Source organism: Mesorhizobium sp. M1004 (assembly GCF_040318795.1).
Classification (GTDB): Bacteria; Pseudomonadota; Alphaproteobacteria; order Rhizobiales; family Rhizobiaceae; genus Mesorhizobium.
Genome location: NZ_JAMYNB010000009.1, coordinates 1 through 230,686 on the forward strand (window position 1 = coordinate 1; position 230,686 = coordinate 230,686).

The window sequence follows — 230,686 nt, forward strand, 5'->3', positions numbered from 1 at the left end:
GGGGGTGTGTTCTGGGGGGCCGGGTGGGGGGGCGGCTATTGGGGGGGGGGCCCCCCCACCCCCCCATTCTCAAAACTCCTTGTTTTCCTATGTTTCAAAACCCCCGGGGGGGGGCCGGCGCCCCCCCCCCTTCGTTTGGGAGGTTGTATCAGGCAGCGATGTCGAAACGGTCGGCGTTCATCACCTTGGTCCACGCCTTGACGAAATCGCCAACGAATTTCTGCCCGGCATCCGCCGACCCGTAGACCTCGGCCAGCGCGCGCAGCTGCGCATGCGAGCCGAAGATCAGGTCGGCGCGTGTGGCGGTCCACTTGACCGCCCTGGTCTTGCGGTCGCGTGCTTCGTAGACCTCATGCGAGCCCGGCTCGGAGGCCGGATCCCAGATGGTGCTCATCGAGAGCAGGTTGACGAAGAAGTCGTTCGTCAGCGTGCCCGGCCTGTCGGTCAACACACCGTGCTTCGAGCCGCCGCTGTTGGCGCCGAGCACGCGCAGGCCACCAACCAGCACCGTCATCTCCGGCGCCGTCAGGCTGAGCAGTTGCGCCCGGTCGACCAGCATGGCTTCAACCGTCATCGGCGGTTTGCCCCTGACATAGTTGCGGAAGCCGTCAATTTTGGGCTCGAGCGCCGCAAAGGAATGGAAGTCGGTCTGCGCCTGCGAGGCGTCGGTGCGGCCGGGCGTGAAGGGAACCTTCACCGCATTGCCGCCATCCGTTGCGGCTTTCTCGACCGCGGCGACGCCGCCGAGCACGATGAGGTCGGCCACCGAGACCTTCTTGCCGCCTGCGTTGAACTCGTTCTGGATGGCTTCGAGCTTCGCCAGCACGGTGGCCAGTTCGACAGGCTGGTTGACCTCCCAGTCCTTCTGCGGCGCCAGGCGAATGCGCGCGCCATTGGCGCCGCCGCGCTTGTCGGAGTTGCGGAAGGTCGAGGCCGAGGCCCAGGCGGTCGAGACCAATTGCGAAACGCTGAGGCCCGAAGCCAGGATCTTGGCCTTCAGCAATGCGATATCCTGGTCGCTGACCAGCTCATGGTCGACGGCCGGAACCGGATCCTGCCAGATCAGCTCTTCCTTCGGCACCAGCGGGCCGAGATACCGCACGACCGGCCCCATGTCGCGATGGGTGAGCTTGTACCAGGCACGGGCGAAGGCATCGGCGAACTGCTCCGGATGCTCATGGAAGCGGCGCGAGATCTTCTCATAGGCCGGGTCGGCCCGCAGCGCGAGGTCGGTGGTCAGCATTGCCGGCGCATGACGCTTCGAGGGATTGTGCGCGTCCGGCACCGTAACCGCGCCAGAGCCGCCCTTCGGCGTCCACTGATGAGCCCCGGCCGGGCTCTTGGTCAGCTCCCATTCGAAGTTGAAGAGATTGTCGAAGAAGTTGTTGCTCCACTTGGTCGGCGTCGTCGTCCAGGTAACTTCGAGGCCGGACGTGATCGCATCGCCGGCAATGCCGGTGGCATGCTTGCTCGACCAGCCGAGGCCCTGCGCCTCGATGCCCGCGCCTTCCGGCTCGGCGCCGACCAGTGTTGCATCACCGGCGCCATGGGTCTTGCCGAATGTGTGGCCGCCGGCGATCAGCGCCACGGTTTCCTCATCGTTCATTGCCATGCGCGCGAAGGTCTCGCGGATGTCGCGGGCCGAGGCCAGCGGATCCGGCTTGCCGTTCGGCCCTTCCGGGTTGACGTAGATCAGGCCCATCTGCACCGCGCCGAGATGGCCGTGCAACTCACGGTCGCCGGAATAGCGCTTGTCGTCGAGCCACTTGGTTTCCGAACCCCAGTCGACATCCTGCTCGGGCTCCCAGACATCGGCGCGGCCACCGGCGAAGCCAAAGGTCTTGAAGCCCATCGATTCCAGCGCGACGTTGCCGGTGAGAATCAACAGGTCGGCCCAGGAGATCTTGCGGCCGTATTTCTGCTTGACCGGCCACAAAAGCCGGCGCGCCTTGTCGAGATTGGCGTTGTCCGGCCAGCTGTTCAGCGGCGCGAAACGCTGCTGGCCCGCACCGGCGCCACCCCGGCCGTCGCCGATGCGATAGGTGCCGGCGCTGTGCCAGGCCATGCGGATGAACAGCGGCCCGTAATGGCCGAAATCGGCCGGCCACCAATCCTGCGAATCCGTCATCACCTTGTGCAAATCCTCGATCACCGCGTCGAGGTCGAGCGTCTTGAACTCCGCGGCGTAGTCGAAAGCTTCGCCCATCGGGTCCGAAAGGCTCGACTGCTGGTGGAGAACGCCGATGTCGAGCTGGTTCGGCCACCAGTCGCGGTTGGTCCTGGCGGAGGTTCCATGCGCGACCGGGCATTTGCCGGCGCTGTTGTCGTCGGTCATCGCGTCCATCTTGGCCTCCGAATTGCTGATTTATGTGTTGGTTTTTCCGGGCCGGCCGGGAGCCGCGCCACTCTGGAATAGTTCCAGACTAAGCCGTCTCTTCGATAAAAACAAATTGCCTTTCCTGTTTGTTGCGATAGGTTTTCCTTATGGTTGGCCTGACGGTGCGGCAGATGCAGTATTTCGAGGCTTTGGCGCAAACGCTGCATTTCGGCCGCGCCGCAAAACTCGCCGGCGTCAGCCAGCCGGCGCTGTCCGCGCAGATCGCCGAGATGGAGCAAAGGCTGAACTGCCGGCTGTTCGAGCGCGGCGGCAAGACGGTGCGGCTGACCGAGGAGGCGCTGGCGATTTTGCCGCGCATCGAGCGCATTCTGCGCGATATCAGCGAGGTCGAAACGACGGCCAGGCGCGGCCGCCCGGCGATGGAAGGCCGCTTCCGGCTGGGCATCATTCCGACGGTGGCGCCGTATCTTTTGCCGCACGTGCTGCCGGAGCTGAAACGGCATTTTCCTTCGCTGCAACTCGAACTGCGCGAAGCGGTGACCGCGTCGCTGGTCGAGGACACGGCGACGGGGCGGCTCGACGCCTTCATCGCAGCGCTGCCGCTCGACCAGCCCGGCCTGGTCACCGAAGAGCTGTTCGCCGACCGCTTCTTCCTCGCCGTGCCGTCGGGCGACCCGGCCTTCGCCTCGCCGCCAGTGCCGCCGGAAAGCCCGGCGCTGGAGCGGCTGATGCTGCTGGAGGAAGGCCACTGCCTGCGCGAACAGGCGCTGGCGCTATGCGGCAGCGTGCGCCCGGTGGCAATGGCAAGCTATGGCGCCACCAGCCTGACGACACTGCTGCAGATGGTGGCGCATGGGCTGGGCGTCACGCTCATCCCCGAAATGGCGGCGAAGCCGGCCAGCGCCATGCCGGACCTCAAGATCGTGCCGTTCCAGGAGCCGATGCCGCAACGCACGATCTGCCTCGCCTGGCGCCGCAACAAGGTGCGCCATGATGAGTGCGTGGAACTGGCGAAGATCATTCGCGGGCTGGATGGGGCGGTGCTGGGGTGTGAGGGGCTTGCACACTAGGTCGATGGATGAAGCGATGAGCTATGCTCTAAACGCGGTCACGCCATTTGGTCGAGAAATTGAGCTCTCGAACTAGCAAGAAACTATCACCCCATACCACATGCATTTGGTTGCAGACATCAGGAATTCTGCGATTTGCACGTTGTGCTGCCGGTTTTGAAACTTCGGTCGTGATAACCGTCCGGACATCCGGAGCAAACATGGCATACGATATCAGAAAAGGATCACGTCCGATCTTGATGATTTCGGCGTCGGTAAGGTCATGGGCATAGCCGTTCGCCAAGACATCTTGAACCCGCCCGACATCGGCTTCTTCCTCGAGGCAAAGCGCATTCTTATTGTCTTTGTCACCAAGCCATTGAGCCAGGTCGTCTGTACCCCCTACGATTTCCTCGAGGATTTCGACGGGAATCTTGATTGCACCTTGTTCACCCCAATGCAGCAACCAGTCCCAGAACTCGGGCACGCGATCAAATGCGTAATACGAGTTCTTGGCGGTGATTAGGACGTTGGCATCGAGGAGATAAATCGTTACCCCCTCAAGCTGCGCGGCCAGAGGTGCCAGCAGTCGACAACCCCGTCAGAGCGTAAACGTTGGTCGGCTTAACGCCCAAGATTCGACTCGCCATAGATGGCGAGAGAACGCCCTCGGCAAGCATCCGCCCAGAAAGGGCCACTAGTCGGTTACCCAGCCTATGCCGTCGGACTACATAATAATCGGGTCCGTTCTCGTTCTCCTTATTTCGCTCTCGCGCGGTCGCCCGGTTCTGAAGCCACAAGCGGCGAAAGATGCCACTAATCTCGGCCCACACTTCGCGCGAAATAATGCCCTCGCGAAACAGCTTATAGTTGACTGCAGAATGGCTCACGCGCCAAGCCTCAGCGAGCTGCCTTATTCTAGCGATGACTTGTTCGGTTGGCGCGCCGCGCAAAGCGTCCTCACGACCAGCTTCACCTTCGGGCATGAGGATTTGGCCAGCAACGTCGTTGCAGAATACCTCGACTGCAGTGGAAGGATTTGCGCCGCTGATTCCCGTGCGGCCGATCCAGATATGCGCCAATTCATGCAGCAGTGAAAAAGACCACGCTGCTTCACTATCCTGATCGTTTATGACGACGAAAGGCGCGATAGGATCCGCCAAGGCAACCCCACGAAAAAGCTCAACGTCAAGAGCACTGTGGTGACTTCCAAGATTCCCAATCAACAGCACGAAGACACCGATTTGTTCGGTGAGGTTCCTCAAATAAGCGAAGGCGTCATTTCGGCCACCCCGCCTGAATTGAGTAAGATTGAAACTAAGAGCGTCCTTAATTTCCTTTGCTAGTGCCTTGGTACTGCCATTAGCGTCGAAGCTTCCGACGAAAGACAGCTTTTTTGCCTCGTCTTCAACTTCGAGCAGGGAGCGAACCATCTCTTGTCTTGCCCTAACTTCGCGCAGCAAAGCATCAACTAATGCCTCGTCTCGCCGAGCATAATCCACCGGCAAGGTGCGGAAATCCTCACCACGCTCCGCCCGCTTAGGGGGTGCGGGCAGATAGAACGCAAGCAACGGGCGCCGGTAGTGTTTTGCCATCTTTAGGAGCAAGGGCCGGGAAGGTTCGCCATCGCCATTTTCCAACGCCGCAAGACGATCTGGACCTGCGACAGAACGCGTGTCCTTGAGGCCCAGCCTTTTTGCTGCACCTTCGAGATCGAACCCGGCCGTTTCGCGGGCCCACTTTAGCACGTCAGGATTGACGCTTGGCATTCCTCACCTTTGTTGAGCCGGTCATGTTTCCCGGCACCATGGTACAACCTGCAAGCAAACGCTTCGTTACGAGGTGGTCATATATTTAGGAAGTGGTCAACGGTTTCGCCCTGAGGGGAAATCGCCAATACGCTACCGATAACGACCATTGTCAGCGGCAATCCAGTCTCGTAACGCAGGCAATTAGATCACCCTACGCCGTCTTCTGCACCACCAGCCCCAGTTCCTCCACCATCGCTTCCCGCATCAGAAACTTCTGCGGCTTGCCCGTCACCGTCATCGGCAGTTCGGTGCGGAAGCGGATGTAGCGGGGGATTTTGTAGTGGGCGATCTGGCCGGCGCAGAAATTCTTGATCTCCTGCTTGGTGGCGATCTGGTTGGGCTTCAGCACGATCCAGGCGCACAGCTCCTCGCCATATTTGGCGTCGGGAATGCCGAACACCTGCACCTCCTTGACCTTGGGATGGCGGTAGAGGAATTCCTCGACCTCTCTGGGATAGACGTTTTCGCCGCCGCGGATGACCATGTCCTTGACCCGGCCGACAATGTTGCAATAGCCCTCGGCGTCGATGGTGGCGAGATCACCGGTGTGCATCCAGCCATCGCTGTCGATCGCCTCGCGGGTTTTTTCCGCGTCGTCCCAATAACCCTTCATCACGGAATAGCCGCGTGTGCAAAGCTCGCCCGGCGCGCCGACCGCGACGGTGGCGCCGTCGGCGTCGATGGCCTTGACCTCGACATGCGGATGGATGCGGCCGACAGTGGAGACGCGTTTTTCCAGCGGATCGTCGACGCTGCTCTGGAACGAGACCGGGCTGGTCTCGGTCATGCCGTAGGCGATGGTCACCTCTTCCATATGCATCAGCGTCACCACCTTCTTCATCACCTCGATCGGGCATGGTGAGCCCGCCATGATGCCGGTGCGCAGGCTGGAGAGATCGAAGCTGGCGAAATCCGCATGGTCGAGCATGGCGACGAACATGGTCGGTACGCCGTAGAGGCCGGTGCAGCGTTCCTGCGCCACCGCCTTCAGCGTGGCGCCGGCGTCAAAACCCTCGCCCGGGAAAACCATGGTCGCGCCCTTGGTGACGCAGCCCATCGTGCCCATCGACATGCCGAAGCAGTGATAGAGCGGCACCGGGATGCAGAGCCGGTCGTCGACGGTGAGCCTGATTGCCGCGGTGACGAAATTGCCGTTGTTGACGATGTTGGTGTGGGTCAGCGTCGCGCCCTTGGGCGCGCCCGTCGTGCCTGATGTGAACTGGATGTTGATGGCTTCGCCCGGCTTCAGCCCTTCGGAGATGCGGTCGAGGCTGTCATGCTCGTCACGGCCGGCCATCGACAGCACGTCGGCGAAATTGAACATGCCGGGCGAGTTGTCATCGCCCATGCGGATGACGATCTTCAGCGCCGGCAATTTCTGCGCCTTGAGCTTGCCGGGGGTGGCCTTGGCGAGCTCCGGCGCCAGCGTCTCGATCATGCCGAGATAGTCGGAGGTCTTGAAACTGGCGGCGGTGACCAGCGCCTTGCAGCCGACCTTGTTGAGGGCATATTCGAGCTCGGTCAGCCGGTAGGCCGGGTTGATGTTGACCAGGATCAGGCCGATGCGAGCGGTGGCGAATTGGGTGACCAGCCATTCCCAGCGGTTGGGCGACCAGATGCCGACACGGTCGCCTTTTTCGAGGCCGAGCGCCAGGAAGCCGGCGGCGAGCGTATCGACCGTGTCCGACAATTCGCTCCAGGTGAAGCGCTTGTCCTGGCCGACGAAGACGGCAGCATCCTGCGTGGCGTATCTGCCGACCGTGTCGGAGAAAAGCTGGGGGATCGTCTTGTCGAGCAGCGGCGGGGTGCGCTCGCCGGAGACATGCGCGCGGCCGTCGAGCGGGGCGATGAACGCCCTGCCGCGCCCGCGCAGATTGGTGGCGTTCTTGAGCTCGTCGAGATTGATCGCCATCGCCGTCTCCTCCCGATGAGTGAGCCTAGCAGCCTGATGGGATGGTGGAAAGTAGAGGCGGTTCCCCTCCCCCTCGCGGGGAGGGTGCCTCGCGAAGCGAGGCGGTGGGGTCCTCGGCGAAGTGCTCGACTTCCTTGCTCACGGTCGACCCGGCTTGGGTCGTCTCGCGTCGAGCACTGCCGGAGCGACCCCACCCGTCCATCCGCCTTTGGCGGCTGTCCACCCTCCCCTCAAGGGGGAGGGAGCGCGCTCATCTTCGCGGCTATTTCCCGCACTAGCGCCTCATCCGCAGCAGCACGATCTTTCCTGGCAGCCACGAGGCAGGCCTGCGACTTCAGCACAACCCCATCGGCCAGCACCTTGAGATGGTTGGCGCGTAGGGTCGAGCCGGTGGTGGTGATGTCGACGATGACATCGGCAAGGCCTGCCGCCGGCGCGCCTTCGGTAGCGCCGAGGCTTTCGACGATGCGGTAAACCTGGATGCCGTGCTTTTGCGAGAAGAATTGTTGCGTCAGCCGCCAGTATTTGGTTGCGATCCTCAGCCGCCTGCCGTGGCGCTGGCGGAAATCGGCGGCGACATCGTCGAGATCGGCCATGGTATCGACGTCGAGCCAGATGCCGGGCACCGCGACCACGACATCGGCATGGCCGAAGCCGAGGCGAGCGACGATTTCGGCGCGCGCTTCCCAGTCGGCGAGGTTTTCGCGCAGCAGATCCTCGCCGGTAATGCCGAGGTCGACCGAACCTTGCCCAATCTCGCCGGCGATTTCGGACGCCGACAGGAACGCCACCTCGATGCCCTCAGTGCCGTCGATGCGGGCGCGGTACTGGCGCTCATCGCCGGGCAGGCTGACGGCAAGCCCGGCCCTGGCCAGTACCTCCAAGGCCTGCTCCTTGAGCCGGCCTTTCGATGGGATCGCCAGCGTGATCATTGCGGCTCTCCCCGCAGCGCTTCGATGCGGTCGAGCCAGACGGAGAAGCCGACGCCGGGGATCGGCGTCTTGGCGCCGAGCAGGGTCAGCAGCCGGTCGTAGCGACCGCCGCCGGCCAGCGGCCGCTCGCCACCAAGTGCTGCGATCTCGAAGACGATGCCGGTGTAGTAATCCAGCGGACGGCCGAAGGCAGCGTCGTAGCGGATCGTCTTTGCAGGCAGGCCATGTGCCTCGATGGCTTTGGCGCGGGCGGCGAATTTTTCCAGCGCCGCGCCCAGCGAAAGCCCGGCAGAGGCCGCAAAACTTTCGAGCGCAGCACTCGCGCCGTCGAGCGGCACGTCGATGGCGAGAAAATCCCTGAGCGCCGCAAACGCTTCGTTCGACAACCGCACGCTGCGCAGTTCGGCCTTTTCGATCAGCCGCCGGGCAATGTCCGCCGGCGCGCGCCCGCCGGAGCCCGACAGGCCGGCCCCTTCCATGCCGCCGGCGATGTGGGCGGAAAGCGCTTCGAGATCGCCATCGAGCACAAGGGCCGCGACATCGCCGTCAAGCTGACCGTTGCGCGGCGGGTTGGCGAGATCGGCGAGTGCTGCCTGCAGCATCGGCGCCGAGCCGAAGGCGCGCGCAAGCCGCATGCGCCAGCCGCGCGGCAAGCCGAGTGCTGCCAGCACCGCCTCGAAGATGGTCTGGTCGCCGAGCGTGATCGCAAGAGGTTGCGCCGGCAGCACCAGCTGCAGCAGCGCGTGCGCATCGGCCAGCGAACGCGCATCGGCCTCGGCTGTATCGCGGTCGCCGAGATCCTCGATGCCGGCCTGAAAGAACTCGTTGCCGCCCTCGCGGCGCTGGCGGAACACTTCGCCGAGATAGGAATAGCGGCGCGGCGTGCCGGCCTGCGAGGCGATGTGGTCGAGGCAGACGGGGATGGTGAATTCGGGCCGCAGACACAGCGTCTTGCCGGTCTCGCTTTCGGTGAGAAAGATGCGGCGGCGCAGATCCTCGCCGGCCATATCGAGGAATGGGTCGGCCGGCTGCAGCACCGCGACCTCAACCGCATGGGTGTTGCGGGTGGCGAAGAGCTTGGTGATTTCGGATGCGATGGCGGGATAGCGGGAGGTCATGCGTGGCGCGAGGCACCCCCCTCTGGCCTGCCGGCCATCTCCCCCTCAAGGGGGGAGATTGGCAGCTCGGAGCGCAGCGCCTCTTCTTCAACGCCGGAGATTGGCGAAACCATGCGCGACATCCAATCTCCCCCCTTGAGGGGGAGATGGCCGGCAGGCCAGAGGGGGGCGTTCAAGCGCCACCCTTCGCACGGTCAGCGGCCTGCACCGCCAAAATCTTCCTCACCTCGGCGACCAGCTCTCCCTCCGCCACCGTCACCTGCGCCGGGCGGGCAGCCCGCCATTCAGCGTTGTCGGCGATTTCAGCGGACATGCGCGCGCCTTCGATCAGATCCTTGATCTGCAACTCGCCCTTGGCGCGCTCATCGCCGCCCTGGATGATCGCGACCGGGCTACCGCGGCGGTCGGCGTATTTCAGCTGCGCCTTCATGCCGGCGCCGCCGAGATACATTTCGGAGCGGATGCCGGCCGCGCGCAGATCGGCCACCATCTTCTGGTAGCGACCGAGGCTTTCCGTATCCTTGTCCATCACCAGCACGACGACCGGCGCGATGACATCGGTGGTGTCCAGCTTGCCGAGGTTCTTCAGCGCCGTCATCAGGCGGGAGACGCCGATCGAAAAGCCGGTCGCCGGCACCGGCTCGCCACGGAAGCGCGAGACCAGCCCGTCATAGCGGCCGCCACCACCGACCGAACCGAAGCGCACGATCTGGCCGTCTTCGTTGGGGATTTCGGCCAGAAGCTCGGCCTCGAAAACCGGGCCGGTGTAGTATTCGAGGCCACGCACGACGGAGCGGTCCATGGCGATGCGATCTTCGCCATATCCGGCCGCCCTGACCAGGGCTTCAATCGTCGCGAGCTCGCCGACGCCTTCTTGGTAAGTCGAGTTCGAGCTCACTATGGAAACCTGGTCGACCTGTGCGTTCCTTGCCGTGGCGAGAAGAACTGCTTCAGCTTGCCCGTCGTCCAAACCAGCGCCCTTGGCGAAGTCGCCCTCGCCTTCCTTGCCGCCATCCCATCGGCCCGGCCCAAGCAGAAGCTTCACGCCTTCCGGCCCGAGCTTGTCCAGCTTGTCGATGGCGCGCAGCACGGTCAGCCGGCGGCCGGCATTGTTGTCACCGCCAAGGCCGATCGCCTCCAGCACGCCGTCAAGCACCTTGCGGTTGTTGACGCGAATGACGTAGTCGCCGCGCTTGATGCCAAGCGCTTCCATCACGTCGGCCATCATCATGGCCATCTCGGCGTCGGCTGCGACGCCCGGCGTACCGATCGTGTCGGCGTCGAATTGCATGAACTGGCGGAAGCGGCCCGGGCCGGGCTTTTCGTTGCGGAACACCCAGCCGGAGCGGTAGCTGCGATAGGGTTTCGGCAGCTTCTCAAAATTCTCGGCGACGTAGCGCGCCGTCGGCGCGGTCAGGTCGTAGCGCAGCGACAGCCACTGCTCATCATCGTCCTGGAAAGAAAATACGCCCTCATTAGGCCGGTCCTGGTCGGGCAGGAACTTGCCGAGCGCATCGGTGTATTCGATCAGCGGCTGGTCGGCCGGCTCGAAACCGTAGAGCTCATAGACCGAACGGATCGTCGCCATCATCTTCTCGACGGCGCGGATATCGTCGGCGCTGCGGTCGGCAAAGCCGCGCGGCAGCCGCGCTTTCGTCTTTTCCGATTTGTCGGCCATGGGATGGGTCTTTTCGCTAAGTAATCGATGACTTATTTGGAGTCGGCGTGTCCTAACCGAAGCGGCTTGGTGCGGCAAGGGTTTGCGCTCTTTCCTTCTCCTTCGAAACAAAACGCACCAAAAGGAAACAATTCCGCCATCGGCGCGGCATCGTGCCGACACAATCAGAGCCGATAAGCGCGCCGAAACAAAGGGTTGGGGCCATGACTGCGGCACGCAAATTCGATATCAGAGACGACGGCTTGCATGAAGTCCGGCTGCGGCCGGCCGAGAGCCGTGCGCAGGTGACGGCGAGCCCCGGTCCGTTTGAGGTCACTGCCGACGAGCGCAAGGGTTCGACCATGCGCGAGGCGCTGATGACTGGATTGCTGGTGATTTATCCGGCCTTTGCGGCACTGGCGGCGATTGTCGCCGGGTTTTTTCTGACGGGCGCCAGCGGGACGTGAGTTCCTTACCCTCCCCCTTGTGGGGAGGGTCGACGCGTAGCGTCGGGGTGGGGGTGCGGCGCCAAGATACCCCCACCCGCGCCTTCGGCGCGACCACCCCACAAGGGGGAGGTAGGGGGACAGCGCCCTACTTCGGCCTCTTAAAGGCCTTGCGTTCCTTCTCCACCTGCTCCCGGCAAACACACCCCTCGAGATGGTCGTTGACCAGACCCATCGCTTGCATGAAGGCATAGACCGTCGTCGGTCCGACAAAGCTCCAGCCGCGCTTTTTCAACTCCTTCGAAATCCTGATCGAGACCGCTGTCGTCGGGTTGGCCCGCAGGTGGGCGAGGTCGACGATCTCCGGCCGCTCCTCCGGCCCCGGCTCGAACTTCCAGAACCAGGCGGCCAGCGAGCCGAATTCATCCACCATTTCGCGCGCGCGTTTGGCGTTGTTGATGGTCGAGACGATCTTGCCGCGGTGGCGGATGATGCCGACATTGGCGACCAGGCGCTCGACATCCTCGTCGGTGAAGGCAGCGACCTTGTCGAAGTCGAAACCGGCGAAGGCCTCGCGGAAATTCTCGCGCTTGCGCAGAATGGTCAGCCAGGACAGGCCGGACTGAAAGCCTTCCAGGCAGATTTTTTCGAACAGCCTGCGGTCGTCGGCGACCGGCCGGCCCCATTCATGGTCGTGGTAGTGCAGATAGTCCGGCAGATTGCCGTGCCAGAAGCAGCGCGTGATCCCGTCGGAGCCGGTAAGCAGTCCGGTGTTGTCTTGCGCCATGGCCAATCCATCCGTTAACGCGCTTTCGCGCTGCATTTACCGCGGCTTTACCAGATTCCTGAACCCGACGGTAACCACACCAAAAGGTTTACTGACAAAGCGGCATTTTACGCATTCCGATTCATGTTTCGGTTGCCGCTTCGCGCCAAGGATCGCGCAACCGGGGGCAAGTTCCGCCTCCGTCCGTTCGACGATCAAGGTGCGTTCCGATGAAGATCTTTTTGCGTTCCGTGCTCGGCGCCGTGGCCATTCTGGCCGCCGGCGTCACCTCTTCTGCCGCCAACGACCGCTATGCCGACAGGCCGCCGGTGATGGTGAGCCCCGACCTTTCCGCACCCTGGGTGCTGCAGCTTGGCCGGGCGCCCGGCATCGTGCGGCAGAGCCGACAGGTGGTCCAGCAGCCGCGACTTCGCTATGCGCAGCCGGCGCGACCCGATCGGGTGCGCACTGCTTCCGTGCAGGCGCCGGCCAAGCGCGTGGTGATGCGGCCGCAGATCAATCCGCTCTACCTGCCGCAGGAAGTCGCCTATGACGGCCCGCAGAAGCCGGGCACGATCGTCATCGATACGACGCAGAACTTCCTGTTCCTGGTCGAGAAGAACGGCAAGGCGCGGCGCTATGGCGTCGGCACAGGCAAGCCTGGCTTCGAATGGTCTGGCACGCACAAGATCACCAACAAGCGCGTCTGGCCGGACTGGCGCCCGCCAGCGGAGATGATCAAGCGCGAGGCCGCCAAGGGCCGCTACCTCCCGACCTATCTGGCCGGCGGCGAGGAAAACCCGCTTGGCGCCCGCGCGCTCTATCTCGGCACGACGGAATACCGCATCCACGGCACCAACCAGCCATGGACCATCGGCGGCTCGGTGTCTTCCGGCTGCATCCGCATGCGCAACGAGGACGTGGTTGACCTTTACGAGAGGGTCAATGTTGGAACGACCGTGGTCGTGATATAATCGGCTACCGAATCATCTGGTCCAGAAGGTTAGACCTTCAGGGTCGGGAAGAGTTTACGGGGGACGGGCCGTGTGGGGATGCGGCCAGTCAGGAAAGGGCAGCCTGGGAAACCGCGCTGCCCTTTCTCTTTGCGGCGGTAGCTGAGCCAGGCTGCGCCAGAACGTCGCGCCAGGGGGACGACGGTTCGCTTTCACGCTGCCTTGCCGCATTTCCCCTGCTATAGGGACGGCCAAACTCCCCTGCGCCAAACTCGCTGCAAAGGTTCAGCCATGTCTCCGCCAGACGATAGCCGCTATCTCCGGGGCGGCCCGGTCGCCCAGCGCATCATGGCATCCGTGCGCGAGGATGCCGCCATCGCCACCGCCGAAGGTTTTCCGCCCAAGCTGGTGTCGATCACCGTCGGCGATACCGCTGCCGTCGATGTCTATGTGCGCAACCAGCGCGCCAAGGCCGCGCTTGCCGGCATCGGTTTCGAGGAGCGGCGGTTCCCCGCCGACATCAGCGCCGGCGAACTCGAGGCGGCGATCCACGGCCTGAACGCCGACCCGCGCGTCACCGGCATCATCATCCAGCGGCCGGTGCCGGCGCATATCCCGATCAAGACGCTGCAAGCGGCGGTGCATCCACTGAAGGACGTCGAGGGCATGCATCCGGCGTCGATCGGCAATATCGTCTACAATCAGCTCGACCTCGCGCCTTGCACGGCTGCGGCCTCGGTCGAGCTGCTCAAGGAAACCGGCCTCGACCTCAAGGGGCTCGAAGTCGTCGTCGTCGGCCATTCCGAGATCGTCGGCAAGCCGATTGCCTTCCTGCTGATGAGCGAAGGAGCAACGGTGACGGTGTGCCATCACATGACGCGCTCGGTGGCGGCACATGCGCGCCGCGCCGATGCGCTGTTCGTCGCCGTCGGCAAGCCGCGGCTGATCAAGGCCGACATGGTGAAGCCCGGTGCGGCCGTCATCGACATCGGCATCAATTCCGAGATCGGCCCGGACGGCACGAGCCGCATCGTCGGCGACGTCGACACCGAGAGCGTGAAGGAAGTCGCGTCCTGGATCACGCCGGTGCCGGGCGGCGTCGGCCCGATCACTGTGGCGATCCTCTTGCGCAACACAATGGTCGCGCTCAGCCGCCAGCGCGCGCGCTACCAGGCGACGTATGGCGTGGTGGACCGGCTGGCAGCGGAATAGCTGCTTACTCGGCGGCGACCAGGTTTCCTTCGGAGACGCCCTCCGGCTTCGGACCACCATAGGCCCAGTCGAGCAGCTTGATCGTGTGCACCACCGGCAGCTTCGCGGCGGAAGCGATCTGGGTGATGCAGCCGATGTTGCCGGTGGCGACGATTTCGGCGTCGGTCGCCTCGATGTTCTTCACCTTGCGGTCACGCAACCTTGCGGAAATCTCCGGCTGCAGGATGTTGTAGGTGCCGGCGGAGCCGCAGCACAGATGCCCCTCGCGCGGTTCGCGCACGACGAAGCCCGCCTTGGACAGCAATTCCTTCGGCTGGCGGGTGATCTTCTGGCCGTGCTGCATCGAGCAGGCGGAGTGATAGGCGACGACGGTGCCGGGTTTGCGCACCGGCTCGGGCAGGTCGAGGCTTGCGAGATATTCGGTAATGTCCCTGGCCAGCGCCGAGACCCGCGCGGCCTTGTCGGCATAGGCCGGATCGAGGCGCAGCATGAAGCCGTAGTCCTTGATCGTTGTGCCGCAGCCGGACGCGGTGATGACGATGGCATCGAGCCCGCCCTGGTCGATGGCACGCGTCCACGCATCGACATTCTGCCGGGCCGAGGCAAGGGCTGCTGCCTCGCGGCCCATATGATGGACCAGCGCGCCACAGCAGGCTTCGCCCTGCGGCACCACGACCTCGACGCCAAGCCTGGTCAGCAATGCAATCGTCGTCTCGTTGATGGCGGGGTCGAGTACCGATTGGGCGCAGCCGGTGAGGATGGCGACGCGGCCTCTCTTCGTCCCCTGCCCGGCATGAATGCCGGAAGAGGCCATTGGCGAGACCGTCGGGATCGAGGCCGGTGCCAGCTTCAGCATCGCGCTGAGCGGCTTCAGGGCCGACACCTTTTCGAACAGACGAATGAATGGCTTGCCGAGTCTCGCCAATTTCAGCGCGGCGCGAAAGCGCGCGGGATAGGGCAGCACGAAGGCCAGCATGGCGCGGGTGAGCCGGTCGAGCAGCGGCCGCTTGTAAGTTTCCTCGATATGGGCGCGGGCATGGTCGACCAAGTGCATGTAATTGACGCCCGACGGGCAGGTCGTCATGCAGGCGAGGCAGGACAGGCAGCGGTCGATATGGGTGACGATCTCCTTGTCGGCCGGGCGGCCATTCTCCAGCATGTCCTTGATGAGATAGATGCGGCCGCGCGGCGAATCCAGTTCGTTGCCAAGCGTCACATAGGTCGGGCAGGTGGCGGTGCAGAAGCCGCAATGCACGCATTTGCGCAGGATCTTCTCCGATTCCGCGACATGCGGATCGGCGAGCTGGGCAAGGGAGAAGTTAGTTTGCATTATCTTAGCCTTGGGCCATGCGGCCTGGGTTCAGGATGGTCTTAGGATCGAACTCGGCCTTCATGCGCGCCGACAGTGCGGCCAGATGCGGCGCCTGCGGCTCGAACACCGGAACGGCGGCGCGATACGAAGGGGTGGCGCGCACCAGCGTCGCGTGGCCGCCGCGATGCTTTCTGATCAGCCCGCGCAGCAGGGCGGCCTCGGGATCGCCCTGCTCCATGCGCAGCCAGACCAGCCCGCCCTGCCAGTCGTAGAAGGCGCTGACACCGATCTGCATGCGCAGCGTCAGCACCATCTGATGGGCCTGAGACGGCGCCATGGAGACGCGCCAGACCGGCTTTTCGCTACGGTCGGCGAATGGCGTGCAGTCCCTTATGTCACGCCAGAGGGTATGCGATGTCTCGCCTGCGATCTCCTGCAGCGGGCCGGCATTTTTCAGCAGGGTCTTCAGTGCCTCGATGCGATAGGCGACCGATGGGCCAAACCCTTCGACGCGCAGCAGCGTTGCAGCGTCAGTGCCTAGACTGCCCCCGGCAACGCGCGCGGCGATGCGTTCGGGCAGATGGGCCGCGCTCGACACTTCGGCGCTGGAGCCGAGCGCCAGCGCCATGGCGGCAGAGGCGGCATCGTCGAGTAGGCCGCGCATGGCAAGCGTCACCTCGGTCTCGGCCGCCGGCAGCACCTTGAAGGTGACATCGGTGAACACGGCCAGCGTGCCCCAGCTGTTGGCCATCAGCTTCGACAGATCGTAGCCGGTGACATTCTTGACGACGCGGCCGCCGGACTTGAAGGCCTCGCCGCGTCCGGCAACCGCATTGATTCCCAGAATATGGTCTCGTGCACCCCCCGCCTTCAGCCGGCGCGGGCCGGACAGGTTCGCGGCGAGCACGCTGCCGATCGTGCCCTTGCCGGGCTCGCCGCCGAGTAAAGGACCGTAATCCATCGGTTCGAAGGCGAGTTGCTGGCCGCTTTCGGCGAGCAGGTTTTCGATCTCGGAAAGCGGCGTGCCGGCCTTGGCCGACAGTACCAACTCGGCCGGCTCGTAGAGCGTGACGCCGGTGAGCTTCGAAAGATCGAGCGTGTGTTCGCTCTGCTGTGGCCGGCCGATGCCGCGCTTGGAGCCGTGGCCGATGATTTCCAAAGGTGACTCTTCCGCCGCCGCCCATTGGACGGTGGAGAGGATCTCGGCCGATGTGGTGGGGGTGAAGGTCGTCATGGCGAAGATGGGTCGAGTTCCTTCGCGCCCCCCTCTGTCCTGCCGGACATCTCCCCCACTTGGGGGGAGATTAGCAGCTTTGGCGACCGCGCTTCTCTAGCAACGTCGAAGATTGGCGAAGGCAGAGATGACTGGTGATCTCCCCCCTTGTGGGGGAGATGTCCGGCAGGACAGAGGGGGGCGCGAAGGATCGCCGACGTGAGACATTCCGCCCCCATCAAAACCTCGGAATGTCCGGAAACGCCACCTGGCCGCGATGCACGTGCATGCGCCCAAGCTCCGCGCAGCGGCGCAGTTGTGGAAACACCTTGCCGGGGTTGAGCAAATGATTGGGGTCGAAGGCGCATTTGACGCGCATTTGCTGATCGAGGTCGATCTGGTCGAACATTTCAGGCATCAAGTCGCGCTTCTCGACGCCGACGCCGTGCTCGCCGGTCAAGACGCCGCCGACCTTGACGCAGAGCCGCAAGATGTCGGCGCCAAAACTTTCCGCCTTGTCGAGTTCGCCCGGCACGTTGGCGTCGTAGAGGATCAGCGGATGCAGATTGCCGTCGCCGGCGTGGAAGACATTGGCGACGCCAAGGCCGTATTTCTCCGACAGTTCGCGCATGCCGGCGAGCACACGCGGCAATTCCTTGCGCGGGATGGTGCCATCCATGCAGTAATAGTCGGGCGAGATGCGGCCGACCGCCGGGAAGGCCGCCTTGCGGCCGGCCCAGAAACTCAGCCGCTCCTGTTCGGATTGCGAGATGCGACAGGTGGTGGAGCCGTTCCTATAGGCGATCGCTTCGACGAGACCGATCAGGTGATCGACCTCGACGCCCGGCCCGTCGAGTTCGACGATCAGCAGCGCCTCGACATCAAGGGGGTAGCCGGCATGGACGAAATCTTCCGCGGCATGGATCGCCGGCCGGTCCATCATCTCCATGCCGCCAGGGATAATGCCGGCGCCGATGATGTCGGCGACGCATTGGCCGCCCTGCTCGCTGGTCGGAAAGCCGATCAGCAGAGCGCGGGCCGTCTCCGGCTTTTTCAGGATGCGCACGGTGACCTCGGTGACGACGCCGAGCAGGCCTTCGGACCCCGTCATGACGCCGAGGAGATCATAGCCTTCCGAGTCCAGATGATTGCCGCCCAGGCGCACCACCTCGCCGTTCATCAGCACCATCTCGATGCCGAGCACATTGTTGGCGGTCAGGCCGTATTTCAGGCAGTGCACGCCGCCGGAATTTTCCGCGACATTGCCGCCAATCGAGCACGCGATCTGGGAGGATGGGTCAGGGGCGTAGTAAAAGCCCTCCTGCTCGACGGCAATGGTGATGCCAAGATTGGTAACGCCTGGCTGAGCGACGACGATGCGGTCGGGATAGTCGATGGCAAGGATGCGGTTGAAGCGGCTCATGACCAGCAGCACGGCATCCTCGAGCGGCAGCGCGCCGCCCGACAACGAGGTTCCGGAGCCGCGCGGCACGACACGGATGTTGCGGTCGTTGCAGTATTTCAAGATGCGCGACACCTGCGCCACCGTTTCCGGCAGCACCACGACCAGCGGCAATTGCCGGTAGGCGGTGAGGCCGTCGCTTTCGAAGGCGCGCATCTCATTGGTGGCGTCGACGACGCCCTCGCCCGGCACGATGATGCGCATGTCGGCGACGATCTCCGCCCGCCTTCGCATAGTGGCGTCGTCTGGCTTGGGCATGACAAGGCCGGACATCGGCGGCGTTCTCCGCTTGGCTGGTAAAAATCTTTTACCAATTTCATTCGGATGTTGCAAACACCGCGTCGGGCAAAGAGCGTACTGCCCGCCTTCCGCAGCGGCAATCTGCCGCTATTCACCCTCCCCCTTGTGGGGAGGGTCGCGAACGCAGTGAGCGGGGTGGGGGTCCGCGCGACGAAAGCTCTTTACGAGCACCCCCACCCCGATCCGCTATGCGGATCGACCCTCCCCACAAGGGGGAGGGTAAAGTGCGCTCCTACTCCCCCGGATGTTTCGCCGGCTCGGAGTGCATCCGCCTCACTCGCCGCACCCCCCACCAGACCAGCACGATGGCGACCGGCACCGCCGCGGCAGTGACGATTTCGGGTGCAAAGGCATGGCGGAAGATCGATGCGCCCTTGGCGAGATAGGAGATCAGGCCGACGACATAGTAGGACACTGCTGCCACCGACAGGCCCTCGACCGTCTGCTGCAACCGCAGTTGCAGCCGGGCGCGGTTGTTCATCGACGCCAGCAGATCGCGGTTCTGCTTCTCGACCTCGACATCGACCCACGTGCGCAGCAGCGTCGTGGCGCGGGTCAGTTTTCGCGACAGGTTGGCCTGGCGCTCCTCGACCGACCGGCAGGTGCGCATGGCGGGTGCCACCCGCCGCTGCAGGAAGCCGCCCCAGGTGTCGTAGCCGGGCACGGCTTCTTCCTCCAGCGCTTCCAGCCGCTCGACAACGATGCCGTCATAGGCGCGGCTGGCGCCGAAGCGATAGAGGCTGGAGGCGGCATCAGCCTCGAGTTCAGCGGCAAGCTCGGTCAGGTCGGCGAGCAGCGTCTGGCTGTCGCGGGTTTCAGCGACCTTCATTTCCAGCGTGGTCTGCGCCAGCCGGTCCTCAATGCGGCGGGCGCGGCCCGACAGCGTCAGCGCCAGCGGCAGGCCGAGCATGGCAAGCGTGCGATACGTCTCGACGTCGATCAGCCGCTGCGACAGCGCGCCGGTCCGCGCCGGCGTCAGGCCGCGATCAAGCACCAGGATGCGGGTCAGGCCGTCGCCGTCCTGGCGGAAATCGGTGACTATGGCCGCATTGCCGCGCTCGACCAGCGAATAGCAGAGGCTCGTCGGGTCGAAGGCCGCAATCAGCTTCTCGCTTGCCGGCGTCCATTTGCGGATCTCCAGCCTTATACCTGAGATCACCGTTCCCGGCGGCGAGAAGCCGTTGCCGAAAGGAGAATCCTCCTGCGCCCTGCTGCTTTCGGCCAGCGGCCCTTCCCACAGATAGGTCGAAAATTCCGTATGCCGCTCCCAGCGCAGCGTGCCCTTGCCCCACTTCATGGCGTGGTGGCGGGCATGACGGTCGGGCGCCGCGATGCCGAGGCGCCGCGAAAGTTCGGAGAGCACGGCCATGTCGACGCCGGAGCCGCCCTCGGTCATAAAGGCGAGTTGCACAAGCACGCGCGGCTTCTCGATCAGCGGATGCGGCCGGGCATGGACCTCGCCGATCGCGCCGGGCCGTCCCTCATGCGCGGGAAAGCCCATCACGCTGCCCTGGGCGCGCGGCTGGAATTCGAGGTTGGACGTCTCGTCCGACACGGTGGTCCCCCTGTTCTCGACCCTTCGTGTGATGGCGTCCTCTAAAGGCAATCCATGAGGCGCGTAAACACCAAAGTCTAGCATCGTAGGTCCTGCCGGCGCGACGCGCAGACCGACCCGATTGGGCAAATTGGATAAATAATTTGACCACTTGGCGACGCTGGCTTTATCTTGCGCGACACCGGTTCAATTTCCCAGGCCCCCGTTGAGCGATATTTTCTCCAGGATCGAGCATTCGCGCACCGCCGACGAGGTGGTGCAGCAGATCGAAAGCCTGATCCTTGAAGGCGTGCTGCGCACCGGCGACCGGCTGCCGGGCGAGCGCGAGCTGGCGCGCCAGTTCGACGTGTCGCGGCCGATCCTGCGCGATGCGCTGAAGGCGCTGGAAGGGCGCGGGCTGCTGATCACCAAGGCCGGCGGCGGCACCCATGTCGCCGACGTCATCGGCCAGTTGTTCACCAAGCCGGTGACCGACCTCATCTCGATGCACCGCAAGGCGGTGACCGACTATCTGGAATACCGCCGCGAGATCGAAGGCGTGGCGGCCGAATATGCGGCGCGGCGCGCGACAGCGGACGACATTGCGCTGCTCGACCGCATCATGGCGCGCATGGACGAGGCGCACCGCACCGGCGATTTCGACGACGAGGCGGAAATCGACGTCGAGTTCCACCATGCTGTGTGCGAATGCGCGCACAACATCATCCTCTTGCACACGCTGCGCTCCTGCTACCGGCTGCTGTCTGAAGGCGTGTTCCAGAACCGGCTTCTGGTGTTCAGCGTGCCCGGAGCGCGCGAGGCGCTGCTGGCCCAGCACGCCGCGATCTACAAAGCCGTGAAGGCCGGCGATCCCTCAGCTGCCCGCCAAGCGGCGATGGACCATATCTCCTATGTCGAGCGCTCGATGCTCGAGGCCGAACGCAGCGGCGACTGGCAGCGCGTGTCGCGGCTCAGGCTTAAGCAGCGCTCCGACGCCGACGACGGCTTCAAGACGACTGGCTAACGAGGAACCACCATGAGCGACATCCTCACCATTGCCGATCTCAAGGACCTGGCGCGCCGGCGGGTGCCGAAGATGTTCTTCGACTATGCCGATTCCGGCGCCTGGACCGAAAGCACCTACCGCGCCAACGAAGAGGACTTCCAGAAGATAAAATTCCGTCAGCGCGTACTGGTCGACATGAGCAACCGCTCGCTGGAATCGACCATGATCGGCGAGAAAGTGGCGATGCCGGTGGCGCTTGCCCCAACTGGAATGACCGGCATGCAGCATGCCGATGGCGAGATGCTGGCCGCGCAGGCGGCAGAGGAATTCGGCGTGCCGTTCACGCTGTCGACGATGAGCATCTGCTCGATCGAGGATGTCGCGTCGGTGACCAAGAAGCCGTTCTGGTTCCAGCTCTACGTGCTTCGCGACAAGGATTTCGTGCTCGACCTGATCGACAGGGCGAAGGCTGCAAAATGCTCGGCGCTGGTGTTGACGCTCGACCTGCAGATCCTGGGGCAGCGCCACAAGGATGTCCGCAACGGGCTGTCGGCGCCGCCCAAGATGACGCTGGCCAACATTGCCAACATCGCCACGCGGCCGCGCTGGCTGATGGGCATTGCCGGCACCAAGCGCCGCACCTTCCGCAACATTGTCGGCCATGCCAAGGGCGTCGGCGACGTCGCTTCGCTGGCATCGTGGACTACGCAGCAGTTCGACCCGCATCTGTCGTGGAAGGATGTCGCCTGGATCAAGGAACATTGGGGCGGCAAGCTGATCCTGAAAGGCATTCTCGACAAGGAGGACGCGCTGATGGCGGTCGAGACCGGCGCCGACGCCATCATCGTTTCCAACCATGGCGGGCGCCAGCTCGACGGCGCATCGTCGTCAATCATGGCGCTGGAAGAGATCGCCGATGCCGTCGGCGACAGGATCGAGGTGCATATGGACGGCGGCATCCGCTCGGGCCAGGACGTGCTGAAGGCGCTTTGCCTCGGCGCCAAGGGCACCTATATCGGCCGCCCGTTCCTGTACGGGTTGGGCGCCATGGGCAAGCAAGGCGTGACCCTGGCGCTGGACATCATCCGCAAGGAGATGGACATCACGCTGGCACTGTGCGGCAAACGGCTGGTGACCGAGATGGGCAAGGACCAGTTGCGGCGATAGGGTCTTGTTCACCGATTAGACCCTAGCCTCGCTGGATCACGGAGACGAAGCCGCCTTGACCGAGACCGGCATCCACTACCTCGACGCGCGCGCGCCCGATGGCATGCGCCTCTATGCGATCGGCGACGTGCATGGCCGGCTCGATCTGCTCGCCGCCATGCATCGCCGCATCGAGAGCGAACTCGAATACAAGCCGACCAGCGATTGGCGCGTCATCCACCTCGGCGACTATGTCGACCGCGGACCAGAGTCCAAGGGCGTCATAGACTTCCTGATCGAGGCACAGAAACGCGATCCGCGGCATGTGATGCTCGCCGGCAACCACGATATCGGCTTCCTCGACTTTCTCGACGAGCCTGACCCGGAAGGGCTGTTCATCCGTTATGGCGGCGTGCAGACGGCACAATCCTATGGCGTCGACCTAGCGGGACACGCAAGCTGGTTCGGCAAGGCCGAGGCGTTACGGCGGGGACACCAGGCACTGGTCAATGCTGTACCGCAAGCCCATGTCGACTTCCTACGGTCGCTGCAATTGTCACTGATATCAGGTGATTTCTTCTTATGCCATGCCGGCGTCAGGCCTGACGTGCCGCTGGCGAGCCAGAGCCCGCAGGATCTGGTCTGGATCCGCGACGTCTTCCACAACCATCCAGGGCTTTACCCGAAGGTGATCGTGCACGGCCACACACCGGTGCCGCAGGCGGAGGTGATGCCGAACCGCGTCAATGTCGACACGCTCGCCTGGCAGTCAGGCATGCTCAGCGCGCTCGCCGTGGACGGCGCGGACAAGCGTATCCTGACTGTGCAGGGAAAAGCGTTTTAGCGAAGCGCGGCGGTGACGCCGTAGCCGTCGACGGCCTGATGGTTGTTGGCCGCATCGGCGGAATAAATGCCGAGACCGCACAAAACGATGGCAGACAGCATGACAAAGGACAGAAGCGCTGCTTTCACGGACGTCATCTCTAGTTGAGCTTCCTGCATCTGGGCACGAGGCGGTTACCAATGGGTTGAAACCGAGAATTCGTCTCAAAGTTTCGACGATTTCGCGCTTGTAGGTCGATTCTGTATCGGCGGTGTGTCGCGCGGACCACACAGAAGGTTCATCGCGGTTGCATTGCCGATGCATAGCGCGCGCCTTGTAGGATAGCGTTCGGCCACAAACTAAGGACGAAAGAAGTTGTCCCCGGCAGATTCCCCGCCGCGTGCCAATTATGCAACGGCCGCGCGTTGGCTGGGTTCAGATCGTCGCCACCCAGGCGCGGGCAATGGCCAAGCCCGCGGCATCAGCCTCGGGGCCGTTGAGAGCCATTTCGCTGTCGAGGCGGTCGTGCCAGTCGGGATGGCGATCGGCAATCAGCGGCGCGAAGGACGTGCTCCAGTCCCTCACCATCGGCCGGTCGGCCTCGAAATGGAACTGGAAGCCGTAGACGGCGCGGCCGATACGGAACGCCTGGTTCTCGGCAATTTCGCTGCCGGCAAGCCGCACCGCATTTGACGGCAGCGCGAAAGTGTCGTCGTGCCATTCGAAGATGGGGAAATCCTGGGGAAGTGCGCCAAGCACCGGATCGGTTCTGGCATCCGGCGTCAGCGATACCTTGTGCCAGCCGAATTCCGAGGCGCCGCCGATCTGGTTCTCACCGCCGAAAGTGCGGGCAACCAACTGGCTGCCCAGGCAGATACCGAGAACCGAGCGATCCTTGGCGGCGAAATCGCGGGTCAGTTCGAGCAGCGCCGGGAAATACGGGTAGTCATCGTCGGCCAGCGCATTCTGACCGCCGCCAAGCATCACCATGGCATCGTGTCCGGTCGCGTCGTCCGGCAGCGCATCGCCCTTGTAGGGCCGGCGCAGGTCGAGATCGGCGCCGGCTTCGGCGAGCGCGGCACCAACCTGGCCAAGGCCGGTGTTGTCGTAGTTCTGGACCACCAGCACCCGCATCGCAAAACCCTGCTGACATGAAATGACGCGACGAGCGATATCATGTCGCCCGTATTGCAGCCAAGATGCGTATTCGGGAGAGAGCTATGCCACTGCAGAACCGGGTCGATCCGTTCGGCGCCATCCATGCCATATCCGAGCGCGGCCTGTTCACCGGCAATCGCGGCATCATCCACGATCCTGAGACCAAGACGCTGCTGAAAAAGCGTTGGGCCTTGCCGGCCTGGATCATCTGCGTCTGCCAATTCCGCAATGCGCGGCGCGAGCCGATGGGCAGGAACAGGCCGGGCGGCAGGGCCGGCTGGACCGAGTTGTTCTTCCTCGACGAGGTGACGGCGCTGGCCGCCGGGCACCGTCCCTGTTTCTATTGCCGGCGTGAGCGAGCCACGGATTTTGTCGGGCGTTTCGGCAAAGTCTTCGGTGTAAACGAACCGCGCGCGCCAATGGTGGACAAGCGGCTGCACAAGGAGCGGCTGGCTTCCGGCGGCAAGCCACCTGATGTCACCATGGGAGAGCTTGCCGAATTGCCGGACGGAGCGATGATCGCGGATGGCGGCTCGGCCTATGCGCTGCGCGGCGGCAACGCGCTGACCTGGTCGTTCGCAGGCTATGGCGATGCGGCGGCCTTCGACAGCCTTGCCGGCCGGTCGCTGCGCCTGCTCACACCGGCCACGACCGTTTCGGTGCTGCGGCACGGTTTTGAACCGGTGTGGCATCGTTCCGCCGAGACTTGACGCCAGGCACCGCCTCGCCCATTCCTCGGCGATGCGCGCCAATTACAAGATGCAGCGGCTGTTCGTGCCGGACGACCTCGCGGCAGGCATCGAATTCGATGCCGGCCAGCAGCAGAGCCATTATCTCACGCATGTGCTGCGGCTCGGCGAAGGCGCCGAGATCCTGGTCTTCAACGGCCGCGACGGCGAGTGGTCGGCGGCGATTGCCACCAGGTCGAAAAGGGCGGTGCGGCTGAAGGTGCTGGCCTCGCAGAGACCTCAACCGCCCCTGCCTGACCTGATCTATTGCTTCGCGCCGCTGAAACAGGGCCGGCTAGACTATCTCGTGCAGAAGGCGGTCGAGATGGGCGCCGGCATCCTGCAGCCGGTGATCACCCAGCACACGCAAGTGGCAAAACCCTCCATCGACCGGCTGCGCGCCAATGTCGTCGAGGCGGCCGAGCAATGCGGCATACTGGCGGTGCCGGAAGTGCGCGAGGCCGAGAAATTCGAGCGCCTGCTCTCCGGCTGGGACAAGGAACGCCGGCTTATCTTCTGCGACGAGGATGCCTCGACCAACAACCCGCTGCCGGCATTGCAGGCGGTGCCGGAGAGGAAGCTGGCGCTGCTGGTCGGGCCGGAAGGCGGCTTTTCCGACGACGAACGCAAGATGCTGCGGGCGCTCCCCTTCGTCACTGCCATCCCGCTCGGACCGCGCATCCTGCGCGCTGACACAGCAGCTGTAGCGGCGCTTGCGGTGATGCAGGCGACGGTCGGAGACTGGTAAGAGGCGTAAAGATCAATTCCTGTTGACCTGTGGCTCAGGATTTTTCGCTTGATCGGCTGCTGACATTTCGTCCATTTAGCGCCGGCGGGCTCCGAGAGCCGCAGAGGGGGCCCCATGGCGCGCGACACAACCGATTTCCGGCCAATCGAAGGCATCGACGAACTGGTCGAGCATCTGGCCGAAGGCAACAAGCCGCGCGACAAGTGGCGCATCGGGACCGAGCACGAGAAGTTCCCCTTCTATGTCGACGGCAACGCGCCGGTGCCTTATGGCGGCGAGCGCGGCATCCGCGCCATCCTCGAAGGCATGCAGCAAAAGCTCGGCTGGGACCCGATCATCGATGACGGCCGCATCATCGGCCTGGTCGAGCCGACCGGACAGGGCGCGATCTCGCTGGAGCCTGGCGGCCAGTTCGAGCTGTCGGGCGCGCCGCTGGAAACGATCCACCAGACCTGCCGGGAGGGCAATGCGCATCTGGCGCAGGTACGCGAGATCGCCGAGCCGATGGGCATCCGCTTTCTCGGCCTCGGCGGCAGCCCGAAATGGTCGCTGGCCGAGACGCCGAAAATGCCGAAATCGCGCTACGAAATCATGACCCGCTACATGCCCAAGGTCGGCACCAAGGGTCTCGACATGATGTATCGCACCTGCACCATCCAGGTGAACCTCGACTTCGAAAGCGAAGCCGACATGCGCCGCAAGATGCAGGTGTCGCTGAAGCTGCAGCCACTGTCGACGGCGCTGTTTGCCAACTCGCCCTTCACCGACAGCCGGCCGAACGGGCTGCAGAGCTGGCGCGGCGACATCTGGCGCGACACCGACAACCAACGCTCGGGCCTGCTCGAATTCTGCTTCTCGCCCGAGTTCGGCTTTGCCGACTATGTCGAATGGGCGCTCGACGTGCCGATGTATTTCGTCATCCGCGACGGCCACTATCACGACATGACGCACATCACCTTCCGCCAGTTCATGGCCGGCGTTGCCCGCAATGAAGTACCGGACGGACTGCCCACCATGGGCGACTGGGCGAACCATCTGTCGACCCTGTTCCCTGACGTCAGGCTGAAGCGCTTCCTCGAAATGCGCGGCGCCGATGGCGGGCCGTGGCGCCGCATCTGCGCGCTGCCGGCCTTCTGGGTCGGGCTGCTCTATGACGAGGCCGCGCTCGACGCCGCCGAGGCGCTGACTTCGAGCTGGACCTATGAAGAAACGCTGGCGATGCGCAATGCGGTGCCGGAACAAGGCATTTCCGCGCCGTTCCGCAACACGACGCTGCGTGAGATCGGCCGCGATGTAATGACCATTTCGCGCCTTGGGCTGAAAAATCGCGGCAGGAAGAACCGCGACGGCTATGACGAGACCTCGTTCCTCAACACGCTGGACGAAGTCGTGGCGCGCGGTACCACCAGTGCCGAGGAAATGCTGTCGGCCTACCACACGCGCTGGGGCGGCTCGATCGAGCCGGTGTTCATGGAATATGCGTATTAGCGTCGCGCCTTGAGCAGCGGCAAAAGCCGCTTCAATCGAACATCGAAACGAACTAGGTTCTCCCTCGAGGATTTCCGGGAGGAGAAACCGATGCGTACCTTGTTCGACATATTGGCGCAGGCGCAGAACGGCAACGGCATGCAGGCGCTTGCCCAGCAGTACGGGCTTTCCATGCAGCAGACGCAGGCGGCTGTCGCCGCCCTGCTGCCGGCCTTCTCGCAAGGGCTGCAACGCAACACCGCCGATCCCTATGGGCTCGGCGCCTTCATGACGGCGATGGCGAGCGGCCAGCACGCCAAATATTTCGAGGACGCGACCAGGGCTTTCTCACCGCAAGGCGTCAATGAGGGCAATGGCATTCTGGGTCATCTGTTCGGCTCGAAGGAGCTGTCGCGCGCGGTGGCCAGCCAGGCCGCGCAGGCGACCGGCGTCAGCCAGCAGATCCTGCAGCAGATGCTGCCGGCCATCGCTTCGATGGTGATGGGCGGATTGTTCAAGCAGACGACAAACCAGTTGACCGGGGGTCAGATGCAGGCCGCCGGTGGCTTCGGCGGCGGCAGCAATCCGCTCGGCGAGATCATCGAACAGATGATGCGGCAGGCGGGCGGCGGGGCACAGCCTGCGCCGCAGCCAGCACCCAATCCTTACGGTGAGAACCCGCTGGGCAAAGTGCTGCAGGACATGTTCGGCGGCGGCGCCCAACAGCCGCAAAGCCAGCCGCAACAGGCGCCCAACCCCTATGGCGACAATCCGCTGGGCAAGGTGCTGCAGGATATGTTCGGCGGTGGCGCGGCACAGCAACCGCAGGGCCGGCCGCAGCAGCCAACACAGCCGCAACAGACGCAGAGCCCTTACGGCGATAACCCGCTGGGCAAGATTTTTGAAGAGATGATGCGGCAAGGCGGTGGTGGCGGCTTCGGCCTGCCCGGTGGGCAGCCGGCGCCGCAAGCACCCCAGCCGCGACAGGCACCGCAGGAGCGCCAGGCGCCGCAACCGCAGGCCAATCCGAGCGGCAGGCCACGCAATCCGTTCGACGATATTTTCGGCAAGATGTTCGAGACCGGCGCCCAGCAGCGCGACGACTATCAGAAGGGCGTGGAAACGATCTTCGACCAGTTCAAGCGGGACATGGACCGGCGGTAGTTGGCGGTAGTTGGGCGCTGACCTTCGCGGCTTCGGAGCAAGGAACGAAGCGACGCGGCGCAGACCGCACGATGACGACGGATCTTTAAAAGAAAAGCCCGGTCCTGGAGGAGGACCGGGCCAGTGTGCAGGCTGGCCGGCGGGGAACCGGCAGGGAGTGGGGAGCCTGCTATACTCGTTGGTCGCAGCGAGCCTGAGAAAGGTTCACGGCAACCGAAACAATGCGCCCGATATCACGCTATCTGGCGGGCGAGATCTTCGATCGTATCGGCACGATCGCTCGCAATCGCACGCAGCTTCACGGTCGGATCGGCGCCGAACGGCACATCGATGGCGACATGGAGATCCGCGCGCATCAGGCCGATATCGGCGAGTTCCGCGTCCGACATCTCGCCGAGGCGATAGAAGGCCCGGCGATTTTTCCAGGCCTGGTAGGCATTGAGAAGAGTGTTGGCCACGCGCGTCGCAACGGCCGGACGCGAGGTGATGCGCGAGGTCTCTGTGGCGAAATCAAACGTGGTCATGTCGGTCTCCTTCAGACTCGAACTGGACAAGACCAGGCGATCGGCGCTGGGGACAGCGGCCGTTCCGGTCTCGATTCACATGCCTTCATGTGGACAATGTGAATTTGCCACGCACCGATTGATTAATCCAACGAATGTTTCTAATCTTTAGCATCAACGCTAGTGATGGATTGGACCGATGAAAGCGCCACTCGATCTCGACCAGTTGCAGACCTTCATCTCGATTGCCGATACCGGCAGCTTCACCCGTGCGGCCGAGGAAGTGCTGCGCACGCAATCGGCGGTGTCGATGCAGATGCGCCGGCTGGAAGAGCGGATCGGCAAGCCGCTGTTCGAAAAGGACGGCCGCACCAACAGGCTGACCGAGGAAGGCGACAAGCTGCTCTCCTACGCGCGCCGCCTGCTCTATCTCAACCGCGAAACGCTGGCCGCCTTCGATGATCAGCGGCTCGAAGGCACCATCCGTATCGGCACCCCCGACGACTATGCCGACCGGTTCCTGCCCGAAATCATGGCACGCTTCACACGGTCAAATCCGCGCGTCGAACTGACTGTCATCTGCGAGCCGACACCAGGCTTGGTCGAGCATATCAAGCGCGGCAATCTCGATCTTGCGCTGGTGACGCACAATGATACGCGCGGCCAGTCGGAAGTGGTGCGGCGCGAGCCGCTGCTATGGGTGACCTCGGCCAACCATGCCACGCACGAACAGGAAGTGCTGCCGATGGCCTTCGGCCGGCCGAACTGCATCTGGCGGCGCGCCGCCGTCGATGTGCTCGACCGGCAAAGCCGCGACTATCGCATCCTCTTCACCAGCTTCTCGGCGACCGTCATCACCGCCGCGGTGCTGTCGGGGCTGGCGATCTCGGTGCTGCCGGAATGCGCGCTGCGGCCCGGCATGCGAGTGCTGGGCGAAGCCGACGGTTTTGGCGCGCTGCCCGACTGCCGCATCGGCATCATGCGCGGCCAGACCTCGCGGCCCGAAATCGTCGACGCGCTGGCCCGGCACATCTCGGAAAGCCTCGACAATATTTCCGTGCCGCTCGGCGAAGAAACGGGAAGCTTCGATTTCGCCTCGCTCGCCTTCGCCAAGATGAAGCGGAGCAAGCCGAACCAGATCCTGCCTGGCTGGTAGGAACGATCAGGCCGACGCTGCCGCCTCCGTCGTTGCGTTGGCCGACGACAGGCCGGGCAGCGCCACCAATTGCGCCGGCTCCAGCGGCGGCGACAAGAGGTAGCCCTGCAGCTGCTGGCAGCCCATGGCGACCAGCAGCGCCTTTTGCACCTCGGTCTCTACGCCCTCGGCGGTGACCTCGACCTTGAGCGCGCCGGCGAGATCGATCAGCGCCTTGACGATGGCGCCCGAATTGCCGTCGCCGTCGAGAAGCCGCACGAAGGAGCGGTCGATCTTGAGCTTGTCGATGGCATGGCGGCGCAGATAGCTCAGCGACGAATAGCCGGTGCCGAAATCGTCGAGCACAATGCCGACGCCCGACTGGCGCAAGGCTGCCAGAGCCGCTCTGGTGGTGTCGTTGTTTTCCAGGAGAACGTTTTCGGTGATCTCGAGCTGCAGGCGCTTCGGCGCCAGTCCCGTTTCGGCGAGGATCGAGGCAACCTCTTCGGCAAAGCCGGCGTCGCGCAATTGCAGCGGCGAGACATTGACGGCGAGCCACGGCAGTTTGGTCTTCACGGCGAAGCGGCAGGCTTCCAGCAGGGCCCATGCGCCGAGCTGCCCGATCATGCCGCGTTCCTCGGCGATGGCGATGAACTGCGCCGCCGGCAGTGCGCCATGGACCTCATGCGCCCAGCGGATCAGCGCCTCGGCGCCGACAATGGTCTTGCCATCGCTGGCAAAGACCGGCTGGTAGGCGAGCTTGATACCGGTGCCGCCATTTAGCGCGCTGCGCAGCTCGCTCTCGACCTTGCGCTTGCGCAGCAAAAGGTCGTCCATGTCGCCGGCGAAGACCTGGTAGCGGCCACGGCCGTTCTTCTTGGCTTCGTAGAGCGCGATGTCGGCCTTGCGCAGCAGATCGTCTGCATCGGCATCAGGGCCTGTCGACAAGGCTATGCCGATGCTGGCGCTGATAAAGACCTGATCGTCCATCAGTTTGAACGGCTCCTGCAGTTTCTGCAGCACCCTCTCGGAAATATCCTCTGCGTTCCTTACGTCGCGGACATCGATCAGGATCACCGCGAATTCGTCGCCACCCAGTCTTGCCACCGTGTCGACGTCGCGAACCGTATGCTGAAGCCTGGCCGCCGTCTGGCGCACGAGTTCGTCGCCTGCCGGGTGACCAAGCGTGTCGTTGACATGCTTGAAGCGATCTAGATCGAGATAAAGCAGCGCGACCTTGCTTTCATTGCCGGAGGTAAGCAAGGCACGCCGCAGCCTGTCCTCGAACAGTGCCCGGTTGGGCAGGCCGGTGAGCGTGTCGTGAAAGGCGAGATATTGCGCCTGGGCCTGGCTGGTCTGCAGCGCCGATGACGCACGGCGCAGACGCCGGAGCAGAAAGGCGAGCACGCTCGCCGCAACCAGCGCGGCCAGAGCCAGGGCCGGGCTGGCCTTGCCCACCAGCGTCAGGCCGGGCCGTTCCTGGTCCCAGGCAATATAGCCGAGGATGACACCCTGTTTGTCGATAAGCGGAATGGCAGCCGAGCCAAGCGGCTGAGCCATCGGCAGGAGATGCGCCCCCGCCAGCAGATATTTCTGCGCGATCTTGCCGATCACCGCGTCGTTGATGAACTCTATGGAGACATGCAGATATTCGCTGCCGGATGCCTGGGTGACGCGATCCGAACTCGGCACCAGAGGCATGACGCTGAGTATGGCAGGCTGACCGTCAAGCGAGACCAGATCGTCGGCAACGAATTTTGCGCCGGCCTGGCTTGCGTCCTTGCTCATCATCTGGCGCAACCTGGCGATGGTCGGCCGCAAAGCGGGTTCGTCCTCGCCAAAGACGGCAGGCGACACGACCTTCCCTTCGCGCATGGCGTGGACCGGCCGGTTGGCGTCGTCCAGCACATAGACCCGGTTGTGGCCGTAATACGAGGACATCCAGACGCTGAGATTCTCTGCCATCCAGGTCTGGTTGCCGGCCTTGGCGTTGATAACGGAATCATCCCAGACGGCGACGCTTTCCTGCTCGCGCTTTACCGCGGCGACCTGGTCCTGCAGGCCGTTGGCCAGGAAAACCTTCTGCCGCTCGAGCGAGACCCGGTCGGCCTGCATGGTGGCGTAAAGGCCGAAGCCGACAACGATGGCCAGTGCAAAAACGGCAAGCGTCAGCACCGTCAGGGTGACCTGGAACGTCAACGGGCTGCGTTGTTTGCGGGCGCTCATGCGTCCTCCTTGGCCCAGAGTCAATCAGGCCAGGCTTAAGATCAAGTTATGGAATCTTGACGCGGAGCGACAACAGCCGCTCAATCGGCCGATGAGCGACGCAGAATCCGAATCACGAACCAATGCCACCGAATACACGGTGAGCGAGATTTCCGGCGCGCTGAAGCGCACGGTCGAGGATGTCTTCGGCCATGTGCGGGTGCGCGGCGAAATTTCCGGCTATCGCGGGCCGCACTCTTCCGGCCATGCCTATTTCACCCTGAAGGACGACCGCGCGCGGCTCGATGCCGTGGTCTGGAAAGGCACGATGAGCCGGCTGAAATTCCGTCCCGAAGAGGGGATGGAGGTGATCGCCACCGGCAAACTCACCACCTATCCCGGCAAATCCAACTACCAGATCGTCATCGACAATCTAGAACCCGCCGGCGCCGGGGCGCTGATGGCGCTTTTGGAAGAGCGCAAGCGGCGACTGCAGGCCGAAGGACTTTTCGATGCCGGCCGCAAGCGGCGGCTGCCGTTCATGCCGCGCACCATCGGCGTCGTCACCTCGCCGACCGGATCGGTGATCCGTGACATCATCCATCGCATCAAGGACCGCTTTCCGCTGCATGTGCTGGTCTGGCCGGTAAGAGTCCAGGGCGAGACGGCGGGGGCGGAAGTGACGGCCGCCGTCAACGGCTTCAACGCGCTGGCCTGGGATGGCGCGATTGCCCAGCCCGACCTTCTGATCGTGGCGCGCGGCGGCGGCAGCCTCGAGGACCTCTGGGGGTTCAACGATGAAGGGCTGGCGCGCGCCGTCGCCGCCTCGCGCATTCCGGTGATTTCGGCCGTCGGGCACGAGACCGACTGGACCTTGATCGACCTCGTCGCCGACATGCGCGCACCGACGCCGACAGGTGCGGCGGAGATCGCGGTGCCGGTGAAAGCGGATCTCGAAGCGACACTAGCCAGTCTTGGCGCACGGCTCAAAGCAGCCACCTTGCGCAATTTCGAACGCAAGCGGCAGGCCTCGCGTGCGGCCGCCCGCGCGCTGCCCTCGCCCGACCAGTTGCTGGCGCTGCCGCGACGGCGGCTGGACGAGGCGGCCAGCCGGCTTAGCCGGGGGCTGATGGTCTCCACCGAAAGAAAGCAAGCTCGGTTCTTCGCCGTGAAGCTCACTCCGGCAACGCTGTCGCGGCGGATTGCCGAGGCGCGACGCACCAACGACCGCAACCTTTTGCGCGCCCAGGGGGCGCTGCGCGCATTGGCGAGAGCCCGGCGCGCGGAGTTGAATCGTGCGGCGGATCAGTTGCCAAAATGTGCGAAAGCATCCCTGCAACGGCACAGGCAGCAACTGGCTTTGCTGCAAGGCCGCATTACGATCGAGCCAACGGCACGGCGGCAAACCGTGCAGAGGGATCTTCTGACAGCTTTGACGAGACGAGGCACGCAAGCGGTACTGCTCAGGCTGGAGCGACTGCGCGGCCGCATCGTCCAATCCGAGAGGCTGATGGCAACGCTGTCGCACAAGGCTGTGCTGGCCCGCGGCTTCGCGCTGGTCAAGGATGCCGGCGGCGCGGTGATCAAACTGGCAGTTGATGTGGCGCCGGGCGCTGGCCTGCAGCTGGAGTTCGCCGACGGCATCGTAAATGCAGTCGCGACCGGCGACGCCGAGCGGGTGCAGGCCGTTGCCAAACCAGCGGCCACGCCGCCCGCCAGCAAACCCGCCGCAAAGCCGACGGCCAGCAAACCGAAAGAGCCGGGCAATCAGGGCTCGCTTTTTTAGAGGACCGCATGACCGGACATGACCCGCATCTTCAAACGCCGGCGGGCAAGCCGCGCGCGCGTGCTTTCGGCATTACCTTCGAGGGCACGCCGGGCGGCTTCAACGCCATCACCGATGTGCCCGGCGTATCGGTCGGCTATGCGACGCTGATTTCCGGCGAGGGTCTGCTCGAGGTTGGCACGGGGCCGGTGCGCACCGGCGTCACCGCCATCCTGCCGCGGCCGTTGGCTGAGCTCGCCACGCCGGTGCTTGCCGGTGTCTTCAGCCAGAACGGCAATGGCGAGTTGACGGGGTCGCACATTATCGAGGAAGTCGGCGCCTTCAACCTGCCCGTCACGATCACCAACACGCATTCCTGCGGCGTTACCCGCGACGGCACGCTGCGCTGGATGCAACGCGTGCTGCCGGCGGCGCTCGACAGCGGCTGGGGCCTGCCGGTTGCGGCGGAGACCTATGATGGTTTCCTCAACGACATCAACGGTCATCACGTCGGCTTCGAAGATGTCGAAGCCGCGCTCGACGGTGCCGCCGGTGGAGCGATCGAGGAAGGCAGTGTCGGCGGCGGCACCGGCATGATTGCCTTTGGCTTCAAGGCCGGCTCGGGCACGGCATCGCGCATCATCGAGTGGCAGGGCATCAGGCATACGGTCGGCGTATTCGTGCAGGCGAATTTCGGCAAGCGGCGCAATTTCACACTGCGCGGCGCCCGCGTCGGGCCTGATCTGGTAGAGCCGGCGATGCGCGAAGGCACGCCGCGTGCCGAAAAGGGCTCGATCATCGCCATCGTCGCCACCGATGCGCCATTTCTGCCGCACCAGATGAAGCGGCTGGCAAAGCGCGTGCCGCTCGGCATCGCCATGACAGGCGGCTTCGGCTACCACAGTTCGGGCGACATTTTTCTGGCCTTCACCACCGCCAATCCGCAAGCAGCACTTGCACCATCGGGACGAACCGCAAACGTCGCTTACATCCCGGACGTCGATATCGATCCGTTCTTCGATGCGGTGGCGCAAGGCGTAGAGGAGGCGATCCTCAATGCAATGGTCGCCAATGAGGATATGAGCGGACGCGACGGCAATTTCGTGCCGGCGCTGCCGAAGGCTTGGCTGAAAGATCGATTTGGATAGAGGACAAGGCCTGGCGGCGCCAGGCCTGTTGCGTCACGGCTTGGCCGCGTTGCTCTGGTCGGCCTCGGCCGCCTCTTCGAGCCGCGATGCGATCAGTTCCTGGATGTCGCCGACTTCTTCCTGGATATCTTCCAGCGGAATGCCGACCTCAGCGGCCTTGGCCGCGCACTCCTTGGCGAGGGTCTCGGCCTGCTTCTCGATCTTTACCGGCGAGTGCTGGCAGTGGACCTTTTCACCGATCCATCCGCGCAAGAACTCGATCGCATGTTCACTCATACTGCTTTTCCCTGGCGGCTATGCCGGTTGGTAACCGTAAACGTCCGCACCCGGTAAAGGATGCATGCTGCCATTCGAACCGAGTCGGCTTCGCCCGGCAAGTTGATCTTGTCGGAGGTCCGAAGAGCCGAATGAAGGGAAGGGTTCAATGAGCACGTTCTGATTGTTTGATAGAGTGGTACGTTGGCCGGGATCGGCTTCGGCTCTATGCTGTTGTTCTTACGATCTTTTCCTGCTGTCGACGGCCGATTTGTATCACAATAGGGATCACAACGCGTAACACATTTTCTGCTGCTTCGTGGTACACCGCCACAGCTACGGGGTCGAAGCCGCCGCTATATAGTGACATCATTATGCGATGTCGACTCTATCAGCTATCCTGCTTCTTTCCGCCGCGCTGTGTCAAACGTCATCCCCGTCCAGTATGGAGATTGGATGGCCCCGGAGGGCGTATGAAAATGTTGATTTTATTGCGTTTCGTGGCCAAAATCAGAAACCTCTCGTCAGCGTCACCCCGCTCGACTGCCTCCGCCACACTCAGCGCCTCCGACGTCGATTCCTTGCACGTAAGGCGCGGGCCGGATGAACGACAACATTGGCGCTTTGGCAGCGCGCTGCTGCTAAGGACGATGTCTCGATGCGACAAGCTCTGCCTTGCGCTGCGCCGTCTCCAACCCGATTGCGATGAAGGCGCGCGCATGCCGGGCCAGTTCAATATTGTCGGCCCACAGATTGCGCCAGATCGCGGTCTTCCGTGACAGGTTCTCGTCGACGATCTTCGACGAGAAGGATTCAAAGCTGAGGTCGTCCCTATAGCCGATTGCGGTCAGCGCATCGAAGATGGCGGCAAAGTCGATATTGCCGGTGCCGAGGAAACCGCGATGGCTCTCGCCGATATGGACATAACCGATCTTGTCAGCAGCATGGCGGATAGCCAGTCCGACATCGGCCTCCTCGATGTTCATGTGGAAGGTATCGAGATGCAGGAAGATGTTGTCGGAGCCGGTGTCCGCGATGAAGGCCAGGCCTTGTGAAGCGGTGTTGAGCAGATTGCTTTCGAAGCGATTGACGATCTCCAGATTGAGCGTGACGCCGGCGGACTTGGCCGTCTCCGCAACCTTCGCAAGTGTCCCCGCGCTGCGGTTCCACTGATCGCGCGTCGGCGCCTGCGTCTGCAAGCCGTGGCTGGTACTGAGGATGCCGCCAATTTTCTGGCCGCCGAGATCGCGGGTGAGCGCGATCGTCTCGTTGAGGATCTCGACGCCGCGCGCGGCAACCGCCTTGTCGGCACTCGAAATGTCGCCGTCGGCCGGCAGGCCGATGCTGATCGCGACGCCGAGCTTGAGGTCGGCGATGCGCCTGGCCAACCCGCCAACGTCGACATTGGCGGGGTCAAGATAGGAGAACTCGATCAGGTCGAAACCGGCCTCCTTGGTGTTGGCCAGCGTCCGTTCGAGGTCGCCTTGCGCCGAACTCGCCGACCAGACGAAGGAATGAATACCGATGCGCGACATGATCGTCTCCCGTTTCTGAATTGAGATGCGGCCGGGTTGCCCCGGCCGCATCGGCCTTGGGAGGCTTAGCGGGCTGCGGTCCAGCCCTTGTAGTCTCTCAGGTTCTCGGCCGTGATCAGCTTCGGGTCGAGCAGCACGGTCGGCTCCGCCGGCTTCTTGCCGGCAAGCAGCTCAGCCGCCATCGTCAGCGACTGGCCAGCCATCACGTAGGGATCCTGCGAAGCCGAGGCCTTGATCATCGAGGTGCCGGAAGCGAGTTCCTTCTCGATATCGGGAGCGCCATCCACTGCGGTGAAGATGAACTCCGAGCGATTGAGCTGCTTGGCCGCAAGCTGGGCGCCGATCGCCGTCGGATCGTTGATGGCAAACACCGCATCGATCTTGTCGAAGCGGGTCAGCAGCGACTGAAAGACCTTCAGGCCGCCGTCGCGCGAGCCTTCGGCATTCTGGTCGTCGGAGAGGATCTTGATGTCGGGGTGTTTTGCAAGGACGTCCTTGCAGCCCTTGACCCGCTCCAGGATCGACGACGACGCCGGGCCGTTGAGGATGACGTAGTCGCCCTTGCCGCCGGTGTGGTCGACCAGATACTGGCAGGCCTCTTCGCCGGCCTTGACGTTGTTGGTCATGACGGTGACGTCGGCGCCTGGCGCCGAAACGTCGAAGGCGGCAACGACGATGCCCGCTGCTTGCGCCTTCTTCACCGCCGGGCCGATCGCCTTGGCATCGACCGCATTGAGCATGATGACGTCGACGCCGGCGGCGATGAAGGAATCGACCTGAGAGACCTGCTTATTGAGGTCGTAGTCGGCCGACACTGACGTCACCTCGACCTTCGGGTTGATCTTCTTGGCCGCGTCCTCGATGCCCTTGATGGTGGCGACGAAGAAGGGGTTGCCGAGCAGGCCGACCGAGATGCCGACCTTGTTGAGGTCCTTGGCCGATGCGGGCGCGATGGCGGCAGCCGCGAGTGCGACGCCGCAGAGCAGTTTAGCGATGGTCTTCATTGCTTTCCTCCAATTGCCCCGCGCCTCTCACGGTGCGTTACACAAACCGGTCGTTTACGCCGGCGACCAAGGTCAATCACGTTCTCGCTCCTGCCTGGAGCCTGTAGCGGTCGAGGGCGACTGCCACGATGATGACCAATCCCTTGATGATGTACTGCCAGATGTCCGAGACACCGGCCAAGATAAGCCCATTGGAGAGCACCGCTATGATCAGGCCGCCGATCAGCGTGCCCCAGATCGAGCCGACGCCGCCGACGAAGCTGGTGCCGCCGAGAATGACCGCGGCGATGGCATCCAACTCATAGGACTGGCCGAGTTGCAGCCCGTTGGCCGCATAAAGCCGGGCCGCTGACATGGCGCCGCCAAGGCCGGCCAGCAGGCCGGAAACGCCATAGACAAAGAGCAGCACCAGCGGCACCTTGATGCCGGTCAGCCGCGCCGCTTCGGCATTGCCGCCGACGGCATAGATCCAGGTGCCGAGCACGGTGCGCTTGAGCACCAGCCAGGACAGCACCACGACCGACAAGGCGATGATGACCAGCCAGGGAATGCCGAACAGCGTACCGTTGCCGATGAAGTCGAACGGCAGGTCCGAGTTGAACACCGTGGTGTCCTGGCCGAGCAGGCGGGCGACGCCGCGCACAGCGGTCAGCGACCCCAGCGTGACGATGAAGGGCGGCAGTCTGATGTAGGCGATCAGCAGCCCGTTGATGACGCCGAAGCCGAGGCCGACGAGAATGGCCGCCGGCACGCCCAGCAGTCCCCAATCAGGCACCAGCGACACCATCACCGCCACCATCGCCGAGGCGGCAAGTATCGAGCCAACGGACAGGTCGATCCCGCCGGTCAGGATGACGAAGGTCATGCCCGCTGCCAGCACAATGTTGATCGACGATTGCTGCATGACGATCAGCAAATTGGTCTGGGTGAAGAAGCGCGCGTTCATCAACTGAAAGCCGACCGCCAGCAGGATCAGGATCGGCAGCATGCCAAGGGCGGCGAAGGCGGTGCGCAACCGCCGGCTCCTGCCGACAGCTTGGCCACTGATCTCGGTCGCCTTGTCGGTCATCCCTTGGCCGCTCCCGTTGCAAGTTCCATGATTGCTTCCTGGCGCAGCGGCTGGTCTTTGGACGCCGTCACCTCGCCGGCGATCGTGCCGTCGCGCATTACCAGCACGCGGTCGGCGACGCCGATCACCTCCGGCAGTTCGCTGGAGATCATCAGGATGGCGATGCCCTTTTTGGCGAGATTGTCGATCAGCCGGTAGATTTCCGACTTCGCTCCGACATCGACGCCGCGCGTCGGTTCATCCAGGATGACCACTTGCGGCTCGGTCTCGAGCAGGCGGGCAAGCAACACTTTCTGCTGGTTGCCGCCCGACAGCGAACCGGCATTGGCCTGTACCGACCTGGTGCGGATGGAGAGATCCGAAACGGCCGTGGCAGCACGTCTCTCGGCGGCTTTGAAATCCCGCAAGCCGCCGGGCCGCGCATCCCTGGCCAGCACGCCCATGCTGATGTTGTCGGATATCGACATGTCGAGGAACAGGCCGAGCTCCTTGCGGTCCTCGGTGAGATAGGCGATGCCGGCATTCAGTGCCTCGCTTGGCGAGCCGATGGTTACGGGCTTGCCGTCGAGTTCCAGCGTGCCGGCGATGCGTCTGTCGGCACCGAAGATCAGTCGCGCGAGTTCGGTGCGGCCCGAGCCGACAAGGCCAGCCAAAGCCAGCACCTCGCCCTTATACAGTTCGAAGGAGCAGTTCTTCAGGAGATTGCCGTCCGCCATGCCGCGCACCGACAAGGCGACCGCGCGCTTGTTGTCCGGCGGGCGATGATCCTTCCTGTAAAAAGCGGACAGGTCGCGGCCAACCATCATCGAGACGAGGCGCGAGGCGTTCAGCTCGGCGCGCTCGAGTGTGCCGACATAGCCGCTGTCGCGCAGCACGCTGACACGGTCGGCCAACTGGTAGACCTCTTCCATGCGGTGGCTGATGTAGATGATGGCGATGCCTTGCGACTTCAGCGTCGCGATGACCTCGAAGAGACGGTCGGTCTCGCGCGAGGTCAGCGAGGTGGTTGGCTCGTCCATGACGATGATGCGCGCGCTGGTCGAAAGCGCGCGGGCGATTTCGACCAGCTGACGCTCGCCGAGCGATAGGCTGGAAACCTGGGCCCGTGCGGAGAAGGACACGCCGAGACGCTTGATGATCTCATTGCTGCGCCGGTAGCATTGGTCGCGGTCGACGATGCCGAAACGCCTCGGCTCATTGCCGAGGAAGATGTTCTGCGCGACCGTCAGGTTGGGCGCCAGCGACAGTTCCTGATAGATAACCGCAATGCCGTGAGCCCGCGCCTTGATCGGGTCGCCGGTGGCGACCGGCACGCCGTCAATCAGTATCTCGCCGCCGGCATCAGGCCGATAGGCGCCGGACAGCACCTTCATCAAAGTCGACTTGCCGGCACCGTTTTCACCCATCAGCGCATGGACTTCGCCGGCATGGACGGTCAGCGACACGTCCTGCAAGGCGCGGACTGGCCCGAACGTCTTCGAGATGTGCCGCATTTCCAGCACTGGCTGGCGCGTGACTTCGGCCTGAGCAGCGACGATCACCGTGCGCCTCCCGCTGCCGCGCGGGGGATGCCCTGCTCGCCGATGAGGCCACGCCATGTGTCGCGATATCGGGCAAGTCCGGTGAAGCTTGCGGCACGCACGGGCTCCGGCACTTCCGCGGCAAATTCGCGGCCGACGGTCTCGAAGGCCAGCGCCGCCGCCCCGGTGGCGCTGCCCTCCAGTGTGGCCCCTTGCAGGAAGGCCTGGCTGGGACGCAGTTGCGCCACTAGCCCGGCGAGCAGGCCGCCAGCGTTCAGTCCGCCATCGACGATCACGGTGTTGTCCGAATGGATCTGGTCGAGGCAGAGGTCGACCATCAGCGCGACGTAGAGCAGCGCCACGGCTGCGCGTTCCTCGGCGCTTGGCATGCGGACGACCAATTTGCCGGCGCGGCCGGGCATTGGGCCGCCCGGCGCGAAGCTCGGCAGCGCCATGCTGCCGGCGTTGATCACCCGCTGCACTGTCGCCGGCGCGATCGGGCCTTGCCAGCCGTCGCTGATCGTGGCGAATTCGCGCCCGCCCATAAAGCGGATGGTCGGCACAGGGCCGCCGTCGACATCGACATTGACCAGCATGTCGCGCTGGCCATCGAGCGCGTCGAGCAGGCAATCCGGATTAAGCACGACGACCCAGGTGCCGGTCGAGACGACGGTGACCGGGCCAAGCTCCTGCCGGCGATAGGCATGGAGCGCGGCATTGCTGTCATGGACACCATTGTGGATGGCGATCCGCCGCTTCGTATCGCCGAGGCGTTGCTCGCCGACAACCGAGCCCGCCCGCTCGAAACCGGGCATCCGGTCGCGCCAGCCCTCAATGTCGACCAGCGAACTGAAGTCGCGCTTGCGCGGCGCCCATAAATGCGAGTGGCAGCCGAGATAGGACACTTCCGAGACCGCCCGGCCGCCAAACCGCCAGCTCCAGTATTGTGGATAGCCGAGGATCGATTTCGCGGCCGTGAATGCACCGGGTTGCACCGCCTGTAGCCACAGCATGTGGCGACCGTAGTTGAAGCCGAGCGGCAATCGCGGCGAGAAGGTCTCGGTGAAATCCGGAACGAGGCGATCAATTTGCGCGGCAATATCAGCCGGCGGCTCTTGCTCGTAATCGAGTATCGGATGCGTCAGCGCCGCCTCGTCGACCAGGGCAAAGGTGCAGCCATGGCCCGACACCATCACGCCCTCTACGCCATGGATGTCGGCGGCCTCGCCAACGGCGCGAACCGCCCAATCGTGAAGTGCTGCCTCATCAAGCACGCTGAAGCCATCTTTGCGCATCCAGTTCGGCCAGGTCCGGCGCTCGTCGACGATGCGCCCGTCCTGAGCGAAGACGAACAGCTTCGAATTGGTCTTGCCGAAATCGAGGACGGCCATCTTCACTGGATGGCTCCCGAAGCCGAAGCGATGCGCACCGTGACGCCCGCGTCTTCCAGCATGCGCGCGTCGACGTCGGACAGGCCGTCATCGGTCACCAGCGTGCCGATGCGCGACAAGGGCAGCGCGATGTTACGGGCGTGGATCGACAGTTTGCGGCTGTCGGCCAGCACCACGATCTGGTCGGCACACAGGCTGAGATCGGCGATGGAGCGGACCAGCAGCGGGTGCGATTCCAGCACGCCCTCCTGGCCAAGGCCTTGGGCGCCGAGAAAGAACTTCGATGCGTAGAACGGCTCCGCCTGGGTCGGTGAATGGATGATCCCCGGCTCACGATGCAGATCGCCGCCGGCAACGGTCAGGCTGCAATGGCCGTGGTCGCTCAGATAGGCCGCGAGCGGCATCGAATTGGTATAGAGACGGATGCTGCGCTCGGCGAGCTTGACCCCGAGGTGGAAGCAGGTCGAACCGCCATGCACGATGACCGCATCGCCGTCGCGCACCATCGTGGCCGCGAGAGCGGCGATCTGCCGCTTGGCCTCGACCGCGAGGTCGCGGTTCTCGTCATAGGGCCTGGCATAGGCAACACCCGCCTGTGAAGCACCGTCGAGCGCCGAGATGCCGCCATAGACCTTCCGTGCTTCACCGGCCTCGTCGATCTTGTCGATGTCGCGCCGCACCGTCGCCGCCGACACGCCGAGCTGCTCCTGCAGTTCGCGCACCGACGCGAAGGGGCGATCCCGTAGCAACTCGACGATCTGACGCTGGCGGCCGGAGTCGCTCAATCGTTTTTCCTCCCAGGAGCCGTTTTTGCCACGGCATTTGACGTAACTTACTCAGCATCTTTCCGATTGCAAGAACCTTTGATGAAATTAGATCACTATTGACGTAAGTCGCTCGCATCTGCGATACACATCAGCATCCCACGATGGGTATCCGAAGCTGCGAAGCTGACTGAGCTGACAGAGGAATTGCGCGATGGCGACCTATGCGGATGCGCAGGAAATGGCTGCCTTGCGGGCGCTTTCGGCCAGCATCGGGCGCAGCCCAAACCTGACCCAGGCCGCCGGCGGCAACACCTCGCTGAAAGCCGGCGACACGCTGTGGATCAAGGCTTCCGGCACATGGCTGAAGGATGCGCTCTCCGAAGACATCATGGTGCCGGTGGCGATGGCGCCGCTGCTCAGGGCTGTCGAACAGCGCGACAGCGCCGCCGACCAGCCGCAAATCTTCGCCATCGAGACGCTCAACGCCCGGCGCCTGCGCCCTTCGATTGAAACCACCGTTCACGCGCTGATGCCGCAGCGCGTCGTCCTGCATGTCCATTGCGTCGAAACCATTTCGCTGGCGGTACAGGCCAATTGCGAGGTGGAAGCCGCCAGACGCCTTGATGGTCTCAAATGGGCGTATGTTCCTTATTTCCGGCCAGGCCTGCCGCTTGCCCAGGGTATTGCCGAGCGGCTTCAGGCTGGGGTCGACGTGCTGATCCTTGCCAATCACGGGCTGGTCGTCGCGGCCGATACCGTCGCCGAGGCCGAAGTGCTGCTGCGCCGCGTCACGCTGCTTCTGGCGCGGCCGGCGCGCCAAGTGGCGGAACCGGATGTTGCGGGATTGGCGGCGCTGGCCAGGAAAACCGGTTACAGGCTGCCGGCGGAAATCGAGGCGCACGCGGTCGCCATCGATCCCGAAAGCCGCCGCATGGCGTCGGGGGGCAGCCTCTACCCCGATCACGTCATCTTTCTGGGTCGGGGGTCGGTGGTGGCAAAGCCCGGTGAGGATGTGCCGCGCGTCATCGAGCGGTGCGGTGCAAAGCCCGTGGCGATCCTGTTTCCCGGGCTGGGCGTGCTGATGCGCGGCGACGCCAGTGCCGGCGCCGACGCCATGCAACGCTGCCTTGCCGACGTGACGGCACGCATCGACATTGCAGCGCGGCTGAACTACCTCACCGCCGCCGAGAACGATGAACTGGTCAACTGGGACGCCGAGAAGTATCGCCAGAAACTCAATGCCGCCAGCCGCTGACACGCCGCTTGCCATAGGCATCGACATCGGCACGTCCGGCGCGCGCGCGGTCGCCATGCGTCCAGATTTTTCCATTGCCGCGCGTTCCGCCGTTTCGCTCGAGTTGTTTGGCCGGAATGCCCGCGACCCTGCAGTGTGGTGGTCAGCGGTCGGCGCAGCGCTGGCGGAACTGCTTTCGGGCATCGACCGAACAGCGGTCCGGTCGATCGCTGTTGACGGCACTTCAGGTACGTTGCTGCCGGTCGACGGCGCCGGGCGGCCGCTGGCCGAGCCGCTGATGTACAACGATACGGTCGCCGACAACGCCATTCTGGTCGCGATCGCTCGCGAAGCCCCAGCGACCAGTGCCGCACTTGGGGCGACGTCCGGTCTCGCCAAGGCGCTCTGGTTCCAGCGCACGCCCGGTGTTGCCGCGGTGCTGCATCAGGCGGACTGGATCGCGGGACAATTCTCCGGTCGCTTCGATGTCAGCGACGAGAACAATGCCTTGAAAACCGGTTACGACGCCACGGCCCGCTGCTGGCCGGACTGGATTGCGGCGACCGAAATGCGCATGGAATTGCTGCCCGGTGTCGTCAGGCCGGGCGATGTCGTCGGCAAGCTCACCGCAGATGCCGCGGATATGTTCCGCTTACCGCGCGAAATCGCCGTCGTCGGCGGAACGACCGATGGCTGCGCCTCGTTCCTGGCGACAGGTGCCGCGGCAATGGGCGACGGCGTCACCGCGCTGGGGTCGTCGTTGACCGTCAAGATCCTGTCCGACCGGCCTATCTCGGCGCCACGCTTCGGCATCTACAGCCACCGGCTGGGCGATGCCTGGCTGGCCGGCGGCGCGTCGAACTCCGGCGGCAAGGTGCTGGCGCAGCATTTTTCGCTGGCGCGCATCATCGAGCTCAGCGCCGCGATCGACCCGGCGACCGCGACCGGCCTCGACTATTATCCGCTTCCCGCGACAGGCGAGCGATTTCCAGTCGCCGATCCCGCCCTGCCGCCGCGCCTTGCGCCGCGGCCGGCGAACGACGCCGACTATTTGAAAGCAATGTTCGAGGGCATCGCCGCGATCGAGGCGCTCGGCTATGACAGGCTTGCCGAACTCGGAGCGCCTGCGCTGACATCGGTCAGAAGCGTCGGCGGCGGTGCGGCAAATCCTGCCTGGACGGCGATTCGGCAGCGCCGGCTGGGCGTTGAATTCCTGCCGGCGCTTTCGGACGAGGCGGCTGCCGGCACGGCGCGGCTGGCGCTGATGGGCGCAAGCACGGCGGGACTTCTATGAGCGCGAAACCAGTCGAACACCTCAACGGCATCAGGCAGTTGGCCGAGCGCTATGATGTTTTCCTGCTCGATCAGTTCGGCGTGCTGCATGATGGCACCAGCCCCTATCCAGGCGCGGTGGAAGCGCTGTCGGCCCTGAAGCGCGCCGGCAAGACCATTGTGCTGATCTCGAACTCCGGCAAGCGGGCAGGCCCCAACGAGAGCCGGCTGCTAAAGCTCGGCTTCGAACCGGGAAGCTGGGACCATTTTGTCTCTTCCGGCGAGATAGCGTGGGAGTTCTTCCACGACATGGCGGCATCCGGAAGGCTGCTGCGAAACACGAAATGCCTGCTTGTAAGCCGCGACGATGACCGCTCGGCGATCGAAGGTCTGCCCTTCGCATTGACCAAGGACAGTGACGATGCCGGGCTGGTGCTGATTTCGGGCAGCGAGGGCGACCGCTACGATCTTGAACACTATCGCAGGCTTCTTGCACCGGCTGCAGCGCGGCAGGTGGCATGCTTCTGCACCAACCCGGACAAGATCATGCTGACGGAGGTGGGGCCGCGCTTCGGCGCCGGCCAGCTGGCGGATCTCTACGAGAGCCTCGGTGGCAGCGTCACGCGTATCGGCAAGCCTTACCCCACTATATTTGGCGCTGCGCTAGCGCTGGCAGGCAATCCAGACCGCAGCACTGTGGTCTGCATCGGCGACAGCGTCGAACACGACATCGCCGGCGGACTTGCTGCCGGCGTGGCCACGGTGCTGGTTCTGTCAGGAATATTGGCGGACACACCTGACCTGTTCGACCTGTTCGACACGATGGACGCATACCCGGATTACACCATGGATGGCTTCAGGTTTCGCTGATTTGATTCACCTGAAAGCGCTCGCGCCCGAATCCGTCCTAAACGCATTGTGGCCGACGAGCATTGGCCCGCTGGCTCAAGACCGCCGAACAGCGCCGATCCAGTCGAGCCGCGCGGCTGGAATGAGGCCGTAATTGTAGAAATTGACGCCGTCGACACCGGGCGCCAGCGCCGGCTTCACCTTGGCCGCAAGGATGTCGGGGCGGGCCATTTCCGGATAGAACAGCCGGTAGCCGGCGCCGAGGAATTTGTCCGCGCCCAGTGCCGCACGGCCGGCCGCCATCAGGCTGGCGACATCGCCGGCCTGCATGTCGTAGGCGCACAGGATCGCCCCGTCGCAGACCTTGCCCAGCGCTGCCAGATCGCAACCGCCAAGCCAGCCGTCTTTCAGATCGATAATGACGACCCGCGTCGTGGGATCGGCTACCTCGCGCAGTTCGGCGACCAGGCTGGTCACTGGCTCGAATCGCCACAAGAGATAGGCATGGAGCTCCGGCCACGGCGCAAAGGCGTCGAGGCCGCAGGCGGGGAAATCGGGAAAGCGCCGCTCAGGCACCGCGCGCTCGCAGGTCTCGACGATCCATTGCCTGGTGAGCTTGCGCGCCGCCTCGGCATCGATGCCGGCTTTTGCCGCACGGGCGACGCAGGACGGACAGAAGCACAGAGACAAAAGAAAATCGTCTTCCGGCGTCAGCCCGACACCGTCCTTCTCGTGATGGTATTCATGGGCAAAGCCCATGAAGGACGGGCTTTCAAGTTCTATCCGGTCCGGCCGGTAGCTGTGCGAGATGTCGGCGATCAGCGTGCGGACATAGGCGCGCGCATCGGGATGGGAGGGGCAGAGATTGTAGTAGTTGGCATCGCCGAAGGCGTTGCGGGTGACGGCCTGCGGATGCAGCATGCCCAGGCGGGTGTTGTGCAGGCAGACCGTCCAGCACGAAACGCCTAGCCCGCCCGCATCGCGATGGCGGATGAGCTGACCGAGCACGTCGCCGCCCTCGGTGATCACGTCAGCCACCTTGGGCTGGATGGCTAGACTTCCCCAGCGCGCAGCGGTCGGCTTGAAATAGATGGTGCCGTCCTCAGGGAAATAGGCCTTGCGGCGCGGACTGCGCGGCTGCAGGAAGCGCCCGGCATGATAGGATGTTGCCAGGCTGATCATGTTGAGCCCGGCGCGCTCGACAAGATCACGTTCGACCGTCTCCAGGCCGAGATCCTGGATGTCCCAGGGATAGGTCCACATGGACAGTTGCTGCATGGAATATCCTCTGCCTGATCCGGGTTTGGCTCAGCCGTCGACCGGCTCTGCGACCTGCATGAGGCAGTCGCCCGCCTCGCACATCGTGTGCAGCCGGCGCGACAGCACCAAGCCGCTTTCGGCGAAATGCAGGGCCTCCTCGGCAACATCGAGCCGTTCGAGATCGTGGTACCAGCCGGCCAATTGTCCTGAAGTGACACTGTCGCCGAGCCTGGCGGCGGGCTCGAACCAGCCGCGGCGGGTGGCATAGAGGCCCTGGCTGTGCCTGGACAGGGACAGCAGCCTTGTCGGCGCCGAAGGCTTTTCGCCCGCGCCAAGAACCGGCGCGTCGACCACACCCATTGCTATCATCAGACGGTCGAGCGTGCGGGCCGTGATCGCCATCGAATCGACCGTTGCGGTGCCACCGCCGCCGAACTCACCGCTGACGCCGACGGCGCCGGCGCGGCGCGCTGCGCCCATCGAGGTTGGCGAGGCCTGGCCGTTGTCAGCGATAAAGCCGTAGGGCATGCCGAGCGTGCGCATCAGCTCGACGCCACGCCGGTGGCGCTCGGGATCGGCGTTGCGTTCGACCAGCGCGGTCGGCAGATGCTCCATCGACGTGCCGCCCGAATGGATATCGAAGACGACGTCGTGACGGGGAAACAGCTCCGTCTCGAGGAAATTGGCGAGCCGGCTTGTCGGCGTTCCCGAGGGGTCGCCGGGAAAGGCCCGGTTGAGATTGCCGCCGTCGAGCGGCGAGCAGCGCTTGGCGGCCATCACCGCAGGGGCGTTGGCCATCGGCATGATGGTGATGCGGCCCTTGATCCGCCTCGGATCGAGCCGGCGCGCCAGTTTTGCCAGCGACAGCTCGCCCTCATATTCGTCGCCGTGATTGCCGGCCATCAAAAGCAGTGACGGGCCGTCGCCATTGCGGATGAGGCAGATCGGCACCTTGACCTGAAAGTAGGGCGAGCGATCGATCGAGAACGGAATGCTTAGATGGCTGAGCGTCTTGCCGTCGCGGTCGAAATCGAGCGTGTGGGCGAGGCCGGTGTGCATGGTCAGACCGCCGCGACCGCGGTGATTTCGATGCGCAGATCAGGGTCGGCAAGCCGCGCCTCGACGCAGGCCCGCGCCGGCAGGCGGGCAGGATCGATCCAGGCATCGTAGATGCTGTTCATGGCCTCGAAATCACCGATCTGCGGCAGGAAGATGTTGACCGCCACCAGCTTCGACTTGCTGCTGCCGGCCTCGACCAGCAGCGCCTCGACTTTGGCCAGCACGTCGCTGGTCTGGCCTTCGATGCCGGCCTTGCGATCGTTGGCCACCTGGCCGGCTATGTGAACGAGGCCGCCATAGACGACTGCCTGCGACATGCGCGAGCCGGACTGAAAATACTTGATCATATCGGATCCTTTCGAGGTTCTCTTTTTGGGGGATCTGGTCAGCCGAACCAGGTGGGGAAAGCGTGGCGGACGTGGCCGGTCGCGTCGACGCCGAAGATCACGCGATAACGGTCGAGGCAGGTGCAGGGATGCGAGATGCCGAATTCGACGACGTCGCCGACGGCCACGTCGTCGCTCGGTGCAATCGACAGGAAGGAATGCTGGTCGTTGAGCTTGACCACCTCGGCGCGCGCCGCCGGCATCGGCAGCGGCTTGCAGGCACGAAAGACGGTGAGCGGCGTTGGAAAGCCCTGGTCGAACGACACGTCGCGCACGCCCATGCCGCAGATGACAAGGCCCGGCTCCGGACGCGACAGCACTTCGGCCCAAAGGCGTAGCGCAGGGCGAAAGGAATGCCGCGCCGAAGCGCTGATGCCGCCTATGGCAAAACCCTTGCGGGCATCGAGGGCGCCGAGCGAACGGTCATAGGTGCCGTGGTCGTGGAAGAAGATGGCGCCGCTGCGCAGCACCAGCGTTGCGTTGCCGTCGCTGGAAACGAGGGGTGCAAGCGCCGCGACCACCTGGTCGAAGAAGGCGGAGCCACCGGCTGTGACGATCAGCGGTGCGTCGCCGCCGACGCGGGCACGCAGCCGCAGGAACATGTCGGCGGTCATTGCCAGCAGGCCGGATATCACCTCATCGGTGCGACCGGGCTCGGGTTGCGCCGCCGCCCCTTCATAGGTCGCAACGCCGGCGATCAGCAGCCGCCCGCCGGCAGCCGTGATCGCATCGGCGATGGCCTCGGCTTGCGGGGTGGTGCGGGCGCCCGCCCTGCCCGCACCAAGTTCGACCAGCACATGCAAAGGCGGCAGTGCCGCATTGGCGCGCCAAGCCTCGGAAAGCGCGTTCACGGCGTCGACCGAGTCGGCAAAGACATAGAGCTCGGCATCCGGCCAGGCACCAGCAAGCACGGCCAGCCGGTTGGCGCCGCCGGCTCCGCCAACCTCATTGGCGATGATCAGCCGTGTCAAGCCGGCCTTCAGCATCACTGTCGCTTGCCTGATGTCGGCGACCGTCGTGCCCCATGCGCCGGCCTCGACCAGCGACCGGGCAAGGTCGGGCGCCATCGGCGTCTTGGCATGCGGAGCGATCTCAACATTGTGTTCGCGCGCATAGCGCAGGAACAGGTCGCGATTGGCGGAGAAGGCCGCCTCGTCGAGGGTCAGAACCGGAAGCGCCATGCGTCCATCCGCGGGATGCCAGTGCTCGGCCGCGACAAGGCTGCTGTCAAGCCCGGTTGTGCCGGGAGGCACGCCGCGGATGCGGTCGTCGAGCCGAAAATTTTCGTGCACCGAAAGGGCGGAACCGGTGAGTTTTCAGTCATCCGATGCTAACCCTTTCACCGTCGCAGAACGAAGCCAGAATCGATCGCCGGTCACAGCCTGAGAGAGATACGTGCCAGAACCTTACGCCGGACCGATCATCGACGCCCATCATCATCTTTGGGATCTCAGCCTGGGACGGCATCCCTGGCTCGGCGCCACGGCCGGCGAGCGCGGCGGCCTGGGCGAGCTTGGCCCCTTGCGGCGGAACTATCTGCCCGGGGATTATGCGCGCGATGCCATAGGGCATAATGTCGTCGCCACCCTCCATGTCGAAGCCGGCTGGGCGAGTGGCGACTGCATCGGAGAAACGCGCTGGCTTGAAGCACTCGACAAATCGCGCGGCGTCGCCGCCCGCTATGTCGTTCACGTGCCGCTCGCCGATCGCCAGGCGCCTGCGCTGATCGAAGCGCAAGCCGCGTTCGAGCGCGTCGCCGGCGTGCGCGACATATTGAGCTGGGATCCCGACCCTGCCCGCCGTTTTGCGGCCCGTGACGGCATCATGGACGATCCGGCCTGGCGCGCCGGGCTTGCCTTGCTTGGCCAGCATCGGCTGGCCTTCGACCTGATGGTGTTTCCGCGCCAGCTCGCCGGCGCGGCTCGCCTTGCGGCTGCCTTCCCCGATCAGCAATTCGTGCTCAACCATTGCGGCAGTCCGATCGACCGCGACGCCGACGGCATGCAGAGATGGCGCGACGGGCTGCGGCTTCTGTCGCAATGCGACAACGTCGCCATCAAAATATCGGATCTGGTCGCCTACGATCATGACTGGACGCTCGACAGCCTGAAGCCCGTCGTCCTGCATTGCATCGATTGTTTCGGCACCGGTCGCGCCATGTTCGGCAGCGACTTTCCGGTCGCCGGCCTGCATGCCTCGTTCGATGACATATATGACGGCTTCAAAACCATCACAGCGGACTTTTCCGCCGACGAGCAGACGGCGCTGTTCTTCGGCAACGCAAGGCGCATCTATCGGCTCGACGATGTGTCATCGGCGCGCCTGCTCCCGGCCTGAGAGCAGCAGCAGGCCGAGGATCAGCGAGCCGAACAGGATGCTGCGCCAGCCGGGCGATGCGTTGACGACGGTGATCAGCGCGGTGATGGTGACCAGCAGGATGGCGCCGGGGATGGTGCCGGCATAGGTGCCCAGCCCGCCGAGGATCGAGGTGCCTCCGAGGACCACAGCGGCAATCGAGGCGAGCAGATAGGGATCGCCGATGCCGACATAGCCCTGTCCGTTCATGCCCAACACGAGCACGCCGGCAAGTCCCGAGCAGAAGCCGCTGATGCCGTAGACCGCAAGCGTCGTGGACGTGACCGGAACACCGGACAATGCCGCGGCAAGTGGGTTGGCGCCCATGGCGAAAATCCGGGCGCCGAGCGATGTCGCATGCATCGTGGTCAGCACGATCACCGAGACGACCACCCACAACAATACGCCAGCGGGAATGCCGGCCGGCCGGCCATTGCCGAGCCAGTGGACCAGCGGGTTCTCGGCGGTCACGGCGCTGCCGCCGGCGATGATGATCAACAGACCCTGCAAGAATGTCGCCATGGCCAATGTCATGATCATCGGGTGGACGCGCAGCAAAGCGACGCCGAGCCCGTTGACCAGGCCGATTGCCGTGGTCAGCACCAGAACGGCAAGAATGGCGGTGATGCCGGTCGGATCCACCTGCCACGACAGCAGCGGCAGGCTGACGGCGCTGACCGTGACGATGGCCGCGACGGAAAGGTCGATGCCGCCGGCGATCACCACAAAAGTCTGGCCCGCGGCAACCAGGCCGATGACGGCGCCGAGCTCCACCAGATAGCGCAGATGGCCATAAGCGCCGAAGCCGCGCGAAACGAAGCTCGCCACGATCCAGACCGCGGCAACGATGGCAACGGTGAGAAACGGCCGGCTGCGCAGGACCGTCAGGGCGCGTTTGCCGCCCGCGCTGTCATTCCATGCTGTCATTGCTGTGCCTTGCGGAATTGCGGGATGGCGACCGCGCCGATGATGATCAGGCCCTGGGCCACATATTGTGCGACCGGCGTGAAGCCGAGGAAGAACATGACGCTGATCATCAGGCTGAGCAGCAGGCTGCCGGCAAGCGCGCCGCGCATCGTGCCCTGGCCGCCGAGGAAGCCGATGCCGCCGAGCACCGCAGCGGCAATCGAGTTCAGGGTAAAGGCGGCGCCGATGACCGGGTCGCCCGAACCGGTCTGTGCGGCGACGAACAAGCCGGCGCCAGTGGAGAGCAGACCGCTGATCGCATAGGCCGCAATGCGCGCGCCGTCGACCGGCACGCCGGAGCGATAGGCGCCGACCGGATTCTCGCCGGCGGCATAGAGGCTCAAGCCAAGCGGCGTGGCGAGATAGAGCTTCCACAGGAGAATGATGACCACCATCAGCACGAATGCCGCCGGTGTGTTGCCGGCAAGCAGGTCGGACAGCCACGCCGGGATTGCGCCGCCGGGCCGCGGCAGGATCAGCAGTGCGGCGCCGCCGATGATGAACGACCCGGCAAGCGTCACCACGATCGCCGGCAGGCGAAGCCGTACCACGATGAAGCCGGTCGCCGCCCCGATGCCGAGGCCCGTCAGCGCCACTGCGGCAGTGCCCCCGGCGACGCCCAGCGGCCCGGCCATCGTCGTCGCGGCGATGACCGCGCCCAAGCTGACCGTCGCGCCGATGGCTAGGCTGATGCCGCCGGTGAGCATCAGGATCGCCTGCGCCATCGCGACCAGAGCCAATGGAAACCAGCTCTGCGTGAATTTGGCGAAGCCGGACGCCGTGAACAGACCCGGAAAGAGGACGCCATAGGCGATGAGAAACACCAGGACGACGGCAAACAGGCTGCGCACGCCGACATTGCGACGCATCTGCACCGGCCAGTAGAGCGCATCGGTCTGCCGGGCGGAGGAAGATGTGTTCATGCCGCAACCTTCCGCTGTTCGGCGCCCATCGCCGCGGAGACGATGGCTTCCTCGCTCAGCGCTCCACGCGCCAGCATGGCGACGATGCGGCCTTCGCGGACGATGGCTACACGGTCGCAAAGGTGCACGAGTTCGGGCGTGTCGGAACTGAGCAGCACGACCGCCTTGCCGGCGGCGGCGAAATTGCGAAGCATCATGTAGATCTCACGTTTTGTTTCGACGTCGACGCCGCGCGTCGGATCGTTGAGCAGAAGCACCAGCGGGTCGTGCGGCATCCATTTCGCCAGCGCCACCTTCTGCTGGTTGCCGCCCGATAGAGCCTGCGCCGCCCGGCCGAGGTGACCCTTGATGCCGAGTTGGGCGGCAAGGCTTTTGGCCGTCTCGCCCTCTGCGCGGCGGCTGCGCAGCTTCAGCGCCGGCAGCCTGGCAAAGGCGGGCAGCATCATGTTGGTGATGATGGGATGGATCAGGTGCAGGCCCTCGCGCTTGCGATCCGCGGGCACATAGGCCAGCCCCAGCGCGTTGGCTTTCGGCACGCCGCCGGGCAGGCCGGAGGCGCCGTTGACGGTCGCCGACGCCGTCCGTGCCGGAATGGCGCCGTAGAGACCGAGCAGCAGATCTTCCTGCCCTTGCCCGACCAGGCCGCCAATGCCAAGCACTTCGCCCGTTTTGATATCAAGATCGACGTCGCGCATCAGGCCGGCCGAAAGATTTCGGACAGAGATAGCGTCGGCAGGCAAACTGGAAGGCTGCCATTGCGGAAAAAGATCACCGGGATCGCGGCCGACCATCAGCCGAACCAACCCGGCGGCGTCGGTGCCTTCCAGGGTGCGGTCGGCCGTGCAGGTGCCGTCCTTCAGAACGGTGACGTGCTGGCACAGCGCCATGACTTCGTTCAGTCGGTGCGAGATGTAGAGAATGGCGATGCCTTCGCCGCGCAACCGCTGCAGCAGATCGGTGAGAATTTTGGTTTCGGTTGCCGATAGCGACGATGTCGGTTCGTCGAGAATGAGCACGCGCGGCCGGCGGTAGAGCGCCTTGGCGATCTCCACCATTTGGCGGCGGCCGAGCGACAGATGCCCGACCGGCGTCGACAGCGGCTCGTGCAGCCCGACAAGTTCGCATGCGGTCCTCGCCCGCGCAGCGAGTTCGCGGTAGTCGATCAGGCCGAACCGTTTGGGATAGGCGCCGAGACCAATATTTTCGGCGATGGAAAGACTGGCCGTCAGGCTGAGTTCCTGCTGGACGACGGCGATGCCGGCCTGCCGCGCAACAGCCGGCGTCATGCGTGAGACCGCGCGTCCATCGACCTCGATCGTCCCGCCATCCGGTCTCAAGGCGCCGGACAAAAGGTTGATCAAGGTCGACTTCCCGGCGCCGTTCTCGCCGAGCAGCGCATGCACGCGGCCCGGCTGGAGAGCGATTGAAACGTCGCGCAGGACGGGGTTGCCGAAGAAAGACTTCGACACACCCCGCGCCGCGAGCAGCGGAGCCATGGTTGTCAACGCTACAACCCTTCAGGCTTATTTCTGAGCCAGCAGCTTCTTGAACAGCTCCTCATCGTAAGGAGAAAAGATGTAGCCGTCAGCCGGGAAGTCCTTGGCCCGGGCGAGGTATTCGTCGATGTTGGAATTGTCGATTACCGGCAGCGGAATCTTGACGAAAGCCGGCACATCCTTGCCTTCCAGCGCCTGGACGGCAGTGTAGGTGGCGAAGGCGCCGAGCCAGTTCGGCTGCATCGTCGCCCAGCTCTTCAAGCCCTTTTCTTTCCAGAGTTCCAAAAACTGCCGGGCGTTCTCACCGGTGATCGGCACCTGTTCACGGCCCTGCTTGTCGAGGGCCAGCACGGCGCCTGCCGACAGAGCGCCGCCGAGCGACAGGATGCCGTCGATCTCGGGGTTGGCGAAGAGCAGGCTGGTGACGGCTTCCTGTGCCGGCGCGACGTTGTAGGGCGTGTTGGTCTCGGCAAGCACCGTCACGTCGGGATGGGCCTTGAGCTCAGCGTCGGCGCCTTTGCGCCTGTCATCGCTGACCGAAACCCCGGCGGGGCCATTGAGGATCAGGATCTTGCCCTTGCCGCCGATGGCGTCGATCAGGAACTTGGCGGCCTGGTCGCCCCATTGCGAAGAATCGGTGTTGACCTTGGCGGTGACCTTGTCGGTGTCGACGAGGCTGTCGAAGTTGATGATGGCGATGCCCTTGGCGCAGGCGTCGGCCAGAACGCGTGCCGGTGCGGTCGACGAACCGGCGATCAGTATGATGGCGTCGACATCGGAATCGATCATCGACTGAATCTGCTGGATCTGGACGTTGGCATCGCCCTGAGCGTCGGTGACGACGAGCTTGTCGACCAGTCCCTGCTTCTTCAGGGTCTCGACTTCGGCTTCGATCGTGCCTTGGGTCTGCTTCATCCAGGTCGGCACGGAATAGATGTTGGCCCAGCCGATCGTGTACGGCGCCTTGCGGTCGCCCTTGATGCAGTTGGCGGCAGCATTGGCCTGCGAGGCGACGCCAAAGCTCAGCACGAGACCGAGGCAAAGCGCGCTGGCGGATGCGAAAAACGGTGATTTCATCATGACTGTTCCCTTCAGAGGTTGTGGCCTCGACGTGCAGAACAAGGGCGAGGAAACCCGTCGGTCGCCGGGTCTTGGAAACCGTGTGTCCTCTCGGGATTTGTCTGCGTCCGGCTCGTTAGTTTGTCTGGTATTTCAGACAATGTGTCTGTATATCGGACAAATTGGATGCTAGACCGAGCCTTGACATCTTTCAAGCGCCTTGAGACGAGAACCGAAATGATTTTGGCGGATGGTCATGAGCGACGGCACTAACGATGCGATCGGGAAGGAAGCCGGCGCGGAGCCGCGCAACGGCGAACGACGACGCGGCATTGACCGCGTCATCATGCTGCTCGAGGCGTTGCTGCGGCACCGCGCGCCAATGCGCGTCGGCGACATCGCCAAGATGATCGGCGCGCCGCGTTCGACCACCTACGAGATCGTCAACAGCCTGCTCGACGCCGAAATGCTCGAAAACGTCGGCGGTGAAGGTTACGTCTATTTCGGACGCGCCATGCATCTGTTCGGCTGGGCCTACTCACATCACAACGCCCATTACCGTCGCATCATCGAGACCTTGGATAAGTTGGCCGCCGAGACAGGCGAGACGGTCCAGCTATGCGGCCTGCGTGGCAACAAATACGTCGTTCTGGACTGCCGAGATTCGCCGGGCCCGTTCCGGATCTCAAGCGATGTCGGGGTCGAGGTGCCGATCCCATGGACGGCATCCGGACGGCTGCTCCTCGGCCATATGAACGAGCAAGAGTTGAGGGACTTCATCCCATCTGGCGACTACAGGCTTCCCGACGGCCGCATCATTGCACCAGCCGAATTCTTTGCCGATGTTGCCCTGGCCCACCGGCAGGGTTTCAGCGAGACCGCCGCTCTGGCGGACCGCTTCACCTGGTGCATGGCAGCGCCCATCCACGACGGCCACGGCGCCATCAAAAGGACCTTGTGTCTGGTGTTACCCGTCGACACGCCGGAGCCACGGCGCGACGAACTGCTTGCCTTGCTGCGCGAGCGCGCCCGTGGACTGTCTCTGGCGGGAGGCTGACGATCAGCCGTCGTGCCCTCTGGTTGAAGCCTCTTAAAGGCACATGGATTCCGCTCTTCCCCATCGGTTCCATTTAGGTTCGGGACCTTAGTCCCATAGTCGGTGGATAAGGTCCGAACCAGGGAACACGCAACCGGAAGCCACATTAGGAGAAGACCGTCGATCAAAGTCCCTTCATCGCCGGTTGAGGATCCCGCCGCTCTTACTGTCGAGAGCGCGGCGGGATCCTTACGCGCGGAGCGAGCACATGAGATTTGTCGAAATTTTCACAGATGTGCTTACGGCCCTGCTTCTCGCTTTATTCGTGTGCGGGATATTCGCTGTTTTCGGAGGCCATCTGGTTCCTCCACGCTACGCAAAGATGGTGTTGCTGCCGGACCTCGATAAGATGACGACTGCATCATCTACACCCAGCTTGCCCGATTCCATCGACTTGCAAGTTCAAAAGCGCCCAGAGGTGCAAAGGTCTGCCGGCGTGACACAGCGCGCAGTCGGTCTGGAGCCGCCAGTGCCATCCAGCAAGCGGTAAGAATCAGCGGAGGTTTCCCCAGCTATCAGAGAGCGCCGGCGATTATTGACAGACCCGGCTCTTGAAATTGGCTGAAATCGCCGCTCCACATTTCCGCATCTGTTTGAATTGTGTTTATCAACTAGTGCGAACGCTATGGCGAAGCAGGTTGAGTTGGCGGCGTTCCTGGCTGATCCCCGCCAGTGCTTGATCGCGGCGTGGGATCCTTGTCGAGCTTGGGATTTCGGTCCACCGGTTCGCCATTCACATCATCGGCCTTGGAGTTTGCGGGGTCCGTTTGGCCAGGATTTGGGCTGTAAGTATCTGGCGATGGAACCCGGCTGTTTTGTTGTGTCGCCGGTGTCTTAGCCTGCTCGCCATAGATTTCAGCGATCCCCCAGGCAACGAGCGCCAAGACAAGGCCTGCCAAGAGCACGCCAAGGACCGGTCGCCCCAAGCCACCCTGCCTGGCCCGCTTTTCCGGAATGTTTCTGCTCATGATCGCAACCTTGGGCTAAGAGGAGTGGCCCGCGCTCCAGGAGCGAAGACGCGGGCAGTCAAGAGCTCCGGCAGTCGGCCATGCGGCGAACAGGGAACTCGCTGCACATACCGAACTCGCTGGCGCTGTTGATGTTCCCACGGAATCCAAACAGCGCGCCGCCGGGAGCCGGACTGGCAATTTGGGTTGGAGTGGCTGGAACGAGCCAGCTCAAGGTCAACGAGCGGCGGTGTGCGTAAGCGGGCATTGCGAGCCAGACTGGAACTTTGCCGAATCTGCCGCGTTGCCGACCATGGCCGACTACAACGAGACCACCAATCCGGTGCTGACCGGTTGCAAGGCCCGCGTTGCCACCAGGGACATCTGTTTGAAGGCTATCTGAATTTGCTCCTCGTTGTTGGCGATTCCGCCCGATGGAACATCCTGATCCGCTCGCGGTTGGGGAAGCCCGGGCCAGCGGCAGGAGCATCATCATGAACGTCGAACGTAACCCGGCCGAAGACAGAGGCGATATTCAGTCTGGGGTGACAGAGGACAAGACGCCGGGATTCGACCCGGCGGCGGCGCCTATGGAAACCGATGCCGAAGCAGCAGACACCTGCGCCGTGCCGGTTCCCGCAGCGACGGGCACGCCGGCTTTCGCTAATCAAGCAAGCTTCGCCAATGCGATGCGGCGGCCGGACGACGAGCGCGCCCCGGCCCCGAGTAAAAACGGCCCGGTGCTGGCCATTGTCGCGCTTGTCGTCGTTGCCGCCGTCGTGTTCGTTGTCGCCGCGATTCTGGCGCGATAGCAGATCCTGCGCTTGCGCCAAACCTCTGCCCTGCGAAGCGATCAGGGATGCGGTCGTGACAGCAGGCGATCAGCGGCTGGAAAAACAAGCTGCAGGTTGCAGCGGCGCATGGCACGCCGGCCGGCACCCTGACCGAGCAGCATTGCGGCATGGCCGAACCCGGCTCGGCCGCCAAGGGTTGAGGCCGGATGCTCGTTCGAAGCGGGAACATTTCACATCAAGCCAAGTTCGGGCTCGCAGAGCTTGTCGTCAAGGAACAGCACATGAAGGAACAGCACATGAAGGCCCTGACATGGCACGGCAAAGGCGACATACGTTGCGAACAGGTGGCCGATCCGACGATCCAGGATGAACGCGACATCGCTGCAGAAAGTTCGGAACGGCGATATCGACCCGTCATTCGTGATCACCCATCGGGCTGGCCTCAAGGCCGGGCCCGCACTTTACAAAACCGACAAGGAGGACGGCTGCATCAAAGTCGTGATGCGCCCGCACGGCTGACCGTTCTGTCCAATGGCCCGACTTTGTTGTCCGGCCGTCTGCGTGCTGAAAAGGCGAGAGTTGAAAATGGCCAAGGACAAACCCGCATCGACAAACCCGGCCGCCACACCTTCGGTCAGATCGCCTGAGGCCACCGGCCTGCCACATCCCCGTCGCGACGCTGAAAACAGCGATTCCGGCGCCAAGCCGACGGCGCCCAAGACCGCTGGCGCCCAGCAAGCGTCCAGATCGCCGCTCGACAGCCGTATTGCAAATCGCAATGCCGGCCGTCCTCATCAGGCAGGCACGACGCCTCGGCCGACCGACGAACCGCTGGAGTAAAATGAAACCTTAGATGCGGCGCGGGTATCTGCACCGCGGTGTGTGTGCAGTCAGGGTCTTCCTGCCCTGCCGACAGCGCCATACAGGTCTTGATCTCCCGTGGATCGCCGGGATCGGCTTACTTTAGCGGAAAATTCGATGGTACCGTTGGCTGGGATCGAACCAGCGACCTCCGGATCCACAATCCGGCGCTCTAACCATCTGAGCTACAACGGCACGTTCGCCTGAGCCAGATCGTGGTGAAAATTCATTCTCCGAGATCCGCTCTGTCGTTCGGCGATGCGTCCAATACGGTCTATCAGAGACTAATTCAAGGCCTTTGATAAGGCAAAGCCGGTCTCCCAACAGACGCCCGTTTCTTCGGCAAAAGAAAAAGGCCGGCGGGAGGAGGTGCCGGCCTTTTCCTGTTACGAGCCAGCGGGAGGAGGTGCTGGCTGGTCACCCCGGAGAGCAGAGGGAGGAGGTTCCACTCGCCGGGTATTCATTTGGACAACTCTATCGCACACCCATTTGTCTGACGAAATGCGACGTTTTGATGCATCGCAGAGTTGTGCGCAATTATTAGGCGGCCTTGATGTCCTTCAGGGCCTTCTCGAAAGCGGTCTTGACCGGCTTGGAGACGTCTTCGGCAGCCTTCGAAGCAACAGCCTGGAAGTCCTTGGCCTGCTCGACGGTGGTCTCGACGCGCTTGCGCAGGAAGGCGGTCTGCAGTTCGACCACTTCCGACAGCGACTTGGCGCCGATGAGGGCCTCGAGATGCGAGAAGCCGGCTTCGGCATTGGCGCGCAGAGCGGCGATGGTCTTGAGCGACAGGTCGCTGGAAACGGTCTTGGCAGTCTCGAAGGTCGATTCCAGGACTTTCTGGGTCTCTTCGGCGCCGGTCTTCAGCTTGGAGTAGGCTTCCTTCGACTGCTCGACGCCCTTTTCGGCGAAAGCGCGGATCTGGTCGGTTGCCTTGGAAGCGTCGAAGCTCGGGAATTCGACGTTTTCGATGGTCTCAGCGGTCTTGGCCTTGGTCATTTTCCATCCTTTCGGGGTAGCGGCTTTGACAAAAAGCCGTCTCGTTCATGTATGATGGCAATATAGCGGTTTTTTTGTGCGATGCAATATCTTTGTTGCAGTGCACCATAATTTCTTCCCATGCGTTACCCCAAGAGGTTACCCAAGGGCATTCCGAGGGGCTGTTAACCAAGTGGCCAGAGATTCCACCTGCTTCCCGCCATGGCTTGTGGACCTTCGCCGCGCGGGCTTTTATTAACAAAGCGTTAACTGCAAATTGCCCGCCTTGTAGGTTCGCCAAGAGGTTTCACCGAAAGGGTCCGCCAAGCGCATGCCTTCCGAGAACTACTCTTTCCTCGATGTCGCCGTGCTCGATGCGGTCCGCCAGCGCTTCGCCGCCGGCGACGCGATCGCGATTCTGTCGGCCGACCTCGAACGGGTGATCTGGGCGAACGGCCCGGGCGCTGCGGTGTTCGGCTATCCCGATATCGAGGCCATCATCGGCGCCTCGGCACAGCTGCCGCTGATCGCCAGGCGTCAGATCATGGCGACCGCGGGCTTCCCGCAGATCGGCAGCGACCGCGCCATTACGGTACGGCTGGCGACCGGCATCACCAGCCGCGCCGTCGGCTTCCTGGCCAGTGCGGTGACGATGCCGGACGGCGAAAGCGCCATCATGCTGGTGGTGCCGGCAGCGCAGGCCGGCTCGCGCAGTGCTGCCGAGATTGCGGCCCGCGCGATCAGCGGCTTTACCGAAGACGGCCATTTCATCGCCTTTGTCGACGCCGCCGGCACTGTCGAGGCGGCTTCGGATGGCTTTGGCGCGCTCGCCATCCGACCTGAGACGCTGGCCGCGCTTGTCGCCGACGTGGCGAGCCAGGACGACCGCATCGTCAAGCGGCTGGTCCCCGGCGGCGCCACGTCCTATCCGGCCGGCTTCGCGCGCCTGACCGAGTCCAGGCATCTGCTGGTGGTCATCGACGAGGATCAGCTCGGTGAGGAAAATCCTGTCGGCGAGCTGGATGCCGAACCTGCTGCAGCGCAGGTCGACGATGGCCCGGCGCAAGCCGCCGCGGAGAACGCGGTAACGGTGGATGCGGTGGCTGACCACCCCACCGCAAGCGGGAATCAGGGCGCCCCACTCGCGGCCGCACCTGATGTCGGGGAGACAGGTCCGGCTGCCACCGAGCATGATGCTTCGGCGTCCACCGATACAAAGGCGGACCATCGCGAGCAGACGACCGGCCGCGAGCAGGCGGCGAATGACAGCGCGCCGGCGCAACACGATCATTGGTACTTCCATGCCGGCGAAGAGCCGCAGGCGGGCGAGCCGGACAGCCCGGCGCAGGCCGAGCCGGACTCTGTTTCCCCGGCCGAGAGTGCGCAGTTGGACAGCAGTGCCGCTGCGCCCGCCCTGCCCTCTGACGCAGCCCCACCGGCTGCGCCTCCCGCCAAACGTGAGATCGACCGCTCGGCGCCGCCGCTGCGCTTCGTCTGGCGCACCGACGCCGAGGGCAAGTTCAGCGCGCTGTCGCCGGAATTCGGCGACATTGTCGGCAAAGCCGCCGCCGACGTGATCGGCCGCCGCTTCAAGGACGTCGCGACAATTTTCGGCCTCGACGCCTCGGGCGAGATCGCGGGCCTGCTTGAACGGCGCGACACCTGGTCGGGCCGCTCGGCACTGTGGCCGGTTGCCGGCTCCGACCTGAAGATACCGGTCGATCTGGCAGCACTGCCTGTCTATGGCCGCAGCCGCGCCTTCGAAGGTTTTCGTGGTTTCGGCGTCGCCCGCGCCGGCGATGCGGTGGTCGATCCGGAAGCAATCGGCATGGCGCTGGTCCCCAATGGCGCGCCAGCGGCAGCAGCTGAGCCGGCCCCGGAACAGCCCGTGGCGGAAGCTCCCAGGGCGGCCGATCCGTTCGAGGGCGAAGTGCCGGCACTGACCATCGTGCCGAAGCAGGAACGTCGTTTTGCCGACAAGGTCATCCGGCTGGCCGAGCATCGGCAGCCCGCCAACGACAAGCAGCCGACAAGCGAGAGGGGCCTGTCGACGCTGGAGCGCAGCGCTTTCCGCGAAATCGGCGAGCGGCTGAAGAAGGACAATCCCCCGCCGGAGCAGCCGGAGACTGCCAAGCAGGCCGAACCGGCCAATCCGGATCAGGTAACGCCAGACCAGGCCAAGGCAGATGAGCTCAAGCCGGATCATGTCGAGGCGAACCAGGCTGAAACAGCCGCGCCAGCCCGGCGGCCCGCCGAGGTCTCGAGTCCGGGCGAAGCCGGCCCGGCTGCCGTGGCTGAACCATCGGCAACCGCACCCGAAAATGAAACGGCTGAGGCCGAACCGCCGGAAAGCGATGCCGAGGACGAAAAGGATCTCGCGCGGCTTGACGGCGAGCAGCCGGACGACGGCCTTGCGGACGGCGAAGCAGGCGAGGCGAAGGCGCCGACAGTGTCGCGCTCCCTGCTCGACTATGCCGATCCCGAACCAGGCTCCGTCACCGAAAACAGTACGGAAGCAACGTCGTCCAACGACGAACCTGCGCCGGCTTCCGAACCGGATGATACGCAAGCCCAAGAGATCGTCGAGGCCGCAGAGCCACAGCCGGTTGTTGCCGAGACGCCGGCCAATGCCGGTGAAGACGACAGCATGACGTCGGCCGATTTCCGCGATGCCGAGGACAATGAGGATTGGGCGCCGTCCGACGAGGCGACTGACTCGGCCGTGGAAGACGGGGACAAGGCCGGCGATGCGGACACAGTGCCGGCAGAACCACAGCGCTTGAAAGTGCCGCCGCTCAAGCTTGAGGGGTTCATGCCTTCGGCATTCTCGGCCGGAGATGAACACAAGGCCCCTGACACGTCGATCCTCGGCAAGCTGCCGGTGCCGCTGCTCATCCATTCGGGCGACGAGCTTCATTACGCCAATGAGGAATTCCTCGGCCTGACCGGCTATGACACGCTTGAGGACCTGAGCGACGCCGGCGGGCTCGACGCGCTGTTTGCCGATCCCTATTCAGAAACGGCCGGCGAAAGCGACCACACACTCAAACTGAAGACGCGCGAGGGCCAGGAATTTCCGATCGAAGCCATTTTGCGTTCGGTGCCGTGGCGCGCCGGCAAGGCGCTGATGCTGGTGGTGCGACGTACCGGCGATAACGAGCCGCCGATGGTTGCGCATCTCGCAGCCGAGGAGCAGACGCAGCCCGATGTCTCCGAACTCAAAGCGCGCATTGCCGAGATGCGCACCATCATCGACACCGCGACCGATGGTGTGGTGTTGATCGGCCGCGACGGCGACATCCGCTCGATCAGCCGGCCGGCCGAGGCGCTGTTCGGCTTCGACAGCGACGACGTCACCGGTAAACCGTTCGCCTCGCTGTTTGCCATCGAAAGCCAGCGCGCGGCGCGCGACTATCTGAACGGCCTGTCCGAGCCCGGCGTGGCGAGTGTGATGAACGATGGCCGCGAGGTGATCGGGCGCGAGGCGCAAGGGCGCTTCATCCCGCTGTTCATGACCATCGGCAGGCTGCCCAATGACAGCGGCTTCTGCGCCGTGGTGCGCGACATCACGCAGTGGAAGCGGGCCGAAGAGGATCTGACCCAGGCGCGCGCGGTGGCCGAGCGCGCCTCCTCGCAGAAGACCGATTTCCTCGCCCGCATCAGCCACGAGATCCGCACGCCGCTCAACGCCATTATCGGCTTTTCCGAGCTGATGGTGGACGAGAAGTTCGGCCCGGTAGCCAATGACCGCTACCGCGACTATCTCAGAGACATCAACCGCTCGGGCAACCATGTGCTCGATCTCGTCAATGACCTCCTCGACATTTCGAAGATCGAGGCCGGCCAGCAGGAAATGGACTACGAGGCGGTGTCGCTCAACGATACGCTGGCCGAGACGGTGGCGATGATGCAGCCGCAGGCCAACCGCGAGCGTGTCATCATTCGCTCCAGCTTCGCCTCGCGACTGCCGGAAGTCGTCGCCGACCTCAGAAGCGTGCGCCAGATCGCGCTCAACATCCTGTCCAACGCCATTCGCTATACGCAAGCCGGCGGACAGGTGATCGTGTCGACCGCCTATGAAACCTCCGGCGACGTTGTCATGCGGGTGCGCGATACCGGCATTGGCATGAGCCATGCCGAGATCGAGCAGGCGCTGAAGCCATTCAAGCAGATCAATGCGCTGAAGCGCGGGCGTGGCGACGGCACCGGTCTCGGCCTGCCGCTGACCAAGGCGATGGTGGAAGCCAACCGCGCCCGCTTCACCATCACCTCGACGCCGGGCGAAGGGACGCTGGTCGAGGTCGCCTTCCCGTCGACGCGGGTGCTGGCCGAATAGGGCCGGCCATTCCCGGGCGAGAATCCCGGACAAAGAAAAGGCGTCCAACAGGACGCCTTAAATGGGATTTGCTGTTACAACGGGGGCTTGAGCGAATCTGATCCTCAGGGGACGAGGAACGGGATTTCTCCCTCAAGTTACGTGCGACTATCGACGCCGGGCCTTAACAACTCCTTACCGGCCGTCCAAAAAATTTACGAATGTGTACCACTCATGAAATCTAGGTAAATTCGACCGACATATCTGGTTAACCATCCCGGCCGCGTCACTCAGCCAGCTGCGGCAGGTTCCTGAACAGCTCCAGCGCCTCTGGATTGGCCAACGCTTCCTTGTTCTTGATGGCGCGGCCATGCACCACGTCGCGCACTGCAAGCTCGGTGATCTTGCCCGATTTGGTGCGCGGAATGTCGCTGACGGCGACGATCCTTGCCGGCACGTGGCGCGGGCTGGCGCCGCTGCGGATCTTGGAACGAATGCGCTTTTCCAGATCCTCGTCCAGCGTCACGCCGGCGGCCAGGCGCACGAACAGCACGACGCGGACGTCATTGTCGAAATCCTGACCGATGCACAGCGCCTCAAGGATCTCCGGCATCTGTTCGACCTGATTGTAGATCTCCGCCGTGCCGATGCGCACACCCCCCGGATTGAGCGTCGCGTCGGAACGGCCGTGGATGATCATGCCGCCATGCGCGGTCCATTCGGCGAAGTCGCCGTGGCACCAAACATTGTCGAAGCGCTCGAAATAGGCGGCCTGGTATTTCTTGCCCTCAGGATCGTTCCAGAAGCCGATCGGCATCGACGGGAACGCTTTTGTGCAGACCAGCTCACCCTTTTGCTCGCGGATCGGCTTGCCGTCATCGTCCCATACATCGACGGCAAGGCCGAGGCCGGGACCCTGGATCTCGCCGGTCCAGACCGGTTGCGTCGGTACGCCGAGCACGAAACAGGAGACGATGTCGGTGCCGCCGGAAACCGAGGCGAGATGTACGTCCTTCTTGATGCCGTCATAGACGAAGCGGAAATCCTCCGGCGACAACGGTGAGCCGGTCGAGGAAATAGCCCGCACACTCGACAGATCATGGCTGCGGATCGGCTTGAGCCCGGCCTTGCGTACGGAATCGATGAATTTGGCCGAGGTGCCGAAAAAGGTCATCTTCTCGGCATCTGCGAAGCTGAACAGCACATTGCCGTCGGGGTGGAAGGGCGAGCCGTCATAGAGCAGCAGCGTGGCGCCCGAGGCCAGGCCCGACACCAGCCAGTTCCACATCATCCAGCCGCAGGTGGTGAAGTAGAAGAAGCGGTCGCCTTCGACGAGCCCGGCATGCAGCCGGTGTTCCTTGACGTGCTGGACCAGCGTGCCGCCGGCCGAATGGACGATGCATTTGGGAATGCCGGTGGTACCTGACGAAAACAGGATGTAGAGCGGATGCGCAAACGGCAGCCGCTCGAACGTGACCGCTTTGGCGGCAAAGGGTGACAGCGCCTCTTCGAGCGCCACGGCCTTATCGATGACCGCGGCGATGTCACGCGACGTACCGAGATAGTCGACGATCAGGACCTTGGCTACTGTTTCGAGCTTCGCTGCAACGGCAGCGATCTTGTCGGCGACCTCGATTGCCTTGCCATTGTACCAATAGCCATCCGGCGCAATGAATATGACCGGCTCGATCTGGCCGAAACGGTCGAGCACGCCCTGCTCGCCGAAATCGGGGGAACAGGACGACCAGACCGCGCCGATGGAGGCGGCCGCCAGCATGGCGGCGACGGTTTCCGGCATGTTGGGCATCATCGCCGCGATGCGGTCGCCCTTTTTCACCTTGAGCGACAGGAAAAGCTGCTGAAAGCGCGAGGTCAGCTGGTGCAGTTCGCTCCACGACAGCCGCCGCTCGATCTTGTCCTCGCCGCGAAAGACAATCGCGTCGCCGGAACCGATCTTCTTCAGCAGGTTCTCGGCGAAGTTCAGCGTCGCATCGGGAAAGAACGATGCGCCGGGCATCTTGTCGCCATCGACGAGCACGGTCTCGCCCGCATCGGTCCCTTTGTCGCCGACAATGCCGCAAAAGTCCCACAGCAGGCTCCAGAAGCCTTCGCGATCCTCGACCGACCAGCGGTGCAGGTCGGCGTAGGAGGCGAAGGATGTGCCGCTTTTGGCCGCTGCTGCCTTCATGAACGCGGTCAGTGGTGCTGCGTCGATCTGGTCTTGCGTCGGGGTCCAGAGCGGTGCTTCGGCAGCCATGATCGATCCTCCTTGAAGCCCGTCGCGTCGCAAGATAGATATGCTTTTGTTTTGATGCACGTCGTTGTCCCGGAACCGCTGCACTCTTCCGGGCGACATGCACTAGCCTCAGCTTTACAGGCGCCGCTGTCCCAAAAACGCCGCGCCTCGTAGCAGGCTGAAGCTGCATCGCTTATGCCTACCACCGTGCGGCAGAGCAAGATTTTGTTCCGCTAAAACTCGGCCATATGTTCGCAATTGCCATCGCCGGGCCATAAAGACTTGAAATGCCTCAGCCCTAAGTCGTAGTGACGACTGGAAGGCGTGGTGACAACTGCGGTTACACCCGTCAGGCGATTTTTATCGGAATGAAAGCAACCGGGGCAATATGCCATCACCTTTGATCCGGCGCGGAATATGGGCGATCGGCGTTGCCGTGCTCGTCATCGCGCTGGTCGTCGCCGCTCTGCCGCTGTTTGCCTCGACCCGGATCGTGCGCGATCGCATCGCCTGGGAAATGAGCGCGTGGAGCGGTTTCAGGGTCACCATCGCCGGTTCGCCGCGCATCGAGGTGTGGCCGAAGTTCCGCGCCATATTGAGCGACGTCACGCTGTCGCAGTGGACCGAGACCGACGCGCCGCCGGTGATCGAGGCCGAACGCGTCGAGGTCGACCTTTCGGCCATGGCGGCGCTGCAGGGCGATGTGGTGTTTTCGACGGCGCGGCTGGTGCGGCCGACGATCCGGGTCCAGCGCGCCGCAAACGGCATATTCCTGCCCGCCATACCAACGGGCGGACGCATCACCCGCTCCATCGACACGGCGCGCGGCCTGGTCAACGCCGATCCGACGAAGCCGGATCTGAGCAAGCTGCCCGCCGATCCGTTCGGCACCGTGGAATTCAGGGACGGCCGCATGGTCGCCTCCGTCGGCGGCAAGGACGTCGAATTGCTGACCAGCCTGTCCGGCCAGGCGAGCTGGGCAGCGATGAACAGCAACGCGACCTTGTCGGCGACCGGAATCTGGCGCGGCGAGAGCGTCACCGTCAATGCCGCCTCGCCCAAGCCGCTGGTGCTGTTTGCCGGCGGCGCCGCACCGGTCACGTTTTCGTTCAAGGCAGCGCCGGCCAGCTTCTCGTTCGACGGCACGGCCAGCATGTCGCAAAACGCCTATTTCGATGGCCAGGCGAAATTCGCCGCGCCCTCGCTGCGGCGCGTGCTGGAATGGTCGCAGGCCGGCATTGCTCCTGGTACGGCGATCGGTTCGGTCTCGATTTCGAGCAAGATCACGGCGACCGCCGGCCGCGTCAAATTCGAAAACACCGCGGTGACGCTCGACAACAACCCGGGAATGGGGGCGCTGGATTTTTCGTTCGGCGACGCCTTGCCGGTGATATCAGGCACACTCGCCTTCGATACGCTCGACCTCAGGTCGCTGTTTTCGGCCTTCACGCCGCTGGCGCCGACCGGCGAGACCGGTCCCGGCGAAATCGACACCAGCTTCGCCGACCGGATCAATCTCGATCTGAGGCTGTCAGCGGCGCATGCCTCGGCCGGCGCAATCCAGCTTGCCGACGTCGCCGCCACGGCGCAGGTGAAGAACGGGCTTGCCGTCTTCGATATCTCCGATGCGTCGGCCTTTGGCGGCAACGTGCAAAGTAGCCTGCGTTTCGACCGCAAACCGGAGGGCTCGCAGGTCGAGATCCGGCTGCTCGCCTCCGACATTGACGGCGCCGCTTTCGGCACCGCGGCCGGAATGACGCGGCTGGTGCCGGCCAGCACCGGCACTGTCTCGGTCATTCTCAAAGGGCCGGGCAAATCCTGGGACTCGATCTTCGAGAACGCGGACGGCTCGGTCTCTGCGACGTTCGGGCCTGGCGCGCTGAGCGGGCTCAATTTGCCGGCATTTCTGAAGCACACGGAACAGGGCGGCTTCTTCGCGCTCGACGACGTCTCGGACGGGACACTGCCGATGGACGGCGCCGAGCTCAAGGCCACCATCTCGAAGGGTGTGGCAAGGCTGGACAAGGCCGAGGCCAATTCGGCGAAATACAAGGTCTGGCTGTCCGGCATCGCCTCTTACGGCGGACGCGGGCTGGCGCTTTCGGGGGGTGTCACCCAGGCCGACCCGGCAGCGGCACCGGTCGATGGCCAGCAGGGATCCAACCAGTCGTCATTCTTCGTCGGCGGCACCTGGAGCACGCCGTTCATCTCGCCGATCAGCCGCGGCGTCTCAGGCGAATAGGCGGACCCTTACCGGGATCGCCCTATCCCTCGTTTGACGCAATCAACCGCGCTGCGCGGCCTGTTCGTCGAGCTGGCGTTGCACCTCACGCCGCTTGTTGGCGACCGAAGCGATGATGACGCCTACCGCCACGACGGCGATCAGGATGGTGCAGGCGGCGTTGATTTCCGGCGTCACGCCGAGACGCACCTGGCTGTAGATCTTCATCGGCAGCGTGGTGGCGCCAGGCCCGGAGGTGAAGGAGGCGATGACCAGGTCGTCAAGCGACAGGGTGAAGGCCAGCATCCAGCCGGAGACGATGGCCGGCATGATGACCGGCAGCGTGATCTGAAAGAAGGTCTTTACCGGCGTTGCGCCGAGGTCCAAGGCAGCTTCTTCCAGCGAACGATCGAACGACACCAGGCGCGACTGCACGACGACAGCCACGAAGCACATGGTCAAGGTGATGTGAGCAAGCGTCACGGTCAGGAAGCCACGGTCGAGACCGACGGCAACGAACAGCAGCAACAGCGACAGGCCGGTGATGACTTCCGGCATGACCAGCGGCGCAAACACCATGCCGGAAAACAGGATGCGGCCGCGGAAGCGGGTGTAGCGGGTCAAGGTCAGTGCTGCCAGCGTGCCGAGCACGGTTGCCACAGTGGCGGAGATGACACCCACACGCGCGGTCACCCAGGTGGCGTCCATCAGCCCCTGATTGTGGAACAGCGAGGCATACCATTTGGTCGAGAAGCCGCCCCAGACGGTGACCAGCTTCGACTCGTTGAAGGAGAAGACGATGAGCAGCACGATCGGCAGATAGAGAAAGGCAAAGCCCAGCACGACCGAGGTGACGTTGAAGCGGCTCCAGGTGGCGTTCATTTGTCCTGCTCCTGGGCGCGTGCCTGGGCCTGCTGGAAGAGCATGATCGGCACGATCAGGAGCAGCAGCAGGATGACGGCGACGGCCGACGACACCGGCCAGTCACGGTTGGCGAAGAATTCATTCCACAAGGTCTTGCCGATCATCAGCGTCTGCGAGCCGCCGAGCAGATCGGGAATGACGAACTCGCCAACCGCTGGAATGAACACCAGCAGGCAGCCGGCGATGACCCCGGGCAGCGACAGCGGGAACGTGATCTTCCAGAAGGCTGATGTCGGCGGGCAGCCGAGATCCTTTGCCGCCTCGATCAGCGAGTAATCCATCTTTTCCAGCGACGAATAGAGCGGCAGCACCATGAATGGCAGGTAGGAATAGACGATGCCGATGAAGATCGCCGTGTAAGTGTTGAGGATGATCAGTGGCTGATTGATGATGTGCAGCGACAACAGCAGCTGATTGAGCAGACCCTCGGGCTTGAGGATGCCGATCCAGGCATAGACGCGGATCAGGAACGACGTCCAGAACGGCAGGATAACCAGCATCAGCAAGGTCGGACGGATCGTCGCCGGCGCGCGGGCCATGCCGTAGGCGATCGGGAAGCCGACGAGCAAGGTCAGGATCGTCGAGACAGCAGCGATGATAACACTGGTCACGTAGGCTTTGAAGTAAAGCGCGTCCTGCGTTAGCCAGACATAATTGTCGACGCTGAGTTCGCGGAAGCGGACAAAGAACCCGCACATGCCGTCCCTGAAATCGAGCGCCGGCGTGTAGGGCGGCATGGCGATCGCCGACTGCGACAGCGAAATCTTGAAGACGATGATGAACGGGATGAAGAAGAAGAACAGCAGCCAGAGATAAGGCACGATGATGACGAGCCGGCTGACAAAGCCGGCACCGAGCCGCATCAGGAACGGTTTGGCCGCGGCCGATGGACCGGCGTCGGTGAGTGCAATGTTGGACATGGCCGCCCCCTACCGTGTCAGCACGACGCCGGCATCCGGCCGGAAGGAGACCCAGGCGCGGTCGTTCCAGGTCAGCGGGTCCTCGGTGACTCGCGCCGCGTTGAGCGCGCTTGCCCTGATGATCTGCCCGTCATCCAGCCGGATGTGGTAAACGGTCATGTCGCCGAGATAGGCAACGTCGTAGACCTCGCCCTCAAGCGCATTGACGGCGTCGGCCGGTTTCGTCGACGACACCTTGATCTTCTCCGGCCTGATGGCGAAGACGATGTCGGAACCGGCCTTTGTATCGGTGCTGTTTTCGACGACGATCTGGGCCCCTGTCGCGCCGGTGATGCGCGTGGTGTTTGCCGCACGCTCGGCGACCTTGCCCTCGAACATGTTCACATTGCCGACGAAGTGGGCAACGAAGCGCGAACTGGGGGCTTCATAGACTTCCGCCGGCGTCGCCACCTGCATCACCTCGCCCTTGTCGATGATGGCGATGCGGTCGGCCATGGTCATCGCCTCTTCCTGGTCGTGGGTGACGACGACGAAAGTGAGCCCGAGATTTTGCTGCAGGTCCATCAGCTCGAACTGCGTTTCCTCGCGCAGCTTCTTGTCGAGCGCGCCGAGCGGTTCGTCGAGCAGCAGCACTTTCGGCCGCTTGGCGACCGAGCGGGCGAGTGCGACGCGCTGGCGCTGCCCGCCGGAGAGCTGGTGCGGCTTGCGCTTGGCGAACTGCTCGAGCTTGACCAGCTTCAGCATCTCGGCGACGCGCTTTTCGATATCCGGCGCCGGCATGCCTTCCTGCTTGAGGCCGAAGGCAATGTTCTTTTCCACCGTCATATGCGGGAACAGCGCATAGGACTGGAACATCATGTTGACCGGGCGTCGATAGGGCGGGATGCCGCGCAAATCCTGGCCGTCGAGAAGGATACGGCCGGCGGTGGGCTCCTCGAAGCCGGCAAGCATCCGCAGCAACGTCGACTTTCCGCAGCCCGACGCGCCGAGCAGGGCGAAGAACTCGCGCTCGAAAATGGTCAGCGACAGATTGTTGACGGCGGTGAAGTCACCGAACTTCTTGCTGACATTCTCGAATTGAATATATGGCTTGGCGTTCGGGTCGTTCCATGGCGCGAAATCCCTGCGGATGCTGCCAAGCGATTTCATGTCCCACTCCGTCCTGTTTTTTTTGCTTCTTGCCCCAGAGAAGAATGGTCCCGGCAGATGACTGCCGGGACCATGTCGCATTGCTTACTGGCCGGTGACGATCTTGGTCCAGCTGCGCGTGATCAGGCGCTGGGTCTTGGGATCGTAGGGCTGGACCGTATAGAGCTTTTTCAAGGTCTCGGCGTCCGGATAGACCGCCGGATCATCCAGCAGCGCCTTGTCGACGAACTGCTGCGAAGCCTTGTTGCCGTTGGCGTACAGCACATAGTTGGACGACTTGGCGATCACTTCCGGCTTCATCATGTAGTTGAGAAATTCGAGTGCCTCGGCGGCATGCGGCGCATCGGCGGGAATCGCCATCTGGTCGAACCACATCTGGGCGCCTTCCTTGGGCACGGAATAGCCGATCTCGACGCCTTGCTTGGCCTCGACCGCGCGGTTGCGCGCCTGGAAGACGTCACCCGACCAGCCGACCGCCAGGCAAATATCCCCGTTGGCGAGCGCGTTGATGTATTCGGACGAATGGAATTTGCGGATATACGGCCGCACCTTCAGCAACGTCTCCTCGGCCTTTGCGATGTCGTCAGGTGAGGTGCTGTTCGGATCGAGGCCGAGATATTTGAGCGCCGCTGGGATGATGTCGGCCGGCGAGTCCAGCACATAGACGCCGCAATCCTTCAGCTTGGCCAGGCTGTCGGGATTGAAGAACACATCCCAGCTGTCGATCTTGTCGGTGCCGAGTGCAGCCTGCACCTTCTTGATGTTGTAGCCGATGCCGACGGTGCCCCACATGTAATTGATCGAGTATTCATTGCCGGGATCGTATTTGGCGGTCCGCTCCGAAACCGTGTCCCACATGTTGGAAATGTTGGGCAGCTTCGACTTGTCGAGCTTCTGGAACACGCCGGCCTGGATCTGGCGCGCCAGGAAGTTGCCGCTGGGCACGACGACGTCATAGCCGCTGCCGCCGGCAAGCAGCTTGGTCTCGAGGATTTCATTGGAATCGAAGGTGTCGTAGACGACCTTGATGCCGGTCTCCTTGGTGAAGTCGTCAATGATGGAACTGTCGATGTAATCCGACCAGTTGAAGACGTTGACGACGCGATCCTCGGCATGGCCGCCAACGGCGAAAAGCGTCAGAAATGCCGAGGTTGCCGAAAGCCAGAGCGCTTTGCGGATCATGCTGTTCTCCTTTGATGAGTGTTCCTTCGCCAAGTCGTCGCTGATCCAGCGCGATTGGGCATTTGCTTCAGAGTATTGAGCTTTCCGGGCAGCCACAAGCGTGAACTGCCGGCGCCATCCGGGCGGTCCGACGAGCGGCAGATGATGGCTCTGTGTGCCCGCATGGCGGGCGCGCTGACGCCGTCAGAGGCTTTCGCCGTGGCGCGGGCAGGGATACGACGCTGTGGTCCGGTCTTGGTCCGACCGGCGGGGACACTTGGCAAGGTAAGCCTGTCTTGTTGTTGCCGTGCCCCAGCCTGCCCGTGCCGCAGCAAGGTTGTCAATGGCCCGCGCGGGGCAAGCCCGGTCAATATGGCGTGCGGCTTCGCTAATTGGGGAAAGACGGGCGTAATTAGGGAAGACGGGCTCAACCAAGGGAAAGGCGGGTCAATTAGGGGATGGCAGGCCGGTGGTCCCCGGCCGTGCAGGCCTCGCCTGGCGCTTGAATTCAAGCGCGATATGGACGAGCAGCGCGGCGACCACCACCGCGCCGCCGATGATGGTGCGCACCGAGGGCACCTCGCCATGAACGAGCCAGACCCAGATCGGTCCGAGGATCGGCTCGAACGTGCCGAGGAGTGCTGCGATCGCCGCCGGAACCAGCCTCGCGCCGGTGGCGAAGAAGGCAAGGCCCAGGCCGAGATTGATGACGCCGAAGGCAAACAGGAAAGCCATGTCGTGGGCCGACGTGGCAAACTGCGTGGCTTGCGATGCGGCGAAAGCCGCTGCCAGCATCGTGCCGAGGCATGTCGCCGGCGTCATGCGCACATGGGCGAAGCGCCGGGTGATGACGGTGGCAATCGAGAACATGACGGCGATCAGCAGCGACAGCCCGTCGCCGATGGGCGATACGGCGCCGTCGAGCGATTCCGACACCATGATGGCGACGCCGGCGATGACGGCGGCGATCGCCACCCAGGTCGCGACGGCGACGCGTTCGCGAAACAGCACCCAGGCAAGCAATGCCGCCAGCAGCGGCACACCGGCCTGCATCAACAGGATATTGGCAACGGTGGTGTAGGCGAGCGCGACAACGAAGCACGTCGACGCCGTGGCGAAACAGACGGCCACGGCAAGGCCGGGCAGGCCCATGTCGCGAAACAGCCGCAACATGCCGCGCCAGCCGTCGCGCCAGGCCATGAAGCAAATCAGGAACACAGCCGCCCACAGCGAGCGCCAGAACACCACCGTCCAACTGTCAGCGGTGTCGATGAAGCGGGCGATGGTGCCGCCAAAGCTCCACATCAGCGCCGACAGGAACACCAGCAGCAAGCCGACCCGCTCTTCGCGCGGCGAGACGATCGGCGGTGCGGCGATTGGAGAAGATGCGGTATCGGTCATGGGGTGCGACTGTCGGCTATCTCGGGGTGGCATAATGCACAATGGACGACAGAAACGTGCCGTATTCGCCTAGCGCATAGGCTACCGCCGGACGTGATCCAGCCCGGCATTCCCTTTGGCGCACCGCCAACCGGCAGCCATACGGGCAAACACCGCCGTTTCTAGGACGTGCCCTTGTTGCCGCGGATAAAGCGCCAAAGACCGGCCAACGGTACCAGCAGCAGAATGCCGAACTTTTTCAGGGCGATGAGCGCGACCGCAATCAGGCCGGCCTTTGCCGCGAGTTTTCCGGCGATGAGGCCGCCAATGCCAACCGCGGCGACCGTGTCGGTGCCTGGCAGAAAATCGGTGTATTTCTTGCCGGTGTTGAAGTCCGCCACGCCCAGCACTTCGTCCAGGCTCTGCTTGATCTCCGGCAATTGTTCGACCGTAGCGATGTAGCTCATCACGAAGACGCCTTCCCGGCCGAGGAAACGGACGTCGTAATTGAGCGTGTGGACGGTATCGTCTCCGAACTGCAGTTCCTTGGCCCAGTGCAGCCGCTTGTGGACGAAATCATAGACCGGCGGCGAGGCCCAGCCGATTAGCTTGATCGGGGGAAAGCCGTCCTTTACCCGCTGATCGTTGGCCGACAATGTGTCCGCCTGCATGCTGCTCAGCAGTTCGGTGTAGTCGATGGATGCGGCGTCGGCGTCATCGACATGGCCGATCTTTTCATAGCGCAATTCGATGCCCCAACCGTTGCCGGCGATGGGCTCGTACTTGGCCGGGAAGATCATGCCGATTGCTTCGGACGCGGTATCAGGCGGATTGCCCCAGGCCTAGGTCAGGACGGACGTCGCGTCCTTCTTACCCAGAAAATAGAACTTGTCCTTGAGATCGAGATGGATGCCTTCGGGAAGGTCGACCGCGCCGGTCTTTGGATCGATTTTGTCCAGGAATGCCTTGCCGTCGTCACTATACTGTTGATAGTCCTTGAAGAATTCCGAGGATTTTTCTGCCAGAACAGGCCCCGCCAAAAGGGCAAGCGCCACGCCAAGCCACAAAGCTTTCCTGTTCATAAGCCGTCCCCCCTTGGCTGCCCTGCAGCTCACTTTCGATAGCGCAGCGCCGATGCTTAATCAATATTTGGTTCGGCGATGGTTCGGGCAGCGCTGTATTGCTTAGCGCAAACAGCTGCAGTCTTCCGCGACCTCCAGCCCGAGAAGCATCACTGGAAATCGAAGGCGCTCAGGCCCGTCACCATCTCGTCGAGACCCAGCGGACGGGTCACCGGCGGCTCGGCGCGGGCGAGGCAGCCGATGCGTTCGCACAGCCGGCAAGCGGGACCGACCGGCGTGGCGGCGCCCTGTCCGGCCTTTGCCGGCAGCCCGGCGCCATAGACGATCTCGTCGCGAAAGCCGATATCGCAGCCCAACAGCAGCGCGGTGCGGCGCGGACGCTCGGAGAACGAACCCTGCGGCCCCTCGAGCGTGCGTGCGATGCAGAGGAACTCGGCGCCGTCGGGCATTTCAACCGCCTCGACCAGGATTTGGCCAGGCGAAGCGAAAGCGGCATGGACCGGCAGTTTCGGGCAGCCGCCGCCAAAGCGGCTTTGCGGAAAGCCCTGGCCGCCGGCCTTGCGGAAGCGGTTGCCGGCATTGTCGACCTCGAGCATGAAGAACGGGACCCCGGACAAGCCAGGACGCTGCAGCATGGTCAGGCGGTTCGCCGCCTGTTCGAAGGAGACGCCGAAACGCGAGCGCAGCACATCGATGTCGTAACGAGCCCGCACGGCGGCGGCATGAAAGGCCTGATAGGGCATCATCAAGGCATGGGCGGCGTAGCGGCCGAACTCGAAGCGGGCGAGCCGGCGGGCTTCGTCCGTACCGAGCTTCAGCGCCTGAATTTCGCTGGCGATCGCGACCGTCATGCGGATCAGGCAGGCCTCCATGGCGACTTCGCGCAACTGGTCGAACGGCGACAGCCGCTCCGATAGAAAAAGACGCTGCGAATGACGGTCATAACGGCGGCGCCAGTTCGGCATGGTGGCGACCGGCAGAACCTTGACGACGATGCCATACTCGCGCTTCAGCCACGCCTTCAGCGCGCCGAACAGATCGTCGCCGGGGTCGAGCATCGAGGTGAAGGCCTCGGCCTCTTCCTCCAGTGCTGCAAAATGGTTCGGCCGGCGCTCGAAAATCTCGTGCACTTCGTCGATCGGCAGCCGCGCACCGGACAGCGCCGTGGCGCGGCCCTCGCGCGCCAGAAGCTCGTTGAGATCGGACAGCCGCTCGGCCTGCTCGCGGTAAGCGCGAAAGAGTTTTATCATCGCAGCCGATGCGTTGGGGGCTGCCTCGGCCAGTTCGATCAGTTCCTGGTCGCCCGGCAGCTCACCGGCAAGCAGCGGGTCGCCGAACACTTCCTTCAAGGCCGAGATCGACCCTCTCGCCTCACCCTGCAATTCATGCGGGTCGACCTTGTAGACAGAGGCCAGCTTCAGGATCAGTTGCACCGTCAGCGGCCGCTGGTTGCGCTCGATCAGGTTGAGATAGGACGGCGAGATGCCGAGCCCCTCTGCCATCGCTGTCTGGGTCAGGCCTTTGGCGATGCGGATGCGGCGGATGCGCGGCCCGGCAAAGATCTTCTGGTCGGCCATCGGCTTTCCTTGACAGGAAATTTACACGACTTGCGAGCGATGAACGGCGCACCATCCTTTTACAATCATGACAGATTTACAGCGATAAGCAGTCAAACACAACACAGGTTTTCTCTTATTTTCTACCAGAAATAGCGGTTTTCCTCGCTCTCGTCGCGGCGCAATGTAAATGATGTCACACACAGACGACGCACACCATCCCAGGGCGCGGCGTTTCAAGACACTGGCATCGATTGATCTGGAGTGACCAATGACTGATTTTTACAATCTTGTCCCATCCGCGCCCGAAGGCCGCTTCGACGGCATCGAACGACCCTATTCGCCGGACGATGTGAAGCGGCTGCGCGGGTCGGTCCAGATACGCCAGAGTCTTGCCGAAATGGGCGCCAACCGGCTGTGGAAGCTCATCCACGAGGAAGACTTCGTCAATGCACTCGGCGCCATGTCGGGCAACCAGGCGATGCAGCAGGTGCGTGCCGGGCTGAAGGCAATCTATCTCTCGGGCTGGCAGGTAGCCGCCGACGCCAACACCGCGTCGGCCATGTATCCGGACCAGTCGCTCTATCCCGCCAATGCGGCGCCCGAACTGGTCAAGCGCATCAACCGCACGCTGCAGCGCGCCGATCAGATCGAGACCTCGGAAGGCAACGGCCTGTCGGTCGACACCTGGTTCGCGCCGATCGTCGCCGATGCCGAGGCCGGCTTCGGCGGACCGCTCAACGCCTTCGAGATCATGAAGGCGTTCATCGAGGCCGGCGCTGCCGGCGTCCACTATGAGGACCAGCTGGCCTCTGAGAAGAAGTGCGGCCATCTCGGCGGCAAAGTGCTGATCCCGACCGCCGCGCATATCCGCAACCTCAACGCGGCGCGTCTGGCGGCCGACGTGATGGGCACGCCGACGCTAGTCGTGGCACGCACCGATGCGGAAGCGGCAAAGCTTCTGACCTCCGACATTGACGAGCGCGACCAGCCTTTCGTCGACTACGATGCCGGCCGCACGGTTGAAGGCTTCTACCAGGTCAGGAACGGCATCGAACCGTGCATAGCGCGCGCCATTGCCTATGCGCCGCATGCCGACCTGGTCTGGTGCGAGACCTCCAAGCCCGATCTGGCGCAGGCCAAGAAGTTCGCCGAGGGCGTGCGCAGGCATCATCCGGGCAAGCTGCTCGCCTATAATTGCTCGCCGTCGTTCAACTGGAAGAAGAACCTCGACGACCCGACGATCGCCAAGTTCCAGCGCGAGCTCGGTGCCATGGGCTACAAGTTCCAGTTCATCACATTGGCCGGGTTCCACCAGCTCAACTTCGGCATGTTCGAACTGGCCCGCGGCTACAAGGCGCGGCAAATGGCGGCTTACTCCGAACTGCAGGAAGCCGAGTTCGCGGCGGAAGTCCACGGCTACACCGCGACCAAGCACCAGCGCGAGGTCGGCACCGGCTATTTCGACGCCGTGTCGATGGCGATCAGCGGCGGCCAGTCCTCGACCACCGCCATGCATGAATCCACCGAGCACGCCCAGTTCAAGCCGGCAGCGGAATGAACCGATCGACATAACCAACAGAGGAAACCCCCGAAGGGCAAGGGAGAAGAAAATGGCATCGATAAGCCGCGTCAAGGAACGTGCAGACGAGCAGTCCACCACGATGAGTGTCGACCAACAGGCGACCATCCGCATGCTGGCCAACGACCTGCACAGGCTCAATCAATCGGTGATGAAGGCAGTCGAGGCCGGCGTCTCGGTGGAACTGGTGCGCTCGGCCCGGCATCATGGCGGCGACGGCAATTGGGGCGACCTGCTGATCCCGGTGATCGTCACGCAGAAGAGTCACGGCTGATCTTTCCCTTACGGAAGCTTTGTGCTTGTGGAACTTATGGGCCCCGCCGCTCACTGGCCGATTTCAACGTCACCCGCGGGTTTTCAGCGCGGGTGACTTTCGCTTTTGAGCGTAATCTTAACTACAGTTCGAAAACAGACCTTTTCTCCGGGGTTTAATATTTCCGGCTATATTTCGCAGGTCCGTCATTTCAGCTTGACATGGCGGGCGATCTCACGCCAATTGGCCCTCGGATTTCTACCCTGCATTGAAGCAGCGCCGAGTGCCCGCCCCGCCCATGTGCCCTGTGAACCGCGAGACCGACACCGCCAAACATCTGAATTCGTCAAGCAGGGACGCGAACTCCGAGATATCAACGGATTTCTCCCACGTGCTGGTCGTTGGAAAATCGCCGATCAACCGGGTGGTGGTGTCGAAGATCGTCGAGAAGTCCGGACTGAAGCCGATCTCCGAGTCGCCCGAAATGGCGGCCAAGACATTGCGAACCCTCATTCCGGGCGCCGTCGTTCTCGATGGCGGCCCCGACAACGAGGACTGCCGCGCGCTGATGGCGGCCATCGACGCCTTGCGGCGGACATATGGGCGGTCGCTCCCCAAGGTGATCCTGCTTTCAACCAAGACCGGCACGCCCGACAGCCTGGGTCTGTCGAGCGTGGTCGATGTGGTGGTAACCAAGCCGATCACCACCGAAAGGCTGCAGCCGGTGGTCGACCGGCTGATCAGTCTCGGGCGCGGCTGATCGCAATCCGCCCGAACGCGTGCGGGGCGGTCAGCCTTCCTTGCCGATGCTCTCGATCAAAGCCGGCAGTTCGCCAAGATCGACAAGCTGACGAAATCGCGGTGCCTCGACCGGCGGCTCGACGTGTTCGAGCACCCAGGTCAGCTCGTGCGGCACATACACACCCCAACTCCCGGCCTCGATGGCCGGCACCACGTCCGACTTGAGCGAATTGCCGACCATCATGCTGTCCTGCGGGCTGCCGTGGCGGCCAAAGATCCTGGCATAGGTGGCGGCGCTCTTGTCGCTGACGATCTCGACGGCATCGAACAGGTCGCCAAGGCCGGACGCCGCCAGCTTGCGCTCCTGGTCGAACAGATCGCCCTTGGTGATCAGCACCAGATGGTAGGCGCCGGCGAGCCTTTCCACGGTCTCACGCGCATGCGGCAAAGCCTCGACCGGATGTCCCAGCATGTCGCGGCCGGCGGCAAGGATTTCGGCAATGGTCGACCCCGGCACACGGCCCTCGGTCACTTCTATTGCCGTCTCGATCATCGACAAGGTAAAGCCCTTGATGCCGAAGCCGTAGACGGCAAGGTTGCGCTTCTCGGCCTCCAGCAGCCGTGCCGAAATGTGCTCGGCATCGCCATGGTCGGCGAGCAGGGTTGCAAAATGCTTCTCGGTCAGGCGGAAGAACTGTTCGTTCTGCCATAGGGTATCGTCGGCGTCGAAGCCGATCGTGGTCAATTTGCCTGGCATACGGTGTCTTCTGCTGCTCGATCTGCGGGAGGTTGACCCTAATCTGCGTGGCGCGATTTTCAACCAGGAAGGCGAAGACAGGCAGCTCCCCTTCCCTTCCATCACCGGCAACAGCTATACTGTGATAATTGCAACCCAAACTGGTGAATGATGCCGCCTGCGAAAAAGGAAGTCCGTCCGTCGACCCGCGGAGGACGCGTCCGAACGCCTGCCTTCGTGAAAAATCAACGCGGCGTGAAGAACTGGAAGGAAGTCAGCGCCTGGCTGGAATGGCGCGGCATCGAAGACATAGAATGCATCACGCCTGATCAGGCTGGCGTCGCGCGCGGCAAGATGATGCCGTCAAAGAAATTCACTTCCAACACCTCGCTGGCGCTGCCATCGGCAGTGTTCATGACGACGATTTCGGGCGGCTATCCCGAGGACGGCAACGGTTTCCACTATCCGGAGGATGATGGCGACCTGAAGCTGATGCCGGATCTGTCGACGTTGACCGTGGTGCCGTGGGAAGAAGACCCGACGGCCGCCGTCATCTGCGACCTCGTCCATCAGGATGGCCGTTCGGTCGAGTTCACGCCGCGCAACGTCCTGAAGCGCGTGGTAGCAGCCTATGACAAGCTCGGGCTGAAGCCGGTGGTGGCGCCCGAGATCGAATTCTACCTGGTGCGCAAGAACCCCGACCCGGATTACCCATTGACGCCACCAGTCGGGCGTTCCGGGCGGCCAATCGGCGGCGGAGCCGGCTATTCGATCGCCGGCGTCAACGAGTTCGACGAACTGATCGACGACATCTACCATTTCTCCGAAAGCCAGGGCCTGGAGATCGACACGCTGATCCACGAGGAAGGCGCCGGCCAGCTCGAGATCAATCTGCGTCACGGCGATCCGGTCGAGCTCGCCGATCAGGTGTTCATGTTCAAACGCACCATTCGCGAGGCAGCGCTGAAGCATGAGATCTATGCCACCTTCATGGCCAAGCCGATCCAGGGCCAGCCAGGTTCTGCCATGCACATCCACCAGTCGATCATCGACAAGAAGACCGGGCTGAATATCTTTTCGGCGAAGGACGGCTCGGAAACCGACGACTTCTTCCATTTCATCGGCGGCATGCAGAAGCATGTGCCGAACGCACTGGTGATGTTTGCTCCCTACGTCAATTCCTACCGCCGGCTGACGCAGTCGGCCTCGGCGCCGGTCAACAACAAATGGGGCTATGACAACCGCACCACGGCGTTCCGCGTGCCGCGCTCGGATCCGGCGGCGCGGCGTGTCGAAAACCGCATCCCGTCTTCCGACGCCAACCCCTATCTGGCGCTGGCGGCCTCACTTGCCTGCGGGCTGATCGGCATCACCAACAAGATCAAGGCCGAGCCTCCGGTGCTGACCACCGCAAACGCCGATGAGATCGACCTGCCGCGCGGCCTGCTCGAAGCCGTCGACCTGTTCGAGGGCGACGAGGAGCTGTGCGCCCTTTTGGGCAAGTCCTTTGCCGCAACCTATGCAGCGATCAAGCGGGCGGAGTTCGAGACCTTCATGGAAGTGATCAGCCCGTGGGAGCGGGAGTATCTGTTGCTCAACGTGTGAGCGGCGACTTCGTCGTGTGAATGGTGAATAGTGAATGGTGAGTAGTTTCATATTGGATGGATGAGCGCAGACGTCGTGCGTCTCGCAGCCATTCACCATTCACCATTGGCTGGTGTCCCCATGCCTTACCAATCACCTATCTCCCCCGGTCGCTCCTGGTACGAAGACACAGCCGGACCACGCCCTGAGTACCCTGCCCTGGACGGCGACCGCAGCTGCGACGTCGTCGTCGTCGGCGGTGGCTTCACCGGGCTGTCGGCGGCCGCTCATTTGGCGAAGGCGGGAGCCGACGTCGTTCTGATCGAGGCGCATCGCTTCGGCGACGGCGCTTCAGGGCGCAATGGCGGCCAGCTCGGCACGGGCCAGCGCGCCTGGGCCGAAGAGATGGAGGCCGAATACGGCTTCTCCCGCGCCAAGGCGCTGTTCGACCTTGCCGAGGAGGCGAAAGCGCACCTGCTCGAATTCGCCGCCGTTAACCAGATCGACATCGACTATATGCCCGGCCAGTTGTCCGTGGCGCACAAGCCGCGTTATCTCGACGACTACAAGGCGCATGCCGAGATCATGGCCGGCCGCTTCAATTATCCGCACATCGCCTTCATGGATGCCAGGGAAACGGCCGAACGGCTGGGCTCCACACGCTACTTCGGCGGCACCCGCGACACCGGCACCGGACACATCCACCCGATGAAGCTGGTGATCGGCACGGCAAAGGTCGCGGCAGCGGCCGGCGCGCACCTGTTCGAGCAGACACTATCGACCGGTGTTACCTCCAGCGGCGGCAAGGTCAGGGTGACGACTTCGAGAGGAACCATCACCGCCCAGAAATGCCTGATCGGTGTAAATGCCTATGGCGGCACGCTCGAGCCGGTGAGTGCCGCGCACATCATGCCCATCGGTTCCTTCATCGGCGCGACGGTGCCGCTGGGCGTTCATTCGAAAGTGCTGCCGGGCGGCGAGGCGGTCGACGATTCGCGTTTCGTCGTGCGTTATTTCCGCAAATCCAGGGATGGAAGGCTGCTGTTCGGCGGGCGCGAGGTCTATGGCGTCAACGATCCGAAGGACATCCATGTCCATATCCGCCGGCAGATAGCCGAGCTTTATCCGGAACTGAGCGATGTCGAGATCACCCATGGCTGGGGCGGCTATGTCGGCATCACCATGCCCAGGAAACCGTTCGTGCGCGAGGTGATGCCCAATGTGATCTCGGCCGGAGGCTATTCCGGCCACGGCGTGATGCTGTCGAACTTCTTCGGCAAGCTCTATGCCCAGACCGTCGCCGGCAACCGCGACAGACTGAAGCTGATCGAGGACCTGAACATCCCGGCTTTCCCCGGCGGCCGGCGATTTAGAACGCCATTATTGTTCTTGGCACTGAACTGGTTTGCCCTGAGGGACCGAATATAGGGAAAGTATCTCATATCAGCCGTGGCTGGTACTGAGCTGATTCTATTGAGCTGTTGGTTGCCGCAGCGAGACGTTGCAGAATCCTTAACAAGAGCGCACAATTCCCCTGAGGGCGCACTGATGCCACAATCAAGGGCAAAGGATGCCGGTTCTGGGCGATTGAACGGGGATTTCTGCGGGCCTGCCCGCTTTGTTGTTGGGACCGATGCCGATCGAATGCCGGGCTGCCGGCGCCGATCGAAAGAACACCGGCTCATCTTTTGGAGGTGGCAAGAGTGAACGAGCCCTTCAGTTTCGGCGCGCCGGAACGTCGGCGCTTCGCCATGCAATTCGGTTATGACATGCGGCCCTCCTTCTGGCAGGGGGTGCGCACGAATTCGCATCTGGTGATCGCCGCGGTCGGCACCGCAGCGCTGCTTGGTGTGGCGGGCATAGCGCTTTGGCTGGCATTGCCGGCCAACGACCGGCAAGCGATCGCCAGCACACAGCAGAACGTTCCGACTTTTCCGGTCAAGACGACCAAGATTGCCCCGGTCGCGGCGACGGCTACCGCGGTAGCGGCGCCACAAGCCGCGCGCAAGGGCGACGCGGTTTCATCGACGGTCGCTGTGGGTGGGGCTGCGATGCCGCCGCTGTCGGCCAACGATCCGCGCTGGACTGCGGCGCAATCCAACAGCGACCCTGCCGCGACGCCATCCGATCAGGTGCCTACCGAGCAGGCTGCCGCCAAACCGTCCGATGCCGCGGCATTCGAAGAACCGGCGGCCCAGGGCGACGCCACGACGCAGTTGTCAAAGGTCGCTGCTCCCGCCAATGACGACGACGCGGAAACCGCCGCCATACCGACGCCAAAACCGCAACTTCCAGACGAGCAATCTTCCGCCGCAACGAACGATACCCAGGCCAAGGCCAAGCCACAGAAGGTGGCTGCTGCCGCCGGCACCGGACGCATCCTCAGGACGGTGACAATGCGCAGCGGTCCGCAGAAAAACGCCGCCGCCATGGGGACCGTGCCCGCCAAGTCGTCGGTGCAGGTGGTAAGTTGCAAGAAATGGTGCCAGATCGTCTACAACGGCAAGCGCGGCTGGATCTACAAGAGCTACATCAAGACCGGGGCTTGAGACGCAAGCCGCCAGATCTGGTCAGCCGCCGAGCAACCACCTGAAACGGTGTCTCCTGCGAGCAAGTTTGCGCTTCGCCAGGAAATCCCGGTGTTCCTCGAACGGCACCTCATAGAGGCCGCACATTTGGCAGCTTTCCGACTTGCGGCATATCGGGACCCAGCATTTGACGTCGTGTGTCCAGGCGAGCGCGATCCTTTCCAGATGAAGGTTGGACGAACTTTTCAGCAGAATCAGTTCTCCTGGGACTGCCGTCCGTTTGATATGATCCGAAACTTCCTTGGCAGTGCGAAGCTCAATGAAATGGCCGCTGTCGCGGTCGGCCTGGCTGGCGCGCGAGCGATGCGCATTGTCGCCGGTATAAATGACCTCATCGGCGATTTCGCGCGCGATATTGTAGGCGGTGCCGTATTTCCTCGACGAGCCGGCGTAGTCGGATATCTGCCCCAGCACAATGCGCTTACGGGCGGCCTTGGCCTTTGCAATCATCTCCAGGGCAATGTTGAGCGAATGCCATGGCGCTTTGGCCGTATCGACTAGGAATTTCGGACCTGCTGGTACCTCTTGCACCGTAGAGCGGTTGGGGAGCGGTTCAAACGATGCCGTTCTCGCTATGACTTTCTCTGGCGGGACGCCAAGTTCCAAGGCGGTGGCCACAGCCGCTGCAGTCGGCAGCCAGAATTGCTCGCCGGGAAAAGGCGCTTGAATATTCAGGCTGCCACCGCGCGAATGAAGGGTGAACCGCAGCAATTCCGGATACGCGGCATACACATCACTCACGCGGTAGTCTGCCTTTTCGGATTGGCCAAAGGTCGCAACCCGGCACTTCGCGCCAGATGCCATACCGAGCACCAATGGGTCATCGCAATTGAGAACCGCAAGTCCATCGGATTGGACTGCCTGGACCAGCGCGCGCTTCTCTCCCGCCACAGCTTCCAGAGTCCTGAACTTGCCGACATGCTCCAGCCGGACCATCGTAACCACCGCCACGCTCGGCTTCAGCATCTGCGCCATGGCGCTGATCGTGCCGAAGTCGGAAGCGCCGGCTTCGAAAACGACGTAGTTGACTTTGCCAGCCCTTCTCAGCCGCTTGTAGAGCGTTCGAACGAGCGCGGGCATTGTGTTGGCCTGGGCCTGCAGATGCACCTTGCCTTGGGCGCCCAGTATGTGTGCAACCAGGCTTGTGGATGTGGATTTGCCGGAGCTGCCGGTAATGCCGATGAACGTCGCGTCGTTACGCGCTCGAACCCAGCGCGCCTGCAGCCGTCGCAGCGCCCACCCCAAATCCTTGCGATTTTTCGGGAATTCCAGTTTCACAACCCCGCCGATTCTTAGCCAGCCTATATGCGTCGTGCCAAGTTCCGGAGTCAAACAGGCGCTGGTGTGCTCGGGCCAAAACCTTTAGCGACCGAGAAGCCGCAGCAGTCTGTGCTTGCGGCGCTTCAATTTTCTCTGCGCCACAAACTCGCGGTGCTGCTCAAACGGCACTTCATAGAGGCCGCACTGCTCGCATCCCTCGGTTTTGCCGCATACCGAAACCCAGCACTTGACGTCGTGGGTCCAGGCAAGTGCGACACGCTCAAGGTGCAGATTGGACGAGCTCTTGAGCAGGATCAACTCGTCCGGCTGCGCGGTTTGGGCGATGTAGTCCGACACTTCCTTTGCCGTGCGCAGTTCGATGAAACGGCCGCTATCGCGATCGGCCTGGTTCGCTTTGGAGCGATGAGCGTGATCGCCGGCATAAATCACCTGATCTGCAATCTCGCGCGCGCTGCGGTAAGCTTGGGCATATCTGATATTCGAGCCGGAAAAATCCGATAGCTGGCCAAGAACGATGCGTTTTCGCCCGAACGTCGATCCGGCTACCATGTCGAAGGCAAGGCTCAGCGAATGCCAGGGCGCCTTTGCAGCATCAACGATGAAGTGGGGGCCGCGTGCGGGGACGAGCACCTGACCGCGATTTTCCACCGGCTGGAACGTCGCGATCCTGTCCTTTACCATCTGCGCAGGCACGCCCAGCTCAAGAGCGGTTGCCACCGCCGCTGAAGTCGGCAGCCAGAAATGCTCGCCGGGGAACGGCGTCTCGATGTCAAGCACACCGCCGCGCCAGTGGAGCGAAAATCGCAATGGCCTGGGATAGGCGGCCTCGATATCGCTGACGCGATAATCCGCCCGTTCCGATGTACCGAATGTGACGGAACGGCATTCGCTCGCCGAGGCCATGCCCATCACATGCGGGTCATCGGCATTGAGCATCGCGAAGCCGCCCGGCTCCAGCGCCGCGACCAGTGCACTCTTTTCACGCGCCACGTTTTCCAGGGTCTTGAAATTGGCGCGATGCTCCAGCCGGACCATTGTGACAACAGCCACATTAGGGCGAAGCAATTCGGCCATGGGCTTCATTGTGTCCGGGCCGAATGCAGCAGCCTCGAAGACGACGTAGTCGGTTTTGCCGCCCTTTCCCATTCGCCTGGATAGCGTCGAGACCAACAGTTTCATCGTGTTGGCTAGAACCTGTGTATGGACCGAACCATGACCGGCCAGGATGTGTCCAAGCAGGCTTCCCGCCGTGGTCTTGCCGGAGCTTCCGGTAATGCCGATGAAAATTGCCTTGCTTCGCGCCCGCGCACGCGTGGCCAGGTAAAGCCGCAGCCGCCATCCCAGATCATAGCGACTTTTCTGCTGCCTGATCTTCATCACCCGCCAACACTATCCACGATCCCGTTATGCCTTTCGGGTGATCGAGAAGTCAAACTGGGGTCCGGCGTGACGACGTCAATGTTCGTTCCTCGGCCGGCCGGCGCACCGATGCGAACTTTTGCCGACGTTGCTCTGTCTGCCATGCATTGCGAACAGCGAGGTACTTCCCGAATTGCTCAAATGCAGCGGCCGCCGTCGACCTCCAGCGCCACACCGGTGATGAAGGCGGCTTCGTCCGACGCAAGCCAAAGCGCAGCGTTGGCGATATCGAGCGGCGTCGACAGACGGCCGAGCGGTATCGAGGCACGGAATTTCTCGCGGATCTCCGGCGTGTCGGTGCCCATGAATTTCTCCAGCATGCCGGTCTCGCCGGCGACCGGGCAAAGGCAGTTCACGCGGATGTTCTTGGGCGCGAGTTCGACCGCCATCGACTTGGTCGCGGTGATCGCCCAGCCCTTCGAGGCATTGTACCAGGTGAGCCCCGGACGCGGCCGCAGACCGGCGGTCGAAGCCGTGGTCAGGATGACGCCGCCGCCCTGCCGCTCCATGATCGGCACCACGGCAAGTGCGGCGTGGTAGATCGCCTTCATGTTGACTGAAGTGATCAGGTCGAAGGTCGCCTCGTCGACGTCGAGCATGTCGCCATTGCGATGGGTGTAGCCGGCATTGTTGACCATGATATCGATGCGGCCGAAGGCGCTTTTTGCGGCATAGACCATCTCGTCGAATTCGGAACGCTGCGAAACGTCGGTCTGGGTCCAGATCGCGGCCTGGCCGATCTCTGCTGCAACGCGCTCCGCGCCCTTGGCGTTGAGGTCGGCGACGACGACCTTGGCGCCCTCTTCGGCAAAGCGCCTGGCCATGCCTTCGCCGAAACCTGACGCAGCACCCGTGATGACGGCAACCTTGTTTTCCAGACGCATGCTTTTTCCGCTCATTGAAGACCACCTCGCAAGCGCATTTTTCCTTTTTGTTTGATGCGTGCCTGTCTCCCAGAACCGCTTCGCACTTCTGGATGACACGCATTAGCTTTCGTCACATTCCCGCTTTATGTTGCAGGCGCGAAAGCCCCGGGACCATCGCTTGACGAAAAGCCTCCGGGTGGCAGCCAGTGTCAAGGCACATTTGGAGCGAATCAATATGCAGTGATTTGGCCTCGATGTGACACCATGGCACTGGATAATCTAAATCGATTAGATTATATCCAGCCGCGTCACAGCGAGCGGCGTCAAAGCGGACACACCATGACCAGCCAGATCATTCCCGTCGATCCTTTCGACTTCATCATTTTCGGCGGCACCGGCGACCTGTCGGAACGCAAGCTGCTCCCCTCGCTCTACCACCGCCAGCGCGACCATCAGTTTTCCGAGCCGACCCGCATCATCGGCACCTCGCGCTCCAAGATGAGCGACGAGGAATTCCAGGCTTTCGCCAAGCAGGCGATTTCCCAGCATGTGAAGCCGGCCGACATCGACGCCGAGGAACTCAAGACATTTCTTGCCCGGCTGTCCTACGTATCGGCCGACGCGACGACCGGTGCCGGCTTCGACAAGCTGAAAAAGGCGATCGGCGAAAGCGACCGCATCCGCGCTTTCTATCTGGCGGTGGCGCCGGCGCTGTTCGGCGACATCTCGCACCAGCTGAAAGCCCACAATCTCATCACGCCGAATTCACGCATCGTGCTGGAGAAGCCGATCGGCCGCGACCTCGATTCGGCGCGCAAGCTCAACGACGTGGTTGGAGACGACTTCCACGAAAGCCAGATCTTCCGCATCGACCACTATCTCGGAAAGGAGACGGTGCAGAACCTGATGGCGTTGCGCTTTGCCAACGCGCTCTATGAGCCGCTTTGGAATTCTGCCCATATCGACCATGTGCAGATCACGGTGGCCGAGACCGTCGGTCTTGAAGACCGCGTCACCTACTACGACAAGGCCGGCGCGCTGCGCGACATGGTGCAGAACCACATGCTGCAGCTGCTCTGCCTGGTTGCCATGGAGGCGCCATCGTCGATGGATGCCGATGCCGTGCGCGACGAGAAGCTGAAGGTGCTGCGGGCGCTGAAGCGCATCAACGGCAATGAGGCACCCAAGCACACCGTGCGCGGGCAGTACCGCGCCGGCGCCTCTGCAGGCGGCGCGGTGAAAGGCTATGTCGAGGAACTCGGCAAAGACAGCTCCACCGAGACTTTCGTCGCCATCAAGGCCGAGATCGGCAATTGGCGCTGGGCCGGCGTGCCGTTCTATCTCCGGACCGGCAAAAGGCTGGCGACCCGCGTTTCGGAAATCGTCATCGAGTTCAAGCCGATCCCGCATTCGATCTTCGGCGACAGCGCCGGGCCGATCTCAGCCAACCAACTGGTGATCCGGCTGCAGCCCGACGAAGGCGTCAAGCAGTTCATCATGATCAAGGATCCAGGCCCGGGCGGCATGCGGCTGCGCCAGATCCCGCTCGACATGAGCTTTGCAACATCTTTCGACGGTCGCGCGCCGGACGCCTATGAACGGCTGATCATGGATGTTATCCGCGGCAACCAGACGCTGTTCATGCGCCGCGACGAAGTCGAGGCGGCATGGAAGTGGATCGACCCGATCCAGAACGCCTGGGAAAGCGCCAGGCAGGAGGCGCAAGGCTATACGGCCGGCACATGGGGTCCCTCGGCCTCGATTGCGCTGATCGAACGCGACGGGCGGACATGGCACGAAAGCAATTGAGCGAGCCCGTCTATAACTGGAACGGCTTTGCCGGGCGCCAGGATCTGGCGGCAGCCCTTGCCGGCAATGTCGCGGCGCGCCTGACCAAGGCCATCGACGAGCGCGGCACGGCCCTGCTTGCCGTTTCCGGCGGCACCACGCCGGCAAAGTTCTTTGCAGCACTTTCGGCCATTCCGATCGCCTGGAACAAGGTGACGGTGACGCTGGTCGACGAACGGTTCGTGCCGGCCTCCTCGCCGCGCTCGAATGCGGGGCTGGTCGCGGCCAACCTGCTGCAGAACAAGGCGGCTGCCGCGCACTTCGTGCCGCTCTACCATGAGGCGGCAAGCATCGAGACCGCCGCGGCGGCCGACGATGCGGCGCTGAAGGCTCTGCCCTGGCCCCTCGATGTCGTCGTGCTCGGCATGGGCGGCGACGGCCACACCGCCTCGTTCTTTCCCGACGCCGAGAATCTCGGCGATTTGCTCGACCCGGCCTCATCAAGGATCGTGCTGCCGGTTCACGCGGCAAGCGCCGGCGAACCCCGGTTGACGCTGCCGCTGGCGCGGATCGTCGACGCCGGCTTCATCGCGCTGCATATAGAAGGCGAGGACAAGCGCACCGCCTTCGACGGTGCGATGGGACCGGGTGCGAAAAAGCCCATCCGCAAAGTGCTCGAAGCGGCACCCATCCCGGTAGAGGTGTTCTGGGCACCCTGATTTCACGCAAAGCAGTCTCGGCAGACGGTGGAGGACGTTCTTCCGGGGCTCGAAAGGACCGACCATGACAGCCAGACGCGACATCGAAGCCATCACGGAACGCATCCGCCAACGCTCGAAAGCCGGCCGCGAGCGCTATCTCGGCCGCATCGCCGAGGCCTCCAGCCGCGCCGCCAACCGGGGGGTTCTGTCTTGCGGCAACCTCGCGCATGGCTTTGCCGTCTGCAGCCCGTCTGAAAAGCTGGCGCTCGGCGCCGACAAGGTGCCGAACCTCGGCATCATTACCTCCTACAATGACATGCTGTCGGCGCATCAGCCCTTCGAAACCTTCCCGGCGCTGATCAAGGAAGCCGCGAAGGAAGTTGGCGGCATCGCGCAAGTGGCCGGCGGCGTGCCCGCCATGTGCGACGGCGTGACCCAGGGACAGCCCGGCATGGAGCTGTCGCTGTTTTCGCGCGACGTGATCGCCATGTCGGCGGCGATCGGCCTGTCGCACAACATGTTCGACGCCGCCGTCTATCTCGGCGTCTGCGACAAGATCGTGCCGGGGCTGGTGATTGCAGCCCTCACCTTTGGCCATCTGCCGGCGGTGTTCGTGCCGGCAGGGCCGATGACGACGGGCCTCCCCAATGACGAGAAGGCCAAGGTCCGCCAGCTCTATGCCGAGGGCAAGGCCGGACGCGCAGAACTGCTCGAAGCGGAGTCCAAATCCTATCACGGGCCGGGCACCTGCACGTTCTATGGCACCGCCAATTCCAACCAGATGCTGATGGAGATCATGGGCCTGCATACGCCCGGCGCGTCCTTCGTCAATCCAGGCACGCCGCTGCGCGACGCGCTGACGCGCGAGGCGACCAGGCGAGCCCTGGCGATCACCGCGCTCGGCAACGCCTACACGCCGGTCGGCCGCATGATCGACGAGCGCTCTTTCGTCAATGGCGTCGTCGGCCTGCACGCCACCGGCGGCTCTACCAACCACACCATCCATCTCATCGCCATGGCCGCGGCGGCCGGCATCACGCTTACCTGGCAGGACATTTCCGACCTGTCGGAAGCGGTGCCGCTTCTCGCGCGCGTCTATCCGAACGGGCTTGCCGACGTGAACCATTTCCATGCCGCCGGCGGGCTCGGCTTCCTGATCCGCGAATTGCTCGACGAAGGCATCCTGCATGAGGATGTGCAGACGGTATGGGGCGAAGGCCTGAGGCCCTATGCGGTCGAGGCCCGGCTCGGCGAAGATGGCGGCGTCGTGCGTGAAGCCTCGCCGCTGCAGAGCGGCGACGAGAAGGTGCTGGCGCCGTTCAAGAAAGCCTTCCAGCCGACCGGCGGCCTGAAGGTGCTCGCCGGCAATCTCGGCCACGCCGTCATCAAGACGTCCGCCGTGAAGCCGGAACGCCGCGTCATCGAGGCGCCGGCCAAGGTGTTCGACAGCCAGCAGGGACTGAACGAAGCCTTCAAGGCCGGCACGCTGACCGGCGACTTCATCGCCGTCATCCGCTTCCAGGGCCCGAAGGCAAACGGCATGCCGGAACTGCACAAGCTGACCACCGTGCTCGGCATCCTGCAGGATCGTGGCCAGCGCGTCGCGCTGGTCACGGACGGGCGCATGTCTGGCGCTTCCGGCAAGGTGCCGGCGGCGATCCATGTAACTCCGGAAGCGGTCGAGGAAGGGCCGATCGCCAGGATCCATGACGGCGACATCATCCGGCTCGACGCCGATGCCGGCACGCTGGAAGTGCTGGTGCCGGGGCCCGAGCTCGCGCTGCGCCGCACGGCCGACATCGATCTCATCGGCAACGAGTTCGGTTTCGGCCGCGAGCTGTTCGCTGGTTTCCGCCAGTTGGTCGGCCGCGCCGACCACGGCGCCAGTGCTTTCGGCACGGCCTGAGGCATCATTGCCTATTTTGTAAAAAAGGCGGCTCGAGCTCGGTTTGAGGCCGCCCTTTGGTGAGGGATGGATGGCGATTACGGCTGAACCGTAATCTCGCTCCGTTCGCCGGCCTTGACCGTCACCGGCATTTCCTTGTCATGGCCTTGATCGGACATGTGGCGGAGGACGACATAGTCGCCGGCCGGGATAGTCTGCTGCCAGGTGTCGCCATAGTTCAGGCCGAGCGCCTTGCGGTTGCCCTGGATATCCTTCTTCGACGACAGCACCTCGATCGAATAGGCGCCCGGCGCCGACATCACCAGCACGCCGGCATCGAGCGTCACCTTGACGTCCTTGACGTCGCCAACCTTGACGCTGAAAGGCTGCTCGACGGTTGCGAGCTCAAGCGAGGTGACCGCGACATAGTCGTCCGGCGGCAGCCAGAATTTGCTGTCGGGCCCATAGGAGTGGGCGACATCGTCACGCGAGCCGTCGATCTTTTTCTTGGCCTTGACGATCTGGACGCTGATGTCCGAGGAGTCGGCCTTGTCGCCACCTGCAGTGTAGTAGGCGTTGACGGCGGCATGGCCGACGCCGACGACTATGTCTTTTTCCACAGTCTGCCCGGCGGCGAGCTGGATGTTCTCGGTCACCGAGCCGCTGCCGATCGCAACCGTCACCTTCTGCTCACCAGCCGGCACGATGATCCTGGTGTCGCCATAGTGGGTGGTGCTGCCGCCCGGGAAGGCGAAGTCGACATGGGCTTCGTCACTGATCTCGGCGCCCTGGCTTGGCTTCGGATGGATGAGCATGGTGCCGGCGTTCAAGGTGAAGAGCGGCTTGTAGACCTGGCCCGCCTCGATCTTGACCTTCTGTTCCGCCCGAGCTTCGTCGGCGCGCGCGACGACGACATAGTCGCCCGGCTCGAGATTGGCCTCGTAGTTGTTGTACTGGGTGGTGACGGCCTCGCCGTGCGTGCCATCGGCCTTGGCCTTGTAGACCTCCCAGGCATTGCCGTCGGTGATCGGATCGCCGCCTTCGGCCATGACCATGCTCGGGATGAAATTGAATTCGGGCTTTGCCGGTTCAGGGGCTGGAGCTGGAGCTGGGGCTGGCGCCGGTGCGGGTTCAGGTGCCGGAGCCGGCGCGGCGACGGTTTCGACCAGTGCTTCCTGCAGCGCCTTCTCGTCCGAGGCCTGGATATATTTGCCGCCGGTGTTGTCGGCAAGGCAGGCGATCTGCTTGCCCTCGTCAGCGGTCAGGCCGAAGCCGACGACGTCGACGGTGAAATCGACGCCTGAGGCCTCCAGTTCCTTGCCCAGCGCGCACGGGTCACCTTCGCAGGTTTCAAGCCCATCGGTGATGAGGACCACGGTCGCCTTGTCCTCGGTGTATTTCAGGGCTTCGGCCGCCTGCTTGACGGCTGCGGTCAGCGGCGTCTTGCCGAGGAATTTCAGGCTGTCGGCAGCGGCCGAAATGGCGCTAGCCGAGCCGGCTTGCGGCGGCACGATCAGTTCGATGTCGTCGCAGCTGCCCTTTTCGCGGTGGCCATAGGCCATGAAGCCTATCTCGTCGTCGCCCGGGACCGACTGCAGCACGGTCCTCAGCGATTCGCGCGCGATCTCAAGCTTCGGCTTGCCGTCGATCTGGGCCCACATCGAGCCCGAAGCGTCAAGAATGATGATGACCTTGTTGGCGGCAAAGCCGAGCGAAGTCATCGACAAAAGGAGCAGCGCCGCAGCGACGCTCCGCAAAAGTCCCGCCATGGAAATCTCCTTGAGACCGCCCTCTGATCCGCGCCGGAAGCTATTTGACGGCGCGTCCGGGCACAAGCCCCGGAGCGGGTCACGAACGGTTGCCGTGTAACAGGATCCGCGCCGGCCGAGGCCTGTTCCGAGGCCGGCTCAGCACCGCGTCAGTACGTGGTGCGCCGCTCTTCGGAAGGCGGACGGCCGAACTGCAGCCGATAGCTCTGCGCGAAATAGGAGTGCGAGGTAAAGCCGGTGGCAATGGCCACGTCGAGGATCGGCATGTTGGTCTGGCGCAGCAGTTCGCGCGCCCGCTCAAGCCTGAGCCGCATGTAGTAACGACCGGGCGTGACGCTCAAATGGCGCAGGAACAAGCGCTCGACCTGGCGCACCGACAGGCCCGCCGATTTAGCAAGCTGCACGGCTGATAGCGGCTCGTCGAGATGGTCGGCCATCAGTTCGACGATGCGCCTTAGCTTCTCCGACTTGCCGGTCAGGTCGCGCTCCGGCCCGACGCGCTGGCGGTCGCCGGCGGAGCGGATGCGCTCATGCTGGAACTGGTTGGCAACGCCGTTGGCGAGGTTCGAGCCGAAGTCGCCACGCACGATCTCCAGCATCAGGTCGATCGAGGTGGTGCCGCCGGCGCAGGTGTAGCGCTTGCGGTCGATCTCGAAGACGTTGCCGGTGCAATTGATGTCGGGAAAACGCTCGACGAAGCCGGCGCGGTTTTCCCAATGGATGGTGCAGCGATAACCTTCGAGCTGACCGGCTTCGGCCAGGAGGTAAGAGCCCACCGACAGCGCGCCGAGCGCATTGCCGCGCCGGCCCCAGCTGCGCAGCGCCGCCAGCACCTTGCTCTTGCCGGGGAACTCGACCGACAGGCCCACCGACACGAACAGGATATCGACCGGCGGCAAATCGGCGACGGCATAGTCGATCTTGAGCGGCAGGCCATTGGAGGCCATGACGGGATCGCCGTCGGCCGAGACCGTGGTCCAACCATAGAAATCGCGGCCGAGCAGGCGGTTGGCCGAGCGGAAGGTATCGATCGCCGCTGCCAACGAAAACATCGAAAACTTGTCGACCAGCAGGAACGCGAATTGCCGGCCCCCTTGAACGGGATCATCCACGACCGGCCGTTCAGAGGGTATAGTAAGGTTCGGCAAAGAAGCTGCTTTCTGGGTCAGAAGGAAGGCCGCTTCAAGCCGGCCGCAAGGTAGGCTGAGGCTAACGTATTGGCCATCAGCATGGCAATGGTCATCGGTCCGACACCGCCGGGCACGGGGGTGATGGCGCCGGCGGCCTTGGCCGCTTCGGCATAGGCTACATCGCCCACGAGGCGGGTTTTGCCTTCGCCCTTCTCGGGTGCGGCAATGCGGTTGATCCCGACATCGATCACGGTGGCGCCCGGCTTGACCCAGTCGCCCTTGATCATTTCGGGCCGGCCGACGGCGGCAATCAGAATGTCGGCTGTGCGGGCCAGCGCCGGCAGATCCTTGGTGCGGCTGTGGGCGATGGTGACGGTGCAGTTGGCGGCAAGCAACAGATTTGCCATCGGCTTGCCGACGATGTTGGAGCGGCCGACGACGACCGCGTTGAGGCCGGAAAGATCCTTGCCGCGCACGCGTTCGATCAAAAGCATGGAGCCGGCCGGCGTGCAGGGCACGAAGGCTGTTTCGAGTTCGCCGGTGCCGAGCTTGCCGACATTGATGAAATGAAAGCCGTCTACATCCTTTTGCGGTGCGATGGCCTGGATGATCTTGCCGGCATCGATATGGGCGGGAAGCGGCAGCTGCACCAGAATGCCGTTGATGGCCGGATCGGCGTTGAGTTCGCCGATGATCTTCAGCAGTGCCGCTTCGGACGTGTCGGCCGGCAGCGTGTGCTGCAGCGAATGAAAGCCGCATTCCTTGGCGGTGCGCGACTTCGACGCGACATAGACCTGGCTTGCCGGATCCTCGCCGACGATGACCACCGCTAAGCCGGGCTGGGCCTTTCCCTTGGCGACCAGGTCCTCGGTCAAGGCCTTGACCTTCTGAACCACGTCTGCGGCGACGATCTTTCCGTCAATCACTTCGGCCATGAACCATCCTCGACATCATTCCAGCCAAGGCGCGGCGCGCGCCTTGAACGTTGCTTCGTGCATGTCGTTGTTCCAAACGTTCCGCCCATTCGGGTAAAGCCCGACGGCAGCGCTTTTTGGGCGCCATGCTGCGCGGCATTGTCACGAAATTTGGCCTAAGCAATCCCGTCAAAGCGCCGTCACATGCCGTAAACTCGAAACCGGCAGCTTTTATTCTGTGCTGACGGGCTCAGAGCGACTCATCCTTTCACGGAAAGGCTGAACCGCTCTATTTCTTGTTTTGACGCAATTCCCAAGGGAAAGCGCGCTACGCGCTTTTCCCGGGAAAACCGTTTCACACTTTTCCTGGAATTGCTCAGAAATAGCGGCGGTGCGAACGGCTTTCGGTGAGTTCGCGCACCGCTTCGCGAAATTCGCGCAGGCTGGCGCGGATATCGTCGATTTGCGCCTGCTGGTCTTCCGGCGCCGCCCCAGCGGGCTGCGGAGAAGACCACGGCCCGGACGCCGCGGGCATCGGCTGAGCCTGCGAATAGGCATAGTCAGCCGGCTGACGAGGCTGCGCGTAGCCAGGCTGCTGCGCAGGGGGATTGGCGTGCGGAACCTCGTTCCGGAAGTCCGGCTGGCGATAGCCCACAGGCTCCTGCACCGGCCTTATATATTCGGCGGCTGGTTGGGCGCGGTAGGTCTCGACGGGCCGATCGCCTGACGTCCCGCTACCCGGCGTGGCTTTGCGCATCGCCGAGAACAGTCCGTCGAACAGACCTGGGCTCCGGGCGGGAGCGGCCGCGGTCGGCAACACCGGAGGTGCTGCCGGTGGCGGCGCCACAGGCAGCGGCGCGCGATAGACCTTGTCCTCGACCGGAGGGCGGCGCTCGTCCATTGTGCCGCGCGAACGCGAATTGGCACCGCCGTGCAGGCTGGCAAAGGCGCCGCGCATGGCGCCGACACCGATGCCCGAAGCAAGCCCGAGCAGCAGGCCGGCCATCGCTATTACAGCCCGCGACGGTCCGTTGGGTTCGAGCGGCGGTTGCGCGGGGGTCATCAGATTGATGTTGGTGGTGTTGATGTTTTGCTGTTCGCCGGTCTCCTTGGCGCGCAGAAGGTACTGTTCGTAGACGGAGCGTTTGGCCGTGGCATCACGCTCCAGTTCGCGCAGGCTGACCAGATCGCTGTTGACGTCGCCGCTCTGGACCTTTGCCTGAGCCAGGCGGGAAGCGAGATCCTGCTCAAGCTGGACCGAGCGCTTCAAGTCGACCTGCAGCGACGAGGCGATGCGGCGCAGTTCGCCTGCGATGCGCTCGCGCGAGCCGCCGAGCTGGGCGTTGAGCGCCTGGTATTCGGGATGACGCGGTCCCAGACGCACGGCGGCGCGGTCGGCCTCCTGCTTCAAAGCTGCATATTGCGCGCGCAGTTCGCTCATCGTGTTGGAATTGATTTCTTCCGGCAAGGTGCCGTTGATGACCGAATTGACGTCCAGCGAACGCGCCGACGCGGCCCGGGCATTGAGTTCCAGCGTACGGGCCCGGGTGACTGAGAGCTGCTCGTTGAGCTTCAGCATCTGGTCGTCGCTGATCAGATGGCCCTGCGCGTCGACGAGATCATGCGTGGCCCTGAAATCCTCGACCTTGCGCTCCGCTGTCTCGACATTCTTGCGCAGGTCATCGAGCTTGGCCGTCAGCTGGTCCGTCGCGCGCCCGGCCATCCCGAACTGGTATTGGGCCGCCTCCTGCTGGAAAACGTCCCTGGTCCTATTGGCTATCTCCGCCGATTTGTCGGCGCTTTGAGTCGTGGCGCTGATGGAAACGACAAAGCTCTTGCCGCTGCGCTCAACCGACAGGCTCTTGGCCAGATTGCCGACCGCCAGCGCCTGGCGGCGCACTTCACCGCCGCCGCCAGGGCCATCCTGGCGCGACAGTATCGAGCGAATGAGCGACAGGACGCCAAGGCCGCCAGAGCCCTGTCCGTTGAATTCCGGATCGTCGACGAGATTGAGATCGGCCACGACCTTGTCGAGGACCTTGCCGGATGTCACCATCTTGATGCGGGTTTCGACAACAGCCAGCGCCGCATCGGGCTGCCCGACCGGTTGGGTGAGATCGTTGTCGGAAAGCTTCAGGTCGCCTGGCTCGATGACCATCTGTGTGGTCGCTTCGTATTTCTTCGGTGTCGAAACGGCGACGGCGACGCCGAGCACCGTCCCCAATATCGTCGTCGAGACGATCAGCAACTTGGAACGACTAATGCCGCGGACGACCTGGAGCGGATCGATCAGCGGTTTCCATTCCTGCCCGTCATCGTCGTCGCGGTCCGGTTGCTGCTCGTGGAAAGAGCGGGGCTCATAGGCCGCGCGGGAGCGAGGCTCCTGAGGCCGGCCGGAAACAGGCTCCTCACGCGCGCTGGCGGCCGAAACGGGTTCGCCGTCGGCCTGGAACTGCGGCGGCTCGGGCGGTGACGTTGGCGCCGGATTCGACCGCGCCTCGCGTTGCGATCGGGCTATGCGGTGACGCGTGGCGGCATCCTCGCGCCATGACGGATCCACCCGGTCACCGATCGAGACCGCCGACGCATCCGCCGCCTCATCGCCGCGCACAGCTTTGCCGAGCGCCAGGAGGGAGCGCTCGCGCCTCCAGTCTTCACGGTTTTCCCTGTCGACCATTGTCTCGAAACTTTACCTTCGACGGCGCGGGAGCGGCGGTCGGCCAATCGTTAAGTCACGCTAAACACGCATGGGAAACAAAAGGTTAATTTCCGAAGTCTGCAAGTGAAAGTTTCTCGCTTCGCCACGCATTGCCGGGATCTGTAAAATGGCGTCAGAACCGCACGTTAAGCTTTCCGGCTTACGGCTTTCCTCGATATGACGCAGGCCAGCGACATACCGCAAAGGCGGACACTCGCCCGCATCGGCACCTTCCTTGCCGAAAGACGGGGGCTGGTTCGCGACTATCTTTCAGCCATCAGCGGCGCCGGCGGGCGGCTGGTGTTCTCGCTTGCCTATTTCATCGCACTTGCCAACACGCTGTCGATTGCCGAGTTCGGCATGTTCGCCACCGCCTCGGCGGCCGGCGTCATGCTGTCGCGCATCCTCGCTTTCGGCTTCATCTCGGCGCTTTACCGCACAGCCACCATCCGCCCCAATCTGATCGGCACCTTCACCGCCGGCTTCCTTTTGCTTGGCGCCGTGTCCTTACCACTGCTGGCGGCGGCCTCCTGGGGCGTCTACCTGATCTTCTTCGCCAGCACCGTGCCGCTGGCCGTCTTTGCCGCAATCGTCTTTGCCGAAGCGCTTTTGTGGCGGCCGGTCGAGGTGGTGCTGATCGTCAACAACGGGCTCGGCAAATTCGGCCGCGCCGCGGTGCTGTCGATCGTGACCACGGCGTTCCGTGCGCTGGGCGCCGTGCTGTTCATGCTGTCGGGGCAGCACAGCGTCTGGATCTGGTCATTGTTCTACATCGGCGCCAACGCCGCCTCGCTGCTGCTGGCCTTCGGCTTCTATTATCCACGCCAGCGGCTGAGGCTGCGCACCGAGCTCTATCTCAGGCGGCTTGCCGATTCGATCTATGTTGCCGGCGCCGAAGTGCTGTTCTACCTGCAGTCGGAATTCGACAAGCTGCTCGTCCTGGCGATCGGCGGGCCGCATCTGGCCGGCATCTATGCCATCATCATGCGGCTGGTCGACCTGACGGCAATACCGATCCGCACCTTCTCGATGATGCTGGTGCAGAAGATGATGCGGTCGCCGGAGCTGTTGTCGCGACTGCGGGTCAAGAGCGGTATCGAAGCCGGCGTGTTCCTGGTATCGACATTGGCGCTGGCCGCACTCGGCATCGTGCTGCATTTCTTCCCCAATGCACTTGGCCGGAATGTCGCCGAGGCGGCGCCCTTGGTGGCATTGGCAATCGGCGTGCCGGGACTGCGCAACCTGGTCGAATACCAGGCCGAGCTGCTGTTCGCGCGCGGCCAGACCGCGCTCAGGGCGCTCAACCTCGGCCTGCTGGCGGGGCTGAAGGCGGTGCTGTTGACCTATGTGCTGACCACGATTGCCGACACGCCCAGGCTTGTCGTATCGCTCAATGTCGTCTTCCTGCTGCTCTATCTCGCCTCGGCGCTGCTGACCTATTCGGCGCTGCGCAAGCCCGCCAAGGCAATCTAAGCCAATCCGATCAGGCGGCGGATGCGGCCGATATCGGTGCCGATGAAGGATTGCATGCCGATCGCCACCTGCCCCGGTGCCATGGCGGCGACGAAGCTGCGGAATTCGTCATCCGACAGCGCCTCGCCGGTCCAGTGCACGCGGCAGAATTCCTCCGAGCCGTGGAAATGGCCAGCGCGCTTCAGCACATCGTCGACATAGCGGCCATAGATCATGCATTCGGAGAACCGGCGCACTGAAGCGATGACCTCGACCCAGCCGCGCGCGTGCACCTTCTCGATCTTGGCGCACATCGCCGTCACGGTCTGACGGCGCCAGGCGATCAGCGTCGAAATATAGTCGTGGTTCGAAACCTCGGATGCATCGATACCAATCGCCGAGGCCGCATTGCGCGACCAGATGCGATGCTCGTCGTGACCGTCGCTCGACAGCACGCCGTCGCGCCGGAACAGCCGCACCTTGCCGTCGCGCCAGAAGGCGCTCAGATCGAATGGCTTGAGGAAGGCGACGTCGGAATCACAGAAGACCAGCACGTCTTCTCCAGCATGCGCAGCGATGGCGATGCGGCGCAGCTGCTGCACATGCCAGCCGCGCAGCGGCTGGGCCTTGAAACTGAGCCAGATGCGACGGCGAAAGAGGCTCATCGGATCGTCGAACACACGCAGCCAGCGCGGCAGCAGGTCGCGCTCGTCGACAACGCTGCGGCGGTCGTTTTCCAACTGGCGAAACAGCGCCACGTCGCGGTGCTCGACCAGAATGTAATGATGCGCCACGCCGGAGACATGGCGGTCGAGGGTCTCGCACAACAGGCGGCAGCGTTCGAAATCCGGCGCATAGCTGGCGGTCACCACCGCTGCCGTCGGCGTTTGCGGCAGGGCACCGGTCTCGGCTGCAGGGCTCGGCACGACGCGGCTGTTCACCGCAACTCTCCGGCGGGCTCGGGCCGATGTGAGAATTTCTGCCTGACGACACGCAGCAGGAACACCGGATTGCCGACGACGTAGCGGCGCCACAGCCGGCCGGGCTCGATGCACAGACGGAACAACCATTCGAGCCTCAGCTGGCGCATCCACAGAGGCGCCCGCGGCACCGTGCCGGAGAGAAAATCGAGCAGCGCGCCGACGGCGATCGGCAGCGTGCAGTGGCGGGCATCGATATGACGGGCGATCCACAATTCCTGGCGCGGCACGCCCATGGCCACAAGCAGCACGTCGGGCCGCAATGCCTCGATGCGATCGACGATCGCCTGCTCTTCGGCGGGGGAGAAATAGCCGTCATGGATGACGACGAATTCGTGCTGCACCGCCAGAGCGGCTAGCCTGACCGACGCCGCCTCGGCGTTGGCGCGGGTGGCGCCAAGCAACCCGACGGTCAGCGGCCTCGCCGATGCCTGCAGAAAGGCCGGAATGAGATCAGTGCCGTTGAGATTGTCCGGGAACGGCGCGCCGTAGAGCAGCTTTGCCGCCAGATCGACGCCAACGCCGTCAGGCAGGATGAGGAAATCGTCGAGCGCCTCGGCAAAGACCGGATCGGTAGAGGCGATGTTGGCGTTGTGAGCGTTGAGAAAACTGACCTTGGTGAAGCGCCGCTCGGCAATCAGACGAGCGAGCAGCGCGATCGCGTCATCCCAGCCGATGGCAAGGACCGAAATGCCGAGGATCGTCTTCAGCGTATCGAGCCCGAAGGCGGCGCGGGCGGTGTGCATGTTCATGCAGACACCTCCTCCCCCACCGACCCGAGCTTTTCCAGGCCGAGCCTGATGGCGGCATCCAGTGCCTTGATCTGCCGGCGGTGAAAGGCGCTGCCATCGACATCCTTGACATCGGCCGCCGCTGCCTCCAGCGCGCCGGCGAAGGCGGCCGGATCGTCGGTGACGAAGCAATTTGCCGGGCGATGATCGATGCCGCGCAGCGAACGGCTGGTGGCGACCGACGGCAGGCCGAGCTCGAAGGTCTCGATGGTCTTGAGCTGAACGCCGCTGCCCGCGGTGCTGATCAGTGGAATGACGGCGGCTCCGCGCACGAAATTCTGGGCGTCGGACACGCGGCCGACAAATTCGACACCGGGATGGGCAGAGGTGATATCCGACGGCATGTTGCCGGCGACCCTGATGCGAAAGCTCCGGCGAAGATGCGGCACGACTTTTTCCAGGAACCAGTCGAGGCCGATGCGGTTCGGCTGCCAGGTCCAAGTGCCGATCAGCGCCGCGTCGCAATCGATGCGGCGCGGCTTGACCGGCTTTGGCGCCGTGGCAGTGGTCACCAGCGGCAGCACCGCCGAGCGGTCGTCGCTGGCAACGCCGAGTGCGGCGCGGTCTTCCTCGGCCAGCGTGAAGACGAAGCGAGCCCGGCGGCAGAGCCGCTCCTCCATGGTCTTGAGCAGCCTGGCCTCGCGGGCAAACAGCAGGCGCTGGAAGCGACTGTTTGCTGCTGCCGCATTCTCTTTGGCCGAACCATGTTCGACATTGTGGGCGACGAAAATCGAGGGACGGTCGGCGAACAGTTTGTCAAAGGCGCCGGCGAACTGCACCGAATTCAGGACATAGCCGTCGAAGGGACCGGCGCGCTCGATCGCGGCACGGACTTCGCTGTCGGAAACCGCGCGCAGCTTCACGGAAGCGAAGGTGAGCCCTGACAGCACCGCCTTGCCAAGCCAGGCGAGCTTCTGCCGCGCCGAGGCGCTTTCCGTGCGCACGTCGACGGCGCCGAGCACGATGGTGTTTTCGGGGTCGCTGGGCGCCTTGCCCGGCCAGATGAAGCCGATGACGGTGACGCGCACGCCGGCGCGCCGCAAGGCGGCGATGATCGCAGCATTGGCGATCTCATAGCCCGAAGCGAGAGCGCCGTCGGGCACGATCGATGTGGCGAACAGCAGATGCATCTCACCTATCCAGGCGTCAGCGACTAGCAAAGCTGGGTGAACCCTTGATTAAATCACGCAACGCAACGGCTGAAAGGCGCGGACCGGCAGGCGCCGCTGCGAAAGGTGATTAACGAAACGTTATCGTCGCGGTGTTATCGAAAGCCAGATTCAAAACATGCGGCTGGAGCGGATGATCCCTTTGCCATCGGACGGTTCGGTATCGATTGCGGGACGCTCTCCGGGGCTCGCCGCAGAGACGATCGAAGCCGTCGTCACGCTGCCGACCTTCAAGCGGCCGCAACTGCTGCTCGAAACGCTGGCGTCGCTCAAAGCACAGCAAACCAGCCGGCGCTTCGCCGTCATCGTCATCGAAAACGAGGCCGAGGCGCGTGAGGGCGCCCAGGCGGCCGTGCCGCTGTTCGAACGCGACGATATGAAGGGCATGGTCATCATCGCGCATGAGCGGGGCAATTGCAGTGCCTACAATGCTGGCTGGCAGACGGCGATCCTGCATTTTCCGGATTTCCGCCACCTGCTGGTCATCGACGATGACGAGATCGCCGACGCGGACTGGCTGGAGCGCATGTGCAGGACGGCGGAGACGCTTGGCGCCGACATTGTCGGTGGCCCGCAAGTGCCGGTGTTTACCGATCCTGCTCACGCCAAATGGGCCGAGCACCCGGTGTTTGCGCCGCCCTATCGCCAGACCGGGCGCGTGGCCGCACTCTATTCCTCGGGCAACCTTCTGGTCGGGCGCAATGTGCTCACCATCATGGGGCCACCCTTCCTCGACCTGCGGTTCAACTTCATGGGCGGCGGCGATTCCGACTTCCTCAGCCGCTCGGCGCAGAAAGGTTTCGTGCTTGGCTGGTGCGCCGAGGCAAAGGTGCGCGAAGGCGTTCCGGCCCGGCGCGTCGAGGCTGACTGGATCCGCGCCCGATCCTTACGCAACGGTGTAATCTCGACGCTGGTCGAAAAGAAGAAGCGCGCCGGCACGCCATTCGCCGGCGCCAAGGTGTTTGCAAAAAGCCTGGCGCTGCTGATAGCCTCGCCCGTGCGCGGCGCAATCAAATTGGCGCGGACAGGATCGCTGTCGACGGCGCTTTACCCCGTCTATGTCTCGCTCGGCCGCGTGCTTGCCGAATTCGGATACGCCAATGAGCAATACAGGCAGCCTGAGAAGAACTGACGAGCTGCTGCTGGGCGGCATCGTCACCCGCGACGGCGTGGCGACGGCGATTGCCGCGCTGTTGTTTGCCGTCGTCATCGTGTCGTTCCGGCCGTTTCAGCCGGCAGGCGCGGAACTGACCGGCGACGGCGGCGACATCGTCAACCAGCTCGGCTTCAGTTCGCTCGGCGCCATTTCGATCTTCTCACTGCTGACGTTCGCCGACCCCAAGGTGGTGCGCTCGCTGCTCAGCCCGTCCTGGATTCTGATGCTCGGCTTTTTCATGCTTTCGGTCATCGACGCGACCGACCCGTCCTCGGCCATGCGCGCGGCCTTCTTCACGCTGCTTGGCGTTCTGACGATAGCGACGGTCCTGGTGCTGCCGCGCGATGCCGACAGTTTTTCGAAAGTCATCATATTCTGCGCGATCGTCGTTATCGGCCTGTCCTATGTCGGCCTCATCGTCTTTCCGCATGAGGCCCTGCATACGGCCGATTCGCAGGAGCCCGAACATGCCGGCCTGTGGCGTGGTGTGTTCGCCCACAAGAACATTGCCGGACCAATCATGGCCTGCTTCAGCTTCGCCGGCCTCTATCTCTTCCGGCGCGGCCAGAAATTCTGGGGCGTGGCGATCTTCGGCGCGGCGATGATCTTCATGCTGCACACCGGATCCAAGACGACGGCCGGCCTGGTGCCGTTCTCGATCCTGATCGTCGTGCTGCCGGGCCTGATCGGCATGCGGTTCGGCACGCCGATCCTGTTTGCACTGGCGATCATTGCGACGGCCATCGGTACCTTAGGCATCGTCTTCATCCCGCCGGTGAAAGAGCTGGCGGCCACCTATTTCCCCGACCTCACCTATACCGGGCGCACGACGCTGTGGGAGTTCTCCGGCGAGATGCTGGCGAAGAAGCCTTGGACCGGCTACGGCTATGAAAGCTTCTGGGGCACGCCGCTGCTGCTGAGCCAGGACCAGCCTTTCGACCGGGCCTGGGACATCCGGACCATCGTGCATGGCCATGACGGCTATCTCGACATTGCGGTGCTGATGGGCATCCCGGCGCTGTGCGTTGCCGTCTACACTTTCGTGATCGCGCCGCTGCGCGACTACATGCGCATCCCGCCGCGCAAGGAGAACATCTATCTCGGTGACTTCTTCATGATGGTGGTGCTGTTCACGGCGCTGAACGCGTTCCTGGAAAGCTTCTTCTTCCATCGCGGCGACCCGGTGTGGCTGCTCTTCGTGCTCGGCGTGCTTGGCTTGCGGCAAGTGTCGCTGCGGCCGATCGCGGTGCGCCGGCGACCTTGACCGGCTGGCCTGATCCAGCACCCCTTGAGGGGCTTTCCCGTCTGCCCGCTAGCGTCTAAGGAGAACCCTTGTCTCGGAGGGCTCTCAATGACGATCAGGCTTGTTCTCGCCGGTTGCGGCAATATGGGTTACGCCATGCTTGCGGGCTGGCTGAAATCCGGCAAGCTTGCCCCGCAAGCCGTGTTCGTGGTCGAGCCCAATGCCGAATTGCGCAAGCGCGCCGAGCACCTCGGTTGCAGTGTCGCCGCGGACGCGAACGGGATCCCCGCCGACGCAGAGCCCGACCTCGTCGTCATCGCCGTCAAGCCGCAGGTGATCCGCGACGTCACCGCCGCCTACAAGCGCTTCGGCGACGGCAGGACCACCTTCGTCAGCATCGCCGCGGGCACGCCGGTCGCCACCTTCGAGCACATCCTCGGCCATCTCGCGCCTGTTATCCGCTGCATGCCCAACACGCCGGCCGCGATCGGCAAGGGCATGATGGTGGTCTATTCCAACCCGCTGGTGACCGACGACATCAGGCGTTTCGTTGCCGAGCTGCTGTCGGCGAGCGGTGTGGTGACGACGATCGACGACGAAGGCCTGATGGACGCGGTGACGGCGGTTTCGGGGTCCGGTCCGGCCTACATCTTCCATTTCATCGAGGCGCTGACGGTTGCAGCCGAGAAGGCGGGGCTGCCGACCGAGACCGCCAGGCTGCTTGCCATGCAGACCGTCTATGGCGCTGCTGCACTCGCTGCCGAAAGCGGCGAGGAGCCCGGCGTCCTGCGCCAGCAGGTGACCAGCCCCAACGGAACCACGGCAGCCGCCCTTGCCGTGCTGATGGGCGAAGACCGGCTGACGAAGCTGCTGACCGAGGCGGTGGAAGCCGCGCGGCTGCGGTCGGTGGAATTGGGGAAGTAGCCGAGACGCTCGCGGGGCCGTATCAGCCCCACTTCATCTCACCCTTGGCGACCTTTGCGCCCAGTTCCAGGGACGAGACGTCAAGAAGATCGGGATAGCGCCGCTTCATCGCTGCAATCAGCTCGACGCTGGATTTCGCTTTTTCGGCTTCCTTATTGAAAGCTTCGAGGTAGGCGCGGGTGAATTCCACGGCCGCCAGACCGTCCGGTGCACCGGCTACCTGATGGGACGGCACCACGATGTTGGGTTTGCGGGACGCGATTTCGTTGAGCGCGGCAATCCATTTCTTGCGGTCGTCTACGGTTGGCTCGTCGGCAACCCAGACATGTACGCCGGACGAGATCAGCACGCCGCCGAACACCGCTTCAAGGCTGGGCACCCAGAGATACCGCCGGTCTTTCAGATCGGCGACGGTGACGATCTCGATCTTGTTTCCTTCGATTTCAAGTGAGGTGATATCGGATGCCTCGGGAATGACGACATCCGCCAGGACCTTCGGTCCATTGTCCTTGAGCTGCGGGCCCCAGACATCCAGCTTGGCTTGCACATTGGCTTTGATGGCAGCCACCGTCGCAGCGGCTGCGATGATCTTGGCGCCGGGGAATTCATCCGCGACGGGACACAGGCCGAAATAATAGTCAGGGTCGCTGCAGCTGACGTAGATCGTGGTCAGAGTCTTGCCCGTCGCCTTGATCGCATCCGCGACCGCACGGCCATCCGACAGCGTAAATCCGCCATCGAGGAGGATGGCTTCCTTCTCACCGGTCAGCAGCACCGGCGTGCGGCGGAAACCCTTCTCGTCAGCCTGAAAATAGGTCCATTCCAGCTTGGCGGCGGCCTTAGCTGCAAAAGCCAGAGGCTGAAGCATGGCAACCATGCCCGTTGCCAGAAGGGTTTTCATTGTTTCGCGTCTTGTCCAAATGGTTTGCAAGATTTCAACCTCAATGGGGTTCAACTGATCGTTCGGAGATTGGCATCTCGGCATCGTTTGAAAAACCCGGATCAAAAAGACAGACTATATGAATGGATCATACAATGGCAGCCGATGGTCTGCGTCGTCAGCACGAGCGCAATGATCAGGCGTGTTGCGCGAGCAGGTCAACAGCCCCATGGCGCGACCGCGGCAGCATTTGGCCTGCTGGGCGGGAGCGGCTGACGAAGCTGCTGACCGAATCGTGGAACTGGGGGAGTAGGATCAGGCCAGATCGGTGTGGGAAAAGCCTTTCCCTTTGTAGAGCGAGGGCATCCCACGGCTTTTTGCCGAGGCATATGACAGGCAGTCAGCGAGGTTGAGCTGAGCCGGGTGGCCGCGACCTTTGCCATAGTTCGAAAAAGCCTGGATCGCGAGCTTGGCATCACCTCTTTCGATCGGAACCACCTCGATCGCGGCTTCGCGCAGGAAGTCTCCTATTGCCCTTTCGGCGAGAGCGGCTCCACCACCAACTTCGACGAAAGCCGCATCGCCGCTTCGAGCACGACCAGCGGAGATGTTATCCGTATCGAGGCCTGCCCGATCCGGCGGCTCCAATTGGCGGCGTCTTCCTCTGCGGCGAGGACAGCGATCACCACCGAGGTGTCGATGAACATCAGGAATGTCCCCACATCTCGTCGATCTCATCCTTAGTCAAATCCCTGCCGCCGCTTCCCGCCTTGGCCTTCAGATCGTTCGATATGGCGGCCAGCCGCTCAGCCAGCGGAACTCGTTCACGTTCGCGCTGAAGCTCGGATTCGAGCGCCTCGATCACCGCCTCGGTCATTGGAATCTTTCGCTTTCGGCAAGCTGCCGGGCGAGGTCACGGGCGCGCGGGTCTCTGATCTGGAGATTCATCCTAGAAGCCTCCGTTCGGTGCCACTACAACATAGGGAGTTGTCATGACAAGGCCAGCCCGACTGGCCTGTCGTCCAATCTCAGCTCCCGTACAGCATCTCATCCTGCAGCTTGCGCAAAGCGAACAGCCTGGTCGTGCGGTCGGGTGTGGCGTTGTCGGTGGTGATGAGCTCGCCCTTCCTGACCGGCTTCAGCACCTTGCCGCCTTCGAGCAGGCCGACCGCGACGGCGCTGACGGCGCGGGCCTCTTCGACGGTCATTGTCCAGGAGCGGTAGCAGGTCTCACCGATGGCATCGAAGGTCTCGCCCATGGCGAGATCGCGCTTGGCGACCGCGCAGACCTCGGCCACCGGCTTCGGCAGCGGCACCATGTCGGGGCGGCCGTAGAGCATGATACGCGCTGCCGTCAGCGGCACTTCCAGCGAGGTCAGATGGTAGGGCCGGAAGAAGCTGTAATAGGGGCCGTGGCCGATATGCAGATCGTCCATGCGCTCGACGATGCGCGGATGCGTCGCCTCGACGATGACGAACACGCCCGGCGCCACACCCTTGCCGATCGTGTAGTCGACAACACCCTTCTTCGACAGGATGCCGCCATCGGCGCGCGGTATCAGCACCTTGGCCAGCTGGTCGCGGTCGGCCTTGGGCCCGTGCATGCCCGGCACATCGGGCACCAGCCCGGTGGCGTTGGCGATGGCGCACATCTCGACCATGGTTTTCGAGCCGTCTACGAACTCGACCAGCATGCGCGGGTTCATGTTGCGGCGAAGGGCTTCCTCGCGATAGTCATCCGGAACGGCATCGTGGTTGAGCGGGTTGTTCTTGCCCTTGCCAGCCGAGACGATGGTGTAGCCGAGCGCGGAGGCAAACTCGATCAGCTCCATGCAGCTCGACGGCTCGTCGCCGGCGCCGACCGAATAGACGACGCCGAGCCGGTCTGCCTGCTGCTTGAGGTAGCAGCCGATGGTGACGTCGGCCTCGACATTCATCATCACCAGGTGCTTGCCGTGCTCCATCGCCTTCAAGTCGAAATCGGCGGCGACACCAGGCTTGCCGGTGGCGTCGATCACGACGTCGATCAGCGGATTGGTGACCAGCATCTCGTTCGAGGTGATGGCGATTTTCCCGGCCTCGATCGCCGCGGTGACTTTCGAACCCATGTCGGCCTCGACCGCCATCGCCTCGTCGCCATAGGCGATGCGGATGGCGTCACGCGCCGTGTGCGGACGCCGCGTCGAGATGGCCGCGACCGAGATGCCGGGCATCAGCATGCCTTGCGTGACCAGGTCGGTGCCCATTTCGCCGGAGCCGATGACGCCGATGCGCACCGGGCGTCCCTCGGCGGCGCGCCTGGCGAGATCGCGGGCCAGTCCGGTCAGGGCGACATTGGTCATGCAAGCGTGTCCACGGCTTCTTGATTGCAGGCGGGAATAGCAGGGAACGGCCCCGCTTTGCCAACGAAACCAGCGGACGGCGGCAATTTCTCCGGCAACAGGCCCGGCAGGTGAGGCCAACCCCAGTAGAGGCTGATTGACCCGCCTCGACGTCAAACCACCCTGATATAGCTCGTCATGCCGGTTTTCTGATGTTCGATGATGTGGCAGTGCAGCAGCCAATCGCCGGGATTGTCGGCGACGAAACCGAGCTGAACCTTCTCGTTGGGCTGCATGAGATAGGTGTCGGAGATGACCGGCTGAACCTGGCGCGTCGAAGACGACAGCACCTTGAAGCTCATGCCGTGCAGATGCATGGGATGCGATTGCGGCGTCAAGTTTTCCAGGTCGATGACATAGCTTTTGCCGAGCTTCAGCTCGGCCAAAGGCGCGGTCGGGTCCGGCGTGTCGCCGGGCCACGGCACCTTGTTGATGGCCCAGAAGGAGTAGCCGAGCGTGCCACATATGCTGTCGCTCGGCACGTTTTCCGCGGTGGCGCTGAGCGAGAGCGCGATGTGTTTCGCGCTGGCGAGATCCACCTCCGGCACCGGGTTGGCTTCCAGCGGTGCGAGGTCGCGCAAATCGCGCTTGAGCGAGCTGCCGGTGGCGCGCAAGGTGGCGAGGACCTTGGGTTTGGTGCCTCTGATGTCGCCCAGGCTGACGATCGCGCCCTCCTGGTCAGGCATGCGGATGGCGAGCTCCATGCGCTGCCCCGGTCCGAGCAGCAAAGCATCGGGCGCAAAACGCTGCGGCACCGGATTGCCGTCCAGCGCGATGACCGCGGCCTTCCCACCCTCGACGCGAAAGGCGTAGATGCGGGTGACATCGGTGATGGCGACCCGCAGCCGCACCAACCCGCCGGCCGGCGCGTCGAATTGCGGCTGGTCGAGCCAGTTGGCGGTGCGCACCGTGCCATAGGTTCCGGTTTTTGCGGCATCGCGCGGCCGGAATTGCTGGATGAACTGCGCGTCGTCGCCGAGGCGCCAGTCGCGCAGGTTGACGACGGCTTCGGCGTCGAATTTTGGATCGTTGGGGTTCTCGACCACGATCACGCCGGTGAGGCCATGGCCCATCTGCTCCAGCGTGTTGCAATGCGGGTGATACCAGAAGGTGCCGGCGTCGGGCGGGGTGAAGGCGTAGTCGAAATGATCGCCGGTATAGACGTAGGGCTGAACCAGGAAGGGGACGCCGTCCATCTTGTTTGGAACGCGAATGCCGTGCCAGTGGACCGTCGTCGGATCGTCGATGCCATTGACGAGGCGGGCGGCGAAAGGCTCGCCTTTTTTCATCCGCAGTACAGGCGGCATGCCTGATTCACCATACGTCAGGACATCCCGGGTCTCGCTCGCATCCATGAACCTGGCCTGGATCTTTGCCGTCTTGAGCACCACCGGCTCAGGTGTGACAGCTGCCCAACCGCTGAGCCTGGTCATTGCTGCCAGCCCGACGCCGCCACCGCCGGCAACCGCAGCCGTTTTCAGAAGCCCGCGGCGGGTGAATAGGGTCATCTGGCGCTCCAACGGAATATGATTACCTGTCGTCCTGAATGACGGGTGGCGACCGGCGCACAAGCCGATACCGCCACATCGCATCTCTGTCATGCCATGGCGAGCCGGTGACATCTGCTTGCGCAACAGCGTGAACGCTGAAGTGCCCACCATTCGCCCGCATCCGGGAGCGCGGGCTCGGATTAATGCAACTCGGCCAGCAACGCCTGTGCCTCGGCGAGGTTCTTTTCGGAACCGGCGGCGAGATCGTCCATCTTACGCTCGCGGAAGACAACGAGCGCGTCCTGGCATGCGGCGATCGCTTCCTGTGCCATCGCCTTGTCCTTGTGGGCGGCGCCCAGATCGACCAGCACGTCGCACAGGCTGTCCTGCGTGAAGGCGACGGCCGGCACCGAATTGATCTTCTTTTGCACGACGATCGCCTCGCGCAGGACCAGCACCGCCTCCTCGAAATGCCCGACATTGTTTTCGGCGCGGCCGGCCATGGTCAAGGCATAGCCCATCTCGTTGCGCGCATTGGCCCAACGTTCGGGATCGCGCTCGCGGCCGATCTGCTCGGCAAGCGCCCGGTTGACGACAATCGCCTCCTCGTACAGCTCGGCCGAAGGCTCGCGGGCCGCGATCATGCTCAGCGTCTGCGCGAGACTGGTCTGGGTGGTGATCCAAAGATCGGAACCGCGGGCGATCGTGCGCACCGTGGCGAGGTCGCGGTAGATCTGAGCGGCTCGTTTCAACGTTGCAACATCATTCGTCCAGTAACCGAGGCTCGACAGACCGCTGGCCAGATTGTTCTGGTTGTTCTCCCAGACCGACAACGCATTCTCGCGCGTTACCACGCTGAGCGCTGCGTCATAGGCGGCAATCGCGCGGGTGAGCAACTCGACGTCCTTGCCGTCCGCGGCCATCAGCAAGGCATTGCCGATATCGCCCTTGGTGCGCGCCCATTGCAGGCGGTTGGGAAAACCGTCGTAGATCCGCGCTGCCGTCTCGAAGCTCTGCACGGCCTTGGCGTAGAACGTGGCGTCGCCACCAATCCGGCCCTGGCTGTAGAGGGCAAAGCCGAGGTCGTAATTGATATTGGCCCACTCCTCCGGGTCGGCGTCCTTGGAGTAGGCGGGGAGCGCGGCTTCCAGCATGTCGGCTGCTTGCGCCAGCAAGTCCAGGTTGGATGTATTGTCGCCCAGGATCGACAGGGTCTGGCCGAGCACGCGCCGCGTCTGGCCGATCTCCGTGACATCACCGCCTTTCGTCTGCCCGTCGAGCGCCGCCCGCAGCGCGTCGACCGATTGCTGCAGCAGTTGATCGTCAGAGGCCAGCTTGCCTGACATCATCAACGCGCAGCCGAGGCGGAATTCCGTCTTGGCCCAATTGGCTGGGTCCTTGTCGCGGGTGCGAACCCTGAGCACCTGACCGTAGACATCGATCGCCTGCCGCAGGGTCGAGATGTCCCCCGCGCGTTCGCCCCAGTTCGACAGCGTGCCTGCAAGGCTGTAACCAATCGAAGCGAACTCGCCCGGCGCGGCGGTTGCGGTATAGACCTCCCATGCCTGACGATACGCGGTCACCGCCTGAATGTAGTAATCGGTTCCCGTATCGAGATCGCCGAGCGTGTCGTTGACCGATCCCAGATTCTGCTGCAGCGAAGCCCAGTCAAGCGGCAGTTTCTCACGCGGATATTCGGACAGAGCGGCCTGGTACGCGGTGGCTGCCTGCAGCAGCAGTTCCTTGTTCTTCTGCTTGGCGCCGAGGCGCTGCAAGGCGTTGCCGAGCGTCAGCTGGCCGTTGGCCCAGCTCGCCGCGGCGTGCTCGCGCGTCCAAACCGTAAGCGATGCCAGGGCGGCGTCGCGCGCCTGCTCAAGCGTGGCGACATCGCCGTTAATGGTTCCGATCGATTCCAGCGCCGTGCTCAGATTATTCTGGATTGTCGCCCATTGCGCCGGCGCGCGTTCCCTGGTCATCTCCTCAGCCGCCGCCTGGAAGGCCGCGACCGATTGCTCAAGCGTCGGTACATCCTTTTCGCGCGCGCCGAGGCTCGCCAGAACGACACCCAGATTGATCTGGCTCAATGCCCAGTCGAGCGGTACGCGATCCCGGCGATATTCTGTCAGCGCGGCGCGATGCGCCGATATCGCTGCGCGAAAGCTGTCGCTCGTCGGCTCGCGCTCGCCCAGTTCGGACAGCACAACGCCCAGATTGTTCTCGGTCGCCGCCCATTCGAGTGGTAGTTTTTTCGACCCCTGAACCTCAAGCACCGAGCGGAAGGCGGCGACCGCCTTTTCGAGCAGCGCGGTGCCGTTCTCGCGCCGGCCGAGCTGCCAGTAGACCGCGCCTAGATTGCCGAAAGTCCTGGCCCAGTCGTCCGGATAGGCGTCGCGCGTGTAGACGCTCAGCGCTTGCTCAAAGGCGGCTGCCGACTTGTCGAGATTGTCGCGGCCGGCCTCGCGCTCGCCCAGTGTCGACAGAGTGATTGCGATATTGTTTTCGGTGGCCGACCAGCGGATCGGCGCGTTTTCGCGCGTCACATAAGTCAGGCTCTTTTCATAGGCCGCGACGGCCTGGAGCAGAAAGGCGTTGTCGCCCGAAAAAGAGCCGTGCGCGGAGAGCGCCTCGGCTTCCGCTGACTTGTAGGTCCAGGCGTCCTCGTCGCTCCATTTTTCTACCTCGTCATAGGCCTTGGCGTAATCTTGAGCCGCCTTCAGATAGTCAAAGGACAGTTCATAGGTTTGCGCACTGCTGGCGAAAACCTCCGCAAACTCCTGCCGCCGTGCCTTGATGTCGGCCTCCGCCTGATCGACAGTCGTTGACAGTTCGCCGACGCGCGCCTTGGCCTGCTCGTGGAATTTTTTGGCGGCCTCGAGCGCGCCCTCCCGTACCGCCTGTTCGGCGAGCCTGGTCAGCCTGACGATCTCCGGGTCCTGGCTCTTCAGCGCGGCCTGCTCGGCCAGCACCTGTTTCAGCCGCTCGGTCTGGCCGCGCAGCAATTTGTCGAGTTCGGCCGGATCCTTGGGTATGTCGACCCCTAGCGCCTTCAGCATGGCGTAGAGCCCATCCATCGGCACCTTGCCGTCACGCGCTATGGTTTCGATCTGGCGGCGCTCCGGATCGGGTAGCGTCGAGATGGTCAGCAGGAGCTGGCGCCGCTCCCTGAGGATTTCGCCCTCATCACCTTTCGGCGCCTCGGCGGGGATACCGAAATAGAGCAGCCGGCGCAGGCTCTCATTGACCCAGGGCCGCTGCTGGCCATTGGTCTTGAGATAGACCTCCTCGCCGATCATGCGCAAAACGGTGCCGAATTCCTCGCCGCCCATCGTGTCGATGTGGCGCAGGATCGCTGCCGCATAGGGGCTGTTGCCATCGGCCGGACCGTCCAGCGCAACCTTGCCGGGCTCGGCGGCAAAGGCGATGACCTGGCCGAGGCTGCCGTCGACCGAGCCCTTGGCGTCGGCGCCGCCCTTCAGGGAAACCACGCCGCGCGTTTCCCCGAGACCGTCGGCGCCGATCGGCTTGCCTTCGTCGCCCGGCGCCAGCTTCAGGAGCGTGCCCGGCGGGAACGGATCGTTGCGGCAGGCGTCCAGCAGAACGATGGTGACCGGCACCTTGGCCTTCAGTTCGGCGACGATGGACGACAGCGGCACCAGCTTTTCGCCGGCATTGTCGAGCGCCGAGATATCGGCATCGACAGGGACCAGATAATTCTCGCCGCCGGCTTCGATGCCGTGGCCGGAATAGTAGATGATGGCGACATCGGCGCCCTCGGCATCGTCGACGAAGCCTTCGAGATCGCGCCGCAATTTGCGCGCGTCGCGGTTGGTGGCGACATTGGTCTCGAAGCCGAGCCTGTCGAACATCTCCTCGATGGCGCGGGCGTCGTTTTCCGGATTGGGCAGTTTGCCGACGTGCTGGTAGTCGGACTGACCGATGATGAGCGCGACGCCTTTCAGCGCCTTCGGCTCTTCAGCCAAAGCGGGGCCAAACGCGCATAGGCACAGCGCCAGTGCCGCAGCAATTGCCGCGCACATGCGCCCTGTCGCACCTGCCGTTCGCCCAAAGAGCATTCTCTACCCCAAAACCCAACGCTATCTTCCGCAGGCGAGATGGCATCATGATGGCCGGCCGATGGCAAGTCCTTGGGCGAGCTGTGTACTTGTCGTGGATATGCGTACGAGGCGGCTGGCTTTCAGCGTGCGAGCGGTAGTGTTCAGCATGCCGGATACGGCCAGTCCGGCCTGTTCATGAGTTGACAGGTCCGGACTTGTTGAGCAGTCGTCCGGCCCCGTAGAGCCTCTTTCTCTCAATGTTTCCGGGCGAGGGGGCCACGGTTGGATACGCGGGATTGGCACTTTTGCGTCAGCCGGCTTTTTTGGTCCGCAACGAGACCCCGACTTCGCGACTGCATCTTTTAAAATCAAAGGGAATGAACTGGTGCTGCGAGAGAGGATTGAACTCTCGACCTCTCCCTTACCAAGGGAGTGCTCTACCACTGAGCTACCGCAGCCGCTGATGGCGGGGCTTCTGCCATATAGAACCGGCAAGCGCAAGGCGTCTGTGAAAGGCTTTGCCAGACAAGTTTCGCTGACATGGCGGCGCCACAATGCTAGCTATCCCTTGAACGGCAGGCCCTGCCAGTCGCGGGCGGGACGGAACGATGGACGACAAGACAAATCCACCGAAAAAGGCTGATCCGGCAAAAAAGGACGGGACTAACCGCAAGGACCGTCTGGCCGAGCAGTTGCGCGCCAATCTCATGAAGCGCAAGACGCAAGCGCGTTCGCGGCGCACGGGTGACGCTGACCAGCGCCCGGAAGGCCTGGCGGCTGCTGAAAAAATGCACAAGGACTGACCGATATCAGCCACACTGGCCGGTCACCTTGGCCAAAGGAGCTCAGAAATCCTATTTCTTGAACCAAGCCGGCCAATGGTCTAGACGGGCCGATACGCAAACTGACGAAAACCGGCCTTTCGGGCCGAGGGGACATTCTCTCATGGATCGCATCAGAATTGTCGGCGGCAACAAGCTCGCCGGAAGCATTCCGATTTCGGGCGCGAAAAACGCCGCTTTGCCGCTGATGATCGCCTCGCTGCTCACCGACGACACGCTGACGCTGGAAAACGTGCCGCATCTGGCCGATGTAGAGCAGCTGATCCGCATTCTCGGCAATCACGGCGTCGACTATTCGGTCAACGGCCGCCGCGAGAAGCAGAATGAGGGCTATTCGCGCACCATCAATTTCTCGGCCCGCAACATCGTCGACACGACCGCGCCTTACGAGCTGGTGTCGAAGATGCGGGCATCGTTCTGGGTGATCGGCCCGCTGCTGGCCCGCATGGGCGAGGCGAAAGTGTCGCTTCCCGGCGGTTGCGCCATCGGCACGCGGCCGGTCGACCTGTTCCTTGAAGGCCTGCAGGCGCTGGGCGCCGACATCGATGTCGACACTGGTTATGTGCTGGCCAAGACCAGGAACGGCCGCCTCGTCGGCAATCGCTATGTGTTCCCGAAAGTCTCCGTCGGCGCCACCCATGTGCTGATGATGGCGGCGGCGCTCGCCAAGGGCGAGACGGTGCTGGAAAACGCCGCCTGCGAGCCCGAAATCGTCAACCTCGCCGAATGCCTCAACGCCATGGGCGCAAAAATTTCCGGCGCCGGCACTCCAACCATCACCATCGATGGCGTCGAATCGCTGTCGGGCGCGCGCGTGCGCGTCATCCCCGACCGCATCGAGACCGGGACCTATGCCATGGCTGTGGCCATGACCGGCGGCGATGTCGTGCTCGAAGGCGCCCGCCCCGAGCTGCTGCAGACCGCGTTGGATGTGATTGCCCAGACCGGTACCGAGATCACGCCGACCAATTCCGGCATTCGCGTTAAGCGCAACGGCGCCGGCATTTCGCCGGTCGACGTCACGACGGCGCCCTTTCCGGCCTTCCCGACCGATCTGCAGGCGCAGTTCATGGGCCTGATGACCATGGCCAAGGGCAAGTCGCGCATCACCGAGACCATCTTTGAAAACCGCTTCATGCATGTGCAGGAACTGGCCCGGCTCGGCGCCCACATCACGCTGTCCGGCCAAACGGCGATCGTCGACGGCGTCGCCAAGCTGAAGGGCGCACCCGTGATGGCGACCGATCTGCGCGCCTCGGTGTCGCTGGTCATCGCCGGTCTGGCGGCCGAAGGCGAAACGACGGTCAACCGCGTCTACCACCTCGACCGCGGTTTTGAGCGGCTGGAAGAAAAGCTCTCCAATTGCGGCGCGGTGATCGAGCGGATTTCGGCTTGACCGCACGGCAGTTGCTTCAGACAGACAGGCGTCTGGTGCTGCCTCCATTCACCGCCAACACTTCAAACCCGAGGCGCTAGCCTCGGGTTGAATTTGTGTCGCGGTTGCACCGACCGGAAAGACCGCCTAACAGAAGGCTGAAACCAACTTTCAGGTGTGCATTCGGCATGGCAGCCCTCAAACTCATTGCGCTCGACGATCAGGATCTGAGCATCGTCTCGGCTCACGTCCAGGACGCCGTGATGAAGGTCTCGGATCTCGAATACCTGCCTTCGGCCAAGCGTTTCATATTGACCATGAACCGCTTCGTCTGGGAGGCGAAGTCCGGGCTGTTCAGCCAGCACAATGAGCGGCGCCAGGCGGTGTTGCATTTCGACCGCGTGCTCGGTGCCAAGACCAGCGGCATTGCCCGCGATCGGCCGGCCGAGGTGCTGTCGCTTCTGGCAATCAGCTTTATCGAAATCAGCAAGCCGGCCGGCATCGTCGAATTGGTCTTTTCCGGCGGCGGCGCGATCATGCTCGACGTCGAATGCATCGAGGCGCGGCTTGCCGACATAGGCGGCGCCTGGGAAGCGACCTCGCGTCCGGTGCACAGGGTGTAGAGCATGATCCCAAAAAGTGGGTGCCGGTTTTTGTTGGACAAAACGGGAATCGTTTGTCCAGAGATCATGCTCCAACAAAGGGTTAGATCGTGATGAGATTTCAACCAAGTCTCATCACGATCTAGACGCAGCCGATGGCCATTACGCTTATCCAGTCCGATGCCGGTTTCGAGCAGCGTTTCGCCGCCTTCCTGACCACCAAGCGGGAGGTATCGGAGGACGTCGACACTGCCGTGCGCGCCATCATTGCGCGGGTTCGTGCCGAGGGCGACGCTGCCCTGGTCGACTACACGCTGAAATTCGACAAGGCCGACCTCAATAGCCTCGGCATCGCCGTGTCGAAGGACGACATCGCGCAGGCCTACAAAGACGCCGATCCGCAGACGGTCGAGGCGCTGAAATTTGCCCGTGACCGCATCCGATCCCATCACGGGCGACAAATGCCCAAGGACGATCGCTATACCGATGCCGTCGGGGTCGAGTTGGGTTCGCGCTGGACGGCGATCGAGGCGGTCGGGCTCTATGTGCCGGGCGGCACGGCAAGCTATCCAAGCTCGGTGCTGATGAACGCCGTGCCGGCCAGGGTGGCGGGCGTCGAGCGCATCGTCATCGTCGTGCCGGCGCCGGGCGGCATCATCAATCCGCTGGTGCTGGTGGCCGCCGATCTAGCAGGCGTTTCAGAGATTTACCGCGTCGGCGGCGCGCAGGCGATTGCCGCCCTTGCCTATGGCACCGAAACGATCCGGCCGGTCGCCAAGATCGTCGGGCCCGGCAATGCCTATGTCGCCGCCGCCAAGCGCCAGGTGTTCGGCACGGTCGGCATCGACATGATCGCCGGACCGTCTGAAGTGCTGGTCGTGGCCGACGGCAGCAACGATCCCGACTGGATTGCCGCTGATCTTCTCGCTCAGGCCGAGCATGACGTGTCGGCGCAGTCGATCCTCATCACCGACGATCCGGCCTTCGGCAAGGCCGTCGAACAGGCGGTCGAGCGGCAGCTGCAGAGCCTGTCGCGCGCCGAGACGGCGGCTGCCAGCTGGCGCGATTTCGGTGCGGTGATCCTGGTGGAGACCATCGAGGCCGCGCTGCCGCTGGTCGACCGCATCGCCGCGGAACATGTGGAACTCGCCATCGACGATGCCGAGGGCTTCCTGGCCAGGATGCGCAATGCGGGTGCTGTGTTTCTGGGACGCCATACGCCCGAAGTCATCGGCGACTATGTCGGCGGCTCCAACCACGTGCTGCCGACGGCGCGTTCGGCGCGCTTCTCTTCGGGCCTGTCGGTGCTCGATTTCGTCAAGCGCACCTCGATCCTGAAGCTCGGGCCGGTGCAGCTGAGAGCACTTGCGCCGGCGGCGATTGCGCTGGCCAAGGCGGAAGGCCTCGACGCGCATGGCCGCTCCGTCGCCATCCGGCTGAACATGTAGGCGGCGATGGCGGACGGCGATCAAACCCGCGCAAGGCTGATCGATGTCGAGCTCGACGAGTCGATCGGCCGTTCGACGCCCGATGTCGAACATGAGCGCGCGGTGGCGATCTTCGACCTGATCGAGGAGAACAGCTTTCAGCCGGTCAATGATGACGGCGCCGGGCCTTATCGGCTGAAGCTGTCGCTGGCCGAATCCCGGCTGGTGTTTGCGGTCGCCCGAGAGGATGGTGCTGATGTCGTCACCCATATCCTGTCGCTGACGCCGCTCAGGCGCATCGTCAAGGACTATTACCTGATCTGCGAAAGCTACTACGACGCCATCCGATCCTCGACGCCGAGCCATATCGAGGCGATCGACATGGGCCGGCGCGGCCTGCACAATGAAGGCTCGCAGACGTTGATGGACCGGCTGGCCGGCAAGATCGACATCGACTTCGACACGGCGCGGCGGCTGTTCACGCTGGTCTGCGTGCTGCACTGGCGGGGTTAGACCTGACTGGGGCGCCCCGCTCGATACTGTTCTTGTGCGGCATGAACGCCGTGCGCTCACCGATGGCCGAGCAGCTGGCGCGGCGCATGCTGCCGCCGGCCACTTTCGTCGCCTCTGCCGGCGTGCACAGGGGCGAGCGCGATCCGTTCGTCGACGCGGTGCTGGCCGAAGAGGGCCTGACGCTGGGCGAGCGCCAGCCGCGCTCGATGGACGATCTCGAGGACGATTATTTCGACCTGATCGTCACCCTGGCGCCGGAAGCCCACCACGCCGCGCTCGAACTCACCCGCTCGCTTGCCGTCGACGTCGAATACTGGCCGATGCCGGATCCGACCGATGTCGGCGGCAGGCGCGAGCAGATCATGGCCAGCTATCGCGACGTGAGAGAACGGCTGAAAGCGCGCATCAGCCGACGTTTTCTGCTTCCGGAGGTAAAAAACGCGGCGGATTGATGCATGTCGCTCAAAAGCGGTCCCGGTTTTGAGACAACGACATGCATAAAACGAAAGCTTGGAGCGCGTCGCATATGACGCGATCTAAGCGTGTTCACAAGCGCACGATTATCATATAGGTTCCGCCGAAATTCCGGCCTGGGCGCTCCAGGGCGCAGGAACTGCAATCCAAGCAAAGGTATCGAATGCCGAAGGAAGAAGTCCTCGAGTTTCCGGGTGTCGTGACGGAATTGTTGCCCAACGCGATGTTCCGGGTGAAGCTCGAAAACGAACACGAGATCATCGCCCATACGGCCGGCCGCATGCGCAAGAACCGCATCCGTGTGCTGACCGGCGACAAGGTCCTGGTCGAGATGACGCCCTATGACCTGACCAAGGGCCGCATCACCTACCGTTTCAAGTAACAGTCCGGCGCGAACCGCGATGAGCATCCTGCAGAAGCTCGTGCTTGCCTCTGGTTCGCCGCGCCGGATCGAACTGTTGCAACAGGCCGGCATCGAGCCGGACCGCGTGCTGCCGGCCGATGTCGACGAAACGCCGCTGCGCGCCGAACATCCGCGCTCGCTGGCCAAGCGGCTGTCGAAGGAAAAGGCCGAGAAGGCTCTGGCCTCGCTGAAAAGCGAGGAAGACTATGCGCCGGGCTTCGTGCTGGCCGCCGATACGGTGGTCGCGGTCGGACGCCGTATCCTGCCCAAGGCCGAGACGCTGGACGACGCCGCCAATTGCCTTGGACTGCTTTCGGGCCGTTCGCACCGGGTCTATTCCGGCATCTGCCTGATTACGCCGGGCGGCAAGCTGCGCCAAAGGCTGGTTGAATCCAGGGTTCGCTTCAAGCGGCTGCCGCGCGAGGAGATCGACGCCTATGTAGCCTCCGGCGAATGGCGCGGCAAGGCCGGCGGCTATGCCGTCCAGGGTCTCGCCGGGTCGTTCGTCGTCAAGCTGGTCGGCTCCTACACCAACATCGTCGGCCTGCCGCTCTACGAGACGGTGGCGCTGCTTTCGGGCGAAGGCTTCAAGGTCCACACCAGCTGGCATACCGCGCGGCCATGAGCCTGGACGATAAGGTCACACCACTGCGCCCGAAGCGCCCCTGCCCCGAATGCGGCAAGCCGTCGGCGCGCGAGACCTATCCGTTCTGTTCGAAGCGCTGCAAGGACATCGACCTCAACCGCTGGCTGAAGGGCGCCTATGTCATCACCGCGCGGGATGACGAGGACGAGAGCGACGAGCCGAAGTAGGGTTTGGGCGGTGCCGGCCGCGCAATTCCACTTCGCCGACCTTACGCAATTGCTGCTTTGCCGGCGTCGGTATTGTCTGCGACAATTGCCCCGGAAAATCAGCGCTTAGGCGCTGGACAGGCCGGATTCCCGTGCTATAACCCACGCGCTTTCAAGGGGTGCCCCACGGCGCTTTCCTGAAATCCGGTCAGGCGATGTCTCGTTTCCCGGCGAGGCCCAGATAGCTCAGTTGGTAGAGCAGCGGACTGAAAATCCGCGTGTCGGTGGTTCGAATCCGCCTCTGGGCACCATCCCCCCTTCTCCCGGCACTCCCTTTCACCGAACCTTCTACGCTGCAGCTTCTGCAACCGCTTGGAATTGTTGGTCTTTTGCAGTCGCATTTGCGCGGTTAAGCGGGACACGGAGCGCTTCAGGAGCATTTGGTCCAACGAGGCGAGGGGATGGTATTTCCGTTGGTATTCGACATCCTGATGGTATCGAAACAGCCAAGGGAGACCTGACGAATGCCCCTCTCCGACGTGAAATGTCGAAATGCCCGCCCTGCTTCCAAGCTCGTGAAATTATCTGATGGGGGCGGGCTTCAGCTATGGGTACAGCCCACGGGCTCTCGCCTCTGGCGGCTCGCCTACCGCTTTGACGGCAAGCAGAAACTGCTCGCGCTGGGCAGCTATCCCCTTATCTCTCTCGCCGAGGCACGGGAGGCGCGCGATGACGCTAAAAGGCTTCTGCTAGCTGGCGTCGACCCTGGAAAGGAACGCAGCTTGCGGAAGGCCGATTCGGCAAAGGACTCCTTTCGCTCAATAGCGGACGAATATGTTGACAAACTAAAGAAGGAGGGACGTGCCGACCGGACGATCAGCAAGGTCAAATGGCTGCTCGACTTTGCCTATCCGATAATCGGCGACAAGTGCATTCGGGAGATCGACCCGGCCACCATCCTTACCGCCCTCCGCCGCGTGGAGGTTCGCGGTCGATACGAGTCGGCCAGGCGACTGCGCTCCACGATCGGCAGCGTGTTTCGATACGCAATCGCGACCGCACGCGCCGAGACAGATCCGACCTTCGCCCTCAGAGGCGCACTCATCAGTCCGACGGTAACGTCTCGCGCCGCGATTACCGATCCGAAGGCCTTGGGCGGTTTGCTGAGGGCGATCGATGCATTTGACGGACAGCCTACAACCCGGGCCGGTCTGATGCTGATGGCGCTGCTGTTTCCCCGCCCCGGGGAGCTTCGCGTCGCTGAATGGGAAGAGTTCGATTTTGAAAGCTCGGTGTGGACCATCCCTGAAGCACGCATGAAAATGCGACGGCCGCACCGCATACCCCTATCAAAGCAGGCGATCAGCGTCCTGACTTCACTCAGGGAAATTTCTGGTGGTGGATCGCTGCTGTTTCCTAGTGTTCGATCGGCTTCACGTCCGATTTCCGACAATACGCTAAACGCCGCACTACGTCGTATGGGTTACGGCAAGGAAGAAGCTACCGCGCACGGCTTTCGAGCAACGGCATCAACTTTGCTGAACGAATGCGGCGAGTGGCATCCGGACGCGATAGAGCGGCAGCTGGCCCACATTGAGAACAACGACGTTCGGCGCGCCTATGCCCGGGCAGAGCACTGGGAGGAGCGCATCAACATGATGCAGTGGTGGGCCGATTATCTGGATGAACTCAAGAGCAAAAACCCGCGGGTGAACTCAACCGAGGGACGCCGCAAGCCTGCTGTCCATACAATAACGCGACCATCCACTTTGAACCAAACAGCGGCCGTTCATCAAAGGCCGATACAAGGGAAATCATACTGACCGTCGAAAAACGCCGAAACTCGTCGCCAAGTCGTAGGCCCGGAGGGGTCAACTTTCTTTCCAGGACACTATTAAGGTTAGCGGATGATGACGGTTGGTTTGGGGCCGCATGCGGTCTGACCGCTTATAGAATTTTTGGGGATAGATGCCGTTTCGACGACGCTCAAAATTATGCTTCGTTCGATCACGTTGCGCATTGACCCCTTTCGACACCGCGAGTTGTCAACAACGTGCGACGCGAAGCTGCTGCTGTCTCCGAGGTCGCGAACCGCAACTTTTCTGGATCATGTTCGCCGTTCGAGGGGTGCGGCGGCTATTTTGAGGCGGGCACGGCCCCTCCTGCACTGTCCTCCGTCTTTTCCGTTGCGGGCGGCGCGATAAGGTTTCGTCTGAGCACGTCACCGAGTTTGAACGCTTCGGCGTTCGCGTCGAGCAACTCGCCCGCACGCGCCAACACGTGCGAGTCGAAACTCGCAAAGCCCAAAGGGACCGGCAAGCCCGATTGTTGGCCGATCGGCGCGTGGACCGTTGCGGCGACGAAGGCACCCGGGACGAGCAGCATTTCGAACCCGCCGGGAAATACACGGGCGTTCGACTCGTACCCGCGGGTGAAGGCTTCCTTCACCCAGCGCTCGGCGCGCTGTGCGGTCAACGAAATCGTCTCTACGTTCTGCCGCACACCGAGATCCTCGTTCAAGCGATTGATCTGTTCGCGGAACTGTTCGACGATTTCGGCCATGATCGAGGTGCTTCCCCAAAGTGGGGCCTGGGGCACCACCCAATAGATCGCAGCTGCGGCGTGGCGCGTTTTGCGCAGGCCGTAGCTTGCGACATCGAACAGCCTACGCGCATTTTCCTTGGTGAATAGGCTGCCGATGATCGGCACGGTCGGGCGGTCAGCACGGACGTCGCCGTGGCTCGTGAAGGCGTGTCGATAGAAGCGCTGCACGCTTAACCCATCGCGGCGCGTCCATTCCTTAAGATAGTCTTGGGCAAGTTGGATCAGGAGCTGGTATGCCTCGCCATCGTCTTCCCGCCGCGCAACAGCCATGCGCTCGACCATCTCGGCGACCGCAAGCCCCACTGCCTCACGATCTGACAACTCGTAGTCTGACTTCCACTCGGAAAGGTCGATGTCGGGTAAGGTTGGCTTGAGCCCCGATGACATCAACCGGACGCGCACGAGCGTCGAAAAGCGCTCCTCAGCCGCCACCCCGTCGATGGAATAGAGCGTGCGTCGCGGGGTCGAGATTGGATCGATCTTCAGCGCGAACTCGCGAAAGAACCGACGGAACGACGACGGCACCCTTTCCGTTGCCGAGCTGACTTGCTCAACGTCGGCCAGCGGCAGTTCGGGAAGGTTCCGCTCGAAGTAGCTCAGAAATTTCTTTTCGGCGGGCGCCAGCGAGATGAGGTCGAAGCCGACGCGTGCGATCTTGCGCTCGACCTCGTAGATAAGTGGTTCTTCGACACCAGGGCGGAAGAGCGAAAGCCCCGTCTGTGTCAGCGTGATGCGTCCCTCGCTCCGACGGATGTAGTCGGCGTCCTCGACCTCGTGGAAAACGTAGGCCATCTCGCGCCGGCTATATCCGAAGAAGGACTGGACCGCTTCCTCTGTGCAGCTTCCCATTGCGCGGACGAAGCGAATTAGAAACTCGGCTGTCACGGAGACCTTGCCAACATCAGCGACTTTGTGCTCGACGACGAACCGACGACAGGGCAGCGTTAGGTCGATCGTCGCCAACTGGAGCGGGCCGTCCTCCGATTCTTCGACGAGCCCCTCGCGCACGGGGCCGAGCGTCAGCTTACTGCGGGGCTGGACGGTCATTGTGCCTTCTCCAAGGCGCCATCGATGGGCGCGGCGTTGAGCCGATTCTCCAGTAAAGCCATTGCATCTACTTCCCTTGCGTGCCCGTATTCAACGTTACTGGCAAAGGCCCGCGCGATCCGGTCCATCGGCCCGGCCTCCTCCCATCGCTTCAAGCTACCCACGATAACAAGGCGGTCCATAGCGCGGCTGATCGCGACGTTGATGCGGTTGGGCCTTGCGAGGAATCCAGGCCGAATTGTCTTGAAGCCGCCCTGCACGGGCCCGTCCCAATTATTGCGAACAAGCGACACGATCACGATGGGGTTTTCCTTGCCCTGGTAGCTGTCGATCGTGTCCACCTTCATCGCGGCTCGCAGCGAGGGATGGATCGGTGCCAAGGCGATTTTGCGCCTCACGAGGTCACGTTGGGCCGAATAGGCGCAAATGATCCCGATGCCATGGGCATGCGTTGCTTGTTGGGCAAGCCAGTCGAGGAACAGCTGGCATTCGCTCCATCGCTTAAGAAGGCTTACGATCACGTCTGCCTCAACCGTATTGGTCAGGCTCTTGCGATGATTGGGATCGGCTTGCTTGGCGCGCTCGCCAAACGGCGCCGTGTCGAACCACGTGACAGGCGCGCTGAGGTCGGCAGGTAGCGCTTCTGCGTCGATGATCGGCGTCACGCGACCATGCTCAAGGCGCTTGCCATAGAATGACCGCGAGACAATCTCACCGATCGGGGGGAGCATACGATATTGCCGTCGCAGCGTGTGACCCGCGGCAATCCCATAGGGTGTCTCGAAGATGCGCTCGAAGTCGCTCCTCGCAACCTCCGCCACGCCCACGCCGAGGCGCTCGGCGACTTCGTCGACCACTGACTCCGGATGCTGTGGCTCAAGCTGTTTATGGTCGCCGACGAGTACGATCCATGCGCCCGCCTGGATCGGCACCGCGAGCTCGCTGGCGGTGCAGCGCGCCGCTTCGTCGACGATCACGAGGTCAAAGGGTGTTGAGGTCAAGCCAAGCGCCGATCTGCCGAGCCCCACACAGGTCCCAGCGACGATCTGGCGCGTTCCGGCGAGGAAAGTTTCGAGGCTCCGTTGCTCGGTCGAGACTGTTCCCACGAAGTCGCGTGCTAGCCCTGCGACTGCCTGGAACCTAGCAACACGGTCAGCGCTCGGGCGCTCGCCCTGCGGCATGGCCTGGAGGCAGGCGTCGACAATCGTCGTGACAATCTTCTCGGCCGCCAGGTCGGCGGGCAGCGTGTCGTCTATGCCAAGCGGCAAGACCTGCTGGCTGATTGTCTCGCGAAGCGCTGTTACTCGTTGCGCCGAACTTTCCTCGTCCTGCAAGCTGGCCAGCCGGGCCGCGACGGGCCTTATCGCAATCTCGACATGGGTCAGCGCGTCGGTCAGCGCCTCTGGAATGCCCAGTCCCTGGGCGGCGACGGCCAAGCGCTCGCGCATCTCGGCACGGAACCTATCCTTCTGGAGCTGCTCGACTCGCTCGACGTGGAATGGCAGCAGGCGGTCTGAGACAACACCCTCGTTGCCGACGCGAAGGATGCTCGGTATCTCACCCGCCCGAGCGAAGAGCTTAAGCACGGCCTCGGCGGCATTGTTGACCGCTTCATGCGCTTGGCTTGCGAGCAGGACATTGCGCGCCAGCCCCAAGGTGAGAGCGGCATGCACCAACGCCGCAATGAAGACCGTCTTGCCTGTTCCCGGCGGCCCCTGCACGAGGGCGAGCGGGCGTGTGGCGAGCACAGCTGACAAGGCCTCGGCCTGCTGGTCATTGAGCTCGTACTGCTCCTTCAACTTTTCGACCGGCTGGCGATCGGGCAACGACTGCGGTGTTGCCGCGGTGCGCGGATCGAGGATTCCGATCAGGTTGCGCGTACGCGAGGTGCGCCCGACGATCCGCCTGACCGCAGCCTGGCGACGGTCGAGGCTGGTCTCCTCCATGCGGCTCCGGAAGCGAAGCTCGTCGCCCTCCTCCACTAGCGGCGGTCCGTTTCGCTGCTCCGGCCGCATGCTTTCCAGATAGAGCGTGTCAGGCTTGGATCGCTGGAGGTCGAGTTGGCCGACGGGCCGCCAATTGCCTCGGCGATCCTCGCGCTCGACCATGACACGGTCACGCCGATTGTAGTCAAACGACCCACTCAGCAGGTCAAACTGGACCTTGTGCCGGTTGATGCTTATGTCGAAGACGCTGTCCTCGGCAACCTGCCCATAGGTGACCAACTCCCGCTCGGCATCGACGAGGATCCCCCACAGCATCGCCACGTCTACCTGACCGTTCGGCGGTGGCTCAGCAGCGATCGCCTCGATCAGGTCGTCCTCGGGCGACTCGCCTGAAACGATGTCGCGTTGTTCGGCGGGCTGCTCGCCCTCCGCGCTCACCTCGGCGTCCGTCGCCCTGGGCTGCGTCGGACCCAGGGCCGCAGTGACATCCTCGCGTTCGAGCAGCGGAGTGAGGTCTTCCAGATTGGTAACTGGACCGTCCTCGACGATGATGGCAGCTTCGAGTGACGCGAACTCGAACCTCTGGAAAAGCCTGATCCTTGACTGCTCCAGAGCGCGCCGGTTGAGCCGGTAGGGCTTTCCGTCAGCCCCGATGCTGACCTCAAGCTCCTCGCAGGCCCCGCGGATAATGAGCGTACGTCCCCAGGGGGCGCGGCGCAGGAAATAATGGCCCTCGTCGGGTAGCAAAGGGCCTGCCCCTACGTGTGGGCTAGCGAGCCGGATCGTCGCCAAGTCCGCGTCGTGCGGCTCGCCGGCCGCCAGCACATCGATCAAGGGAAGCAACGTCGCGTTCGCCGGGTCGTCGGTTCGCACCTTCGCGATTGCCTCGCGAAGGCGGCCGGATATTCTCGAATCGCTTCCGGCGAGGAGCTCCTCGCCGATGACTGTGACCGCGAAGCAATCGCGTTCGAAGCGACCGCCGCTCTCGGGGGCATAGCGCGCAGTTACAGTGTCGCCTTCGGTGGCCGTCGTAAAGTCACTCAGGTCGACGATAACCGGGTCGCTCGGTGCTGCGGGATCGACGAGGATGTTGGCAGGTTTGAGGTCGCCATGCGCCAGGCGAAGGGTGTGCAACTCCTCGACCCGCCGGGCAAGAGCGTCGATTAATTGAAGCCGCGCTTCCTCGCCAAATTGCTCCGGGTGCTCCGCCATCAACAGCGCGAGGTCGGGGCGATCGATCCACTCCTGGATCATGACGATCGCATCGCCCAGCCACATCGCACCCAGAATTTTCGCGCATCCCTCGGGCTCGACTGCCGAGAGCTCGGCGAGCTGATCTAGGAAATCAAGGATGCGCGATCCTTCCTTCTTCTGGTCGCCCCACGAAGCACGCTTCCAGACCTTTACCAGCACCTCGCGACCGTCCTTGCAGGAGCGCCACAAGGCGCGCGTCTCGTCGTCTCGCAGGATCTCGGCAGGCGGATAGGCCTGGAAGAGAGCCATCTGACTCTTGATCGCGCCGCGATGCCGCTCAAGCCCTGCTATGACTTCCGCAGGCGTGGGCCGGATGGCGACTGCAGCGTTGAAGGCCGTCAGCGCGTCTCCCGCGTCCTTGAACCGGTGCATTGGGTCGGGCGCGAGCGCGGACGCCAGCCAGCCGTAAAGTTCGACGTAGTCGGATGCCTTGTCGCACTCGCTGTCCCACTCGGGAATTCCGCTCGAGGTTGCAGGGCCCGTGCCCAGGAGGATGCGGTGAATGGCGGAAGCGGCGAGGAACACGTCGCGACGTTTAGGGGTTGTTTCGACTCCGAAGATGTCCTCTGGCAGCTTGCCTGTTGACAGAAACTGGAAGCGCGACTCGCCGAGCGAGCGAACATCGGGGTAGCTTGCCGCCATCAGGTGCGAGAGCCGAACGGTTGACGGTCGCTGCACCCAGACGCTGTGCTGTCCGAGGTCGAGGTGCGCTGCCTCCGCGAGGTGAAGCGCGTCGAGGGATGAGAGCAATTGGCGAGCCAGTTCGATTCGATCGACCCGGCTAAGGTCAGCTAGCTCGGAGCTGCCAAAATCTGTCAGACGGTGAAGCCGGCGCCGGCGGTCATAGACCTCCCAGTATCGTACGCCGAAGGTCGGGTCGCGCGTCTTGCCGCCGACAATCACGCTGTCGCACTGTTCGCTTCGGTCCTGCAGGTAGGCGATGACCTCCTGCTCGCGACCGGCGATCTCGCTACGTCCTTCTTCGGTCTGGAAGCGAGTTTCCGCCTTGGAGAAATCCCATAGCCGCAGGACTCCGAGGGTTGGCGACTGCCGTTCGTCGCTCGCCTCGAACTCCGCGAAGATTCCCTCGGGGTGCTCGAACACCGGTGCGGCGGACGTGGCATAGAAGCCACCATAGGTCCGTCGGCCAGGTACGAAGACGCCCTTGCTCATATTGAAGAACTTCGAGAGCTGGTCCTTCCACTCCGCCGAGGTCAGGATGCCAGCGGGTGGCCCTTTGCCGAACACCTCGATCCGCTTGGGAACCGACTTGAGCGAAGAAGTGAACGCCGCGACGGGCATTACCGCCCGCCGCTCGGTCTCCGAAATGCCGCTGAGGTCTGTGGCCTTGGTCAGGACCACAAGGCCCTGTACCCTAGGGACGATCGGCTTTGCGCCCTTGGCGTGGCGCTTGAGGTGGGCCTCGAGCTGAATGAAGACGTGGCGCGCGTTGGCAGATATCTTCGCGACCGGCGACGGGCCATGGTCCCGCCCGGCGTTGTACCAATGCCCATCGCGGCTCTCGATCGGGCCGAACCAATCCTTGAGATCGACGACCAGTATGCGGTCGTCCGCCACGATGATGACGTCGATCTCGCGGCTTGAGCCGGGCGCGGTAGCAAGGTCGAGGTTCGTATAAGCGAACCAGTGCGAAGGCAATGAAGCTAAGGTCTCGATGCCCTTCACCTCGCGCACATGTAGGCCGTTCCCGCAGTTGATGATCTTCAAGCGAATTCCCCCGAGCCGCTACCGCGGCCACTCCAGATGTTAGCTTTCGTTTTTGCGCTGGCAACTTCCTTTGAGCAGGATACGCGCCTTGGCGGAAGGGGGTAGATCATAGCGAACAATGTTGTCCAGAAGATCGCGGGCCACTGGCGCGGGTCGACCGACTACGTCGCAGTCCTCGACCGAACGGCGGCTTCGGGGCTCTGCCGTGGACTATCAAGATGGCGATCGGAATGTCTGCTTCCAGGCGAAGGCAAAGTTTGCCTCAACAACCGAAATTGGGCGCATTGCGGACTGGCAGGTTTGGGGCCGCCTCCAGACAGTCCGCTTCTGGTCGTGGGAGGCCGAATAGCTGCCGGCAAGGATGGGCACACTGCAAAGCGCCCACCCTTGTACGGTCGGGTCTCATGCTTATCACGACTCTCATTCCAGATGTTTAGGCGGTCGGAACCGTGCCGCCGTCAATAACTTCGGACCGCGCGATGTCCATTACCCGAACGGAGCATGGCCCAATGCCAGCCTCCCTGCTATGCGCAGTGCCAAGCCATTGGAGCCGCGATCGGCAATCCAGCCAGGTGAAACTCGCACGACGCGCACTCCCTTCGGGGAGACCTCGTTCGAGAGGCTTTTGCTGTAGGTGTTCAGCGCCGCCTTGGCAGACGCATACCCGGTGGTAGGCTCGGGCAGCGGCATGCGACCCTGGATCGACGGCTCCGCGTCTCTGCCTGTTGCTCAACCTGCGCCCTACGACGTAAAAGAAACGGCCAAGGCTCTAGTCGCCGCTGGATGAAAGTTCAGTGGCAGGTCACTCGGACTCAGGCAGGGCTTCGCCAGAAGGCGGCTTTCAATAAGCCGAGTGACCTTCTACGAAGAGGGATAGCCGCCCGTACCGGGCCAAGGACAAACTGCGTGACGCCCTATTCTGACCTCGTGACCCGCCTCTGGCGCCTCTGCAGTCTGCTGCGCAAAGACGGGGTAACCTATCCCCAATATGTGACCGAGCTCACCTATCTGATCTTCCTTAAGCTCGCTTCCGAGCGGCAGGATGAAAACCTAGCGATACCGGAGGGGCACCGCTGGAGCGACCTCCTCGGCAGCGGAGACGATGCGATCCTTGATCGCTACCGCCAGACGCTGGCGATACTGGGCATGTCGCGACACAGCCGGACTATGCAGGCAGTCTTCGCCGGGGCCGTCACCGTTGTGCGGGACCCGGCGACCCTGCGGCGCCTGGTCGATGCTATCGACGGCTCCGACTGGTTCTCGGACGAACGAGACGCGTTTGGCGACGCCTATGAAGGACTGCTCCAGAAGAACGCTGAAGAGACCAAGCGTGGCGCGGGTCAGTATTTTACGCCCCGCGTTCTGGTCGACTGCATCGTTTCCCTGCTCAAACCTCGTCCTGGCGAGATCGTGCAGGATCCCGCAGCCGGCACCGGCGGATTTCTCATCGCGGCGGATCGCGCCTTGCGGGCGGATTGGCAAGGGTCAGAAGAGGCCTTGGCCTTCCAGCGCACCCGCGCCCTCCGCGGCGTAGAAAATGTGCTGGACACCTATCGTCTGCTTTGCATGAACCTCTATCTGCACGGGATCGAGTCCGAACACGTCCTGATGGGCGACACCCTGTCGCAACTGGGCGCCTCTCCCGAGTTTAAAAACACCGACGTCATCCTCTCCAATCCCCCGTTCGGGCCGTCGGGCGGCGCGTCGTCTCGCGAAGATCTCTCGATCACCGCGAAATCCGCAAGCTTCCAGCTGCCGTTCGTCGAGCATTGTATGTGGGCGCTCGCGCCAGGCGGGCGAGCGGCGGTCATTGTTCCGGACAACGTCCTCTTTGAGGGGGGCAAGGGGAAGGCACTGCGTCAGGCGCTGATGCGGGATTTCAATCTGCACACGATCCTGCGCCTGCCCACCGGGATCTTCTACGCCCAGGGGGTCAGAACCAATGTGCTCTTCTTCAGCCGGCCGGCTGCCCCACCGGACGGGAGCGCGACAGAGACGGTCTGGATCTACGATCTTCGAGCCGCGGACGCCGGGAATGGCGGCAGTGGAAGTGATTTCGCCTCTGGTCTGGACGCGTTTGGCCTGGCATTCGGCGACGACCCCCTCGGTCGGTCACCGCGCGAAGAGGATGGTCCAAATGGCCGATTCCGCCGGTTCAGCCGCCAGGCGATCGCGGAAAGAGGCGACGACCTCTACATTGTCTGGCTGAATGAGGAGGAGAGCGAGGACGAGGCGCTTGAATCAGCCTCTCCTGATGCAGTCGCTGCCGTCGTCGAACGCCATCTGGTCTCCGCTTTGGGCGAGATCCGATCCCTCATCGACGAACTGGGCGATGATAACGCGGCTTGGGATGACCCGGAATGACGCTTCCGGCCGACTGGGTGACGTGCACTCTTGAAGACCTCCTCCATCCGGCGCCCGGCGCGATTGTCGACGGCCCGTTCGGAAGCGCGCTGAAGTCTAGCGACTACACCTCTCAAGGCTGCCGGGTGATCCGGCTCAACAACATCAACGTCGCTACGTTTAACGACACGGACAAAGCCTACGTGGATGCTCGCCGATTTCCCGAACTGCGTCGGCACGAAGCCCAAGCTGGGGACATACTGACGGCCGCCTTGGGCGATCCACTCGGTCGGTCCTGCCTCGTGCCTGAGGATCTCGGCTCCGCGATCGTGAAGGCTGATTGTTTCCGCTCAAGGCTTCACCCCCGCGTCGACGCCGGCCTCATCATGTTCTGGCTCAACAGCCCGACGCTCGCGCGATATTTCTCGGAGCACGGCAAGGGCGTGGGACGGATCCGGATCAATCTCGCTGTCCTACGCACCGCGCCCCTACCCCTCCCGCCCGAAGATATTCAGGCGGCGCTGGTTGAAAGAATCCGGACGGTTATGGCCCGGTCAGAGAAAGCCAAGTCGGAGGCGCAACTCGCGCTTAGGGCGGCGAGGGCGCTCAAGGTGAGCGGCCTGAAGGCCGGCGTGACCGGCCAGCTGACGGCGCGATGGCGAGAGACAGCCACCGAGGTCGAGAGCGTCGACGCCCTTCTCGAGCGGATCCCAGCACCGACCCAAGCACCGGGTGGGCGCAAGCCGACGGACACGCGGATGGCAGGTCAGGCGGCGATCGCAGTCAACGATCCAGAAGCGCCTCTACCCCAAAGTTGGCGGTGGACGCCGCTCCTGCGATTGGCTCGCCAGGAAACCGGGCACACGCCAAGCCGTCGACATCCGGAATACTGGGATGGGGACGTCCCTTGGCTCGGCATTCGCGACGCCCGAAAACATCACGGTGCCGTCATCGACAGAACCGCCCAGACCATTACCGCCGCCGGTCTGGAGGGCTCATCCGCACGCATGCTCCCGGCCCGGACGGTTTGTTTGTCGCGCACAGCGTCCGTCGGCTACGTCACCCTGCTCGGCCGCCCCATGGCGACCAGCCAGGACTTCGTGACCTGGACCTGCTCCCCGGCGCTGATGCCGGAGTATCTGCTGTATGCGCTGATGGCCGAGGGAAAGGGCATCCGTCGCTTCGGCAGAGGTTCGACCCATACAACGATCTATTTCCCCGAGCTACGCGCCCTTCATATCGCTTTACCGCCGCTCGAAGAGCAGCAGGCCATTACAGGTCGCATCAAGCGGTTGCTCTATCGCGCCGATATGCTGGCGTCCGAGGCCTCGCGCGCCATAGGCGTGGCGGACGACCTCGTCGTGCGTACGATCACTCAAGCCATGTCGGGTGCCCTTGGCGCCGCGAGTTCAATTTCCGGCGCCTCGGCCCGGTCGCTTCTCGACGACATCGCCGCAGAACGACGCACGCTCGAAGTGGAGCGCAAGCGACGTAAACCCAACAGGTCGCCGAGGTCCGCCTCTCCTACAACCCCGCCAAACCAGGATCGTTTCATGACACCAGATCAGATCACCGCGGCGGTGCGCGAGGCCGGCGGCTCGATGCGCGCCGACACCCTATGGAAGTTGAGCGGTCTTCCCATCGACGTCTTTTACCGGCGCATCCGGGACGAACTGGCGGCGGGCCGCCTGACCGAGTCGAGTGACAAGGAGAGCCTGCTTGCGCATTGACCATCTTGCAGTTCGAAACTTCAAGAACCTTCGCGACGTCCATCTTGACTTCGACGCGTCCCGTCTGGAAACCGTCATCATCGGGCAGAACGGAACCGGCAAGTCTAACGTGCTGGAAGCCTTAGCGACGATCTTCCGGGACCTCGATGATCCGCGCCGGGAAACGGATTTCGCATACGACATCACGTACCAATGCAAGGGCCGCAAGGTCCGGATCGACCATCGGCATTCGGATGCGGCGACGACTACCGCGACGAGCGATGGCAAGCCGACACTCATGGGCGTGATCCGCGCACGAGACAGCGATTTCCTGCCGAACCACGTTTTTGGCTACTACTCAGGCGAGTCAGACCGGCTGCGCGCCATCTTCGACCCGCCGCAGCGCCGGTTCTACGACGCGGCCATCGAAGTCGGTGCCGATGAGAAGCTGGACCCGAGAACGTCTTCGCTACGGCGGCTCTTTTACGTCCGGGAACGCTATGGCGCCTTGGCCCTCCTAACTTATTTTGCCTTCGCTGACAACGAGGCGCAGGCATTCCTCAAGCGACATTTGGGCGTCGGTCAGTTCGATTCCGCTCTGCTCACGCTCCGCCGGACCGAGTGGGGCAAGCGCAAGCCGGTCGGCGAGGCGCTGGCCAAGTCGGACAGCCGGTTCTGGTACGCTCGCGGCATTGTTCGCAAGCTGCTGGATGGTCTCTGGACCCATTCGCTCACGCCCATCCGGCACAAGGAAAGCGTCTCGGAGGACTATCGCCGAACAGGTGCGTCCGAGGAGCAGATCTACATCTATCTCAGGGACGAGCAGGCGCTCAGGTCACTCGCCGCGCCGTTTCGAGACGAACAGACCTTCTTCGCTTATCTGGAAACCCTCGACCTGTCAGACCTCGTGCGAACGATCCGGATCTGGGTCACGCGGGAAGGCGCTTCGGAGGCTATCCCGTTTCACGAAATCAGCGACGGCGAGAAGCAGTTGCTCAGTGTCTTGGGGATGATGCGTTTCGCCGCCCATGACGAGTCGCTGTTCCTGCTCGACGAGCCGGACACCCATCTGAACCCGGCGTGGAAGTGGAACTATCTGAGTTTCATCAAAGAAGTCGCGGGCCGCAACGAGAACTGCCACGTCATAATGACGAGCCACGACCCTCTGACGATCGCCGGCCTAGAGAAGTCCCAGGTGCAGGTGCTCTTTAGGGGCCGAGACACCGAGGTGAAGGCGGCGCAGCCCGCTGTCGATCCGAAAGGGCTCGGTGTGTCCGGCGTGCTCCGCCAGATCTTCGGCATGGCGACGACGCTGGATGCTGAAACGCAAAAGCTGGTCGACGACCGCAATGCACTGCTCGTCCTCCCGACACGCACGGAGCTCGAAGACGCCGACCTGTTCGCGCTGAACAACAAGCTGGACTCCCTCGGGCTGGCCTACCAGAGCAGCAACCCCGCTTTCGAAGACTTCCTGCGCTCCTTGCATCGGGCTGACCGAGAAGAGCGCGGTCCTTACACGCCTGAAGAGGTCGAAGCGCAGAACCGCTTCATGCAGGAGATCGTTGAGGGTCTTCGGTGAAATACATCAACTATCCAGTGGGCGCGATCGAGGCCGCCTGGCGGGCCAGGGCCGAGACCGCCGCCAGCACCGCGGCTCAGAAGTCCGAGGAAGCGGCCAAAGCCTACATCGCCAGCAGAAGCGAGATCTGGAGCGACCTGAAGCCCGCCCTGGAAGCCCTGTCTTCGGGAAAATGTTGGTACTCGGAAGCTAAGGACCGGGTGTCCTTCTGGCACGTTGACCATTACCGTCCCAAGAGCCTCTATCCTTGGCTCGCCTTCGACTGGAGAAACATGCGCTTGTGCGGCGGCGTGCCCAATATCGCCAAGTCCAACGATTTTCCGCTGAACGACGAAACCACCCGAGGCACCAGCGCTAGCGCCTCGACCGCTCTGGAGGTTCCCCTACTGCTGGATCCCACGCAGTGGGGCGATCCGGACCTCCTGACCTTCAACGGGGCTGGCGAGCCGACTTGCGCCGATCCCCGAGACCAGGTGGCGGCGCTGAGGGTCAAGCTGTCGGTCAAACTCCTCAACCTTGATACGGAGAAACTCTGCGAAGGCCGCCGCGCCACATGGCGCAGTTGCGAACGCCGGTTGAAGGATCTGCGCGGCATCGTCGAAGCCCAGCGTCATCAGAACAACACCGACGCGGGCGACCGGCTGAAGGACCTCTGCAGAGATCTGGACGACCTCTACGATGAGGAGTCCGAGTTCACGGCTACGGCCTGGGCCTGCGCTAAGGAACTCAATGCGGAAATGATCGTGCGTCTTGCGAAGGAAGTAGCGCGGTCCTTGGACTGACGGTTTGTGGCGACTCGCGCTGCAGCTATCACCGACACCGAACAATCTCCTCGCCGCTTCGACGCCGTCTAGCGCAGTCGCGCGCACCTTGCCTTTAAAAATCTTAATGACGCCACTCGCTTTTAAGACCGTGCGGACAAGAGTCCGGGCGAGATCAATTATTCAAGCGAATGTCTGCTGTTGGGCTCCTCGCTCCCAGCAGCGAACGCTGGAACGTAGGCGCATTGCTGACCTTCAAAGCGTTGGTGCAGGCCTCTGCGCCTAGCAATAAACGACATGAACCGGGAATCTCTTCCTGGGAGGAGCGGGGAACTCGATGCGTGACTCTTGGGGAGATGCTCGGGATGGACCTCGAGAAGCGTGATTTTGATCTGCGGCTTACACCTGTTGCAGTCGAAATTGAGCTTCAAGGGATCCACGCCGCCGCCATTAGACCATCATCAGGTCCGCGGACCGGCAGTAGCGGACGTTGCCGCAGCTGCACTCGGCTTTCACAAGCATGTTGTGCCGGGTCGCCTTCCCAGAGTGTCGATCGGATCGTGCGCCATAGTGAACAAAAATGAGGAAGATATTCCTGTCCAGTCAAGAGGGATTGACTACCGTGTTCCTATTTTGTTCACGCTGGCAAATTGGAGACAACCCATGAAACCGACGATTGCGACTGAATCCGAACAGCCCGAAATCTACGCCACGATAAGGCGCGAGCTGCCGGCCATACATCGCGCTGTCAGGAAGATGGGAAAGCAGATGCGCGGCCTCTCACCTCTCAGCCAAAAGGCGGCCATCGCTGAATTAACCGCCATATGGTGCCTGGCGAACTATCCCGCATGACCTTGATCGTGCATTGTCTTTGGCAGAGGCCATACATGACAGGGCCACTCCGCGACGACGACGCGTCGACAATCATGCATGTGAACATGCCGGCTGCGGCAAGGATGGAGGCTTCGGATTTGCAAAGCCGCGCATGGCATCGCACTGGTTCTGCATGGAAGACCGGAAATCAATGACGGTTTCCTCTATCTGTGAGGCCGAGGAAGCGCTCCTGGGGCAGTGGCCAGATAAAGAAGCGGCGGCCTATAGGAATGCGTGCCGATTAATTGCGGAGGCCAAGGATGGAAGCTGCAGTCCGGCCGTAGCATTTGCGGCGTTCAAGGCCGCCGCTATCGACCAGCGCTTGCTGCAGCCGGCCAAGACGGAGTCCGGCGCTCGGCATGTCGGACAAGTGCCATAAACCATCGTGATGATGAACCGCCGTCTCCTAGGCGCGTCGCTCGCTGATTTCGTCAAGTTGCTTGCTTCGGGGGAGCTTCCAATCCTAGACGAGAAGACTGATCGCCAGCGAAAGCGACGGCATCTGCTTCATATTCGAATGCTCGGGAATACGTTTCACCGTTCCTCCCTATGATGCGAACAACCCACTCGCCCAACGAATGGCGGATCTCTAGGAAGAGGGAAGACGAAGACGGCGGCCGGTACGTGACGCTGTCCAATGCCCTCGGGAGGCTTGTCCCGCCAAAATCGGCTCCATCATCGGAGGAATGAACTTCACGCATGCACTGACTCCCGAGACCGCGAGTCAATTAGCGCGTGCTTAATTAGTTCCGGAGCGTTTTAACGAATCGTTGACCGCGCTGTCCCAGAATAGGACGGCGCGGTCAAACCCCAACCTTGGCTGCGCAGGCGGCTTCGGCATTGAGTTCCACCCCGAACTGTCGGAGCCGCCACCCACCCCACACTTATACCAGCAATGGTTGAATCAACCGTTACTGCACGTGCTTTCCATGGCGCTTCCCTGAGGTTTATCGACTTCTGGGTACGGAAATAGCAGATGGCGCCCGTCGCCCCGTCCTCGACGCGCTCGACCAGGCCCAACGCTTCCATGTCCTTGAGCCGCCTCGACAAGAGGGCGGACGAGACGTTGCCCACCCCCTTGCGAATGTCATTGAAGCGGGTCGAGCCGTTCCAGAGTTCGATCAGGATTTGGATCGTCCAGCGGGGCTCCAGGAACTCGCAGGCGTGCGAGATCGGGCAGACCAGTCCGTAAGGCCGTCGCGTCATGGCTGACCGCTCCTTTGCCGCAGGTTAGGCCTTGCGGAGCTCTAAGGCCAGTTCACAATCTGAAGCGGAGTGCTTCCGAAGGTGCGCTGGCCCCTTCCCGTCCTCTGCCATGATGGTGGTCGTCATTCGTGCATCCCCCAACGGAGGCTACCATGACCTGGCGTAACATTACGCAAACGACACTAGGCGAGACCGCACTGCGCGTGCCGCGCACTTTTTTTGATCCTCCGCTCGAACGGCTGCTGGCCCTTGTCTGTGAGTGGCGGACCCGCCGGAACATAAAGCGTGGGCTTGGTCACCTGTCCAACTTCCTTCTGCGCGACGTTGGCTTAACCAAAGCAGACGTCGAGGCGGCCTGCGCCGACAGTTTCGATACATCCGCCTCTCTCGCGCTTAAGAGTGCAGCGCAGAACCAGACGGGAAATTGGTGAGAAGGGAAAGCCCCGCGGGCTGAGCCCGCTTGAGGGCGGCAATTGGTCAGCCGAATTAGGGGCCATTCTTTAACAACGATTTTGAGGCGCAACCGCGGCGTCCGGCGTGGTCGCCGGCGATGTCTCCATTCGGGCCGCTGCAAAATTGAACTCTCTGGTCGAGTTAAGGCGCATTGCTGACCGGTAGATTTTTTGAGCCGGTAGCTGACCGGCAGCTTCGGTCTGCGAATCTTCAAGGCCGGACATTCAGGGTTGCGTGGGCGCGTCGTGACTTGACCTGAAGGGGAGCTTAGCGCACTCGACAAAGGGTTCCAGCTTTCAAGTGGTCGGCCTAGTCAGGATCCGATCATCGCCAGAATGGCTTTGCAAGTTCAGACTCCACTTCGTCCTCCGTCAATCCAATATCGTCGATCATGTGCGGCGCTACCCCCGATAGTCGCGCTAGGTCACGGCGGTAGAAATGCCGTTGCCGCCATCTTGAGACATAGCGAGCTATTCTGATTGCTCGAACCTCATGGGACAAGTCCTGAAACGTCGATGCAAGAAGATTGTTGCTCACCGTCAGGCCTCCGTGCCAACCTCGCGCTTGCAGATGACAGCGTAGGCAGACAGCGTACCGGCTACAAACCAGTCTTTCTCTGGGATAGGCTCAGAATTCCTGAGGTAGTGACAGTCGATGCGTCTCCCTTCACTCAATGCGCTTCGGGCCTTTGAAGCAGCCGCGCGCTACGAAAGCTTTGCGCGCGCGGCTGAGGAGCTATGCGTGACCGAAGGAGCGATCAGCAGGCACGTCAAGCTGTTGGAAACAGCATTGCAAGTGGAATTGTTTCGACGATTGCCGCGCCGGTTGGTTTTGACCGATGCGGGGCGCAATTTTCAACCGATCCTGGCGGCCGCGTTCGAAAGCATTGCCGCGGGAGCTCAAGACGTGCAACGCCAGCCTCGGCATCTGAAGGTTATCTGCCCGCCCACCTTCTCCATTCGGTGGCTGCTACCGCGGCTTGACCGTTTCAAGCAGCAATGGCCTGCAATCGGTATTCGGGTAACGACCGCTCCTTTTGACTGGGAAATTTTCTTCGGAGGTGAGTTCGATCTCGCCTTTGACTGCGGTTATCCAAATCGGCCGAAAGATATCGAGGCGGTGTTGGTGTTGCAATCGTTCGGCACCCCAGTTTGCTCTCCAAAGCTACTGGAGAGGGGCGTGCCAATAACGTTTCCTGCCGACCTGGTTCACCATAACCTGCTGCATGAGACGCCTGATCGGCACGATTGGAAAGTTTGGGCTGGGCGATTTGCGCCGAACCTTCTTGACGTGAACTCGGGTGAGGTTTTTCCCAGTGCCGATATGGCCTATCGTGCCGCGGCCATGGGCCAGGGCGTCGCGATCGGAGACCTCTCTGTGCTTCACGACGAGATTGCCAAGGGAGAACTGGTGCTGCCGTTCAAAGATATGCAGATCTCTGACGACACGGAGGCCTATCATTTGTGTTGCAGAAAAGATTGCTGGACTGACCCTCGTATCGCCGCGTTCCATAAGTGGGTTTCGGACGAGGCCACGTGGTCCTGAAGGCCGGACGGTCAGGCGCGCCCCAAACCGCCCAGCCGCTGCCGCCTCGTTGCGGTCGTTAGCCCTTCCCTCCGGCAAGGAAAGCTCCTGTCCCGAAGCTACCGCTCGAAAGGAACATCAAGGCCGCATCGGGGCCTGCGATCCTGACTACATTCAGGATGGCCAAAGCGGCTTCACCCGCTCAATCCGATATCTCTTCTCGAACTCACGGAGCACCATTTCGAGCGTTGCCTCAAAAGCACTCTGATCGAACATCATCGATTTCTTTGCCTCGTGAAGGTAGCGCCAGTCGGTGAAGGCATCTTGGTGTTGATACAGGATGTGACGAATGCTGTACTCGATGTAGAAACCATTGGGATGATACGGGACCACTGACCTTTTGAACTCCGCGTCGAGTTTCTCTTGGCTTTCGGGCTTTAGGCGATCAAACAGCCTTATCAGGTTGTGCGATTTGACGACTCTTGGATTTTCATGGTCGAAGACGAACCACGCTTTGAGTGCCAGCTCCATAGAAAGCGCCAAAAGCATCGGTTCAACACCGACGTGTTCGCGTTCGCTCAGGTCTGCATGCTTTCCGAATTCTCGGCTTGGAAAGCTCTGAGTTTTTCGGAAGATCGCCTTTGCGGCTTCCCCGATCCTAATGGCCGTCGATAAGCGCGCACTCATTAGGGGTCCATTAGATTGATCTAAATTAACGCCGGAGCTGAGCTGAGATATTGCAAGAACGCAATCGCTTAGGCCAGGAGGCACGGAACACAACTTACTGACGACAAGTTAGAGTTGAGTTCACCGCCGGCGACCCGTTTTCGGAAGGTGGGCGAACGACCGGAATGAGGCGGCGGGTTCAACCGGTCGTCGCAACCCGCTTTATCTGAGAGGATGAAGAGGTGTTGCATGGTGACGTCACGGATCTGGTTTACGTCAGCGCAGAAGGTCGAGCTTTGGGAGCGATGGAACCGAGGTCAGAGCACTTGACCGCCGGAACAAGACCGGCGTTCAGCGGATCGTATGCTTACGCAGCGGCATTGCTCCGTCAGCTAGGCGTAGAGGGGCCTTGGCGCTCGGGCTGGCGGAACGCGAAGAGATCTCTCGCGGGATCGCGGCGGGTCTTGCGATCCGCGCTATTGCACGAAGTCTCGGGCGATCCCCATCGACAATATGTCGCGTTATCTCGCGCAATGGCGGTGCACAAGCGTATCGTGCAACCCGGGCCGACAAGCATGCTTGGGTGCGAGCGCTGCGCCCGAAGCAGTGTCGCCTGGCAAGCTCTGGGCGGCTACGATGGCAGGTGGCGCAAAAGCTAGCGCTGCAATGGTCCCCGGAGCAGATAGCGGGCTGGCTGAGGCGAGAGTACCCAGGCGATCCAAGCATGCGGATATCTCATGAAGCGATCTATCGCAGTCGATTCATCCAGTCGCGAGGGGCGCTCAAGAAGGAACTATCAGCGCACCTGTGTACCAAACGACAGATGCGGCTCGCAAAAGGCGCACAGAGCCGGACGGGGCAAGGACAAATACTCGATATGATCTCCATCCGCGAGCGCCCCGCCGAGGCTGAGGATCGCGCCATCCCAGGCCATTGGGAGGGTGATCTGCTCACCGGCGCGAACGACACGCACATCGCCACCCTTGTCCAGCGACACAGCCGGTTCACGATGCTTGTAAAGGTGGCGAGGAGGGACTCGGCCACCGTCGTGGCGGCCCTTGCCCAGACGATCGGCACATTGCCCGAAGAGTTACGACGCTCGCTAACGTGGGACCAGGGCAAGGAGATGGCTCGGCACATGAGCTTCACCGTTGCAACCGATCTACAGGTCTACTTCTGCGATCCGCGAAGTCCCTGTCAGCGCGGCAGCAATGAAAATACCAACGGTCTGCTCAGGCAGTACTTCCCGAGAGAAACCAACCTCTCCCATGTCTCGCAGGCCCAACTCAACGCCGTCGCCCTGCAGCTCAATCAGCGACCCCGAAAACCCTGGACTTCGAAACCCGGCCGATAGGCTACAGAAGGTGTTACGATGACCGGTTGAACCCACCGGCGCAAATTGGTCACGGCTCCACTCGTGAAGTGGAGCCGCACCTGATCAAACCTCAGTTGCCTCGGAAAGTTCGAGAGCATCCTCAACATCGACTCCCAGATAGCGGACCGTGTTCTCGATCTTAGTATGACCGAGCAAAATCTGGATGGCTCGCAGATTTCCCGTCGCTTTGTAGATAATCGAGGCCTTGGTGCGACGCAGGGAATGGGTTCCGTATTCCTCTGGTCTAAGCCCGATCGCCTCGACCCACGACGAGGCGTGCATACTGCCTTGTACTCATGTGAGCCCTTGGATTGATCCTGCTCGGAAACGCGTAATCATCGACTGTTCCGCCGCGTCGCTCCAGCCATGCGAGAAGGCTGGAGCGTACGTCGCTCATCAACTCGAACTGAACAGGTCGGCCAGTTTTCTGTTGGATGACCATCGCGCGAGTTCGGACTTCCGGTCCTACCACGAGGTTGCCGATTTTGATCTTGACGAGATCGCAGCCGCGCAACTTGCTGTCGATCGCCAAATCGAAGAGCGCTCTGTCTCGCAGACGCAGCTCTCGATCGAGAAAGAAGCGTATCGCCCGTATCTGTCGAGGTTTCAGAGGTCGTTTCGTCCCGACCTTCTTCCCGGCATTCCATGCCCGGCGGTCGGAGTCGGTGAGGTCGTAGCACGAGTGTCCCATTTCGCTTCTCCTGCAGCCATGATTGGCCACCAGAGAAACGCCGCTAGACTGTTGCGGGGCCGGCAGCTGACTGGCAGCTTTTGGGCTGAAGTCGTGAATAGGCGGACGTTTCGCTGCCGTCCCATTGACAACGTTCGTGTCTGGTCATGGGAGCGGGCGAGCTCCTCCCGTCGTCGGCCATCACTTCAGATCATCAATTTGCGCGTTGCGGTTCCACTCTGTCGTCCGGGATGCCTAGCAGGTGACATTGCGACGAAAGCTGACATACCGAGTCGCAAGCAATCGAGGCCTGCTTTCCCCTGATCTAAGGTAATCTTAACTGGTATGCGTTGAACGATGTGGGTGAAATTGCCGGCCGAGTTGTCTGCCGGTAGGAGTGCAAACTGTGCCCCGCTGGCTGGCGACAAGCTCTCAATGCGTCCCTCCCGGGGACGGCTCGACTGATACTGCAATCCTGCCGCCAATGCACAACGCGGCAATCTGTGTCTCCTTGAAAATTGGCCACGACCTACGCTCCGAGGAACGACGGCGACCAACAGAGTGCCTGCGCGCACATGCTGCCCGACTCTTGCCTGACGTTCGCCGACCCAGCCGTCACGCGGCGAGGTTATGATGCGCATGGAGCATTTGGCGACGATCTTGCAAAGAACGAGGGTTAAAAACACTCGGTCATGTATCGGTTGAACGACGCCATGAATGAATGCCATATGGCATTGGCTTTGTGGGGAGCGAACTATGAAATATCTTGGGGCAACCGCATTGGTTTTCTACGGTGTCGTTGCGGTCAGCGGAGCGCAGGCCGCCTGCTACGACATCTCAAAAGGGCAGCCATCGCAGTTGAGCGGCCAACTCGATCGTCGGATACTTCCCGGGCCGCCGAACTACAAAGACGTGCAGGCAGGAGATCAGCCCGAGCCGACTTACCTGCTGGAACTGGATGCCGACATCTGCCTTGAGGGCGCGGACTTTGCTGATCCCGGATCCAGTTTCCGCGAGGTTCACGTCGTGCCGGTGGGCGGTATGGAAAGCGCCATGGCATCGTTGATCGGACGCCGCGTGACTGTCGGCGTCGTTGATCGATGGGCTGCAAATAACGCAAATCACCGAGCCCCGCTCATGGCCGTTGTCGGGAGCATCGCGCCTGAAGAGGACATCACTGAACAATATGGCACTGCCGCGACTGTCGTGCGGGCGTTTTATCTGGCCCTCGGCACTGGGGACGGCAAGGAGGCGGCGCGGTTTGTAGTTCCAGAAAAGAGCACCAAGGGTCCTCTCTCCGCAGCCGCCCTGAGTGGCTTCTACGGAGGGATGCAGGCGCCGCTTAAGCTTCTCGGCATACAAGCGAAGGCAGAAGACTTGTTCTTCGTCAGCTATGCGTTCAGGAAGGGTGCGACGACATGCACTGGCCGCGCCGAAGTGAGGACAGTGAATGAGGGCGGCAAGGACTACATCGAAGGCATAAAGGCACTCGATGGCTGCTGATAGGATCGAGCCGTTGAAGTGTCCATTCGGTGGGGCTTACCTTCGCATATTAGCGTCGAAGGGTCTTGGGACATCCCGATCACGATTTTTTCGGTTATCCCAACGGCATCGGTTCGGATTTCGCCGCGCTGCCGGTCCCGCAGTGAAGCCGAGGCATTCACTCGTGACTAAGCCATATATCGATGCGGTAGCGGTCAGAACCTTGCATGGGCAATAGACCGTCCGCGCGCGTTCCCACTCCTGCAGCACGAAGGATCGGACGCATCTCCTCCAGCACCGCTCCAATTCTCCATTCCTCGGCGCTCGGCGAGGCATAGCCAACGGCCTTGGGCACCAGCGCACATTGCGGTGTGGTGTTCCTGTCAAACTGTTCAATTCTGCCCGGAATGACGCGCAACGATTCAAAAACATATCCGTTGATCGAACTGCGAATTGAGGCCGCATCGACCGGGGCTCCGCTGCAGACATTGATATAGACCCAGCCTATCGGCCTCGGGTCGCCAGGAATCGATCGATAACTCACCTTGCGGCCACTGATGTCTGGCGGCTCCGAGCGCACAACTGCGGGTTTCGGCTGGACGGCGGAAGGCGCCTCGGGTGGATTTGAGGGAGGACGATAGCCGGCGACCAGGTTCCGCGTGGCTGCCGTCGAAAGCCGATTTTGGCTGGCGGAGCCTACGCTCGCCAAAAGCCGACAAACGCCGCCCTCGGTCGAGTGGTCAAACCCAACGCAGCCCGAACGCGAGGTGCAAAGGGAACGACACGCCTCCAAGGGTGCGATGACCTGCGCGCTGACGAACCCGTTCAGTGAGGTCCCGGGATAGTCGAAGAACACTGCCGTGGTTTGCGCGCCGATCGGTTGAATGCCGACTAGAAGGACGAGAGTTGCCAGAGACGACCCGGCGACTCCGAGCACGAACTCTTGGAATCCGCAGCGAAAAAGATGCGCAAACATGTTTCCCCCGGCCGCTGTTATTCTGTTTCAAGTGGACTTGATCGCCAAGTCAGCGAAGTTCGCCGGCTTGATGTCATGACTGGCGACGTGAAGGGTCGAACTAGACGGCCAGCCAGGATTCTCATGACAGGTCGCGATCTTTCCTGTTGCCTCATTTTTCTTTGCCGTAGGCAATGCCCCTTTAGGGCTCGGCAATACCAGCCCGGCGCCACCGTAATTCTCCAGAATTTGCATTTCCAGCTATAAATGGGGGATGAGCACCGCGAAATTGGGTTCAAGATAGAAACGGTCGCCAAGACGTGAAATAGGCTGCGAGCCCGCTACAGGTTAAGCATCTGAGTCGAATCTACTTGAGGGCTCGTTGACACTGCGTTTTTTACGTCGAAATATGAGGCCGGGGACGCCGCATGGTCAACGATTTATTGCGGCAAGGGGAAGGTGCCTAATGGCTCGGGGGGGCAATGTCCACTTCGTTCGTTCAACGTCCGCGCGTGCCGTGGACGTGTTGGCTGTCGCAGGGAAACCGCTGTGGCGCGACTGCGAAACGGCATTCGCCCGCATAGATGAACTGTGCGGGGACAACACCTCGCGGCTGTTCGCGGAACCGAACGCCAAGGAGCAGGAGGGCGGCCGCCTGGTCGTGGCGTGGTTCAGCAGCTTCGACGAGGAGCCGAAGCAACTGGGCGAACTCGATCGGGGAAAACGGTCGCGGATCGAGTCGAACTTGGCCGCGCGGATCGAGGCGCTTCGACCAGCCCTGGCGGACCGGGAAATCGGCGGGACCGTTGGGGCGATGCTCAATGTCGCGGACGAAGCCTCTATCGTCGCCGTCGGCGAGAACGCCGTCCTCACGAATTGGGGAGTGCTGCCGGAGGAAGCCCGCTCCTCCCGCGCCGCATTCGTGCGGCACAGCGAGCAGACAATTGGCCCCTACCTTCCAAGCGGGATGTCCCCCCGGGTGCCTGGTCAGGCGTGGGCTGCCCTGGGAGGTTTCGCCACTGCCGGACTGTCTCCCCCGCGGCGCGTGATTGCACCCGAGGCCACCGCAGCATCCACGCAAGAGGCTCAATCAACGGCGCCAGCTCGACACAAACAGTCTTGGCTTTGGCCCATAGCTGCCCTTTCGTTGGTGTTCGCCGCCTGCCTGATCTACGCGGCCTCGCCGGGCAACCTCGTTTATCCGGAAGCGCTCCCGCCGCCACCGACAGCTCCACTCGTGAACAACGAGGAGGTCAACCGGAGCCTTGAAGAGCGAATCGGCAAAATGAAAAGGGAGCTCGCAAAGGCTGCATGCGAGGCAGATTCATCTGTTCTCGGTCCGCCGCTCCATGAGTCCGGCGGTGGAACAGAAAACGGCGCGTCAGGAGCCGCCCGCGGGCAGGCGCCTGCCCCCGGCTCACCGCATTCGCTTCTCGCCGCCCTGGACTCGGCGACGGTCCTCGTGCTCGCACCCTCGGCGGACTCCCTCAGCACTGGAAGCGGGTTCTTTGTGAGCCAGAGGGAAATCCTCACCAACAACCACGTTGTCGAGGGCGCCGGGGGGACGGTATTCGTCGCCAGCAAGGCACTCGGGCGTGCGGTTCCCGCCCGTGTCGTTGCAAGATCCGCAAGCAGCGAGACTGGAAATCCGGACTTTGCCCTCCTTCGGGTGGATGATGCCCCCAGCACTGTGAGGCCCCTGCACCTTTCTACGGAAATCGCCAGGCTGGACAGCGTCATCGCGGGGGGCTTTCCGTCATTCGTGATGTCGATGGACAGCACTTATCGAGCGATCCTCAATGGCGACACCACGGGGCTTGCCAATCTTGAGATGGTCGTCACGCAGGGCAACGTCATGGCCATGCCTCAGGGCGGGGCGGCAAAGGTCATTACCCATTCCGCGAACATTTCCCCCGGCAACAGCGGAGGTCCCCTTTCGGACGCCTGCGGCCGGGCCGTCGGAGTCAACACCTTCATAGTCCTCGACGGGGGGAACGTTCAGAAGCTGAACTTCTCCCTCGGCGCGAGCGACGCCATCCGGTTCCTGTCAGCCAACGGCGTGACGGTGGCCGGCGCCGATCAGCCGTGTAATCCGGCCACGGGAATAGCCGCGGCCGCAGGGCCAACGGAAGGCCCTGTCAAATGAGCCAGTTCGTCGCGACCACGACCCTCAGCCTGATGCGTTCCCTCGGGTCGACCGCGGAGCGCTCGGTCCATAGGCTTCAAGCCGTGCTCGGACGGGAATTCCCCGGGGGCATAGGGCTCGAGCTGGCCGAACCGGTGCCGCGAAAGGACGGCTCTGGGATCGACTGGTATACCGAGCGCGACGAGCCTCTTGTCCGGCTGACGGACCTCCCGCCCGAAACGGCGTCCGTCTACAAGGCGCGGCTCGACCAATCCGTCCGCGCAGTTCTTCGTGCGGCCGCCGCGCATGAGGCTCGCACCGACCCGGCAGCCCGCTCGACGGCTACTGCGCTGCGCAACGCGGTGACATTCCCCGACGACGAGAACGTATGGGTTTCCGGCGGCTCCGACGGGAGCGACGGAGTGCTCGTGCTTACGGCATGGGGTTACGAAAAACATGACGCGGAAACCAGCGGCAAGGGACAGATTGCTGAAGCCGCCCGGGACCGCCCGCCGACGGCTTCTGTTGCGGACACAGCAACGGAGCGGCCCGTGCGATCTGCTGGACCTGCCTGGTGGCAGTCGGTCGCCCGCAGGCTTCTTTGGCTTGTTCCCGTAGCACTCGCGGGGGCGACCGCGTGGCTGCTGCTCCCGGCTTGCGGCTTGGTCCTTCCGTTCGGAGTCACCGCATTTGGAAAGGGCGGAGGCGCTTACTGCGCCCTTGCGGCGCCGCAGCCGACTGTCGACCATAGTAGCTTGCGCACGCGGGAACTCATGTCGGAAGAAGCTGTCATCGAGGAGCAGCTGCGGCGGCACCTGAACTCGTGCCAGCCCCCCGCTCCGGCGCCAAGGGCCGAGCAGACTGACCCAGCGCAGGAAGCAGACAATCGCGTCGAAAGCGCAGGCGGTGCGGAAGGCCAGACGCAGGTGACGCTCATCTGGAACAACCGGACCGACCTGGACCTCTTCGTGAAGTGCCCGGACGGCGGAATGGTGCTTCTGGACGGACAGCCGAAATGCGGGGGCGTGCACGACATCGACATGAATCTCAATGGAGAGAGCACCAAGCCGGTCGAACACATAACGTGGGCGAGCAAGCCACCGCCCGGACACTACGAGGTCTACCTGAGAATGTTCAACAAGCGCGGAGATCCTGCCCGGCGGACGGATTTCAACGTCATCCTCAAGAAGGGTGACGCCACTCAAAGCTACCCGGGCAGCGTGACTGAAGAGTCTCACGACGCGACGCAGATGAAAGTCACGGAGTTCAATGTTCCATGACTGCAGCAAGCCGCCACCAGCCTGACAGGACGAATCGATGCTGACCAACCTCGCCGATTTCAGCGACGGCTTCACGCTGGTGCCGGACAGCGGCATCCAGTTCGTCGAGTTCGGGTTTGACTTCGACGCTTCGCCGCGTCTTACGAGGTCGTTCATCGAGCGTGTGTCGCCGGGCGAAACGGGGTCGGATGGAAAGACGCTGATCCGCCTGCTTCCGAACTGGAACGATGACGACCCCGACTCTGACCAGCCGCCGTATCCCCCGAGTGGCGACGACGTGGTATACGACATCGCGAAGTCGAGGGCGCTCGAGACCTTCCTCGACCGCTGGGTTCCGGTGCCGTTCTTCAAGATCGAACCCGGAAAGGACTCGCTGGGCAACGAAATTTACGCACAGGGCCCGACCGACTGGGTCCGGGTAAGGGTTACGGAAACCAGGACCGCCCATGGCGACCGGAAGGGAACGCACAGGGCAATCTTCGCATTCGACAGCTCGCTTGCGCCCCGCAAGACGAACCGTCCCTATCTCGCGCCCTGTCCGGAAGACGCGATGCGGACAGAATCGTTCCGGTTCGTCAGCCAGCTTCCAGACGTCATCTCGTTCCTGTCCCATAAGGTCGACGTTCCCGGACAAGGGCCCGTGGACGCCCAGAAATGGCTGGACGATTGGCTGAGGGACATCCTCCACTCCTTCAAGAAGCTTCAGAGGAAGGGCAAGGAGCTGAGGCCCGATGACTTTCCTTTCCAGTTCGAGCACCTCGCCCGCTACATAACCTTCGTCCAGTTTCTCGCCAGCGTGATCAAGCCCGTTCGCGTCACCCTCATCGACACGGTCAGCGACAACAGGAACGTCCATCCAGTCGACGTCGACCTGGTGCTCGACATCGGGAACTCGCGGTCGTGCGGACTTCTGATCCAGTCGTTCCCGGACGACGTGAACGTCGACCTCAACAACTCCGTCGTGCTGGAATTGCGCGACCTTTCCAAGCCCGAACTCGTCTATCGCGATCCGTTCGAAAGCCAGTGCGAACTGGTGGCCGGGGAATTCGGAGCGGAAGACATCGCCAGGCGGTCAGGCCGACCGCGGGCATTCTTTTGGCCAAGCCTGCTCCGCATCGGCCCCGAGGCCTCCCGCCTGCGCGGGGAGTCGGAAGGCACCGAGGCGGCCACGGGGCTTTCTTCGCCGAAGCGGTACCTGTGGAGTTCCGATCCGGTTCTCCAGGAGTGGAAGTTCCGCTCGGCCTCGGCGGGCCATGCGGGAACCGAGCCGCTGATCGAGCGCTCCATGTACCGCTTCATAAACGACCGCGGCGACGTCCTCGAACAGCTCGAGAGCGACAGGCGCCAGTTCAGGTTGAAAGTCAAAGAGAGCGAACTGCAGACGGCGAGCCGCTTCTGCTTCTCGAGGTCGTCCTTCTTCACGTTCATGCTTGTCGAAATCATTGCGCAGGCGATGTCGATGATGAACAACCCCGGCACCCGCCGGGAGAGAAGACTCAAAGATTCTCCGCGACGCCTGCGCAGGATCATCCTGACGATCCCGTCAGCGACCCCGATCCAGGAGCAGCGCATCCTGCGGTCGCGCGCAGAAGCCGCGGTCAAGCTTCTCTGGTCCCTGTCGGGATGGGGCGACAGCGACAGCGGCATAAACAGCCAGCGTCCGGAAATCCACTGCTCCTGGGACGAGGCGAGTTCAGTTCATCTGGTCTATCTCTACGGCGAGGCCGTGCACAAGCTGGGCGGGTCGATCAGGACGCTGTTCGACATGCTCGGCAAGGACAGGGAGAGGCCGAAGGCGCTCCCGGCGTCCAAGGCCAAGGAGAAGCTCGAACGGTCCCTGCGCGTCGCCAGCGTCGACGTGGGCGGCGGCACCACCGACCTCATGGTTACGACCTATTTTCAAACCGACAATGTCGCCCTTTTCCCCGACCAGAACTTTCGGGAGGGATTCCGTATCGCGGGGGACGACCTCCTCAAGGTGGTTATCGAGCGGCTTGTCATACCCAGGCTCGAGGAAGGCCTGGCTCAAGCGGGCCTCCCGAACGCGCGGAACTATCTCAAGGACCGCTTCGCAGGCGACAACCCGAACATGTCCGAGCAGGAAAAGCACCTGCGACGCCAGTTCGTTCTGCAGGTTCTGCAGCCAATCGCCATCGCGGTTCTGTCCGAATGCGAAGCGATGCCTGCGACGAGCCGCAAGACGGAAATCCGGAAGGCAGGCAGTTTCTTCGAGACCGGGGGACGAACGACGGCCGGAGGCGACATTCCGGTTGACGCGCGCATCCTCGGATATCTCAAGGACAGCATAGTGGCTCTGGGAGCCGGAGAGTTCACGGTCTCCGACTGCGACATAGCAGTCGACCCGCTGGCGGTCGAAGAGTGCGTCCTGTCGATCTTCGACGGCGTGTTCGACAACATCGCGGAAGCGATCAACCATCTGGACGCTGACGTGGTGCTGCTGACCGGGCGGCCGATGCGCCTGCCACAGATGATAAGCCTGTTCATGAACAAGATGTCGGTCCGGCCTGACCGCGTCATTCCGATCAAGGACTATCGCGTCGGCACGTGGTATCCCTTCCGGGGCGTCAGCAACACGCACATCGACGATCCAAAGACGACCGCGGTCGTGGGCGCAATGCTGTGCGCGCTCGCGGAACGGCAGATCACCAACTTCACCCTCTATTCCCAGTACCTCAGGATGAAGTCGACGGCCCGGTACATCGGTCGGCTTCAGGGCAGCTCCGTGCTGCCGGACGAAACCCTGCTTTTCTCGGACATCGACCTCGATGCCGCAACGGCGGAAGCCGAGGCGGAATTCGACTACCACAGCCCGCTTCGCATTGGCTTCAGGCAGCTTCCACTGGAGCGCTGGGTGGCGACTCCGCTCTACAAGCTGACCACCGCGCAGACGCGATCGGCGCGGAGCGTGCGAAAGCCGGTCCGCGTCACGATCGCGCGCAATGTGCAGGTGCCGGAAGACGACGAGGCGAACGAGATCGCGCTTCTTACGAGCGAGGCGACCCGCGAGGAGTTCGTGGTTCAGGACGCGGAGGACGCCGACGGCTCTCCGGTCAAGCGCATCATGGAGCTGAAGCTGGACACGCTCGCGGTCGAGGCGGGCGACGGCTACTGGCTCGATACCGGAATTATCTCCATCCAGTGAAAGCTGAAGGCATGCGTAAAGAGTTGAAGAAGACCTGCGACACGGCGCTGAAATCGGCGCAGGAGGGCCTTGTCTGGATCGGAGCCTCAGCAAACGCGGAGCGGGTCGGCAGCACGCGCTCGGGCGCCGAGCAGCAGCTCAAGAAGTCGATCGTTGCCACCCGGAAGGCGATGCTGGCCATAGACCGCCCCATGTGCGTCGGGGTGTTCGGCCCCAGCCAGGCTGGCAAGTCTTATCTTGTGTCCGTCCTGGCCCGCAATGGAAGCGCGCCCTTGATGGCTCGCTTCGGCGATCTCGGGCGGGAGGTCGATTTCATCCGGGAGATCAACCCCGGTGGCGATCGGGAGTCGACCGGGCTTGTCACCCGCTTTTCGGTTCGAGAAGAGCCAAGTCCGCCCGGCGCGCCCGTTGTGCTGAGGATGCTGAGCGAAACGGACGTGGCCAAGGTCCTGGGCAACAGCTTCTTCCTTGACGGAGACGCGAAGAAACGCGCGCCGCTGACTTCCGACACCGTCCTGTCCACCCTGGAAAGGGCGAAGAGCCGGGCTATGCCGCAGGCAGCGACGGATGGCCTGGCCGAGGAGGACGTGTGGGACCTCCAGGAGTATTTCGAGAAGCAGTTCGCCGGGTTGCCGAACATCGAGACGCTAGGGGCCTACTGGGAGGAAGCGGCCTTCCTTGGCTCCCGGCTTTCCATTGCCGACCGCGGCGACCTTTTTTCCGTGCTATGGGGCGGTCTGCAGAAATTTACCGATCTCTTCGTCGAACTCGTCACCGCCCTTGAGAGCCTTGGGTTCGCCAAGGATGCCTACTGCCCTGTCGAGGCGCTGGTTCCCCGGGAAAGCAGCATCATAGACGTCGAGACGCTGCGGGGGCTCGGAAAATCCGGCCAGGACGAGCTGCTGATCCGGCCAATGAAAGGATCGACGGTTTCGTTGCCGAGACCCGTTATCGCCGCATTGGTGGCTGAACTCCGGATTGCGATATCGGAACAGCCATGGCCGTTCTTCGAGCACACAGACCTCCTGGACTTCCCGGGCGCTCGCAGCAGGCAGAAGGTGGACCTTCAGGCCTTCATCGAGGGCAACCCCGACGCGCTCAAGGAACTCTTCGTCCGGGGCAAGGTTGCCTACCTCTTCGACCGCTACGTTGCAGAGCAGGAGCTTTCGAGCATGCTGCTGTGCATCAAGCCCTCGAACCAGGACGTCGCGACCCTTCCCGACATGATCGACGACTGGATCAGAACCTCGCACGGGGAAAGCCCGCTCGATCGGGCCCGGACCGAGACTGCGCTGTTCCTGGTGCTGACGATGTTCGACATGCACTTCAGCGAAAAGGCGGGCGAGGAAGGACAGAGCCTGGCGGATCGTTTCAGCGCGCGCCTGGGCGCCTCGCTAACGCGCTTTTTCGGCAAGGCCCACAAGTGGCCGTTCGAATGGATGCCGGACAGGCCTTTCAACAACTCTTACTGGCTGCGCAACCCGAACTTCAAGGCAGAGTCCCTGATCAAGTACAAAGGCGGCGTGGAGACCGAGATATTGCCCGACAAGGTCGCGAAGGTCGCCGCGCTGCGCGAGGCGTATCTTCAGGTCAGTGAAGTTCAGCAGCACTTCCGCGAGCCGGCCAAGGCCTTCGACGAGGCCCTCAGGCTGAACGATGGCGGCGTAAGCTATCTGGCGGAGAACCTCGCGGCCATCTGTCGTCCCGACATCAAGTATTCACAGATACGAGGCCGCGTCGGGGACATAGCCCACGATATCCGCCGTGTGCTCGCTCCGTATTTCATCGAAAGCGACATCAACAAGCGGATAGCCGAGCGTCGGGAAGTCTCGGACCAGATTCTCGCAAACTTCACCGAGGTTTGGGAGCGGGACCAGTTCGGGACCGCCATGAAGATGCTGCAGATATCGCAGAACGGAATCTCCGAACACCTTCACATCGAGTACGGCAACCGCCTCAAGCGGCAGAACGCGCCGGAGGAAGGTTCCGAAGGACGGACAGACGCCGCGGCGAAGAAGCGACCGGCGCCTCCGCGGCCCGGCGCCCCTCCATTGCCCGGCAGCAAGAAGAAGGTGGCCGCGGCCGTGGTTTCCTCCGGGGAGTCGGTTTCGCAGAAAGCGCTGCCGCGCGAAGCCTATCTCGCCCGGTCAGCCATCAGGCATTGGACGGACGGCCTTTTCGCACTCGCGAGAAACGACAATGCGTTGCAGGCCATTGGCCTCGGGCAAGAGTCCGCAAGCGAGTTGGTCGCCGAGCTTACATCTGCCGCGCGGCGATCGGGGCTCGAAGAGCGCATAGCCAGGGACCTTGCCAAGCTCTCGGGAAGTTCAGTCGAAAGGTCCGACATCCTGCTCGAGAAGGCTGGCTTTCTTGCCACGAGCCACATCAACCGTTTCGTCAGCACGCTTGGCTTCGACGCGATGCCCGAGAACAAGCGGCCTCTGGCTCCTGACGGCACTGAGAACGGTGAAGTTAGGGTTTTTGCCCGCCGTCCGAGCGTTTCAGACTGCGACGGGCTTGGGGTGGAGCGGCGGAACTTCTCCTACCTCGCGCTCTCGGAGTGGATGTACGCCTTCCACCAAGTGGTTACTGACAACGTCCTCTCGGGCGAAGGGATCATTATAAACGTCGAGGAGAACGAGCGCCTGAGGGCCATACTGGACGCGCTCGATGAGTCCGCGCCGCTGCTTGGTGCGCCCGTTGGGACTGCTCGATGAACAAGGTTGCGGTCAAAGTCAGCGAGGACGAGACGCGCCTGTTCGGGCATGCCCTGATCACGTTCCCGCAGGAACTAGGCAGCTCTCCGGGGTTGCGACTGTCGATCATGCGCAAGTCCAAGGACGCTCCCTATCTTGGCGCCGCCGGATGGCAGGCGCGTCCCGCAACCGTAGAGGCAGCGGTCGTCAGCCGCGGCGCGAATTCGGCCACGCTGGTCGTCGGACCCGAGGTCTGCGACCAGATCCCGGTCGACCTGCAGGTGAAGATCGAAGTCGAAGGCCATGACATTGAGGGGAGCGCCTTCTGGCCGCCGATCCCACCCAGCCCGGGAGCTTGGTCCCAGGAACTGACCCCTTTCAAGATGTCCATTCCTCAGGCTATAGAACGGGAGCTTGAAGAGGCCCTCGAACAGGTTGTTGAGCTGCCACGGGTGGTGGAGCCGAAACCCCAGCCTTTGGCCCAGCCGCCAAAGAAGAGGCGGTTCTTGTACCTACTGATCCCGTTGGCGCTGCTTCTGGCAGGGGGAGGATACTACATTGCCGACAGCAGGGGTTGGTTCAACAACCCCGAGCCTTTGCTCGCGCGTTTCGAGAGGCTGAAGCTGACGGACACTAACGGCGTTGAGCTGTTCGCCCTAAGCGGCGAGGCATACCGGGAAGGCGCCGGCGGAATCGGCTTGCAGGCGATCAATCTTGCGATGGAGCGGGGCAACAAGGACGCGAAACTCGAGATTGCGCGCTGGTACGATCCAAGCTCCTTCGAGCCCAGCAGAGCAGATCGACCGGATGCGAACAGGGCGGCGAGGGCCTATTTCGAACTGTCGGTAGAAGGCGAGACAGCGGCCAGGGAAATGCTCCGCTCCCTCTGCGCGAAGAGCGCGAGTTCTCCTCAAGACCTTGGGTTCAATGGGTTCCTGAAGGACACTTATTGCGAGGGGACGCTGGAATAATGATTGAAAATCACAAGGTCCGGCAATTCGCCGCCTATGGAACCGTCAGAGGGACAATGGCATGCTGAAGAGCAGCTTCGACAAGTATTTCCTCCACTTCAGGGGGTACATGGCGGCTATGGCTGCTGCAATCTTGCTGGGCATGACCCTGTCAGCGGGAGCACAGGAAAATTCCGCGGCGAACGAGCTTTTCAACTACCCGGACACTCTGCTGAACGGGATCGTCAGCGCCCAGTTTTCCAAGCCGATAGAAGAATGCCGGAAACTCTGCGAGGCGCGTTCGGGATGTCAGGGGTTTGACCATTCTCAAAAGGACGAGTGCCGCCTGTTCGCGAGCGTGGGCGCCGGACGCGTGAACGTGGGTTCGACCGCTGCGACGCGCAGCCTGCTTTCGAATTACACCGACCCGACAAATCCTCCGCTTGCAGCCAGGCTGGCGAAGCTCAAGGAAACCGACACTGACGGCCATGAACTCTTCGCGCTAAGCGAGGAGGCTTTCAAGCGCGGAGACCGGAGCGTCGGGCTGCAGGCGATCAATCTCGCAATGCAGAGAGGCAACCAGGACGCGAAGCTCGAAATGGCGAAATGGTATGATCCAAGGACCTTCGCGCCGGACCGCGTGGACGCGATCGACTCCAATAAGGCGGCGCGTTCGTATTTCGAACTCGCGCTAGAGGGCAATGCGCAAGCCAACAACCTGCTGAGCTCGCTTTGCGTCGACGCTAGCGACACGGGCTCGAACCACGCCAACGCATACGAGAATTTCCTTCGCACCACCTACTGCGAAGGGTCGATCAGTCCTTGACCCAACCGCTCTTACATATCGGTTTCATGGGTTGGGCCAAGGGAAGCGGAATGCAGCGGAGGCGGCATTGGTTGCGCGTGGTCGGAACAGCGTCGGCGGCGTTTCTGCTGACATTTTCGCTTGCGATGCCTGGAATTGCTACGCAGGCATTGGCGCAGGCGTCAGGAGGCGAACTTCTCGAATATCCAGAGACCGCATTGAGGGGAACCCCCAGTGCCGAGTTCCGGCGACCTTTGGACGACTGCCGGAAAATCTGCCTGGAGCGTTCGGGCTGCGCCGGGTTCGATCACTCCTCTTCAACCAACCTCTGCCGTTTGTTTCCAGCGGTCGCCTCAGCACAACCTGACCCGCTCTCGACCGGCGGCACCCGCCAGCGGATTCCAGGCTATCACGATCCCGCCAATGCCGAGTCCTGGTACTATGCGTCCTTCAGCGGGGTTGACCTTTGGGGGGGCGATCTCGTGTCAAAAGGCATCGATGCGCCCAACGCCGAAAGCTGCTCGGCTCTGTGTGACAGCCGAACCTCCTGCCGGGCGTTCACCTACAATCAGGAGGTGAATCGATGCTTTTTAAAATCGGGCTTCGATTTCGTGCAATCCTACCCTTTGGGACGGTCCGGCCTCTATTTCAAGGCTAAACCATCGGCCCCTCCTCCGACCTTGACTGCCGACTGGGAGCTTTTCACCCTGAGCGGCTTCATTGGAAACGGCATGGAATCGCCTGCGATCTCCTATCAGGAATGCATGGGGCAATGTCACTCGGACGGTGGATGCGGTGGGTTTACGTGGGTGACCGTGAGACCCAACCGATGTTTCCTGGTCCAGGGAACCAACCTGTACCCGGTGCGGCGAAAAGGCATGACGTCGGCGCGAAAAAACAGCCGGACGGTCACTCCCGACTTTGTACATCCCGTCGCTCCGAGGGACTAAAACATGCCGCCGCGGATCGCATTTCTCACCGCTGTTGCCTGCGCCTTTTTTGGCCTTTCCTCACCGCTGAAGGCTGACCCCCCAGTGCCGAGAGCCCGCATCCCAAACGTCGACCTGCATCGCATAATCGAAGACGCCAGGCTGCGTCAGATGATCGGGCAGATGGTGCTGGTTGGCTTTGTCGGCAGCGAGCCCGGTGCCGAGGGATACGCGAGAGTCGTCAGGCAAGCGGAGGAAGGAAAGATCACGGGCGTCATTTATCTGGGGCGCAATATCGACGGCCTGAAGCAAGTGCGGCAACTGAACGAGGGCCTGCAGCGTTTCGCGGCAAGCCCGCTGCTCATCGCTGTCGACCAGGAGGGCGGCCGTATCCAGAGGTTCACTGGAGCCATGGGGTTCAACGAGACGCCGAGCGAGGCGACTGTGGCTAAGTCCATGAGTCCAGACGAGGCCAGCGTGATTTACCAGGACCTCGCTTCCGCTCTCTCGGATCTGGGATTCAACCTCAACTTGGCTCCCGTCGTCGATGTCAACGTCAACCCGGCAAATCCCATCATTGGCAAGCTTGGCAGGAGCTTTTCCGCCGATCCGCAGACGGTCGAGGCATACGCGAAGGCTTTCGTCGAAGCGCATCGGGCGAAGGGAGTGCTAACGGTCTTGAAACACTTCCCTGGGCACGGTTCCAGCACCAAGGACAGCCACAAGGGCATGGCCGACGTTTCCAAGACATGGAGCGATAAGGAACTTCTCCCCTACAAGAACCTGATCGCGTCGGGAGATGTCGACATGGTCATGTCCGCCCATGTGATAAATAACAAGCTTTCCTTTTCGGCCCAAATCCCCTCCTCGCTTTCCCGCGCGACGTTAACCGGGCTGCTGCGGGACAAGATGCACTTCAAGGGCGTGGTTATCAGCGACGACATGCAGATGCAGGCCATTACCGACACCATCACCTTTGAGGACTCGGTGCGCCGAGCCGTTTTGGCAGGGAACGACATCCTGATATTTGCCAACGACAAACATCCAGACCCCCTGGTCCCGGAAAAAGTTGCCGCCCTCCTGTCCGAGGAAGCGCGCAAGGACCCGGAAATGCTTGAGCGGATACAGAAATCCTACGAGAACATCATGCGCCTGAAAAGGAAGCTCGCACCGGCCGTTTCCGAGGACACGACCATTTTACAGGAACGGTAGCGCGAGGCTGAGCAGGCGAGGAGGAAACATGCTGGCAGGTGGTCTTCGTCGCGGGATGGCGGGACTTCTTTTGGGACTTGCGGGCGCGCTTGCTGCTGTCGTGCCTCCAACGGGGATTCTGCCAGCGAACGCGCAGTCCACAGGAGAGTTCTTCAATTATCCACAAACCCTCCTGAATGGTACCGTCAGCGCGACGGTCAGCGTGCCGCTGAAGTCGTGCAGAAACCTCTGCTTCGCGCGTTCGGGATGCATCGGCTTCGACTACTCGTCGTCCGACGGTTTCTGTCGGCTGTTCGCGAACGTGGCTGGCGGGGGTGAGAGCCCGCCACACATCGCCGGAACACGCAGTCTCGTCATGGGCTACCGTCCGCCAGCCAATCCGCCAGTCGCAGCTCAACCGACATCGCAGCCGAGCCAGGGTGCGTCGGAAGCGGAAGCGACGAAGCAGAAAAGCGCCACATCGCAAAAGACTGGCAAGCCAGCGGCGATCGTCCGAGCGAAACCAAGACGTAAAAAACAACGAGAGGCGACAAGTCAGCGGCCGGCAGCAAAGTCAAAAGCGGCCTCACCAGATCCGACCTCCTCGGCGTCGAGGGCACGTCCGTCTAAGTTCCGCATCTGCAACAACCATTTTGGGACCTTCTCGGTTCTCGCATCCCGGAAATGTCCGCTGAGCGGTCCCGGAAGCTTTTGAGGCTCTCTTCGGAAAGCGGCGGAGAAAGGCAACCAATGTCACAGATGAACAATCCGCAGGTGCTCCAAGTGTCCGAGCCACCATCGGACATGCATCCTGCGTGCCCGCGGAGGTTTGCTGATCGCATTCGGCAATTAAGCGGCAGAACCGTTGGACTACTGATAGGGTTTGTGGTCGCATTTGCGGCTGCTGTTGTTCCGCCGGCCGGAGGTCGGCCCGCAAACGCGCAATCGGCCCAGGAGCTCTTCCGCTACCCGCAGACCTTCCTGAACGGGGCGGTCAGCGCCACGGTCAGCGTGCCGCTTGAGGCCTGCAGCAAGCTTTGTTCCGCGCGCTCGGGGTGCGCGGGCTTTGATCATTCGTCGCATGGCGGCGTCTGCAGGCTGTTCTCGAGCGTAGCAGGCGCGCAGGAAAGCCAAGGACACACGGCCGGCACTCGCAGTCTGGTCACTGGCTATCATCCACCAGTCAATCCACCTGCCTCTCCACAGGCTGCAGAACCGCCGCCGGAGCCTGGCGAGTTGGAAGAGGAGGCGGTGGCCGTCGCGCCACCATCCGGATCTTTCAGGCGTTTCCTCAACAGGGATATAAAGAGTAAGGCCGCAGAGACCCGTCAAGCTGACAACGTGGAACAGTGTGAATCCATGTGCCGAGCTTCGGAGAGCTGGTGCAGGGCTTTCACTTACGACGCGTGGAACAGAAAGTGCTTTCTCAAGGAGCGACAAGGCCAACTTTTGATGAACGCCCGCGCTACTAGCGGCGTTATCTCGGGAGATGACATGCCGCCGGCGTCGAGTGCGGCTCCCTATTTCGAGTATTTCAACGGCAAGGCTTTTTCAGGCAACGGGTTCCGGGTGCTGAGCGCCCGCTCTCGCAACGAGTGCGAACGGGGCTGCTCGGCACTGGACCAATGCATCGCCTTCGGATTCACCCAATCTCAGCAGCGCTGCGTCCTTTTCGACCAACCGGGCGAATATTCAAGCAGTCGGGGAACTGACAGCGGAGCAATACGCCAAGACTAATCAGAATGTGAGCTAGGGATCCATGGCCAAGTCGGCGAACGGCAGCTCCCGGAATCGAGATCCGGCGATCGAATGACTGAGATTGGGCGCATTGCGGTCCGGCAGCCTTGGGGCCGGAACCCGTCGGTCCGCTATCGGGGCGAGCTCGGCGGATAGCCGCCATTCGGCAGACGACGTCTGAGCGGACGTTGAGGCGGGTTGCATGCATACGGATGACCCGGGGCTGCAGGGCAGACATGCCCTGCACGAAGTCCTTGTCGAACCGTGGCAGTGCAGGTCCGCGATCTCGAGCATCTGCTAGGCCAGATGCTGCTCCAGTGCCCCATGCGGGTAAGCTCTGCCTCGCTATCACCCCTTCACTGAGCCCCAGAGTGACGGCCGGATTCGCGCGCGCAATGGACGCGTGCGAGACGCTGTTCGATGCTGGCTCTTATGGCGCTGAGGAGGCTGCAACGTGGCGAGCGGATGCTTGCCACTTATTGCGATGCGCTCCGGCAGGCACATGATGCCATGATCGGCACCTCTGCATGCGCCAGAGCCTGATTCAACTGCTGTCGGACCTCGATGATTTCTACCGCGCCACCACGTCGGCTAAGGCATTCAAGCAGGCCGTGTAGGCTCCAGACGTTGCGTGGGTGTTGGCAAGGACGCGGCAACGTCGCATCAAGCCCAAGGTCCGCGCGATAGACAGCCTCAGCTTCGCCATATAGTCCGGCATCCATCAGCAATGCGCCAAGCGCGTGTCTCGTCGGCTGCATCCAACCCCATGGCTCATCATAGAGCAAATTGTCGTCGAGATCGACCGCACGCCGCAGGAAGTCCAGGCCTTCATGGACGCGACCGGACTTGTAGTGCAACTCCCCCAGCATCATCGCTTCGGCAACCTCGAGGATATCGGCGCATGGGTTGTTGAACAGCATGCGCTCGGGTTGCACTGCATCGCGCGCGGCCGCGAAAAGGCTAGCGCTTTCCTCTGCCTGGGGGATTTTACCGAGATTGGCCAGAGCTACGGTGCGGGCATAATGCAACAGGACGGTGCTGAACGAGTAGAGCTCAGCATCGTCAGGGAAGGCCTCTTCCAGGATGCAGGACCAGCGGCCAAAGCGGATAAGTACGTGCAACTTCATCGGCGCGAAGGCTTCAAACATCTCTGGCATGTAACGCACCACCGGCTCCGGCAGGTTTTCTGCCAGTGCCCTCGCGGCCTCGAAGGCATCCGAAGGGCGACCAAGAAACATGGCCCCGTAGATTTGAAAGTGAAGGTTGTGGATGCGGTAGACAGTGTAAAAGTTCTCACCGCCTGCATGAGCGAAATATGAACGATCCACCTGAGCCGCCTGCCGATTGCGCACCACGACTTTGTGGTAGTCGCCGCAAAGCACGTCAATATGCGTCGCCATATGCACAAGATGCCCAGAGTCTGGCACTAGGCGCACCAGCCGATCTGCATGCGGCAAGGCTTTTTCTGGCGTCGACGACATCTCCATCAGATGAATATAGAAATGCAACAACCCCGGATGTCCCCAGGCTGCTGGCTGGGTCGTGAAGGCGCGGTCCAAAGCCGCGCGCGCTTCCACCGTCGAGGTGCCAGCCGAAGGCTGCCCGGTCCGAGTATCCCACAGCGCCCAAGGCGTGCGGTTGATCAGTGCCTCGACGAAGATCGCGGTCACATCCAGATCGTCAGGGAACCTCTCGTACACTGTGCGCATCGCATCAGCGAAATCGTCATTCCAAGGGCCATAATCCGCAATCTCTGGATCAGTAGGGAAGCGCGATGTCAGCGCATCAAGCAAGGCGCGCTCGACTTCGATTGCAGACAGATCGCACGCTTCCGCCAGCAATACATGCGCCCGCGTCAAAGCGACAATACGCTCTTCAGGCCCGAAGGAGGTCCATAGCTTGTTGTAGTTTGGACCCAGACAGTGGGCAATTCCCCACCGCGCCATGACGTTCGAAGGCGCCACCTCGAGCGCGCGCTCGTAACAGGCAATGGCCTCTTCGTGGTTAAATCCGTATTGCCAGATCAGTCCCCGGTCGAACCACATCTGCGCCTCGGAAAGCGTGTTGTCCAGCCGGCGGGAGAAGGTGCCTAGATCGAAGTACGTCATCGTATCCAACTCCATGGCTGTCGGCGACTAGCCGCCCAAACTACATCAAACCCCCGAAGGAAGGGAGTTCGACTTCAGGATGCCGCCCGATGTCACCGTGCGATCTTCATCAAGAGCCGCGATAGGTGCGCCCATCCCCGCCCCGACGCCGTTTTCGGACCGGACCGACAACGATTTCCCCTCAACGAGGAGCGATGTGGATGGACATCTCTGCATTGGCTTTGGGCGATAAGCCGGACTGAGACAGTTTACCCGATCAGCCTCAAGGGCTGACGCTTATCAATATGCGATGTGAAACACGGATCGTAGTCTGAACTGGGGCCGAAAGCAGATAGCCTGTTCTCAGGATAATGCAATCAAGAAGCGGGCATTGCGTCGCACATAGTCGAGGCAGCTATGTCGCGCTCTGCAGGCAGAGCCGCCAAGGCCGCGAACTGGGCCTGCGCGGTTTCGACGAGCGCTGCCTACCTGAGCCGCCGGCTAGGCTGGGTGCGTTTCTGCACATGGTCATGTTGGCTAGCAAGCTCTCTGTCTTATGATTTGCGAGGATCGACCTGGGAAGAGTCTCGGCGATGATCTTCCTCTTCGGATAGTGGAGTTTCTACGAAGGCTATCGGGCCGCGATCTTCAGTTCCCCGGTGGCGACCCTGCCGACAAGATTGCGCATCACGTCGAACGTCAGAAGGTTAACACTGCCATCGGTAACCATGCCTACCGCAACGTCCGAGAAGTGCTCGGCGACGAAGCGCACGACCGCAGCTTCCTTCTTGGGTAGCGCCGAGATCAGGCATGAAGCGTTGCTGACGATCCAGGTGTCGCCGGACTTGTCAAACCGGAAGGCGACATGATCGGTGCCGTCGGGATACTTAATACTGCCCATGGCGCAAGAAGCGATCTTGCCGGCTGATTTCGTGGGAGCGTTCAGGAACATCTCAAGGCTATCGATGTTCCCAGGGTTATAGGAATGAACTACGACAGCCAGGCCGAAATTCGGCGTTCCGCTGGATTTGTCGATCTTGACGTCGAGGTCGGTGACATAGGTCGAGTCGCTGCCTCCTTTTTGCGTCTGTCCCTCGTACGCGTGTACCTTGAACACGGGCACAAGCAGACCTGCCTGTGCCGCGGCATCGTTCGGTACGTTCGAGACGACCGCCACCTGGGTTGGCGGCTCGATGAATGTTCCCCTCTGCAAACCAGCGGTTGTCGGGTCCGAGTAGAGCGCGAGGAAGGACCGCACTGTCGCAACGCTTAGGTCCCGAGGTGCGACGGCTGCCGGCAATGTGCGGCAACTCAGCGCCATTTCGCGGGTGCGCTCGCTGGGACGCCCGTCCGGCTTGCCGACGTCACAGCCCAAAGCATTGAGGGTCACCTGCAGCGATTTGAGCGCGACGGCGTCGCCTAGCGTGTAGAGACCATCGCGAGTTGCGGCCCGTCTGACCGCCGCGAAGTATAGCGACGCGTCTCTGACCCGAGCGACCGCTTGGGTGCAACAAAGATAGATGCCAAACTTGGCGTAATTGGTGCTCTCAAGTCCGGGGGTGAAGGTCGGTCCATGCCACTCGGTCACTAATTTGCCATTGAGGTACACCTTAACCCGACCGGAGCTGTCCTTCGCCCACTTAATAAATAGCTCGAAGCGGCTCCACTTGCCGACAAGGTTCTTGAAATCGGCGACCTTGAGGCGCGGACCGGGCGTGCAGTTGTAGTTTCTGAGCGCGTTACTGAATGCAAGGTAGAGAGAGTCATCTTTGCCCGCGAAATTTGCGAGTGAAATGTGCTGGCATTGTTTGTTGTGAAAGTAGAATAGTTGCATGTAACCGTCAGCTTGCTTTATGCCGTATGGGAAGTCGTCAGGTAAGTAGACGGCGAACCCATACCAGCCCTGTTTCGGCTGCCCATTGCCGTTCTTTTTGGTCGCAAAGACGTTTTCACGAACTTGCGACCGTACCGACTGCTCGTCGCAGTCGTTAGCTGGAGCATGCGGCTCATAGCGCCGTGGACTGCAATAACCTGAGGGGATCCGAAAAGAATAAACCTTGGAGGTCGGCGCCTCGCCGGTTGGGTCATCGATGATCGCAACGGACTTGGGAGCACTCAACTCGTCGATTACGAGAGGATCGAAACCGGTTTCTTCGGCGGCCTCCAGCCGGCCCGTGGCATAACTCACAACCGCAGTCACAGCCAAGGCTATAATAACGTTGAAACGCGGATGGAGCATCGCACCCTCCTCTCGATTTTCCAGCGCGTCCGCGCTTGACATTCAATTAGACATCGGCCGATGACGCCCTTCGTTCGCCTGATACTGTGCCCTTGTGCAGAAATCGACGAGCTCGGATCATCGTTAGCGCACTTACAGTCCACCAAACCAAGGCCTTGCAGTTTACCTGATGCCTGGCGATGGCGACTCTGAGAATGGCGCCGCTACGCCGTTAGCCAGTCGCTCCATCATTCGCGGCGCGGCTGCTAGCCAATAACTCATTGCTGTTTTGTCACAAGCTGATGCACCAAGGCCAATGCTTGACGTTTGCAACCGCTGCTTACCATCCATCCAAGAACTTCCAGCGGATTTTCAAGAACGTTCTTTGGAAACATTTTAATTTCGATCGACGCCGATGTCTTGTTGGTCTCGACGACAACAGATTTCACCTCGGGAGGAATACGGTCTGGAAGAGAGTAAGTGAGCTTGCCTGCGCTCCAGACTATGCCGTTGAACGGCTCACCGTCGCCGATGCGGATTGAAAAAACCGCGCTCTGACCTATGCCCTCGCGCGCAAGAACCATAACACCATCGCGGATGCAGCCCGGGGCGGATTCTTCGATGGACACTGCCCAGGGGTCGTCGAGCCCGCTCGGCGTGGAATAGTCGCTAGTGGTGCGCGAACCGCCGATGGACTCCGTTCTCTTGCGCTCGTTCGCCAAGAGGACGGCTATCAGGTCAAGCTTTGAAGGGCCTTCCTGCGCTTTGGCAGTCCCCTGTAAACTGCCGGACGTCAATGCATCCTCAGTTACCACGAAGGAATCTGGACCCGAAAGCGCGTTCACGCTGCCGTCCTCGCCGAGCAAAGTGACGACCGTACCGGCTGGCACGTTGATGACGTCGCTTGGCATAAAGAGCTTGCCTGGCGGCAGTTCATCCACCGCCGGCTCAGCTGACAGGACCACATACTGGCTGCCGGCGACCGCGCGTTGCGCCGTCACAAGAACGGCCGCGGTGAGGGTCAGAGAGGCGATTTGCGAGATCGGACGCATGAGGCTCATGTCATTGATGACCCTATTTGTCGGCAAGATGAATGTCTGCTCGGAAGCGTCCGCTTGCAAGACGGCTATGATGAAAAGCGATCAGGGCGTCTTGTGGATAGTTTGTGACCAACAGCTCAAATGCCGCTGTCGCGAGCTTATCGTCGGTGCCAAGCAGGGCGTACGCCTTTGCGTATTCCTCGCAAAGTATCGTATTTTCTGACGTTCGGCTCATTGCCTCGAAAGCCTCGATGCCTTGGTTCTTGCCCTTAAGGTGCAGAACTCCCGCAGGCCGCAGCAAGAAGCGCGTTGCTTGTTTCGCGACTTCCGCGCTAATGCAATTTTTCGTGCCGATGTACTTGTTTGCGCCCTCCAGTCGGGCCGCAGTGTTTACCGTGTCTCCAATAGCTGTGTAGTTGAAGAACCGATTTCCCCCGAAGTTGCCGACGATTGCAGGCCCGCCATGAATACCTATGCGGGTGGATCCGAGTGAATGGCCCCGTCGTGCCGATTTCTCGCGCAGCCGCTGCGCGTGGTCCTGCACAGCAAGTGCCAGAGACACCGCCCGCTCCGCTTGGTCATTTTGTGCTGCCGGAGCCCCGAAGAAGCCGACCACCGCATCGCCGATGACCTTGTCGATGGTTGCACCATGCTCGACAAATAACTCGCAGAGCCCGTTCAGATATTCGTTCAATACATCTGCGAGCACCTCTGGCGCGAGTTGCTCGCTGAATGACGTAAATCCCTCGACATCCGTGAATACACAGGTGAGCTCACGCTTCTCGCCACCGAGATGGAGAGCGTTGGGTTCCTTGACAATCGCTGCAACAACGGCCGGACTGACATATTTCGAGAACGCGTTCAGAATGAACTGGCGAGCCTTGGCGTCCCGTCTCCAAGCCAGGAAGCCAACGAACGCCGACAGGCCGACCACAAGCAATGCAGGGGCGACCATCGGAACGAGGATTGCGAACCGCGCGAACGCCCACGCCTCACTGATCCATACCAGCAGCACCGTACAAGCGACCGCGACAGGTTTGAGGACCACCGGGATCGGCCGCGAAACGATCCATAAGCAGAACAGCCCGACAACAAGCATTGGCGCATAGCCCACTGCAGGCCAAGGGGTCGTTATCCGATTCCCGGACACGAGCCTGGCTAACGAATGGGCGTGGATCGCGACGCCAGGGAGGACACCGATTTTCGCCCCGCTCAACAACGCGAACGGTGTCGGATGACGGTCTATTTGCTGTAGGTCTACACCGATAAGAACATATTTCCCCTCGAACCAGCTGAGCGGTGCCAGCGGAACGGCCTGTGCCGGATAGGTTGGAAAGCTGAAGGGCAGGCTGTTCCCCGTGCGGTAGTAGACCATCTCCTCCGGCGAGTGGCCGCCACCAACGCCGGTGGATGCTGCGATCACTGCAACAAAACTTGGCATCCAAGCGCCGCCGCCTTCTCGACCGGGGAAGGCCCCACGGACCACGCCGTCGAGATTGTCATGCAACAATGCTGCAAGGCCCCGCTTTGCCGACGGAGCGAACGCGTTTAGATAGTCGGATTGTCTTTGGGTAAGGCCGTCAGTCCGCGAAGCCGACGCGATCACCACAGGCACACGGGCGGTTTCAATGGCAGTTTCGAGGCGGGCATCCTTTTCCGGCTCTGTTGCCTGGTCGAACAGTAGGTCGATGCCGATGGCGAGAGGGCGGGCGGACTCGATCCGGGCCACCATGTCGGCCAAGAAGCCACGGTCCAGTGGTGAGCGGTATGGAAAATTCGCCAGGGTCTGTTCTGTTATTGAGACCACGACGATGTTGGGTGGAGCATGGGTGAACGGCGAGATCGAGACCATCATCACGTCGCGCAGGATGTTCTCCAACGGCGGTGACACGAGAGCGGTCCAGAGGCCCAGCAGAACCAGATAGGCGAGCGATGCGGCGATGCCCCCTCGCCGCAGGCTGACGATCCGGCCAAGTGTCCGCACGCCGAAATACACCCCTAAGTGGAAGCGCTACTCGCTGCCAGCATACCCGTTCAGGCGCATCAAGCAAATTGTCGCCCGTTTGCATTGGAATGCACGACCCCAGCACCGAAACGGTGTCCGCCAATCCATCTCAGAGTCGCAGGCCACTCGTCCGCAGCCCGGGGCATAGCTCTTCTCGGTTGCATTAGCCTCTGCTACAAGTTCCCTTGGGGAGCCGTTTCGCCATGCGCAGCGCTTTCATTCTCTTGGTTTTATTGTTTGCCGCTGTTTCGGGACAGGCAGTCGCCGAGAAACGCGTTGCGTTGGTCATTGGCAATTCTGCCTATCAGCATGCCGTCCAACTAGCCAATCCGAAGAACGACTCCTCCGACATAGCTGCCAAACTTGAAAGCCTTGGGTTTCAGGTCGTGAGCGACCAGGACCTCGACTTGGCGGGAATGCGACGCACAGTACGCAACTTCTTGGAGAGGCTCGACGGTGCCGACATGGCGCTTTTTTTCTATGCCGGACACGGCCTGCAGGTGAATGGCAGCAACTATATGGTGCCGGTGGATGCACAGTTGTCCAGCTACAACGACCTCGACTTTGAGGCCCTGCCGATAGACCTCGTACTTTCGGCGATGGAACGCAGCACGAAGGTTAACCTCATCTTCCTCGATGCCTGCCGGGATAATCCGTTTGCGGAGAAGCTTTCCCGCTCCATGGGGACGCGCTCCGGTTCCCTAGGGCGTGGTCTTGCCAGACTTGGCAGCGGAGTCGGGTCGCTAATCGCGTTCGCAACGCAACCAGGTAACGTCGCGATAGACGGGGCGGGCCGGAACTCTCCGTTCACAACTGCACTGCTCTCGCACCTCGGCACGCCTGGGCAGGATATCATGCGCGACCTCGTCGATGTGCGCCGCGATGTGCTGGCCGCCACGGATGGGAAGCAGGTGCCGTGGGAAAATTCGTCGCTTACGGGAGAAGTCGTTTTGAAGCCTCTCGCGGCAACGGCCGAGCCGAAACAGGCGTCTGCTTCGCTTCCGCAGACTGCGTCGCCAGACAACGCGGTCGAGCTAGCCTATTGGGCGACCATCAAGGACTCAACCGACAAGAGCTTCTTCGAGGCGTATCTACAGCAGTTTCCGACGGGCGTCTTTGCGGCCCTTGCCAGGCTAAAGATCGACGGTATCGCCAAGCGTTTTGAAGCGGAACGGCAGGCTTCCACCAAACAGGTGGCGGGACAGCCAACGACGGAGCGCATCGCTAAGGCAACCGACAATACCAAGGCGATGGAAGTCGCCAGCCTTGAACAACCCAATCCGCTGCCGCAGTCACCGGCAGGCAACATAGACGCTGGCGAACTTACACGGGCCACTCAAGTGGAACTGGTTCGCCTGGGGTGCCTGGCCGGCCATGCCGACGGCAAATGGGGCTTGGGCAGCCGCAAAGCACTTCAAGACTATGCCGGCAGGCAAGGTGTCAAGCTTGCATCATTGGAACCGACAGCGGAACTTCTGGAAAGACTAAGGGCGGTCGGAGCTCGTATCTGCCCGCTTATTTGTGAAGACGGAATGAGGGTGCAGGGCGATCATTGTGTGCCCCAGACGAGCGGGCTAAGCGCCTTTAATGGCACATGGAAATTAGTCAGACGAGCCACAACGGACTGCGGCGATTGGCGAGAACTCTCAACACGCGTTTTCATAAGAGATGGCAGAGTATCGTCTGACTCCGGATTTACAGGAAGCATTTCCAGCAGCGGCGCCGTCAATATGAAAAGCACCTTTGTATATAAAGGAAGAACGGGCGGGAACACCCTGAGCGGGGTCATAAAGGGTGACAACGGAACCGGCAGATTTAAAGGGACCGGAGCTGGCAGCGGGTGTTCAGGAAAAGTTATTATGGAAAGAATGTAGAAAGGGCGGAGTCGGCCGTCGGCCGCACTTCTGTTGAAAGGCCGATGCTACGAGGCCAGCAACTGCAAGAGCTACATAGGAGTCAAGAGCCGATCTTAAACATGAACGGCGGTCGTATCGTCAAGCTCATGGAGTTCGCCAGCGGCGTCAATGTCGGCAACTGGTGCAAACGTGCGGCTGCGGATGTTCGCTCGGATGTCCGCTTTTGGGATGCGGTTAGGGTCTGCTCAACGACGGATATTAGGCGCGAAGCAGCCTTGGTCAAGTGAGGCTCTCAGCAGTGCAGCCTCCAGTGACCCACAACACAGCCCAACTAAGCCAACTGTGCACCGTGCGGCATTCATCGCCGCCGCAGCGCGATACCGCCCTGTTGCCGACCTTCACAAGCACACCTTCCTTGGCCTCGATGTCGGCAAGTTCCCCCCTCGCCGCCAACAACATCGCGCATTGGCCGGCATCAATCATCTCCTGTGCGGCGCGGCACAGCCGACAGGTCTTGCCTTGTCCGGAACCGAAAGTGGGGCTTCGATCGACGCCGGCACGCCCCGCACATCCAATGGTCCGATCATATCTCGCCACCTGCAGGGCGTCTCGATTTGACGAAGAATCCACGGTATGCGCCGCGCCAAGGTCAGCCGCGCAGGATGAGATCGACCGCTTGAAGCAGGGCGTTTGCGAAAAGCGACACGCCGACCCCGTGCCTAAGCCGAGGAGCTGCGCCACAAACGCCTTGCGCTTGACGGAGATCTCCTCGCGCTCATCGACGAGTTCGGCCAGCATAGCATCGATCTCATCGGTGATTGCTGCCTCCGACCAGCCCGCCACTATGAGGGTCGCCAGAAAACGCCACACTTCAGGAGCGTCCAAGGTCTCGACGATGTGGCTGAACACCTTCCGGTGATATTCTTTCCGTCCGCCAGCGAAAGCGCAGCTCTAAGGTATCGAGATCCGCTGGACCTTTGCCATTTCGATGCGCGTTGCCGATTGACTCGACGAACTTTGCGAACGCATCCGTCCCATCGAGATTGTGATGAACCGGAATTCGGTTGGCTGTGCACCATTGCCCGCGGCCTCAAACAGATCTGGCAGCACCTCTTCAACGATCGTGCGCGAAGTCCAAGGCGCCATTCCCCGGCGGATCTTGATTTAGTCGACCCTGCGGACCACAGGTTGGAGCGTCTGGGCATCGCCGCCTCTCGCGCGCTCGACGACGATGCGGACGCTGGCACCGTCGCGGTTGGCTACCACTTCTTCGATCATTGCGGTGAGGCCGGCCTTCAACGTTGCAAGCAACTGGTAGAGGACACCGGAAAAGTTCCATTTCCCGACCGTCAATGCGCCGCCATCGCGCTGGTTCGCCATGCAAACGTCATATCCGCGACGCCCTCGAACCCAATCCCTAAGCCGAATTATACCGGCGCGATCCGATTGAAATGGCGACTGACGCGTATGGCTTTTTGAACGCCGTCGAGTACAACTCTCGCTATGGGGATCTCGCTCTATCGACAGTTCCGGAAAACCTTAAAGGGGACGCCGCTCACCGGGCGCTATATGCCCTACAATTGGTCGAACTTGCCCAATCCGATTGGCGTCCAATGGATGGCGTATTCGTGGATGCTCGACGAATTTGGGCGTGAGCTCGCCAATACCATCAATAGATTTACCAACGACGTCCATAGCCTGACAGCTTGGTCAAGGGTGATCCAGTCGCTAACGCAGAAGAAACAATTTGACGCGACCCATGAATTCATCGACACACTCGCCACCAACGCCTTGAACTCTCCCTATGTAGTCAAGGGGCGCTTCGGCTTCGCCGCCGCCCATCTGTGCCATCAGGCGAATATGCTCAAGCGGCCAGCCACCTGGAGCGACGACCTGCCGCTCGACTACGACATCTATCCCCACGTGGCTGACAAGTATGGCAAGTCTTGGCGAGGCTACAAAGGACTTAAGCGCGCGCTTGACGCCATTGGCGCAAGTGCCTTCCGCGGTGGCACCGACGATTTCCGCAATGCCTACAATCATCGTTTCTCGCCGCGGTTTGTGGTTGGAATGACGCAACTCGTAACGCGGATCGTCAACGAGAAGACGGGCCAGGTCCGTTACGGGTTCGGCGGACGTGAGCCGCTCGACCTTGCCAAGATTGTGACCTTGCTGGAGCGAGAACAGATGCTGTTCTACGTCGCGTTCGCTAGCTTCCAAGAACTCGTACGCGAACACGAAGCGGCAATCCGAGAACAAGCCCAATGCTAGTCAGCGAATGTTCAGTGGCGCAGGGGGAGTGCGCCGATCTGAGGGGTGCATTCAATATCTGCGTCTAGAAACTGCCGTCCGGTGCGGGCAACAATTCTGTCTGAAATCAGATCCTGGACAGAGTCGTTCTTCTATTGCCGGCAACAAAGCGCAATGCGGGACAGAAAGATTGGTTGGAATGATGGATTGGCTCCGGAGGGGCGGCGGTCTCTTGTCGCCGTCGTCAGCGCATTGGATTCATCGGCCATGACGAGTGGTGAATCTAGGCTGGCTGGTTTTCTGTCTTGATTGCTTATCACCCCTTTTTCTCCCACAACTGACGGAACGTGCCTTGCTTCGTCAAGCTCCCTTTGGATATAAGCCACACAAGGTCGACCTTGGGAGGAATGTAACGTGCGAAAAGTTGAGACGGCGCTCAAGCTGCTTTCGATGACTTCAGGCAACGGTCCCGACTTTGCCGGACATTGGAAAAACGAGCTTGGTTCGAAGATGTTTCTTGCCGTTGTGGGGAACAAAGTGTCCGGTTCATATACGACCGCGAAAAGCGGGAGCGGGAAGTCCTTGACCGGAGACGTGGCCGGATTTGTAAATGGCGATCTAATCTCGTTTGTCGTCGCCTGGCCGGTAGCAGCGATAACTGCTTGGGTAGGGCAACTGACTACCGCTGCAGATGGTTCAGACGTTCTCGACACTCTTTGGCAGATGACGCAAAACGTTGCCGATGCCGAGGAACCCGACGATATGTGGGCTTCAATCAACGCAGGTGCGGATCAATTCGTTCGGGAATAGCCGCTGCCAGGTTTCGGCTGTTGCTCTCGCTCGAAGGTTCGGCGATGGTGGACCTGTGATCTGACGAAGGCTAGAATAGCCGGTCTTACCTGTCCCGGATGTATAAGTTCGTCAGACCATTTGGCGCACCGATTTTGACCGCAGCTTGCCAATTGCGAGGATTTCCGCAACTTGGCAACAAGGACGGCGTCTGGCTGACCTTGTTCCTCGACCACCTGGCCCGATCCGGATCTAGCCGCCGAATGGCAGCGGTGCCCTGGGCGCGCCTGGGTATCAGGACGGTGATTTCAGCGGAGAATCGTATGACGAGGCTGCTGCATCAGACGACCGAGGGGCTGAGCGAAGTGGCCGTGCCTGACTTCACTTTGGCGCAAGTGCGTGAACATCTCCGCCGGTCCGGCCGCGATCCTAAGTTCCTCCCTGACGACGTGCTGCTGTCGCTTACACGTCCCACATTGGCGGCGATCTATTGCCGAATTCCCGGAAGCGAGCGCTGGGCCGGCTGTTAGCGAATATGAGCTAATCGATCGATATTGGCGAAGGGCGACGATAGAGAACCGCACCCAGGCGCGTTCCATGCCAGCGACGGATATGCTTTGCTCCGTCTCGCTGGCACGCTACTTGATGGGAGTGCGATCTATCCGTGGACGGCCAGCGTTGCTGCCAGACTGGCCGTTGCAGACGCGACTCGCGATCGGCTCATCACCGCCGGCGTGCTGCGTCCCGCGCAGAGTCGGCCGCCTACCTGTTGTTGGAGCTCATGCCGAAAGGGCAGCGGACGTCCTGCTGGGCGACCACGCCGCAGCGCCGGTTCCCGTTCGCCATCAAATTAGGCGCTTGCTGTGCCGTGCCGCACCACGGCGACGCTTGGTCGAGACGATCACTCGCATGAGCGAGTGCACAGACAGTTCGGACCGTCTGATGGTCGCCGAACTTGCGGGATGGATGCCGATCGAGGAGTCTGTGGAGTTTCTCGAAGGCTTGGTCGACGGCGAGTCAGAAGCGGTTGAAAAGGCGGCTCTGGTCGCGTTGCGACAGCAACAGGCCGACGCCGAGACCGCAGAGCTCATCGCCGCTTTGCCGGACCAACCGCAACCGCGGCAGTGGGCTTGGCTACATGCCCTAATTCGGCGTGGCGACCCCGCTCACCTCGCAGACCCCAAGCCATCCGCGTTCGATCCATGCTTTGCTTGACCATCTTGGGGAATATTTCCGGGAGGAAGCGAATTCGCTGCTCAAGAAATGATCGAAGGAACTGGCGGACGCGGCCGAAAGGCTCGAGAAAAACTCCCACCGGTAGATCGCACGCATGCACGGCCCCGATACATACCAGGCGAGGTGGGGACTGGCGAAGGATTATCCCGTGGTCGCCCTGAACTATTCGGCCGCCTGATAAGCGCTGGCAAAATCGTTAGGTTTGGGAAGGAAGGCTGCTCCGGCCAAGAAAACCTACCTCAACGCGTAAAGCGAAAGCCTGATCTCAATTTTGCGAAGCGCTCGCTGGGACCGGCCGCAACGCGGTCAGGATCAAGAACCTAGCGTGCGACCAAACGACACCAAGCGCTACCCGTTGTCCAGCGTGGAAGATGATTGCCTTCGTGGTTTCTCCGACGCGCCAGCGCCCAGTAAACCTTCCTTTCTGGCCTTGGCAAATGCCCGGTCACCTTCCAGAAATCCGACCAGCATAAAGGGGATCAGTTCAGCCACGGTTTCGGACTCGCCATAGGTCTGACGGTAAAGTGCGGCATAGTCATTAAGTGCTTGGCTCAAGTCGGCGCCAACGGTGATGGTGATCTTCGAAGGTGTCCGGTCCGGAAGTTTTCCGAGTTTCAAATTAGCCATCAAGTCCTCCTGTTCACCCCGTATATGGCCGCAACACGAGGTCCTTGTGCACGACGACGCGCAACGGCCAACCAGGGCGGACAGTGATCGTGGGTTGGACGTTCAGGTTCTTTTCCGTGATCCGTTGGCCGGCTTGACTGACGTTCTGCTGGGCGGATTCACGAATTGCCTTGACCAAGTCGCTTTCATTTTCCCCAAAGCTCAACTCGGTACCAACCCCCAGCAATGTGGCCACCGCGACGCCCTTGATCAGCTGCCAAGTATGGAAATCCACTTTGTCCTCGAGCCCGGCATAGCCGGCCGCGTCGGTCACGGGCAGATTGTCGATTTCGATAGATGAGCCGTCCGGCATCACGATGCGTTGCCACACCAACAGAGCGCGCCTTTGCCCAAAGGCTACAACGCTGTCGTAGGTGCCGATCAGCCGTGAGCCCTGCGGGATGAGCAGGATGCTGCCGGTGACGCTGTCGTGCACATTCTCGGTGATCTGGGCGACGACAAGGCCGGGCAGATCGGAATTGATGCCGGTGATCAGGCTTGCAGCGATCACGCTACCGGCCATGATCTGATAGGGCGAAGCCGGCGTCTGCAGTGTATGCGGGTTGTAGATCCCGCCGGTATTCCGTTGATCGATGAAATCGAGCTTGCGCTGTTGATTGTTCGGGTCGCCCTCGGCCGGCGCGACGGAAGCTCGCTGGCCTTCTGTATTTGGCTGCGGAGACGCCGTCTCGAAAGGCGAACGTCCGCCCTGCCCATTGCCAAAAGCTTCCGTCTGCTGGGGCCGGTTTTCGATGCGGAAGAGGACTTGCGACTCGCGCGCCTCAATCGCTTGTTGTGCAAGCCGCTGGGCCTCGGCGGAAACGTCTTGCCCTGGTGCGATGCCAAGCTGGCGCTGGTGCTCGAGAATAGGACGGCCGAGATCCCCAGGCAGCGGCGGTCCAAGCACCGGAGCCTTCGGCTTGCTCCCGGAATAGTCCTTGGGCAGCGTTTCAAGTCCCTCGGCGGTCGGCTTGCGGTCCGTGCTGTAGAGCTCTTCGGGCTGCTGTTTCAGGCGCAATGCGGGTCCCCGCAGCGCCATCATCGTGACGCCAAAAACAGCGCCGGAACCAACAGCAGCGATCGCGACGATTATGCCGCGCCTGAACCGCACCGCTCGGCGGGGCGAGGCTCGCAGCTGCAGCTGTTCGGGATTGAGCTTCGGCAGAGCATTCGGATGGGAAGTATCGTTCATGAGCCTCCCCTCACCTGCCAAAACGCGAAAACAGCCAAACCCGCCGCGGCGGTTGCCGACCGTCGCTTCTCGTAATGCGCACCACCTGCTGTTGCTTGGTGCCAAGCCGCAGCTCGGCCGCAGCAAAGAGGCGATCGACGATGTAGTAGTTGCCGCGCATGCGATAGTTGACGAGCTGGTTGTCCCCGTCGGCTCCGACGATGAAGAGCGGCGGCGCCTCCCCTTGGTCGATACGGCTCGGAAATTCGATATACACCCTGCTGCCATCGTCGAAGGCACGCGTCGGTCTCCACGGTGGCGTGTCGCCGGCGATCGAATACCGGAAGCGGATGTTTTCGAGTGCTATGTTCGAGGCCGCGGGCATTTCAGCCTCGGCCTGAGCGTTGCGCCGCCGAAGCGCCACGAGTTGGTCTTCGCTGTAAATCCAGGAGAGCGCCGCCATGGCAGTTTTCTCAGTGCTTTGAAGTTGCAGGTGATAGGATCGCCTGTCCGTCGTGATGACCAGATTGGTGGCAAGCCCCGGCGCGAATGGCTTCACCAGCACATGAGTGCGCTGGTCATCGCCTGAGCCACTAACGGTGTCACCGATCACCCAACGGACCGTATCGCCGGCTGAGACCGAGGTCAGCTTCTCGCCCCGCTGCAATGAGATATCGGTGACGCGCTCCGGCGCGGCGTAGAGCTGGTAGAGCGCGCCGTCGGCAAAGGGGTAAACCTGCACCGCATTGACATAGCCAAACTTGGTGGGTTGTTGCGTCGCCGCCTTGTTGGCATCGGCGACCTGTTCTTCCGGCGAGCGCTTATCTGGGGCGGGCTTGCCGGGTGCGGGCATCAACTGACCAGGCAACGGTAACGGTTTCGGCACTTCCACGACCTTGACCGGCTTCTCCGGCGCCTTCTCGATCGCGGCTGGTTTGAAGTCCTCGTGGTCATAGGAAATCTGAGGCGGCGGCACTGGCTTCGAGGCACAGGCCGAAAGAACCGCAGCAGACGCCGACAGGATCAAGGCAGCACGAAGCAATGGGGCTCTATTTGTCATTGGCGGGCTCCTTAGGGGAAACGGGGGTTGGCGCGGCGCTGTCGAGCTCGCGCGACCAGTCGATGGCGTTGATGAAGACGCCGAGCGGGTTCTTGCGCAGCTGCTCGGTTGTCCTAGGCGGGCGGATGAGGATGGTGAGGATCCCGATCCAGCGCGTCGTGCTGGCGAGGCTGCCGCGCTCGAACACCTGCTCGGTCCATTTAACCTGGAACGAGCTGTCGGAAGCCCTGACCACGCTGGTCACCTGCACTGACACGCTGCGCGTGCCGATTTGGCCGAAAGGGTCGTTCGCCTTGGCATATTCGTTGAGGAAGAGCGCCGCTCGGTCGGTGGCAAAGTCGTAGGCCGACAGCCAATTCTGCCGCACCAGAACCGCATCGGTGGAAACCGAACGGACATTCTGGATGAAGCGGCTGAGATGCCAGGCGATCTGGGCATCGTCGGGCTGGTAGTTTTGGACTGCCGGCGCGACCGCGTGCGCCTCGCCAAAGCGGTCGACCTCGACGACATAAGGCACGACGCGGCCCTGCATCGACTGCCACAGAAGCCCACCGGAAAGCCCCGTCGTCAGAGCCAGGCAGCCAAAGGCCATGAAGCGCCAGTTCTTGGCCTGGACGCGCGCCGTGCCGATGCGCTCATCCCAGAGTTGGCTGGCCTTCTGGTAGGGTGTTACGGGTTCGGGCGTCTTTCCATAACGCTGAACGGGTCGCTTGAAGAGCATCTAGTCTTCCTTGTCATTGAGGGAGGGATTGGCGCCGCTTCCGCCCCGATCTCCATCGCGCACCGCCTGCGTGGCAGCATTGCGATGGGCGCGTGCGGTCTGTTCGGAACGCAGACGCCTTGCCCAGACCGGCGCGGGGTCAGAGGCTGCAGCGGGCGAGGTTCCTGTCTTTGACGCGGTCGGCATGCCGCCGGTCGCGGTCCAGCCGGCATCGCGACCGGCGTCGGCACTACGGCGGAATGGTTCTGCTGCGGATCGCATTCCCCGCATCGCGGCGCCGCTAGCGGCACTCGCAACCCCATGTAGCCCAGCAGCTACCCCGGACAGCCCGGACTCGGGCGATGTCGCGCGCCCCGTCTGCCAAGCGACGGTGGCAGCGGACCCCATGGCGGCGCCGGCACGGACTGCGGCGAGGCCGCCGCCTGTTGCCATGCGCGCGCCGGCAAACGCAGCGCCTCCGACAACGAGCGTTGATCCAGCTGCGGCCGCCGTTGTTCCAAGTGCCGCGCCGGCGCCAAGCTGCGGCGCGCCGGAAACAAGACCCGAGGCAATCCCGGGGCCGAAAATGCCGAGCCCAAGCAGCGCCAGCGCACCCAGTACCTGAGACATGGCCGCCGCCAGGTCCGGCTCCTGGCCCTGCAGGGCGGAAGCGAACTCGCCAAAGAGCGTGGAGCCGATGCCGACGATGACGGCAAGCACCATCACCTTGATGCCCGACGAAATCACATTGCCGAGCACGCGCTCGGCCAGAAACGCCGAGCGGTTCCAGAGCGCGAAGGGCACCAGGACGAAGCCGGCCAGCGTGGTGAGCTTGAACTCGAGGATGGTGATGAAGAGCTGGATGGAAAGAATGAAGAAGGCGATGAGGACCAGGAACCAGGCCAGAAGCAGCACGAAGATGGTGAGCGCGTTACCGAAGATCTCGGGGAAGCCTACTAGCTGGCTCGCTTGATTGAGGAGCGGCCAGGCGCCCTCGAAGCCGGCCGCGGCAATGCGGCCTGGCCGCAGGAGACTGTCGGCGGACAGGTTGCCGGCCGATGCGTTGATGCCGAGACCGGCAAAGGAGCGGTAAATTATGTCGGCGAGGTTCTTGAAATTGTTCAGGACGAAGGCGAAGGCGCCGACATAGAGCACTTTGCGAACAAGCCGGCCGAGAATGTTGGGCTCGCCGCCGAACGCCCAGACCAAGCCCGCGAGCGTGATGTCAATGCCGATCAGAATGGTGGTGAGAAAGGCGACGTCGCCCGAAAGCAGACCGAACCCACTGTCAATGTAGCGGGTAAAGGTCTCCATGAAGCGATCGATGACTCCGAGGTCGTTCATGTCGCCGCCTTCCTCGTTGTCTTGAAGAACTGCCGCTCAGTTGCCGGGATAAGCCGTGCCGGTGCCCAGGAAACGCTTCGTCGTCTCGCGAGCGGCTTCCTCAGACTGCGCCTTGCGCGCCGCATCCTCGGCTTCGGCCCGGAACTGGGTCGCAAGCAGCGTCTCGATCTGCATCTGCTGCTTGGTCGAAAGCGCGATCAGCTGATTGGTAGCCTGGCTTGCCTCGAGGGCACCTGCCGCGCCCTGACTGCGATTGACGAGATCGGTAAGCGGGTCGCCATCGGCCTGCACGTTCTCGACGATCTGCGACTGCGCGCTCATGGTCTGGCGGAACGCCTGCATGGCGCTCTGCCAGCGCTCGCGCGCGGCGCTCGCCACATCGCTGACCTTGATGGTGGCGTCGTAGCTTTCCGGATATTGCTGGCGCCACTGGTCCTGCAGCTTGTCGAGATCGAAGCTCAGGCCGCTCGCCTGGGTCATCAGACCGTCAATCCGTTGGAGCGAGCCGGTAAGCTGGCCCACGGAAGAGAAATCCAGGCGCTGAAGGTTGCGCGCCATGTTCTGCAGCATGGTCGCCTGGTTCTGAAGCGACTGGATTTGGTTGTTGATCTGCTCCAATGCGCGTGCTGCCGACAGCACATTCTGCGTATAGTTGGACGGGTCAAACACGATGAGCGCATAGGCCGGCTGGACGTAGTCAGCCATCGGTTTGGCAATCAGGGAAACGGTGACCAGGCTAGTAAAAAGGCGGCGTCCGATCATGACGATTGCTCCTTGTTAGGTTGAGGAAATTGCTGGAGAAGCTCGGCAGCCCAATCCAGGCCGCGCGCACTGAAGAAACGGGCGGCAAAGCTGCCCTGCCCTTCTTCGGAAAGAATATTGTCGATCAGGGTCTGCGCGGCCGGGTCGGAGGCGCCGCAAAGCGCAAGAGCGATCGGGCCTAGCCCGAGCTCGAAGAGGCGATTGCCGCGGCGCGACTGCAGATAGTAGTGGCGCTTCGGCGTGGCGCGGGCGACCAATTCGATCTGTCGCTCATTAAGACCGAAGCGCTCATAGGCTGCCCGTGCCTGCGGCTCCACCGCACGATCATTGGGGAGAAAAATGCGCTGCGGGCAGCTCTCGATGATTGCGGGTGCGATAGAAGAGCCGGCGATGTCGGCAAGCGACTGCGTCGCGAAGATGACGGAGACATTTTTCTTACGCAGCACCTTAAGCCATTCGCGGATGCGGGCGGCAAAGAGCGGGTTGTCGAGATAGACCCAGGCCTCATCGAGCATGAGCAGCGTCGGCCGCCCGTCAAACCGGTCCTCAAGACGATGGAACAGATAGGTGAGCACAGGCAGCACAGCGCCTTGGCTGTGCATCAGCTCCTGGGTCTCGAAACACTGCACATCCGAGATGGCCAGCCGGTCGTCATCGGCATCGAGCAGGCGGCCGAATGGTCCGTCGAGCGTGTAGGGCATCAATGCCGATTTGAGCGCATTGGACTGAAGCAGGACCGACAGGCCAGTCAGCGTGCGTTCCTGCGCCGGCGCGGTGGCGAGGCTGGTGAGCGCCGACCAGATTGCCTCCTTCACCTCCGGGGTGACTGTGACATTCTCGTGGGCAATGAGGCCGGCGATCCATTCGGCCGCCCAGCTCTGTGTGGCCGGGTCGTCGATGTGGCGCAGCGGCTGGAAACCAAGCGCACCATTCGCACCCAACGCATGGTGGTCGCCGCCCATGGCAAGCGCGGCGGCGCGGGCCGAATTGCCTTTGTCGAAGACATAGATTTGCGCGCCAGCGTAGCGCCGGAACTGCAAAGCGATCAGGGCAAGCAGAACCGACTTGCCGGCACCGGTCGGCCCGACAATCAGCATGTGGCCGACATCGCCGATATGGGTCGAAAGCCGAAACGGCGTCGAGCCGCTGGTTTCGGCGAAAAGAAGCGGCGGAGCGTAATCGCCGGTGACCTCGGCAAGGTGCTCGTTCTCCGCTGGACCTGCCCACACGGACGACAGCGGCACGAGATGGGCAAGGTTAAGCGTGTGAACGAGCGGCTGGCGAACGTTGGCGTAGACATGACCCGGCAATGAACCAAGCCACGCTTCGACGGCATTGATGCTTTCGCGAATGGTGGTGAAGCCGAGCCCGTTGACGATCCGCTCGACGGCGCGAAGCTTTTCCGCGGCGGCTTTACGGTTCTGATCCCACACCGTCACCGTTGTGGTGAGATAGCCGAAGCCGACATGATCGCCGCCCAATGCCTGCAGTGCTGCATCGGCATCGAGCGCCTTGTTGTCGGCGTCGCTGTCGACGAGAGGCACCGGTTCGTTGGTCACCACCTCGCGCAGAATAGCCGCGATCGATTTGCGCTTGGCAAACCACTGCCGGCGGAGCCGAGTCAGCGTCTTCGTGGCTTCCGCCTTGTCGAGTGGAATGAAGCGCGTCACCCAGCGATAGGCGAAATCCTGGTTATTGAGCGCATCAAGGATTCCTGGCCGGGTGACGTTCGGAAAGCCGAGAACTGTGAGCGTGCGCAGATGCTGCTCGCCCAGCATCGGCTCTAGGCCGCCGGTCAGCGGCGCGTCAACCAGGACGCCGTCGAGATACATTGGTGTTTCCGGCACGGCAACCGGATGACGGCGTGTCGAGATCGTGCCGTGCAGGTACGTCAGGCTCTCGGCATCGTCGAGCGCGCGCACCTCGGGCACGAAGCCCGAAAGAAGACCGAGAACGCGGTCAGTCTCGTCTCGGAACCGGGCAAGCTCCTGGCGCCAGTCTCTTTCCCCTCCCAAGTCATGCGAGTCGACGAGAGCACTTTCCGCGCGCGCTTGGCCATCGGGCCCAGGCATGAAGACCAAGGTCAGATGATAGATGCTCTCGAAATGCGCGACCTTGCCCTCGAAGGCCGCGCGCCGTTCCTCATCGATCAGCCATGAGGCAGCATCGGGAAGGGCCGAGCTCGCATAGCCCAGCGCTTCGATGCGCTCGGCCTCGAAGAATAATGCCCAGCCAGAGCCGAGCCTTCTCAGCGCATTGTTTGCCCGCGCGCATATGCCGATGAGTTCGGCCTCCGTCGCGCTTTCAAGGTCGGGGCCACGAAACCGCAATGTCCGTTGGAAGCTGCCATCCTTGTTGAGCACGATGCCGGGCGCGACGAGTGCTGCCCAGGGCAGATGGTCGGCAAGCCGGTCGGCTTTGCCGCGGTATTCGGAAAGCTTCAGCATGCAAGCCAGCCCTTTTGACGAAGATGACGGACAAGCACGCTGGCAAAATCCGGATCACGCCGTGCGGCAAAGACCGCGAGCGTGTGGCCGGCGATCCAGAGGATCAGACCCGCAATCCACTGCTGCAGGCCTAGGCCGATGGCCGCGGCCACCGTGCCATTGAGGATCGCCACCGCCCGCGGCGCGCCGCCGAGCAGGATCGGCTCGGTGAGCGCCCGATGGACCAGAACCTCGAAGCCTTCGATATGCTGCTCTCCGGTGCTCATCAGACGACTGCCCCGCCGCCAAAGGAGAAGAAGGAAAGAAAGAAGCTCGAGGCCGCGAAGGCGATCGACAGGCCGAAGACGATCTGGATCAGCCGGCGGAAACCGCCCGCCGTGTCGCCGAAGGCAAGGGTCAGACCGGTGGTGATGATGATGATCACCGCGAGGATCTTGGCGACCGGCCCCTGCACCGATTCCAGAATCTGCTGCAGCGGCTGTTCCCACGGCATGCCGGAGCCGGCAGCGTGGGCCTGGGCCGTGAGAAGAAGCGCGACGGCGGCGAACGAAAGAAAGCGAAGCTTCTTGCGCATGAGGTGACCTTTCAGAGCTGCTGGAGTTGCGGAAGTGTGAGCGGGGTGACGGCGTAATCGCCGCTGCCGTCGAGACCCGTGACCTCGGCGATCGCGTCAACGCGGCGCGCGGGTCCTCTTCCGGCAACAAAGATGACCAAGTCGACGGCATCGGCGATCAGCCGGCGGGGAACGGTGACAACGGCTTCCTGGGCGAGCTGCTCAATACGATAGAGTGCGGAGCGTGCCGAATTGGCGTGAACCGTGGCAATGCCGCCGGGATGTCCGGTGTTCCATGCCTTCAGCAAATCGAGCGCTTCCGCGCCTCTGACTTCGCCGACGATGATGCGGTCGGGCCTCAGCCGTAAGGTCGAGCGTACGAGATCGGCGAGTGTGATGGAGCCCCGCCTCGTCCTCATGGCAACGCAGTCCTTGGCCGCGCATTGCAGCTCGCGGGTGTCCTCAATCAGGATCACCCGCTCATCGCATTCGGCGACTTCTGCCAGTAGAGCATTGGTAAGTGTCGTTTTGCCCGACGATGTGCCGCCGGCGACCAGGATGTTGCGCCGCTCGCGCACTGCCTTCCTCAGGGCATCAGCCTGCAGCGGGAGCATGACGCGATCGGCGACGTAGTTGGCCAGCGTGTAGAGTTTTGCCGCCGGTTTGCGGATGGCGAAGCATGGCGCCAGCACGACCGGCGGTAGCAGACCCTCGAAGCGCTCGCCTGATGGCAATTCGGCACTGACAATCGGACTATCTGCATGCGCCTCGGCGCGTACATGGGAGGCGACGAGCCGGATGATGCGTTCCGCCTCGGCAGGATGCATATGCACGCCTGTATCGACCCGGCCTTCTCCCAACCGGTCGAGCCTCAGCGCGCCGTCGGGGTTGACCATCACCTCGATGACGGTCGGATCGGCAAGGGCCTCGGTGATCGCGGCGCCCATGGCTGTGCGCAGCATGGCTCGGCGGCGGTGGTCCGCTGCGGGATGAGAGTTCATCCTTCGCCTCCGTTGCCATTGCCGTAACCAAGCGAGCGCTTCCCGGAGGCTATCTGGCGACCGACCTGCTCGACGAATTTGTCAAAGCGCTCTTGGGCGATCGCCTGTGTCGCCCGATCCGGAATTGGCGTGTGCGCATGAAGCGTGATTGAAAAGCGGATTAAGAGCGCCAGGCTCTCCAGAGTTATTTCGGCGTCGCGCCTGACATGGTCGAGATCGCGGGAAAGACGGTCCAGCCGCTTGCCGTAGCGCTGGTCGAGCTCGTTTTCACCACGCCGTTCGATGAAGGCCTCGACCGCTTTCGCGACGATCGCCGATTTTGTGGTCGACGGGTTGCTACTGAGGGTTTCCAGCTTCGCGCTTAACGCGGGTTCGAGCAGAAACTGGTGGCGAATGCGATGCGGCTTCATGGGGCTCGTTCCGACTGGCCGGCCTGATGCGCCGGCGGCGGCAACGAACATCGTCGAGATCCGCAAAATCGCTTATGGGCGTTATCTACGCTGAGCTACGCCTGAGCTGCGAAAGCGCTTAGAAGCCGGGGATGATGTCCTTGTCGTCGCCCCTTCCCTCGTTGATACCGTAGGCGCTGGCTGCGGTGGAAACCCGGTCCATGACGCGCTTGTCTGCGAGTGCCTCGGCGTCATCGTCCGCCAGATTGAAGAGGTCGTCTTGATCAGGCTCCTGAGAGACGACGACGTGTTCTTCAGGCAGGCCTGGATGACGCTGCTGTTGCACGCCGCCCTCTTCTTCGATTGCCTCGCCGGCGTTTTCGTCATCGGCAGCGAGACGGCGGTCAACACTGCGGACTAGTCCGCTCCAATCGTCGGGGCGCGACGCAGGACAGTCCGCGTACAGACCGTCGCGCAACACCGGCGCCGGCAGCACCCGTTCGGTGAAATTCGGATCCTGATAATAACGCAACTTCTGGGCGCGGATCGGCGGCAACCCCGAAACAAGGATTAATTCGTCAGCTTGCGGCAACTGCAGCACCTCGCCAGGCGTCAGCAGCGGGCGAGCGGTCTCCTGGCGACTGACCATGACGTGCGAGAGCCAGGGCGCCAGCCGGTGGCCGGCGTAGTTGCGCATGGACCTGAGTTCCGTCGCCGTACCGAGCGCATCCGAGATGCGTTTGGCCGTGCGCTCGTCGTTGGAGGAAAAGGCAATGCGCACATGGCAATTGTCGAGAATGGCGTTGTTCTCGCCATAGGCTTTGGAGATCTGGTTCAAGGATTGCGCGATCAGATAGGCGCGGATGCCGTAACCCGCCATGAAGGCGAGCGCGGTCTCGAAGAAGTCGAGGCGGCCAAGAGCCGGAAATTCGTCCAGCATCATTAGCAGTTGGTACTTGCGGCTCTTCTTCGGGTCACCTTCCAGCCGCTCCGTCAGTCGCCTGCCGATCTGATTGAGCACCAGTCGCACCAGTGGCTTGGTGCGCGAGATATCCGATGGCGGCACCACTAGATAGAGCGACATCGGTCGTTCCGCATCCATGAGGTCGGCAATGCGCCAGTCGCAGGCCGATGTTGCCGCGGCCACGGTCGGATCACGATAGAGACCGAGAAACGACATGGCGGTCGAGAGAACGCCTGAGCGCTCGTTCTCTGATTTGTTAAGCACCTCGCGAGCCGCCGAGGCCACGACGGGATGGACCCGAGGTTTGTCCGCCGTGCCGAGGTGGTTGGTGGTCATCATCCGCAGCAGTGTCGTGGCAAACGAGCGTTGCGGATCCGACAGGAAAGTGGCGACGCGGGCGAGCGTCTTTTCTTCTTCGGCGTAGAGCACGTGCAAGATGGCCCCGACCAAGAGTGAATGACTAGTCTTCTCCCAATGATTCCGCCGCTCCAGCGCGCCTTCCGGATCGACGAGAATGTCGGCGATGTTCTGAACGTCGCGGACCTCATCTGAGCCCCTGCGCACTTCCAGCAGCGGGTTGTACCGCGCCGACCTTGGATCAGTCGGGTTGAACAAAAGGGAGTACGAGAACATCGACCGCCAGCCGGAGGTCAGCTGCCAGTTCTCGCCCTTGATGTCGTGAATGACGGCCGAGCCGGTCCAGGAAAGAAGAGTTGGAACGACCAATCCGACGCCCTTGCCCGAACGTGTCGGCGCAAAGGCCATGACGTGTTCCGGCCCGTCATGGCGCAGATAGTGATCCTTCAGTTTGCCAAGGAAAACGCCGGTCGGCTGAAACAGGCCTGCCTTCTCGATTTCCCGAACCGCGGCCCATCGTGAGGAACCATAGGTGGTGACCAGCCCCCTCTGCCGCGCACGCCAGAGGGAGCCAGCGATGGCGGCCGCGCAGCCCATGAAGCCTGTGGTGGCCGCGAGCATCCCGGCCGTGTCGAAGACCTCGGGCGCGTATGCGTCGAAATGGAACCACCACTCGAACAGTTGCCACGGCTTGTAGATCGGCCATCCGGCTGCGACAAACCATGGGGGTCCGAGTTGCGGCTGATAATCTAAAGTTTGGGCGCACCATTGAGTCGCTGTCCATACGCCGAGAATGACGATGGCGAACACAACGACTATCTGACCGACAAGGAGCTTCGTCGGTGTCATGGGCGCAGCCTCCGAGTTTTGTTAAACGGAAGCAGGATGGCGTGACGTTTCAGAATATTGAAGATACCCAATATACGCGCCCGTGCGATGCAGTGAACGTTGCAGGCTTAGAAGATTGGGGGCGCCAAGAAATGTCATCGCGGAGGCACGAGCGAATGACTTGTATTAGGCCGACTGCGGTCCGTCCGGTTTCGGCCGCGATTGGATAGAAAGCTGCCTATAAGGAACCGACGCCCTTTCGGCCGCTCGTAAATAGCGAAACCCCGATAATGGTCATTGCCCATAATAATATCAATTCGCTTCGCTGCGCATTCGCAGCGATTTCGGGCTCCACTCCGAGGCGCCAAATCGCGGCGGAACCGACACTGTGGAGATTATACCTCGGGCGCGGCAGCCTTCGGGACGAGCGCTTTACGCCCCTTCCTCGGCCGCGGCCGTTGTCTGCGCCCGTGCAGCGCGCTCCACCATCTCGCGCGTAACCACTTTGTTGTGATCCCGCTCACGGTAGAGACACGCATACTCGGAGTCGTCGACATCACCCGGGCCATAGTCATGGTAGTCGAGATGACGCCAACCCTGTTCCGTGAGGTCCATGCCGTACTCTACGCCGACAAATCCGCTCAAGGGCACGATATAACTCCTTACGAAGGGAACGTCCTCGTATGTCCGCTTGATGAACTGCGCGCCGGGCGTGTTTTCGATAAACCATGGTTGCCGGCCGAACCCGCCAAACTGCAGTTGGATGATGCGGCCGAGCGTTATCAATGCCGATAGAGCGTCCTCCCGCATTGTGGAGTAGGTCGCGGGATTAAAGTGGACCGAGCGGTTGCGCAGCGTCGCGAGCTCCATGAAAGCTATCCCCACATCAGGCAAGAGCACGCCCCAGTCTTCCAGCACGCGTACGGCGAACCGCCAGTCATCGAAAGACTCGCTGCGATAGACACCGCGGTAGTGCGGCGACGCTTTGTAGTAATCCCGAAGGTCCAGGATGAGGTGGTTCAGGATGCGCTCGCCGAGGGCGCACGCAGCGACCAAGGCTGGGAAGTAGAGCCCTGATACAAAGGCGCGGCGCGCCTGTTCATGCATCAGGTTATGATAACTGACGATGGAGAACGCCTTTGCGCCAAGGTCCTTAGTGTCCTGGATCACTTGCGCATGGCGGCGTTCGCCGTACTCAGCCTTGAGCCTCTTAATCGCCTTGTTGCGGTTCTCGATATGGAGCGCCTTCACTTTCTCCTCCCAGTGCTCGCTCGGATCGTCGAGACTCAACGGAGTGGAGTCGAAATCATAGGCAAACGGGTGATACCGCCGCCGCCCACGGTCTCGCAAGGATTCGTGCCCCTCATGTTCGTAGAGGCCGCGCGCCAGGTCGGCGACCGTGATGAACCCTTCTGATACAGTGCTCTCCGCGTGGCCGTTGCTCTCGGTCTCAGCGGCTTCCCGGCGCTTGGGCGCCACCTGCACAGGCTTTTTATCTTCGACAGCAGTCGGCTCTTGGTCGGCCATGGTCCGTCAGCCTGCCGTCGCGGGTGCCCGCCGGAAGCTTGCCTGCCTCTGCTTGGTTTCTTCGATCGCTTTGCCAGCATCCACAAGCGACCGGCACGCATCAAGAACCGACCAAGGCACTTCGTCGAGCACTGCAGCTATGTCGACGAAGCTCACCAACTCGTTGGTCAGGACAGCTTCCACGACGGCTTCAAGGGATGGATTGCGCCGAAGAGACCATTTGTCGTTGGTCCAGTGTATAGTGTCGTCCCAGACGATGAAATGGGCGCCGCAGCCGGTGTCCCTCCAGACCGAGGGGAACAAAGTCAAGCCATCTTCGCGCCGGTAGAAACGCCAAGCAGGCCCGGCACGACGATCGAGATTGACTGTTAACACGTCTCCGCAACCATCAGGGCACTTCATTACGAAGGCACGCGGGACGCCACGTTCCACCAGCACGACGTCGCCCGGCCGTTCGACCAAGTTGATGGCCTCAGACTGGCGTTCAACCGAGCCTTTGAAATGGACCGCGTACGATTTCCTGAGCAACAATGGAACTCCAGACCCTTACCAAAGCGAGGGGTTTGTTACACGTTCGAGAAGGTTGCCGGCGCACTGGTAGGCAGTGCTGGCGTCCCCGTTCTTGGCTTTCGCATAATAAAGCAGCCCTACGCAGATCGCTATTGTATATTCCCGTCGCAGGTCGACGGAGTGGACCTGCCCCTCATCGAGGATTGTCGAGCGCAAGGCCGTGATCGCATTGAGCCGATGGGATGCGGCCTTGCCCTTGAGAAGATGTTCGAGCGAGACAGCGAACAGGTTACCGCTATAGAAATCTTCGAGCACATCGGTCGGAATCCGTTGAGTTGCCTGCAGGTCGGGATCGAAGCCAAGGCCCAACTCCAAGCGCGCAACGTCGTGCGAAAGCGGGCGCTTGGCCGCTCGTGTGAAATCGATCAGAACCGCCTCGGCGTCCTGGCCGCATACGAACACGTTGCGCAGATTGAGATCGTCATGGGCCCGGCACATCAAGTGGTCCTCTACCGGCAAGTTGGCGAGGCGGTCAAACAAATCATGCGGCGAAGGGCCTCCGTAACCGGCATGGCTGAGGTCTTTGTAGGTGCGTTCGAGCCCCTTCAGGTATTGCTCCTGCCTTATCACGGGCAGGAACTCCGGAAGCAAATCGAGCTTCTTCTTTTCGGGCCGGTCTCGCCACCGGCCCAACACTGTTTGATAGATTGCCTGGACGACGGCGTTGACGTCCCTTTCCGGCACGACATAGTCTAGGCGCACAGCGTGTTCGACGAAGCGGGACACAGCCAACTGTGAACTGGCCCCCAACACGCATCGCTCCAGGCATAAAGGGGCGCATCCTCGAAACGGAATTCGGTCGGCGACGACATCCCTGTAGGTCTTGATATGCTCCTCCATCTCCGCTGCGCCGCCCGATTTGACGATGAATGGCGTGTGCTGCTCCAGACCCTGTGTTTCGACCTTCCACACGGACGCTGAGGATTTGCCGCCATTCTCCTTAGAAATGTGTATCGCCGGGTAGTCGTGAAAAGCACGTCGGAATAGCAACTCGAGCTCGAGCGACAATGGTTCTAGTAGCGGGGCACCGTTCTTGCTGCGGATCGCAAGACTGTCATTGCTCGACGGCCCGCAACGGCAGCGAGCACAGAGTTCCGCGATCCGATCCCCATGAGAATCCGCAAGCACGACCAGTTGCTGCAACACGACTCCGGGAGGCTGGGCCCACTGCGCCAGCTGACCTGCACCTGACCTCGCGACAGCCATTGCGCTCGCCTCGTCGCCCGACTTCGCCACGACAACGATGAAAACGCCCCGCGCTGCGGCAGGAGCGGCGAGAAGACGCAAGCGCTTAACAAGATCTTGTCGATCCGTCTGCGACGATAACGCACCGGCGAGCACGATTAATGCACGGGCGCTGCCGTCGGTAAGATCCGCGGGCGATTGTAGCTTCTTGAGCGCGAGTTGTCGGCTGTCAAAGGGCCGCCTGTCGACCGTTCCGCCATCGACCAGGACCATTGTGCGCTCCTCAGCCTTCATGACGACGCCAGATCATGGGCCAACCATCTCCTTTGGCCAGCGCGTTGCCCCGGGAACAAACGATGCAGTTCGGGTCCGGTACCGAACTGACGGGCCGCACCGACCCATCGATGGGTCGTCCGACTAGGTGGCGTGCCGAGCCAGGAAAGCCGGTGACCGCCGATAGGAACATTGAGACAGCCATCGAAGACGTTGCGGCATTGAGAGAGATTACGGCCGGTTGCGGTTCAAAATGGCCGACAAAATACGGATCAGACCGAACGTCAGTCAGAAGGTCGCGGCGCACGGAAACGGGATTGAGAAGAGGATGGCAGTTGAGGCAGGCGAGCGGCTCGGCGAGCATCTGCACGCGAGTCGACATTGCCGTGACGATCTCATCGCGGGCGTCGATACGTACGCCGACATCGATCATAGGAAGGCGATACTGGTAGGCCATTTGGTTCAGGACAGCCCGGCTGCCATGGGAGTCTGTGCAGCACATCACGAAATCGCTATCGAGCAAAGCTCTTGCTACGGGTTCATCTATGACCGTATCTGCGATCGCCTCAACGGCCATCTCGCCTTGCGCACGTTGCACGGCAGCGCGCGCTATCAAGACCTTTGGCTGGCCAACATCGCCCGGCGTGGCTCCGAGCAGACGGTTGAGATTGGTCGGTTCCACCTCCTCCGGGTCTATCAGGAGGAAGCGGCCAACACCCAGCCGCGCGAGTTCTTCAACCACCACGGATCCGGTGCCGCCGACGCCGACGATGGCGACAGTAAGGCCGTTGAGTATCCGTTGACCCTCAAGGCCGAAGGCCCGAACATTGCGGTCGAACACGTCCGACAGGGGCGCCTGATTGCGAATACCGGATTCCCTTTCGTATGTGCGGACATCGCGGTCGACTTCTTGGATGCGGTCGATCGTAAATAGGGTTTCCCCCTCGGCATCAAATAATCTTCCCCGGAACCCTGTCGGCCCGGCGACGAGGAAACCATGCGGCCCGGATGGGCATCGAAAATGCTGGACGGGCGCCAAAATCTTCTGCGACGCATCGTCGACCCGCGAGAAGGCGAGTTCCTCTTGCATCGGATGCGAATGAGCCAGAATAACGCCGACACGGTCCTGGCGCCCCCGTTTGAGCACACTGGCAAGAAACGCGGGCGTCAAAGTCGCCTCGACCGAACTACGGGTGATATAGTCGTCCGGGCCGGGGAGGATGACGTCCCGGACAACCAGTCGCATGCCGCCATCGAAGCGGCCACCCGCGACGATCAGCGCAGCCGCTGTCTCAATCGGGGAATGCGCAAGAAGGTCGTCGCGAAGCGCCGACCACCCGCCTGCGGCAAAGACCAGCCGATTCATTTGGCCTCGCCGAGTCGCCGCCGGATCACGTTCAAATAGGTGTGCAGGTTATCGCTGTTGGGTTGCCACGTGGAAGGATGCCAGGAAAACCAGAGCCACTCTGACGGTATTCCTGGAGTAGCCTGCTGGCCGGTATTTTGCGGAGCTCCACCGTGAGCGAGCGCGAGAGCCGGCTCCGTCCAAAAACAGTCAGGTGCCGCCTGCGGATATCCGCCGGGAACCACGAACTTCACATCGACCGCGGCCTTGTTCCACCCCGGTGGAAGGCGCACCGCCGGCAAACTGACGACCGCCGTCCCACCCGCTTGCTCCTCAAGGGTCGCATTGGGGTATCTTTTATTGAAGTCTTCGAAATGACGGGCGAGGATGGACATCAGCCAAACGTCGCAGGCGGAACCGTATAGAAGTGCATGCCGTTCTTCAGCGCGACTCCCTCGCCGTCGCCGATCTGCCGGTCGGCGTCATGGCCGTGCCCCTCAAGGAACAACTGATATTGCTGATCTTTTCCGGCAAGCTGTTTCAGTTCAGCCCCGGTCATGCTTTCACTGGCCGCCTCAAAATGTACGCCATCGATATTGATGGAAAATTTCGGATGATCGTCTTTAGCCATCGTTTCCTCTGCAAATGTGCGTGTGATCGCGAGAACCCGCCCCCTAAGGAATTGAGGTACAAGCGTTACTTACCTTGAAACATACCGCCGCAGAAGCACGAATTGCCGCCTTCCCCTGCTCGCTGACTGCACCGCTTCGTGATCCCGATATAGGAACTACCTGAGGGTTTCTCATCCTTTGGCTTATTGCAGATACTGCGAGCCATGCGGCCCAATGTGGGACGCCGGCCCGACACCGGTCGGTGCCCAAATCGGCGGACCGGCAGCTTAGAGGGTAAATTTTGCAGTTCCTCAGCCCGAATGCCCCACCTATTGACCCAAGCTTTTCTGGAGCAGAAGCAAGTTCAGATCGTTTAGCAGTTTCTCCTTGGCAGCAGGATCGACCGGCGGCGGAGCAGGAGGATTCTTCTCGTGCTGGCCTTCAGGCAGCTTGGTCGCGCGCGCGGGCGCCGGCGCGGCTTTAGGCTTCTCTTCGGGCTTGGGAGCGAACACGATAGAGATTTTATTGACGTCCTTCCACGTAGTTTTCCAGCCGATGCCCAGGCTGGCCTGCCCTGTGTCGAATGGTATCGTGATGATCTTCACGCTCGCCGACGCGCCTTCGTCCAGCGTAAAACCCATCACGTACGAAACTGAATCTGGCGGCGTCTTTGTATCCGCGTAAGAATCCTGGACCTGTGCAAGCCAGTTCGCGATTCCCAGGTTTCCGGTAAGCCGAGAACCGTGCGCGCGCCTTTCGTTGACGGTTGGTGTGTCGCACTTGATATCGTCCTTTTGACCCAAGCCTATCGTGAACTTGTAGCCCACCATCCTGTCTGCGGTTCCGGTGGCGTTTGTCGCCAATGCAAACGTGCCTGTCTGCGGAATGTAGGGTACCTCGTTTCCGGCACTGCCGTCTCCGCCGCCCGTCGCTACGACATTCAGCGACAGTTCAACTGCCGCATTCCACTTTCCCTTGTCGGTCAGGAAGGTAGCAGGCCCGATTGGAGGCTTTGCCTTGGGCCGCCCGTCGCGTCCGTCTTTCAGGTCGCACCGGATGTTGTCGACAATGTCTGAGATGCGAAGTAGACCGACTTCGGTTGGCAACTTCGGAACGCTGGCGCAACTCGAAAGAGCAACGCAAACTCCTAGCGAGCCCCGAACGAAAACTTTCATGATTTCCCCCATCTTCCCACCTCCACAGGGATCACGCCTACTACGAAGATGAAATGGTACAACTAGACTTTCCACAGATAATATTGGTGAGACAAAATTATTCTAGCTGCTGATTGAGAACCACACCCTGCCAAGTTGAGGCCCAGGGGTCACTAGTGCCCATTCGGCGGCGACCAACACAAAGCAAAGCAAAGCAAAGAATGAGGGAACCCGCCTGCGGCGGCTTGCCGAGGAGAGACGGCCCGCGCCTCTCTTCCCAGGCCCTAATCAGCGACCTTGTCGCTCAATTCGCCGATTCTCTCGACAAGACGTTTGGTCAGCTCGACGCGCAGCAACGGAAAGCCTTTGATGATCTGCGTGTCCTAGTGAACCAGAACCAGCGATGGATTTACGGCGATGTTCAGGAAGGCCTGCAGACAGTCCAGGACCTCAACGTAGAGATCAGCAACCTAGCGATTTCCTCGTCGAAGCCGGTGGTCACAAGATTTACGCCCACTTATATCGCGCAGGCGAGTCAATCGGACGATGTGCTAATAGAGGTAGAGGGCTTTCACCTCTACGACGCGGAGAGTAGGCATAAGCCGAGTCTTCGGTTTGGCGCATTGCTGACGGGCATCATCGGACTGCAACCTGACCGTCCGTGATTGGGAGCCACATGGCTAAAGTGGCTGTTCCGCTATTGAGCCTCGACAGGCGTCCTAGGGATCCGCCGCATCGAACTCAATCGCAAATCCCGCGTCGATCGCGCTTCGCGCAATGAGATCGCCAAGTTCCCAATCCGTGAGTTCGCAAAGCGGAAATGTTCCCCTTACAGCGTGGCTAACCTCGGATATCGAAATGCACGGCCTGCCGACATTGCCGATCAAGTGCCGGACAATCGCTTTGGCGAACGTCCGACAAGGTAGGCCCCAGCGCGAGCGCGGGCATATGTGGCCTACGAATGGAGCCGTGGTTCTACGCCATCGGCTGTTTTTGCATCGAAAGCTACGGGCACACCGTGAATGATGGATGCCGCTGCCAGCAACTCCTCCAACTCGCGGTCGGTAGCCCTGCATGCTGGCATGAGTGTTCGGATGGCGCGGATTGCCTGTGCGATCGAGAGGAAGTTGGACCTGCCTCTGGACAGAACATAGGCTTCGGCGGCCCTTTCAACCGTAACGGTGTGGAAAGTGTTGGTCACCGAGAATTCCTCCCTGAAATCCTGACCAACACGATTTACAGCAGGAATTCGGTGGCCTTCAAGGGTTTGTCCGATCCCGGACAATCAGGCGGATGCCAGACCGAAATGACTTTGCTCCTCCTCGCCGTAAGCACCATGGGTGAGTTGCTTCATTCCAACGCGGTCGACAATTGTGATCTCGCCGCGCCTGGCGTGAACCAGCCCTCGATATTCAAGCATTTGCAGGGCGGTGGTGACACCGGGACGTCGGGCGCCAAGCATGGTGGCCGGGAATTCATGCGTCAGGTAAATCCTATTCCCTTCGACACGGTCTTGCACCATCAACAACCAGCGGGCCAACCGCTCCTCGATTTTCGAATGGCCGTTGACCAGTGCCGTCCGGGACGAGTGGATAAGGAACGCGTGGGCATAGCGAAGCAGTGACTCGCGAAGGGACTGGCTTGCCGCAATCGCCGAGCGAAGAGCTTCAACCGGGAGGATCCAGCCATTACCTGCAACCTGGATATAGGTTTCATTGGGAGACTTGTCCTGGCCGAGCAGGACGGCAACCCCTGTCATGCCGTCGCGGCCGACGATGCCGGCTTCGCTTTGCCGACCACCGGTCATCGTGGCGACCACCGACGCGATGCCCGTCTCTGGGAAATACACACGCTCGATCGGCTGATATGAGACCTCAAGCTGGGCTTTGATGCCCAGTTCGACGTGATGCATTGATGGCTGCAATCGCGCGAAATCCTCTGAGGAGAGGGTTTTCAATACATGGTTGCGAAGAAGGGATTTGGGCATGGCTCTCTCCCTGACGGGCAAGAGCACGTACCTCTTACTGTCGGCTGCGTCCGAAGGGGGCGGCCGATTCAGCGAGCATAGGCTTCAAGTGCGCGATTGGCAAAGAATCCGTCGGCGTATTGCGCCGGCACCCCCGCGCGGACCAATCCTATGAAGCCTGACGCGGCGGGGGCTCTCAAGGATTCGAATCCTGTGTCAACAGTCGGCTGCTGAAGAGCCTGACATTGTCCAAGCAGATGGACCTGAAGAATGCATATTGTTGACAATGACTTAGCTACATGCGCCGGCTTGACGTCGCCGTTGCGGCGCCATAGCCATAGCGCACGGCAACTAGCCGGCGGCATGAGGATTGTGGCCGCAAGCTAGCCATGAGGTGCTCGACGAAGCCTGAAGGTTCAACGATGAAGAAAGCGCCGCGAAAGAACGTACCGACATTCGACCATTCCGAACTCGGGCTGGGGTCTGCCGAGCTCAGAGCCATAAGAAAGTGTGAGGCCGAGATCATGCTGCTAGGCCGAAGAACGACGGAAGAAACCTTCGATCTCGGCGATCAACTGAACATCGCTGCAGCTCTTATCCCCGACCGAATGTTCGGAAAATGGGCCATCTCGGTGTCGCGATACAGTCGTCAGCACCTTTTCAGCCTGATGAAGATAGCGACCGTTCTCAAGGACCATAAGACGCGGCTTGTAGAAGCGCGCATGTCCGCCACCGCCATGGGCCACTTGGCTAGTTCCCCAGAGCACGTGGATGAGGTTCTCGCCGAACTCGAAGCCGGACGCTCACAACGGCAAAACAGATCCAGGCAATTGTCGGTAGCAATAATGAAAAAATTGACATCACTTACCAAACCTCGGCGGCGTCGCCGGTCTAAAAGCCAACGCACAGGCGAAGTTGAAGCTCGGTATTTCTGAGTTCACCGAAATATCTCCTCGATCATCGCGGATGTTGATGCCGCGCTCGTTCCGGCATTGGACGGCAAGCGGGTGTTGAAGGGGCAACTGGCGGACAAGATCGAGCGTCCAGCGAGGCTCGCCGGTTTTCAGCTGGAAAACATTGCCCTTTTCGTTGAACTAAACCCAAACAATTCGGCGGCGTCCCAGGTGATGGGTTTCCCAAAGGCAGCAAATGAGATCAACTCTCGCCGCAGCCCGCGAGCATAGGGTCATGTCAGCCGCTTAATATTCCCGTTGAACGCACACCGACGCTATTGCGCTGAAAGCATAAAATTGCCATCTACCGACGAAGCTACAGCTAGGTGGATGGGGATGGGCGTATCAGACGAGTTCTACAACTTCCGGAATAACTATAATATCGGCACCGACCTGATCAGCTCGATTGGACAACGGTACAGGCGTATCACCACGCGCCTTAATACAGACTTCTGGAACACCGATTCCAGCTCCGCCCACAGTCTCTATGTTGGCTCTTACGGTCGCGACACAGCCGCGCGCGGAATCAGCGACCTAGATATCGGCTTCCAGCTCCCCTATGCGGAATACGTCAAATACAGCGCGTATCACGGCAACGGTCAGTCCGCGCTTCTTCAGGCCGTGAAAAACTCCCTCCTCAAAACCTACGGCTCCAGCAAGGTCGGCAGCGACGGCCAGGTTGTCGTCATCTCCTTCACGGACGGGATCACGTTCGAAATCCTTCCCTATTTCAACAACACGGACGGTTCCTGGACTTTTGCCGATTCTAACGGGGGAGGTACCTGGCCGCGGTGCAATCCCCGGGCAGAGATGACTGCCGTCCAGACCCGCAATACGGCCGTTAATGGCAACCTCAAAGCCCTCTGCCGCATGATGAGGGTGTGGAAAGACCAAAATAGCGTTCCGATGACCGGAGCCCTCATCGACGCGCTCGCCTACCAGTTCATCGAGACGTGGGAGTATCGGGATAAATCCTACGGCTATCATGACTACATGGCGCGGGATTTCCTAAAGTATCTCTACGACCTCGACCGAGAGAAAACTTACTGGCGTATGCCGGGGAGCGGTTCCTACGTCTATAAGACGGGGGTGTTCTGGTTGAAGGCGCTCACGGATTACAATATCGCCGTCGAAGCCTGCAACATGCAGACCGACGACAAGGCCGCACAGCGCCGCGCGAAATGGAGGACCGTCTTTGGCACAACCTTCCCAATCTGACCCGCGGTACCAAATCGAGAGCCAAGTGCGCGAGTGTTACGGCCGTTGCGCCTACACCCATAAGATTCACGAGAAGATGGCGGAGCGGCTTGCCGACCATCAATGGTATGCGAAGTGGTTCAACATCATCCTGTCCGCGCTCATCGCCGGCGGCGCGGTGACGACCGTATTCAGGGCGGAGACGGGGCTTTTGCAATATGCGGAATACGCGACCGTCGTTCTTGCCATTCTCAGCCTGATCTATAACGCCTATCAGAAAGACCTAGACCCCGGTGCTCTCGCGCAGCGACACAGGGAAACTGCGTCCGACATATGGAATGTACGAGAATCTTACCTCAGCCTGATAACCGACGCGCTCAATTCGGCAGTGCCAATTGACGGCCTTCGGACGCAGCGCGACGAGCTGCAGGCCAACCTTCATGAAATCTATCGGGCGGCACCCTTCACGGACGGGAAGGCCTACAAGAAGGCACAGGATTCCTTGAAGGATAACGAGGAGCTCATGTTCTCCGACAAGGAAATCGACGACATGCTGCCCACCACGTTAAGGCGGTCGAGCAGGGCTTAGTAGACCGCGCCGGGTTTGCCGGAGGCTCCAACTTCCAAATAGGATGGAGCCATGACGAGCAAACGAGGAACAAGTTTCTCCCTCGCCGGAGGCGAGCGGAATTTCTCCGGTCGTTAGGCTGCGACGGGACCGTCGTACATCGCAGGGTCCCACACCTGAATGTTTGCCCCCTCGCCGTTCGGGGTGATCAGGAGTCCTTCCTCGTAGAATAGGCCGCGGGCGACATCGCCGAGTACGTCGAACTCGCTCGGAAACATCCATTCGCCGCGCTCATTCCAGAGTTTCCGGAGCTGAGCGACCAGTTCCTCGATTGCCTCGGTGTAGCCGGCCTCATCGATCGCCTGTCGGGTCTCCTCGCTGATCTCCGCCTCGCCATTGCTGCCGTCAATATGCCCAAACGTGTAGGCCGCCATTCGGAGAGGCTCCGAAATCGGCGCTCCAAGTTCTCCGACGATCCGGTTGAGATCACGATGTTTCCAGAAACCGTCGCGCGCGGCAGCGGCCTTCTGTCGAGCGACGCCTGCCACGCCGCGCAACCCTTCTTCGTAATAAGCCAGGTGCCCCGAGCCGAACGGCGCGCTCAAGCGGCAGGCCGCATATTCGTCCCAGCAGGCCTCGTTGATCTGGGTGAATATCTGCTCCTCGTAGGAGCTGACCTGCTTCTGGAGGATATTGCCGGGAAATGCTTTATCCTTCTCGGTCGTCACTTGCACGTGCGCGCATTCGTGGGCGATCAGATAGATGGCCTGTTGCATACCCGACTGAGCTCGCGCGTCGTCCTGTTCGGGGGTCGCACCGATACTCTCGATGTACGCGCCGCTGAAAACGAGGTGAACCTTGACCTTGCCGTCGCGCAGGACGGCCGGCGACATTGCGACGCCGACAAGCTGGTCATCGTTAGACCGGGCGAGCGTTCGTAAGCCTTCGACGCCTCGGTCGAGTTCGGCGAGCGCGGCATCGTAATCATAAGCGACAGTCACGCCGTCAAGCCGCTCTAAATTGATTACCGAGCTTATGAAGCGGATGTAGCTCGCGAGGTTGTGGGCGATGCGGTTGGCGTCCTCTATGTCAGCGAACGCCCGCATCGCGAACGAAAGGTCCGCCGGTGCGGTTTGCGGCGGCAACGTGATTTCGGCGTCTTCAGGTTTCGCGGACATGTACCGATCCTACGGGAACGCGCCGTAATGCGACACTAGCAGTGGCAAACCATCCACCGGGAAAAGACGAGGCATATTATACTGCGGCTACCACCTAGTGTCCCACTCATCGGGACACACCTCGATCGCTGGTGGCAACGGTTTGGTTTGTTCAGACGAACAGGAGCGACCGCTAGCGAAAATATCAGCTTCAACGGCGGCTTTGGGACAAACCTTAAGGCCGGCTCAACGGCCGAAGTCAGGCGCGTTCCCGCCTGGCAGCTTTGGGGCCGTGACCGGACTGTCCGGTCTTGATACGCGTCGAGCGGATAGCTGCCATTCGGCCACCGACCCCATTGCCGCTGTTCGAGGTACTTTCCTCGCAATCCCGTAGATTGGCAGGCCTGTTTCAGTCATAGCCGGACGAGAGCTCGAGCGCGACCTCCTCGAAGTATCTTGGGAACGGTTCAATAGTGGCCAGTACCAATTCTCGCTGCGTCCGACATGCTGTGACCACGTCGCGATAGCCATCGATGACCGGGAACGCGTCGCCAAGGGCCTGGGCCACCACTCTGTCGGCGAATCCAGCCTCTTGGAACGCAATAGCCGCGTCACTGGACAGACCGTACTTGATCTTTTTCTGGACGGTCACCAGCCGCGCATGCAGATCTTCGGATCGCTCCTCAACGAGATCGGCCAATGCAGCAACGACCATCGACAGGTCGTACGCGTAACCGCTTTCGCACAGGTGGACGACGTGCTCCGAAGTCGCTCTCGCGTTACCGAACTTGACATGGGCGGCTGTCAGCCGCGCTCGGATTTCGTAGTAGGTCCTGCCGGCGATCCAGTCGGCAAGGCAATCCGGCCGCATTGCCTCGGGTACCGCCGCCAAGACCGGTGCGTGGGCGTGCCGTGCCGCCTTTTCCATAATCGCGGTCAACAGCTCTTCCTCGGTTTCGATTGCCGCGAGCCGGTCCAGATGCATGTCGATCCATTGCGCCAAAGCCTTGACGTCCGCCGGCGGTAGTGGCGACTTTCGGACCAGTTTGATCAGGCTGAGGTCCGTCCCTTGTTGGACGGCTTTGGCGGCCGCCTGAAAAACGGCCAGGACCTTGACCCTCAGATCGTCGTCGGAGAGATGATATGCTAGGGTGCTCCGCGCCAGTTCCTCCACACGCTCCTCGGCAAGGTCACTCTCGAAATCAACGTAGGACAGTAGATACGATGCTATGCTTTGCACCGCGCGCGCCCGGTCGGAAAGAAACCTGCTGAAGTCCTTCCCTATTAGCCCGGGGCGCTCGCTCACCGCGGCGGCGGTATACGCCGCGATGGTCTGCTTGGTAGCGAATGTGAGATCGAGCCATTCCGTCGGCAGATCCAATGTGATGGTCGGCTTTCCTTTTACCTTCTGCTCGAAGCTGACGAAAAGCTTGAGAATGCTGCTCGCCGACGGTTCCGAATTATCCGCATCCAGCAGCCTGGTGGTCTTCGACCAACGCCATCGGCCGTCTTTCTTTTTATCGTCGTAGAGCGATGGCGCGGAAAAGATCACGTTGCCTTCGGTATACATGTCTGCCCGGCCCGCACGACCCATCAGGTTGTGGAAGTCGCGCACCGCTATCTCTTCTTTGCCCTGCTGGGTGGACGTCACCACCAAGTAGCGGATCGGGAAATTTACGCCCTGCGCTAAGGTGGAGGTGCAGACTACCATACGAGCCAGACCCGCCTTCATAGCATGTTCGATCGACAGCCGCAGGCCCGGCGGCGTGTTGGCGTGGTGCGACAGGATCCCGAGCTTCGCAGCTTTGGATACTCGACCATCTCCGAGGTGAGTTTGGCATAGATCGGCAATCTTGCGGATCTCGTTTTCGTCGGAGCAAGCCGCCGGCCAATCGAGCTCCAAGCCGCGCCCTGCAATTTCGACGGCGCGGTCGCAGACCGTGCCGACGCTCTCCTTCTTCCCGCAGAAAATGGCCACGCTGCCGTTTGCGGCGAGATGCTGACCGAGAAAGAGGCCTATGTCGGTGTTGCTTCTGGTGGTGCCGCGTTCGGGGAAACGTTTCACCTTCAGTTCGCGACCCTTTTTGGCCAGTACTTTGGACTCAACGATGCGGGGCACGAAGAATTCATCCGCGTTCGGATCGGCCGGGCTGACGTAGCGCAACCAGGCCCGCTCGAACTGCCAGCTGGCGAAGGCGATGTTCCTAGCCGTCGGCAGCAATCCCGATCCCGACACCACCGCGGTCTCGTCGCCGACGAGCCAACCGGCAATCTCGGCCGCGTTCCCGATGACGGCAGAGATCAATACGACCTGGGCGTTCGTAGGCAGCGAGATGCGCATGGACGCTAGCAGAAGTTCATATGTTGGCCCACGGGTCAGTCCGTCGAACTGATGTCCTTCATCATAAACGACCAATCCGACCTCTTCGGCGAATTCGGGCTTACGCCGAAGCATGTAAAGGAGCTTTTCGGGTGTCACCACGAACACCGAATTCTGTCTTCGCGCTCCCGCGAGATCGATGTCGAAAAGGTACGAATCCGAGATCTCGTTAATCAGGACATCTTCGCCGGCGAATGAGCGCACCAGATCCGAACGGATATCGTGGCACAGTGACCTGAATGGACCCACAATGACGACCAGGGACGATCGCTGTGCTAGGAAATGGGCGCGGATCAAGAACTCGGTGGCGCGGGTTTTGCCGGCCGACGTTGGCATCTGGATCACCGCGGAACGACCGCTCAAAATTCCCTGTTCGCAAAGCAGTCTCTGGGCTGGCCAGAGCTCCGTTGGGAACGATCCTTTCCTCAAGGCCGGTGCCCAATCGGCCAAATCAAGGCCCGAACTCGGGGGCAGAAGCGTCCTGGCCGCTCCGTCCAGTTTGCGGGAGACAAGCGCTATCACCACGTCGGCGTAGAGCAGCTCCCGGGCCGACCCGGCCAAATAAGCATGCGCCTTGAGTTCCTCGCAGAGGAGACGAATTTCCTCGGCTCCGCCCTGCAGGGCGTAAAACGCCCGGAGAGCGGCTAACATTCTATTGGCGAACAAACGGTGCGCGAACGACTCCTCGACCGGCGCGAAAAGCCCTTTCAGAATCCGATAGGCCAGAAAGGCGAGACCATGCCCCAACTCGAGGGCTGGAGATTCTGTCCTCTTCATCACGACCGCCGCACTGCCGATACTGTCGGACAGATAGTAGGAGGTGGCGCACAGCAGGGAGAACTCGTTGGTCAGATCCTCGTCCAGCCTTGATTCCAAGAAGGCGTCGAAATACCGGGCGGAGAAGTGAACCATGTCCCGGATCGATCCATCCGGTTCATCCCAGGACCTTGGCATGGCGCTCTCTGTGTCGGAAGTGATGAACCGGTCCGCAAGCGCCGCCGCGGAATCGCCCAATATTCCGATCGCTAGCACCACCAGCGAGTCCGGCGCGCGCGTGAACTCGTTGTAGTCGGCTTCCGCTGCCCTGAACTCGTGCATCTTGGCCCGGGACCTGACGGAAGCCAGCAGTTGGATCGAGTTGTTCTTAGGCCTCATTAGCGGCTCGATCGTAAAGGGCATGTACCAGGTTCATCATCGACGTGCCCCGGATGATGAGAAGCTTCAGGTTTTTGAAGTTGGGATGATGCTTGGCGAGCGTCGTCGTGAAATCGACGCTGTCGAATACGTCTTGATCGAGCACGGCTCCGGCGGCGTTCACGCGTTTGAACGGGCGATCGTTTTGGTTCTGGAAGCGCTGCACACGTTTGGCCGCCAGCCGGTCGGTGCGCAGGAGACGTTGTTTGATGGCGTTCAGGGACATCGCCTCGCGTGTGATGTCCTTGATGGAATCCTCAACCGCGTTCTGCAACCGGTTCTGTTTCTTTGCCTTTAAGCCCGCCTTCGACTCAATGAGAAGAAGCTCGTCCTTCGGGTGAACAGGATCGTCGCCATGGAACTTAAATGCGACCACGTCGCAGCCGTTCGACGGAACGTTCCGGTTGTCGCGGTTCTCGTATCTACCCTCCCGGGGGCACCAATAACCCAAGATGTACTCCGCGAAGTCGGCAAGCAGGATTTCGCCGAAGTCACCCGAGCGTGTACCCGGTCCAGGAGGATGGACTGGGTCTGGAAACTTCACTGTCGCGAGATAGGTGGCTGGCGTGTGCCCCGTGCCCTCGATAAAGTCCGGTAACTCTTCGTCCTTGCAGTAGTGCTGCCTGAAATGCTTGGCCCACGACGATAGCACTGCGTCGTCTGGCTGGTGTTCCAGATCCCAGACCTCGACCTCGACGCCTTCGGTCGTGGCAACATTGGTCGCCGTCTTCTTTAGCCAGCCGATGTGCGCAGGTGCCGCCATGATTCCCCCAAATCATCACAGCCTCTAGCATGCACGACCGAGGTCCGAAACCGCCTAAAGATGGACATGTTGTAGTCATGACATGTGGACCAAGGCGCTCGGCAAAGACCGAGTTCAGAAGGGCAGGTAGTCTTCGAACCGCGCTTGCCTCTAATCCTCTGAGATACGTTGTCGACTTCTGGCGGACACCCGCTACGTACATCGCATTCGCCATCTCCCAGAAAGCATGCGCCACCTTCGGTGCCAGGGGTCAATTTTGCTTCGCAATCAACCGAAAGTTCCGAGATGTCTCTGAGAGGAACAGTTGCGCAGATTCTGCGGGCTCCTTGCCGTTGATAGAGTCCGCTTCTGGCGCCCTGCGGCTTATGGCTGAACGACCAGAGTGGGGCGGTGGGTTCAACCGGTCATCGCAACACCTTCTGTAGCCTATAGGCCGGCGTTTCGAAGTCCAGGGTTTTCGGGGGTCGCTGATTGAGCCGCAGGGCGACGGCGTTGAGTTGGGCCTGCGAGACATGGGAGAGTTGGTGTCTCTCGGGAAGTACTGCCTGAGCAGACCGTTGGTATTTTCGTTGCTGCCGCGCTGCCAAGGACTTCGCGGATCGCAGAAGTAGACCTGTAGATCGGTTGCAACGGTGAAGCTCTTGTGCCGAGCCATCTCCTTACCCTGGTCCCACGTTAGCGAGCGCCGCAACTCTTCGGGCAATGTGCCGATCGTTTGGGCGAGGGCCGCCACGACGGTGGCCGAGTCCCTCCTCGCCACCTTTACAAGCATCGTGAATCGGCTGTGTCGCTCGACGAGGGTGAGCCGCTCGCCGCGTTTGTTGGCCAGCCCCTCCGTTCCTTTTATCAGCAGGCTATCTGCGGCGGTCTGGTGTTCCAGCTTAGCGATGGAAGTCGTCTCGTTCGAACCGTGGTTGCGATGGCCTTTCAATCAGTGCTTGCCGGGATCATGCTTGCCGCAGACCTGGTCAAGCATAGTGCGGGTTTTCCGATAGTCCGACAACCAGCACTCGCGTGTATCTACTGCGCCCCCTTGGTTCTCACCTCCATGATCCGAAAGCCAAAGATTCCAGCGGCCGCTGCATCTGCAGCGATGAGGATTTCATTTCCGCCTACAGGCTGAAATACGGCTGTGCCGTTGAACAGCTGAGCAACGGGTCCGCCCAAAAAGATCTGAAGTCTTCGTTACCGCGGACGGCGCGCTGTCAAGCGCTCACCGATGTTTTCGACCACGATCGAGTGCCTGATGAGAGTGCGGGGCGGATACTATGACACGCTCGGCCCGCTGCTTGTCAATGTCAGGCCCAGAACCCACGACAGAGATCCTTGAGCGACGGCTCGCCGTTTAACGTTTTTTGTACTGTTATCTACGTTCGACCATATTCGTCGTCGAAGCGAACGATATCATCCTCGGCGAGATAATCGCCGCTCTGCACTTCAATGATAACCAGGTCAATTCTGCCTGGGTTTTCGAGCCGATGCTTATGGCCGCAGGGGATGTAAGTAGATTCGTTTGTCCCCAGGAACAACTCCTGCTCGCCATTGACGATTTTGGCGGAGCCGCTGACCACGACCCAGTGCTCCGAACGATGATAGTGCATCTGCAGGCTCAACTGGCGACCGGGCTTCACCTCGATGCGTTTGATCTTGAAGCGCTCGCCTTCCTCCAGAACCGTATAGGTACCCCAGGGCCGGTGTACCGTGCTATGGACCAGATGAGCTTCATGTCCCGAAGCCTTGAGGCCCTCGAAGAGCTTCTTAACGTCCTGAACGCGGTCGCGGGATGTGACAAGCAAAGCGTCCGGGGAATCCACGATCACCAGATCGCTTACGCCCACCGTGCCGATGACGCGCTTGTCTGAGCTCACATAGGTGCCGGTCGTGTCGACCATGTGCACATCGCCGCGTATCCTGTTCCCGCTTTCGTCGGGGGCGATCAAATCGGCCATTGCGTTCCAAGATCCGATGTCGTTCCAATCCATGTCGCAGGGAATCACGGCAAGTCTGTTAGTCTTCTCCATGACAGCGTGGTCGAGCGAGATTCGCGGCGCGGAACCGAAATGCTCAGGCGCGAGTTCGATTTTGGCAAAGCCTTGGCATTGACTGGCGCGGCCGTTCTCATAGCTGTCGGCGACGGCCTGGAGCACCTCGGGACAATGCAAAGCCATCTCGTCGAGCATGGTTTGCGCACTGAAGCAGAAGATGCCGGCGTTCCAGAAGAAGCGTTGAGACGCGACATAGGCTTTGGCTGTCTCCAGATCCGGTTTTTCAACGAAACGGACGACGTTCTCACCATCTGCTTCGATGTAGCCGAATGCGGTGTCCGGTCTGGTTGGGGTGATGCCCAATGTGGCGATCCGCCCGAGCTTCGCATGTTCCATGGCCAGGCCCATCACGTCTAAAAACGCAGGCAGGTTGCTAATCAGGTGATCGGCCGGGAAGACGCACAGGATCGCGTCAGGGCCTTGCGTTGCCCTCGCATGGATCGCGGCTGCAGCCACGGCGGCGGCCGTATCCCGAGCTTCGGGCTCGAGCAGAAAGGTGCGTGGCAGGACCACGGAATCCAGTTCGTCAAATTCGTCCTTGGCCAGGAAGAGGTGGTCCCCGGATGTAACAGCGACGAGTTCCACGACACCTTCTATCGAAGCGGCGCGCAGCACAGTGTGCTGAATGAGAGAATATCCATCCGCCACTTTGAGGAAAGGTTTGGGGTGCGATTGCCTTGAGGCGGGCCATAGCCGCGATCCGGCTCCGCCGCTGATGATCACGGGAATGACTTTCATAACCAACCTCAATTTCGTCTCTGGAGTGATCGCCCGCGTTCTTTCGAGCGTCAGCGTCACGATCGCCGTCGCTCTGGCTTGTCTGCGGCCCCCGCGTAACAGCGAAGTTCTGGCGCGTTGCAGGCGGCGTCAGATGACGACGCTATCGGTAATGTACGACGCCTCCACTGGCGTCGGTGAGAAATGCGCATTCAACTATGCCTGTTGGTTGCGTCTGCCGAATTGCGCAGGTGGCGGGTCTTAACTGAGATCAGAGACTTGGCTGCCTTCTATCAAAGTCAAACGACTTGGCTCTTTCAGATCGAATTCAATTACCCGTGGTGCGAAAAGGCGTGCATATCGTGTAAAGGCGCTCGTCGGGGGAAACCGAATTACGGTATCGCAGCGCCCGAGAAGATACATCTCAACGAGGGCGGAAATTCCGCCGTCAATCCCGAGTGCTGCAGTGTGTAAGGGGCCACCTTGATTGGATCCGAAGTGCTTCGGGACAGTGAGCAGATCGGGAAACCTGGCCGACAGAAGATCCAGTATCCGCGCGCTGTCCGTGCATAAGAACAGCCGCACAGGCCTGGGGTGCGGTAACGCCTTAGCCTTGTCAATTGCAGCGCACACTTGCCGAACGGCGAGCTCCGGATCGGCCCAGTAGGGCGCATGCTCCATGATGTCTTCACCGTTACCGTGCCGAACATGAATCCCGATGATGCTGTGCCCCTCAAAACATTCCTGATAAATGGCATCTATGCGGGCTTGAATTTCTGGCCGAGGCTGGACACTCTGGAACACCTGCCGCTCTGCATCCTCATCGCACCGCCACATCAGACAAGCGTCACACACTACTGTGTTCGCTTCGACATCGTGTTCGGCCTGAAAGAGCTCGCCCAACTCATCGCGCTCTTGGAAAATCTGCTCATCTGGCCGGTAAAGGCACTCGATCGCCGGCCTGTTCCACCACTCCGGGAAGAATGGACCAGGGAAGGAAACGTCGTTGATCCGGTCGTCGGAAATAGCCGGCACGCCAGCGATGTCATTGATCGGCTGGAAGAACACCGGAAACGCATTTGTGAAGGGTTGGTCGAGGTAGCAGGCCCCCCGCCAGTCGATGACTAGAGTTCGTCCCGACCGCTGCGCGTAGCGCCAAGCGGCCGCCAATGACCACAGACAATCACCGAACCCCGTACGCCTCCGAGAGACGACGAACCGGCGCTTTTCCAATCCACTAACATGCATTTTCGGAAATCTCGTTTCGGAGAGGAGGTTGCATCCGGTTTGGAATCCTTAGTCGACATAGTAGACCCTGACGCCGGGCCCTTGGCAGAGGCCGGGCCATAGGGCAGAAGAGCTCACTCAGAGCACTGCCCACTAATCCCGTGACGCTCGCAAAGCTTGAAGCCGATGCCCTCGCTTAGGGTTGCCCTCGCTTCCGGTTCAGCCTTCTCTACTGGGCCTCCGCCGCATATGTAAAATCTATTGAGTGGATGCCGGCCATCCATGTGTTGGATGCCATGATGAAGGGGCTCGGCTGACGCGGGCCCGGTCAATAGAGCCGAAACAGCCGGAAACGCTACGACACTGCCTGCCGAAGCAAATCATTCCGTCGACGCCGTACGCCAAGGGTGCAAGGCTGCATACAGCAACCGGTACCGGGCGAGATGAGGTCGACGGCTCGACGCGCCTGGAACCAGCTGATCGACAGAATCCGCAGTCGGCTCCCAAAGTTCTGCACGACCTGTGCCGGATGCTGTGGTGACGCTCGCGGCCACGAACTTTGTCCTCGCCCCGAACGGAAGCTCGCGCTACGACTCCGGGCCGGCGATGCGCCCCCGCTGCTCGCTCAGACCATCCATTCTGTGGATGCACTTTATCCAAACAATCGATTTCACGGATCCAAACAATTCCCATTAGAAGACGCTGAAGCAAGAAAGAAAGGCGTCCTCACTCGCTGATAGAAGAGCAAATCAGCTGCAAGGTGCTGGGAGTACATGTCGCTCAGGGCGTGAGCTGAGCGGCACTCAGACCGCATGTACGAATCCGTCAGGTTAGCGGCGCGACTCTATTTTCGCTCGTGACTCTAAGCAGAGCAGGTGTGCTCGGCTGGCGGACAGTCAATGACGATCTTCGCGCCGCATCTGTCGAAGTGCTCCATGGGGCACGGGGCGGGCCGCACATTGTGTCGGCGTGGCGAGCCGGAGCCGAAACTTTAAACTTTAATTGAGCAGGAATAGAATGGGTGATAGCAGGAAAGTTGCTCTTATTACGGGCATAACTGGACAGGATGGTGCCTATCTTGCCCGTCTTCTTCTCAAAAAAGACTACATCGTTCATGGGATTAAGCGACGTTCCTCTTCCTTCAACACCGGTCGTATCGAAGACCTCTACCAAGACCCGCACGAATCCGATCCGCGCTTAATCTTGCATTACGGTGATCTCACTGATTCGACTAACCTCATCCGCGTGGTTCAGGAATCTCAGCCAGACGAAATTTACAACTTGGCTGCTCAGAGCCATGTCCAGGTGTCGTTCGAAACACCTGAGTACACAGCAAACGCGGACGGTATCGGTACATTGCGACTTCTTGAGGCGATTCGCCTCCTCGGTCTGACGGACAAGACCCGCTTCTATCAAGCCTCGACGTCAGAGCTATACGGCCTCGTGCAGTCCGTACCGCAGAACGAAACGACGCCCTTTTATCCGCGCAGCCCTTACGCCGCCGCCAAGCTCTACGCCTACTGGATGGTCGTCAATTATCGTGAGGGCTATGGTATGCACGCTTCCAACGGCATTCTTTTTAATCACGAAAGCCCCCTCCGTGGCGAAACTTTTGTGACGCGCAAGATCACCCGCGCTGCCGCTGCTATTTACCTGGGCAAGCAGGACAAGCTTTATCTCGGCAATCTCGATGCTCAACGCGATTGGGGCCATGCGCGTGAGTACGTGCGAGGTATGTGGATGATGATGCAGCAGGATCAACCGGATGATTACGTGCTGGCTACGGGCAAAACGACTCCTGTCCGCCAATTCGTCGAGTGGGCTTTCGAAGATGTCGGCGTCGAGATCGAATGGCGGGGCAAGGGTGTCGACGAAAAGGGCTATGATCTAGCGAGCGGCAGATGCCTAGTCCAAGTGGACCCACGCTACTTCCGCCCCACGGAAGTCGATCTTCTCCTGGGTGACGCTACCAAGGCGAAGGAGAAGCTCGGCTGGGTGCATGAGATATCCGTGCGCGACCTTGCTGCGGAAATGGTCCGCGAAGACCTGAAGGTCATGCAGACATCTGTAGTCATGAAGGAAGCGTAATGTATGATCTGAACGGAAAAACCGTGTGGGTCGCTGGCCACAAAGGTATGGTGGGCAGCGCTGTTGTACGCCGCCTCGCGTCCGAAGACTGCAAAGTTGTGGCCGCCCCTCGGGGAGAGCTAGATCTTAAGCGACAGACCGAAGTTGAAAACTTCGTGGCAGTGATGAAACCGGACGCTATCGTCATGGCGGCGGCAAAGGTAGGCGGCATTCTCGCGAACGCCACCTATCCGGTCGACTTTCTTTACGACAATCTGATGATCGAGGCCAATATCTTCGCGGCAGCCCACGAAAACAATGTCGACCGCGTCCTCTTCCTCGGCTCGTCTTGCATCTATCCGAAGATGGCACCACAGCCCATTCCTGAAAGCGCGCTTTTGACCGGGCCACTAGAGCGCACCAACGAATGCTACGCCGTCGCCAAGATCACCGGCATCAAAATGGCTCAAGCCTATCGCCAGCAATATGGCCGCGATTACATCTCCGCTATGCCGACGAATCTCTACGGGCCAGGCGACAATTATGACTTGCAGTCAGGCCACGTCGTCCCAGCGCTGATCCGGAAAGCGCATGAAGCTAAGCTCATAAGTGATAAGCAAATCACCATCTGGGGCACGGGCACACCACGTCGGGAATTCATGCACGTCGACGACTGCGCCGACGCATTAGTCTTCCTTCTGAAGAACTACTCTGACCATGAGCACGTCAATCTCGGCTGCGGACAGGACATCACGATCCTAGAGCTGACAAGAGTGATCTGCCGTGTAGTCGGATTTACTGGGGAGATTGCGCATGATCACTCTAGACCTGACGGTACACCGCGAAAGCTGATGAGCGTCGACAAGCTGCGCACTTTGGGATGGGCAGCAAAGATCACTCTCATGGAAGGCATCGAGAGTGCCTATCATGCATTTCTGAACGGGAGCTACACCGAACGGCGATAAATAAAAGGATTTGCTGCGCCTCAGGCCTGTACGCGCTTTCGGGACCCAGAGCTAATGTGGACTGAGACAATCACTCGATGGCGAGCGCTCATGTGAGCCAGCCGCGAGGAGCCCTGCCGGATCTCAAGCCCATCCGCTCCAACCTCGTCGCCATGAAGGTCACGGTGCGCTGCCCACGACGACGCCGACCGCGCCAATCCTCACAAGGGTAACCGTACAGAACCGAACGCGTCTACGCTAACGGAATGTACTTCTTGTTCTCGTCCGAGGAATCTGTCGATGGGCATTCCGGACGAGCTAAGGTTTGAGCATGTCACCTTTAAAAACCAGTTAGCAACGTCGGATTTGGTATGAAATTCGGAACAAGTGGATTACGGGGCCTGGCGACAGAATTGGCAGGGGCCGCCTCTGCCCTATATGCAACGGCATTCGCGACATTCCTGCTGGAATCCGGCCTGGCCAGAATTGGCGACGAGATACTCATAGGGCGCGACTTTCGCGCCTCGAGTCCGGCCATCGCCGCCGTCTGTGCGGCGGCACTGTCGGCGCTCGGCTTCATCGTAGTCGATTGCGGCGCAGTCCCCACCCCTGCCCTGGCACTGTATGCTCAGGCGCGTAAGAGTGGTTGTTTGATGATCACAGGCTCGCACATTCCGGCCGACCGTAATGGAATAAAATTCTATCGACCCGACGGTGAGATCGACAAAGGTGATGAGCGGGAGATAACGCGCATCGCCTTGCAGTTGGAGAAGCGCGGATACGTCCTTGAAGGTGCTGTTGCACGTCGGCAGCACCGGGAGGCCGAATGCAAGGCTTTTTTCATGGCGCGCAATCGAAAGCTTATGGAGAATAATGCTCTAAAGGGCTTAACGGTGGGCGTATATCAGCACAGCACAGTCGCGCGCGATCTCTTGGTTGACATTCTCTCATGTCACTGTGCGACGGTCGTAACCCTGGGACGTTCGGAAGGTTTCATTCCTGTCGACACTGAAGCGGTCTCTGACGAGACTGCTCAACAGTTCAAGCTCTGGGCCAAAGAGCATCGGCTTGATGCGGTCGTCTCGGCAGATGGCGATGGTGACCGCCCACTGGTAGCTGACGACCACGGAGACCCCCTTCGCGGTGATTTGTTAGGCCTGATTTCGGCGAACTTCCTGCAAGCGAAGGCAGTCGTCACGCCGGTCACATCAAACTCTGGTATCGAGACCGCAGGTTCTTTTAAAGTCGTGCGTACCAAGGTTGGATCGCCATTTGTTATTGCTGCCATGCTCGATTTGGTTGCGTCGGGTCACGAGCGCGTGGTTGGTTTCGAAGCAAACGGTGGTTTATTGACAGGCACGGACTTTGACCCGAACGGAACTAAACTGCCAGCGCTACCTACACGCGACAGTTTTCTCCCCATCCTCGCGGCACTTTCCCTTGTTAATACAAGTGGGCAGCCACTGTCGGAGATTGGCAGTTCCTTTCAATTGCCGGCGGCGGCGGCGGATCGCTTGGAAAATTTTTCCGTCGAAAGCAGCACTCGCCTCATGACATACCTTCGTACAGCGGAAACTAACATCGCCGCCTTCGTCGGGTCGATTGGAGTGGTAAGCAAGGTTAGCGATGTTGACGGACTTCGTATCACTCTCGCGGATAAGCGTGTCTTGCATTTGCGTCCATCCGGAAATGCCCCGGAAATGCGGTGCTACGTCGAAGCCGAAAATCGGGAGGATGCGGAGCTTTTGCTCCGGACTGGATTGGATCGAATTCGTAATTGGACGCAAGGCTAAATAAAAGCCGCCTCCCTGCGTATTCCAGGTGACCCTGGGGGTCGCACGAGCTACTCTAGCGCGATCAGAACGTCCACAGTGTCCCTGGCAGCTGTCCGCTTTGAAGCGAACCGGAACGCCCGTGGAAACAGCCGATCCGTACCAGCCACGGAGCATCCGGTCGCTCATGGTCAAGGCAGCGCCTTGCGGTAGCGAACAGCCGGTCCCGCACTGACCGCCTGCGCCGCATGTACGATGGCGTTGGTGTCCAGGCCGTGGTGACGGTATAGGTCCGCAATAGTCCCCGTCTGGCCGAACTGCTCGACCCCGAGCGCCTTCACGCGATGCCCGTTAACCCCACCGAGCCACGCGAGCGTCGCCGGGTGGCCGTCGATCACGGTGACAATGCCGCAGTCACGCGATAGCGGCGCGAGCAGCCGCTCGATATGACTCAGGGCGCCAATCGCGCCACGCTGCCGGGCACGTTCCGCCGCCTGCCAGCCCGCATTAAGCCGGTCCGCGGAGGTGATCGCGAGCAGCCCGACATCGCGCCGGTCCTCCGCCAGAAGACCCGTCGCGGCAATCGCCTCCGACGCGACGACGCCTTGATAAGCAATGACGACACTCGCGTTGGGCCCAGGCGGACGCAGCCAATAGGCGCCATTGACGATGTCCCGCGCGAGCGCCGGGTTCATGTCGCGCAGCGGCTGCTCGAGCGGCCGGGTTGACAGGCGAAGATAGACCGATCCTCCGGTCTGATCACGCAGCCACGTCATCTCATCCGGATCCCCCTCGCCATTACGTTGCATGTAATCGAAGGCAAAGCGCATGATCACGGACAGTTCGTCGACGAAGGCCGGTTCGAAGGCGCAAAGCCCATCCTGCGCCATGCCGATCAATGGGGTGCCGATCGACTGGTGTGCTCCGCCCTCGGGCGCTAGCGTCACGCCCGAGGGCGTTGCGACCAGCATGAAGCGCGCATCCTGATAGCAGGCGTAGTTTAGCTGGTCGGCCGATCGGTAGATGAAGGGATCATAGACTGTCCCGATCGGCAGTAGGCGCACGCCATTGATCGAGTGCGAGAGACCGAGTGCCCCGAGCATGATCATCAGGTTCGACTCGGCGATCCCGAGCTCGAGGTGCTGCCCCTTCGGCCCAAATTCCCAGGTAAAGGTCGACGGAATGCGTTCGGCCTTGAAGGTGTCCGCCATGCTCTCCCGGGCGAAAAGGCCGCGCCGGTTGACCCAGCCACCGAGATTGGTCGAGACCGTCACATCGGGCGAGGTGGTGACAATGCGGTCGGCAAGCAGACTGCGCTCGCGTGCGATGTCGTTCAGGATCTGGCCGAACCCCATCTGGGTCGAGAGCGGCTTGCCGGGCTGCCCCGGTGACGGAAGGGTTTCAGGCACCGGCACCGACGGCGCAGACAGCCTCCTACGCCCCTCACTGAAGAACGGCGCCTTTGCGAAGAAGGCGTCAAGTTCCGCTTCCGGCAAGGTGGCGGCCGCCCATTTGTCCCACTCCTCACCCCGCTTTACGCCCATTTGCAGGCGGTAGTCTTCCATCTGCGTGGGCGTCATCTGCCCCGCGTGGTTGTCCTTGTGTCCGGCAAGCGGCAGACCGTAGCCCTTGATGGTGTAACAGATGAAGCAGACGGGACGGTCATGCCTGGACGCCGCCTCGAAGGCTTCGAGGAGGCTCGGCATGTCATGCCCGCCAAGGTTCGTCATCAACGCCTGCAACTCGTCGTCGGAGCGGCGTTCGATCAGAGTGGTGACCGGCCCTTGGTCTCCGATCTCGTCGAGCAGCCGCTTGCGCCAGGCAGCACCCCCTTGGAAGGTCAGCGCCGAATAGAGCTGGTTCGGACAGCGCTCTATCCACTCGAGCAGCTTCTCGCCCCCCGGCTCGGCAAAGGCAGCCTCTTGCAGAGCGCCGTGGCGCAGGACCATCACGTCCCAGCCGAAGTTGCGAAAAATCTGCTCGAAACGCTGCCAGAGGCCCTCCCGGATCACGGCGTCGAGCGACTGGCGATTGTAGTCGACCACCCACCAGCAGTTCCTGAGCCCGTGCTTCCAGCCTTCGATCAGGGCCTCGTAGATGTTGCCCTCGTCCATCTCGGCGTCGCCGATCAGGCTGACCATTCGGCCCTCGGCACGCTCCTTCATCCAGCCGTGACCCGAGACGTAGTCCTGCACCAGCGACGAGAACAGCGTCTGAGCAACGCCGAGACCCACCGACCCGGTCGAGAAGTCGACATCGTCGACATCCTTCGTCCGCGAAGGGTAGCTCTGCGCGCCCTTGTAGCCGCGGAAGTTCATGAGCTTTTCGGGGGTCTGGTTGCCCGCCAGATACTGAAGTGCATGGAAGATCGGCGCCGCATGGGGTTTGACCGCCACCCGATCCTGCGGGCGCAGGACCGAACCGTAGAGCGCGGTCATGATGGTACTCAGCGACGCGGACGAGGCCTGATGCCCCCCGACCTTGATCTCATCGCCCTCGCGGACGTGGTTGGCGTGGTGGATCGTCCAGGCTGCGAGCCAGGAGACGCAGCGCTCGATCTCGTTCAGATATTCCAGTTTCCTCGTCATTCAGTTTCCCGCAAATCAGCTGCCGGTCTCACAGGACCCCCGCCCAAATGGTCAAAGATCGAGTTTCAACACACCTGTCGCGCGCGACACACAGGGGATGAAGCGGTGGCCGCGTGCCTCCTTGGACAGGACGGCATCCCGATGGATCGGCTGTCCCGCCAGCATTGCGCATTCGCAGGTCCCGCACACCCCGTTCTCACACGAGGCCATCAACGGCACACCGGCCGCACGCAAGGCGGCCAGTGCCGTGGTCTCAGCCGAAACCTCAACCACCCTGCCCTCAGCCAGTTCTATGACGAACGGTTCCGGTGGCGCGCCATCAAACTCGGGAGGCTGGAAAGTTTCGAAATGAACAGTACCCTCGGGCCAGTGTTGAGCCGCGCGCCCCACAACCGCCATGAAGCCAGGCGGTCCGCAGTAGTATGTCTGCGCGTCGTCCGAACGGTTCGCCAGCAGCGCGGCGATGTTCTGCCGGGTCTGAGGCTCGTCGTCGAAATGGATCCGCACATTGCCGCCAGGAAGATCGCTCCCGATCGCCGCCAAGAGTGGCGTGAGCGCCCGGCTGCGGGTGAAATAGTGCAACTCGAAGGGCTTGGCCTGCCGGGTGAGCGCGCGCGCCATGGCCAGAATCGGGGTGATCCCGATTCCCCCTGCCAGCAGCAAAGTCGGCCCCTCGCCTGGCTTGAGCGCAAAATGGTTGCGTGGCGCGGAGACAGGCAGTGTGGAGCCGACGGCAATGGTTTCGTGGATCCACGCCGAGCCGCCACGGCCGTCATTCTCGCGCTTCACCGCGATGGTGTAGCGGCCAAGCTCGGTCGGGTCGCCGCAAAGTGAATACTGACGCACCTTCCCTTCAGGCAGATGGACGTCGACGTGAGAACCCGCTTCGAACGCCGGCAGCACAGGTTTGCGTGGGTGTTTCAGGTCGATGACCAGCACGTCGCCCGGCTCCTTGCGGGCGGCGGTCACGGTCAGCTTCATGATGATGCGCGGCGAGGCCATGGCGTTTCACTCGTCGATGGGCAAGATCAGATCACCGGGGCGGATCACGCCCCCGACCTCGATTGTGCAGTTCAGGCCGGAGCGGTTCAGAAGCCCCTCGTAGAGACCCGGAAGCCCGAGCAACTCCTCGATATACTTGCACGGCACATTCATCCGGGCGGCCCTGAGAATCGTTTCCCCGACCCGGAAGCGTTTGCCGACAAGATGGCTAAGCGGAACGCCTCGTGTCGTCAGATTGCGCCGGTGATCTTCGGGTGCGAGCTTGGCCTTGAAGCCCGGAATTCTGGGTTCGCCCTGGGCGATGGCGTCCAAGACTTCAGCTTCGATCAGCGTCACTTCGCGAACGTCAGGACGCGCGGAATAGGTCCCCGTCCCCAGGTAGTAGCGGTCTCCGACAACGCCTTGGCCGGCAATAAGCTGCGCCTGCGCCAGCTCCTCCATTTCATAGGAGGCGGCAGGCGCGATATGGACGTGAAGCAGCTTTCCTCGCCAGGTCATCATCGCTCTCGGAAATTCGTCCGTGGAAACCTGCTGCAAAACTGGCCTGATCAACAGCGCCAGTTGCATGGCATTTTCCCGGTCCAGTTGGCTGTTTGGAAAGAAATACGGGGGGCCCTCGGACCGTTTTCAGCGCCAGCTTTCGGCGTCGCCCCGGCTCAGTTGTTCCGCGCCGGCATCGCGTCTTGCACCTGCTTGACAACCTCTCGCAGGACCTCAACGCCCTTCCCGATCTGCCGAATGCTCAAGGCGGCATAGCCCATGACAAGTCCGACGCGATCGGTGCGGCCTTCGTCCGATGGCCGTTCGTAGAGCGGCGAGATCAGGTGTAGCCCCAGGCCAGCGTCGCGGGCGGATTCGACCAAGGCCGTTTCCCGCGATCGTGGCAGGTCATTGAACCAAACCGCGACGTGCAGTCCCGCATCTGCTCCCTGGACAGTGATGCGATCCCCGAAGCTGTGCTGCAAGGCACCCAACAACGTTTCCCGACGCTCGCCGTTCAGCCTGCGCACACGGCGCACATGGCTTTCGTAGCCGCCGCTCTCGATCAACGATGCCAGCGCTTCCTGTTCAGCGACCGGCGAATGCCGGTCTGCGAATTGTTTGGCGGTTGCGAAGACCTCCTGCAATTCGGGCGGGACGACGAGGTAGCCGATGCGCAGCATCGGCGAGAGCGTTTTGGAGATCGTGCCGAGGTAGATGACAGCCCCGTGGTCCTCGAGACTGTGCAGCGGAGGGACCGGATTGATGTCGTAGCGATATTCGCTGTCGTAGTCGTCCTCGATCACATAGGCGTTGTTGTGCCGCGCCCATTTCAGAAGCTGATGGCGGCGCGCGATCGGCATGACGCCGCCCAGCGGAAACTGATGCGATGGCGTCACATAAGCCAGTCGTGCTCCGATCCCCGCTAGCAACTCGGTCCTCATCCCGTCTTCGTCGACGATGACCGGGATGGGTGAGGCACCCGTACTGGCAAAGACCTGACGCGCCATCCTGTAGCACGGATCCTCGATGACGAAACGGTCGGCGGGATCGAGAAGCAGGCGCGCGCACAGATCAAGGCCCTGCTGCGAACCGTTCACAACTATGATCTGGTCGAGGTCGCAGCTCAGGGTCCGGGCGCGCCAGAGATAGCCCTGAAGCGCCTGGCGAAGCCGGCGCGAGCCGCGAGGATCGTCATAGGCAAGACGCAGCGGGCGCTGCCCCATCGCCTCGTTCATCGCGCGTTTCCAGACCAATGAAGGGAAATCCGACGGTGCCAGGTCGCCATAGCGGAACTCGACCTTCAGCCCAGTCGGCAGATAATCTGGCCAGGGTGACGTCGCGCGCAGCCGCTCGCCATATGCGGACAGGTGGATTGGGCCGACCCGTTGCGCGTGAGTGCGCCCCGTCCCATGGCCCATCAACGAAGACGCAACGCGAGGTCGTGCGCCTTGACGGACTTCGATGAAACCCTCCGCAGCCAGTTGCTCATAGGCGACCGTCACCGTGGTTCGCGAAACGCCGAGGTCATTTGCCAGGGCCCGGGAGGATGGCAACTGACTGCCGGTTTCGTAGACGCCGCCGAGGATTTGCTCGCGAAGGGCTTCGTATATCTGGCGTGCACCCATCGCATGCGAGCGCGCTGCAGACCCGGCACTTGAAGACTGGACCATCTCTTTCATCGCCAACTGGATATTTCACATTGGCCAGGTTGCCGTCAATCTTTCGGAACCCCAAGAAAGATCGCAGAGGCCGAATGACCAGCTCCCTTCAATCCGAAACCGATACTCCCACGGGGTCGCTCAACCGCACCAGCCCCGGATTTGCCACCCGGGCGATCCATCATGGCTACGATCCGGCCGGCTTTTCCAATGCCGTCCAGCCGCCAGTGTTCCTGACGTCAACCTATGGGTTCGAAAGCGTGGCAGCAAACGATGCCGCCGCCGCCCTAGGTGGAAGGCTCTATGCGCGCGAATACAATCCCACGACCGAGATCCTCGAGCAGCGGCTCGCGAATCTGGAAGGAGCCGAGGCAGGGCTGGTTGTTGCCTCGGGGATGGCGGCCTTCGGCACTCTGATCCTGTCGCTCCTGTCCCAGGGCGATGAACTCATCGTCCACAAGACGCTTTATGCGAACACGCTTGCCATGGTCGAACAGGCGGTCCCCCGCTTCGGCATCAAGGTCGTCGCGGTCGATCTGTCAAATCCTCACAATCTCGATGCTGCGATCACCGAGCGGACGCGGCTGGTTTTCTTCGAGACGCCGGTGAATCCGCTGAGCCGCATCCTCGACATAGCGGCAATTGCCGAGCGCGCTCACGCGCGCGGTGTAAGGGTTGCAGTCGACAGCACCTTCGCCTCGCCCGCGCTCCAGCGACCGCTTGAGCACGGGGCGGACATCGTGCTCCATTCGATGACCAAGTACATCAATGGTCATGGCGATGCCCTTGGCGGGGCGCTTCTCGGCGACGCCCAGACGCTCCGTACGCTGCATGAAACGGGCCTGCGCTACATCACCGGCGCAGCGCTCTCGCCCATGTCAGCTTTCCTGATCCTGCGCGGTCTCAAGACGCTGACGCTGCGTATGGAACGGCACAGCGCCACAGCCCTTGCGGTGGCTCGGGCGCTGGAAGCGCACCCGGCGGTGGCATTTGTGAGTTATCCGTTCCTCGACTCGCACCCTGATCAGGTGACGGCGCGAAAACAGATGTCCAACGGATCGGGCATGTTGGCCTTTGGCCTCCACGCTGGATACGAAGGAGCGCGCCGGATGATGGACCGGCTCAACCTGATCATTCGCGCCGTCAGCCTCGGCGATGCCGACAGCCTCATCTATCATCCAGCAAGCCTCACCCGTGCTCGGCAGCCGATCCGCAAGGATGCCCATTTGGCCGATGGAGTCGGCGAGGATCTCATGCGTCTCTCGGTGGGGCTTGAAGACGCTGATGACCTGATCGCCGATCTGCGGCGGGCTTTGGACGTCTTGTAATGACCTGGCGTGCGGCCACCTCTGCGCTCACACATAGATCTGGAGCCTTGCCATGGCATTCCTGAGCGGTCTTTCCGCGTTCCCCATCACCCCGACCAATCGTGACGGCCGCGTCGATAGCGTTGCCCTGCGCAGGCTGATTGCTCGGCTTGGCATTGCTCAGGTCGATTCCATCGGTCTTCTCGGCAGCACCGGCACATACATCTATCTGTCGCGCGAGCAACGGCGGCGGGCGCTCTCCGAGACCTTGGACCAAACGGCGGGGCAAATGCCGGTCGTGGTGGGTGTGGGCGCGCTGCGCACCGATGAAGCCGTGGGGCTCGCGCAAGACGCCAAGGCCCTTGGAGCAGCTGCGGGTTTGCTTGCCGCCGCCTCCTACACCCCGCTTACTGATGACGAGGTGCTCGATCATTTCTCCACTTTGGCGCGCGAAAGTGGCCTGCCGATCGTCGTCTACGACAATCCAGGAACGACGCATTTCCATTTCAGTCCACCCCTTGTCAGCCGCCTGGCAAAGGTGGCTGGGATTGTCGCCATCAAGAATCCGACAGACAAAAGCGATGCGATCAAGAACCACCTGACCGCCCAGAGGCGCACACTGCCGGAAGGGTTCTCGATTGGTTACAGCGGCGACTGGAACGCCGCCGAGGCCATGATCGCCGGCGCCGACACATGGTACAGCGTCCTCGCGGGGATCCTGCCCGAGGTCTGCATGACGATCGTCACAGCGGCGCAACAGGGCGATGCGGCCGAAGCGCGACGGATCAATGCCGCGCTGGTCCCGATCTGGAGCCTCTTCAAGGAGTTCTCGAGCCTTCGCGTCGTCTATGCACTCGCTGAATTGCTCGACGTTTGCAGTGCCGAACCCCCGCGTCCCATCCTGCCTCTGCCCCCAGCAGCGAAGCGCCAGATCGCCGCCGCGTTGAAAGGTTTGCCATCGGATGCCAGCCGGTGAACAGCAAACCCCGTTCGGCAAGTGAAAGGTATTTACCCGCTCATTTCGAGAACTGATCGAAAACAACGCACTCGGCGTGCTGATAGCCATGGCTGGAGCGGTCTCGACGCCAATCACACCCCCTTCGAACTCGACAATCGACTGCGGAGGTACAGACTGCGCAGGGCACTCCGCCCATGCCGCACCGTTCGCCTTCAAACTAGGAATCGGTGGTTTATCCATTGGAATGGCATCGAGCCGGCGCTTTACTTCCGGCCCGGTGCGCGCATTGAAGCCGGTGCCAATGCCGCCGGCGAACACCAGATTTCCGTCCTCGACATTCGCCAGAGCACGCTTCCCGACCGCCGTAACTGTTGCCGGGTTCGCAGCCGATGACGATGAACTCACCACTCAGCACGCATTTTGTCTCACCCATTCTTAGCGCCGGCCGGATCGATATGGACTGACACGAAGCTTGGAGACGGTGCCCTCGAGGCCGAACTGGCAGACTTGCGCGAGAATGTCGCTGCCGCCGCTGATCTCGTCGCTCAGAACGATGCCGTTTGGCGGCGTCTCAGCAGGTTAACTAGCGCTTTGCGCCGATCGACGAGTGGCCGATCGCGAAGACCCTCGCCGTCGATCTTGAGCAGGTCGAAGCCGGCAAGCATGGTCCTGACGTCTCCCGCCGCGGCCAAGAGCCCGCTGAAGACTGGGAATGCGCGACAAGCCTTCTGGTCAACGACGAACGCCTCACCGCCTATTATCGCGTCCGAGGCGCCGAGCTCGGCCACCGCCCGGGACGATAGCCGGAAACCTGAGGGTCCAGTCGTGGAGGTTGCGGGTCGAGGTAGGCCCCCATCGATAATAGTCCCATTTCATTTCGTGTAGCCAATCAGGGCCCTGCCGGACGCGGCCGACCAGCGGTCGATGTTCGCGACGACCCGAATGTCCAGTCTCGTGTAACCCAGCCTAAAGCGGCCTGTCCGCCCAAAAAATGACATTCAGTTGCCTCCAGCCTTTCGACACGACCCACTTCACGATCTCGTAACTCGCCAACCTAGCGGCTTGTTGCTTGAGCTGCGCGTTCCTACGGTGTGGTCGATAGGCCTCAGCAACAAGAGCTCGGTTGCCAGGCGGGCGGAGGCTCAACGAGATAGCCAGCTCAGGACAAGGAGAGCAAGCAATGGTCGCTTTTACCCTCAATGGCGAGGCGCGAACACTCGACGTCGATCCAGAGATGCCGCTGCTCTGGGCGGTCCGTGACGTCATCGGACTCACGGGAACGAAATTCGGTTGCGGGCTTGCCCAGTGCGGCGCTTGCACGGTTCACGTTAACGGCATGCCGACGCGCTCGTGCCAGACCGCAGTCGGCGACATCGAAGGAGCCTCGATCACCACCATTGAGGGTGTGTCGGGCAAGATAGGCGAAACGGTCCAGGCCGTGTGGGCCGAGTTCGACGTACCTCAATGCGGCTATTGCCAGTCTGGCCAGATCATGTCGGCCGTGGCCCTCCTTACAGAAACGCCTAAGCCGACGGACGATGATATTGATTCGGCGATGAGCGGCAACCTCTGCCGCTGCGCCACCTATCATCGCATCCGCGCGGCCATCCACGAGACCGCCAACCGGCTGGAGACTTGAGGCATGTCGCAGTTTCTCTCGAAGCATACTGCCGTGCGGCCCACGCGCCGCTGGTTCCTCGTCGGCGCGGGCGTTACCACCGGCGGCCTCGCAGTGGGCTACCGGCCAGTGCTGGCCGCGCCCGACATCGCACAAACGACCCCTGCAAAGGTTCCGGCGAACCCCTTCCAGACCTATGTCGAGATCACAAAGGAGAACCGAATCATCATCCACTCCTCGCAGTTCGAGATGGGACAAGGCTCCTATTTCGGCATCGCCACCCTGGTTATGGAAGAGCTCGACGGCGACTGGGCGCAGGTGGACGTGGTCGGCGGATATGGCAATACCGCGTTCTACGGCAATCTCGCCTGGGGCGGGGCCGCACAGGCAACTGGTGGCTCCACGTCGATGGGCTCGTCGTGGGAACGCTACCGCAAGGCGGGTGCTGCCGCACGGGCCTTGCTGGTGGCGGCCGCGGCGCAGCGGTGGGACGTGCCAGCCGGCGAGATCAAAGTCGCTTCCGGGGTCGTGTCGCACGCCTCAGGGATGCAGGCGCGCTACGGTGACCTGGCTGAAGCCGCAGCGGGAATGCCGGTTCCCGACGACGTGCCGCTAAAGCCGCGCGACAAGTGGGCCCAGATCGGATCGGACAGCCTCAAGCGCTACGATTCCGCCGGCAAGACCAACGGCGCGCAGACCTACACGATCGACCTCATGATGGAGGGACTCCAGACGGCCGTTATGATCCATCCGCCGAAGTTCGGCGCCGAGATCGAGCGCTTCGACGCAACCAAGGCCAAGGCACTCGACGGCATTGTCGATGTCGTCCAGACGCCGCGAGGCCTTGCCGTGGTTGGCAGGGACACCTGGACGGCGCTGAAGGGCCGCGACCTCGTGGAGGTGACCTGGAACGAGGAGAAGGCCGAAGAGCGCGGCACGGCCGAGATCATGGCCGAATACAACAAGGCAGCAGACGATCTGGGCGCGGCCACCGCGCGCGACGACGGTAACACTCCCGCAGCGTTCGCCAGTGCTGAGAAAATCATCGAGGGGCACTACGAATTCCCCTATCTTGTCCATGCTTCGATCGAGCCACTCAACGCGGCCGCCCGAATCAACGAAGACGGCACCATCGATGTCTGGGGCGGACACCAGATGCCCGACCTTTATCAGGCGGCTGCCGCTCAGGTAGGCGGCACCACGCCGGACAAGGTGAGGCTGCACGTGATGAAGACCGGCGGCAGTTTCGGCCGCCGCGCGGTCTTGGATGCAGATGTCATTATCGAAGCTGTTTCCACAGCGCGTGCACTGGGACGCGGCAAGCCAGTGAAGGTGCAGTGGACCCGCGAGAATGACATGCGGGGTGGGCGGTACCGGCCGGCCTATGTGCACGCAGTCAAGGCGGGGCTTGACAAGAAAGGCAATGTCGTCGCTCTCCATGACCACATCGTGGGTCAATCGGTCTTGGGCGGTTCGACCTCTGCGGCGATGATCAAGAACGGCATCGATCCAACCTCCGTAGAGGGCGCCACCAACCTGCCCTATGCGATCCCGAACCTGAAGGTCGAGCTGACCACCACGGACGTGAACATCCCGGTGCTGTGGTGGCGTTCGGTAGGCTCCACCCACACCGCTTACGCGGTGGAAACCCTGATCGATGAGCTCGCCGCCGCTGCGAACCGTGATCCGGTCGACTTCCGCTTGTCAATGCTCGGTCACCATCCACGGCATGCCGCCGTGCTTAAAGTGGCTGCTGAGAAGGCAGGCTGGGACAAGCCTCTGCCGGAAGGCCGTTTCCGCGGCGTGGCCCTGCATGAAAGCCTCTCGACCTATGTCGCCGATGTGGTGGAGATCACCCTCAACGATGAAAATGGTTTCAAGGTCGACCGCGTCGTCTGCGCGGTAGATTGCGGCACCGCGATAAATCCTGACCAGATTCGCGCTCAGATGGAGGGCGGTATCGGATTCGGGCTAGGTGCGATCCTCCAGGAGGAGCTGACCCTGAAGGGCGGTGTCGTAGACCAAGAGAACTACGATACCTATACACCGCTCAGGATCGAGCAGATGCCGCGAGTCGAGGTGCACATTGTGCCGTCCGAGGAGCCGCCCACGGGAGTTGGTGAGCCAGGTGTGCCGCCGATCGGCCCGGCCGTCGCCAACGCGCTACGGGCGGCGACGGGCAAGACTATCCGCAAGCTGCCGATTATAAAGAACATGTCAGGAATGACACCATGAAACAGCCGCGATGAAGATCGCGCCGTTTTCGAACGCCTCCTGACAGGCGCTCATTTCCATGGGTCAAATTCCGGCGGCTGCCCGCTCCAATATCCGGTTTGGAGACGGCACCCCGTGTTCTGAACGACCACAGACGGGCCTTGGCGCCGGTTCCACTGAAGAACCGCTTTCGAGACGCAAATGCGTCCACTCCATGAAGAGCACAACCGTATAGCACCAGGAAGGCTAGCTACCTCCATCGCTTCGGAGACCCAGGAACCCTCAGAAAACCGAACCTCCAGAGCTCAGAGGCGCCCGTGATCACAATCGCGCTGGTGCGTGGATCATTGTTCAAGGGTTTGTCAATAGGCAGGCGAGATGGCCGATCGACATGATCTTCGCCCGATGCCCTACAAACACAATGCCAGCCGCTGTCACGGAGTCGCGAAGACGAAGGCAATGAGGGTCGACGCCGATACTCATCGTTTGGTTGACAGAGCGCTTGGAATGCCATGCGCTTCACATCGGAGTAGCCATCCGGGAAGCCTGAAGCGCTTTGAAAACGCATGTGCTGCGGCTGTTATTCATAGCGTGGATGACTTTGATCAAAACAATCGATTTCATCACCCTTCCGGAATCGTGCATGGACAAAAAAGAGCCTCACGCACCAATCACACGCTGCTCTATCGCGTGACGAAAGCTGCCTTAGGAATAATCCAAAGGAGAAAATCTTCCATGCGCCCTGACGTGCAGTGGAGGTCGTGCCGAGAAAGTGAGTTGCAACTGGCCGACAATGTCGGGCGGTGCGACCATGGTCGCTTCGGAGAATGAAATCGGGCCAGTTCACGGGGGCGGTACTGTTATTCGTCGACGGCCGCCCTTCCCAAGAACAGGCGGCATCGCAAGTTGGTTCTGCCGATGAAAACGACATTGCCGGATACATGTCAGCAGCCGCTCAGGATTGGATGATCCAGCCAAGCTCTCGGCGTGATGGCACTGTAGGCGTCACAGTCGAAGCATCTCATTGATCGTTTATGAGGCTTTCTTCGATGCCGCTGATGCCTGACGGGCGGTCGCAGCTGCAGGCGACAACACGCCTATTTAGTTGGAAACAGTCGAGGTAAGCCAACTTGGCTTCCCGTTACTATTTGGAGAAAGAAATGCTGTGCCTAGGAATCAGCGGCGGACTTGACCAAGTCCATGAAAACCGATTCGAGCGTCCGAACGCCTTTATGCACGATGGCGCCGCGGTGCTCGTCCGAGACGGAAAGGTGATAGCCGCCGTAGAAGAGGAACGCCTCAATCGAATCAAGCACTCGAACAAGCTGCCAAGTGGTTCGATTCAATACTGTCTCTCGACGGCCGGGGTTCAGCTCAGCGACATTGATCGTGTCGCGGTCTACGCCAGCGAGCCCTATGCCAACGCCATGCTTGAAGGTATGTCCGCTTCCCAACCGGACATTCTCTCCACTCCGTTGGATGCTAAAATGTTGGTGCAGAACCTGTTAGCGCGTGAGTTCGGCACTAAGTTGGACAGTTCGCGTATTTCATTCGTAGGTCATCATCAGGCGCACGCCGTGAGCGCCTTTGCAATGTCGGGCTTCGAACAAAGTCTCATTCTAGCGATTGATGGCTGTGGTGATTTCCTGTCGGGCCTTGTGGCGGTAGGGTCTGGCACAGAAATTACGCAAATCGAGGCTTTCCCGGAGGACAATTCTCTTGGGCTGTTTTATCTCGAGACGATCCGCTGTCTCGGCTACGGCATGTTCGACGAGTATAAGGTAATGGGACTCGCGCCCTATGGCGACCCCGCTCCCTATCGCGAGCTCTTCGAGCAGTTGTACGAGCTCTCCGCCAACGGTGGCTACCGTGTTCACCTCGACCGCATCGGTCCGGCGTTGCTCCGCAACATCGAGATCAGGCGAAAGGGAATGCCTTTCACCCAGCAGCATCGAGATGTGAGTGCGTCACTGCAGGAAGCGCTTGAGCGGATCGTGTTCCACATTCTCCGGCACCACCGTGAGGCCACCGGCATGAAGCGGTTGTGTCTGGCGGGAGGGGTAGCCCACAACTGCACGATGAACGGCAAGCTGCTGTATTCAGGGCTTTTCGAAGACATCTTCGTGCAACCCGCGTCTCACGACGCTGGCTGCGCATTGGGAGCTGCGCTGATAGTCTCTAACGAGATGGGCCGCCCCGCGCCGCGTGAGCGACTGCAGGAGGTCTATTGGGGTCCTGATCTCGGGAGCGACCGCGCCGTGGAACAGGAACTGAATGCATGGTCCGGACATCTCGAGGTTGAACGCTCTTATGACGTAGCGAGCAGTGCAGCCCACTGGATCACCAACGGCGCCGTGATCGGCTGGGTGCAGGGTCGTTCGGAGTTTGGGCCACGTGCGCTGGGCAACCGCAGCATTCTTGCCGACCCTCGGCCCGCTGCAAACAAGGACCGGATCAATGCCATGGTCAAGAAGCGCGAAGGCTATAGGCCTTTCGCACCATCTGTGCTGGAAGAGGATGCGAGCGAATTTTTCGACCTCCCGGACGGTAAGCACGAATTTCCATTCATGAATTTCGTCGTTCGCGTGCGTGACTCAAAGCGCGCCTTGTTGGGTGCCATTACGCACGTCGACGGTACGGCTCGGCTGCAAACAGTATCGCGCGATGCCAACCCAGCTTACTGGGAGGTCATCAATGCCTTCAAGAAGCGGACAGGCACTCCAATTCTGCTCAATACGTCCTTTAACAACAATGCTGAACCGATCGTGGATACGGTTGCAGACGCGATTGCCACATTTTTGACGACAGAGCTGGATGGACTTGTGGTCGGGCCCTTCCTGGTAAAAAAACGGGCTGCAACGCTGCAGGATTGGACTGCGCTTGCGATTTCATTGCCTCCCTCAGTCTCCCTCCATCAAACCCGTGCTTACACAGCGCGAGATCATCAGGAGACTGTCTGCGAGATTATTCCGAACCACTCCAGCATTGACAGTGTGCGAATTTCAAACGACTTGTTTAATCTACTGATGCGGATCGATGGCGAAGCCGTGTTGCGAGATCACCTCAATATGATTGAGCCGGATCAGGCCAGGCATGCAGCTCTAATGGAGGGCCTGCGAAGACTGTGGGAGCAGCGCCTGGTTCGGTTGCATCCCTCACAAGCTGGTCGGATGGATCATGGGTCCGATCAAACGCTGGACCAGCCCAATAAGCAATCAGCCTGATAGAGATGCACCTCAAGCTCGGCCAATCAAGGGTGTTTGTCGACCCCGCCTGCGAGCTCCCGCTGTGATTACGGGGTCGTCGCCTACGCGGCGGCGCCCACCAACATCTCCATCAGTCGCTTCGGCGACAAAGCCAATCATCTCCCGTAAGAGCAAGTGCTTTCGGGCAAGGTCTGCAGGTTCAAGGAGTTCGTTGAAGGCGCCGCCAGCTGGAGCTGCGTCGAGCGCATCATCGCGCATGGTCGAGCTCGGCGCCCAAGGGAAATCGCCCAATTCGACACGCGTGCGTTTGCGCCTCATTCAAAACCGCTGCGCGGGTGGTCGAGGTGAAATCGGAAGTCCGTCTGTGCCAGCCGACGACGTCCCGCAGCGCATCCTGCACATCGCCCTCGATCGCATTCCTCAACTCGCGACATACGACGGGGCGCAGGCGCCGGAAACGAACCCGCCCACCGCAACCTGCAAACTCCCGCCTGTCCTCACGACGGAGCAATCCTGTCGCCTGACCAGGCGCGTGGAAAAGCATCACAAGGGTGACCACAGCGTCGCTTCAGGCCGTCAAACGCTATTGCCGTGCGTCAAGGCGGACTAGGTGACCCGTCGGGAAGCCGGCACCAGCGGCTTTGTCGGGACAAGACACATGCTATTGGGATTTGACCGCCGCAGCCGCGAGCATCGCTTCTCCCATCGCAATGGCCCCTTGGGCACGCAGCATTTCGCCAGGGTTCTGAATGTCGCGCAACTCTTTGTTCTGGCTGAGTTTTGATTTTCCAACCAGGCCGGTGATCTCGATCTCCAAGGCGACGATTGCCCTGACCATCGTGTCGATGAAGTCCTTCGGCGCGTCGCCCATCTTCCATGGGACCGGCTGCGAGGCTTCTTGCATGTGAGTGAGCTTCGCCACGTTGCGGCGCACATACCGCTCATCATCCCGGACAGTGATGCGTCCGTGGGCATGGACGACGAGATAGTTCCAGGTCGGCACCTGCTTGTGGAATTCATGCTTGCTCGGATACCAGTTCGGCGAGATGTAAGCGTCGGCCTCACGGAAGATTACGAGAACCTCATCGCCATTGGCGACTTCCTCCCAGACTGGGTTCTTGCGAGCGACATGGCAATTGAGAACGCCCTTGTCTCCCTTCGAGCGGTCAAGCTCGAAAGGGAGGTGGTTCGCGTCCAGCGTGCCTTTGCTTTGGGTGACGAGGATACCCAGCGGGTGTCTCTCGATAAGGTCAAACAGGGCGTTCTGATCAGGGACGGCAAAATGAGGCGGAACGTACAACGGTTTATCTCCTGTCGCGAATGTGCGGTTGTTAGTAATCGGCGGGGCCTTACGGAACGTGCCCCTGAATCTTCGCTGCCGTCGACGAGTGCCCCGGATTTCGGTGTCCACCACGCTCAAGCACCGCCATCGTGAAGTGGGCGGGCACATCAGATGCCGCCGCATATGAGTGAGGTTGGTCAGTGACAAGCCGCGCACTCTCGCCTTCGCTTAAAATTTCCACGTGGATACCTACCACAACGCTCAGGGCACCCTGACTGACCGAGATCAGCTCGCGCGTATCCGGACTATGAGCGTCCGCGGAAAACACATCGCCCGGCATCATGACCCAGCTCCACAGTTCGAACATCGTGCGTCCCGAGGTCGACGAATGCAGTTGCGCAGAGCTTCCCTTGGCGCTCGTCCAAAGCCTCCTGGTCTCTGTCCGCTCGATGGGAAAGCGCACCGTGGAAGGGTGCTCGTTCAACAAATCGGCCACCGAGAGCGAAAACGCCGCCGCCAGCCGACACAGTATGCCGATACTGGGGTTCGCCCTACCCTGCTCCAGCGCGACCACGGTTCCCTTCGATAGGCCACTTAGTTTAGCCAGGCGATCCAGGGTCAGGCTTTGGTCACGCCTCAAGTCTCGGATCCGGGCTGCTATCGCTTGCCCAAGCGCTTGCTCGGCATCAAACGCTTCCGTAACATTGGTCATTATATTGACTTGGGTCCTCGGCTCACGTATTGCGGTCAGTATAATGACCGGCACGAAATTGCAACTGCCCGTTAGGAAGGATAACCGATGCGTTTTGAGACGAAGGCGATCCACTGCGGCCGAGGTGTCGACGCGTCCACGGGGGCCGTATCCATGCCGCTGCACACCAGCACGACGTTCGAACGAGGCGCCAACGGGTCATTTCCGTCCGGCTTCGAATACACAAGGGATGGAAATCCGACACGCAATGCGTTCGAGGCGGCCATGGCGACGCTTGAGGGAGGGGGAGACGGCATCGCCTTCGCTTCGGGCATGGCCGCAATCGCTGCAGTTTTCGAGAGCCATCCGTCGGCGGGTCGGATCGTTCTGCCGGATGACATGTATTTCGGCATTCGTTCGCTGATCGAAGAGACCGACATTGGGTCTCGCTTCGACTTTGCCCCCGTCGACATGCGCGATTTGGACGCTTTGCGCGCCGCGGTGACATCGAAGCGGACTGGCCTCGTCTGGGTCGAGACGCCGTCAAACCCGATGATCCGCGTTGTCGACATTGCGGCCATCTGCGCAATCGCGCACGAGGCAGACGCCTTGGCGGTGGTGGACAATACGTGGGCCACCCCAGTGCTTCAACTGCCACTCGAAATCGGGGCAGACGCGGTGATGCACTCGGCGACAAAGTACATTGGCGGCCACTCGGATTTGATGGCCGGTGTCGTCATTGTCCCAAACGCGTCACCCCTCGGTCGCCCATTGCGGATGGTCCAGAAACACAAGGGCAGCGTCGCAGCGCCCTTCGACTGTTGGCTGGCGTTGCGGGGCCTGCAGACATTGCCGGTCCGCATGCGCGCCCATTGCGAAGGCGCCCAGAAAGTGGCCGAGGCCCTGGCGTCTCATCCGCGCGTCGAAAAAGTGCTCTTTCCTGGTTTGCAAACTGATCCGGGACACGATCTTGCTACGCGGCAAATGAGCCATTACGGAGCGATGCTATCCTTTATCGTCGAGGGCGGAGCCGATGCTGCAATGGCCGTGGCCGGCCGCCTGAAGATTGTTGTCCGGGCGACAAGCCTTGGCGGGACGCATTCTCTGATAGAGCATCGCGCATCCGTTGAAGGTGCGAAGTCCAAAGCGCCAGGCGGATTGCTGCGAATTTCTGTAGGGCTTGAACATCCTCAGGACATTATAGATGACCTGATGCAGGCCCTAGGCGAAACCTGCAAAGCGGGAGTCCAATGACGGGTGCAAGAACTCTGGCGCCGCTTTACGTGACGGCTGGCGCAGCCGACGATCGGCAGAACAATGTTCCTGCTGAGTAGAACGCACGTCCTCTGGTGAACCGCTACCGCCGTGTCGCATT

Annotated in this window: 184 protein-coding genes, 3 tRNA genes and 9 pseudogenes; 88 read left to right on the forward strand and 108 right to left on the reverse strand. The window is 61.9% G+C overall.

The features are described from left to right. Positions 1–148: 148 nt before the first annotated feature. Positions 149–2,344 carry a catalase/peroxidase HPI gene (gene katG / locus NKH54_RS19110; protein ID WP_353028731.1) on the reverse strand — a complete coding sequence of 732 codons (2,196 nt, stop codon included), beginning with the start codon at positions 2,342–2,344 and terminating at the stop codon, positions 149–151. 140 nt (positions 2,345–2,484) lie between these two features. Here katG and NKH54_RS19115 point away from each other — a divergent pair, with 140 nt between their 5' ends. Further along, positions 2,485–3,408 (forward strand): hydrogen peroxide-inducible genes activator, encoded by a 924-nt coding sequence (locus tag NKH54_RS19115; RefSeq protein ID WP_353028732.1) that lies wholly within the window; start codon positions 2,485–2,487, stop codon positions 3,406–3,408. Positions 3,409–3,436: 28 nt separating this feature from the next. Here NKH54_RS19115 and NKH54_RS19120 read toward each other — a convergent pair whose 3' ends face one another. From NKH54_RS19120 to hisS, 6 genes are all read right to left on the reverse strand, one after another. Continuing rightward, a complete protein-coding gene (locus NKH54_RS19120) occupies positions 3,437–3,976 on the reverse strand; it encodes a DUF4411 family protein (RefSeq protein WP_352463252.1) in 540 nt (179 codons plus the stop codon). Further along, positions 3,948–5,156, reverse strand: a complete 1,209-nt coding sequence (locus NKH54_RS19125; RefSeq protein WP_352463227.1) for an ImmA/IrrE family metallo-endopeptidase — start codon at positions 5,154–5,156, stop codon at positions 3,948–3,950. The genes NKH54_RS19120 and NKH54_RS19125 overlap by 29 nt, the downstream gene beginning before the upstream one ends. Before the next feature lie 193 nt (positions 5,157–5,349). Further along, complete coding sequence (locus NKH54_RS19130; protein WP_353028733.1) at positions 5,350–7,110, reverse strand: AMP-binding protein; 1,761 nt, start codon at positions 7,108–7,110, stop codon at positions 5,350–5,352. A gap of 230 nt (positions 7,111–7,340) precedes the next feature. Beyond that, a complete protein-coding gene (gene hisG / locus NKH54_RS19135) occupies positions 7,341–8,042 on the reverse strand; it encodes an ATP phosphoribosyltransferase (RefSeq protein WP_023701298.1) in 702 nt (233 codons plus the stop codon). Further along, complete coding sequence (locus NKH54_RS19140) at positions 8,039–9,160, reverse strand: ATP phosphoribosyltransferase regulatory subunit (RefSeq protein ID WP_023704467.1); 1,122 nt, start codon at positions 9,158–9,160, stop codon at positions 8,039–8,041. The genes hisG and NKH54_RS19140 overlap by 4 nt, the downstream gene beginning before the upstream one ends. 172 nt (positions 9,161–9,332) lie before the next feature. Continuing rightward, complete coding sequence (gene hisS / locus NKH54_RS19145; RefSeq protein ID WP_353028734.1) at positions 9,333–10,838, reverse strand: histidine--tRNA ligase; 1,506 nt, start codon at positions 10,836–10,838, stop codon at positions 9,333–9,335. A gap of 203 nt (positions 10,839–11,041) precedes the next feature. On the opposite strand from hisS, the gene NKH54_RS19150 reads away from it, so the two are divergent. Next, a complete protein-coding gene (locus NKH54_RS19150; RefSeq protein ID WP_023704469.1) occupies positions 11,042–11,284 on the forward strand; it encodes a hypothetical protein in 243 nt (80 codons plus the stop codon). 127 nt (positions 11,285–11,411) lie between these two features. On the opposite strand, the gene NKH54_RS19155 is transcribed toward NKH54_RS19150, so the two are convergent. Next, on the reverse strand, positions 11,412–12,050 hold the full coding sequence (locus tag NKH54_RS19155; protein ID WP_023704470.1) for a DNA-3-methyladenine glycosylase I: 639 nt from the start codon (positions 12,048–12,050) through the stop codon (positions 11,412–11,414). A gap of 209 nt (positions 12,051–12,259) precedes the next feature. On the opposite strand from NKH54_RS19155, the gene NKH54_RS19160 reads away from it, so the two are divergent. Both NKH54_RS19160 and NKH54_RS19165 read left to right on the forward strand, forming a co-directional pair. Beyond that, positions 12,260–13,003, forward strand: coding sequence for a L,D-transpeptidase (locus NKH54_RS19160; RefSeq protein WP_023686831.1), 744 nt, complete (start codon positions 12,260–12,262; stop codon positions 13,001–13,003). A 270-nt stretch (positions 13,004–13,273) separates the two neighbouring features. Then, a complete protein-coding gene (locus NKH54_RS19165) occupies positions 13,274–14,194 on the forward strand; it encodes a bifunctional 5,10-methylenetetrahydrofolate dehydrogenase/5,10-methenyltetrahydrofolate cyclohydrolase (RefSeq protein ID WP_023670547.1) in 921 nt (306 codons plus the stop codon). Between the two features lie 4 nt (positions 14,195–14,198). Here the strand turns inward: NKH54_RS19165 and glcF are convergent, their stop codons facing one another. The 4 genes from glcF to NKH54_RS19185 form a co-directional block, all read right to left on the reverse strand. Then, positions 14,199–15,524: a glycolate oxidase subunit GlcF gene (gene glcF, locus NKH54_RS19170; RefSeq protein WP_023704471.1), complete on the reverse strand. Its 1,326-nt coding sequence runs from the start codon at positions 15,522–15,524 to the stop codon at positions 14,199–14,201. Positions 15,525–15,528: 4 nt separating this feature from the next. After that, a complete protein-coding gene (locus NKH54_RS19175; RefSeq protein WP_023704472.1) occupies positions 15,529–16,740 on the reverse strand; it encodes an FAD-binding protein in 1,212 nt (403 codons plus the stop codon). A gap of 217 nt (positions 16,741–16,957) precedes the next feature. After that, complete coding sequence (locus NKH54_RS19180; protein ID WP_286439457.1) at positions 16,958–18,454, reverse strand: FAD-linked oxidase C-terminal domain-containing protein; 1,497 nt, start codon at positions 18,452–18,454, stop codon at positions 16,958–16,960. A 259-nt stretch (positions 18,455–18,713) separates the two neighbouring features. After that, positions 18,714–20,036, reverse strand: coding sequence for a DUF3422 family protein (locus NKH54_RS19185; protein ID WP_353028735.1), 1,323 nt, complete (start codon positions 20,034–20,036; stop codon positions 18,714–18,716). Between the two features lie 205 nt (positions 20,037–20,241). On the opposite strand from NKH54_RS19185, the gene NKH54_RS19190 reads away from it, so the two are divergent. Genes NKH54_RS19190 through NKH54_RS19200 form a run of 3 tightly spaced genes read left to right on the forward strand, consistent with a single transcriptional unit; the run spans position 20,242 to position 23,011 of the window. Next, positions 20,242–21,039 (forward strand): FCD domain-containing protein, encoded by a 798-nt coding sequence (locus NKH54_RS19190; protein WP_353028736.1) that lies wholly within the window; start codon positions 20,242–20,244, stop codon positions 21,037–21,039. Positions 21,040–21,051: 12 nt separating this feature from the next. After that, on the forward strand, positions 21,052–22,188 hold the full coding sequence (locus tag NKH54_RS19195; RefSeq protein ID WP_353028737.1) for an alpha-hydroxy acid oxidase: 1,137 nt from the start codon (positions 21,052–21,054) through the stop codon (positions 22,186–22,188). Positions 22,189–22,243: 55 nt separating this feature from the next. Further along, positions 22,244–23,011, forward strand: a complete 768-nt coding sequence (locus NKH54_RS19200) for a metallophosphoesterase family protein (protein WP_353028738.1) — start codon at positions 22,244–22,246, stop codon at positions 23,009–23,011. Here the strand turns inward: NKH54_RS19200 and NKH54_RS19205 are convergent. Further along, positions 23,008–23,148 carry a hypothetical protein gene (locus NKH54_RS19205; RefSeq protein WP_006206855.1) on the reverse strand — a complete coding sequence of 47 codons (141 nt, stop codon included), beginning with the start codon at positions 23,146–23,148 and terminating at the stop codon, positions 23,008–23,010. The genes NKH54_RS19200 and NKH54_RS19205 overlap by 4 nt on opposite strands. A gap of 277 nt (positions 23,149–23,425) precedes the next feature. After that, positions 23,426–24,124 carry a type 1 glutamine amidotransferase gene (locus NKH54_RS19210; RefSeq protein ID WP_023692350.1) on the reverse strand — a complete coding sequence of 233 codons (699 nt, stop codon included), beginning with the start codon at positions 24,122–24,124 and terminating at the stop codon, positions 23,426–23,428. 86 nt (positions 24,125–24,210) lie between these two features. On the opposite strand from NKH54_RS19210, the gene NKH54_RS19215 reads away from it, so the two are divergent. The 4 genes from NKH54_RS19215 (at position 24,211) to NKH54_RS19230 (ending at position 28,255) form a co-directional block, all read left to right on the forward strand. Then, positions 24,211–24,858: a hypothetical protein gene (locus NKH54_RS19215; RefSeq protein ID WP_353028739.1), complete on the forward strand. Its 648-nt coding sequence runs from the start codon at positions 24,211–24,213 to the stop codon at positions 24,856–24,858. 31 nt (positions 24,859–24,889) lie between these two features. After that, complete coding sequence (locus NKH54_RS19220; RefSeq protein WP_023729093.1) at positions 24,890–25,624, forward strand: 16S rRNA (uracil(1498)-N(3))-methyltransferase; 735 nt, start codon at positions 24,890–24,892, stop codon at positions 25,622–25,624. A 114-nt stretch (positions 25,625–25,738) separates the two neighbouring features. Beyond that, entirely contained in the window at positions 25,739–27,112 is a 1,374-nt protein-coding gene (locus NKH54_RS19225; RefSeq protein ID WP_023670558.1) for a glutamate--cysteine ligase, read from the forward strand. 90 nt (positions 27,113–27,202) lie between these two features. Further along, on the forward strand, positions 27,203–28,255 hold the full coding sequence (locus NKH54_RS19230; RefSeq protein ID WP_353028740.1) for a DUF937 domain-containing protein: 1,053 nt from the start codon (positions 27,203–27,205) through the stop codon (positions 28,253–28,255). A 233-nt stretch (positions 28,256–28,488) separates the two neighbouring features. Here NKH54_RS19230 and NKH54_RS19235 read toward each other — a convergent pair whose 3' ends face one another. After that, the gene (locus tag NKH54_RS19235; protein ID WP_353028741.1) at positions 28,489–28,779 is read right to left on the reverse strand and encodes a DUF1127 domain-containing protein; all 291 of its coding nucleotides are present in this window, start codon (positions 28,777–28,779) and stop codon (positions 28,489–28,491) included. Positions 28,780–28,957: 178 nt separating this feature from the next. Here NKH54_RS19235 and NKH54_RS19240 point away from each other — a divergent pair, with 178 nt between their 5' ends. Beyond that, entirely contained in the window at positions 28,958–29,914 is a 957-nt protein-coding gene (locus NKH54_RS19240; protein WP_023670561.1) for a LysR substrate-binding domain-containing protein, read from the forward strand. Between the two features lie 6 nt (positions 29,915–29,920). Here the strand turns inward: NKH54_RS19240 and NKH54_RS19245 are convergent, their stop codons facing one another. Further along, a complete protein-coding gene (locus tag NKH54_RS19245; RefSeq protein ID WP_353028742.1) occupies positions 29,921–32,119 on the reverse strand; it encodes a bifunctional diguanylate cyclase/phosphodiesterase in 2,199 nt (732 codons plus the stop codon). Between the two features lie 91 nt (positions 32,120–32,210). Between NKH54_RS19245 and xseA the strand changes: the two genes are divergently transcribed. Next, a complete protein-coding gene (xseA, locus tag NKH54_RS19250; protein WP_023692358.1) occupies positions 32,211–33,884 on the forward strand; it encodes an exodeoxyribonuclease VII large subunit in 1,674 nt (557 codons plus the stop codon). 8 nt (positions 33,885–33,892) lie between these two features. Beyond that, a complete protein-coding gene (locus NKH54_RS19255; protein WP_023670564.1) occupies positions 33,893–35,011 on the forward strand; it encodes a DmpA family aminopeptidase in 1,119 nt (372 codons plus the stop codon). 33 nt (positions 35,012–35,044) lie between these two features. Here the strand turns inward: NKH54_RS19255 and NKH54_RS19260 are convergent, their stop codons facing one another. The 7 genes from NKH54_RS19260 to NKH54_RS19290 form a co-directional block, all read right to left on the reverse strand. Then, positions 35,045–35,287 carry a DUF768 domain-containing protein gene (locus tag NKH54_RS19260; protein WP_023670565.1) on the reverse strand — a complete coding sequence of 81 codons (243 nt, stop codon included), beginning with the start codon at positions 35,285–35,287 and terminating at the stop codon, positions 35,045–35,047. Positions 35,288–35,907: 620 nt separating this feature from the next. Next, positions 35,908–36,801 carry a sugar phosphate isomerase/epimerase family protein gene (locus tag NKH54_RS19265; RefSeq protein ID WP_353028743.1) on the reverse strand — a complete coding sequence of 298 codons (894 nt, stop codon included), beginning with the start codon at positions 36,799–36,801 and terminating at the stop codon, positions 35,908–35,910. A gap of 65 nt (positions 36,802–36,866) precedes the next feature. Then, positions 36,867–37,805, reverse strand: coding sequence for an ABC transporter substrate-binding protein (locus tag NKH54_RS19270; RefSeq protein WP_353028744.1), 939 nt, complete (start codon positions 37,803–37,805; stop codon positions 36,867–36,869). Positions 37,806–37,881: 76 nt separating this feature from the next. Beyond that, positions 37,882–38,874, reverse strand: a complete 993-nt coding sequence (locus tag NKH54_RS19275) for an ABC transporter permease subunit (protein ID WP_023710139.1) — start codon at positions 38,872–38,874, stop codon at positions 37,882–37,884. Further along, complete coding sequence (locus tag NKH54_RS19280; RefSeq protein ID WP_050588083.1) at positions 38,871–40,367, reverse strand: sugar ABC transporter ATP-binding protein; 1,497 nt, start codon at positions 40,365–40,367, stop codon at positions 38,871–38,873. The genes NKH54_RS19275 and NKH54_RS19280 overlap by 4 nt, the downstream gene beginning before the upstream one ends. Before the next feature lie 44 nt (positions 40,368–40,411). Beyond that, entirely contained in the window at positions 40,412–41,791 is a 1,380-nt protein-coding gene (locus NKH54_RS19285; RefSeq protein WP_353028745.1) for an FGGY-family carbohydrate kinase, read from the reverse strand. Beyond that, the gene (locus tag NKH54_RS19290; RefSeq protein ID WP_352652679.1) at positions 41,788–42,570 is read right to left on the reverse strand and encodes a DeoR/GlpR family DNA-binding transcription regulator; all 783 of its coding nucleotides are present in this window, start codon (positions 42,568–42,570) and stop codon (positions 41,788–41,790) included. Before NKH54_RS19290 ends, NKH54_RS19285 begins: the two co-directional genes overlap by 4 nt. 193 nt (positions 42,571–42,763) lie before the next feature. Here NKH54_RS19290 and NKH54_RS19295 point away from each other — a divergent pair, with 193 nt between their 5' ends. The 3 genes from NKH54_RS19295 to NKH54_RS19305 are packed head-to-tail and all read left to right on the forward strand — an operon-like array spanning position 42,764 to position 45,928. Then, positions 42,764–43,807 (forward strand): class II aldolase/adducin family protein, encoded by a 1,044-nt coding sequence (locus NKH54_RS19295; RefSeq protein WP_353028746.1) that lies wholly within the window; start codon positions 42,764–42,766, stop codon positions 43,805–43,807. Beyond that, positions 43,791–45,080, forward strand: coding sequence for an FGGY-family carbohydrate kinase (locus NKH54_RS19300; RefSeq protein ID WP_353028747.1), 1,290 nt, complete (start codon positions 43,791–43,793; stop codon positions 45,078–45,080). Before NKH54_RS19295 ends, NKH54_RS19300 begins: the two co-directional genes overlap by 17 nt. Further along, entirely contained in the window at positions 45,077–45,928 is an 852-nt protein-coding gene (locus NKH54_RS19305; protein WP_023670573.1) for a TIGR01459 family HAD-type hydrolase, read from the forward strand. The genes NKH54_RS19300 and NKH54_RS19305 overlap by 4 nt, the downstream gene beginning before the upstream one ends. Positions 45,929–46,003: 75 nt before the next feature. Here the strand turns inward: NKH54_RS19305 and NKH54_RS19310 are convergent, their stop codons facing one another. From NKH54_RS19310 to NKH54_RS19325, 4 genes are read right to left on the reverse strand one after another with little or no spacing between them, the layout of a single operon-like run. Further along, the gene (locus NKH54_RS19310; protein WP_031215018.1) at positions 46,004–47,185 is read right to left on the reverse strand and encodes a hypothetical protein; all 1,182 of its coding nucleotides are present in this window, start codon (positions 47,183–47,185) and stop codon (positions 46,004–46,006) included. Between the two features lie 30 nt (positions 47,186–47,215). Beyond that, positions 47,216–48,226: a succinylglutamate desuccinylase/aspartoacylase family protein gene (locus tag NKH54_RS19315; RefSeq protein ID WP_023670575.1), complete on the reverse strand. Its 1,011-nt coding sequence runs from the start codon at positions 48,224–48,226 to the stop codon at positions 47,216–47,218. 2 nt (positions 48,227–48,228) lie between these two features. Continuing rightward, positions 48,229–48,573: a RidA family protein gene (locus tag NKH54_RS19320; RefSeq protein ID WP_023670576.1), complete on the reverse strand. Its 345-nt coding sequence runs from the start codon at positions 48,571–48,573 to the stop codon at positions 48,229–48,231. Between the two features lie 38 nt (positions 48,574–48,611). Then, positions 48,612–49,793, reverse strand: coding sequence for an alanine racemase (locus tag NKH54_RS19325; RefSeq protein ID WP_353028748.1), 1,182 nt, complete (start codon positions 49,791–49,793; stop codon positions 48,612–48,614). A 214-nt stretch (positions 49,794–50,007) separates the two neighbouring features. Between NKH54_RS19325 and NKH54_RS19330 the strand changes: the two genes are divergently transcribed. Further along, the gene (locus NKH54_RS19330; protein WP_023701281.1) at positions 50,008–50,949 is read left to right on the forward strand and encodes an amidohydrolase family protein; all 942 of its coding nucleotides are present in this window, start codon (positions 50,008–50,010) and stop codon (positions 50,947–50,949) included. Here the strand turns inward: NKH54_RS19330 and NKH54_RS19335 are convergent. The 4 genes from NKH54_RS19335 to NKH54_RS19350 are packed head-to-tail and all read right to left on the reverse strand — an operon-like array spanning position 50,923 to position 55,432. After that, on the reverse strand, positions 50,923–51,894 hold the full coding sequence (locus NKH54_RS19335; RefSeq protein ID WP_023748645.1) for an ABC transporter permease: 972 nt from the start codon (positions 51,892–51,894) through the stop codon (positions 50,923–50,925). The two genes, NKH54_RS19330 and NKH54_RS19335, sit on opposite strands and share 27 nt — an antisense overlap. Continuing rightward, positions 51,891–52,856: an ABC transporter permease gene (locus NKH54_RS19340; RefSeq protein WP_352658197.1), complete on the reverse strand. Its 966-nt coding sequence runs from the start codon at positions 52,854–52,856 to the stop codon at positions 51,891–51,893. The genes NKH54_RS19335 and NKH54_RS19340 overlap by 4 nt, the downstream gene beginning before the upstream one ends. After that, positions 52,853–54,352, reverse strand: coding sequence for a sugar ABC transporter ATP-binding protein (locus tag NKH54_RS19345; RefSeq protein ID WP_198031631.1), 1,500 nt, complete (start codon positions 54,350–54,352; stop codon positions 52,853–52,855). The genes NKH54_RS19340 and NKH54_RS19345 overlap by 4 nt, the downstream gene beginning before the upstream one ends. A gap of 27 nt (positions 54,353–54,379) precedes the next feature. Next, entirely contained in the window at positions 54,380–55,432 is a 1,053-nt protein-coding gene (locus NKH54_RS19350; protein WP_023748647.1) for an ABC transporter substrate-binding protein, read from the reverse strand. 235 nt (positions 55,433–55,667) lie between these two features. On the opposite strand from NKH54_RS19350, the gene NKH54_RS19355 reads away from it, so the two are divergent. From NKH54_RS19355 to NKH54_RS19370, 5 genes and pseudogenes are all read left to right on the forward strand, one after another. After that, positions 55,668–56,468 carry an IclR family transcriptional regulator gene (locus tag NKH54_RS19355; RefSeq protein ID WP_353028749.1) on the forward strand — a complete coding sequence of 267 codons (801 nt, stop codon included), beginning with the start codon at positions 55,668–55,670 and terminating at the stop codon, positions 56,466–56,468. A 1,480-nt stretch (positions 56,469–57,948) separates the two neighbouring features. After that, complete coding sequence (locus NKH54_RS19360) at positions 57,949–58,266, forward strand: hypothetical protein (protein WP_031195897.1); 318 nt, start codon at positions 57,949–57,951, stop codon at positions 58,264–58,266. Positions 58,267–58,334: 68 nt separating this feature from the next. After that, a pseudogene (locus NKH54_RS19365) lies at positions 58,335–58,448 on the forward strand (SDR family NAD(P)-dependent oxidoreductase); the annotation flags it as partial. 96 nt (positions 58,449–58,544) lie between these two features. Next, a pseudogene (locus NKH54_RS32515) lies at positions 58,545–58,628 on the forward strand (alcohol dehydrogenase catalytic domain-containing protein); the annotation flags it as partial. A gap of 16 nt (positions 58,629–58,644) precedes the next feature. Then, positions 58,645–58,767, forward strand: a pseudogene (locus NKH54_RS19370) (zinc-binding dehydrogenase); the annotation flags it as partial. 460 nt (positions 58,768–59,227) lie between these two features. Here NKH54_RS19370 and NKH54_RS19375 read toward each other — a convergent pair. After that, a tRNA-His gene (locus NKH54_RS19375) sits at positions 59,228–59,304 on the reverse strand. A gap of 345 nt (positions 59,305–59,649) precedes the next feature. Further along, positions 59,650–60,108, reverse strand: coding sequence for a phasin (locus NKH54_RS19380; protein WP_023669330.1), 459 nt, complete (start codon positions 60,106–60,108; stop codon positions 59,650–59,652). 310 nt (positions 60,109–60,418) lie between these two features. Here NKH54_RS19380 and NKH54_RS19385 point away from each other — a divergent pair, with 310 nt between their 5' ends. Beyond that, positions 60,419–64,423, forward strand: a complete 4,005-nt coding sequence (locus NKH54_RS19385) for a PAS domain S-box protein (RefSeq protein ID WP_353028750.1) — start codon at positions 60,419–60,421, stop codon at positions 64,421–64,423. A 265-nt stretch (positions 64,424–64,688) separates the two neighbouring features. On the opposite strand, the gene NKH54_RS19390 is transcribed toward NKH54_RS19385, so the two are convergent. After that, complete coding sequence (locus tag NKH54_RS19390) at positions 64,689–66,659, reverse strand: acetoacetate--CoA ligase (RefSeq protein WP_353028751.1); 1,971 nt, start codon at positions 66,657–66,659, stop codon at positions 64,689–64,691. A 367-nt stretch (positions 66,660–67,026) separates the two neighbouring features. Here NKH54_RS19390 and NKH54_RS19395 point away from each other — a divergent pair, with 367 nt between their 5' ends. Further along, complete coding sequence (locus tag NKH54_RS19395) at positions 67,027–68,880, forward strand: AsmA family protein (RefSeq protein ID WP_353028752.1); 1,854 nt, start codon at positions 67,027–67,029, stop codon at positions 68,878–68,880. Positions 68,881–68,922: 42 nt separating this feature from the next. Here the strand turns inward: NKH54_RS19395 and NKH54_RS19400 are convergent, their stop codons facing one another. The 8 genes and pseudogenes from NKH54_RS19400 to NKH54_RS19435 form a co-directional block, all read right to left on the reverse strand. Then, on the reverse strand, positions 68,923–69,741 hold the full coding sequence (locus NKH54_RS19400) for an ABC transporter permease (protein ID WP_023669326.1): 819 nt from the start codon (positions 69,739–69,741) through the stop codon (positions 68,923–68,925). Beyond that, positions 69,738–70,703, reverse strand: a complete 966-nt coding sequence (locus NKH54_RS19405; protein WP_353028753.1) for an ABC transporter permease subunit — start codon at positions 70,701–70,703, stop codon at positions 69,738–69,740. The genes NKH54_RS19400 and NKH54_RS19405 overlap by 4 nt, the downstream gene beginning before the upstream one ends. Positions 70,704–70,712: 9 nt before the next feature. After that, entirely contained in the window at positions 70,713–71,852 is a 1,140-nt protein-coding gene (locus NKH54_RS19410; RefSeq protein WP_352543994.1) for an ABC transporter ATP-binding protein, read from the reverse strand. A gap of 84 nt (positions 71,853–71,936) precedes the next feature. Beyond that, positions 71,937–73,034, reverse strand: a complete 1,098-nt coding sequence (locus NKH54_RS19415) for a polyamine ABC transporter substrate-binding protein (RefSeq protein ID WP_023669323.1) — start codon at positions 73,032–73,034, stop codon at positions 71,937–71,939. Between the two features lie 426 nt (positions 73,035–73,460). Then, positions 73,461–74,414, reverse strand: coding sequence for a DMT family transporter (locus NKH54_RS19420; RefSeq protein WP_023751980.1), 954 nt, complete (start codon positions 74,412–74,414; stop codon positions 73,461–73,463). 161 nt (positions 74,415–74,575) lie between these two features. Beyond that, positions 74,576–75,223 (reverse strand): annotated as a pseudogene (locus NKH54_RS19425) (DUF2167 domain-containing protein); the annotation flags it as partial. Between the two features lie 12 nt (positions 75,224–75,235). Continuing rightward, positions 75,236–75,475: a hypothetical protein gene (locus NKH54_RS19430; RefSeq protein WP_353028754.1), complete on the reverse strand. Its 240-nt coding sequence runs from the start codon at positions 75,473–75,475 to the stop codon at positions 75,236–75,238. A gap of 149 nt (positions 75,476–75,624) precedes the next feature. Next, positions 75,625–77,052: a helix-turn-helix domain-containing protein gene (locus NKH54_RS19435; RefSeq protein ID WP_353028755.1), complete on the reverse strand. Its 1,428-nt coding sequence runs from the start codon at positions 77,050–77,052 to the stop codon at positions 75,625–75,627. Positions 77,053–77,302: 250 nt separating this feature from the next. Here NKH54_RS19435 and aceA point away from each other — a divergent pair, with 250 nt between their 5' ends. From aceA to NKH54_RS19450, 3 genes are all read left to right on the forward strand, one after another. Continuing rightward, a complete protein-coding gene (aceA, locus tag NKH54_RS19440) occupies positions 77,303–78,592 on the forward strand; it encodes an isocitrate lyase (RefSeq protein WP_353028756.1) in 1,290 nt (429 codons plus the stop codon). Between the two features lie 52 nt (positions 78,593–78,644). Next, a complete protein-coding gene (locus NKH54_RS19445) occupies positions 78,645–78,887 on the forward strand; it encodes an SMc00767 family acetate metabolism repressor (protein WP_352513154.1) in 243 nt (80 codons plus the stop codon). A gap of 277 nt (positions 78,888–79,164) precedes the next feature. Then, positions 79,165–79,626, forward strand: a complete 462-nt coding sequence (locus NKH54_RS19450; protein WP_352739626.1) for a response regulator — start codon at positions 79,165–79,167, stop codon at positions 79,624–79,626. A gap of 30 nt (positions 79,627–79,656) precedes the next feature. Here NKH54_RS19450 and NKH54_RS19455 read toward each other — a convergent pair whose 3' ends face one another. Then, complete coding sequence (locus NKH54_RS19455) at positions 79,657–80,364, reverse strand: HAD family hydrolase (protein ID WP_352656050.1); 708 nt, start codon at positions 80,362–80,364, stop codon at positions 79,657–79,659. A gap of 147 nt (positions 80,365–80,511) precedes the next feature. On the opposite strand from NKH54_RS19455, the gene NKH54_RS19460 reads away from it, so the two are divergent. The 3 genes from NKH54_RS19460 (at position 80,512) to NKH54_RS19470 (ending at position 84,476) form a co-directional block, all read left to right on the forward strand. Then, the gene (locus NKH54_RS19460) at positions 80,512–81,948 is read left to right on the forward strand and encodes a glutamine synthetase family protein (RefSeq protein WP_353028757.1); all 1,437 of its coding nucleotides are present in this window, start codon (positions 80,512–80,514) and stop codon (positions 81,946–81,948) included. A 120-nt stretch (positions 81,949–82,068) separates the two neighbouring features. Continuing rightward, the gene (locus NKH54_RS19465; RefSeq protein WP_023669312.1) at positions 82,069–83,355 is read left to right on the forward strand and encodes an NAD(P)/FAD-dependent oxidoreductase; all 1,287 of its coding nucleotides are present in this window, start codon (positions 82,069–82,071) and stop codon (positions 83,353–83,355) included. Positions 83,356–83,630: 275 nt separating this feature from the next. Beyond that, a complete protein-coding gene (locus NKH54_RS19470) occupies positions 83,631–84,476 on the forward strand; it encodes an SH3 domain-containing protein (RefSeq protein WP_353028758.1) in 846 nt (281 codons plus the stop codon). A gap of 21 nt (positions 84,477–84,497) precedes the next feature. On the opposite strand, the gene NKH54_RS19475 is transcribed toward NKH54_RS19470, so the two are convergent. From NKH54_RS19475 to NKH54_RS19485, 3 genes are all read right to left on the reverse strand, one after another. Then, complete coding sequence (locus tag NKH54_RS19475) at positions 84,498–85,793, reverse strand: Mur ligase family protein (RefSeq protein WP_353028759.1); 1,296 nt, start codon at positions 85,791–85,793, stop codon at positions 84,498–84,500. Between the two features lie 84 nt (positions 85,794–85,877). Next, positions 85,878–87,173, reverse strand: a complete 1,296-nt coding sequence (locus NKH54_RS19480; protein WP_353028785.1) for a Mur ligase family protein — start codon at positions 87,171–87,173, stop codon at positions 85,878–85,880. 179 nt (positions 87,174–87,352) lie between these two features. After that, entirely contained in the window at positions 87,353–88,099 is a 747-nt protein-coding gene (locus NKH54_RS19485; protein WP_027049416.1) for an SDR family oxidoreductase, read from the reverse strand. Positions 88,100–88,420: 321 nt separating this feature from the next. Between NKH54_RS19485 and zwf the strand changes: the two genes are divergently transcribed. The 3 genes from zwf to edd all read left to right on the forward strand — a co-directional run bounded on the left by zwf (position 88,421) and on the right by edd (position 92,476). Continuing rightward, positions 88,421–89,890 (forward strand): glucose-6-phosphate dehydrogenase, encoded by a 1,470-nt coding sequence (gene zwf / locus NKH54_RS19490; RefSeq protein ID WP_023681884.1) that lies wholly within the window; start codon positions 88,421–88,423, stop codon positions 89,888–89,890. Further along, positions 89,872–90,588, forward strand: a complete 717-nt coding sequence (pgl, locus tag NKH54_RS19495; protein WP_352499478.1) for a 6-phosphogluconolactonase — start codon at positions 89,872–89,874, stop codon at positions 90,586–90,588. The genes zwf and pgl overlap by 19 nt, the downstream gene beginning before the upstream one ends. Before the next feature lie 64 nt (positions 90,589–90,652). Next, positions 90,653–92,476, forward strand: a complete 1,824-nt coding sequence (gene edd / locus NKH54_RS19500) for a phosphogluconate dehydratase (RefSeq protein ID WP_353028760.1) — start codon at positions 90,653–90,655, stop codon at positions 92,474–92,476. A gap of 77 nt (positions 92,477–92,553) precedes the next feature. Here the strand turns inward: edd and NKH54_RS19505 are convergent, their stop codons facing one another. The 4 genes from NKH54_RS19505 to NKH54_RS19520 all read right to left on the reverse strand — a co-directional run bounded on the left by NKH54_RS19505 (position 92,554) and on the right by NKH54_RS19520 (position 98,945). After that, positions 92,554–94,224 carry a vWA domain-containing protein gene (locus tag NKH54_RS19505; RefSeq protein ID WP_023701818.1) on the reverse strand — a complete coding sequence of 557 codons (1,671 nt, stop codon included), beginning with the start codon at positions 94,222–94,224 and terminating at the stop codon, positions 92,554–92,556. A gap of 149 nt (positions 94,225–94,373) precedes the next feature. Further along, complete coding sequence (locus tag NKH54_RS19510) at positions 94,374–95,372, reverse strand: GlxA family transcriptional regulator (RefSeq protein WP_032888631.1); 999 nt, start codon at positions 95,370–95,372, stop codon at positions 94,374–94,376. A gap of 17 nt (positions 95,373–95,389) precedes the next feature. Beyond that, positions 95,390–96,289: a bifunctional methylenetetrahydrofolate dehydrogenase/methenyltetrahydrofolate cyclohydrolase FolD gene (gene folD, locus NKH54_RS19515; RefSeq protein ID WP_023681888.1), complete on the reverse strand. Its 900-nt coding sequence runs from the start codon at positions 96,287–96,289 to the stop codon at positions 95,390–95,392. Between the two features lie 355 nt (positions 96,290–96,644). Continuing rightward, positions 96,645–98,945: a GumC family protein gene (locus NKH54_RS19520; protein ID WP_353028761.1), complete on the reverse strand. Its 2,301-nt coding sequence runs from the start codon at positions 98,943–98,945 to the stop codon at positions 96,645–96,647. A gap of 198 nt (positions 98,946–99,143) precedes the next feature. Here NKH54_RS19520 and NKH54_RS19525 point away from each other — a divergent pair, with 198 nt between their 5' ends. Further along, a complete protein-coding gene (locus tag NKH54_RS19525) occupies positions 99,144–100,439 on the forward strand; it encodes a lipopolysaccharide biosynthesis protein (protein WP_023681896.1) in 1,296 nt (431 codons plus the stop codon). On the opposite strand, the gene NKH54_RS19530 is transcribed toward NKH54_RS19525, so the two are convergent. The 3 genes from NKH54_RS19530 to NKH54_RS19540 are packed head-to-tail and all read right to left on the reverse strand — an operon-like array spanning position 100,436 to position 103,319. Next, entirely contained in the window at positions 100,436–101,359 is a 924-nt protein-coding gene (locus NKH54_RS19530; protein ID WP_353028762.1) for a DUF6492 family protein, read from the reverse strand. The two genes, NKH54_RS19525 and NKH54_RS19530, sit on opposite strands and share 4 nt — an antisense overlap. Further along, positions 101,356–102,150 (reverse strand): WecB/TagA/CpsF family glycosyltransferase, encoded by a 795-nt coding sequence (locus tag NKH54_RS19535; RefSeq protein ID WP_023681898.1) that lies wholly within the window; start codon positions 102,148–102,150, stop codon positions 101,356–101,358. The genes NKH54_RS19530 and NKH54_RS19535 overlap by 4 nt, the downstream gene beginning before the upstream one ends. Next, the gene (locus tag NKH54_RS19540) at positions 102,147–103,319 is read right to left on the reverse strand and encodes a glycosyltransferase (protein WP_023681899.1); all 1,173 of its coding nucleotides are present in this window, start codon (positions 103,317–103,319) and stop codon (positions 102,147–102,149) included. The genes NKH54_RS19535 and NKH54_RS19540 overlap by 4 nt, the downstream gene beginning before the upstream one ends. 172 nt (positions 103,320–103,491) lie before the next feature. Here NKH54_RS19540 and NKH54_RS19545 point away from each other — a divergent pair, with 172 nt between their 5' ends. The 3 genes from NKH54_RS19545 to proC all read left to right on the forward strand — a co-directional run bounded on the left by NKH54_RS19545 (position 103,492) and on the right by proC (position 106,681). Continuing rightward, positions 103,492–104,490 carry a glycosyltransferase family 2 protein gene (locus NKH54_RS19545; protein ID WP_023681900.1) on the forward strand — a complete coding sequence of 333 codons (999 nt, stop codon included), beginning with the start codon at positions 103,492–103,494 and terminating at the stop codon, positions 104,488–104,490. Continuing rightward, positions 104,459–105,778, forward strand: a complete 1,320-nt coding sequence (locus tag NKH54_RS19550) for an O-antigen ligase family protein (protein WP_023681901.1) — start codon at positions 104,459–104,461, stop codon at positions 105,776–105,778. The genes NKH54_RS19545 and NKH54_RS19550 overlap by 32 nt, the downstream gene beginning before the upstream one ends. A gap of 87 nt (positions 105,779–105,865) precedes the next feature. Then, a complete protein-coding gene (proC, locus tag NKH54_RS19555) occupies positions 105,866–106,681 on the forward strand; it encodes a pyrroline-5-carboxylate reductase (protein ID WP_023669294.1) in 816 nt (271 codons plus the stop codon). 22 nt (positions 106,682–106,703) lie between these two features. Here the strand turns inward: proC and NKH54_RS19560 are convergent, their stop codons facing one another. From NKH54_RS19560 to NKH54_RS19595, 8 genes are all read right to left on the reverse strand, one after another. Then, positions 106,704–107,603 carry an MBL fold metallo-hydrolase gene (locus NKH54_RS19560; RefSeq protein WP_353028786.1) on the reverse strand — a complete coding sequence of 300 codons (900 nt, stop codon included), beginning with the start codon at positions 107,601–107,603 and terminating at the stop codon, positions 106,704–106,706. A 273-nt stretch (positions 107,604–107,876) separates the two neighbouring features. Further along, complete coding sequence (locus NKH54_RS19565) at positions 107,877–108,059, reverse strand: type II toxin-antitoxin system VapC family toxin (protein WP_280806608.1); 183 nt, start codon at positions 108,057–108,059, stop codon at positions 107,877–107,879. A 29-nt stretch (positions 108,060–108,088) separates the two neighbouring features. Beyond that, positions 108,089–108,268, reverse strand: a complete 180-nt coding sequence (locus NKH54_RS19570) for a type II toxin-antitoxin system VapC family toxin (protein ID WP_280940305.1) — start codon at positions 108,266–108,268, stop codon at positions 108,089–108,091. After that, on the reverse strand, positions 108,268–108,438 hold the full coding sequence (locus NKH54_RS19575) for a type II toxin-antitoxin system VapB family antitoxin (RefSeq protein ID WP_353028763.1): 171 nt from the start codon (positions 108,436–108,438) through the stop codon (positions 108,268–108,270). The genes NKH54_RS19570 and NKH54_RS19575 overlap by 1 nt, the downstream gene beginning before the upstream one ends. Before the next feature lie 151 nt (positions 108,439–108,589). Beyond that, entirely contained in the window at positions 108,590–109,903 is a 1,314-nt protein-coding gene (locus NKH54_RS19580; protein WP_352789335.1) for an NAD(P)H-dependent oxidoreductase, read from the reverse strand. Between the two features lie 152 nt (positions 109,904–110,055). Next, positions 110,056–111,450, reverse strand: a complete 1,395-nt coding sequence (locus tag NKH54_RS19585; protein WP_352789333.1) for a multicopper oxidase family protein — start codon at positions 111,448–111,450, stop codon at positions 110,056–110,058. Between the two features lie 182 nt (positions 111,451–111,632). Beyond that, complete coding sequence (locus tag NKH54_RS19590) at positions 111,633–115,469, reverse strand: caspase family protein (protein WP_353028764.1); 3,837 nt, start codon at positions 115,467–115,469, stop codon at positions 111,633–111,635. Positions 115,470–115,870: 401 nt separating this feature from the next. Continuing rightward, positions 115,871–115,945 (reverse strand) — tRNA-Thr (locus NKH54_RS19595). Between the two features lie 150 nt (positions 115,946–116,095). Here NKH54_RS19595 and NKH54_RS19600 point away from each other — a divergent pair. From NKH54_RS19600 to NKH54_RS19650, 11 genes are all read left to right on the forward strand, one after another. Continuing rightward, a complete protein-coding gene (locus NKH54_RS19600) occupies positions 116,096–116,290 on the forward strand; it encodes a hypothetical protein (RefSeq protein WP_352667874.1) in 195 nt (64 codons plus the stop codon). A gap of 142 nt (positions 116,291–116,432) precedes the next feature. Then, complete coding sequence (gene murA / locus NKH54_RS19605; protein WP_023727782.1) at positions 116,433–117,725, forward strand: UDP-N-acetylglucosamine 1-carboxyvinyltransferase; 1,293 nt, start codon at positions 116,433–116,435, stop codon at positions 117,723–117,725. Between the two features lie 167 nt (positions 117,726–117,892). After that, a complete protein-coding gene (locus NKH54_RS19610) occupies positions 117,893–118,327 on the forward strand; it encodes a DUF2948 family protein (protein WP_023692404.1) in 435 nt (144 codons plus the stop codon). A 134-nt stretch (positions 118,328–118,461) separates the two neighbouring features. Continuing rightward, positions 118,462–119,754 carry a histidinol dehydrogenase gene (hisD, locus tag NKH54_RS19615; protein WP_352544002.1) on the forward strand — a complete coding sequence of 431 codons (1,293 nt, stop codon included), beginning with the start codon at positions 118,462–118,464 and terminating at the stop codon, positions 119,752–119,754. 6 nt (positions 119,755–119,760) lie between these two features. After that, positions 119,761–120,246 (forward strand): UPF0262 family protein, encoded by a 486-nt coding sequence (locus NKH54_RS19620; protein WP_023669283.1) that lies wholly within the window; start codon positions 119,761–119,763, stop codon positions 120,244–120,246. Beyond that, positions 120,234–120,698, forward strand: coding sequence for an arsenate-mycothiol transferase ArsC (locus NKH54_RS19625; RefSeq protein ID WP_081725519.1), 465 nt, complete (start codon positions 120,234–120,236; stop codon positions 120,696–120,698). Before NKH54_RS19620 ends, NKH54_RS19625 begins: the two co-directional genes overlap by 13 nt. Before the next feature lie 185 nt (positions 120,699–120,883). Further along, positions 120,884–121,102, forward strand: coding sequence for a translation initiation factor IF-1 (gene infA, locus NKH54_RS19630; protein ID WP_006200926.1), 219 nt, complete (start codon positions 120,884–120,886; stop codon positions 121,100–121,102). A 19-nt stretch (positions 121,103–121,121) separates the two neighbouring features. Beyond that, positions 121,122–121,748 carry a Maf-like protein gene (locus tag NKH54_RS19635; protein WP_023747220.1) on the forward strand — a complete coding sequence of 209 codons (627 nt, stop codon included), beginning with the start codon at positions 121,122–121,124 and terminating at the stop codon, positions 121,746–121,748. Next, positions 121,745–121,936, forward strand: a complete 192-nt coding sequence (gene yacG / locus NKH54_RS19640) for a DNA gyrase inhibitor YacG (protein WP_023669280.1) — start codon at positions 121,745–121,747, stop codon at positions 121,934–121,936. The genes NKH54_RS19635 and yacG overlap by 4 nt, the downstream gene beginning before the upstream one ends. 214 nt (positions 121,937–122,150) lie before the next feature. Continuing rightward, positions 122,151–122,226: transfer RNA gene (locus NKH54_RS19645), tRNA-Phe, on the forward strand. A 213-nt stretch (positions 122,227–122,439) separates the two neighbouring features. Next, entirely contained in the window at positions 122,440–123,738 is a 1,299-nt protein-coding gene (locus NKH54_RS19650) for a tyrosine-type recombinase/integrase (protein ID WP_352667879.1), read from the forward strand. Positions 123,739–124,051: 313 nt separating this feature from the next. Here the strand turns inward: NKH54_RS19650 and NKH54_RS19655 are convergent, their stop codons facing one another. From NKH54_RS19655 to NKH54_RS19665, 3 genes and pseudogenes are all read right to left on the reverse strand, one after another. After that, entirely contained in the window at positions 124,052–125,566 is a 1,515-nt protein-coding gene (locus NKH54_RS19655; protein WP_023692440.1) for a hypothetical protein, read from the reverse strand. Beyond that, positions 125,563–130,494 carry an AAA domain-containing protein gene (locus NKH54_RS19660; protein WP_023692441.1) on the reverse strand — a complete coding sequence of 1,644 codons (4,932 nt, stop codon included), beginning with the start codon at positions 130,492–130,494 and terminating at the stop codon, positions 125,563–125,565. The genes NKH54_RS19655 and NKH54_RS19660 overlap by 4 nt, the downstream gene beginning before the upstream one ends. Before the next feature lie 522 nt (positions 130,495–131,016). Then, a pseudogene (locus NKH54_RS19665) lies at positions 131,017–131,199 on the reverse strand (SDR family NAD(P)-dependent oxidoreductase); the annotation flags it as partial. Between the two features lie 201 nt (positions 131,200–131,400). Here NKH54_RS19665 and NKH54_RS19670 point away from each other — a divergent pair. The 6 genes from NKH54_RS19670 to NKH54_RS19695 all read left to right on the forward strand — a co-directional run bounded on the left by NKH54_RS19670 (position 131,401) and on the right by NKH54_RS19695 (position 138,138). Beyond that, positions 131,401–132,858, forward strand: a complete 1,458-nt coding sequence (locus tag NKH54_RS19670; RefSeq protein ID WP_352667882.1) for a class I SAM-dependent DNA methyltransferase — start codon at positions 131,401–131,403, stop codon at positions 132,856–132,858. Continuing rightward, a complete protein-coding gene (locus NKH54_RS19675; RefSeq protein WP_353028765.1) occupies positions 132,855–134,567 on the forward strand; it encodes a restriction endonuclease subunit S in 1,713 nt (570 codons plus the stop codon). Before NKH54_RS19670 ends, NKH54_RS19675 begins: the two co-directional genes overlap by 4 nt. Beyond that, positions 134,557–136,125, forward strand: a complete 1,569-nt coding sequence (locus tag NKH54_RS19680) for an AAA family ATPase (RefSeq protein ID WP_353028766.1) — start codon at positions 134,557–134,559, stop codon at positions 136,123–136,125. The genes NKH54_RS19675 and NKH54_RS19680 overlap by 11 nt, the downstream gene beginning before the upstream one ends. Further along, the gene (locus tag NKH54_RS19685) at positions 136,122–136,907 is read left to right on the forward strand and encodes an HNH endonuclease family protein (RefSeq protein WP_353028767.1); all 786 of its coding nucleotides are present in this window, start codon (positions 136,122–136,124) and stop codon (positions 136,905–136,907) included. Before NKH54_RS19680 ends, NKH54_RS19685 begins: the two co-directional genes overlap by 4 nt. Before the next feature lie 642 nt (positions 136,908–137,549). After that, positions 137,550–137,738 carry a hypothetical protein gene (locus NKH54_RS19690; RefSeq protein ID WP_353028768.1) on the forward strand — a complete coding sequence of 63 codons (189 nt, stop codon included), beginning with the start codon at positions 137,550–137,552 and terminating at the stop codon, positions 137,736–137,738. A gap of 172 nt (positions 137,739–137,910) precedes the next feature. Continuing rightward, on the forward strand, positions 137,911–138,138 hold the full coding sequence (locus tag NKH54_RS19695; protein WP_502901371.1) for a DUF982 domain-containing protein: 228 nt from the start codon (positions 137,911–137,913) through the stop codon (positions 138,136–138,138). 380 nt (positions 138,139–138,518) lie between these two features. Here the strand turns inward: NKH54_RS19695 and NKH54_RS19700 are convergent, their stop codons facing one another. Further along, positions 138,519–138,965, reverse strand: a complete 447-nt coding sequence (locus tag NKH54_RS19700; protein ID WP_352667892.1) for a winged helix-turn-helix transcriptional regulator — start codon at positions 138,963–138,965, stop codon at positions 138,519–138,521. A gap of 152 nt (positions 138,966–139,117) precedes the next feature. Here NKH54_RS19700 and NKH54_RS19705 point away from each other — a divergent pair, with 152 nt between their 5' ends. Next, on the forward strand, positions 139,118–139,396 hold the full coding sequence (locus NKH54_RS19705) for a DUF1127 domain-containing protein (RefSeq protein ID WP_023697496.1): 279 nt from the start codon (positions 139,118–139,120) through the stop codon (positions 139,394–139,396). A gap of 676 nt (positions 139,397–140,072) precedes the next feature. Continuing rightward, positions 140,073–140,963, forward strand: a complete 891-nt coding sequence (locus NKH54_RS19710; RefSeq protein WP_352667894.1) for a LysR substrate-binding domain-containing protein — start codon at positions 140,073–140,075, stop codon at positions 140,961–140,963. Positions 140,964–141,116: 153 nt separating this feature from the next. Here NKH54_RS19710 and NKH54_RS19715 read toward each other — a convergent pair whose 3' ends face one another. Further along, positions 141,117–141,629, reverse strand: coding sequence for a hypothetical protein (locus NKH54_RS19715; RefSeq protein WP_023731489.1), 513 nt, complete (start codon positions 141,627–141,629; stop codon positions 141,117–141,119). Positions 141,630–141,857: 228 nt separating this feature from the next. Here NKH54_RS19715 and NKH54_RS19720 point away from each other — a divergent pair. Continuing rightward, positions 141,858–142,935, forward strand: a pseudogene (locus NKH54_RS19720) (IS30 family transposase); the annotation flags it as partial. A 111-nt stretch (positions 142,936–143,046) separates the two neighbouring features. Here NKH54_RS19720 and NKH54_RS19725 read toward each other — a convergent pair. Then, positions 143,047–143,674 (reverse strand): annotated as a pseudogene (locus NKH54_RS19725) (tyrosine-type recombinase/integrase). A 185-nt stretch (positions 143,675–143,859) separates the two neighbouring features. Beyond that, positions 143,860–144,090: pseudogene (locus NKH54_RS32520) on the reverse strand (hypothetical protein); the annotation flags it as partial. 319 nt (positions 144,091–144,409) lie between these two features. Between NKH54_RS32520 and NKH54_RS19730 the strand changes: the two are divergent. Then, positions 144,410–145,156, forward strand: a complete 747-nt coding sequence (locus NKH54_RS19730; protein ID WP_352667897.1) for a hypothetical protein — start codon at positions 144,410–144,412, stop codon at positions 145,154–145,156. Positions 145,157–145,313: 157 nt separating this feature from the next. Here NKH54_RS19730 and NKH54_RS19735 read toward each other — a convergent pair whose 3' ends face one another. Then, positions 145,314–146,111, reverse strand: coding sequence for a PAN domain-containing protein (locus NKH54_RS19735; protein ID WP_023692429.1), 798 nt, complete (start codon positions 146,109–146,111; stop codon positions 145,314–145,316). Positions 146,112–146,607: 496 nt separating this feature from the next. Here NKH54_RS19735 and NKH54_RS19740 point away from each other — a divergent pair, with 496 nt between their 5' ends. The 10 genes from NKH54_RS19740 to NKH54_RS19785 all read left to right on the forward strand — a co-directional run bounded on the left by NKH54_RS19740 (position 146,608) and on the right by NKH54_RS19785 (position 160,966). Next, a complete protein-coding gene (locus NKH54_RS19740; RefSeq protein ID WP_245261318.1) occupies positions 146,608–148,236 on the forward strand; it encodes a S1C family serine protease in 1,629 nt (542 codons plus the stop codon). Continuing rightward, positions 148,233–149,495 carry a hypothetical protein gene (locus tag NKH54_RS19745; protein ID WP_352667900.1) on the forward strand — a complete coding sequence of 421 codons (1,263 nt, stop codon included), beginning with the start codon at positions 148,233–148,235 and terminating at the stop codon, positions 149,493–149,495. The genes NKH54_RS19740 and NKH54_RS19745 overlap by 4 nt, the downstream gene beginning before the upstream one ends. Before the next feature lie 37 nt (positions 149,496–149,532). After that, positions 149,533–152,658 carry a virulence factor SrfB gene (locus tag NKH54_RS19750; RefSeq protein WP_352667902.1) on the forward strand — a complete coding sequence of 1,042 codons (3,126 nt, stop codon included), beginning with the start codon at positions 149,533–149,535 and terminating at the stop codon, positions 152,656–152,658. An 11-nt stretch (positions 152,659–152,669) separates the two neighbouring features. Next, positions 152,670–155,375, forward strand: coding sequence for a virulence factor SrfC family protein (locus NKH54_RS19755; protein ID WP_023830984.1), 2,706 nt, complete (start codon positions 152,670–152,672; stop codon positions 155,373–155,375). Further along, positions 155,372–156,325: a hypothetical protein gene (locus NKH54_RS19760; protein WP_353028769.1), complete on the forward strand. Its 954-nt coding sequence runs from the start codon at positions 155,372–155,374 to the stop codon at positions 156,323–156,325. The genes NKH54_RS19755 and NKH54_RS19760 overlap by 4 nt, the downstream gene beginning before the upstream one ends. Before the next feature lie 61 nt (positions 156,326–156,386). Next, positions 156,387–157,130 carry a PAN domain-containing protein gene (locus NKH54_RS19765; RefSeq protein ID WP_023692436.1) on the forward strand — a complete coding sequence of 248 codons (744 nt, stop codon included), beginning with the start codon at positions 156,387–156,389 and terminating at the stop codon, positions 157,128–157,130. Further along, on the forward strand, positions 157,127–158,059 hold the full coding sequence (locus NKH54_RS19770) for a PAN domain-containing protein (RefSeq protein ID WP_023692437.1): 933 nt from the start codon (positions 157,127–157,129) through the stop codon (positions 158,057–158,059). The genes NKH54_RS19765 and NKH54_RS19770 overlap by 4 nt, the downstream gene beginning before the upstream one ends. Positions 158,060–158,062: 3 nt before the next feature. Then, a complete protein-coding gene (locus NKH54_RS19775) occupies positions 158,063–159,250 on the forward strand; it encodes a glycoside hydrolase family 3 protein (RefSeq protein ID WP_023692438.1) in 1,188 nt (395 codons plus the stop codon). 28 nt (positions 159,251–159,278) lie between these two features. After that, a complete protein-coding gene (locus NKH54_RS19780; RefSeq protein WP_352667910.1) occupies positions 159,279–159,944 on the forward strand; it encodes a PAN domain-containing protein in 666 nt (221 codons plus the stop codon). A 35-nt stretch (positions 159,945–159,979) separates the two neighbouring features. Further along, complete coding sequence (locus NKH54_RS19785) at positions 159,980–160,966, forward strand: PAN domain-containing protein (RefSeq protein WP_245266088.1); 987 nt, start codon at positions 159,980–159,982, stop codon at positions 160,964–160,966. A gap of 476 nt (positions 160,967–161,442) precedes the next feature. On the opposite strand, the gene NKH54_RS19790 is transcribed toward NKH54_RS19785, so the two are convergent. The 4 genes from NKH54_RS19790 to NKH54_RS19805 all read right to left on the reverse strand — a co-directional run bounded on the left by NKH54_RS19790 (position 161,443) and on the right by NKH54_RS19805 (position 168,295). Next, entirely contained in the window at positions 161,443–163,074 is a 1,632-nt protein-coding gene (locus NKH54_RS19790; RefSeq protein WP_023692413.1) for a tetratricopeptide repeat protein, read from the reverse strand. 610 nt (positions 163,075–163,684) lie between these two features. Continuing rightward, positions 163,685–165,292 (reverse strand): heparin lyase I family protein, encoded by a 1,608-nt coding sequence (locus NKH54_RS19795; protein WP_353028770.1) that lies wholly within the window; start codon positions 165,290–165,292, stop codon positions 163,685–163,687. Positions 165,293–165,549: 257 nt separating this feature from the next. Further along, positions 165,550–166,332, reverse strand: a complete 783-nt coding sequence (locus tag NKH54_RS19800; protein ID WP_023692409.1) for a hypothetical protein — start codon at positions 166,330–166,332, stop codon at positions 165,550–165,552. A 13-nt stretch (positions 166,333–166,345) separates the two neighbouring features. Further along, positions 166,346–168,295, reverse strand: a complete 1,950-nt coding sequence (locus NKH54_RS19805) for a CHASE2 domain-containing protein (protein WP_352667922.1) — start codon at positions 168,293–168,295, stop codon at positions 166,346–166,348. Positions 168,296–168,519: 224 nt separating this feature from the next. Between NKH54_RS19805 and NKH54_RS19810 the strand changes: the two genes are divergently transcribed. Further along, positions 168,520–170,190: a caspase family protein gene (locus NKH54_RS19810; RefSeq protein ID WP_023692411.1), complete on the forward strand. Its 1,671-nt coding sequence runs from the start codon at positions 168,520–168,522 to the stop codon at positions 170,188–170,190. Between the two features lie 261 nt (positions 170,191–170,451). Here NKH54_RS19810 and NKH54_RS19815 read toward each other — a convergent pair whose 3' ends face one another. Further along, the gene (locus NKH54_RS19815) at positions 170,452–171,081 is read right to left on the reverse strand and encodes a hypothetical protein (RefSeq protein ID WP_353028771.1); all 630 of its coding nucleotides are present in this window, start codon (positions 171,079–171,081) and stop codon (positions 170,452–170,454) included. A gap of 255 nt (positions 171,082–171,336) precedes the next feature. Then, positions 171,337–171,552, reverse strand: coding sequence for a hypothetical protein (locus NKH54_RS19820; protein ID WP_023692444.1), 216 nt, complete (start codon positions 171,550–171,552; stop codon positions 171,337–171,339). A 123-nt stretch (positions 171,553–171,675) separates the two neighbouring features. On the opposite strand from NKH54_RS19820, the gene NKH54_RS19825 reads away from it, so the two are divergent. From NKH54_RS19825 to NKH54_RS19845, 5 genes are all read left to right on the forward strand, one after another. Further along, positions 171,676–172,443 (forward strand): hypothetical protein, encoded by a 768-nt coding sequence (locus NKH54_RS19825; protein WP_023825853.1) that lies wholly within the window; start codon positions 171,676–171,678, stop codon positions 172,441–172,443. Between the two features lie 393 nt (positions 172,444–172,836). Further along, positions 172,837–173,232 (forward strand): avidin/streptavidin family protein, encoded by a 396-nt coding sequence (locus tag NKH54_RS19830; protein WP_023692446.1) that lies wholly within the window; start codon positions 172,837–172,839, stop codon positions 173,230–173,232. Between the two features lie 98 nt (positions 173,233–173,330). Then, entirely contained in the window at positions 173,331–173,741 is a 411-nt protein-coding gene (locus NKH54_RS19835; RefSeq protein WP_352667925.1) for a hypothetical protein, read from the forward strand. 412 nt (positions 173,742–174,153) lie between these two features. Beyond that, the gene (locus NKH54_RS19840; RefSeq protein ID WP_155923938.1) at positions 174,154–174,426 is read left to right on the forward strand and encodes a hypothetical protein; all 273 of its coding nucleotides are present in this window, start codon (positions 174,154–174,156) and stop codon (positions 174,424–174,426) included. A 115-nt stretch (positions 174,427–174,541) separates the two neighbouring features. Beyond that, entirely contained in the window at positions 174,542–174,625 is an 84-nt protein-coding gene (locus NKH54_RS19845; protein WP_081731033.1) for a MucR family transcriptional regulator, read from the forward strand. A gap of 170 nt (positions 174,626–174,795) precedes the next feature. Here NKH54_RS19845 and NKH54_RS19850 read toward each other — a convergent pair whose 3' ends face one another. The 19 genes from NKH54_RS19850 to NKH54_RS19940 all read right to left on the reverse strand — a co-directional run bounded on the left by NKH54_RS19850 (position 174,796) and on the right by NKH54_RS19940 (position 193,387). Then, positions 174,796–175,074: a DUF2274 domain-containing protein gene (locus NKH54_RS19850; protein ID WP_023692449.1), complete on the reverse strand. Its 279-nt coding sequence runs from the start codon at positions 175,072–175,074 to the stop codon at positions 174,796–174,798. Positions 175,075–175,087: 13 nt separating this feature from the next. Further along, positions 175,088–176,305 (reverse strand): TraB/TrbI/VirB10 family type IV secretion system protein, encoded by a 1,218-nt coding sequence (locus tag NKH54_RS19855; RefSeq protein ID WP_352667928.1) that lies wholly within the window; start codon positions 176,303–176,305, stop codon positions 175,088–175,090. 10 nt (positions 176,306–176,315) lie between these two features. Then, the gene (gene trbG, locus NKH54_RS19860) at positions 176,316–177,344 is read right to left on the reverse strand and encodes a P-type conjugative transfer protein TrbG (RefSeq protein ID WP_352667930.1); all 1,029 of its coding nucleotides are present in this window, start codon (positions 177,342–177,344) and stop codon (positions 176,316–176,318) included. Beyond that, positions 177,334–178,065 carry a conjugal transfer protein TrbF gene (trbF, locus tag NKH54_RS19865; RefSeq protein ID WP_023724108.1) on the reverse strand — a complete coding sequence of 244 codons (732 nt, stop codon included), beginning with the start codon at positions 178,063–178,065 and terminating at the stop codon, positions 177,334–177,336. Before trbF ends, trbG begins: the two co-directional genes overlap by 11 nt. Beyond that, positions 178,066–179,388: a P-type conjugative transfer protein TrbL gene (trbL, locus tag NKH54_RS19870; RefSeq protein WP_352667932.1), complete on the reverse strand. Its 1,323-nt coding sequence runs from the start codon at positions 179,386–179,388 to the stop codon at positions 178,066–178,068. A 36-nt stretch (positions 179,389–179,424) separates the two neighbouring features. Continuing rightward, positions 179,425–180,150 (reverse strand): P-type conjugative transfer protein TrbJ, encoded by a 726-nt coding sequence (gene trbJ, locus NKH54_RS19875; protein WP_353028772.1) that lies wholly within the window; start codon positions 180,148–180,150, stop codon positions 179,425–179,427. Beyond that, positions 180,147–182,597 carry a conjugal transfer protein TrbE gene (gene trbE / locus NKH54_RS19880; RefSeq protein WP_352667936.1) on the reverse strand — a complete coding sequence of 817 codons (2,451 nt, stop codon included), beginning with the start codon at positions 182,595–182,597 and terminating at the stop codon, positions 180,147–180,149. The genes trbJ and trbE overlap by 4 nt, the downstream gene beginning before the upstream one ends. Continuing rightward, on the reverse strand, positions 182,591–182,863 hold the full coding sequence (locus NKH54_RS19885) for a VirB3 family type IV secretion system protein (RefSeq protein WP_023689361.1): 273 nt from the start codon (positions 182,861–182,863) through the stop codon (positions 182,591–182,593). Before NKH54_RS19885 ends, trbE begins: the two co-directional genes overlap by 7 nt. Beyond that, a complete protein-coding gene (locus NKH54_RS19890) occupies positions 182,863–183,171 on the reverse strand; it encodes a TrbC/VirB2 family type IV secretion system protein (RefSeq protein WP_023669260.1) in 309 nt (102 codons plus the stop codon). The genes NKH54_RS19885 and NKH54_RS19890 overlap by 1 nt, the downstream gene beginning before the upstream one ends. Positions 183,172–183,182: 11 nt before the next feature. After that, on the reverse strand, positions 183,183–184,151 hold the full coding sequence (gene trbB, locus NKH54_RS19895) for a P-type conjugative transfer ATPase TrbB (protein WP_023750604.1): 969 nt from the start codon (positions 184,149–184,151) through the stop codon (positions 183,183–183,185). Then, positions 184,148–184,561 (reverse strand): hypothetical protein, encoded by a 414-nt coding sequence (locus NKH54_RS19900; RefSeq protein ID WP_023750603.1) that lies wholly within the window; start codon positions 184,559–184,561, stop codon positions 184,148–184,150. Before NKH54_RS19900 ends, trbB begins: the two co-directional genes overlap by 4 nt. A 118-nt stretch (positions 184,562–184,679) precedes the next feature. After that, entirely contained in the window at positions 184,680–186,710 is a 2,031-nt protein-coding gene (locus tag NKH54_RS19905) for a conjugal transfer protein TraG (protein ID WP_023750602.1), read from the reverse strand. Positions 186,711–187,121: 411 nt separating this feature from the next. After that, positions 187,122–188,216 carry a hypothetical protein gene (locus tag NKH54_RS19910; protein WP_023750601.1) on the reverse strand — a complete coding sequence of 365 codons (1,095 nt, stop codon included), beginning with the start codon at positions 188,214–188,216 and terminating at the stop codon, positions 187,122–187,124. 6 nt (positions 188,217–188,222) lie between these two features. Beyond that, positions 188,223–188,744 carry a ubiquitination-like system serine protease family protein gene (locus NKH54_RS19915; RefSeq protein ID WP_156936517.1) on the reverse strand — a complete coding sequence of 174 codons (522 nt, stop codon included), beginning with the start codon at positions 188,742–188,744 and terminating at the stop codon, positions 188,223–188,225. A gap of 18 nt (positions 188,745–188,762) precedes the next feature. Next, complete coding sequence (locus NKH54_RS19920) at positions 188,763–190,244, reverse strand: phosphotransferase (protein ID WP_156936516.1); 1,482 nt, start codon at positions 190,242–190,244, stop codon at positions 188,763–188,765. Positions 190,245–190,254: 10 nt separating this feature from the next. Then, the gene (locus tag NKH54_RS19925; protein ID WP_352760120.1) at positions 190,255–191,610 is read right to left on the reverse strand and encodes a ThiF family adenylyltransferase; all 1,356 of its coding nucleotides are present in this window, start codon (positions 191,608–191,610) and stop codon (positions 190,255–190,257) included. Next, the gene (locus tag NKH54_RS19930) at positions 191,607–191,984 is read right to left on the reverse strand and encodes an E2/UBC family protein (protein ID WP_031245464.1); all 378 of its coding nucleotides are present in this window, start codon (positions 191,982–191,984) and stop codon (positions 191,607–191,609) included. The genes NKH54_RS19925 and NKH54_RS19930 overlap by 4 nt, the downstream gene beginning before the upstream one ends. Continuing rightward, complete coding sequence (locus NKH54_RS19935; RefSeq protein WP_023750596.1) at positions 191,984–192,220, reverse strand: multiubiquitin domain-containing protein; 237 nt, start codon at positions 192,218–192,220, stop codon at positions 191,984–191,986. The genes NKH54_RS19930 and NKH54_RS19935 overlap by 1 nt, the downstream gene beginning before the upstream one ends. A gap of 309 nt (positions 192,221–192,529) precedes the next feature. Next, positions 192,530–193,387 carry a hypothetical protein gene (locus NKH54_RS19940; RefSeq protein ID WP_023750595.1) on the reverse strand — a complete coding sequence of 286 codons (858 nt, stop codon included), beginning with the start codon at positions 193,385–193,387 and terminating at the stop codon, positions 192,530–192,532. A 188-nt stretch (positions 193,388–193,575) separates the two neighbouring features. Between NKH54_RS19940 and NKH54_RS19945 the strand changes: the two genes are divergently transcribed. Then, complete coding sequence (locus tag NKH54_RS19945; RefSeq protein WP_023750594.1) at positions 193,576–194,019, forward strand: hypothetical protein; 444 nt, start codon at positions 193,576–193,578, stop codon at positions 194,017–194,019. A gap of 290 nt (positions 194,020–194,309) precedes the next feature. On the opposite strand, the gene NKH54_RS19950 is transcribed toward NKH54_RS19945, so the two are convergent. After that, entirely contained in the window at positions 194,310–194,555 is a 246-nt protein-coding gene (locus NKH54_RS19950; protein ID WP_023750593.1) for a hypothetical protein, read from the reverse strand. Between the two features lie 84 nt (positions 194,556–194,639). Beyond that, complete coding sequence (locus NKH54_RS19955; protein ID WP_023750592.1) at positions 194,640–195,341, reverse strand: Crp/Fnr family transcriptional regulator; 702 nt, start codon at positions 195,339–195,341, stop codon at positions 194,640–194,642. A 401-nt stretch (positions 195,342–195,742) separates the two neighbouring features. Between NKH54_RS19955 and NKH54_RS19960 the strand changes: the two genes are divergently transcribed. The 3 genes from NKH54_RS19960 to NKH54_RS19970 all read left to right on the forward strand — a co-directional run bounded on the left by NKH54_RS19960 (position 195,743) and on the right by NKH54_RS19970 (position 198,059). Then, the gene (locus tag NKH54_RS19960) at positions 195,743–196,255 is read left to right on the forward strand and encodes a hypothetical protein (RefSeq protein ID WP_031245463.1); all 513 of its coding nucleotides are present in this window, start codon (positions 195,743–195,745) and stop codon (positions 196,253–196,255) included. Positions 196,256–196,609: 354 nt separating this feature from the next. Beyond that, positions 196,610–197,491: an SMODS domain-containing nucleotidyltransferase gene (locus NKH54_RS19965; RefSeq protein WP_023750590.1), complete on the forward strand. Its 882-nt coding sequence runs from the start codon at positions 196,610–196,612 to the stop codon at positions 197,489–197,491. Positions 197,492–197,516: 25 nt separating this feature from the next. Continuing rightward, the gene (locus NKH54_RS19970; RefSeq protein WP_280940649.1) at positions 197,517–198,059 is read left to right on the forward strand and encodes an SLATT domain-containing protein; all 543 of its coding nucleotides are present in this window, start codon (positions 197,517–197,519) and stop codon (positions 198,057–198,059) included. Positions 198,060–198,172: 113 nt separating this feature from the next. Here NKH54_RS19970 and NKH54_RS19975 read toward each other — a convergent pair whose 3' ends face one another. From NKH54_RS19975 to NKH54_RS20000, 6 genes and pseudogenes are all read right to left on the reverse strand, one after another. Further along, the gene (locus tag NKH54_RS19975) at positions 198,173–199,216 is read right to left on the reverse strand and encodes a hypothetical protein (RefSeq protein ID WP_023750588.1); all 1,044 of its coding nucleotides are present in this window, start codon (positions 199,214–199,216) and stop codon (positions 198,173–198,175) included. A gap of 388 nt (positions 199,217–199,604) precedes the next feature. Then, positions 199,605–202,754, reverse strand: a complete 3,150-nt coding sequence (locus tag NKH54_RS19980) for a DEAD/DEAH box helicase (protein WP_353028773.1) — start codon at positions 202,752–202,754, stop codon at positions 199,605–199,607. Further along, entirely contained in the window at positions 202,720–203,532 is an 813-nt protein-coding gene (locus NKH54_RS19985) for a Hachiman antiphage defense system protein HamA (RefSeq protein ID WP_031245459.1), read from the reverse strand. The genes NKH54_RS19980 and NKH54_RS19985 overlap by 35 nt, the downstream gene beginning before the upstream one ends. A gap of 404 nt (positions 203,533–203,936) precedes the next feature. Next, positions 203,937–204,334, reverse strand: a pseudogene (locus tag NKH54_RS19990) (IS30 family transposase); the annotation flags it as partial. Between the two features lie 565 nt (positions 204,335–204,899). Further along, on the reverse strand, positions 204,900–206,315 hold the full coding sequence (locus NKH54_RS19995) for a mannose-1-phosphate guanylyltransferase/mannose-6-phosphate isomerase (protein WP_023750584.1): 1,416 nt from the start codon (positions 206,313–206,315) through the stop codon (positions 204,900–204,902). Positions 206,316–206,555: 240 nt separating this feature from the next. Beyond that, complete coding sequence (locus tag NKH54_RS20000; protein ID WP_023711832.1) at positions 206,556–207,542, reverse strand: nodulation protein NodZ; 987 nt, start codon at positions 207,540–207,542, stop codon at positions 206,556–206,558. 996 nt (positions 207,543–208,538) lie between these two features. Between NKH54_RS20000 and gmd the strand changes: the two genes are divergently transcribed. The 3 genes from gmd (at position 208,539) to NKH54_RS20015 (ending at position 212,325) form a co-directional block, all read left to right on the forward strand. After that, a complete protein-coding gene (gmd, locus tag NKH54_RS20005) occupies positions 208,539–209,609 on the forward strand; it encodes a GDP-mannose 4,6-dehydratase (protein ID WP_023672397.1) in 1,071 nt (356 codons plus the stop codon). Then, positions 209,609–210,553, forward strand: a complete 945-nt coding sequence (gene fcl / locus NKH54_RS20010) for a GDP-L-fucose synthase (protein WP_353028774.1) — start codon at positions 209,609–209,611, stop codon at positions 210,551–210,553. The genes gmd and fcl overlap by 1 nt, the downstream gene beginning before the upstream one ends. A gap of 350 nt (positions 210,554–210,903) precedes the next feature. After that, positions 210,904–212,325 (forward strand): phosphomannomutase, encoded by a 1,422-nt coding sequence (locus NKH54_RS20015; RefSeq protein WP_353028775.1) that lies wholly within the window; start codon positions 210,904–210,906, stop codon positions 212,323–212,325. A 170-nt stretch (positions 212,326–212,495) separates the two neighbouring features. On the opposite strand, the gene NKH54_RS20020 is transcribed toward NKH54_RS20015, so the two are convergent. From NKH54_RS20020 to pdxR, 4 genes are all read right to left on the reverse strand, one after another. Continuing rightward, positions 212,496–214,892, reverse strand: coding sequence for a transketolase (locus NKH54_RS20020; RefSeq protein WP_023697832.1), 2,397 nt, complete (start codon positions 214,890–214,892; stop codon positions 212,496–212,498). Between the two features lie 51 nt (positions 214,893–214,943). After that, positions 214,944–215,894, reverse strand: a complete 951-nt coding sequence (locus tag NKH54_RS20025) for a PDR/VanB family oxidoreductase (protein ID WP_023697831.1) — start codon at positions 215,892–215,894, stop codon at positions 214,944–214,946. 6 nt (positions 215,895–215,900) lie between these two features. Next, complete coding sequence (locus NKH54_RS20030) at positions 215,901–216,392, reverse strand: MOSC domain-containing protein (RefSeq protein WP_023704114.1); 492 nt, start codon at positions 216,390–216,392, stop codon at positions 215,901–215,903. 158 nt (positions 216,393–216,550) lie between these two features. Then, positions 216,551–218,047 (reverse strand): MocR-like pyridoxine biosynthesis transcription factor PdxR, encoded by a 1,497-nt coding sequence (gene pdxR / locus NKH54_RS20035; RefSeq protein WP_502901297.1) that lies wholly within the window; start codon positions 218,045–218,047, stop codon positions 216,551–216,553. 83 nt (positions 218,048–218,130) lie between these two features. On the opposite strand from pdxR, the gene NKH54_RS20040 reads away from it, so the two are divergent. From NKH54_RS20040 to NKH54_RS20060, 5 genes are all read left to right on the forward strand, one after another. Further along, positions 218,131–219,363, forward strand: a complete 1,233-nt coding sequence (locus NKH54_RS20040; RefSeq protein WP_353028776.1) for a trans-sulfuration enzyme family protein — start codon at positions 218,131–218,133, stop codon at positions 219,361–219,363. A gap of 52 nt (positions 219,364–219,415) precedes the next feature. Further along, a complete protein-coding gene (locus tag NKH54_RS20045; RefSeq protein WP_353028777.1) occupies positions 219,416–220,318 on the forward strand; it encodes a dihydrodipicolinate synthase family protein in 903 nt (300 codons plus the stop codon). A gap of 1,162 nt (positions 220,319–221,480) precedes the next feature. Further along, a complete protein-coding gene (locus NKH54_RS20050; RefSeq protein ID WP_023689394.1) occupies positions 221,481–221,939 on the forward strand; it encodes a (2Fe-2S)-binding protein in 459 nt (152 codons plus the stop codon). A gap of 3 nt (positions 221,940–221,942) precedes the next feature. Next, positions 221,943–224,153: a xanthine dehydrogenase family protein molybdopterin-binding subunit gene (locus NKH54_RS20055; RefSeq protein ID WP_023697827.1), complete on the forward strand. Its 2,211-nt coding sequence runs from the start codon at positions 221,943–221,945 to the stop codon at positions 224,151–224,153. A gap of 1,139 nt (positions 224,154–225,292) precedes the next feature. Next, positions 225,293–227,356, forward strand: a complete 2,064-nt coding sequence (locus tag NKH54_RS20060; protein WP_023697826.1) for a carbamoyltransferase family protein — start codon at positions 225,293–225,295, stop codon at positions 227,354–227,356. Between the two features lie 643 nt (positions 227,357–227,999). On the opposite strand, the gene NKH54_RS20065 is transcribed toward NKH54_RS20060, so the two are convergent. Together NKH54_RS20065 and NKH54_RS20070 are read right to left on the reverse strand one after the other, a co-directional pair. Then, positions 228,000–228,638 (reverse strand): FMN-binding negative transcriptional regulator, encoded by a 639-nt coding sequence (locus NKH54_RS20065; RefSeq protein WP_023672382.1) that lies wholly within the window; start codon positions 228,636–228,638, stop codon positions 228,000–228,002. A 49-nt stretch (positions 228,639–228,687) separates the two neighbouring features. After that, the gene (locus NKH54_RS20070; RefSeq protein WP_353028778.1) at positions 228,688–229,332 is read right to left on the reverse strand and encodes a helix-turn-helix domain-containing protein; all 645 of its coding nucleotides are present in this window, start codon (positions 229,330–229,332) and stop codon (positions 228,688–228,690) included. Between the two features lie 87 nt (positions 229,333–229,419). Here NKH54_RS20070 and NKH54_RS20075 point away from each other — a divergent pair, with 87 nt between their 5' ends. After that, positions 229,420–230,565, forward strand: coding sequence for a trans-sulfuration enzyme family protein (locus NKH54_RS20075; RefSeq protein ID WP_023685532.1), 1,146 nt, complete (start codon positions 229,420–229,422; stop codon positions 230,563–230,565). Positions 230,566–230,686: the final 121 nt, after the last annotated feature.

What these genes read in the sequence shown, in the direction of transcription:
- katG (WP_353028731.1), bottom strand. Translation starts at nt 2,344, where the DNA reads ATGGACGCGATGACCGACGACAACAGCGCCGGCAAATGCCCGGTCGCG.
- NKH54_RS19115 (WP_353028732.1), top strand. Translation starts at nt 2,485, where the DNA reads ATGGTTGGCCTGACGGTGCGGCAGATGCAGTATTTCGAGGCTTTGGCG.
- NKH54_RS19125 (WP_352463227.1), bottom strand. Translation starts at nt 5,156, where the DNA reads ATGCCAAGCGTCAATCCTGACGTGCTAAAGTGGGCCCGCGAAACGGCC.
- NKH54_RS19130 (WP_353028733.1), bottom strand. Translation starts at nt 7,110, where the DNA reads ATGGCGATCAATCTCGACGAGCTCAAGAACGCCACCAATCTGCGCGGG.
- hisG (WP_023701298.1), bottom strand. Translation starts at nt 8,042, where the DNA reads ATGATCACGCTGGCGATCCCATCGAAAGGCCGGCTCAAGGAGCAGGCC.
- NKH54_RS19140 (WP_023704467.1), bottom strand. Translation starts at nt 9,160, where the DNA reads ATGACCTCCCGCTATCCCGCCATCGCATCCGAAATCACCAAGCTCTTC.
- hisS (WP_353028734.1), bottom strand. Translation starts at nt 10,838, where the DNA reads ATGGCCGACAAATCGGAAAAGACGAAAGCGCGGCTGCCGCGCGGCTTT.
- NKH54_RS19150 (WP_023704469.1), top strand. Translation starts at nt 11,042, where the DNA reads ATGACTGCGGCACGCAAATTCGATATCAGAGACGACGGCTTGCATGAA.
- NKH54_RS19155 (WP_023704470.1), bottom strand. Translation starts at nt 12,050, where the DNA reads ATGGCGCAAGACAACACCGGACTGCTTACCGGCTCCGACGGGATCACG.
- NKH54_RS19160 (WP_023686831.1), top strand. Translation starts at nt 12,260, where the DNA reads ATGAAGATCTTTTTGCGTTCCGTGCTCGGCGCCGTGGCCATTCTGGCC.
- NKH54_RS19165 (WP_023670547.1), top strand. Translation starts at nt 13,274, where the DNA reads ATGTCTCCGCCAGACGATAGCCGCTATCTCCGGGGCGGCCCGGTCGCC.
- glcF (WP_023704471.1), bottom strand. Translation starts at nt 15,524, where the DNA reads ATGCAAACTAACTTCTCCCTTGCCCAGCTCGCCGATCCGCATGTCGCG.
- NKH54_RS19175 (WP_023704472.1), bottom strand. Translation starts at nt 16,740, where the DNA reads ATGACGACCTTCACCCCCACCACATCGGCCGAGATCCTCTCCACCGTC.
- NKH54_RS19180 (WP_286439457.1), bottom strand. Translation starts at nt 18,454, where the DNA reads ATGTCCGGCCTTGTCATGCCCAAGCCAGACGACGCCACTATGCGAAGG.
- NKH54_RS19195 (WP_353028737.1), top strand. Translation starts at nt 21,052, where the DNA reads ATGAGCGACATCCTCACCATTGCCGATCTCAAGGACCTGGCGCGCCGG.
- NKH54_RS19205 (WP_006206855.1), bottom strand. Translation starts at nt 23,148, where the DNA reads ATGACGTCCGTGAAAGCAGCGCTTCTGTCCTTTGTCATGCTGTCTGCC.
- NKH54_RS19210 (WP_023692350.1), bottom strand. Translation starts at nt 24,124, where the DNA reads ATGCGGGTGCTGGTGGTCCAGAACTACGACAACACCGGCCTTGGCCAG.
- NKH54_RS19215 (WP_353028739.1), top strand. Translation starts at nt 24,211, where the DNA reads ATGCCACTGCAGAACCGGGTCGATCCGTTCGGCGCCATCCATGCCATA.
- NKH54_RS19220 (WP_023729093.1), top strand. Translation starts at nt 24,890, where the DNA reads ATGCGCGCCAATTACAAGATGCAGCGGCTGTTCGTGCCGGACGACCTC.
- NKH54_RS19225 (WP_023670558.1), top strand. Translation starts at nt 25,739, where the DNA reads ATGGCGCGCGACACAACCGATTTCCGGCCAATCGAAGGCATCGACGAA.
- NKH54_RS19230 (WP_353028740.1), top strand. Translation starts at nt 27,203, where the DNA reads ATGCGTACCTTGTTCGACATATTGGCGCAGGCGCAGAACGGCAACGGC.
- NKH54_RS19235 (WP_353028741.1), bottom strand. Translation starts at nt 28,779, where the DNA reads ATGACCACGTTTGATTTCGCCACAGAGACCTCGCGCATCACCTCGCGT.
- NKH54_RS19240 (WP_023670561.1), top strand. Translation starts at nt 28,958, where the DNA reads ATGAAAGCGCCACTCGATCTCGACCAGTTGCAGACCTTCATCTCGATT.
- NKH54_RS19245 (WP_353028742.1), bottom strand. Translation starts at nt 32,119, where the DNA reads ATGAGCGCCCGCAAACAACGCAGCCCGTTGACGTTCCAGGTCACCCTG.
- xseA (WP_023692358.1), top strand. Translation starts at nt 32,211, where the DNA reads ATGAGCGACGCAGAATCCGAATCACGAACCAATGCCACCGAATACACG.
- NKH54_RS19255 (WP_023670564.1), top strand. Translation starts at nt 33,893, where the DNA reads ATGACCGGACATGACCCGCATCTTCAAACGCCGGCGGGCAAGCCGCGC.
- NKH54_RS19260 (WP_023670565.1), bottom strand. Translation starts at nt 35,287, where the DNA reads ATGAGTGAACATGCGATCGAGTTCTTGCGCGGATGGATCGGTGAAAAG.
- NKH54_RS19265 (WP_353028743.1), bottom strand. Translation starts at nt 36,801, where the DNA reads ATGTCGCGCATCGGTATTCATTCCTTCGTCTGGTCGGCGAGTTCGGCG.
- NKH54_RS19270 (WP_353028744.1), bottom strand. Translation starts at nt 37,805, where the DNA reads ATGAAGACCATCGCTAAACTGCTCTGCGGCGTCGCACTCGCGGCTGCC.
- NKH54_RS19275 (WP_023710139.1), bottom strand. Translation starts at nt 38,874, where the DNA reads ATGACCGACAAGGCGACCGAGATCAGTGGCCAAGCTGTCGGCAGGAGC.
- NKH54_RS19280 (WP_050588083.1), bottom strand. Translation starts at nt 40,367, where the DNA reads ATGCGGCACATCTCGAAGACGTTCGGGCCAGTCCGCGCCTTGCAGGAC.
- NKH54_RS19295 (WP_353028746.1), top strand. Translation starts at nt 42,764, where the DNA reads ATGGCGACCTATGCGGATGCGCAGGAAATGGCTGCCTTGCGGGCGCTT.
- NKH54_RS19300 (WP_353028747.1), top strand. Translation starts at nt 43,791, where the DNA reads ATGCCGCCAGCCGCTGACACGCCGCTTGCCATAGGCATCGACATCGGC.
- NKH54_RS19305 (WP_023670573.1), top strand. Translation starts at nt 45,077, where the DNA reads ATGAGCGCGAAACCAGTCGAACACCTCAACGGCATCAGGCAGTTGGCC.
- NKH54_RS19310 (WP_031215018.1), bottom strand. Translation starts at nt 47,185, where the DNA reads ATGCAGCAACTGTCCATGTGGACCTATCCCTGGGACATCCAGGATCTC.
- NKH54_RS19315 (WP_023670575.1), bottom strand. Translation starts at nt 48,226, where the DNA reads ATGCACACCGGCCTCGCCCACACGCTCGATTTCGACCGCGACGGCAAG.
- NKH54_RS19320 (WP_023670576.1), bottom strand. Translation starts at nt 48,573, where the DNA reads ATGATCAAGTATTTTCAGTCCGGCTCGCGCATGTCGCAGGCAGTCGTC.
- NKH54_RS19325 (WP_353028748.1), bottom strand. Translation starts at nt 49,793, where the DNA reads ATGGCGCTTCCGGTTCTGACCCTCGACGAGGCGGCCTTCTCCGCCAAT.
- NKH54_RS19335 (WP_023748645.1), bottom strand. Translation starts at nt 51,894, where the DNA reads ATGACAGCATGGAATGACAGCGCGGGCGGCAAACGCGCCCTGACGGTC.
- NKH54_RS19340 (WP_352658197.1), bottom strand. Translation starts at nt 52,856, where the DNA reads ATGAACACATCTTCCTCCGCCCGGCAGACCGATGCGCTCTACTGGCCG.
- NKH54_RS19345 (WP_198031631.1), bottom strand. Translation starts at nt 54,352, where the DNA reads ATGGCTCCGCTGCTCGCGGCGCGGGGTGTGTCGAAGTCTTTCTTCGGC.
- NKH54_RS19350 (WP_023748647.1), bottom strand. Translation starts at nt 55,432, where the DNA reads ATGATGAAATCACCGTTTTTCGCATCCGCCAGCGCGCTTTGCCTCGGT.
- NKH54_RS19355 (WP_353028749.1), top strand. Translation starts at nt 55,668, where the DNA reads ATGAGCGACGGCACTAACGATGCGATCGGGAAGGAAGCCGGCGCGGAG.
- NKH54_RS19360 (WP_031195897.1), top strand. Translation starts at nt 57,949, where the DNA reads ATGAACGTCGAACGTAACCCGGCCGAAGACAGAGGCGATATTCAGTCT.
- NKH54_RS19380 (WP_023669330.1), bottom strand. Translation starts at nt 60,108, where the DNA reads ATGACCAAGGCCAAGACCGCTGAGACCATCGAAAACGTCGAATTCCCG.
- NKH54_RS19385 (WP_353028750.1), top strand. Translation starts at nt 60,419, where the DNA reads ATGCCTTCCGAGAACTACTCTTTCCTCGATGTCGCCGTGCTCGATGCG.
- NKH54_RS19390 (WP_353028751.1), bottom strand. Translation starts at nt 66,659, where the DNA reads ATGGCTGCCGAAGCACCGCTCTGGACCCCGACGCAAGACCAGATCGAC.
- NKH54_RS19395 (WP_353028752.1), top strand. Translation starts at nt 67,027, where the DNA reads ATGCCATCACCTTTGATCCGGCGCGGAATATGGGCGATCGGCGTTGCC.
- NKH54_RS19400 (WP_023669326.1), bottom strand. Translation starts at nt 69,741, where the DNA reads ATGAACGCCACCTGGAGCCGCTTCAACGTCACCTCGGTCGTGCTGGGC.
- NKH54_RS19405 (WP_353028753.1), bottom strand. Translation starts at nt 70,703, where the DNA reads ATGTCCAACATTGCACTCACCGACGCCGGTCCATCGGCCGCGGCCAAA.
- NKH54_RS19410 (WP_352543994.1), bottom strand. Translation starts at nt 71,852, where the DNA reads ATGAAATCGCTTGGCAGCATCCGCAGGGATTTCGCGCCATGGAACGAC.
- NKH54_RS19415 (WP_023669323.1), bottom strand. Translation starts at nt 73,034, where the DNA reads ATGATCCGCAAAGCGCTCTGGCTTTCGGCAACCTCGGCATTTCTGACG.
- NKH54_RS19420 (WP_023751980.1), bottom strand. Translation starts at nt 74,414, where the DNA reads ATGACCGATACCGCATCTTCTCCAATCGCCGCACCGCCGATCGTCTCG.
- NKH54_RS19430 (WP_353028754.1), bottom strand. Translation starts at nt 75,475, where the DNA reads ATGAACAGGAAAGCTTTGTGGCTTGGCGTGGCGCTTGCCCTTTTGGCG.
- NKH54_RS19435 (WP_353028755.1), bottom strand. Translation starts at nt 77,052, where the DNA reads ATGGCCGACCAGAAGATCTTTGCCGGGCCGCGCATCCGCCGCATCCGC.
- aceA (WP_353028756.1), top strand. Translation starts at nt 77,303, where the DNA reads ATGACTGATTTTTACAATCTTGTCCCATCCGCGCCCGAAGGCCGCTTC.
- NKH54_RS19445 (WP_352513154.1), top strand. Translation starts at nt 78,645, where the DNA reads ATGGCATCGATAAGCCGCGTCAAGGAACGTGCAGACGAGCAGTCCACC.
- NKH54_RS19450 (WP_352739626.1), top strand. Translation starts at nt 79,165, where the DNA reads ATGTGCCCTGTGAACCGCGAGACCGACACCGCCAAACATCTGAATTCG.
- NKH54_RS19455 (WP_352656050.1), bottom strand. Translation starts at nt 80,364, where the DNA reads ATGCCAGGCAAATTGACCACGATCGGCTTCGACGCCGACGATACCCTA.
- NKH54_RS19460 (WP_353028757.1), top strand. Translation starts at nt 80,512, where the DNA reads ATGATGCCGCCTGCGAAAAAGGAAGTCCGTCCGTCGACCCGCGGAGGA.
- NKH54_RS19465 (WP_023669312.1), top strand. Translation starts at nt 82,069, where the DNA reads ATGCCTTACCAATCACCTATCTCCCCCGGTCGCTCCTGGTACGAAGAC.
- NKH54_RS19480 (WP_353028785.1), bottom strand. Translation starts at nt 87,173, where the DNA reads ATGAAGATCAGGCAGCAGAAAAGTCGCTATGATCTGGGATGGCGGCTG.
- NKH54_RS19485 (WP_027049416.1), bottom strand. Translation starts at nt 88,099, where the DNA reads ATGCGTCTGGAAAACAAGGTTGCCGTCATCACGGGTGCTGCGTCAGGT.
- zwf (WP_023681884.1), top strand. Translation starts at nt 88,421, where the DNA reads ATGACCAGCCAGATCATTCCCGTCGATCCTTTCGACTTCATCATTTTC.
- pgl (WP_352499478.1), top strand. Translation starts at nt 89,872, where the DNA reads ATGGCACGAAAGCAATTGAGCGAGCCCGTCTATAACTGGAACGGCTTT.
- edd (WP_353028760.1), top strand. Translation starts at nt 90,653, where the DNA reads ATGACAGCCAGACGCGACATCGAAGCCATCACGGAACGCATCCGCCAA.
- NKH54_RS19505 (WP_023701818.1), bottom strand. Translation starts at nt 94,224, where the DNA reads ATGGCGGGACTTTTGCGGAGCGTCGCTGCGGCGCTGCTCCTTTTGTCG.
- folD (WP_023681888.1), bottom strand. Translation starts at nt 96,289, where the DNA reads ATGGCCGAAGTGATTGACGGAAAGATCGTCGCCGCAGACGTGGTTCAG.
- NKH54_RS19520 (WP_353028761.1), bottom strand. Translation starts at nt 98,945, where the DNA reads ATGGTCGACAGGGAAAACCGTGAAGACTGGAGGCGCGAGCGCTCCCTC.
- NKH54_RS19525 (WP_023681896.1), top strand. Translation starts at nt 99,144, where the DNA reads ATGACGCAGGCCAGCGACATACCGCAAAGGCGGACACTCGCCCGCATC.
- NKH54_RS19535 (WP_023681898.1), bottom strand. Translation starts at nt 102,150, where the DNA reads ATGAACATGCACACCGCCCGCGCCGCCTTCGGGCTCGATACGCTGAAG.
- NKH54_RS19540 (WP_023681899.1), bottom strand. Translation starts at nt 103,319, where the DNA reads ATGCATCTGCTGTTCGCCACATCGATCGTGCCCGACGGCGCTCTCGCT.
- NKH54_RS19545 (WP_023681900.1), top strand. Translation starts at nt 103,492, where the DNA reads ATGATCCCTTTGCCATCGGACGGTTCGGTATCGATTGCGGGACGCTCT.
- NKH54_RS19550 (WP_023681901.1), top strand. Translation starts at nt 104,459, where the DNA reads ATGAGCAATACAGGCAGCCTGAGAAGAACTGACGAGCTGCTGCTGGGC.
- proC (WP_023669294.1), top strand. Translation starts at nt 105,866, where the DNA reads ATGACGATCAGGCTTGTTCTCGCCGGTTGCGGCAATATGGGTTACGCC.
- NKH54_RS19570 (WP_280940305.1), bottom strand. Translation starts at nt 108,268, where the DNA reads ATGTTCATCGACACCTCGGTGGTGATCGCTGTCCTCGCCGCAGAGGAA.
- NKH54_RS19575 (WP_353028763.1), bottom strand. Translation starts at nt 108,438, where the DNA reads ATGACCGAGGCGGTGATCGAGGCGCTCGAATCCGAGCTTCAGCGCGAA.
- NKH54_RS19580 (WP_352789335.1), bottom strand. Translation starts at nt 109,903, where the DNA reads ATGACCAATGTCGCCCTGACCGGACTGGCCCGCGATCTCGCCAGGCGC.
- NKH54_RS19585 (WP_352789333.1), bottom strand. Translation starts at nt 111,450, where the DNA reads ATGACCCTATTCACCCGCCGCGGGCTTCTGAAAACGGCTGCGGTTGCC.
- NKH54_RS19590 (WP_353028764.1), bottom strand. Translation starts at nt 115,469, where the DNA reads ATGTGCGCGGCAATTGCTGCGGCACTGGCGCTGTGCCTATGCGCGTTT.
- NKH54_RS19600 (WP_352667874.1), top strand. Translation starts at nt 116,096, where the DNA reads ATGGACGACAAGACAAATCCACCGAAAAAGGCTGATCCGGCAAAAAAG.
- murA (WP_023727782.1), top strand. Translation starts at nt 116,433, where the DNA reads ATGGATCGCATCAGAATTGTCGGCGGCAACAAGCTCGCCGGAAGCATT.
- NKH54_RS19610 (WP_023692404.1), top strand. Translation starts at nt 117,893, where the DNA reads ATGGCAGCCCTCAAACTCATTGCGCTCGACGATCAGGATCTGAGCATC.
- hisD (WP_352544002.1), top strand. Translation starts at nt 118,462, where the DNA reads ATGGCCATTACGCTTATCCAGTCCGATGCCGGTTTCGAGCAGCGTTTC.
- NKH54_RS19620 (WP_023669283.1), top strand. Translation starts at nt 119,761, where the DNA reads ATGGCGGACGGCGATCAAACCCGCGCAAGGCTGATCGATGTCGAGCTC.
- infA (WP_006200926.1), top strand. Translation starts at nt 120,884, where the DNA reads ATGCCGAAGGAAGAAGTCCTCGAGTTTCCGGGTGTCGTGACGGAATTG.
- NKH54_RS19635 (WP_023747220.1), top strand. Translation starts at nt 121,122, where the DNA reads ATGAGCATCCTGCAGAAGCTCGTGCTTGCCTCTGGTTCGCCGCGCCGG.
- yacG (WP_023669280.1), top strand. Translation starts at nt 121,745, where the DNA reads ATGAGCCTGGACGATAAGGTCACACCACTGCGCCCGAAGCGCCCCTGC.
- NKH54_RS19650 (WP_352667879.1), top strand. Translation starts at nt 122,440, where the DNA reads ATGCCCCTCTCCGACGTGAAATGTCGAAATGCCCGCCCTGCTTCCAAG.
- NKH54_RS19655 (WP_023692440.1), bottom strand. Translation starts at nt 125,566, where the DNA reads ATGACCGTCCAGCCCCGCAGTAAGCTGACGCTCGGCCCCGTGCGCGAG.
- NKH54_RS19675 (WP_353028765.1), top strand. Translation starts at nt 132,855, where the DNA reads ATGACGCTTCCGGCCGACTGGGTGACGTGCACTCTTGAAGACCTCCTC.
- NKH54_RS19690 (WP_353028768.1), top strand. Translation starts at nt 137,550, where the DNA reads ATGAAACCGACGATTGCGACTGAATCCGAACAGCCCGAAATCTACGCC.
- NKH54_RS19695 (WP_502901371.1), top strand. Translation starts at nt 137,911, where the DNA reads ATGACGGTTTCCTCTATCTGTGAGGCCGAGGAAGCGCTCCTGGGGCAG.
- NKH54_RS19700 (WP_352667892.1), bottom strand. Translation starts at nt 138,965, where the DNA reads ATGACGCGACGGCCTTACGGACTGGTCTGCCCGATCTCGCACGCCTGC.
- NKH54_RS19705 (WP_023697496.1), top strand. Translation starts at nt 139,118, where the DNA reads ATGACCTGGCGTAACATTACGCAAACGACACTAGGCGAGACCGCACTG.
- NKH54_RS19710 (WP_352667894.1), top strand. Translation starts at nt 140,073, where the DNA reads ATGCGTCTCCCTTCACTCAATGCGCTTCGGGCCTTTGAAGCAGCCGCG.
- NKH54_RS19715 (WP_023731489.1), bottom strand. Translation starts at nt 141,629, where the DNA reads ATGAGTGCGCGCTTATCGACGGCCATTAGGATCGGGGAAGCCGCAAAG.
- NKH54_RS19730 (WP_352667897.1), top strand. Translation starts at nt 144,410, where the DNA reads ATGAAATATCTTGGGGCAACCGCATTGGTTTTCTACGGTGTCGTTGCG.
- NKH54_RS19735 (WP_023692429.1), bottom strand. Translation starts at nt 146,111, where the DNA reads ATGTTTGCGCATCTTTTTCGCTGCGGATTCCAAGAGTTCGTGCTCGGA.
- NKH54_RS19745 (WP_352667900.1), top strand. Translation starts at nt 148,233, where the DNA reads ATGAGCCAGTTCGTCGCGACCACGACCCTCAGCCTGATGCGTTCCCTC.
- NKH54_RS19750 (WP_352667902.1), top strand. Translation starts at nt 149,533, where the DNA reads ATGCTGACCAACCTCGCCGATTTCAGCGACGGCTTCACGCTGGTGCCG.
- NKH54_RS19755 (WP_023830984.1), top strand. Translation starts at nt 152,670, where the DNA reads ATGCGTAAAGAGTTGAAGAAGACCTGCGACACGGCGCTGAAATCGGCG.
- NKH54_RS19760 (WP_353028769.1), top strand. Translation starts at nt 155,372, where the DNA reads ATGAACAAGGTTGCGGTCAAAGTCAGCGAGGACGAGACGCGCCTGTTC.
- NKH54_RS19765 (WP_023692436.1), top strand. Translation starts at nt 156,387, where the DNA reads ATGCTGAAGAGCAGCTTCGACAAGTATTTCCTCCACTTCAGGGGGTAC.
- NKH54_RS19775 (WP_023692438.1), top strand. Translation starts at nt 158,063, where the DNA reads ATGCCGCCGCGGATCGCATTTCTCACCGCTGTTGCCTGCGCCTTTTTT.
- NKH54_RS19780 (WP_352667910.1), top strand. Translation starts at nt 159,279, where the DNA reads ATGCTGGCAGGTGGTCTTCGTCGCGGGATGGCGGGACTTCTTTTGGGA.
- NKH54_RS19785 (WP_245266088.1), top strand. Translation starts at nt 159,980, where the DNA reads ATGTCACAGATGAACAATCCGCAGGTGCTCCAAGTGTCCGAGCCACCA.
- NKH54_RS19790 (WP_023692413.1), bottom strand. Translation starts at nt 163,074, where the DNA reads ATGACGTACTTCGATCTAGGCACCTTCTCCCGCCGGCTGGACAACACG.
- NKH54_RS19795 (WP_353028770.1), bottom strand. Translation starts at nt 165,292, where the DNA reads ATGCTCCATCCGCGTTTCAACGTTATTATAGCCTTGGCTGTGACTGCG.
- NKH54_RS19800 (WP_023692409.1), bottom strand. Translation starts at nt 166,332, where the DNA reads ATGAGCCTCATGCGTCCGATCTCGCAAATCGCCTCTCTGACCCTCACC.
- NKH54_RS19810 (WP_023692411.1), top strand. Translation starts at nt 168,520, where the DNA reads ATGCGCAGCGCTTTCATTCTCTTGGTTTTATTGTTTGCCGCTGTTTCG.
- NKH54_RS19820 (WP_023692444.1), bottom strand. Translation starts at nt 171,552, where the DNA reads ATGGCGAACCAGCGCGATGGCGGCGCATTGACGGTCGGGAAATGGAAC.
- NKH54_RS19825 (WP_023825853.1), top strand. Translation starts at nt 171,676, where the DNA reads ATGGGGATCTCGCTCTATCGACAGTTCCGGAAAACCTTAAAGGGGACG.
- NKH54_RS19835 (WP_352667925.1), top strand. Translation starts at nt 173,331, where the DNA reads ATGTATAAGTTCGTCAGACCATTTGGCGCACCGATTTTGACCGCAGCT.
- NKH54_RS19840 (WP_155923938.1), top strand. Translation starts at nt 174,154, where the DNA reads ATGGTCGCCGAACTTGCGGGATGGATGCCGATCGAGGAGTCTGTGGAG.
- NKH54_RS19845 (WP_081731033.1), top strand. Translation starts at nt 174,542, where the DNA reads ATGCACGGCCCCGATACATACCAGGCGAGGTGGGGACTGGCGAAGGAT.
- NKH54_RS19850 (WP_023692449.1), bottom strand. Translation starts at nt 175,074, where the DNA reads ATGGCTAATTTGAAACTCGGAAAACTTCCGGACCGGACACCTTCGAAG.
- NKH54_RS19855 (WP_352667928.1), bottom strand. Translation starts at nt 176,305, where the DNA reads ATGAACGATACTTCCCATCCGAATGCTCTGCCGAAGCTCAATCCCGAA.
- trbG (WP_352667930.1), bottom strand. Translation starts at nt 177,344, where the DNA reads ATGACAAATAGAGCCCCATTGCTTCGTGCTGCCTTGATCCTGTCGGCG.
- trbF (WP_023724108.1), bottom strand. Translation starts at nt 178,065, where the DNA reads ATGCTCTTCAAGCGACCCGTTCAGCGTTATGGAAAGACGCCCGAACCC.
- trbL (WP_352667932.1), bottom strand. Translation starts at nt 179,388, where the DNA reads ATGAACGACCTCGGAGTCATCGATCGCTTCATGGAGACCTTTACCCGC.
- trbJ (WP_353028772.1), bottom strand. Translation starts at nt 180,150, where the DNA reads ATGATCGGACGCCGCCTTTTTACTAGCCTGGTCACCGTTTCCCTGATT.
- trbE (WP_352667936.1), bottom strand. Translation starts at nt 182,597, where the DNA reads ATGCTGAAGCTTTCCGAATACCGCGGCAAAGCCGACCGGCTTGCCGAC.
- NKH54_RS19885 (WP_023689361.1), bottom strand. Translation starts at nt 182,863, where the DNA reads ATGAGCACCGGAGAGCAGCATATCGAAGGCTTCGAGGTTCTGGTCCAT.
- NKH54_RS19890 (WP_023669260.1), bottom strand. Translation starts at nt 183,171, where the DNA reads ATGCGCAAGAAGCTTCGCTTTCTTTCGTTCGCCGCCGTCGCGCTTCTT.
- trbB (WP_023750604.1), bottom strand. Translation starts at nt 184,151, where the DNA reads ATGAACTCTCATCCCGCAGCGGACCACCGCCGCCGAGCCATGCTGCGC.
- NKH54_RS19900 (WP_023750603.1), bottom strand. Translation starts at nt 184,561, where the DNA reads ATGAAGCCGCATCGCATTCGCCACCAGTTTCTGCTCGAACCCGCGTTA.
- NKH54_RS19905 (WP_023750602.1), bottom strand. Translation starts at nt 186,710, where the DNA reads ATGACACCGACGAAGCTCCTTGTCGGTCAGATAGTCGTTGTGTTCGCC.
- NKH54_RS19910 (WP_023750601.1), bottom strand. Translation starts at nt 188,216, where the DNA reads ATGGCCGACCAAGAGCCGACTGCTGTCGAAGATAAAAAGCCTGTGCAG.
- NKH54_RS19920 (WP_156936516.1), bottom strand. Translation starts at nt 190,244, where the DNA reads ATGGTCCTGGTCGATGGCGGAACGGTCGACAGGCGGCCCTTTGACAGC.
- NKH54_RS19925 (WP_352760120.1), bottom strand. Translation starts at nt 191,610, where the DNA reads ATGAATCGGCTGGTCTTTGCCGCAGGCGGGTGGTCGGCGCTTCGCGAC.
- NKH54_RS19930 (WP_031245464.1), bottom strand. Translation starts at nt 191,984, where the DNA reads ATGTCCATCCTCGCCCGTCATTTCGAAGACTTCAATAAAAGATACCCC.
- NKH54_RS19935 (WP_023750596.1), bottom strand. Translation starts at nt 192,220, where the DNA reads ATGGCTAAAGACGATCATCCGAAATTTTCCATCAATATCGATGGCGTA.
- NKH54_RS19940 (WP_023750595.1), bottom strand. Translation starts at nt 193,387, where the DNA reads ATGGGGGAAATCATGAAAGTTTTCGTTCGGGGCTCGCTAGGAGTTTGC.
- NKH54_RS19945 (WP_023750594.1), top strand. Translation starts at nt 193,576, where the DNA reads ATGAGGGAACCCGCCTGCGGCGGCTTGCCGAGGAGAGACGGCCCGCGC.
- NKH54_RS19955 (WP_023750592.1), bottom strand. Translation starts at nt 195,341, where the DNA reads ATGCCCAAATCCCTTCTTCGCAACCATGTATTGAAAACCCTCTCCTCA.
- NKH54_RS19960 (WP_031245463.1), top strand. Translation starts at nt 195,743, where the DNA reads ATGAAGAAAGCGCCGCGAAAGAACGTACCGACATTCGACCATTCCGAA.
- NKH54_RS19965 (WP_023750590.1), top strand. Translation starts at nt 196,610, where the DNA reads ATGGGCGTATCAGACGAGTTCTACAACTTCCGGAATAACTATAATATC.
- NKH54_RS19975 (WP_023750588.1), bottom strand. Translation starts at nt 199,216, where the DNA reads ATGTCCGCGAAACCTGAAGACGCCGAAATCACGTTGCCGCCGCAAACC.
- NKH54_RS19980 (WP_353028773.1), bottom strand. Translation starts at nt 202,754, where the DNA reads ATGCCCTTTACGATCGAGCCGCTAATGAGGCCTAAGAACAACTCGATC.
- NKH54_RS19985 (WP_031245459.1), bottom strand. Translation starts at nt 203,532, where the DNA reads ATGGCGGCACCTGCGCACATCGGCTGGCTAAAGAAGACGGCGACCAAT.
- NKH54_RS19995 (WP_023750584.1), bottom strand. Translation starts at nt 206,315, where the DNA reads ATGAAAGTCATTCCCGTGATCATCAGCGGCGGAGCCGGATCGCGGCTA.
- NKH54_RS20000 (WP_023711832.1), bottom strand. Translation starts at nt 207,542, where the DNA reads ATGCATGTTAGTGGATTGGAAAAGCGCCGGTTCGTCGTCTCTCGGAGG.
- gmd (WP_023672397.1), top strand. Translation starts at nt 208,539, where the DNA reads ATGGGTGATAGCAGGAAAGTTGCTCTTATTACGGGCATAACTGGACAG.
- fcl (WP_353028774.1), top strand. Translation starts at nt 209,609, where the DNA reads ATGTATGATCTGAACGGAAAAACCGTGTGGGTCGCTGGCCACAAAGGT.
- NKH54_RS20015 (WP_353028775.1), top strand. Translation starts at nt 210,904, where the DNA reads ATGAAATTCGGAACAAGTGGATTACGGGGCCTGGCGACAGAATTGGCA.
- NKH54_RS20020 (WP_023697832.1), bottom strand. Translation starts at nt 214,892, where the DNA reads ATGACGAGGAAACTGGAATATCTGAACGAGATCGAGCGCTGCGTCTCC.
- NKH54_RS20025 (WP_023697831.1), bottom strand. Translation starts at nt 215,894, where the DNA reads ATGGCCTCGCCGCGCATCATCATGAAGCTGACCGTGACCGCCGCCCGC.
- NKH54_RS20030 (WP_023704114.1), bottom strand. Translation starts at nt 216,392, where the DNA reads ATGACCTGGCGAGGAAAGCTGCTTCACGTCCATATCGCGCCTGCCGCC.
- pdxR (WP_502901297.1), bottom strand. Translation starts at nt 218,047, where the DNA reads ATGGTCCAGTCTTCAAGTGCCGGGTCTGCAGCGCGCTCGCATGCGATG.
- NKH54_RS20040 (WP_353028776.1), top strand. Translation starts at nt 218,131, where the DNA reads ATGACCAGCTCCCTTCAATCCGAAACCGATACTCCCACGGGGTCGCTC.
- NKH54_RS20045 (WP_353028777.1), top strand. Translation starts at nt 219,416, where the DNA reads ATGGCATTCCTGAGCGGTCTTTCCGCGTTCCCCATCACCCCGACCAAT.
- NKH54_RS20050 (WP_023689394.1), top strand. Translation starts at nt 221,481, where the DNA reads ATGGTCGCTTTTACCCTCAATGGCGAGGCGCGAACACTCGACGTCGAT.
- NKH54_RS20055 (WP_023697827.1), top strand. Translation starts at nt 221,943, where the DNA reads ATGTCGCAGTTTCTCTCGAAGCATACTGCCGTGCGGCCCACGCGCCGC.
- NKH54_RS20060 (WP_023697826.1), top strand. Translation starts at nt 225,293, where the DNA reads ATGCTGTGCCTAGGAATCAGCGGCGGACTTGACCAAGTCCATGAAAAC.
- NKH54_RS20070 (WP_353028778.1), bottom strand. Translation starts at nt 229,332, where the DNA reads ATGACCAATGTTACGGAAGCGTTTGATGCCGAGCAAGCGCTTGGGCAA.
- NKH54_RS20075 (WP_023685532.1), top strand. Translation starts at nt 229,420, where the DNA reads ATGCGTTTTGAGACGAAGGCGATCCACTGCGGCCGAGGTGTCGACGCG.